Below are 230,686 nucleotides of genomic sequence, written 5' to 3' on the forward strand. Positions count from 1 at the left end.
ATTTTATCTCTAACAAGAAATAAAGCGTCAATAACAGTGTTGCCTGTGACGACTACGTTGGCTTCTGGCACCTTTTCATCAAGCAAGTTCCTCTTGGATGTTTCTGTAGGCGCGAAATGAAAATTTGCCAAAGCTCCTGCCAGCTTACGATTTCCCTCTTCCGGCCATGGGCTATATATGTTTCCAGTTCTTAGTCCTGCCTCAACATGTCCTACTTTTACTTGTTTATAAAAGGCGGCAAGAGAAGCAGAGAGTGTGGTTGCAGTGTCCCCGTGAACAAGAACTACATCAGGTGCAAAATCGTCAAGGACTTTATCGAGCCCTTCAAGAATTCTAGTTGTCACCTGCGTCAAGTTCTGACCAGGACTCATGATATCTAAATCGTAGTCGGGTTCTATCTCAAATAACTCAAGAACTTGATCTAACATCTCTCGGTGCTGCGCAGTTACACATACACGAGCATCGAAGCGTGAGTCGGCGGTAAGTTCCTTTACCAAAGGTGCCATCTTAATCGCTTCGGGACGCGTACCAAATACACTTAATACTTTCATTGGTTATTAATCTTTTTTCTGGAAATATCTAATGAGAACATACAAACAGGAAAGCATGCCCCCGAGCATTATACCTAAAATACAGATAAACGCTCGCGAAGGCTTAGCTTTCAACTCCGGAACAATAGCAGGATCGAGTGTTCTCAGAATGTACTCAGGACGGACATTAGCTAACATCAATGTTTTGGTTTGCTCTTCAATCAATGAGAAAAGCATCGATTGAGCCTCAGCTAGATTCGTTGCTGAAAGTTGAGATTCCAAATATTGAATGCTATTCGAAGCCTCAGTCATTTCACGATTTCGCATTTCCTCATTTATTTCATTTACCAAGAGCTCCACCCAATTTTTAGCGAGGTAAGGGGAATAGTGCTCTATGCTAATTTTCACCATTCCAGTTTGTGTGTCTTGACTCACCGATAATAACTTTGAAAGCTCTTCATAGACTTCGATTAAAGAAGGTTCCTTTTGTCTACCAGCAGGAGCTTCACGAACCCATTCGTTTGTTTCTGGGTTATAAACTTCTCCATCAAAAACAAGAGTGTTATTCCCACGGTTCCAATTTTCAGCTGCCATAATTGGTGCTTTGAGGTCGTACTTTTCGATAAACCTACCAAGAAACTCCCTTGATTTTAAAACTTCAAGTGCAAGCGCTACTTTCCCGCCACCGCTACCACCAAGATTGACCCCAGCCAAAGCAGCTAACCCACCAAGCTGACCAGGAATATTCATACCACCACTATCCTCAACTGGAGCCAATAGGGCTTCAGAACGATAAATATTAGGCTGGTTGATTGCGTACATAACGGAGCCAACGGCAAATACAAACGTAACCGCGATGATTATCCATTTACCTTTCCACAATGCTATAAATAGCTCTTTGAGATCTATTTCGTCCTCGTAGCGTTGCTGTTGTTGATTTTGTTGTTCTGTCATGAGGTTATTCGCTTTGTTTGATTATTCGGCTTCATGGGGACAGGCTGAAGACCAGTCCCAATTTTGATTGTTATTTGAATTTTAATCTTTTCGGCAAACCGCACAGCGAGCCGTCCCACTTAATTTTTTTGTACTCTATACCTTCAGGCACGCTTCCGCCCGTGGGTTGTGGCTCCCAATGTGCCTTTTTGTTCTTTCTGTATTTTCTTAAGCTTTTGGGGCGAGGCTGAAGCCAGTCCCCATTTCTTACAGACCGCGCAGCGGTCCATTCTATAAATTACAGCGCTCTTAATACGCGCTCTTCAATTTCAATTCTTTGTTGCTTGCCTAGCATGTCTAACAACACTAAACAGCGCTCTTCGCCTTTAGCTAATTGGTAAACAGCTTGTAGCCCTGCAAATGGGCCCTCTTCTACTTGCACACGTGAGCCTGCTTCGAACTGCGAAGAAAAGTTACTTAGTTCTTCGCTGGCTTCTAACTCGATAAGCTGCTGCATAACCTGATCTGGCACTTCCGCGGGTACACCGCCAAAGCGAACAAAGCCGCTTACACCACGGGTACTTCGTAGTGCATTAAAATTTGCTTGGTCTTGATCGACTTGAATGAATAGGTAATTCGGAAACAGGGGCTCGTTCACTGTAGTACGTTTACCACGGCGAATTTTTTGAACTGAAATTTGCGGAAAACAGGTATTAATACCTTGGTTTTCGATATTCAATTTTGCGCGGGCTTCCTGCCTTGCCTTGCAGTGCAATAAATACCAGGCTGACATACTGCGAAATATCCCTCTTCAGGCATGCCGTATTACGGCCGCCCCCTCACTAATAACAAGCATTTGGGCCACACTTTTTTATTATCAGGAACTTAGGAGTTTTTTTGTTCACTCAACTCTCTAAACTGACCCAATCGAGCCCACCAATTCTACGTTATTCATGGCTTGAAATGAAGTGGTCGTGTTTAAAGAAAGCAAATAAATTCGAAAAAAATGTTAAAGGATATATTTGTCGCTGTATATTTTTTGTGCTACCCCTGTATGAGTAGTTTTTAACGTAAATACTTCAATGATTTAACGAAACAAAACGAATCGGCACAAAAGGAATAAAACATGGACGTACAATTCATCCACCACGGTGCCCGCGAAGGCGTAACCGGCTCTTGCCACGAACTTAAATTTCCCCACGGTCGGTCTTTAATTGTCGACATCGGTCTATTCCAAGGTGCTGAAACATCCGGAAGCTCTCACCACAACCGCGGTTCCGCAAATCATCAAGAAGTCGACTTTCCCATAAACCATATCGATGCTTTGGTCATTACGCATTGTCATATTGACCATGTAGGTCGTTTGCCTTGGTTGTTAATGGCTGGGTTTCGCAAGCCTATTTACTGTACTCAGGCTACAGCTCACCTATTGCCCATGGTTATCGAGGATGCCTTGAAAGTTGGTTTAACCCGAGATCGTGGCTTAATTGAAGGCGTTTTGGGCGTAATAGAGCGGTTACTGGTTCCTGTTGAGTTTGATGTTTGGCAGCGGATTGACGCCTTGGATGTTTCGATTCGGTTTCGGCAAGCTGGGCATATACTGGGGTCGGCTTTTGTTGAGGTAGGTATTGGTTCAACATCAATGCCTACTTCAGGGACTGGCTTCAGCCTGTCCCAAGAATCCGACAAAAGGGGACAGGCTGAAGCCAGTCCCCGGGTGGTGTTCTCTGGGGATTTAGGCTGCAAAAACTCGCCGTTGTTGCCGGATCCGGCGCCGTTGGAGCGAGCGGATGTTTTGGTGCTTGAGAGTACTTATGGTGATAAGAATCATGAGAACCGTGCTGAGCGGCAGGAGCGGTTGCAGTCTGTGGTTGAGAAGTGTATGCGCGACCGCGGTACGGTCCTTATTCCAGCATTTAGCATTGGCCGAACCCAAGAGTTGCTCTACGAATTAGAAGATATTTTGTTCCATGAACGCCAGAATAATCCGGACTGGAAAGACATTCTGGTCATTCTCGACTCCCCTATGGCTGCTAAATTCACAGAGAAATACAAAGTGATGAAGTCGCTGTGGGACCAAGAGTCTAAACATCGCGTTTCAGTGAATCGGCACCCATTAGACTTCGAGCGCTTACATGTAATTGATTCACATGATGAGCATCAGCGCATTGTGCATTACCTTCAGCAAAGTGGTGATCCGTGTATTGTCATTGCGGCTAGTGGCATGTGTACAGGCGGGCGAATGCTGAATTACCTTAAAGCGCTACTTCCGGATTCTCGCACCGATGTTCTTTTTGTAGGTTATCAAGCTCAAGGAACGCCGGGGCGGGATATTCAAAAGTATGGACCGCGTTGTGGTTACGTTGAGCTGGACCATGAAAAGGTTTGGATCAAGGCAGGTATTCATACGTTGGGTGGCTATTCGGCACATGCTGACCAACAAGAGCTTATTGAGTTTGTGCAAACTGCAGAACATATTGGGCAGATTCGATTGGTGCATGGGGACTCTGGAGCGAAGTCTGCGCTCGCTGAAAAGCTACGCGAGTCAGGTTATGAAGTCTGTATACCTTAGGTAAAAGGCTTCGGGGACTGGCTTCAGCCCGTCTCCACAGTTCTATTTCGCTGCATAGGTCTGGTAATCCGGCCTATGCTTTAAGAGTAGATTGCTCTAAATGATTTATAACACTATGTTTTTATAACTTAGTTCAAAAACAACCATAAAAAGGACAACTTATGTACGCAAACTATGTTGGAGCCATTCGCCTCCTTCCCTATACGATTATTCCACCAGATTGGTTAGCGTGTGACGGCTCTGTTTACGAGCAATCTAAATATCCTAGTTTATTTAAAGTCATAGGAAACAAATATGGCGGCACCGGTAGTAACTTTGCTGTCCCTGATTTGCAAGGATGTGCGTTATACGGAGTGTCTTCCCCCGCTGAGATTGGAGTTAAAGTTGGAGCCAGTGAAGTTACTTTGACACCTGCACAAATGCCCCAGCATACGCACACACCAGTAGCGTCAGGAGCTGCTGCCAACAGCCCCGCCCAGGCTGAAAAATCATTGTTTGCAACTACAGCGGGACCTGCTGCTGAGATCTATACGGAGTCTACTCCCGGTGTCGCATTGAACTTTATGAGTATCGGCACTTCTGGCAACGATAGACCCCATAACAATATACAACCAAGCCTAGGTTTACAGTTTTGTATATGCGCACAAGGAGAGATGCCAAATGAGTAACCCAGATTCTTACTTAGGAGAAATTCGACTTGTCGCATGGGATATCATTCCCAATTGGTGGCAAAGGTGTGATGGCTCGCTATTACCTTTGAATCAGAATACAGCTTTATTTTCATTGATTAAAACTACATACGGTGGTGACGGCACAACATCCTTTGCTGTCCCTGATTTACGTGGTCGAGTACCTATATGCGTACAAAAACCTTCCAATAACCAACCGCAAATAAACTTGGGACAACTTCTCGGTGAAGAGAGCGTTACTTTGACCAAGGAGCAGATGCCTATCCATGACCATAGTCTCATGATGAGTACTACTCAAGGCGACAGTAACGATCCCGCAGGTCGCTCCATAGGTGCAGCTCAGTTAGGCGGCTTCATTTCGGGTTCATCAAACCAAATTGTTCAGCTTTCGTCAGCAGCAGTTGCTCAAAGTGGTGAAGGAAAAGCACACAATAATATGATGAAGTCTGTCGCCTTAAACTACATTATTTCTCTTCAGGGTTTATACCCAGAAAATGCGCCTCCTATCGGTCAAAGTCTTGCGTTTATGGGTGAAATACAGGCGTTTCCATTCAACCAAATACCTAAAGGATGGCTTGTATGTGACGGAAGCTCAGTGAGTAACAGCGAGTACGGATGGTTATTCAACCTTTTAGGCCATAAATTCGGTGGTAGTGGCGATAATTTTAACCTACCAAATCTTATTCATTGCGCAGCGATAGGCTATGGCCAAGGCCCCAACCTAACAGAACGTGCTTTTGCTGAAAGTCTAGGCGAAAACGAATGCACACTTGAGGTCGAAGAAATGCCGTCGCATGATCACTGGTGGATGATGGCTAATGTACCAGGAACTGAAACGAGTCCTCCACAAAATGGACTATTGGCTAATATTAGAGGAGCCGTTGAGTTTGACACGTCTCCTAACCTCAACAATACCGTTAACATGAACTCAAACATACTTGCTACTAGTGGAAGCTCCGAAGCTCATGAAAATAGGCAACCTGTAGTGGGATTCGTCTACTGCATTTGTACCAACGGTCTTTTCCCTAGCCAATGACCCATCAAGTTTCTAGTGGAGTTCTAAGTAAAAGGACTCCGCTACAATTTGATTTTTAACCACCCCCTGTCTATACCAATAAGTTCAGCCAACGAGCTGATTAAATAATCTACAAAAAGGACTAAACACTATGGAGAATTATATTGGGGAAATTAAACTTTTCCCTTATTCCTTTATACCGAAAGGATGGCTGAAATGTAATGGAGACTTCCTTCATAAAAATGAATTCCCCAAATTACATTCAGTTATTGGTGACCAGTTTGGTTACGATTCCGCACGATTTGCACTCCCCAACCTAAACGGTAGGTGCATAATTGGCGCTAGCAAGCCCGAAGAAAATGGCCTCTCACAAGGCACTTCTAGAGTAACGCTGAACTCATCCCAATTACCCACTCACAATCACTATGCACAAGCTGCAGCAGAAGAAGCAGATACACCGATTCCACAAGAAGGCAGTCTCTGGGCTGAATCCAGCGGACCGAACGCAGGTATCTACGCTGAAGCTACGCCAGACATAGCATTAAACGAAGCCGCTCTTGAGCAGACTGGCGGCAATGAGTCTCATGAGAATATTCAACCCTCATTAGGCTTGGTGTACTGCATTGCATTTGACGGTACGTTACCACCAAGAATAAGGAGCTAAACGATGGAACAAGTATTAGGTGAAATTAGGCTATGGAGTGGTTCGCTAACGCCTAAGAATTGGATGCTTTGTCACGGGCAAGAACTACCCATTTTTAGTTTCCAAGCGCTCTACTCAGTTTTAGGCACTACTTTTGGCGGTGACGGTAAACACACTTTCAAATTGCCAGACTTGAGGGGACGAACGCCTGTCTCAACCGGCGCCAACGCAGGAGAGAAAGAGTTCTCTTTAGGAGAGTATTACGGGCAAGAAGGTGTTTCACTAACGGAAGCAGAAATGCCCAAGCATACCCATACGATGTACGTTTCTGACAGTGAAAGTACTATAAGCACTCCCAAAGGCGCGGCCTTCGGTGTTGGAGCCAACAATGGCTATCGACCTAGCAACGCACAAAATGACGTAACATTGGGTGCTGAGTCAGTCTCAACAGCAGGAGTCGGCGACATACACAACAATATGATGCCTTCACTAGGACTTAATTTTATCATTGCGACAGAAGGCACCTACCCCCCTCGACCACCAGAAGGAGATTCATAATGGACCCATATAGTTTTGTAGGAGAAATTAAAGCACTACCTTACGAAGACGAACCTGAAAATTGGGTTCTTTGTGACGGTAGAGAACTCTCAGCTCAAACATACTCCGCATTATTTTCAATTATTGGCAAGACATACGGTTGGGGTTCGAACGACGATAGCTTCCGGGTTCCAAACTTAGTCAACCGAGCGGTTATTGGACAGGGTAACGGGCCGGGGATAAGGAACATCGGACTAGGAGAAGCTATTGGAGAGTCGCAGGTTACATTATTTAGCAACCAACTACCTCAACACAGTCATGCATGGAAAATCAGTGAAGAGCCTGGGGAGACGTCTGATCCACACAATATGCTCCTAACCAACGTGCAAGGCGCAATAGACTTCAAAAAACCTCCTGTCCCCCTAGAGAAACTTCAGAGATTAAATAAAAGAACTATTTCCTCTACTTTTGAAAGTCAACCTCACGACAATATACAACCCTGTTTAGCGCTCTGTTATTACATTTGTGTTGAAGGAGAATATCCTAGTTGGAACTAAATGAAATAGAGCCCACTTTCGGGCTCTAGTATTCCAAAACAAGCTGTTTGGTTAACCTTTCATATGCTTGCTCTGCGCCTAGTTCAATACTCCACTTTTTTTCTTTGTCGGGGAATTGCTCACTCCGAAATCGATATAAGTTCGGTGTTATATTGCCTGTAGCATTTTTAAGTTGTTCCTTCGAAACCTTAAGATTTAGGGCCTTAGTGATATAAGAAACATAGGCTTCCGGATCATCAATTGCCAAATCATAAGGTACTCCAATAATTTTTTGTATTTTTCTCTCTTTTAATTGGTACTCAAGCGCTTGATGTGAGTCCACGAACTTTTTCAAACTTCGTGTTATTTTGAAAAATTGAAACTTCTTAGATTGATTTGAAAAAAAATTGAGGTTGGAAATTGCCGACTCGAGTGGGTGGCGGATAGGAACTAAAAACACTGTGTTACTTCGGTTAAGCATGCTCCAGTCTATATAATTTTCAGACTTCAACAAACCACGAAGAGATATTTTAACTGCGACAGAGTTAGTCTCGGCTTGCTGGTGTAAATCGCTCAATACATCCTGAGTTAATCCGTGAAAAAGAATATGTCGAGACTCGTAATACCCTTTTGGGTTCATTTCAATTGAAAGGTCGTCACGATACTTTTCGCCATAAAAAGAAACACCCAATAGATTCAGGGTTTGCATTAACAGCGACGATCCTGTTCTTGGGTCAGCAACTATTAAATAAAGCACGTTACCCACAAATTAAGACGGTCCCCAGCTTGGAGAAGTCTCTATTCCGAAATTAAATAACTTCCCTTCGGTTGCCTCTGTTTTCAGACTATCAACTTTAGGTGTCTGCCACTGAGCTTTTGGAATGCTGGCTTCCTGATGCTCCTTTGTCACTTTATTGTCCATTTCGATCTCTCGTTTCGCGCTAGTTTTGTAACACAATTTAGTTATAGGGTAATATTTATATCAATAAGTAAGCACTAATCCTAGGAAGAAGCTCTGAATATTGCAAATAAGTTTAAAGCAGGTCGGTATTTAAAGCCTAATCAGCAAACCGACAATTCAATCATAGAGCTACACAAGTTTGTGCGTAGCAGAGCTCCTTATTGGACACACATACAATTTGTAATGTGGGGAGCATGCTTTCGTTGGTGGCAAATCAAGTCCATACTGCATAACCCCAAAATACGGCAACGCTTCCCTGTAGAAGCAAACACGACTAATGACCTTAGAGAATTAACCGCAATGGGCTTTAGTCCTTTCGCCTATTTTTTATTTAAACTCTGGGAGCACAAACCAAGTGAATGGGCAAGGTTCCTTGCACCTGGACAAGTTCCTGAACTTCACCGGCAATTTAACCGTCCAAACTACCTGCCAGAAAATAGACTATTACAAGACAAACTCAATTTTTCCAAAGAGCTAAAGGCAAAAGGCATTAACACCGTACCCACCGAAGCCGTTCACTCAGAAAGCTTTCAATGGCAACCTGGGTTATTTATAAAACCTAACAGTGGAGCTAGAGGCGAGAACTGTTATTTCACGCGTAACGACAAGCCAGATTACTTATTTGCGGAATTTTCTAATTCTCCTGCTGTTCATCAGTCTGAAGTTTTTGAAGAGCCCTTAAACTTTATTTCACAACCTCTACTGCGGTCTGGAAAATTCGTAAGTCAAACAGGAGATGGTATTCAAGCGGAACGATTACCTGTTATTCGTGTTATTACAGCCAAACAATACCACTCAAAAAATAACGATGCTTTTACTGCAGTGGTTGTTGGTGCGTTTATTGATATAAAAGTTGATGGCAAACACTACCGGCAACACATTTCCAATGGAACTTTTGAATTGGAAGGGAAAATTTACGAGCTAGAGTGGAACTGTATTCAGCACATGGTGAACCAAGCGCACCAAATATTTCCTTCTATGTTTACCATAGGCTGGGATATCGGCTGGTCTGAGGAAATTCTACTCCTGGAGGGAAACGGTAGTTGGGACCCTGCTCCATTTCAAATACTTACACGCCAACCGTGGTTTAACGAAGAGCGCTTAATACTTTACCAAGAACAAATAACAAGACTACAAAAGCTTGCGTGAGTAACGAAGAATGCTCATAGCAATTGATGCTGCGTATTGTGTGCGTTTCCACCTTGATTGGTAACACAATAAATTAAACAACCGCCCTTCAAACATTAACGGTTTTGTCAGCTTGGTTGCCGTTAAATAGGTCGCGTGTTTTTCTACGGTTTTAATGAGCCGCTGAGCTGTCCAACTGCGGTCTGCCCGCGTGAGAATTTGAGCTGGGATTTTTGTACCTAAATTGCGGTTACACAGAGCCCAACACACAATTACAGGTATAACACAGTCTAACTCTTTTGCTTTTTTTAAAACTACTGCACCAGTGTCGTCTAGAGAAAGCCATTGAGAGAAATATAAATGTAAGTCATATAACCATTTGTGTCTGCGAGAACCCATGGCTAATGCGTGGTAGCAAAAGTAACAAAGCTCAACACTATGAAGTTCTTGGTTATTCCAATCAGTCCAAAGCAGCTCTTTATACGCGGTATCTAAACGACTTGGAAAGTGTGTGAACTGATGATGAAGTTCAACTTGAACACCATTGTTACTGCGCATTGGAATGTCTTTAAATCGTTTAATGTAAGCTTCAGGCGTTTTGATACCTTTGTGTGCGAACGAGTCAAACGTCCAATCCGACTGACTTAAAAGTTCTGCGAATCGAACTATGTCAGACTTCGGTATAAGAATATCAATGTCTTTACTCGTTCTTAGCATACTATAGCTATACAGCTTTTGTTCAATGGCACTGCCTTTAAAGAACCGATACGGTATACCTTTCGCATCTAATTTTGTTTTAATTTCTTGCTCTGTTATCCGCTGAATTTTTTTCCGATAAACAAAGTTATTCATCATTTTTTGTAAACGAGGAAAAGCTTCTACATTGTGAGCCAACGGAAACAGACGATGGTGGATCAGGTAAGACTCTAAGTACGGTGCATAGTCCGCGAAATCTAGAACCGGAACGGTTCCTGTCGCAATAGATTGGTTTAACATTTTACTCATTGCAGAGCGGCGCTTTCGGGAAAACCAAGCAAAAGTTTCCACCACTGTAAAATTATAAACGTCGTCTTCACCAAGAATAATTTGGTTTCCCACCAACAACCAAGCATGAGCGTGCATACCACCCGTTTCAGTTTTAACGACGCCCAAAGACACTTGATAATCGATATCGTGCTTTCTCAGCAAATGCGCAAGCAGTGAAACTTGCTCAATACAGACAAAACGCCAAGGGTAGAATTTAGCAACGGTTTTGATGTCTTTCGCAAGTAACTTAGCTTGCTTGAGTTGTTCATTAGAAATAGGACTATGAAGCGCACAAGACTTTGTAGGCTCACCAAAACCTTTAATAACAACTTTACTTTGATTCCGAACCTTGCGACTCCAATAAAAACTGGCCACGCAATATCGCAAAATCGTGCGTAACAACTTTAGTCGACCTCAATTAATTTTTTATCGTGTAAGTTATTCAGAAACGCTATGAGTTCTTGCTCGCAGGTATCTTCCGATACCTCGAATTGCTCAAGCAGCTCACGTTTAATGTCTTCGACACGTTGTGCGCGACTCAGTTTCTCCCATATTACAGAGCCTACACCGTTCAAGTTTAAGTAGTCTTCATGATCAGGTGTCATCATGACTACTTCATTGTCAATTTTACTATAGATAAGATCTTCTTTGACTTTTACGGTACTGTTTACGTTAATCGTCATCCTTTATTACCTTTCCTAGCTTTACAAATATCCAAACCGTTCCATTACGCGCCTATTTGCCGAAGTAATCTTCTGCTGTAAGTCATCACTCAATAGTTCTTTTCCTCGCCCTACAACTCCTTTATTGAAAAACTTCCGGAGCCGAGTCGGTTTTTCCAAAAAGCCATGCTGGCTTTCATTACGTTGAAGGTTGGAAAACGTTGCCAATTGAACAATTTCTTTTAATTGTTCGTCTGAAACATTGAATTCTACGAAGTCGAGCACTTTCCTGTACTCTTCCAACGGTTTATCACATAAGTCTTCGTACCTAACTACTAAGATATGCTTAGTATTCAATGTCCAGCTTTCTACATGCTCTTGCCAGCTACCTAAATGGTACGGTAATGAAATACTGTACTTGGTATTTCCAGACTGATTCCCGCAAAGTGTTTCACATGCGCGCTCATAACCAGTATCCATATGCTCAGAAAACGAAACTGCTACATCAACAGGGTTTCGCACACAATAAATAACCTTCTCTACAGGTAATTCACCACCCGATATTACACGCAGCTCATCTAAAAAATACTGTTCATGTGTTTTATGAAAATGTGTTCTGTTCCGACACATGTTTTCCTTTAATCCGTGATAAATAGCTGTCCGAAATTGCTTACTGTCCAAATGCTTTAATGGAAGCCCTAAAATACTTTCAAGTTGTGAACGATGTGTTAAACCCTCAGAATTTTTGATATTTAAGACTTGCTCAGGAATTTTGCTTTCTTGGGTTAATTGAAAGGCAGCGCTAAGCACAACACGCAACCAGGTGTTTCCAGACTTTGGGTAAGAAGCCAACCAACAGCCTACATTCATAACGTAGCCCTACGTTCTGAAAACTCCATAAATATGCGCGCTACCGTATCAAGCTTCGCTTCTCTTGGCAGTGAAAGCCTATAAATATTACTTTCAGCCGCCAGCTTAGATAGTGTAAAAAAGGTCTGCTTTTTAATATGTTGCTGGTTATATGGTTTATAGACCGAGTGCATTAACGCGTTCAAACTGTCAGCCCCATGTAGACGACTGAACTTCAGCTCTGATTCATTAGAGCTTTCAAGTAGCACAATATTTCTTGGCACTTTATCTTCATGTTGAATAGCTTGCTTTGCTTTAGGAACATTCCACCTGCACCGAGACATGTCACTGGAGTATGGCACAACCTGCTCATTTGGAATGTTGAGCAAGCTTGCAACGACAACTTGAAGATCTACAAACCCAGTTGAAAATATACTGCGCGCTGAACTTTCAAAAATAGTAATTTCGTCACCGATTAACTTTGCGTCGTGCTTTTGCATAAGGTAGGCGGCTAACGAAGACTTACCTACCCCTGTATCAGCACAAAAAATCCAATGTTCTCCTAACCACTCTACTGCAGTAGAATGCGTAACCAATTCACCTTTTTGTTGGTAAAGCATCGCAAACGCAAAGTTCTCTAAATAACGCAGGACCAGCTCTTTACCTTGCGCTTGATTAAGCAACTGAATGCGTATTTCTTTTCCATTTAATATTTCCATTCGAAACATATCAGGAATGAAAAGCCACACATATTGATTACCAACAGCACAATATGCACTATGAACATCTACACCTTCTTTAGGATGTTCAGGGATGTTATGAAGAGAAATAGAAACATGGACTGAAGAAGCAGTGACTTGCTCGGCAAAATCGAGTTCAAGCTCACTCTCAACCGTTAAACCAAGATAGTTATACATTCAGAAATTCTTTGTTCTGTTAAGACATCGTTGATGTTACAGGTTATTATACTTTTTGTGTATTAGGTTTATACTAACACAGTCAGGATAGAACACCTTGCAAGAAACAATTAATTTACATCAAATCTACGGCTTAGCTGCTAATTCTCCCATTGCCATACCAAGCTTACGGCTCAGTAGCAACGTGAAGCCCGAGCTAGACATAAAAATAGAGCCCGCTAAAGATCCTGTTACTCAAGAACGTATAGTTTGTGCTCGAGAAAGCGGCATACACATAAAAATTCCTGATCTCGGTGAAGTTTCAGCAACAGCACATACTTTAACCGTAAGACCTTATCATTCAGGCTTAGAATATTGTGAAAACTTGATTCTAGGTAGTGGTGTTTCCTCTGTGCTTCATCTGCACAATGAAATTCCTATGCATGGCATGGCAGTTGTGCCACCGAACTCAAATGAGGCTTGGGTTATTTTTGGTCGTTCCGGTAGCGGTAAGTCGACGCTTACACTCGCCTTATTACTACAAGGGTTTACTATATTAAGTGACGATTCGATCCGTTTAAAGAAAACCTCGGAAGGAGTTTTCGCGTACCCAACATCGACTCGTTTAAAATGCGAACCTCATTATTTAGAATACATAAAAAACCATTATGCAAAAGCCAGAAGTTCTTTAATTGCACCGCATAAATGCATTGTTGATCTGAAAGAAAATTGTGTTTCTCACCAACCAGTAAAGGTTTCCTTCATGGCACAACTGCTACCTCACAAGAAGGCTCAGCTAAGTTTGCATAAGGTCACTCGCACAAAACAAATGAAGTGGCTGAGTATCAATGTATTACGGCCCCGAGTGATTCGAGTTCTAGAACAGCAAGAACTAATGTTTGAGCACTTTACTCATCTAACTAAAGTGCCTTTTTATGTCATTGAAGCACCTAATTTAAATACTCATCGAAGCCTTATAGATTATGGACAAACCATGTCTAAGCAATTAGAAAATATAAACGCGACTTCTACGTTATGAGAGTTTAGAAATTAAAAGACTCCACTCCCTCGAATAACTTAAGAGTTTTCAACGCTGACACGAGAGGCGTATCTCAAGCCAATTTCTGCTTATTATTCACCTGAGAAACTAGTTCCTTTTGATTGGTATCAATCACCATATACCTATTCCATAGTGCTTTTACGTTTAAGAAGGACCGTTGAAAGTAGGGTCAGCCTCTAGAGGAGTCGGCCATACTTTCCCTTTAGAGCTTTCCACTTTCAGTTCTGACACCAGCGGTGTATTCCATGCTAATTTCTGCTCACCATTCAACCGAGAAACTAGTTCTTGTTGATTTATGTTTTTCGTCATATTTCTTCCTTAATCGTTACTGTTGCTCTCACTTTCAGAAATTAACTCATGCTGGTGATTTGCATAGTCATGCCACAAAGTATCATGGCTAATAACCAATACTGTCATGTTTTTGCTGATTTCAGCTACCAATGAAGCAATATCTCGAGCGCTTTGCTTATCAAGATGAGCAGTAACTTCATCTAGAATCAGTAGCTTTGGTTGTTGTAATAACGCTCGAGCCATTTGAATACGTTGAGCTTGGCCACCAGAAACATTCCGTCCCAACGCACTGATTGAAGAGTCAAGAGAAACGTTATAGCGTGTCATCCAGGAACTTAACCCTACACTTGCTAAGGCTTCTAGTAATTGACTGTCTGAGAATTGATGACCTAAACAAAGGTTATTTCTTAACGATGTACTTAATAAGTTCACTTCTTGCGACAAATAATGAACATGCGAGCGCCAATGATGAATGTTATTGGAACTAAGTACCGTTGAGCCTATGGAAATTTTTCCTTCGTTCACTTCTCGTAACCCTGCCAGTGCGTCTGCACATGAACTTTTTCCTGTGCCAGAAACACCAAAAAGTAAGTTCACACCGTATGGCTGAATGTTAAAATTGACATTTCGGCATAGCCACGCACCCGAGAACGACTGTAACCCTACGTGTTGAACGGAAACACCTTTTTCTACATGCCATTCTTCGGTGTCATTATGCTTAACTTCCAAATTTTTTCGCAGATACATTTTTATGTTGTTCAGCTCTGCAATTTGGGGAAGTAAATGCATAAGCTGCTGACCAGACTGCTGAATGCCACTAACTAACGGCAATAATCTTGCCAAAATAATAATCGCCACCACAGTTTCAGCAAACGAAATAGAAAGAACGTCCAGCGATATATAAGTAAAAGCAACAAGTGAAATAATAACGACGAGCCCAAGCAATAATTGAGTTAATGCAGTTTGATGCTGAAGCCTAAGGCTTTTGTCTTTGAGTTCTTCCACTTCATGACTTGCTTGTCGTTCAAAGTAACCGTCAAATTTTTCACTTTTCAAGAGTCTAGAGTTTGCAAAATGCTCACTAAAGGTTCCATGCAACGCTTCCATAGCATGCAGTTGGCTTTTTCCCATGTCTTTTGAGCGTTTATAAATCGGAAGAATAGCCGCACCGGAAACAAGCACAAAAAGTATAATAACGCCCATTAACTCCAGAGAAAGCATACTCGAAGCCGCTATACCAAAAACAATTAACAAAGTTAAATTTAGAAAGCTATTGGTTAATGTTATCGCTCTTCCAGATGCGTTAACTATGTATACAAGCGCGTGTGTTAGTTTGCTTGGTAACAAATTATGAAGCGCAATCCAATATGAATTTTTCGCAAGACTGTATAGAGCTTCGCGTTCCTGAGTAACTACGTCGTTCTGAAGTTTCGCTACAACCCTGCTATGTAAAAAGCGAATAAAGAACGCCACGCCCACTAACGCACTAAAAACAATTAGAATGTTTAGCGTATCAACAGGAATGTTAAGGGTATTAAACACCCACAACACATTTTGCGTAATCCAATGCAATTGTTCAGGCTCAGCCGCGTTATCTAATAACTCTATGAGTGGCAATATAAGCACGATACCGACGCTTGCCGTCACAACTTGTAGAAAGGAAAGCACCAACGAAACAATAATAATTGTTCTGTTGCTCTCATACGTTTCTTTTAAAAAAAAGAAAAAAGACTTGCTAGAAGTGAGCATTGAAATTCCTATAGGTAACAGCAGTCCGTTGATTAAGTTATGATATAAGTAATTTCGTCGAATTTGCAGACATATTTTGAGGTTTCCCCTTGAGTCATATTTTCTTTTCCACTGACATTTCTGCTCAAAACGTAGAACAAACCACTCGAGATATTCAGCAAACGATCCAAAATTTTCCCTTCGATAATGCCTTTCTACACAAAACAAGCATCGGACCAACGGAGCAAGACTCAATACTTGCGCTTCACCTATACAAAACACATCCAAAACATGAAAATGAACACATTCATGAGCTTGATGACTGGTCTTTGGTGTTAGATGGTCGCTTAACCAACAAAAGCGACATTGTAGAAGAGCTACCCAGTGGGTTTTTAAACGACAAAGCTGAAGGTGGCAGTGACGGCATGGTTATATTGTTAGCTCTACTGCACTGGGACAAGGACGCGATAAGGAAGTTAGAAGGTGAGTTTGCTTGTATCGCATGCCACCGTTCTGGCAGAGTTTTGGCGTTTCGCGACCATATAGGTACTCGCCCTCTCTTTTGTATGTCGAACGCGCACAGCAATACTCTAGTTATTTCAAGTGACCTAACTTACTTTGCAAGCAACCATCAACTTACAGTAGATAAACAATTGCTTGAAGCGACACTATGCGGAACTGCTGGAGTAATCTTTAAAAGTCCATGGAATGAAGTTGAAAGTATTCCGCCCGCACATATTTTAGAGTGGGAAATAGGTAAAGAGCCTAAACTCAGCCAATATTGGTCACTTGAAAAACACCATTTCTCCCATTTGAAAACAGATACAGATTGGCTTAACGCTATAGCACAGCAACATGAGCTTGCTGTACACGAGTCAACCCTTTCTACGACTCCTATAACTTTTCAACTTAGCGAAGGATTAGACTCAGGCTCTATTATTTCACTTGGTGCCTCTCAAGTTGAACAAGCTTTTAGTGTCAGCCATCGTTCTATACCTCCGGCACACCCCGATGCGTTGAAGTACTGGCAAAAAACCTATCAAGAACTAGATGACATTCGTGCCCCATTTCCTCATATACAACCGTTATGGAATGAAGAGTCAATTGATTTCACTAAGGCTTCCGAGCAAATAAGTACACAATTAAAAGTACCCTTTGCGATAGCTACTGAGTTTTTAGGACATCATTTACTTGCCAGTAAAAATGGTTCTCGGGTGATGCTGAGTGGCTGGGGCGGAGATCAAGCCCTTAGCTATCCGGGTTACGCTCTCTTTTCTGAGCTTATACTTCAGCTTAAGTTCGTCAAGCTTTGGCGCCATGCCACCAAGCCCAACGACACATTGCCAAAGAAATTCCTGTCTTATCTGAGAGCATTGAAAACAGGCACTATTTATTTTCTGTTTAGCAAAAACATTGGTAATAAAAAGCCTTATCCTTCACTTATAAAGAACCAGAAATTGCCGTATCGGTTTAAAGCAGAAACCTCTGTTTCAGAACATATTAGATTGAATATCAACACAGACGGGGTTGATTATCGAATAGTTATGGAACAAATAACCGGAATGCAAACAGGGATAGAAACCCGGTTCCCTTTGTTAAATAGAAAATTACTAGAATTAGTTGCGAGTTGCCCCAGCCATCTTTTTTATGATCACGGTTTAAATCGACTTGTGATGCGCAGCATTTTGAAAGATAAATACCCAAACTATTTAAGAGTGCGGCTTAAAGGAGACGTAAACATTCCGTTCCACGAACATAAAAAGCAAATGGATAAGCTCTATGAAGAGAATTTAAAAAGAATCGAACCACTCAAAAAACAAAAGGAGTTTACTGACATTATCGACTTTTCTCGCATGCCCAACAAACTTGGAGAAAATAGAAGCTGGCTTAAGATATCAAAAGAACTCGCGCATTGGGCCAGGATATTTGATAGATAGCGGTCCGTACGATTCTTGCTTCACCTAATTCTTAGCGAACCCTAGAAAAATTCAGCATATGGGGACGGGCTGAAGCCAGTCCCCGTTCTACCCTCGTGCTGAAGCCAATCGCCTATCGAGAAACATCTACCATTGCTGGTCGGCGGTAGCCGCTGTCGAAGAAGCTGAATGCGAAGCCGAGTTGAATGATGGGTTCCATTTGTTCGGCTGGCACGATTACACTGGCCGTAAAACCGAAGCCACCTAGATTGAAGTGAGCATTTGCTTCGGCGTAGAGGTAGCTATTGCGAGAGCTGTCACTTCCACTGATGTACGTTCGTGTATCAGAACTAAAATCACCGTCTATTTCTATGGTTTCGGCTAAATCCCAGCTTGAAAAATCATACGCTTGGTTAATGGTAAGTGAAGTAATTACCCGGTCCGAATAAAAACTCTTCCAGAAGCCAGCACCAATACTAATGTGAGCCGTGTCTAACTCAACTGTTTCTAAATCCCAATAGTTTATAAAGCTTCCACGGTCGACTTGATAGACGTCGAAAGCGTGCGTTCTTCGCCCAGCACTTCCTTGCACGGTGAAATTTAGCGTGTCGAAGTAACGCTGTACGTTTATGACAAAGTCGTCTGAAGAGCCCCAATAATCTATATTTCCGCCATAAGCAGCTTCTTGGAACTCCTGGTAATGCCCGTCAGTTCCCTCTCTCAAATTTGAGCTCATGGGAATACGGTAAGTAGAACTAGGCTCACCATTGCCACGCAAGGTATACAATGCCACTCGCCAGCCATAACTATAAGGCTCGCGGTATGCAGGCGCTTCGTATACACGGCTATAGCGCTGTTCGTTTTGAAGCTCTATTAAATCTTGTTGAATTTGAAAATCTGGGTCGAATCCTTTCTCACCTCTGCGCCCTACTCGTATAGCGTAAGAACCCGCTTCGGCTAACTCTCTGTCGTAGGTGTTGCCCCTCGACTGTATCCAATTGTCGCTGTCCCTGCGAATTTCAAAGACGCCTTCTCGGTTTTCCACAGCCAACGCAAGCGAACCATACTGGCGTGCCTCAAGCTCCGCGTTTACATAAGCGAAAGCTGCGCCTCTAGGAATATTTAACGTTTCGTTTCTGTCTCTGTAACGCTCTGAACGAATGGTTAACCCGTACAGTCGACCAGATTCGAGTGGATGCGTTTGTGGTGAACCTAAGCTTTCGCTACCAATGCGCACGTTGGCGTCTACCGGATCTAAATAGAAATAAACCAGAGCTTCTTCTGCGTTGGTAACAGCCTGCGTGGTATAACGGTCCACTTCCTGGAATCGTTCAATACGCGATCCCGAAATAGTGATGTCTCCTCGACGCGCGACAAGCGAGAACGAGTTGCCAAGATTTGATATGGGTAACCATGCAGTCATACCTCGGCTGTCGGTAGAGAGTTCTGTTTCTTGGCCATTCACCCTTAGGTAGATCTTTGCTAACTGTTGCGGGGTCGCCGTACTTTCATGAATTAACGCGATCGCAATTTGTTTTCCGTCTTCATGCACGATAGGAAGCGCTTTTAAAGCTCGAACACTCGCTTCTGACACCTCTGCAAAATAAGTCTCGAAAGTTGCTTGGCTGCCATTTTGAGTAATAAAACTTTCTGCAAGCACACCGTCTCGATGTGCAATGTTATAACCATCGATAGCTCGTGCAAGTCTTTGTGCAGGTTGGGTGCTGTCAGCTTGCTCAATATAGTAAACAGCATTGAGGCTCGGAGCTTTGCGTCTCGCTTTTTGAGTCAGTGCTGTGACACCTGAGCGTTCAATTCGAAGCCTTACATACCACGTTCCGTCGTTGCGGTTACGTTGCTCGAAATCAACCTGCAAGTTTTCCAGCTCAACATTCGACCAAGAAAACGAAGAAGCTACGAACTCGCTCGTAATCTCCTGATCTTCCGCTTCTCTCAAATCTTGCCGAGTTTCGGTGCGTACATTTACCAGAATCATTTCTGCTAGTTCGTCACGCGCTGCTTGTAGAGCCCGCTCCCGCGTTTCACCGAACCCATGTCCGTATGCGTAGCGGTCGTTTTGCAGACCTATTGTAGTTATTTCTTCTCGGCTGGTTTGTTGAGTATTGCTGTTGTCGCCGAAGGGTAGGCTTGAGCAGCCTGAGCTGACAATTGCGAACGCAATAATAAGGAGGATTCTGTAGTTTTTAGACATTGCTACTCTTTTCCTAAGTGGGAGCAGAAAATGGGGTCAGAGCAAGGTAATTGCTCTGACCCCGAAAGCTCTGACCCCGAGCTTGGGCTATCCATCTTTCCTAGTTTCGCGCATACGCTCTTCGAATTCGTCTAGAATTTCACGACCGGTACGAGCACCTTGATTGCGTGGCATACGCATTCTTACGAACACTCGTGTAGAGCCGTCTGGCAAGCGAATACGTTCTGCTTTGTCGGCCTCAATAGAAGTTACCGTTTCTTGCACACGTGCTTGAACAGCAGAAATAAACGTACCCGAAGTTGCCGGATCGCCTAAGTCTACTTGACCGGCTTGGCGCGCTTCACTCTCTACATAAATAGCAAAAGACTCGGCTAGTTGTGCTTGCGCATTCAAACGTGCTTGTCTTGCTGCTAAGTTTGAGTCGCGGCTAACACCTTCACCAAAGCCGTAAAAGTATGTTTCTGGTTCCGCTTGTACGTCGAACCACTCTGGCCATTCAGACTCGGGCTTCGACGCACAACCTGCAAGCGCAATTGCAGCAGCAGAGATAAGTAATAGTAACTTTTTCATAGCTTTCTCCTTAGAGTTGGCGACGGGCTGAAGCCTGTCCCCTTTTGATCTACCTCAAGCATAGCCCGAACCAACGTAACAACGCACCCGAAATTTGTTAGAAAGTGTATTAAATGTTTCTAATCTTTAATGGACAAGGATTTCGTTCGGACCGCATGGCGGTCTGTACAGTAATTAATCCCGTGTCATCTTTATAAATGAGTCCGTAGATTCATCAAAGCTATCATCACTGCGGTTCTGTATAGCCGCCAACGTTTTCACAGCTATCTTCTTACCCAACTCAACACCGGGCTGGTCGAAGCTATTTAGATTCCAAATAACGCCCTGGGTAAAAACTTTATGCTCGTAAGCCGCGATGATCGCACCAAAACTCTCAGGAGTTAACTCTTTCAACGCCAGAAGATTACTAGGATGCCCACCAGGATAATAATTTCGCGCAGTGCCGTCTTCAGATCCATACGCCATAAGCTTTCTATGTGCTAAGCAATTCGCCACCGACAATTCCTGTTGGTCAGCTAAGCTGCTTTGAACAGCTAACGAGAATCCTGGCCCTTTCCTTTGTAATACCATTAAAAAGTCGGCTGCAAACTTGTCAAAACCTTGGTGTAGATGCTGAAAGAATGCGTGCTGACCGTTAGGGCCAAATGCTCCCCATACAATAGGGCCGGTGGGATAATTTATTGCTTTATTATCTGCAGAACATTGCTTCCCATTACTTTCCATATCCAATTGCTGCAAATAAGAAGGAACATGCAGGAACCGACCATCATAAGGCAATATTGCAAGGTTATTAATGGCTCTTACTTCTCGGTTATACACGCCCAGTAATGCCATAAGCATAGGGATATTTTTCTCAATTGGCGCAGTTGCAAAGTGTTCATCCATGTCTCGCGCACCACTTAATAAGCGCTCAAAAACGTCTAAACCACAACTGATTGCTATCGATAAGCCCATAGCAGACCACAAAGAAAACCTTCCGCCGACACCTTCGTTCATGGCCAATTGGTTTTTTCGTGGTATTCCAAAAGCATCCATTTTTTCAGGGTATGCCGACACCGCAACCAAATGGTTTTGTAGCCAGTCAGACTCTGTTTTTCCGTGTATGTTAAGCCGTTCTAAAGCCCACGTTTTCACGGTATCAACATTAGCAAACGTGTCAGCCGTGCCGAATGACTTTGACGCTACTATAAACAAGGTGGTTTCTGGGTTTAAATGCGGAAGTTCAACGTGAAGCTGCTCACCGTCCATCGATGATACAAAGTGAGTATGGGCGACACGGGCATTTTTGTCGGTAGCAAATTCTTTTAGGGCAAAACTAGACATAAGTGGACCCAGATCAGACCCACCTACACCTATATTCACGACATCTGTAATAGCCTCACCTGTAGCACCAAGCCACTCGCCTTTACGTAGTAATTTAACGATTTCTATAAAACGTTTAGATTCAGCATTATTCAGTACATCACTATTACGACACAGAGTATGCGATACAGGTCGACTCTCTGTTGCGTTAGTGTACTTCCCCTCCAAAAGGCGCGTTTTAATGTCATTAAAGTCATTGGGAAGTCTACGTTGCGCAAAATCTCGAATGTCCTCGTGAGACAGGAACTGGTAACTCCAATCAAAAATAAGCTGATTAAATTGTATTTGCTGTAACGGCACTGTTTGACTTTTCGGCGTCATAAGCCTCTCGCAATAATTGTTTTAATTCTGGATGGCGATTTGCGTACGCTATAAATGCTTGCACATATTGAAGCTTACTCCCACAGTCATAGCTTCGTCCAGTCATGTAATGAGCATGTACCCGCTCAAGATTGAGTAATTGCTCTACAGCATCAGTTAATTGAATTTCATCCCCAGCTCCAGGTGTTGTTGCCTCCAACAGTGCCCAAATTCTCGGTGAAAATACATAGCGGCCGATGACAGCCAAATTTGACGGTGCTTCGCTAACCTTTGGCTTCTCTACCAAGGATCCAATCGGCCCAGATTTACCCGGTTTTAAGTCTAGGCCGTTCATATTAGCGATACCGTATTGGTCCACTTTGTCCCATGGCACCTCACCCACCAAGATTTGACTATTGAAGGTTCGGTGATAGTCGCTAATCATTTGCGCTAAGTTTTCACGAAACAAATTCGTTGTGCTTTCGTCAATAAGTACGTCGGGAAGTACCACTGCAAATGGGTCATTACCTACGATAGGCTTAGCACACAAAACAGCATGGCCTAATCCTCGTGCAATCCCTTGGCGAATATGCATTATTGTAGTTCCTGGTGGCCGAATAGACTGAACTTCTTCTAACAACTGACGCTTCACTCGCTTCTCTAGGGTTGTTTCAAGTTCAAAGCTGGTGTCAAAGTGATTTTCAATTGAATTTTTAGAAGCGTGCGTTACCAATATTATGTCGGTTAGCCCTGCTGCAGCACATTCTTCTACAATAAATTGAATAAGAGGCTTGTCGACTAGAGGCAGCATTTCTTTCGGTATAGCCTTGGTTGCGGGTAACATTCTTGTACCTAGCCCAGCAACAGGAATGACAACTTTTTTTACTGGTGAGGTTTGCATAATTGTTTGCTCCTTCATTCCTTTAAGCGTCACTATGGAATAAATCTCGGGTGTATACTTTTGACTGAACGTCTAACAAAGACTCCGCTAAACGGTTCGACACAATAACGTCTGCTTGTTGTTTGAAGCTCTTTAGATCTTGAATTACAGGCGAGTGAAAAAAGTGAGTTACTGTTAGCGCAGGTTCATACAAAATAATCTCTATACCTTTCGCTTTTAGGCGTTTCATAACACCTTGAACCGCAGACGCACGAAAGTTGTCGGACCCTTGCTTCATAACAAGCCGATAAATACCTACGACCTTAGGATTCAACGCCATAATGTCTTCAGCGATAAAGTCCTTTCGGGTGCGGTTCGCGTCGACAATGGCCTGAATAATATTTTGGGGAACGTCCTTGTAATTGGCGAGTAATTGCTTGGTGTCCTTGGGTAAGCAATACCCGCCAAATCCAAAACTGGGGTTGTTATAGTGCATGCCAATCCGAGGGTCTAAACATACTCCCTCAATAATCGAATGAGTATCTAACTTGTGCACTGCCGCATACGTGTCTAGCTCATTAAAATAAGCCACGCGCATGGCAAGGTAAGTGTTAGAGAACAGCTTTACCGCTTCAGCTTCTGTGTTATCAATAAAAAGCTCTGGAACGTCTTTGTTCTGAGCGCAAGATTTATACATTTGAGCCAATTGACGAGCACGAGGACCGCGCTCACCAATAATAATTCGCGAAGGGTTCAGGTTGTCATGAAGAGCCAGCCCTTCACGCAGAAACTCCGGCATGAATACTAGATTTTGCGTCGCAAACTTGATCTTCGAAGACTCGGTAAAGCCAACAGGTATCGTGCTTTTAATGACGATTAACGCACTTGGATTTAATTCAGTGATCTGCTGAATAACTTGCTCAACTGAAGACGTATCAAAGTGGTTTGATTTTGGGTCGTAGTCGGTTGGAGTAGCAACAATAAAATACTGCGCGCTTGCGAACTCGCTTTCCGCATCGCTCGCGGTTTTCGCGGTTAAGTTCAGGCTTTTTGATTGCAGGAACTCAGTAATTTTCGGGTCTTGAATGGGTGACGTTTTGTTTCGTATTGCGTCAACTCTTGTCGAGTCGATATCGACCGCAGTTACGCGAAATTGGGTAGACAGTAATACCGCGTTTGAGAGACCAACGTAGCCTAAACCAACAACGACAATTTGAGGATTTTCCATACGACTCACGTTTCACGAGTAGCGAACATGAGTTAACTGTTGCAGGAAATTATGAAGCTTTCTTTACAGCCCTCAGTTTGTCACGGAAGTTTCATATTAAAATGCAAATACGCACGCTGGGTAGCAATGCGCCCGCGCGGTGTGCGCTGAATAAATCCTTGTTGAATGAGGAATGGTTCAATGACATCTTCAATCGTGTCTTTTTCTTCACCGATAGCTGCAGCTAGGTTTTCCAGACCTACCGGCCCACCGTCGAATTTCTCGATAATGGCTTCAAGAAGTTTACGGTCCATGTAGTCGAAACCAGCTTTATCCACGTCAACCATATTTAGTGCTTGCGAGGCTACTTCAGCGGTAATGTGACCGTCGGCACGAACTTCTGCGTAGTCTCTAACCCTTCTAAGCAAACGGTTGGCGATTCTTGGCGTACCTCTAGAGCGCGCAGCTACTTCTTTTGCACCTTGCTCGTCCATTTTAAGGTCTAGGAAATGCGCTGAGCGCTTTACGATGGTCGTGAGGTCTTCCACGTTATAAAACTCTAAACGCTGCACTATGCCGAAGCGGTCTCTTAGTGGGCTAGTTAAAGCGCCAGCACGTGTCGTTGCGCCGACCAATGTAAAAGGTGGCAAATCGAGCTTAATTGAACGTGCTGCGGGGCCCTCTCCTATCATGATATCTAGCTGATAGTCTTCCATAGCCGGATAGAGCACTTCCTCAACCACTGGGCTTAAGCGGTGGATTTCGTCGATAAAGAGTACGTCGTTAGGTTCTAAGTTGGTAAGAAGCGCTGCGAGATCGCCCGCTTTTTCAAGAACTGGTCCGGAAGTTGTTTTTATGCTTACGTTCATTTCATTAGCGATGATATTCGCCAGTGTGGTTTTACCTAATCCTGGAGGTCCAAAAATAAGGACATGATCGAGCGCATCTTCACGGCCTCGCGCTGCTTCAATGTAAATTCCAAGCTGTTCAACTACGTGGGCTTGGCCGGTGTAGTCTTCCAGTTTTTTAGGACGAATCGCACGGTCTATCGCTTCATCTTCATTAGTAGCGCTGGCTTGGACCATGCGGTCTGGTTCGATCATTTACGAGTCCTCAAAGCATCGCTTTTAAAGCGGTGCGTATCAATGTTTCTGCATCCATGTCTTCTGTAGCAACTTTACGAATCATGGTTTCTGCTTGATTCGGCTTGTAGCCTAACGCTATTAACGCGCTTAAAGCTTCTTCTTTCGCACTTGGAGCAGGCGCAGCAGAAGGAGTTGAAATTGCAGCACCTGGCAGCCCTGTATCGTAATCGGCACCTGTGAAGTCTTTCAAGCGATCACGCATTTCCACCACGAGACGCTCCGCGGTCTTCTTACCCACGCCAGGAATTTTCACTAAGGTTGTGACGTCGTTATGCTGTACGGTTTGAATAAACTGTCCGGCGCTCATGCCCGACAATATGGTAAGTGCCAACTTCGGCCCTACGCCTTGTGCTTTAATCAATAAACGAAATAAAGCACGCTCGTCTGCGGTGTTGAAGCCAAAAAGTAATTGCGCGTCTTCCCTCACAACAAAATGCGTCCATAGTGTCACTTCAGCACCGGTTTCGGGAAGGTCGTAAAAGCAGGTCATCGGTACACTCACCTCATAACCCACGCCATTCACGTCGATAAGAAGTTCTGGGGGGTGTTTTGCTACGAGTGTTCCGTGAAGTCTACCGATCATTTTTATACCGCTTTTTATTGTTTTTCATTAGCTTTGTATCGTAACCGAGAAGCACTTTTCCGTCTAGCGTTGGGATGGGTCAGTGGCACATTGGAACATCACCGTGGAGACCGCACGGCGGTCCGTACGAAGATGAAAACTGCCGTTACGAACGAGCAATTAAAGTTTGATAAGTGTGTGCGTGGCAGATAGCTACAGCAAGAGCATCCGCAGCATCAGCTTGTGGTTTGTTGGGCAGTTTAAGTACATGCATAACCATATGCTGAACTTGCTCTTTTTTAGCTGCGCCCGTACCTACAACAGACTGTTTGATTTGCCGAGCTGAGTACTCACACACCTCTAAGCCCGCATTTGCAGCGGCGACCATGGCTACTCCACGAGCCTGCCCAAGCTTTAACGCCGAATCTGGATTACGAGCCATAAACACTTGTTCAATGGCGAATTGAGTAGGGGAATACTGTTCTATGAGTTCAGAAACACCCGCAAATATAGTTTTAAGACGCTCCGCCATAGTTGGTTCGCCTTGCGTGGTTGTCGCAACACTTGTCGATGCAGCTCGAATACATCCACTACCCAGGTAAGTCAGTCGACTCCCCTGCTGGCGGATAATACCGAACCCCGTTATACGAGACCCCGGATCGATACCGAGAATGATGGACAAATTTGTTCTCCTTTTCCTTAAAAATGGGGTCAGAGCACTAAGTGCTCTGACCCCATACTATGTTTCCTTGCATGCCCTACGCAACCTGCGTTTCGGCAAGAAATCCTTTAAATTCGTCAAAGTCACGCTAACGGACAGTTTTAACTCTTAACTCATTGACTATATTGGATTTCATCTTCAGTCAGATTGGGGTCAGAGCACTAGGTGCTCTGACCCCATTTTGTCTTTATTCTTCAGAGAGAAGATCCCACGGAATATCGGCGTTGTGATATACGTTCTGTACGTCGTCTAAATCGTCGAGTATGTCGATCATTTTTACCACGGTTTGTGCAGTTTCAACGTCTAGTTCCGCCTTAGTTGCAGGCACTTGAGTTACTTCTGCGTTGTCGGTGGTTAAACCGGCTGCGTCTAATGCGTCTTTTACCGAGCCAAAGTCTTCTGGTGTGGTGAATACATCGATTGCACCATCGTCGTAAGTCACAACGTCTTCTGCACCACCTTCTAACGCGGCTTCCATCACTGTTTCTTCGTTTGCTCCAGGCGCGAAACTGAGTACACCGCGTTTGCTAAACAAATAAGCGACAGAACCGTCTGTACCTAAATTACCACCATGTTTCGTGAAAGCATGACGCACCTCTGACACGGTACGATTTCGGTTATCACTCATGCATTCCACCATTACGGCTACGCCATTAGGGCCGTAGCCCTCGTAGGTGATTTCTTCCATGTTGTCCGCATCGAGCTCGCCCGCTCCGCGGGCAACGGCAGTGTCTATAGTGTCGCGTTTCATATTGTTCGACAAAGCTTTGTCGATAGCGGCGCGTAAACGAGGATTGGTGTCAGGATCAGAGCCGCCTTGGCGAGACGCCACAACTAGCTCTCGTATCAATTTGGTAAAAATCTTACCGCGCTTAGCGTCTTGCGCAGCCTTGCGGTGCTTGATGTTTGCCCATTTTGAATGTCCTGCCATGTTTCCTCCGTTCTTTAAGATGGGGTCAGAGCACATTGTGCTCTGACCCCAAAGTGCTCTGACCCCAATTTTATTTTTCTACGACTTTTATTCCCAACTCTTCTAGCGCTTCTGGGTTGGCGTAGCCTGGTGCGTCTGTGAGTACACAAGCGGCTGTTGTGGTTTTCGGGAATGCAATCACGTCACGAATACTGCTTGCACCAACCATCAGCATGACCAAACGGTCGAGGCCAAATGCTAACCCTGCATGCGGAGGTGTGCCGTACTTCAAAGCTTCAAGCAAGAAGCCAAACTTCTCTTTCGCTTCTTCTGCGCCAATACCTAATATTTCAAACACAGCAGATTGCATTTCAGGGTTGAAAATACGTACCGAACCACCGCCAACTTCACAGCCGTTCAATACCATGTCATAAGCATCAGAAAGCGCAGCTGCTGGGTCTGCTTTTAACTCTTCAGGCGTTACACCAATAGGAGAGGTAAACGGGTGATGCAGCGCTGCGTAACCACCTTCATATTCTTCAAACATTGGGAAGTCGACAACCCAAAGTGGCTTCCAGCTATCTTCAACAAGCTCAAACTCTTCACCCACTTTCAAACGCAATGCACCAAGTGCTTCGCTGACCACGGTAGCGTTGTCAGCACCAAACAATAGGATGTCCCCGGTTTCAGCACCCGTACGCTCTAAAATGCCGTTTACGGCATCTTCAGGTAAGAACTTAAGTACCGGCGACTGTAAGCCTTCCATGCCAGCGTCTTTATCGTTCACCTTCAACCAAGCCAAACCTTTGGCGCCGTAAATGCCTACAAAGTTCGTGTATTCGTCGATTTGCTTACGGCTTAATTTCGCTCCACCTGGCACGCGCAATACAGCTACTCGACCTTTCTCGTCATTCGCTGGCCCTGCAAATACCTTAAACTCGATGTCTTTCACTAGATCAGCTACGTCTACAAGCTCAAGCGGGTTACGTAGGTCGGGCTTGTCTGAACCAAAGCGACGCATAGCTTCTGCATAGCTCATCACAGGGAAAGAGCCCAAGTCGACCTCAAGAAGCTCGGTAAACAACGAACGTACCAAACGTTCTGTGGTGTCACGCACTTCTTGTGCACTCATGAACGTTGTTTCGATATCAATTTGGGTAAATTCTGGTTGACGGTCTGCTCGTAAGTCTTCGTCGCGGAAACACTTCACGATTTGATAGTAACGATCGAAGCCCGACATCATCAGCAATTGCTTAAACAACTGCGGCGACTGCGGCAAAGCGAAGAATTTACCGTCATGCGTTCTAGACGGCACCAAGTAGTCGCGAGCACCTTCAGGGGTTGCACGAGTAAGCATTGGTGTTTCGATATCTAAGAAATTTTCACCATCTAAGAAACGGCGCACAGCACTTGAAACTTTAGCGCGGAAAACTAGCTTTTCGTTCATTTCTGGGCGGCGCAGGTCAAGATAACGATAACGCAAACGCGACTCTTCACTCACCTGTGAGTTGAAGTCGATAGGTAGCGGAGCCGCTTTGTTTAAAATAGTGAGTTCCGACGCAATAACTTCGATACGTCCGGTAGTCATACGGTCGTTCACTTGACCTTCTGGACGCGCACGAACTTCACCACGCAACTGAATACAAAATTCTTGGCGCAATGTATTTGCAAGCTCAAACATGTCTTCATGATCAGGGTCAAACACTACTTGCACAATACCGCTGCGATCACGCATGTCGACAAAGATGAGTCCGCCTAAATCACGGCGACGATGAACCCAACCCGCAAGCGTAACCTGCTGACCTAGAGCGTTTTCAGTAACCTCTCCACAATAATGACTGCGCATGGTGTTTTTATTTCCTGTTTTCTGACTTCAATAGTGTGTGCAATATTTGCAACGTAATGTCTTTAAAATAGCTTTGTAAACTAGCGCAATAGTATACGATAACGAACGCCTAGAAGTCACCCGCAAGTGGCTCAAGCGAGCACGTTCAGGTACAATTCGCCCCATAGTTACAAGGATTTTGATTATGAACTTTTCTCGCGACTCTATTTATGCCAAACCTTTAGGGGAAGTGGCCGACTTTTCGTTCGACGAAAATGTTGCCAACGTATTCCCAGACATGATCAGCCGCTCCGTTCCTGGGTACTCCACCATGGTTCAAACAATTGGTCATTTAGCGGGTAAGTTCGCACAACCCAACAGCTATATATACGACTTGGGCTGCTCACTAGGTGCCGCCACCATTGCCATGAAACAACATATTCAAGCTGCAGGCACCCAGATTATTGGCGTCGACAATTCAGAGGCAATGGTTTCGCGTTGTCAGTCGAACGTAAATGCGTGGAAAGGCGACGTACCGGTAACCATTCGCTGTGAAGACATTCTAGACACTGAGTTTCAACCTTGCAGTGTAGTTGCCATGAACTTTACGCTGCAATTCATTCCTCCGGAGCAGCGTGAGCAGTTAATCCGGAAAATCTACGATGCCCTATTGCCCGGCGGAATTTTTCTGCTTTCTGAAAAAGTACGCCACGAAGATACACAAGCAGAGAGTGTATTGAACGAATTACACCATGATTTCAAACGCATGAACGGTTACAGCGACTTAGAAATTAGCCAAAAGCGAGCCGCGATTGAAAACGTAATGCGTATCGACACCCCAGAAAAACATATAGAACGATTGAGCAATGTTGGTTTCGATACGGTGCAAAATTGGTACCGCTGCTTTAATTTCACCTCTTGGTTTGCCATTAAAAGCGAGCAAAATAAATGAGTCAGTTTGATGCTTTTTACCAGCGCCTTATTGAAGCAGGCATGAGTCATTGGTTGGAAACCCTCCCTGCAGCTTTAAAAGACTGGTCGCAAAACCGCCGGCATGGCGAACTTAAAAAGTGGGAAAAGTTGGTGAGCCAGCTTCCCGAAGTCACGGCCGAAGAAATTGATATCGCACATAGCGTGACTCTGAAGACACAGAGTGACGATCCGAAAATAAAGGCAGTTGAGCCTCTTCTGAAGCAGCTCACACCTTGGCGAAAAGGTCCATTTCATGTTCTAGGTGTAGACATTGATACTGAGTGGCGCTCTGACTGGAAATGGGACCGCGTAGCCCCGCACATTGCTGACTTACAAGGGCGTAAAGTTTTAGATATTGGTTGCGGTAGTGGCTACCACATGTGGCGTATGAAAGGTGCAGGCGCAGATCTTGTCGTCGGCGTAGACCCAGGGCAACTGTTTATGATGCAGTTTCAAGCCATCCGCAGATTTATGCCTGAACAAATTGCTCGCGATGTTGAATATCTACCATTGGGCATTGAGCACTTACAACCGGTTAAAGCGTTCGACACAGTGTTCACTATGGGTGTTTTATACCACCGTCGTGAGCCGTTCGCTTTCTTACAACAGTGTGTAGATCAATTGCGCTCTGGCGGCGAGTTAGTGCTTGAAACCTTAGTTGTAGATGGTGACGAGAACACTGTGCTTGTTCCTGGCGAAAGATATGCACAAATGCCGAATGTTTGGTTTATCCCAAGCTCAAAAGCTCTTTGCCACTGGTTATCTCGCCTAGCACTAACCGACATAAAAGTTGTGGACGAGAATGTGACCTCATTGGACGAACAAAGGAGCACTGAGTGGATGCAAGGCCAGTCTCTAGCTGACTTCTTAGACCCAACTGACCCGAGTTTAACCGTGGAAGGTTACCCAGCACCGAAACGAGCAGTGATTACCGCTACGAAAATCTGATCGGGAAATTGCGCAGCACCCGTATGGACCGCTGTGCGGTCTCCACGGAGATGTTTCAATATGCCACTGAGTTTCTGCTCGAATGATAGCTCACGTCAGCAGACCGCACAGCGGCCCGTACGAACGTTATCGGGTTTGCTAAGCTTAAGCCTGTCCCCATGTGCTTACAACCGATGCGGATCGTTGGCAATTTCTAAAAGATATTTCCCATAAGAGTTCTTTTTCATGCTTTCAGCAATACGAACCAAGTCACTCTTACTTAGCCAGCCGTTGTAGTACGCAATTTCTTCTAATACTGCCACTTTGTAGCGCTGACGTTGTTCAATGGTTTCAACAAACGAAGAGGCCGCCAATAGGCTTTCAAAAGTGCCTGTGTCTAGCCAAGCAAATCCGCGCCCTAGAAATTCCGCATGCAACTCACCACGCTCTAAATAAGCTTGATTGATACTGGTAATCTCCAGCTCGCCACGCGCCGAAGGTTTCACATTCTTCGCGATTTCTACAACGTTATTGTCATAAAAATACAAGCCTGTGGCGGCATAGTGAGATTTTGGCTTTTCCGGCTTTTCTTCTATGGAAAGTACTCGCTGCTCTTTATCAACTTCAATTACACCAAAGCGCTCAGGATCTTTTACTTGATAACCAAAAACTGTGGCTCCTGACTTTCGTGCTATCGCTCCTTTCAGTTTGGGCATAAAGCCTTGACCATGAAAAACATTGTCACCCAGAACCAAACAAACCGAGTCGTCCCCGATAAATTCTTCACCGATAATAAAGGCTTGAGCGAGTCCGTCTGGGCTTTCTTGAATAGCATAGGTAAACGACACACCGAAGTCGCTGCCGTCACCCAGAATACGTTTGAACGCGTCTTGCTCTTCTGGCGTGGTAATAATCAAAATATCTCGAATACCGGCAAGCATGAGGACAGATATCGGGTAATACACCATCGGCTTGTCGTAAATAGGCAATAACTGTTTAGAAATCCCCTTCGTGATGGGATAAAGCCTGGTTCCCGAACCGCCAGCCAATACAATACCTTTCATATTTATTTCCCTATTCCCAGTCTTTGCAATTGGTAAGATTTATCGAGTATAGCTTGCCACCACCAAGTGTTATCCAAATACCAACTCACAGTTTTATGAATGCCCTCTTCAAACTTCGTTGAAGGTACCCAGCCAAGCTCTTGTTTAATTCTAGTAGTATCTAAGCCATAACGGACATCATGCCCCGGACGGTCATCCACAAAAGTAATAAGGTCGCTATACTTCTCAACACCCTCTGGTTTTTCTGGACGTAACAGCTCTAAAGCATCACAAATGGCATGAACAACCTCGATATTTTTAACTTGGTTGTTGCCACCGATATTGTATGTGCGTCCGGGTTTACCCTCAGCTAGTACGCGATATAATGCTTCTGCATGGTCTTCAACAAATAACCAATCTCTGATTTGCGCGCCGTCACCATAAACCGGTAAAGGCTTTCCGCGCAGTGCATTCAAAATCATCAGCGGAATTAGCTTTTCCGGAAAATGATACGGACCATAGTTGTTCGTGCAATTTGTGACTACCGTAGGCAAACCAAAAGTCCGCTGCCAAGCTCTCACTAAATGGTCTGAACTTGCTTTAGAAGCAGAGTATGGACTGCTGGGCTCATAAGCTGCGTCTTCATTAAACGCGGGTTCTTCGAGCGGTAAATCACCAAAAACTTCGTCTGTTGAAATATGATGAAAGCGAAAGCTAGCTTGTTGAGTAGAGCTAAGCTGGGCGTAATATTTGCGACTTGCTTCCAGCATTTGATAGGTGCCGATAATATTCGTATCGATAAAGTCTTTCGGACCATCAATAGAACGGTCGACATGACTCTCTGCAGCTAAGTGCATCACTTTGGTAGGCTGGTACTTCTCGAATACTGCACTTACGCTCGCCGCATCGCAAATATCCACTTGTTCAAAGTGATACTTATCGCTTTCAGCGACTGATTTTAAAGATTGCAAATTACCGGCATAAGTCAGCTTGTCTACGTTAACAACATGAGCGGTAGTTTCGGAGATAAGATAACGAACAACCGCCGAGCCGATAAACCCCGCACCACCAGTGACCAGTATTGTTTCCATACCCACGCCTAAGTTATTGCAATAATTATAATATCGGGAGCATAACAGATTTTTTTAGCGGGAGTTGTTCGTGGGAGAGAGATTGAACTTACGGGACTGGCTTTCGCCTGCCCCAAATGCCCCGATCACGACCACAATTCCGACAAAGGAGTGTCAGGCGAATAGTGATGTTGTACCTGAGCCTGAAACAATTCCGCCGTTGCTAGTGCGTCGGTAAGCGCATTGTGCGGACGATAAAAGGGTAAGCCGTAACGCGCACGTGAATCTGCCAAGCGAATAGACATTGGAGGCTGTTTCTTTAAACGCTGCCAAAAGCTTGTTTTGTTAGCGCGGTGAAGTCCATGCTCAATCTCCATGGTATCGATAACCGGGAACTCAATACCTTCACCTATACGCTCTCGCAACGCTACGTCTAAGAACGTGCGCTCAATCGCCTTATAATGAACAATCATTATGTGCCCCGACATAACTTCTAGAAGCTCATCAAAGGTTTCCAATAGGTCGGGGGCGTCTTCTATTTGCGAGTGGGTAATACCGTGATAAACCACCGACTCATCTGCCATAGCTTTTCGTGGTTTCGCTAGCCAATGTTTGCCCTTGTTCGCGAACACACGCTCAAGAGTCAGCGGTACAACACCAACACTTACAATGCCGTGCTGCTGGGGGTCTAAGCCAGAAGTTTCAAAATCTAGCGCGAGAAATTTCACGTCGCGCAGCGGCGTGTCAGCGTTAGGGATGGTCGCAGAATAAAAATGCTGTAAATGGCTATTTCGCGCAGAACCCGCTAATTCCTGTAACCTTGCAGGCCAGTTGATTTGAGATTGCAGCGCGCTTTTCAATTCTCGTTGTCCTAAATACATGCACTAACTTAGGGAATATCTGAACTTTAAGAATTTCTGGGCATTGCTTAAAATTTGAAATGCATCGCGCAAATTCTTTCTTTCAAAGTCCGAAAGCGCTTCCGGCTCTACGTTGTTGTCTGGTATTTCACCCTGAGTAAGGGACAATGCTTGATGACGAATTCTCACCATCGAAATTAGTTCTAGTGCGTCTCTTAAGTCAGGTCCTCGCCCGGGCGTTAAAATACTTGCGTCAACCACATCTTCCAACCGCGCAAATGAGTTACGCTCTTTCGAACCAATCGCTAATGCATGAACGCGAATTAAGTCTGCTACTGGGGCTGTGCCGCGGCGTTTGGTATTTATAGCGTTATTGTGTTTTCCGTCTTTCTCCATGACGAAATCTTTGAAAAAACCTAGCGGCGGCGTTCGTTGTAATGCATTCCTCGCCATACAGGCCAGAAAACGCTTATTCTTTGGAGCTTTCTGACGAATCAACCTGTTTAATTGCTCAGCAAAGTCTAACTTGCCCCATACACCGTCTAAGTCGAAAAATATTGAGCTATGTAAAAGCCGTTCCGGCGTAGGTTCTTCAATCCAGTCGTCAAAATACTCTTTCCAGACCCGCAAAGGTTGGCGCCATTTCTTGTTCGTGGCCATAATGTCGCCAGTACAATAGGTGTAGCCACAAGACGCTAAGCCGTCACTCACAAATTGAGCCAATTCCAGAAAATAAGCATCGTGCTCTTTTGGGTTAAAACTATCATGTAAAATCATGGCGTTGTCTTGGTCGGTCACAATCGACTGCTCGTCTCTCGCCATAGATCCTAAAGCTAAGAAGCAATAAGGTACGGGCGGAGGCCCAAGCTTCTCTTCACCAAGCTCTAATAAACGTTGCTTGAAACTACGTCCAATCACTGCCATTGATGAGCCAATCATTCTTGAGTTTGCGTCTTCATCAACCATTTTCACAAACGTAGCTTTCACGTCGTCTTTAAGTGCTTCCAGTTCTTCCACCGTGGTGGCGCGGAAAATATTACCCACCACAAATAAACTGCTTTTGGATTCGTGGCGAACCACGTCTGAAAGCGCTACAACGCCAATGGTTTTGCCTTTCTTGAGTACGGGCAAATGGTGAAGGTTACTACGCAGCATCATCAGCATCGCTTCAAAAATGCGTTGATTATGCTGCACGCAAACGATGCCTTCAGACATAATTTCTTTTACCGCGGTTTGATCGCTCAAACCGACAGCTAACACTCTTTTGCGCAAATCTTTGTCGGTAATAATACCTAAGGGCTTGTCTGGGTCTTCTTGGTCTTCTTCATATATAAGCAACGAACTCACTTCTTGTTCAGTCATCATTTCCGCTGCTTCTCTAATAGAGCCCGAGCTTTTCATACCGATAGGCTCTCTATATACCAATGTCTCTATCGTGGCCGTTAGCATGTCATTGGCGCTAGCACGGCGGTCAAGCGCTCGCTTTAAACGTTCGCGATCTTCAGTTTCCACCGCGTCTGCAAAGCTTTCATAGTCGTCGAATAACCGATTAAATTCGGTTCCAGGAACGAGATAGATTAAAGAGTCTTCTAGTGAAGTGACCGGATACCGTACTTTGCCATTGCGCAGTAACCCGGCTTCACCAAAAAAGCCACCTGAGCTTAAACGGTTATATAAGTCGCCGTTGCGATGATAAACCTCGACCGCGCCACTTCGAACTACGTGTAAGTCTTCAATACGTTGTTGGTAGGAAAGGATGTCGCTACCTGCCTTAAAGTAGGCGACATCCGTAAGTTGAGATAATCGCTCGACTTCCTCGTCTGGCAGCTCGTTAAACGGAGCGTGCTGTTTGAGAAAGTCGAGAATTTCTAGGTGTTCAGCTTCCATCTATACCGATCTAGGCTCATCTAAAAGCCCCTTCACAAGTGCTATACAACTCATAAGTAGCACAATGGTAAACGGTAGTCCGGCTGAAACTGCCATAGCTTGTAGCGCAACCAAGCCGCCGCCAAGAATAAGCGCGATAGCCACAAGCCCTTCGAAAGTACACCAGAATACGCGTTGTGGTGTAGGTGCATTTACCTTACCACCCGCCGAAATGGTATCGATAACTAACGACCCCGAGTCTGACGAGGTTACGAAGAACACGACTACAAGCACGATACCTACGAATGAAGTAATGGCTGTTGCAGGTAACTGACTCAACATTTCAAATAACTTGAGCTCGAGTGCAACATTGGCAACGCTCTCGAAACCGCCCAAGAATTGAGTGATCGCTGTACCACCGAACACGGTCATCCAGAATACACAAGCGATAGATGGAATAACCAATACTGCCGTTAGGAATTCACGCACAGTTCTACCACGAGAAACACGCGCAATGAACATACCTACGAACGGCGACCAAGAGATCCACCATGCCCAATAGAATGCCGTCCAGCCTTGTGAGAAGTTCGCGTCTTCGCGTCCCACAGGATTAGACAGAGCCGGTAGGTTCACCACATAAGCAACAAGGTTTTCAAAGAAGCCAGTTAGAATGGCAATCGTTGGACCGACAATGATAACGAACAGCATCAGTAATGCTGCAAGTATCATATTGATCTCTGAAAGCCTTTTAACTCCAGCTTCCAAGCCAGCGACCACTGAAAATAGAGCTATAGCTGTTATACCGATAACCAGTACAACCTCCATACCTACACCTTCCGGCGTGTCGAACAAGAAGTTCAAGCCAGCTGAAGCTTGCGCAGCGCCTAAACCAAGCGACGTTGCCAAACCAAATAGCGTAGCGAGTACGGCTAGAATGTCGATGATGTGACCCGGCCAACCCCAAACACGCTCACCCAATAGTGGATAAAAGATTGAGCGAACCGTGAGTGGTAAACCTTTGTTAAAAGAAAAAAGAGCTAAACCTAGCGCAAGCACTGCGTAAATTGCCCATGGGTGCAGAGCCCAATGGTAAATCGTTGCAGCCATACCTAAACGGCGTGCTGCCTCTGCGTCGCCTTCTGCACCACCTAGAGGAGCCCAGTCAGAGCGCAAACCAGTTTCTGCGTCGATTGCAGTACCGCCAAAGGAGCTTGAGAAATGCGAAATCGGTTCTGAAACCCCATAAAACATAAGCCCGATACCCATACCGGCAGCGAACAACATGGAGAACCAACCAAGATAGTTAAAGTCGGGCGTAGCTTCCGTTCCCCCTAACCTAACTTTACCTAATGGTGTGAAGATAAGAACTAGTGCTAACACCACGAAGATGTTTGCAGCACCGATAAAGAACCAGTCTAAGTTTGCTGTGAGCCAGTTACGAACGCCTTCAAAAAGTGGCTGTGCCTTTTCCTGAAAAATAAGCGTGAGCGCCACAAAAGCTATAACTGCTAACCCAGATATTAAAAAGACCCGATTGTGGACGTCTAATCCAAAAGGGCCGAGTTTAATTGCGATATTGTCTTGACCTACCTTGTAGTCAGTTTCAATGGGTGTGACTTCTCCGTCAGGCTTGAGTGGATCGTTCTCGTGCTCCGTCTGACTCATAGTTTTCCCCTTTTTCTTAGAATTTAAGTAATGGTAGCAAAGATTTACAGAATCGAAAGGGTATCTCGAAGATTATCTGTATTTGATCTAACGGGCGATGGTATTATTAAGATCAGAAAGGAGGCGGTATGTATTTTTCAACTAAGAACATTCCAGAGCTGCAACAATACTCTCCAAGGGAACGAGTTGCGCAAGTGCATTTAGCGGCAAAATCGATGCCTTTCAGCCGCCGTGCTGTGGCTGTAACGCTAAAGGCTTTGGTACTTATAGCACTGTTCTGGTCGCTTCTTTACATTCCTGGACTAGCATGGAAAATCGTGGCGCTCATAGCCGCAGGACTTCTGTACCCGCTGGTACTATTCCCCATTACGCTAAACCTTGCAGTACCTTACTTACCTAAAAAATAGCTTTGGTTTACGCGTGTCAGTGCGTGCGCTTTCCGCTGTTGAGGTAATAGCTATTCAGGCTTGTGCTAGGTATTAGGTCACGTATCAATGACTAACCGATGAGGCTTGCGAGAATCTGCCACAGGGACGCCGTGAATACATCCATGTAGGCTTCTCTTCGACATCCATGTCTCAGAGACCCTGTGGTCAGAAACCTCGCAACCCTCTGACATCGGTTAGCCATTGCATCTGGCATCATCAGTGCAATCAAATAATGAGACACGGCATTCACAAGGAGCATCGAGCACCTCGTGAATGCCAGGAGTCCGCTCCTTTTTCTTGATCTGGTACGTATTTAACGAGCTAGCCTTTATAATTGTTCTCGCAAGAAGAGCGCCACTCAACGACCCACACTACTCGCAATTCAGTTATTTTAATGAAGCTTTAAAGGAAATTTTGCGGACGAAGATTGGTTGATAAAAACAAATTTCGAACCAGAGGCTTGGCTTTTGGCATGAGAGAAGCACTCGATGTGCTTTTCTCATGCCGTGACTTTTATTAATTAGTGTTGATAATCCCTGATGCAGATTTTTGTTCATGAAAAGGGATTTCGAGGCCCTGATCACAAAGTGTTGGAGGCATGGATGCCGGAAATCAAGCGTACATGGATGTACTTGCAGCGTCTTTGTGACAGGGCCTCGGAAGCCCCATGAACAAAAAACTGATACGTAACCTCATGCCTAGCACAAAACCAGCTAGCTATAACCACCACCGTGGATACCGCACAGCGGTCCGTACAAACAGATTCTCGCAACCCTCATCGGTTAGCCATTGCTACGTGACTGGATACCTAGCACGACCACGATCGTCCGACTTATCATCCGTGTTTGGCAATCGTGACCAATGTCCCCACATTTTTAAGCTCTATGGCTACATCTTCATCTAGCTTGAAGCTATGCTGGGCATAATGAGCCTGAGCCCAGATACCCAGTGCCAAATCAGGCTTATGCTCCGTAGAAAGACTCAGCTGTTCTCCAGCAACCGAAGCGTACATGTCACCCGTATTGCCATTCACCCAAACCGCCACCACGTCAAAAGCAGAACGAATACGAGAATGACAGAGCTCCGTGTTCATACGTTCCAGCAGGTGGTGAGGAGCTCGAAGTAAACCGTCTTCACCCGACATACCCTGCCGTACAAGCGGGTTAAGCAAACTTTTTAGAACCAGCAGCGCCAGCACATTCTGACCCGGTTGACCTTGAGAGTACGCCATAAACACCAAAGCTTGGTTGTTAGGGAAACGGTGGTAGTCCAACAGAACTTGGTCGTATACGCGCGGGCAAAGCTGATGAGAAATTTTGCAAGCAGGTAACTCTAGTGCACCATTTGGAAGTAAGTCGTTACGCAAGCGCTCGAACATGTCCTCACTTTGGAACAGCACATCAATGTGGTCGTCGAGCTCCCAACGCTCGCGCTCCCAAGCATCTTCTAAGCTAGTTCGTGTTAGGCAGTTCTGAATCGCCGTATCTAGGATGTCTAATTGATCTATCGGTTTAACTAGGTAGTCCCATGCACCTAAGCGCACAGCTTCACGAATATCTGATATCTGTTGAGAGCCGGAAATAACGATAACCGGCAAAGAGGAGGTTTTAAATAAAAGGTTTTCCAGTACCTCAAGCCCCGAGATTTTAGGCAGCATAAGGTCGCAAAGCACCACATCGGGGTGTTCAGATTGGCATAACGCTAGACCTGTTTCTCCATCTTCCGCTGCAAAAACAAGGTAGCCTCGCTGTTCAAGGAACTTCTGTACGATACCGCTGAATACCGTATCATCTTCGATGACGAGAACCTTACTTAGGGACATTCACTGGACTCCTGCACACAATGATTACTATGAGCATTGACCAGTATCTGTTATTCGTCAATTTTCCAAGTGGAAATATTAATTGCCTTCTGAACTTGTTTCCTCGGGCTCGCTGCCCGTTTCTTCAGGCCAAGAAGACTCCCATTCGCTCTCCCAGTCGTTATTCCACTCGTCTTCCCAGGTGTCTTCTTCAACCGGCGGGTTACCGTCGTAAACTTTGTCACGCCAGTAAGAGAAATAAGCTTCACGAACAAAAGAGTATTCGTCTAAAGAGTTGTCTAACATCGGTTCTAGCTGCTTCAGCTCAATGCGCTGTTCAAGCCCACGGAACAAGAGACGCGCTGCAGAAACCTGCCAACTGAGGACGGGAGCAGGCCAAATAAAGTCATCAACAAAGTCGCCACCTCGGTCGGCTAGCACAGTCGGGCCTGCCGCCGGCAACATAACGTAAGGGCCGGCAGGCATACCATACACAGCTAAGGTTTCACCGAATGTTTCTTTTTGTTCTTTAATGCCCCACTTATCGGCGACATCAAAAAAGCCCAACAGACCGATGGTACTGTTAATGGCAAAGCGCCCTACTGTCGTAAAGGCGTCTTTCATTTTCAGCTGAAGAATATTGTTTACGAAACTAGCGGGCTCGTTAAGGTTGTCTGTCATGTTGTATAAACCACGACGAATCGGTGAAGGAACGTGCTCGTATGCGTTCGCTACCGGCAAGATCAAGTAAGGATCGAGCGTATCACGGTTGAAATCCCATAACGGACGGTTGATCGACTCGAAAGGGTCACGAGGATCGGAGAAGTCAAAGTTTGGCTCGTCTGTTGTGCTTGTGGTAACGCTATTCGACACGGCATCAGTGACTTGAGGACCTGTTTCATCCTTTTCTTGATCGGGCATAGAAGAGCAGCCGCTTAATACGACTACTGCCCATATCGCCATCCACGCCATACGAATCATTACATTATCTCCGTAATGCGTAGGCTTACTGTTTGACTGCTACCGCCTTCCACTAGCACCGCTCTTGCTTCCATATCACCTGATTGAACGTTCACTGTACCAGATGTGGACACACGCGCGCCAACTAGCCAGTTTTCAACACTCGACAACGTCCGCTCCGGCGTCATCGCATTCTCATCGGTTAGTGTTACCGTAATTGGGAAGTCAGCAACTTGCTGACGGTAGACGGCAACTGGAACACGCGGGCCGTCTGGCTCACGTACAAACACAAATAATGTGCTTCCAGGTCGAAGTTCGTTGCGTAGTTGCTCACTAATGTCGACGTTCACGGTTAGAGTAATTACCGAACCATCTGCACGTGCCCTGGAATCGGCTAGCGCTTGCTCAATAGTCGCATATCTCGGGTCTTCTGAACGCATCATTCTCAATGTTAACTCAAAAGCCTGAACTGCACGGTCGTAGTCTCCCCGTTCAAACGCTATAACCCCTAACAAACCAAGAGCCTCTAAATTACGCGTATCCTCTTCTAACACTTGGCGAATATATCCGGCAGCTTGCGCTAAGTCATTGTCGCTACCCGAAACAAGTAACGCTTGGGCATACATGACAAGATTAGAGTGGTCTTGAGGGTTGAGTTGGCGTGCTTTTTCAAACGACTGTAATGCTTCATCAAGGCGATCGAGTTGCACCATCATGCGACCGTACATGCTCCAAGCGCCTGCGTCAGGTCTTGCTTCAAGCTGCTGTCTCAAACCTAAGGCAAATAGCTCCAGTTCTTCTCGGTTAACACCTTGCCCTGGTTGCGTTCTCAATAATTCAAAGCGTGACTCTAGGTTAGCAAGCGCTTCGTCTGCACTACGCTGTTGTTGCCATGAGCCGTTAAGCAGGTAGATGCCCACAGAAGAAACAACGAGCACCACAAGAATCCAAACCACGGATGCGCTTTTCTGTTCCACTTGCTCGTCGGGGTCGTGTACGTCGGTCACAAACGTTTTCTTTAATTCACGCTTCGCATTCGCAAGGTCTTTCTCATTCAATAAGCCTTGGTTAAAGTCTTCCTCTAACTCTGCTAGTCGAGACTCGAAAACAGCTCTATTGGCCTGCATCGTCGACAATGCTAATGACTGCCGTTTACGCGCAACCACCACGATAGCAATAGCTAACGACAGCAAAAGAAGTAGCGCTACAACCCACATTATGTTCGTTCCTCGTTGGTATTTGACGCCTGCGAAACTGAGTTATCCGCATTATTTTTCAAAATGGCGTTAATTTTCTGTTCTTCTTCAGGAGTAAGGTCTTCAGCTTCAATATTTGCGCACTGCCTTTTATTGCCTTGCGCCTGAAAATAAATCACTAAAATACCGATAAGAATGACCGCTATAGGGCCAAGCCAAAGGATCATGGTACTATTTTGAAAAGGAGGCTGGTAGTGCACAAAGTCGCCGTAACGAACCTTCATAAAGTCGATGATTTGCTCGCGACTCTGCCCTTCCATCACCATTTGATAAACCAACTGGCGCATATCCTGAGCTAGCGGCGCGTCTGAATCTGAAATCGACTGGTTCTGACATTTTGGGCATCGCAATTCACGAGTTAACTCGTTAAACATTTGTTCTTGCTGCGCCGTTTCAAAAGCATAAAACTCGCCTTGAGCAAAGGAATAGCCAGCTGTGAAAGCTGCCCATAACACGGCTAGAAAAATGCTTAATTGTTTCGCTCGATTCAACATTCAGTTACTCCTGCCCATCTAGCAAACTGTAATATACAGGGCCCACTTCTTCACGCCATACACGAGGATTAAGATCACCTACGTGGCGGTAGCGGATTATACCTTCTGCATCTATTACAAATGTTTCTGGGGCGCCGTACACACCTAAGTCGAGGGCTAACAAGCCCGACTGGTCAAATAAGCTAATTTGATAAGGGTCACCCAGCTCTTGTAACCATTGCACAGCGTCAGCGCGTGAGTAGTCTTTATAATTCAGTCCGATGATATACACGTTTTGTTCTGACTGTAGCTCGTTCAAAAATGTATGTTCGGCATAACATGTCGGGCACCATGTCGCCCACACGTTTAAAAGCACCACGCGTCCGCCAATAATAGACTCGTTATGCGAACGGTCGGGTGCGTACAAATCAGGCAGTTCAAATTCGGGAACAGGCTTACCCACTAGCGCTGAATCTAGCTTTGTCGGGTCGGAAAATAAACCGCCGAAGAGAAACACGCCCAGTAAAATAAACGCAAATAAAGGCGAGAGGTAAATCCAGAACTTCAGTTTACTACTCATGCTGACGCCCCTTGTGCCGAAGCACCTACACTCTTTTTCTTCAAACGGTAGCGTTTGTCTGAAGCTGAGAGTAGTCCGCCCAGCGCCATAATGACACCACCCATCCATATCCAACGCACAAACGGCTTGATGTGAATGCGCACGGCCCAGCTACCGTCGTTAAGTTCTTCGCCCATCGCAATATATAAATCTCTAAACGGATTCACTTGCAATGCAGTTTGCGTCATTACCTGGCGTTGAATCGTGTAAAAACGTTTCTCACTGTCCACTGTGTCGATCAGTCTGCCATTTCGCGTAATTTCAAACGTCGCCACTTCACTTACAAAGTTAGGCCCTTGACGCTCTCCAAGTTCCGTAAAGCGAAACTCGTAACCCGACTCTGCAAACGTGTCGCCCGGTGACATACGTACGGTGCGCTCTACTTCATAATTTTGTACTAAAGCGATACCAATAATTGCCACGGCAAAACCTAAGTGCCCGAGCACCATGCCCCAGTGGCTACGCCCCAATTTCACCAAAGCCTCGGGTTTATTTTCGCGTTTAGCGACTCTTTGTCTAAGCTCCTGAACAGTCGACGCTACAATCCAAAGCGCCAAAAGCAAACCTAGAACAGCCATACCGTGAACTTCGTCTGCAATAATTTTAGGCAGCAGCGAAGCTAGAATAACAGCAGACATGAGCGCTGTAGCTAACGGCGTAATGAGCTCTTTAAAGCCTTGTCGGCGCCAGCGAACCAACGGTCCTATCCCCAATAAAATGGCAAACGGTATCGTGATGTATACGAATACTGAATTGAAGAATGGCTCACCAATTGAAATCGAACCCAAACCGAGTTGCTGGTGAATCAGTGGTAGCAGCGTTCCCAACAGCACAACCATGGTAGCTGTAACTAAAAATAAGTTATTGCCTAGCAGCAATACTTCTCGTGAAAATAATTCGTAACGCGTATGACTTACCACTTTCGAGGCTCGAATAGCGTACAGCAACAACGAGCTACAAATAACAATGGCAAGGAACGCCAGTAAGAACATGCCGCGCGTTGGATCTGCCGCGAACGCATGAACTGAAACTAATACGCCAGAACGAACTAAGAACGTGCCCAATAAGCTTAAGCTAAAGCCCGAAATCGCCAGCAATACGGTCCATGATTTAAACGTACCGCGCTTTTCCGTAACAGCTAACGAGTGGATTAACGCAGTGGCAACTAACCAAGGCATAAAACTCGCATTTTCAACCGGGTCCCAGAACCACCAGCCGCCCCAGCCAAGTTCGTAGTACGCCCACCAACTACCGACCATGATGCCAAGCGTAAGGAAAATCCACGCGGCTAATGTCCATGGTCGAGACCAACGCGCCCAGGCCGAGTCTAGGCGGCCTCCAAGCAACGCTGCTATGGCGAACGCAAACGCGACCGACAAACCCACATAACCGAAGTACAGTAAGGGCGGATGAATAATCATGCCAGGGTCTTGAAGCAAGGGATTCATATCACGCCCGTCTACCGGAATGAACGGAATGAGACGGTCAAACGGATTCGACGTCAGCAACATGAACAAGTAGAAGCCAACGCCTATCATACCCATGACAGCGAGCACACGGGCCGCAAATGTTAAAGGTAAACGAGTCGAATACACCGCAAGCGCAGCAGCCCAACCTGCCTGCACGAGCATCCACAGTAAGAAGGAACCTTCATGAGAACTCCATACTGCAGTAATTCGGTAGTACCACGGTAAGGCGGAGCTTGAGTTCGAAGCGACATAAGCAATTGAAAAGTCGGCTACGAGGAAGCCCCAAGTTAAAGCAATATAAGAAATGAGGGTAAAGACAAACATGCCGTACGTTAGCGGTCTTGCTAATGACATTTGCCCGCCATGCCCTTTATATGCGCCCCAAATAGGCACAATGGCAAGTAGCAAAGAAAATGCGAACGCGATAGCGAGTGAGAAATGACCTAACTCAGCGATCATAACCGCCTCCTGAGTTTTCTTCTTCTGAGCTCTCGTCGTCATTTTCCCGCTGCCATGACGACGGTGGCACATGCTCGATGTTATTCAACTCACGCGCTAATTCAGGTGGCATATACTCTTCGTCATGTTTTGCTAACACTTTACTTGCGACGATTTTAGTGGGCGACACCAACGTACCTTGCGCAACAATGCCCTGCCCTTCACGGAATAGGTCAGGAAGAATGCCCTCGTACTCCACGGTAACTTGCTCGCCACCATTGTCGATTAAGTCAAAAGACACATGTAGGTTGGTGTCTAAGCGTTCTACCGTTCCAGGCACAACCAATCCACCCACACGTAGGCGCTGCCCCACCTCTGGAACAATTTTGCTGTTACCTTTCCCCTGAACAATTTCGGTGGGCGTATAAAACAAGTCGATATTTTGTGAAAGTGCATACAACACTAGGGCTGTAGAAAGAGCTACAGCGCCAATAATGGTTCCAACAATCGTTAATCGCTTTTTACGTCTTGGATTCATGATGAACTACTACTTTGTTGCTTCGCCTGTTGAATTCGTTTCGCTCGTGCAGCCTGCGCCTGCACTTCTTTTGCCAGTTGCTTGCGTTTTAAGCCAGCATTCAATGCAAGTAAACCTAAAGCACCGAAGGTTGCTGCCATAGACACCCAAACATAAACACCATACCCACCCATAGCGAAAAAGGCGCTCATTGATTCAAATTGAAAGTTCATGATTGCCCTCCTTCTGCTGTGTGACCTGTAAGTTCTTGCTGTGCCCATGGTCTTCTGATTTCACGTTTAAGAATTTCGTTGTTCAAACGCATAATCACCAGTGCGCTACTCACTAATAAGAAGCCTAAGATGCAAGTAAGCAACGGCCATAACATTTCGTCAGCGATACTTGGACGCTCTAAACGCGTGATTGCTTGGGTGATCGTGGACTGCTGGTGCAATGTATTCCACCAGTAAACCGAGTAATGAATAATTGGAATATTCACAACACCAATAAGTGCCAAAATACCTGCAGCTTTAGCGCCCGTGCGTTCGTCTTCAAATGCTGCGTAAAGCGCGAGCACCCCCAGATACAAGAAGAACAGAATAAGCTGTGAAGTAAGTCTTGCGTCCCATTCCCACCAAGTGCCCCACATTGGCTTACCCCAAACAGCACCTGTGAATAACGAAATGAACGTAAGAACAGCACCTACAGGCGCTATTGCCAGAATAGCCCACTCGGCAGTTCTTATTTGCCAAACAATAGCGATAAGTGCGGCAATAGCCATACCCACATAGAAGCCCATAGACCACATAGCGGCAGGTACATGCGTGAAGATAATGCGGTAGCTATCACCCTGTTGGTAATCCGCGGGTGCAAAGGCTAGACCCCAAATGATGCCAACGGCCAGTACGATAATGCCAGGCACCGCAAACCAAGGTAATAATTTTTGATTTAAACGGAAGGTTGCTTCCGGTTTTGCATAAGGGTGTAACCAACGCCACATATTAATTTACACTCACTCGTAAAGCTGCATGCACCGCGAACGGAGACAAGGTAGTAGTTAGAACTAAAATAGCTCCCATAAATGCCAGAGGGCCTAGCGCTGGCAATCCTGACGCCGCAGTTTCTATAGCAGCAGTCGCAAAAATCAATAACGGCACCAAAAGCGGTAGCAACAATAAACTCAGTAAGGCTCCACCTTTATTCAGGCTCACCGTTAATGCCACGCCTATAGCACCTACACTACTTAATACTGGAGTTCCTAATAAAAGGGTCATCCATAACGTAAACCAAGCTTCCTGCGGTAAATTAAGCAACAAAGCTAAAAGCGGCGCTAAAATTAATAATGGCGCCGCGCTAAGTAACCAGTGCACAAAAATTTTGCCCACAATAGCCCATTCAGTAGCCACGGGTAACAACAGCATTTGCTCTAAAGCACCGTCACGAAAGTCGTCACGAAACAAGCGTTCTAAACCGAGCAATGCAGAAAGAAGCGCCGAAACCCAAATAACACCGGGCGCAATTCTACCAAGAATTTCAGGTTCTGGACCAACACCCAATGGGAATAAGGTTATAACCACCAAGAGAAAGATAATAGGGTTCAGCAAGTCACTGCGTTGACGCATGGCAACACTTAAATCGCGCTTTATTAAGGCAGTTAAAATGGTTGCCGTGCGTATTTTCGCCATTAGTGCTGGTACTCCAATACAATCTGAGAAACCGCACCTTTTAATTGGCTTAATGCTTGGTGTGAGGTCATAAGCACCGCACCACCTTGTTGCAGGTGTTCGTCGAAACGACCGTGCAACAGTTCGATACCCGCCGTATCAAGTGACGTAAACGGTTCGTCTAAGATCCAAATTTTAGCGGAGCTACACCATAGTCTTGCTAATGCTATTCTACGTTGTTGTCCTGCAGAAAGTTGCTGTGCGGGAATGTCTTCTAGCCCTACAAGCCCGACCGTTGCCAACACATCATAAGGCGGCTCTTCAAAAGGCTGCCCCTGCGCTTGAGCAAAAAACATCAGATTCTCAATAGCCGTTAACTCTGGTTTTACACCAGCTTTGTGACCAATAAACAATAGATCTTGATGATAGGCCGTTCGACACTGCTCAATTGATTCGCCTTGATACTGAATCTCGCCCTGCTGTAACGGCAACAACCCAGCGCATATTCTAAGAAAGGATGACTTACCCGCACCGTTCGGCCCAACAACCTGGCATAGCTCACCACAGTTCAACGACAACGACAACGCCTTAAAAAGCGTGCGTTCGCCTCGAACAGAGGTGACTTGTTGAGCTGAGAGCAGTCCTGCCATTTCGTTCCAGAATCATCTATGAAATTGGGCGGTATGCTACCATAAATAACTAGTTTCAATAAGTACTTTCAGCAGGTTGCAAGTGCCGCTATAGTGAGGATATGGACAGTTTAAACGCAAGCCAAATACGACAGTTACTCGGCCAGCTGCTCACGCCCGACCCAAGTAAGTTTCTTAAAGCTAATGCTGCAGGGACTTCGGGTCAAAGCCCAGCCTCGGGTTTGCATCAAGCTTTAAGCGGTACAACACAACTACAGTTACCGCCAGCGTTACGTCAAATTTTGGCGCAGGCACAATCGCCGGCAGACGCTTTGAAAAGCCTTCAAGCTATGAAACTGTCTGCAGAAACACCTCCTCAATTACGCGCCATTGTTGAACAAGTGCTTAGTTCAGCCAAACAAACAACATTCAACAAAACTACGGTAAACCAATGGTTCGGGCTGAATGTTACCGCGCTATTGAGCCAGCCTCCGGTACCAAGCTCCTCCACAAGCTCAAATAGCTGGTTGCAACTAATGGTACCGCTGCTGCTTGTTGCGCTGAAACAAGGCGGTGCCGCCAGAGCAGAGGGAAAATCAACACCAAGCAATGCACTGGGTAATGCTTTGTCTCAATTATTTGGCTCTGGGAATAACGCACAACAGCTATTACAAAGCCTTCGCGAACTACAAGGTGCAGTACAACAAGCACGCTTAAGCCAAATTCAACTGGCTGACTCCTTGGGTAGAAACGAGCCCGACTATTTTATGAATATCCCTTGGCACGTTGAAGACGAGCACCGCAATATTGAATTGTTACTGCAACGTAGAAAGAAACAACGACAGCAAGAAGAGGGGGAAGACGTATGGTTGCTCTCTTTAAGGCTAAACGTAAACCGCACAGGGCCAATGCTTGCGCGAGTGCGTTGGGACGGAACTGAAGCGCAAGTGACGATTTACACGGACAACGAAACAGCAACCCGTTGGCTACGCCCGCACTTAAGCCATCTGGAACAGGAACTGCAAAACAAAGGAATTAACTTAGCATCGTTGGCAACGCAGACAGGAAGAATTCCAGCAACACTGGCGCCGGACCCCAACCAGTTGATTCGGGTGAAAGTATGAGCGGCTCTAAAAAAGAAAAAAAGGCGGTTGGCTTAAAGTACGACGGTGTCTCGGCACCTACTGTTGTGGCTAGAGGTTTTGACGGACTTGCAGATGAAATTATTGAACTTGCCAAAGAGGCTGGAGTGCTGGTGCATGAAGATCCGGAGCTTGCTGACTTTCTTGCAAAGCTTGAGGTAGGTGACGAAATTCCTCAGGAAGTTTATGTGATTATTGCAGAACTAATAGCTTTCGCGACATGGCTTAATCTTAAGGCTTAGTGTGTACGGTGATGGTTGTGGTATCAGGCTTTTAGGTTTGTGCTTGTAATTGTGCTACGTAGCAACCCACGGTTCATAAGGCTACCGGACTCTTGGCATTCACTAGGTGCTCGATGCTCCTCGTGAATGCCGTGTCTTTAAATTTGTTGGTGTTGATATTGCCTGATGCAATGGCTAACCGATATCAGAGGATTGCGAGGTTTCTGACCGCAGGGTCTCTGAGACAGGGACGTCGAAGAGAAGCCCCCATGGATGGGTTCACGGCGTCCCTGCGGCAGATTCTCGCAAGCCTCATCGGTTAGTCATTGATACGTAACCTCATGCCTCGCTATCCACAGCTCAAAGCTAACAACCATCACCGTGCAGACCGCACAGCGGTCCGTACGCACGAACTAGGTTTCAGCTCTGTATAAACTGAAGACCAACTCAGCTTCAGCGCGGGGAAGCTCGCAAGCCTCCATCACTTCCTCAAGGCTAGCACCTTGACGCACCAACTTTGCCGCACGTTGGTAGAACTTACTCGCAGGATCCTGCTCCGCAACTTCACGAATAGCAGACTCTTGTTCTTTGATCGCTTTTAAAAGCTTCTGGTGAGAGGCCAAAAGGCCCGTGTATTTGTCGGAAAGCTCATTCAATTGCTCCTGAAGCTCGTCGCGTGATTGCGCACCGACTTTCAGTTCCGCACGAATCGCACTAAATTCTTCTTCCGTAGCAGCTTCTAGTGCTTCATTTTGCTTCGACTTAATACCACGCAGTAACTTCAACAATTCCTTCTGTTCGTTATGCGTTCGCAACTGAGCCATGATTACCACAACAAAACCAGCCAGGGCGGCTAGCGAGAGACTTAAAGGTAACCATTGACTCAAAATTGCATTCATAAATAGCTCTTACAGTTGAGAAATTTCTTCCCACTCTTCGTCAGTTAGAAGTTTATTAAGGTCAACCAAAATAAGTAGCTCGCCGTCACGGTTACTAACGCCCTGAATAAAGCGAGCGCTTTCTTCCGTACCAATGTTCGGCGCACTGTCAATTTCCGAGCTGCGCAAATAAACAACTTCTGCGACCGAGTCGACCATAATACCGATAACTTGCTGGTCTGCCTCGATGATCACAATACGTGTATTGTCGCTCACTTCACCAGGCTGCAAGCCAAAGCGAATGCGGGTGTCGATAACGGTAACCACATTACCGCGCAGGTTAATGATACCCAGTACATACTCTGGAGCACCTGGAACCGGAGCTATTTCAGAGTGACGCAACACTTCTTGAACTTGCATCACGTTGATACCGTAGGTTTCCTGTTCCAATTGGAATGTCACCCACTGAAGAACCGGATCGTCTCCGTCTGCTGCGGTGGCTTTTTGCTTCAAACTGCGATTGTCTTCACTCATGTGATAGTCTCCCAAACACATTTAACCCTGTCACAGGTCTTTCAATTCTTACTTATACAATAGCTTATCGTCAGGAAACAGGATCCCCTGAATGATGTTTTTCACTATTGTCTAAACCCTGCTCTAAAAGCTGAACAAGAGCTTCCGTGTCAACCAGTGCGCACATCTTCTCTTTTACAATACCAGCAAGCCATGGGCGCTTGCCTTCGCCAGTGCGCCATTGCACTTCTTCAGGTTCTAATTTGTCTGTAGTCACCAAGGTTTCGCAAGCTAATCCCCAGTCACTCTCACCTAACATCACAAGGTACTGATAATTTAAAGATTTTGCCAGTTCTTCGGTATATTTTTCCGGCATAACCCACTGAGCTGAATCTACAACGTTCAGTTGTTCTTCACGTAGCGCCATCATCCCCAAATACCATTTTGGCTTACCGAACAGTGGCTTAGGCTCCTGCCAACGATGAATACCACCTAAACTTTTTAGTGGAACAGCCAAATTTAAACCAGCGACATTAAAAAACAACGCTTGAAACGGCTCTTCTTTAAATTCCGCCATATTGTCAGTTGAACTAGGTGGTGGTGGCGGAATTTCTTCGCGCGTCTCCAAGTAAGTTTCAACTTGATGCTCAATTTCTTCCTGAGGATCGACCTGTTCTTCAACCTCAGGTTCGGGTTCTGGCAAGGGTTCTGGAGCAACTTCAGGCTCTGGTTTAAGCGCGTCTTCAGCCAAGGCCTTTTCGGAAGTAAGTTCTTGTTCTTCCTGCTCGGTTTCTTGCGACTCTTGTGCTGGCCCTTTCTCTAATAATTGCTCAACAGGCGCGCGGGTAAGTGCATCTAACGAGTTAGGCTGCTCTTCTTCTAAAAGTGCTGTTAAATACTCGCGCATGGCGAGATCGCTAGATGACTTCTGACTCATAGTTACAATGGATCTTTTTGCATTAATAAAGTTAATAATTGGGTGTATGCGATCACCCCACGGGCCTTCGCCATATACATCGACGGTGGTGTTTGCGCCGCACTTGCGTCTCTAAACTTGGTGTCGATTGGAATCATTCCCGACCACACTTTGTTGCCGTGTTGCTTCGCTAGTTGCCGGTACGCATCTAACGACGCTTTCGTGCGCTTGTCGTACATTGTCGGCACTATTGTTACCTGGTGGTCTTGGCGCAATGATACTTTGACCAAGTCGAGCGTTTGCAACATTCGGTCTAAACCCTTTAACGCTAACGTTTCACACTGCACAGGTACTATGACTCTCCGGCATGCAGCTAGGGCGTTTACCATGAGCACACCTAACACGGGAGGCACATCGATGAGCACATAGTCGTAGTCCATCCGTAGCTTTCGTAATGCCCTACGAAGCACTAAGCCCATACCACTTTTTCCGCCGAGCTTTCGGTCTAGTGTTGCCAATGCCATGGTAGCCGGCAACACATCAATATTGTCGAATTTAGTGTGTTGAATTGCGCCTTGCACGGTTTCTCTATCGACGTCGGGTCCGGCAAGGAGGATATCGAATGCGCTCTGTTCTAACTCTTCAGAATCGATGCCAAAGTAATACGTTAATGAAGCATGAGGATCGAGGTCGATAAATAAAACACGATGTCCGCGCTCAGCTAACAAACCACCAAGTGAAACAGTTGTGGTTGTCTTACCTACTCCACCTTTCTGATTGGCAATCGTCCAGATAACCATAACTGAGGCTAGCTCTTCTCGAATGCTTTAATGATGTGGTTCGCAACGTCTTGAATTGGAATATCTCGCTCTGAAATACCGGCGGCGGCTACAGCTTGCGGCATTCCATAAACCACACAAGTGTCTTTATCTTGCGCCCATATTGTTGAACCTTGTTGTTTAAGCATGCGACAGCCTTCGCGGCCATCAGCGCCCATTCCGGTCAAAATAATACCTAGTACATCTCCGCCATAAGACTTCGATATGGAAGCAAAAGTAAGATCGACACTTGGACGATAAGTGAGTTTGTCACTGTCGTCGGCGCGAATACGCAACTTGCCACTACCACTGCGGCCTTCTACCAGCATTTGCTTTCCGCCTGGAGCTAAATAAGCATGTCCTGGCTTTAATACGTCGCCGTCTTGAGCTTCTTTCACGCTAATTTTGCAAAGCCCGTTTAGCCGCTCTGCAAATGCTTTAGTAAACGCAGCTGGCATATGTTGCACCAACACAATGGGTACAGGAAAAGTAGCAGGCAATGCTGTGAGCACCGTTTGTAACGCAACCGGCCCACCCGTAGATGTTCCTATCGCAACTAATTTAAACGGAGTCGACCTTGCAACTGCTGGAGCTGCACTGGTACTTGGTCTAGCTTCTGTTGCTGCAGGACGAGAAACCTGGGTTGTTCGTGCGCTACGGTCAAACGGACGAGTCGTTGGCCGCTCTGAAGGTCGAGCGCTAGGCGTACTTGGTGAGGGTGTAGAAAAGCTTGAGCGCGGGGTTCTCCCCATGCCCTTTCTACCAATTTCGGCAACACGCGACTGCAATACTTTGACCGCATCGCCACGGTTTCTTGCGATGTCTTCAAATTTCTTCGGTAGGAAATCAACGGCACCCGCATCTAGTGCGTCTAGAGTTGCCTGCGCACCTTCATGGCTTAGTGAGCTGAACATTAAGATAGGTGTAGGCCGTTCCGCCATAATCTTACGAACGGCACTGATTCCATCGAGGACTGGCATTTCGATGTCCATGGTAATGACATCAGGGCGCAGGGCTCTTGCTTGCTTAATTGCCTCTTCGCCATCAGCAGCAGTCCCGACAACTTCTAATTGATCGGAATCGTTTAAAATCTCTGTCACACGTCGGCGAAAGAAATTCGAGTCATCAACAACTAATACTCGGATGGCCATGGGTTCCTTTAACGTCGCGAATAACGTTTAGCGTATTTCTTCAATAAACTTGGTACGTCGAGAATTAATGCAATACCACCGTCACTTGTTATGGTCGCGCCAGCCATGCCCGGAGTACCCTGAAGCATTCTATCTAGAGGCTTAATGACAACTTCTTCTTGACCAATCAGTGCGTCTACAACGAAGCCAACTTGTTGCGTGCCCAAAGATACCACCACAACGTGGCCTTCAGACTCATCGAAGTTAGGATCTTGCTTCTTGTTCAACCACTTACTCAAGTAGAACATTGGGATTGCTTTTTCTCTAACAATCATAGTGAGCTGACCGTCAACAGTGTTGGTAAGCTCTAGGTCTACATTAATAATTTCGTTCACCGCAGCAAGTGGTAACGCGAATACTTGCTCACCCACACGAACCATTAACGTTGGTAGAATAGCGAGTGTAAGCGGTACTTTAATTTCTAGGCGTGTGCCTCTGCCCAATTCGGAGTCAATGCGAATTGAACCGTTCAATTGGCTAATTTTGGTTTTCACCACATCCATGCCTACGCCACGGCCGGATATGTCAGAAATCTCTGCCTTGGTTGAGAACCCTGCGGCAAAGATTAGGTTATAAGCTTCTTCGTCGGTCATTCGAGCCGCCGCATCCGCGTCTAAAATACCTTTACCGATCGCAATATTCTTTAGTTTTTCTGCGTCCATTCCTGCGCCATCATCGTCGATAGACAACAAGATATGGTCACCCTCTTGCGAAGCGCTTAATTTCACCGTACCCATACGAGATTTGCCGACTTTTTCACGTACGTCAGGCATCTCAATACCATGGTCTACAGAGTTTCTAACTAAGTGAACCAATGGGTCGGCAAGTGCTTCTACAAGGTTTTTATCTAGGTCGGTGTCCTCACCGTAAAGCTCAAGCGTAATCTCTTTTTTCAAGCTACGCGCTAAGTCACGTACTACGCGTGGGAAACGTCCGAATACTTTCTTAATCGGTTGCATACGCGTTTGCATTACCGCGCCTTGCAAGTCACCAGTTACCACGTCTAGGTTAGAAATAGCTTTATTCAGCTCTTCGTCTTCTGAGCTACTGTTCAATAACAATAAACGGTTACGCACCAGGACAAGTTCACCGACCATGTTCATAATTTCATCGAGTCGACGAGTGTCTACGCGAACAGTAGTTTCAGCCGGAGGCGCTGTAGGTTTACCTGCGTCCTTCTTGGCTGGAGCAGCTGGTGCTTCCGCGGGTTTACTAGCTGCAGGTTTCGCAGCAGGCTTAGCTTGTGGCTTCTCTTGAGGCTTGGCTTCACTCTTCGCAGCCGGCTTAGCAGCTTGTTTGTCAGCTTCGAACTTACCTTCGCCATGAAGTTCGTCCAACAAGGCTTCAAATTCGTCGTCAGAAATATCGTCGCCACCACCACTTTTAGCCTTCGGTTCAGCTTTCTTCGGTGGTTCTTTTTTCTCTGCAGGTTTCGGAGCACCTTTACTACCGTGAAGCTCATCAAGTAACGCTTCAAACTCGTCGTCACTTATTTCGTCGCCACTGCCAGATGCCGCAGGTTCTTTTTTCTCTGGAGCTTTCTTTTCAGAAGCTTTCGCTGCTGGCTTACCGCCGCCGTGTAATTCATCTAGCAATGCGTCAAATTCGTCTTCGGTAATTTCATCGACGCCACCTTCACCCGAAAGCGCATCAATTTTACCCGACTCGTCTGCTTCCGCTTCTGGCTCTTCGGTTGGTGTTTCTTCAGTTGCGTCTTCAGCACTTGCAGAGCCATCGCCTGGCATGTGGTCGCCCGGCTCACTCAAAATAGTTAACGCCTGAAGTAGCTCTTCAGAAGCTGGTACAGGTTCTTCGCGAGCTTGTACAGCAGCAAACTGCTCGTTGATGGTATCCAACGCTTGTAGAATAACGTCCATAAGCTCAGGATTGAGCTGTCGGCCGCCATTTCGCATGGTGTCAAAAACGTTTTCAGCACCGTGGCATGTGTCGACGAGAGCGTGCAAAGATAAAAACCCTGCACCACCTTTAACCGTGTGAAAGCCTCTAAAAATGGCGTTCAGCAAATCACGGTTATCAGGATCATTTTCGAGTTGAACAAGCTGTTCAGAGAGCAATTCCAGAATCTCTCCAGCCTCAATCAAAAAGTCCTGTAAAATATCTTCGTCGACATCAAAGCTCATCGGCTGCTCCTAAAATCCAAGGCTAGAGAGCAAGTCGTCTACGTCGTCTTGACCGGTGACTACGTCATCTCTCTCATCAGGATTGATGACAGGACCCTCTGGGCCTGTATCAGTCTTCTTACTCTTAGATTTACTATCGGCATGTTCCTTCGCCGCTTTATGATAATCTTCACCAAATATAGTCAATAATGAAATTAACTGATCTTCAACTTCCTGAACTAATTCAATCACTCGGCGAATAACCTGACCTGTTAAGTCTTGGAAATCCTGCGCCATCAACACTTCGGTAAGCAGAGTGTGTAAGTGAGAACTGCGTTCACCAGAACGGCGAATAAACTGGTCCACCTGATGGCACAATGCTTTAAATTCAGATAATTCGATATCGCGGCTCATAAGGCGTTGCCATATCGGTTGAATGTTATTCACCTCGGTGCTTATTTCTTCAGCAAGCGGCAACGAAGCTTCTACAGCGTCCATGGTTCTATTTGCTGCGTCTTCTGTTCGTTGCATTACATATTGAAGTCGATTCTGCGCGTCAGGCAAATCATCTTCAGTAAGCGAAGACAAGCGAGGGTCTTGCAAAAAATCTTGCAACGAGTCATGAAGTTGACGTGTTAATTTGCCAATAGAATCAAACAGTTCGTCTTGCCCTGCTTCAGCAATTTCACGAACTAATTTATCTGCGTCTGCTTGCTCTTCTGCTTCAAGCAAGCGCACAAGCTCTTTCGCTTGCTCTAGGGTAATCGTTCCGACCGGTGGGACCATTACGTTCTCCTCGTCGGATTAACCTAAACGCTCGAATACTTTGTCGAGTTTCTCTTTTAGCGTTGCCGCTGTGAATGGCTTCACAATGTATCCGTTTACGCCTGCTTGAGCAGCTTCGATAATTTGCTCTCGCTTAGCTTCGGCTGTAACCATCAATACTGGGATGTGGCTTAATTGCTCGTCCGAGCGAATCGCGCGGAGTAAGTCGATGCCCTGCATTCCTGGCATGTTCCAGTCTGTAACTACGAAGTCATATTCACCGTTCTGCAACATAGGCAAAGCAGTGCTTCCATCGTCAGCCTCTGAAACATTCTGGAACCCTAGGTCCCGCAGTAGATTTTTAATGATCCGCCGCATCGTCGAGAAATCGTCTACGACGAGAATTTTCATGTTTTTATCCAAAGTACCCTCCAGTGAGGCTGTTCCGTTCTTGTTAACAATATAAGATTTACAGTTACTTACTCAGTCCAAGTGCGCATTCTAGACTTTAATCGCGCCATGGCCTGACTATGAATTTGGCTTACTCTTGATTCACTTACATCGAGCACTTGTCCAATTTCTTTAAGATTTAATTCTTCATCGTAGTATAGCGAAAGAACTAAAGCTTCGCGCTCAGGTAGAGTTTTTATTGAATCCACAAGCGAGCGATGGAAAGCACTTTTTTCAATATCAGCAAACGGTTCGTCTTTGCTGGCGTCTTGCGCACCCGACACTAACACGTCTTCAGACACGCCTAAATCTTCGATGCCAATCATACGCCCAGACATAACATCATTCAAAATATGATGATATTCGTCGAGAGGAATACCAAGTTTTTCAGCAACTTCTTGGTCGCGTGCATCTCGGCCTGTTTCATTTTCCACTTGGCGAATTGCGTCTGCAATCATTCTGCTATTTTTATGAACCGAGCGCGGTGCCCAGTCGCCACGGCGAATTTCGTCTAACATCGCGCCGCGAATTCGAATGCCGGCGAAAGTTTCGAAGCTAGCGCCCTTTCCATGATCGAAATTCTTAGCTGCTTCAAGTAGGCCAATCATTCCTGCTTGAATTAAATCATCAACTTGAACACTGGCTGGTAATCTAGCCACCATATGGTGGGCAATGCGTTTAACTAAGTTGGTGTGAGACTCAACAATTTGTTGCTGCTGGCGAGCTTCTGAAACGTAGGCTGCAACTTTACTCATTCGCCACCCCCTGCGTTTGCTCGGACTGGGCTACTAGCTGCTCAATAAAGAACTCTAAATGCCCCCCAGCTTGCGCTGGAATCGGCCAGTTACCAGCTCGTTGCGCTAGAGCTTTGAATGCAAGAGAGGCTGGTGAGCGTGGGAAGCTTTCAACCAGAAGTTGTTGCTTGCGTACTGCTTTTCGTAGGTTTTCGTCGTACGGGACAATGGCAGCCAATTCGAGTGCGACATCCAGGAACCTGTCGGTAACCTTGGTTAGCTTGCTATACAAAACTTGGCCCTCGCGCATGGTTCGCACCATATTCGCGACGACTTTAAACTTGAAAACACCGTGCTCACGGCTAAGTACTTTAATCAGAGCATAAGCATCGGTAATGGAGGTGGGCTCGTCACATACCACAACCACAACGTCTTGGGCAGCGCGCGCAAAGCTAAGCACCATATTGCTGATACCGGCAGCGGTGTCCACAATAAGTACATCGAATTCTGTTCTCATGGTCGAGAAGGCACGAATTAATCCCGCGTGTTCTTGCGGGGAAAGCTCAACCATAGAGCGTGTACCTGAAGTTGCAGGTACAATTTGGATACCGCCAGGCCCTTTCACCAGAATGTCATCTAACTCACATTCACCAGCCAAGACATGACTTAAATTCTTTTCGACGCGTAAACCTAGAACGACGTCGACATTGGCGAGACCTAAGTCGGCATCAAGCACCAACACACGCTTTCCCTGACCGGCCATGGCAACCGCCATATTAAGTGAGACGTTGGTTTTACCAACCCCACCTTTACCACCAGTCACTGCGATGACTTTGACTTGATTTCGTTTCATCATCCGCCTTAAACCGCTTGCTTGATCGTTCACTGCTGCACGCCCTACCTAACTACTCGATAATAGTGCCAGTTTGGTGTTTCTACCACTTTGAAATTAAAATTCCGAAAGCGACACTTCCTGTTCCCACTCTACTTTCTGCGCTAGGCGCTCTGCAGAGAGCTTTTCAGCACGCTTAATTAAATCGCCTGCATCTGCCACTTTAATATCTTCTGGCACTCTCTGTCCATCTGTAAGATAACTTATTGGCAACGAGTTTTGAATGCTGACACTTAACGACTCGCCAATACTTAAGCATTCGTCGATTTTCGTCAAAACACAACCCGCTAAAGGTAGTTTGCGGAATCGCTTTACGATCTCGTCTTGAACTGTACCTTGAGATGTTGCAGATAATACCAGATATGGACGAATACGTAACCGAGTATTGCGCACAAGTGTTTGTAGTTGTTCACTTAACCGCATATCTCGCTGACTCATGCCCGCGGTGTCGATTAACACCAACTTACGTTGACGCAATTGCGCCAATACAGCATTAAGTTCGTCTGCGTCTTTCGCAACTTTCACTGGACAGCCAATAATACGACCGTAGGTTTGCAATTGTTCTGCCGCAGCAATTCGGTATGAGTCAGTCGTAACCATAGCGACACTGTCTGGGCCATAACGACGAGCAAAGCGGGCCGCAAGCTTTGCTACAGTTGTGGTTTTCCCTACGCCTGTAGGTCCAACCAATGCAACTACCCCCCCTTTACGCAGGATATCGTTGTCAGTGGTATGAATTTGTCCTTGAACTAATTCTAAGGTTTGCTCCCAAGCTTCTTCTTTAGAAAGTTCTTCAGGAATGAAACAAGAAAGCTGGTCTGCTACTTCGTTCGTGAAGCCAAGCTTTTCTAATTTACGGATAAGTAATGCACGCATGGGTTCTTTGCGTTCAACTTCTTGCCACATAAGGCCAGAAACTTGGTGCTCTAATAAAGAACGTATGGCTGTCATATCTGAGCGCAAGCTATTCATTTGGTTCTCTTGCGCTTGGAAACGAGCTGCCACTTCTTCTTCATTGAGAATATGTGCTTCAGGTACAGCTTTACCAGCCACATGAGCTACAGGCTCAATCGCTTCTTCAATTTCTTTTGCTTGCTGTTCTGCAATAGATGCTGGAGCCTGCTCTTGTTGAACAGAAGGTTCTTGTTCCGCAGCCAATTGAGCAGAGGACTCTGCTTGAGGCTGCTCTTCAGACGCGCCAGATTGTTGACGTTTCAGTAGCGCATCTAAAGAGTCTGCAATTGCCTGCTGCTTCTCGCTACCGCCTTTCAAGTCTGTAGGTTCTGCTGGAGACATCGGTTTAGGTTGGGGCATAGGGGCTGTTTCAGGATCAAATGCCGCTACCAGCTCTACGCCGCCATTCACCGACTTATTTGACATGATTACGGCCTCTGGGCCCAAAGTTTTCTTCACTTCAGCAATTGCCGAGCGCATATCTTTTGCAAAAAAACGTTTAATTTTCATAACCTATTCTCCAAACCGAAACTGATGTTCAGTATCTCGGGTTCCCCTTTTAGGTTAGCTTCCTAACCTATTGCCCAATCGAGCTTACGATGCGAATTTGCTTATCGTCAGGTATTTCCTGGTACGACAACACATGTAAGCCTTGCAAGCTGCTTCGAACAAAGCGTGAAAGCGTAGTTCTCAACATTCCTGAAGTTAATAGAACCGATGGTTGACCATTCATTTCTTGCTGCTGATGCGCTTCTTTCAAGCTTTGTTGCAACCGCTCTGCAAGTCCTGGTTCGATTCCAGCACCTTCATTACCTGCCATTTGTAGCGACTGATGCAACATCTGTTCCAGTTCTGGCGCCAAAGTTATGACAGGAAGTTCATCCATGCCACCGGCGGCTTCCTGCACAATGAGGCGGCGCAATGAAATACGAACCGCAGCGGTCAATACATCTGGATCTTGGCTTTTCGGACCGTACTCAGCGAGAGTTTGAATAATGGTTCTGAAGTCGCGCACAGGCACCGCTTCGTTTAACAAGTTTTGCAGCACTTTGGTAATAGCCGACAGGCTCAGTACATCAGGAACTAACCCCTCCACCAATTTAGGTTGTTGCTTAGCAAGCAAGTCCAGTAACTGTTGTGTTTCTTCGTGTCCAACTAATTGCGCCGCGTTGTTGGTCAGGATTTGACTCACATGAGTCGCAACTACCGTAGCCGCGTCTACGACCGTGTAACCTAATGTTTGTGCGTGCTCGCGGTCATCTGGCTTAATCCAAACTGCATCTAAGCCAAAAGCTGGGTCTTTAGTTGCTTCACCTTTCAGCTTACCGAACACTTGTCCTGGGTTAATAGCCAATTCCCAGTCTGGGCGAATTTCGGCTTCACCAAAGGTTACCCCTAGCAAGGTAATACGATATTGGTTCGGTCCTAAATCTAAGTTATCGCGAATGTGCACTGGAGGAACTAAGAAACCAAGCTCCTGCGAGAGCTTCTTACGCACGCCTTTAATCCGGGCTAATAGTTCGCCACCTTGGTTCTTATCCACCATAGGGATAAGTCGATAACCCACTTCCAAGCCGATAGTGTCGACTTGATGAACATCGTCCCATCCAATTTCTTTAACTTCATGGTTTTGTTGTTGAGTGAGTTCGGTATTCTGTTTCACCAACTCGCCTTCTTTCTCAACTTTAATAGACTTCAGTCGGAAATAAGCACCGCCTATACACATGGCTGACATGGTTAAAAATGCCAAGTGCGGCATACCCGGCACAACACCCATAATAAATAGAATTGAACCAACAATAATAAGTGCTCTAGGGTTACCCGCGAGTTGCAGGTTTAATTGCTCACCCATGTCTTTGTCTGCATTTTCACGGGTAATCACGATCGCGGTAGCAGTAGACATAAGGAGCGATGGAATTTGCGCGACAAGACCGTCACCAATAGTAAGTAATGCATACGTTTCGATCGCCATTCCGAATGACAAGTCATGTTGCAGCGTACCAATTAAAATACCACCAACAAGGTTAATACCTAAAATGAGCAAACCTGCAACCGCGTCACCTTTCACAAACTTACTGGCACCGTCCATGGAACCGTAAAAGTCGGCCTCTCGGGTTATGTCTTCACGCCGCGTTTTCGCTTCTTCCTGGGTGATGAGCCCTGAGTTCAAGTCCGCATCAATCGACATTTGCTTACCAGGCATCGCGTCCAACGTGAATCGCGCCGTAACTTCCGAGATACGCCCCGCACCCTTGGTAATAACCACAAAGTTGATAATAACGAGAATTAAGAAGACCACGATACCTACAGTGTAACTACCACCGATAACTACCGAACCGAACGCTTCGATAACATTACCTGCCGCGTCGGCGCCGTTATGACCGTTAAGTAACACCACCCGCGTAGAGGCGATATTCAGAGCGAGGCGAATAACGGTAGCAATTAGAATGACAGTAGGAAATGAAGCAAACTCAAGAGGTCTGCGGGTATATACCGCGACCAACAAGATCATCATGGAAAGCGTAATACTGAACGAGAATAATGCGTCTAGAATGAGCGGCGGCATGGGTAAAATAACCATCCCGAGTATTGCTAGAATCGCCAAAGGCGTACCTGCCCCTAACAGGTGCGCTTTGTTATTCTCATAAAAACCTTTAATGGCTGCGAGTTGCTGCATAGCCCATGATTCCTGTATCTGTCTGCCTAAATACCTAGATAATGTGTGGTGTCAGAACCTTGACTCCACGGTGCACAAGTACAGAGTATTCAAGAATCGAGCCAATCATTTTACGGCAGAAAACAAGCGCTTTAAGACGATGATGCTGAGCATTGCTGTAGTCGCTCAGGTCCGGGTATGACTTCCCAGTAACCACTCCAATTGCGAGCATAAGGTTGTTGTTCTGCAGACCACTGCCAAATCCAGCCTGAACCGCTACTAGAGGCGCTCCATGCTGACACATTAGGCATCTTGCCTGATTGCTGCCATTGCGTAAGTTTAGAGAGACGCTCGAGTTGAAATAGCCTGAGTTCCTCTTTTTGCTTTTGCAACATAACAATTTGACTAAACGCCTGCTCTAACACTACCGCGCCGGCAGCCCCTAGTGTCATAGCAACCATAACCTCTGGCAATGTGAATCCAGCCATATGTTTTAGATGCTTCATAATAGCCAAAACACCTCACATTCTTCGCCTACAGCTAATACTTTAGAGCGGCTCAACCGCGCACCAGAGCTGGTTACTGCCTCTAGTTCTATGCGTATACATTCAAAGTCGTCACTTGCAAATTCTGTGTCTAATGCGGAGTCGATGAATTGCTCGCACGGAACTTGACGTTTCGCTGCTTCGATTTTCGTGTCTGAATTGTTGTACCAAGCTGGAGGCCAGCTACTACCCTCATCTATAGCCGCTGCAGCTTGAGCGAATAAAGATCTAAGCTGAACCTGCAGTGCTACTCTTTCAAAGTTAGATATTGTTGTGGCGATAGCTTGGCGCTCTTCATGCAACCGAGTAGCAACCGCCGTACTCGCGATAGCCAACAATAGGAGCACCACAAAAATAGCGCTCCCTCTAGTTTTTAGTGCAGAGGCCATGGCATACACACCTCTTCTCTTTTTCTCGGCTGCTCACGCGATGCATACTCAAGGCAAATCGAGGTCAGTTCAGCCATAGGCTTCACCGATAGAGTCTTAAAGCGGACATTATGCGTGTCATTCAACGCTTGCCAGCCACGACTATCGCACTCGCTTTCTGCAGGCCTCCATTGCAGAGCATTATTCTTTACACGTACCCCAAATGAACCATAGAGCAAGCACTGGTATTGCTGTTCGAACTGCCACGAATCGATGTTGGTCATCGAGTTTTGAATATCGCCCCATAACCAATGCAACCAGTAATAAGCTAAGTCCTCAGCGCTAGTAGTTCCCTGGTGGTTCGTTGCTACATAATTTACGGTCCAAGACACCATCGCAACCGACACCACGGAAATAAGCGCAACCGAAAGCATAAGTTCGGTGAGCGTAAAGCCTTGCGCATGCTTCAACAGTGATCCATGGCAGGAAATAGCTGCCCTGTCTGACACGAGCGAATACGACCAAGGGAGCTAACAACAATACGAACTTCATGCTGCAAAAACGCGTTGTGAGCCAGCTTTAAAGTACCGGAACTAAAAGCAGCCATTCCTCTGCCTTTAGAAAACTGAATTGAATTACCTTGCGAGAAATTACTAGATATCGTTAACGTTGCCGGTCGCATGAAAGCTTGATGTGCGCAATCACTAGATTCTGAAGCATCGACCCAAAAACATGAATCGTTCCACCCTACCCAATAGTCTTGATGACGTTGTATAGAAAATGCCTTCGCTTGTTCAATAGCCCCGACAATTTGGCTGACCATAGCCGCGAACTTTTGCTTGTTTTGCCAATGGTGAAAAACGGGCACCGAAATGCCCGAAAGCACTGCCATAATAGCGACACACGCCATGAGTTCTATCAATGAAAAACCTAGTCCTTTAACCACACATGCCTCCTTGCATGCTCAAGCTGTACGAATAACTAGAGCACTAAACTTAGTAGCTAGAGTTTAGAACAAAAGGTTTTTCAGAAATGACGCATAAAAAAACCGCCCGAAGGCGGTTTCTTGAAACTCATATTAAACTAAATTATGCGTAGTTCCGGTGGTATGGAAAACGTCACATTTTCTTCACGGCCCGAGCGCTCTTCAACTTCAGCTTGAGCACCGCCATGTTCGCGTAGCCAGTTCACAACTTCCTGCACAAGCACTTCCGGTGCAGAAGCTCCGGCTGTGACAGCAACTGAAGTACAACCCTCTAACCACTCCGCATCGATACAATCTGCGTTGTCGATAAGGTAACCTTTTGTTCCCATCTTCTCAGAAAGTTCCCGTAAGCGGTTACTATTGGAACTATTGCGCGCACCTACGACTAACATTAAGTCGGCGTCAGCAGCCAGCTCGCGAACCGCATCTTGGCGGTTTTGGGTGGCATAGCAAATATCGTCTTTGCGCGGTCCTTGAATTGCTGGAAAGCGTCCGCGAAGCGCATCAATAATGTCTGCTGTGTCATCTACCGAAAGTGTTGTTTGGCTCATATAGTGCAGCTGAGAAGGGTCTTTAACTTGCAGTTTAGCCACGTCTTCTACTGACTCAACAAGATATATTCCACCGTCTTCACTGAAATACTGCCCCATCGTGCCTTCTACTTCCGGGTGGCCCGAATGACCAATGAGCACACACTCTTGATCGCGACGACTCGCACGAGTAACTTCCATATGTACCTTTGTCACTAATGGACATGTGGCATCGAAAACTTTCAACCCACGTTGAGCAGCGGCGTCGCGCACTGCACGGGAAACACCATGAGCACTGAATATAACAATCGCGTCGTCAGGAACTTGATCAAGCTCTTCAACAAACACCGCACCTCGCTCACGCAAGCCGTCTACTACGTGCTTGTTATGAACAACTTCATGGCGCACATAAATAGGTGGCTCAAATAATGCCAAGGCTTGCTCTACAATGGTAATCGCGCGGTCTACACCAGCACAAAACCCACGCGGATTAGCAAGAATAATCTTCATGCAGACTCCACACTTAAGATTTCCACTGCAAAGGTCACTTTATGCCCTGCCAGTGGATGATTAAAGTCAACGGTAACCATTTGACCATTCACTTCACGAATAATTCCCGGCACTTCACGTCCGTCTGGCTGCGTGAAAGCAATGATTGAACCCACTTCCGGAGGAGCGTCGAAAGAAAAACGACTGCGCTCGACATGATAGATGTTCTGCGGGTTCGGTTCACCAAACGCGTCTTCAGGTGGCAGTGTAAACTCTTCTTTGTCGCCGACCTTTAAGCCCATTAAACATTGCTCGAAGTTGGGGGTCAGGTTGCCGTCGCCAATGGTTAATCGCGCAGGCTTACCATTTACTCTTGTGCTATCTGCAGCGGAGCCGTCCTCAAGCTTCAGGTCAAAGTGCAAAACTACACGACTGCCTGCAGCAATAGTTGCCAGTTCAGTCATTTACTTGGCCTCTTTACTACTTAATAAACTGTCTAGAATCATCAGCAATGCGCCAACAACAATGGCACTGTCGGCAACATTGAATGCTGGCCAGTGCCAACCTGCCACATGAACGTCTAGGAAGTCGACTACAGATCCCAATCGAATACGGTCGATAACATTCCCTACTGCACCACCGATAATGAGTGCAAAGGAAATGTTCACACGCTTTAGGTTCTCCGATTGACGGCGTAACAGCACCAGTAAAAGTACACTAATCACGATAGCAATCGAGGTGAAAAACCAGCGTTGCCAGCCGCTGTGGTCAGCTAAAAAACTAAATGCTGCGCCATAGTTTCGTACGTGAACAATATTAAAGAACGACGTAACCTCTATACGGTCCAGCATTAAAGCTAGATTGTTCAGGATCCAAAGCTTAGTGACTTGGTCTGCTACTAATATTAGTGCTGTAATCCATAAAAACTTAAGCCCAGATTGCTGCCAAGTCTTAGGCGCTACTTCTGCATTCGACATTATGCGAAAATCCTCGACTCACCGTCGCCAGCTACGTTAGTTACACAGCGGCCGCACAGTTCTTCGTGCTCTGGGTTCACCCCAACGTCTTCACGGTGATGCCAGCAACGCGCGCACTTCTCGTAAGAAGTTCTTAACACGCCAACTTTTAAGCCTTCAATTTCTGTGCTTACCGCTTCTTCCGTTGCATCAGAAAGAGATGCCACCGTAGCTTCAGAAGTAAGTAGAACAAAGCGCAGTTCATCTTTTGCTGCTTCCAATACCGCCTTTAATTCGTCTGAGGCAAACAGTGTAACTTCCGCTTGTAAGGAACCACCAATCTTGTCTTCTTTACGCGCCATTTCTAACGCTCGGTTCACTTCACCACGAACTTCTAGTAGCTGCTGCCAGTCTTGGTTACGCATACTTGTTTCTGTGTCTACGTTTGCTGGCCAGTCTTTATACCAAGTCTCAGTAAATACATAATCGCTGCGTTGGCCTTCCGCTGGTGCTGGCATAGATTCCCAAATTTCTTGCGCTGTAAAGCTCATAATTGGAGCCATCCAACGAACAAGTGCTTCTGAAATATGCCAAAGCGCGGTTTGACACGAGCGTTGTGCAACACTGTCTTTCTTCGCGGTGTATTGACGATCTTTAATAATGTCGAGGTAGAAACTACCTAAGTCAATTGAACAGAAGTGCATTAACTTCTGCACTACCGTTAAAAACTGATAGCCGTCGTATGCGCCTAGCAACTCTTCTTGCAAAGCTTTTGCACGACGAACAATCCAGTGGTCAATAGCAACCATGTCTTCCACCGCAACTTGGTGCTGACTAGGCTCAAAACCATTCAAGTTCGCTAATAAGAAACGTGCGGTATTTCTGATTCTACGATATGCGTCTGCCGAACGTTTTAAGATTTCATCAGAAACCGTCATTTCTGCGGTGTAGTCGGTTGATGCCACCCACAGTCTTAAAATGTCAGCACCTAGCTTGTTCCATACTTCTTGTGGTGCAACCACGTTACCTAAAGACTTAGACATCTTGCGGCCATGGCCATCCACAGTAAAACCGTGAGTTAACACTTGCTTATACGGTGCTTCACCTTTTGTAGCAACGCCTGTTAACAAAGAAGACTGGAACCAACCGCGATGCTGATCTGAACCTTCTAAATAAAGGTCTGCTGGCCAAGCTAAATCTTCATTCTGAGCAAGAACTGCATAGTGCGTTACACCTGAATCAAACCAAACGTCTAACGTATCTGTAAGCTTGCGGTACTGCGCAGCTTCTTCTCCGAGTAAGCTAGCAGGGTCTAGGTCGAACCAGGCCTGAATACCCTCTTTTTCGATAAGTTTTGCGACTTGTTCAAGAAGCTCACTAGACTTAGGGTGCAAGGCATCTGTTTCTTTATTTACAAATAGAGTAAGCGGCACACCCCACGTTCTTTGACGTGAAATACACCAGTCTGGTCTGCCATCAACCATGCCTGCGATACGTTGCTCGCCCCACTCCGGAACCCAACGAACGGCTTTAATTTGTTCCAAAGCTTTTTCTCGTAAGCCTTCTTTTTCCATGCTAATGAACCACTGTGGTGTGGCTCGGAAAATAATAGGAGTTTTATGGCGCCAGCAGTGTGGGTACGAGTGCTCATATTGTTCATGATGAACCAAACATCCCGATTCGATCAGGCTATCAACAATTGCTTGGTTCGCTTTGAAAACGTGCTGCCCGGCAAATTCCGGAGTGTCAGCCTTGTATACGCCGTTGTCGTTTACAGGGTTGTAAACTTCTAGGTCGTACTTTTGTCCGACCATAAAGTCGTCTACACCATGCCCAGGTGCCGTATGTACACAGCCTGTACCCGAGTCAGTAGTTACATGTTCGCCCAGAATGAGTGGAACTGTTCGCTCCTGCAACGGATGATGTAGGCGTAAGTGTTCAAGGTCGGCGCCCTTACAGAAACCTAACTTGTGGTAATCGGTGATGCCATAACGTTCCATGGCTTGAGTAACGAGGTCTGTGGCAAGCACGAGACGCTCAGGTTTGTCACCTTCAACTTGTACCATGGTGTATTCTAAACCGGCAGCAAGCGTAACGGCCATGTTCGCTGGAATCGTCCAAGGTGTTGTTGTCCAAATCAGTACACTTACAGGACCCTCACCTTCGTGCCCTTCTGGGTGACTAAATTTGCTGACTAACGTTTGCTCGTCTTCTGCAAAAAAGCGAACATCGATTGCCGGTGACTGTTTGTCTTTGTATTCAACTTCAGCTTCTGCAAGCGCTGAGCCACAGTCTGTACACCAATGCACGGGTTTAAAACCTTGGTGCAAATGACCACAGTCCATAACTTTACCGAGCGCACGAACAATATTAGCTTCTTGCTCAAAATTCATGGTTTGGTAAGGGTTGTCCCAGTCACCAAACACGCCTAAACGTTTGAAATCCTCGCGCTGGCCGTCGATCTGAGTTTGGGCATACTCACGACACTTTTGACGAAACTCACCAGTGCTTAATTTTTTACCTGGCTTGCCGTACTTTTTCTCGACAACCAATTCAATGGGCAAACCATGACAATCCCAACCAGGGACATAAGGGGCGTCGAAGTCGCTTAACGTTTTAGACTTCACAACCATGTCTTTAATAATTTTGTTTACCGCATGACCGATATGAATTGAACCGTTCGCGTAAGGAGGGCCGTCATGCAAAATAAACTTTTGATGACCTTTTTTCGCGGCTCTAATTTTTCCGTAAAGATCGTCTTGGTACCACTTCGCCAGCATTTGCGGCTCTCGGTTGGCCAAGTTTCCACGCATAGGAAATGGCGTATCAGGAAGGTTTAGAGTGGATTTATAGTCGCTCATGCTTATGCCCGTTGCCCTTAATTTAATCTAAAATTCTGCTCGCGCCATCTTAACGATTAACGCGCTTAGTTTCACGCTAAATTGGCTTTTCAAACCATGCCAAAGCAGCTGCTTTATCTTTACTAATTTGTTCTTGAAGTGCCTGTAACGATTCAAACTTCTGTTCTTCACGAATCAAATGCTGGGGATACACACGCATTTCTTGCCCGTACACGTCTTCAGCGAAATCGAAAATATGTACTTCTACCTGCGCTCGTTGGCCTTCAAAGGTTGGGCGATAGCCGATATTTGCCACACCCAACCATTCTTGTTCATTAATCATCACTTTTACTGCATACACTCCGTGTAAAGGACTATGCAATCTCTTTAACGGTATGTTTGCAGTAGGGAAACCGAGTTTCCGACCATTTTTTTCGCCATGACTTACACGACCAGAAAAATGAAAAGGATGCCCAAGCATTTCTGCTGCATCCTGGAATTGGCCTCGAGCCAAAGCTTCACGAATAAGAGTACTTGATACGCGTGCGTCTGACTGGCGAAAACTGGCTGTATCTGAAACTTCAAAACCAAACTTCTTACCCGCTTCTTGCAACATTGTAAAGTCGCCTTCACGCCCTTTACCGAATCTAAAGTCGTCGCCAACAACTAAATGTTTAACACCTAACTTCTCAACCAGTACATGCTCAATAAAGTGCATTGCTGGCTGCTGAGAAAATGTAGCATTAAACCGGGTGCAAATTAGGTATTCTAATCCTAGCGGAGTCATTAACTCGTACTTCTCGCGCCAGCGCGTTAAACGAGCAGGAGCTTGAGCTGGACGAAACAATTCCAGCGGCTGCGGCTCAAAAATCATAACTGCAGCGGGCACGCCATAAGCCTCGGCGCTTTCCTTTACGCGAGACAGCACTGAACGATGCCCAAGATGGACACCGTCGAAGTTACCGATAGTCAGCACACAATGCTGATGCTCGGTACGAATATTATGTAAACCACGGATTAATTTCATAAGCGCGCGATTATAGCGAAATCGCTACAAGGATTCAGTAGTTTTAATGCCGATTTAAGCGGATTTAAGATGATGAGGACGCCCTCCAACTAAAATCCATGTCACTGCAAAAACAAGTGCACCACTTGCGACCAATGCTGCTAACCAACCGATGCGTACAAAAAACTCAGCGGCCAACCATTGTTCGATATTCGGACTACAATACTGAACCGCCCATGCCATGGCTAATGCAGCAACCACTACACGCAAAACAAACAACAGGGTGGTCCGTGGCAACAATAGAACTTTTTCTCGATACAGTACGGCGCCAAGCAATAATGCGTTAACTGTGCCCGATAGTGCCGTAGCAAGTGCCAACCCTACATAGCCAAATGGAATCGCAAAAATAATGTTGAATACCATGTTGGCGACCATAGCAATAATGCCGTACTTGACTGGCCGTTTAGTGTCTTGTCTTGAGAAGAATCCTGTTGCCAAAACCTTCACGAGCATAAAACTCAATAAGCCAGTGGCATAAGCAATGAGCGCTAAAGATGCGTAATTGGCATCACTTGCTAAAAATTCACCTCGCATAAATAGCACCATGAGCATAGGCTCAGCCAACACGATAAGACCTGTCATAGCAGGAACACCAAGAATCACAACCATGCGCACGCCCCAGTCTAATGTTGCAGAGAACTTCTCCGCAGACTGGTCTACATGGCGCGCCGAAAGCGCAGGCAAAATAACCGTAGCAATGGCGATGCCAAATAATCCTAGAGGAAACTCTAAGAGCCGGTCGGCATAATACAACCAACTAATTGAACCGGTTTGCAGGAAGCTGGCAATTAACGTGTCGAACAACAAATTAATTTGACTGACCGACACCCCAAATAAAGCCGGGATCATAAGCGTTCGAATGCGCACTACACCTGGGTCGCGCCAACCCCATTTCGGTAAAACAAGAACTCCTGCTGCACGCAAAAAAGGTAATTGGAAAAAGAATTGAACAGCACCACCTATAAACACACCAAGGGCTAAACCGATTTCAGGCCGTTCAAGATTTGGAGCTAACCATAAAGCACAAGCAATAATAGATACGTTAAGTAACACCGGCGTAAAGGCAGCAACACCAAAACGGCCTAAAGTGTTCAGTACAGCACCGGCTAAAGCTGTCAAGGTAATGAAAAATAAATAAGGAAAGGTGATTTTGAGTAACAGACTCGCCAACTCAAACTTAGCCGCTTGCGGGCCGTCATTCCAGTAGTCGAGGAACCACCCCATACCGAACAATGCAGCGACCACTGGCGAGAGCACCATAGCGACCAAAGTCACGATACCCACAATAGTACCTAAAGTACCGGCCGTTCGGGCAATCAATAATCGCGTTTCGTCTAACGACTTGCCACGATGATACTCGGTTAAAACAGGTACGAACGCCTGTGCAAAAGCCCCTTCAGCAAAGAGTCGGCGTAGGAAGTTGGGTATTTTATTCGCGAAAAAGAATACGTCTGCTGCTGCACCCGCCCCCATTAACCCAGCAATCACTACATCTCTGGCTAGGCCTAAAACCCGCGAGAGGAATGTCATTACACTGACAATAAAACCTGAACGAAATAGCCTTGGTTGTGGTGCTTTTTCTTGCTGCTCGACTTTTGCCGTCACTAGCGTGTGTCCCTTGATATGAAGCTGTTTTTTGCGTTCAGATTAGCATGCGACCGCACAGCGAGGAAGAGTTCACCGGACAGTACTTGATCACGAGTATGGTTATCGGAGATAATTAACCGTAATTTATTGCACAAATAAATCGGACATTTATTGACTTTTGAAGCGGAAAAAGGCATAGTCCACGACCTTAAATTTCCGGTTCAGTTTTAGATTCATTTTCAGGAGTTAACCTTGGCTAACATCAAGTCTGCGAAAAAGCGCGCGCTTCAGGCGGAAAAAAACCGTCAACATAATGCAGCACGTCGCTCTATGATGCGCACTTACCTCAAAAAAGTAACTGCGGCTATTGCTGCAGGTGAGCAAGCAAAAGCGCAAGAAGCTTTCGCTGAATTAACCCCAATTTTGGACCGCTATGCGACCAAAGGGCTAATTCACAAAAATAAAGCGGCACGTCATAAGAGCCGTTTAAGCGCAAAAATCAACGCGCTATCTGCATAATCGAAACTTCGATTAAAGCATTTGAAAAGCACCTTCGGGTGCTTTTCTGCTTTCTGAGACTTAGCGATCGTCTTCTGCGTGGCGATATAAAGAAATGAGTTCTGCGATGGTATGAGGGGGTTCACTACAAGAACCGTCTCTAAAAGGGCTGCAACCTAGCTGCTCGTCCATACGCGCTACCACCATGGCAACACCCAAGGAATCTAAGCCAGACTCCTGAAAACTCGCATGCGGATTAATATCTGCGACTAACTCGTTACCGGTCTGCGCAGCCACTTCTTCCATGCATCTAACAAGAACTTGTTCTATTTGGTAAGTGCGTGTGCTCACAATAATTCTCTTACATCTTCTTGCTAACAACTTCGCAACACTAACACGGACTGGATAAAACGAAAATATTTAGGCTTCAATTTCCGAGAAAACTAGCCCCGTTAGGCTATTGCTGTTATAAAAGAAGAAGTCATCAAAGCGAGCCAAAACCATGTTTGATAATAAGAATATTCTAATTACCGGCGGCACCGGCTCTTTTGGACAGCGTTATACCGAGACGCTCCTCAAGCGCTACAAACCTCGCAAAATAATTATTTATAGCCGCGATGAACTTAAACAGTTTGAAATGCAGCAGCAGTTTGACCATCCATGTATGCGGTATTTCATTGGCGATGTTCGCGACAGAGATCGTCTGAACCGAGCTATGTACGGCGTAGACTACGTTATTCATGCGGCTGCGCTGAAGCAAGTCCCCGCAGCTGAATACAACCCTATGGAATGTATTCGTACAAACGTAGACGGTGCAGAAAACGTAGTTTGGGCTGCTTTAGACAATAACGTAAAGCGAGTCATCGCACTTTCTACCGACAAAGCAGCTAACCCAGTGAATTTGTATGGCGCAACCAAGTTATGCTCTGACAAGCTGTTTGTAGCTGGAAATAACATGACCGGAGACCGTGCAACTCGCTTTGCCGTAGTTCGTTACGGAAACGTTGTTGGCTCTAGGGGGTCTGTTGTTCCGTTTTTCAGGAAGCTAATTAAAGACGGAGCAAAAGATCTCCCTATTACTCACCCAGATATGACTCGCTTCTGGATTACACTTCAGCAAGGCGTCGACTTTGTTTTGAAAAACTTTGAGCGCATGCAAGGTGGGGAGATATTCGTTCCGAAAATTCCATCAGTAAAAATAACTGACTTAGCTAGAGCAATGGCGCCAGACTTGAAGATGAGAGAAATAGGTATTCGTCCGGGTGAGAAACTCCACGAGATTATGTGCCCGTCAGACGATAGTTATCATACATTTGAGTTTAACGACCATTTTGTCATTGCACCTACAATAAAAATGTTTTCCGGCAAACTCGATTACGCCAAAAATGGTCTAGGGGAGCGAGGAAAGCAGGTCGAATTAGGGTTCGAGTATAACTCAGCAACTAATCCAGACTTTTTGTCTACAGAGCAAATTCAAGACTTTAATATTCTAGCAAACGCATGATTCCATACGGTCGACAAGATATATCTGAAGAAGACATAGCTGCGGTAGAGAAAGTTCTCCGCAGCGACTTTCTGACGCAAGGCCCAATTGTCCCAGAATTTGAGCAAGCTATTGCAGACTATTGCCAAGCTAGTTTTGCGGTAGCCGTGAATAGCGCGACTTCAGCATTGCATATCGCATGTTTAGCCGCGGGCGTAGGCCCCGAAGATACGGTTTGGACCGTACCCAATACGTTTGTTGCTTCAGCAAATTGTGCCCGTTATTGCGGTGCCAAAGTCGACTTTATAGACATAGACCAACAAACTGGCAACCTGAGTATTCATGCCCTTTCAGAAAAGCTAAAGCGCGCAGCACAAAACAATAATTTTCCTAAGGTAATCATTCCGGTTCACTTCGGCGGCGCCAGCTGCGACATGAAAGCCATCCATGAGCTCGCCAGTCCGCACAATATCCAGATCATTGAAGATGCCAGTCATGCCATAGGAGGCAAATACGAAGGGCACCCCGTCGGCAAATGTGAATATTCCGAGATGACCGTGTTCAGCTTTCATCCAGTCAAAATTATTACGAGCGCAGAGGGTGGAATGATTACCACCAACAATGCAGCGATGGCGAAGCGCCTTACTGAACTTCGTAGTCATGGCATAACTCGAGCTCCTGAAGATCTCCCCGAAAGCGCTGAACCGTGGTACTACGAACAGCAATCGCTTGGCTTCAACTATCGAATGACTGAACTACAGGCAGCTTTGGGATTAAGCCAGCTCCAGAGGCTCGACGAGTTTGTTACCAAGCGAAATGAGATTGCCTCGTTTTACCGTGCTCAATTTGAAAACACACAGATAGGTTATTTAAAGCTCGAAGAGCAAGTATATTCCTCTTACCATCTATTTGTGATTCAGGTAGATAAAGCAATTCGTCGGGCACTTTTTGAAGAATTAAGGGCGAACGATATTGGAGTTAACGTGCATTACATCCCTGTGCATTTCCAACCTGACTTCAGACAGTTCGGCTTCAACCGTGGCGACTTTCCTAATGCCGAGCATTACTATGACCAAGCCATCACCCTGCCTCTTCATCCAAACCTTACCCATGAAGAGCAAAAATATGTGGTTGAGCAAGTTATCAAGCATACCGAGAATTTAAGTTCATAAAATGCAATTCAGAGACTTTCGCCACCAAATCGAACCCGACGAGCAGAAACTTACGGAGGGGTTAGAGGCAGCCAAACATAGGTTTGAAGACAATCTAGCGCTACTGCAACTGCAGCAGCCGGAATTGGTGAAACAGCTGAAGAGCTATGCACTAAAGCATGACACCTTGTGCATAGACAGAGCAGGCGACGTTCAACTTCTACTCTCACAGTCCATGACTTTCGCTTGGCCTCCCAGAGAATATGAAGCTTCTTATGTCCAAATATGCAATAAGCTGAGCGAGAGTAAAGCTAGTTTGCTGGCTATATCGTTACAGCACAGCGGCGCAAATGTTCTTTCTCTAATTGCCACTAACCACGCTCCTGTAATACTCGTTTATGTATCTAGCTTATCAGAGCTTTATGTAAGCTTGCATGCTCACGATTGGAGAAAGGCGTTTACAGGGTCCCAGCTCATTTTTCAAATAGGCGGGACCATTGAGCAAGTGGAACAGGATTTAGAGACGCTAGAACAACACGGTTTAAGTGTAAAACCATGTACGGTCATCCAAACTCTAAGCAGTGACGAAGAAAGTGAGGCAATTTGGCATTTTGAGCAAGCATTGAACTGGACCTATGACTGCGATCCGAGTTTGCGCGTACATACGCATAAATTTAAGGACCTGTGTGAATTTGAATTATTGAACACCCTTATAGATAACCTAAGGCATAGTTCCATAGCTTATGAACAGCCTTGGACTCTTATTTTGGTTGGAGCCTCCGCCAGCATACTTAAGCACGCGATACACAAACGAAACCTAACGCGTATCGTATTGGTGCACCCTCATCAATCTTTCGCTGAAGACGCTATTCAAAAGGCTAATGAACTCGGTATAGAAATTCTCTCTATCAATGGAAGTGAGTCAGAGCTTCCTGGAAAACTATTTCTTGCATTAAACTCGCTTTCGAAAGCGCAGCATTCATCACTTAGAATTTATCAAGGCGATCCTTCCAGCGCTCTAGAGCAGTTACGCCAGTTATGTGAGCTAGAGTTAAGATATTTAGTTCAACCGACAACCGGTGTACAACGGCTTTACCAGTCTGCTTTGCATACCACCCAAATAGAGCAAAACGTACTTACTCGCAGAAGTCGCTGGCCCGAATCAGGAAATGGCAAAGTTCCTGCTCTCATATTAGGTAATGGGCCCTCACTGAAGAAAATCATTCCGGAATTACGCAAGGGTGCATTTGCTGGATATTTAATTGTCTCTTGTGGTACAGCAATATCCACTTTAGCTCAAGAAAACATCACTCCACACCTGCACTTGGAGTTGGAATATTTTGCAGGTCACCTTTCGTCGTTACCCGAAGCGTTTTATTCAGAAACAACATTTGTAGGTCCACTCGGGTTTAATCATAGATTACGTTCTTTATTTCAAAGGCAAAGAAGTTTTGTTATCGACGGGCATCCGTTCGATGAAGTAGTGCCTCACATTCCAGATGACGCCATCCGTGTAACCGAAGCTTTTCCAACGGTCGCCAATTTGGCAGCAGAGTTGATGCCCAAACTAGGTGCTGACTCGGTATTCTTAGCGGGAATTGATTTGGCATTCAAAGGAAGCGAACATCACGCAGGTGGAGAGATGTATGAACAAACGAGCTTTGAACAATACAAGCACAGTTCAGGTGGAGCGATTGAAGCCGTAAATGTTGACGGTCAACTGGTTCACACAAAACGAGAGTTTATATTTTCAGCACAACAGCTAAAAAAGATTATCCAGCAAAGCCCTACTGCTCAATACTTTTCTATAAGTGAAGGCTTACCTTTGGGGGCTGAAGTCCTGAAGCAAATTCCCGCCAATAGAGCGCTATTCGACGCTGAAATTACCCCCGTTTCTCGCTGCACAATTCAGTGGAGTCAGTTAGGTTACAATTGCGACTCAACTGCTTATTTCGACGAACTTAAAGATATATGCCTAATGCAGCCAGAACTTGCGCAGCAACATTTGTATCGCCTATTGGAAGATTCTGACACTCAGATTTTGAGCTCTAACCACTCGAAGAATATAGGACGGTTTTGGTCTGCGAGTTTAATCGCAAGCTTAGCTTCTCTAATGCTACGACATATAGAAAAGAATGAGCGTCTGCCAGATTCCTTAGAAGATAAGCTTAAAAATCTAGCGCATCTTGTTCTTCTTTACTCAGCAAAGATTTAACCACTGTGCTGTCAAATGCGTCTTTGTCTTTAATCCAGTCTTTTCTTGTGAGTATTAGAAAGTCTCTATAAACCTCAAGACCCTTTTCGTAATACTCAATCGCTTGGTCATTATCTTTAGCTAAGTAAAGTAGTCGAATTAAAGCAGAACTAATGAAGTGGGCACTACTAAAAATCAAATAGAACCAAATAGACTGGTCTCGTTTGTAGAGTTCAATTAAGAATAACTTCTCACGCTCAAGCTGCTTTAATGCTTCTTCTCGCGTAGTCACAGGCTTTTCGTGAAGCTTCCACAACTCATCCATTTCTGGCAGTACTTTATCTTCCGCCTCTCGCGCTTCGATAGCTTCAACCACAGTATCAACTTGGTCTCGAGTAAACAGTTCATCTCTCATGGCTTGCTTAACGTTGCTTTTCGAGAGGTTTGCTTGTTCTTCTATTTCCACGAAATGTTTAGGAATGGACCCTTCGATAAACGCCCCATCACTAGTATTTACAACCTTAATTCCATTCGATTTACGAAGTAACTGGGTCATAATTCTGCAAGCTAACTGGAACTCATATTTCGTTCGAATATTGCCAGAAAGATTGCCGTGCACAGGAATGCCCTCACCAGCAATTTCCTCATAGTCGTGCCAACTTTCATCACTGTCCTTGTAGTAAGCACTATTCTTAGAATGATGATGACCCACACTTTTAAAACCTAAATCTACTCCCGTTAAAAATAGGTTTTTGAAGCCGAGGAAAATGACCGCAGATACAGCCATGTTCGTCACTGTTGGGTAGCAGTAATCCAGAGTTGCATAGACTTTCCGGTGTTCCGCATACCGAAGAAATGCCTCAGTTCCGGCTTCACCATGTTTAAAGATCATGAGTTGTTCTTTGAACAGAGCAACTGTGTCAGGATGAAGTGACGCTAATGAGAGTAGAGAAATTTTCTTTAACCACTCGCGGTCTGGTATCTGCGTGATCCACTGATAAGTAGCTCTGTTTTGTTCAACTTCCGTGTGAAAGTCTGGTGTGATACCCGCTTCATAAAGAGGTTTCAAAGCGGTACCACAAGAAATAATTAGAAACTCCGACTGACGCTCTTTAAGTAGGTCGATAGTGTCGTCAAGCGAAGGCCCGTTCCCAACAATCATCACAGGCGTTTCAGCAAATTCTGGGCTGATCTGGGCACCATGCTTAAGTACCTCGGCCCCTCTTTTTAAGTTCGCTTTAGTGTGGGAAATATTAAACCTAACATGGTCAAAGTACTCGCTCAGCATCAAATAACTTTCGAAGTCTCGTCGCAGTTGGTTGATGTGAGGCTGCATACTTGGGTAATACATTGGGCTGAAGAAAAACGCACTTGCGGTTAGATAGCCACCCTCAGAGTGAAATTGACTAAACATATCTTCCTGAATGTAAGTACCGTCGTCGCCCACATTGATATATAAATGGGTTCCCCTCTCTCTTTGAGCAGGAAGGATTTCATGCCAAGGCGTGGTAAATAAAGACCAATATAAAAATTCAGGGTTCGGTTCGTAAATATAGAGTGACTTGATGTCGTAATCGTCAAACAATTGCTCAAGTGGGTAACCTAAGCCTAAACCAAACCAAATTAAGCTACTCACTGTGTCTGGAATAAACTGACCATCAGTTTCAAGCTCTTCAAAGAGTTTGCCAAAAAAGCGGTTACAGCGGAAATGCCTGTATTTCCATAACTTCCCACCTTTATACCCAGCAAACATGTCATTTCTATTCGGCTCTTCAGAAAATGCTTGTATAGCCTGGCTTGCCAACTCTCTGGGGTTTGCATGATACAAAGCTCCAAAACGTTGCTCATGGTAAACGTTAAGTTCGCCTGAATCGTCGATAAACGCCTGCCAATACTGAGGGGTATAATCCTTAAGTTGTTCGTATATTTCCGGAAACTGCAATGCGAGAGCTTCGAGATTCTTTGCCTTCAGCGCTTTCATTTTAACAATTTTTTCGCGCGCGGATTCTTTGTCTATAGAAGAGCTAACTTTTCCTGCCCTAAAAGGTAAGTAGTGCGTTACGTGATCAAGCGAAGGTAACTGTACCTGACCATTAATTAACGCATTAAAGTTAAATTCCGGGCCAAGCAAATAGTCGTAAACCACATCCATCGCGGGTTCGTGGTAGTGCTTATATAAATGCACCTTGGTCGAACCAAAAGCTTCATGAAGTTGCTTTAGATCTTCCCCAATATTAAGGCCGTTTTGACCTATCTGTAAAAATAAGCGAATGCCACGTTTCTCTGCGTCTAGAAGCATTTTCTTCCAGTTCGCAATCCGGATACTGCCCCTGAAGAAATCTAAGGTTGGCTCGTAAATAATGACGTTTTGCGGTGTGGTCATCTCGAGAAGATGCTCCAACGCATACCCTAAACCCAGACCAAACATCACTACAGTATCTGGATTTTCAGTCAGAGGCTCCATCGGTATAGCTGGCACAAAGCCATTGCTTTCGGGCATTTGGTATGAGCGAAGAAGCGGCTTCGCAGAGGCCTGCTCGCCCACTAAATTAACTACGGGCGCATTTTCTAAGAATTGGTTTATATCTGCTTTTGATTCTTGTTCTGGGTGCAATCCATAGACGACCTGACTGTTGCTACGACTCGTTAAATTGAGTTCGCCTTCCTTGTTGCAAAACAACCCGTAATCGTCGATAACAGACTCTTGAAAGGCCACCGCTAGGTTCGGCATTACAACTTGAAATGCCGCTCTATTATCTTCAAAACGCTTGGTAAGAAAGCTTTCTAGTTGTTGTTCTAGACGGTCTTGCTCAGATTTATCTTCAGAAAGGTGGTAACGAATCGTTTTTAGCATAATTAGTATAGTTTCTTAGCTTTTCGTCCTTGCGCCAATTCAAGCAATATTTTTTTAGTTTGCTCTCTTTCGCGCATGGCTTGCTGAGTCCAGGTTTCTATTTTTTTCTGTGTATCTCTAAGAAAGCGTAAGGTTTGGTCGTCTGGTTTTTCGCCGCCAAGATCAGCAAAGAGGCTTTCCAGCCTCTTTTCATGTGTTTCAAGCTTCGCAGCGACAGTTTCCCGTGTATCTTCAGGGTCTGCAAATAGTTGCTCAATTTCGCTTTGGAGTGACTGAATAGCTTCTATATGTTCGGCTATTTTGTCATCGTTCATTAACCCATCGCCTCTCGCTCGCTCTGCATACGATATCCTTCTTCTTTCGCTTCTTCAGGTATCGCATCCCAACCTTCTTTGATTTGACGAACAATGTACATGGTTCTATCAATTTTCTCTACATCATTATCAAGGCTTACGTCAGTAAGCTGATCCATAATAAAAGCATAAAGATCATAAAGGTTGCTTGTTACGTCTGCCTTAACATCTAAATTCAGAGCGCCTTGCAATGCAGACACAATCGCTACTGCTTTGGTCAGGTTTTTTGCTTTTTCCTCATGATTTTTGCGCTCAATTGCCCCTTTCGCATAGGCCATTTTCTCAAGAGCCCCTTGCAGTAACATTTGAATGACACGATGAGGATCTGCAGTTGCTGCCTGATTGCTCACACCTACCGTCTTATACGCTTTCAAACCTTTGTTATACATAAGGGTACCTCAGTTAAATTAGGTCAATTAGGCCTAAGCCATGCCCAATTGAGCAAACATCATGTTTGCATTGCTTTGTAAGCTAGTAATTGTGCTGTCGAGCCCAGCGAATCGCTTGCGCTGAGTTTCTTCATAGTTTTCAATGTAGCGCTCGAACGCTTCGCGCTCGTCTTTAATTAGCTCTTGTTGACTTTGTACCGCTTGTGAGCGAGCTTGCAATAAACCACCTGACTGACCATATTGAGTCACGAGAGTGTCTAATCGGCTAGCAATACCATTTTCGCCAGAGAACATTTCAGCTACAGCGTCAAAGTTTTCTTCTAAAGCATTTGTTAATCGTTGCTTACCTGTGCCCTGGTCGCCAATCGAGTCAGAACTGAATTCCAGCTTGCCGTCGCTGTCGAAAGTGAGGCCAATCTGGAACAGGTTATTAATTTCACCGCTACCCGTGCTACCCGCAACAATAGAACTAAATGTCGACTGAATAGAGCGCACCATTGAGTCACCGATTAGAGGACCACTTTTGCTCTCTCCGTCTTCCCCGGCAGGGCGATATTTCGTACTGTTGTTAATCTCATCGATTAGCTTGTTATATGCAGAAACAAAAGATTCAATTGCAGACTTCACGCCCTCAGCGTCGTAGTCTACGCTAGCGTCTATTGCTCCCTCAGTACCGGTTTCTCTTAATACGGTAATCGACGTATTTTGAATGGTATTTTCAAAGGTATTCGTCGAACTAAATGCCTCGATACCATCGATACTAATGCGGGCATCTGCAGCGCTATCTTCTGCATCGATTGTCATACCTGCAGGTCCTGCACCCGTGGCTACGGTCGATACACTATCTAATTCTTCATTATCATTCGAAACGATAAGCTCTTTGTCTTCTCCGGTTTTATCCGAAGTAAACACCAATCTCGTTTCTGGTGTTGAGCCGCCCGTATTGATTAAGCTAGCACTCACACCGAAATTATCATCAGATTCATTAATCGCTCTTGCTATGTCTTCCAAAGAAGCATTGGCACCCACAGCAACGCTAAACGAATCTTCTCCGTCTTGAGTTGCGAATGTTAGGTTGCCTGAAGCGGTTGTAATTTCTTGGTCTACACCAGTGAAAGCACCAGACTCAGCTCGAGTACCTCGAGCTAAGTCCAGCACTTCTATACTGTAGTTGCCGCGTGCAGCAGAACGAGAAGATTCCATGGTGAAATAAGGGTTATCACTGTCAGGATTACTCACAGTAGCAGCGCGCGCTTGCATCCGGTCTGGATCGCCAAGCGTATCCAACGGCGTGCGTAACGCATTCATTGCAGAACGAAGCTTACCAATTGCAGAAATTTGCACTTTGGTTTCGTCTTCGCGCTTATCTAATGCCGCAATCCTAGGCGCTCGCTCAGCTTGAACTAGCTGTGCGAGTAAGTCGTCCAAGGCTAAGCCTGAACCAATACCTAATGATGAAACACCCATACTACACCTCTTTAGATCTTGCTATCGATGAGAACACCAACAGCTTTGTCGACCCCATCTCCCATTTCTCGCATGCGAGACACTAACCGCAGAACATCTTCACTAGGAATTTGACGGATTTTCTCGCCAGACTCCTGATCCAACACAGAAATCACGGTACGTTGAGCTTCGTCGTCGACCTTAAACTGCAATTGGCGATTAGTCACCTCAAGCACTTCATTTAATTTATCGACAACTTCCCCGATTCCTTTAGTTTCCAACGGACTTTCTTGCTCTTTCTCAGACTGAGACTTCGCAGCTTTTTCCGCTTGACCACGGTTAGATCCATTTAGACTTTCTGCCAGCACCTCTTTCCCACGAGCCTCTGCGGTTTGTTCTTTTTGAACGTCACTAAGAGGACTCTGTGGAGTCACTTTTGCGGCGATTTCAATACTCATATTGACCTCCCAACTGCAACTAGTGCTGGCAGCTATCTATTAAACTATAACGAGTATAGTTTAAATAGAATAGCTGCTACGCATTACTTATCCTAAAAGGCTCAATGCTGCCTGAGGACGCTGGTTAGCCTGGCTCAATACAGACAGTGAAGACTGCTGAATGATCTGGCTACGCGTTAACTCAGCTGTTTCTGCTGCAAAGTCAGTGTCTTGGATACGTGAACGAGCACCAGTTACGTTTTCGCTGATGTTAGTCAAGTTACGAATCGTAGACTGGAAGCGGTTTTGAATCGCACCAAGATCCGCACGCTCAGAACCAATTGTCGAAATAGCGTTGTCAATTGTATCTAGCGCAGAAGACGCTGAAGCAGTAGATGAAACGCTAACATCGTTAATACCAAGACCAGTCGCGTTGAACTGCTGGCTCAATGTAATTGAAATATCTTGACCTGAGTTTGCACCCACCAAGAACTTCTCAGAGAAGTTACCGTCAAGCAATTTCTTGCCTGCGAACTCAGTGTTAGAAGCGATACGGTTAATTTCTGTTTTCAGTGCTGACACTTCTTTTTGAAGTGCTGCACGGTCAGCAGTTGAATTGATACCGTTTTGTGACTGAACAGCCAACTGACGAATACGTTGAAGTGAAGTGGTCACCTCTTGTAATGCGCCTTCTGCAGTTTGAGCTACAGAGATACCGTCTTGAGCGTTACGAACCGCTTGGTTCAAACCCATGATTTGAGAAGTCATACGGTTTGTAATCTGAAGACCTGCTGCATCGTCAGCTGCGCTGTTGATGCGGAAACCAGATGACAAACGTTCAAATGCAGTACCAAGTTGGTTGCCTACATTATTAAGGTTACGTTGTGCATTCAAAGATGACACGTTCGTGTTTACGTAAAGTGACATAATTGTCTCCTTTAACAAGCTAAGCTTGTTTGCCGTTTCAAATAACTTAACCGTCAAAATAACAGTTAAGGTTCCCCTACATCTGAATGTATCGGCACGCAAAAAAGACACTTGAGGAAAATTTTCGCTTTTTTGGCAATTTTTTTCCGAATTACGGCAATTGTTGCCGTAACTACTTGAGAATTAATAAACTTTACTGAGTAAAAAATACACAGAAAATTGCGCAAAGTGTTAAAATAACAGCGTGATAAGGCTTAAAACGAAAAAAATCACTCAATTTAGAAAGTTGGCACGTGTTTCGCTTAAAGATAGATGTCTGATAGGAAATTGACGACGAACATGTGAAATAGACAAATATTTGACGACTGTCTGCTGGCTGATCCGGGTGCCCCCCTACAACCTCCTTTCTCGGGTCAGCCAGTTCTTTTTTGAACTACCTTTTGAATTACCCAAGTAAACGAAGTACCAATTCCGGCAAACGATTCGCCTGCGACAGTATTGAAATGCTCGCTTGTTGCATAATCTGCATGCGTGTCATTTCCGCTACTTCTTTAGCAAAGTCAGTGTCGCGAATACGCGAGCGCGCGCCCGTGATTTGTTCTTGGTTTTGGCTTAAGGAACGAATTCTTGATTGAAAGCGATTTTGCAACGCACCCAAATCTGCACGAGCACCACCAATAGTTGATATAGCACCATCGATTCGATCGAGTAATGAAGAAGCTCCTGCAGTACTCGACACAGAAATATTGTTAAGGTTTAAGCCTGCCTTGCTAAAAGCTTGGTCAGTTAAATCAATGTCAATTGTTTGACCGGCATTGGCCCCAACCAAAAACGAAGCATTAAAGTTTCCATCTAAAAGTTTTTTACCTGCAAACTCAGTATTGCTAGAGATCCGATCCAGCTCTGTAGTCAGTTGGGTAACTTCTTTTTGCAGTGCAACTCGGTCTTGCGTGCTATACGTTCCGTTCTGAGCTTGTACCGCAAGTTGTCGAATACGCTGAAGTATCGTGGTGCTCTCTTGCAAAGCACCTTCTGCAACCTGTGCCACAGAAATACCGTCTTGTGCGTTGCGAACGCCCTGCGACAATCCTTGGATTTGAGAAGTAAGGCGAGTGCTAATTTGCAAACCTGCGGCATCGTCGGCTGCGGAATTGATACGGAAGCCAGAAGACAGGCGCTGCATACTTTTATCTAGCGCAAGACTAGACATGCCCAGCATACGCTGTGCACGTAAAGACGATAGATTTGTATTGATAAATAAACTCATGCCCCTGCCCCGCTATTGCGGACCTTTGATTTGCACAGTGCTGTCTCACCGTTCAAATCCCCTACGGTTATTATATCGTCAATTTGTCGGGTTGCTTTAATAGAATCGGCAAAAATTGCCGTATTTAGAGGTAAGTGTTTGCCGTCTAAAAAGAAAAATGCCAGGCCCGAAGGCCTGGCGAATATTCTCTGACGAGAGAGAGAATTTGGAGTCTGCCAGCTACTTGGGGTGCCCCCGGAGAAACCTCCTTCCCCAAGCAGCCGACTTCCAGGGTGGGGTTTCCCCCAAACTTAAGTCCTGCTGCTTACTCTTAACCTAGAAGAGATAGAGCTGCCTGAGGACGCTGGTTCGCCTGACTCAGAACGGTCAAGCTAGCCTGCTGCATGATCTGGCCACGAGTTAACTCGGCAGTTTCTGCAGCGAAGTCAGTGTCACGAATACGTGAACGAGCACCTGAAACGTTTTCACTGATGTTAGTCAGGTTACGAATCGTAGACTGGAAGCGGTTTTGAATCGCACCAAGGTCTGCACGCTCTGCACCGATAGTTGAAATCGCATTATCAATAGTGTCTAGCGCAGATGACGCTGACGCAGTTGATGAAACACTCAAGTCATTGATACCTAAACCTGAAGCTGAAAAGTCCTGGCTCAAAGTGATTGAGATATTCTGGTTAGCGTTTGCACCAACAAGGAATTGCTCTGAGAAGTTACCATCAAGTAATTTCTTACCAGCAAACTCAGTTGTAGACGCGATGCGACTGATCTCTGTTTTAAGAGCCGATACTTCTTTTTGAAGTGCAGCACGGTCAGCAGTTGAGTTGATACCGTTTTGAGATTGAACAGCCAACTGACGAATACGTTGAAGTGAAGTGGTCACCTCTTGTAATGCACCTTCTGCAGTTTGAGCTACAGAGATACCGTCCTGAGCATTACGAACCGCTTGGTTCAAACCCATGATTTGTGAAGTCATGCGGTTAGTGATTTGCAAACCCGCAGCGTCATCGGCCGCACTGTTAATACGGAAACCTGATGACAAACGCTCAAAAGAGGTAGTTAGTGAGTTGCTTGAGTTCATTAACTGGCGCTGACCATTTAATGAAGAAACGTTAGTGTTTACATAAAGAGACATAAGTCCCCCTTCTTTTCGTTTGGCTCCCGTAAAGGGAAGAATCTGTGTGTTTTCTAGGGCATCTTCATGATGCTCACACAAGTTATCGGAAGGGGGTGGCAACTCTTTAGAAAAAAACGGCAATTTTTTGCCGCTTTGCCGCTTTTCTATAATTTATTGTTATTTTTCAGTGACTTAATCCATATATATTTTTTAAGCAAACAGCTTAATGGTTCTTCCCAGCGCCTTCTTCAGCTTGTAAATAGTACTGTTCGATACTAATTACACCGTCGTTCAATAAGCGTTGATAGACCATGCCAGCGAATGCGAATGTGTATTCGCCCAGTGCCAAAAAGACCGCAGGGGCGTCTTTATCTGAGTCGTCATATACCCATTGGCCGCCGTGAAATCTGCGGAAAACTTCTCCTACATACGCACCGAGCATATTACATACTGTGAAAATCAACTTCGAATCATGTAAATCTTCACTGTATTCAGAGCGAATAAGAAGAATCAGTTTGTCCACCTGTGCAACACTGCTCGCGCTTGAGTCCAGTTCTACTGAAAACTCTTCTTGAGCAAATCTAATTGCATCTTGTGCAGAGTCTCGCATTAGGGTTTCAAGTTCTTGCGTAGATATCGTCATGTGTTGTCCTTGATTCAAATTATTATGAAATCAGTTTATGAGGTATAGCTTCTGAATACAATTAAAGCGTCAACTTGGAAGTAAAATATAACGGCAAAACGAGAGACGGCAAATATTGCCACTTTTAAGCACTTAACAAGAAAATTCAAATGAAATGGGTATAACTGATAAAATTTAAAAATAGCAAGGGGCAAAAGTTGCCGTTTTTTAGTTAGGAATAAATACAAAAATGCCGGGCCTTCCTGGCCCGGCAATCTTGCCGTAACAAGAGAGCATTCCTTACTCTTTTTGGGAGTATTATTATCCCAACAGTGACAACGCTGCCTGAGGACGCTGATTTGCTTGTCCCAAGATAGTTGTACTTGCTTGCTGGATGATCTGGTAACGCGTCAGCTCTGCAGTTTCCTTCGCAAAGTCAGTATCCATGATGCGTGAACGCGCAGCCGTTACGTTTTCCGAAATATTGCTCAGGTTTCGGATAGTCGACTGGAAGCGGTTTTGGATAGCACCCAAGTCTGCGCGAGCTGCACCAATAGTAGAGATCGCGGTATCAATTTGGGTAAGCGCAGAAGCCGCGCCATCAAAAGAACTCACGCTAATGTCACCAATATTCAAGCCGCCCACACCAATTGAGAAGCCATTTCGAGACAAGTTAACTGAGATCGTTTGACCTGCATTCGCACCTACTAAGAAGCGCTCATTGTAAGTTCCGTCTAAAAGGCTCTTACCGGCGAACTGAGTGGTTGAAGCAATTCGGTTCAACTCGGTTTTTAGTGCCGACACTTCCTTTTGCAAAGCAACGCGGTCAGCCGTTGAGTTAATCCCGTTTTGTGCTTGAATCGCTAACTGGCGAATACGTTGTAGTGCATTCGTAGATTCTTGCAAGGCACCTTCAGCAACTTGTGCTACCGAAATACCGTCCTGCGCATTACGAACCGCCTGATTCAAACCCATGATCTGTGAAGTCATGCGGTTTGTGATTTGTAGGCCAGCCGCGTCATCCGCTGCACTGTTGATTCTGAAGCCTGAAGACAAGCGTTGGAAAGACTTATCTAACGCGTTGCTTGAGGTGATTAATTGTCGCTGAGCATTCAACGACGATACGTTGGTATTTACATATAAAGACATAACAGCTCTCTCCTGATTTCTCGTCAGATGTAAGGCTCTTTGCGGCCCTTTAATCATTATTTTGTTTGTACAATTAAGTTATCGGAGATATCTGTATTTTCTTTAGCCTTTTTCACCTATAAAACGTATAAAAACGAGGTTTATCTCATGTATTTACAATCAAACACAAAAAAAAGCCCTTAAACGGGCTTTTTGGTTTTAATCAAAAGTGTGCTTCCTATCGAATAAAGTCAAACAAACTCAATCTTGTAATTCGAGTAAAGGTCGCTTGAGCGGCCTGCAGCGAGACATCTTGTTTTGTAAGTTCAGTCATCGCCTCTGAGTAGTCGACATCGGCAATTTTCGAACGCGTTTCTCGGTTAGAAATTTCTTGATCGGCATTAGTTAAAAATGCATTTTCTAGAACTTGTAAACGACCACCGATTTTAGCTCGTGTAGAAGCCAATTGTGATTGCCCGCGATCTATATTCTCTAAAGCGTCATCTAGCTGAGACTGGAAGGTATCGGACGTAAGGCCCTCGGTTTCCAAGGTTTCAATGAAACGATCAATAGTAGTCACGACATTTTGAGTTGGCTCACTTAAACGAACTTCAATGCTATCGCCTGCTGCCAATGTTCCTTCTAAGTTCAACTCTATGCCTTCAAAAACCATAGGTTCGCCAGGTGTGTACGGAGTTGGGCCGCTTACGGAAGTCACAGGTGTTTGATTGATACGGAAAACTTCAATGTTGGTTCCGTCGAAGTCGATACGTAATGCATTGTCTGCTGGCGATTGAGTTTTGTCATATTGAGCTCCGTGGAAGCTATCAAAAGCATCACGATCAACCACACGAGCATTGATATCACTCACTCCGCCAGTACTGTCTGCAAATCTTAAAGTGCGATTCGCTTCGACATTTTGAAACGCTGAACTACCCGGCTCCAAACTGGTCACACGGAGCGAAGGAGAAAGCTGAACTTGGTTCCTTCCATCGTCTCCGTTGTAATCATAATTTCCAGTCACGGGGTTTTTACTAAACGACTCTGTACGCTTCTGGAAACCCGAAAATAGGTAGTCACCGTTCTCATCTTTAGAATTCATAAGTCCTAAAACTTCGTCACGAATTCCTTTCAGTTCTTCTGCCAAAGCTTTTCGGTCTTGCTCGTCGTAAACACCATTACCGGACTGAACCATTAGCACACGAGCCCGATCTAGACCGGTGGTAATACTACTGAAAACCGATTCACTTCTCTCCAAGCGATTTCTTAATAGGTTAGAATTACGCTGGAACTGCTCGTTTTGTGAAATACGATCGTCCAAACCCATAACTTGGGCTTTACCAACCGGGTCATCTGCAGGCGTAAGAATTTTAGTTTCACGAGCAATTTGGTTCTGCACATTCACAAGCTTGCGCTGTGCATCAAGCACCGCATCTAAACCTCTAGAATATAATTGGTTCGTTGGAATACGCATAATTTACTACCTCGTAGAATTCAGTAAGGTATCGAAAATTTGTTGAGCGATGGTAATAATTCTAGCCGACGCATTGTACGCCTGTTCATATTGAATAAGGTTTGCAGCTTCTTCTTCTAAGCTGACACCCGCACTCGACTCATAGAATTGTTTCGACTGTTCAAGCATAGCGCCAGAAACCACATCTGCAGTTCTTGCTTGCGAAACTTTATTACCTACGTCAGAAACCAAACGACCATAACCTTCAGTTAAAGTCATAGTGTTGTCTACCGTGATGCTTTCTGGGTTTCTGCGTAAAACACGTTCTCTTTGCAGTTCTGCTAAGGCCAACCCGTTACTGTTGTCGTTAATGGCCCCAGTATTGTATTCAATTGTGAACACATCGCCCGCATTAGGCTTTCCTTTTAAGCTAACTTCATAGTCTGCGTTGCCTAGTGCAGGTATTTGACCAAATAAATCGTTCATATCAGCAGTGTTATGAGTAATCACGGTACCGTCGTTTTGAACGATTTCTAGATTATGCTGCCCTGCGGTAAAGCCCAAGTAATTGATTTGTACCGGAGCCGCATTACTCAAAGCATTACCAGTAAAGAAGTTTCCAGTAGCAGATAAACCTTCTAGCTCTAATGTTCCTTGACCGCCATTATTCGCATTATCAGTGACGCGAACCGGAGACGCTAATGCAATGTCTTCAGGGCGAGTAAACGCAAGCTGAATATTGTCAGCAGCATTTTTAGTAGGCTTAACCAAGAACCGATCGCCTGCAGCGAAGGTACCGCCGGCAAAATCAATCGTTAAACCGAAGTCTTCACCACCGCCATTTGGTGGTGTAACGGTGTACGTTGGATAGTCACCTGGGTTACCAATGATGTCACCGTTGTAGTCTACTGGCATCACACGATAGGTATTGGCGGTTAGCATTTCTATTTCGAAATTATTCGCGACCAATTTGTCGAGTTCGCCTGCAACTAAGTTCACATTAACCTGTTGGTTCGTTCCCGTATTGGCTGGAAATGGAACACCTGAAACTTGCGACCCATTGAAGGAAAACATGGGTGAACCTAATTCATCGTCAAGGTCCATACCAAGCTGCTGCTGTTCATTAATAGCGTCTGCGAAGCCCAACGCGAGTTGACCTAACTTCATCTGTGTAGGCTCAAGAACCTCAGCTCGATAGGCAAGTAAACCACCCAGCTGACCACCAACTTTAAGTTCATCAATACCTTGCTCTAATAGGTTTCCGCCTGATCGAATCTGCGCGACAAGCTCTGGTCTGTCTTGGTCTGGCTCACCTTTCAACGCCATCAAGTTGTATGTGCCGTCTTCTAAAACTAAGGCTTGCCCTGTAGAAAGGTTTACTCGTAAGCGACCATTTTCATCTTCCAAAGTGGAAACGTTCACCAACTCCGAAAGTTCACGAATTTTTTCATCGCGTTCATTAAGTAGAGTGTGTCTCTCACCGGAAGATGCGTTCTGACGAATAAAGTCGAGTTGCTTATTAATGTCACCAATCGACTGCGCCAATGTATTGGCTTTAGACACAGTAAGCTCTAGCTTTTCATTGAATAACCGTTGTTGGTTATTCAGGTAGCTATTCATATCTTTAATCTGAGCTAATGTAGAATCAGCTTGCCCTAAAACTAAGTCGCGCTGTGTAATAGAAGCAGGGTCGTCGTTAAGATCCTGCATCATCGCAAAAAACTTAGTAATGGCAGAGTTAATGTTAGCCTCGTCATTACCCAACATAGTGTCTACTTTGCCAGACTCTTCTAAAAATGATTTGGTGTAGCCGTTTCTAGAAGTATCTGTCCAATACTGACGCTGGGTAAACTTGTCCAGCAAACGCTCTACTTCAACTCGGTTGATGCCGCCACCAAATGGCGACTCTTGGTATACAGAACGCTCTCGTACATAACCAGGCGTATTGATATTGGCAATGTTATTACCGGTAACCTGCAACGAACGCTGATGACCTTGCGTAGCCTGTGTTCCAATTCTGATTAAATCAAATGACATAAGACAACCTCACTCACAAGCCAAACTGTTCGCGGATCATTTGCATCGCATCGCTGTTCATAATGCGCTTCAACTTGTTCGCATACTCTGGGTCGGTGGCATAACCTGCGTCCTGCAAACCTTCCACAAATCGAATTGCGTCACGCCCTGCTTCCAACGCCTGTTCATAGCGCGGGTTACTCTGTAGGAAGTTGACGTAATCTCTAAAGCTTTCCGCAACCGACTGATAAGCTCTAAACTGAGCCTGCTCAGAACGAGCAACCGTTCCATCGAATTCAACGGTTCTTGTCGCGGCACGATCACCGTCCCAACTGCGATCAGCTTTGATATTAAATACGTTATTACTCGATTCACCGTCTGAGCGAGGGACAACATATCTTCCCCATCCAGTCTCTAGCGCAGCTTGAGCTAATACTGGTAAAGCCGAAATATTTGCCTCGTCAGCTGCTTGCTGTGCATACGGAGCAAGGCGTTCTAAAAACGCTACAGGATCTCCTGCCTGCCAAGCGTCGCCATTTTCAGTTAGACGAAGTGAAGACACACGAGCAGGTGTCGGTTCATCTTGGTCATAACGCTCAACATAATTACTTCTTTCATTCTGGTTGCTTTGCATCGGTGCTGGGCTATTAGCGAACTGTCGAGTTCGCGCTAACTGCTCACCGAATGAAGCCGTTGGCAGTAATTCCGCTGGGGTGTACTGGTCATTACCTTGCGGACTTAACTGTTGCACAATCAAGTCAGCAAGCCCTAAGCTTCCTGATTGCGAGAGCTCTACCGCCATTTGCTGATCCTGCATATCCTGGTAGAACTTGGTGTACTGCGTGTTCAGAGGGTTACCTTCGGCAAATACTTCATTTGCCGAACGCATGCTCGATAATAGTTGATTCATGAATATCGATTCAAAGTGCTTTGCGGCCTCGCGTAATGCGCTCTGATCGTTTTGATTATTCAAACCACGGCTACGAAGCGAATCAAGTCCTTGCAAGTCGTGCACAAAACCTGCGCGCGCCTGCTCTAAGGTATGATTCGAAAGATTGTCGTTCATAGCATGGTCTCCACGAATATATCGCGATTAAATAATGATTAGCTCGCCGTCGATAGCGCCAGCTTGCTTCAGTGCTTCGAGCACGGCAATAATGTCGCCTGGAGCGGCACCAATCATGTTGATGGCATTAATAAGTTCATTCATAGACACGCCTGGGTCGAACCTAAACATGCGAGCATCTTCTTGCTCTACGATAATTTGCGAGTCTGGTGTTACCACTGTCTCACCTTCGCCAAATGGCTCAGGTTGGCTAACATCAAAGTCTTCAGTAATGGTGACTTGCAAGTTCCCATGGGCCACTGCAGCAGGATGTAAGCGAACGTTCTGACCGACAACAATGGTTCCTGTTCGGCTATTCACAACAATGCGCGCTGGTGCTTCACCTTGCTCCACCTGAATATTTTCAAGTGTCGACAAGTAGCTCACGCGTTGGCCAGGATCTCTTGGGGCAATAACGCGCACAGAAGCGGCGTCTACTGGAACAGCACTTTCTGGCCCAATTAAACCGTTAATCGCCTCTGCCATATAACGGGCAGTAGTGAAGTCAGGACGATTCAAATTAAAGGTGATGTAATCTGTGTGCGCGAAGCCAGTTTCTACTTCTCGCTCGACAATGGCACCATTAGGAATGCGGCCCACAGTAGGCGTGTTAATCACAATACTTGAACCATCTAAGCCCTGAGCACCAAAACCTCCAACCACAAGGTTGCCTTGTGCAACAGCATAAATTTCGCCATTAGCACCTTTTAGGTAGGTTTGTAATAACGTACCGCCTGCCAAACTTTCGGCGTCACCTACAGAAGACACAGTAATGTCTATCTGCTGACCTGGCTTAGCAAATGCAGGAAGTTCTGCATGCACAGCTACAGCTGCAACATTGTTTATTTGTGGTCGTTGGTCTGCAGGAAGGTTAATACCAAAGTTCCCAAGCATGGTCCTAAATGACTGGTCGGTAAACGGGGTTCGTTCGCCTGTACCTGGTAAGCCAACCACTAAGCCATAACCTAATAACTGGTTCGGGCGCACCCCTGCTACCGTAGCAATGTCTTTGATTCTTTGAGCTTGAGCCAAAGGCGTAATTACGCTAGAGGCTAAGAGCAGCAATGCCAATAGTCCTGCTTGCTTTTTTAGTTTGCGCATATAATTCAACATCGTTACAGCCCTCTTAGAATGGCCACCAAGGGCCATTAAAGAAACGGGTTAACCAGCCTTGACGCTGATTGTCTGCCAAACTACCCGTTCCTGAATATTCAATGCGTGCATTCGCAACTCGATTAGAAAGCACTGTATTTTCCGAGCTCACGTCTTGCGGACGAATAATGCCGGTTAGGCGAATATATTCTTCACCGTTGTTCAGCGTCAGCCACTTCTCACCACGCACAATAAGGTTTCCATTCGGTAATACGCGTATCACCGTTACGGTAATGTCACCCTCTAATGTATTGCTTTGGTCTGCCGAAGAATCGCCTTCAAAACTGCTACTGCCATCTAATGAAGCAGACAACGAATAGTCACGGAAAGTAAGTTCTTGGCCGGCAATCGTTGGTGTAGGCAGGTTAACGTTCGTCGCACGCGCTAAGTCCGTCGTTGCACTTTTAGAGGCAGACGTAGATTCTTGCAGTTGCACGGTAATAATGTCGCCGATGTCTCTGGCTTTAATGTCAGAGTACAAGCTGTTTTCAGGACCATTAAACAAAGAGCCATTGGGTGTCGCCGGCTCGACCACAGGCTCCGGGTTTGCCGGAGCATAATACGGGTCGTCAGGCATAGGTCGTGGCTGCGGTGAACTTGCACAAGCCAGCAACGACATTGCTAAGCAACACGCTGACATCAATTTAAGTATACGCATCACAACCTCACTCAACTTATAGCTGCTGAACTGCAAAGCCAATCATCTGGTCGACAGACGAGATTACTTTCGAGTTCATCTCATACACACGCTGCGACTCAATCAGATTAACCAGCTCTTCAGTTACATTTACATTCGACGTTTCGAGCGCACCTTGAGTGATACTACCCATACCATCTACACCTGGAATACCTTGTAGTGGAGCGCCACTAGAAGCCGTTTCTTTGAATAGGTTTTCACCCATAGGCTCTAAACCAGCTGGGTTAATAAATGAGGCCATATTAATTTGCCCCACAACCTGGTTACCGGCTTGTCCTGGCAATGTCACAGACACCTCACCGTCGCGGCTCACCGTTAGTGAAAGCGCATCTTCAGGCACGTTAATCGCGGGGTTCAAAGGATAACCCGCACCAGGGGTTACTATTTGGCCTTCATCGTTCAACGAGAATTGACCGTTACGGGTATATGAAATACTTCCGTCTGGCATTAAGATTTCAAAGAATCCTTTGCCGTTGATCATCATGTCCAGCGAGTTTTCAGTCGTAATCATATTGCCCTGACTGAAGTTCTTCTGCGTAGACACAACACGAGTACCCGCACCTAGCATCAAGCCAGAAGGTAATTCGGTGTCTTGTGTAGACTGGCCACCTGGCTGGTTAATGTTTTGGTACAGCAAGTCTTCGAAAATAGCTCGACTTTTCTTAAAGCCAATCGTACTTGCGTTCGCAAGGTTGTTTGACGTTACAGAAATGTCGCGTTGCTGTGCGTCAAGTCCTGTTTTACTGATCCATAATGCGGAATGCATAGTCCACCTCCGTCCTCGAATATCATGCGTAATTGTGCAATCAATTCAGGTTAGAAAATTCTCATCAATTGCTCAGAACGTTGGTCATTCTCTTGAGCGGTTTTCATCATTTTCACGTTGATTTCGTAGTTACGTTGCAACGAAATCATGTTTGTCATTTCCTCAATGGCGTTCACATTACTGCTCTCTATGGCGCCTTGCTCAATGCGAACAGTGCCGTCTGCAGGTGAAAGGCCACCGTCTTTCATTCGAAATAAACCGTCTTGCAACTTTTCTAAGTCACGGTTTACGGGATTAACCAACTTAATGCGGTCTACCGTTTCGATAACGTTTTCTGGCGCACCCTCTGGTCGAACAGATATCGTTCCGTCGTTACCAATAAATAACCCTGCGATAGGAACCGGTACAAAAATAGGACCATTTTCACCTAACACTGGTTGGCCGCTGCTAGTTTGCAGCATGCCGTTGGCGTCCATTTGCAAATTACCATTACGGGTATACGCTTCGTTCCCGTTGGCATCTGAAACCGCTAACCAACCCGGTCCACTAACTGCCACATCTAAGGCTCGGCCGGTAGTTCGGAATGCTCCATCGGCAAAGTTTTGCCCTGGTCGCTCGGTCATAGAAAACACGCGAGTGGGCAAGCCCTCGTTATAAGCCTGCATTGCACGCGCTTGTTGCAAATCTGCTTTAAAGCCCGTGGTATTGGCATTTGCTAGGTTGTTTGCACGCAAAGCAATGCCATTCATATTCTCTTTGGCACCGCTCATAGCGATATATAGCAAGTCATCCATACCTAAGTCCTCGACGAAAATTTGTCACTTTCCGCAAAAAAGAATGCGGCTAACAAATAAAATGCACAAAACATGCCAGAAATAGAAAGATGAGCGAAAATGAGGGGGATAAAAAAAACGCGCGGCCAAGCCGCGCGTCGCAGTGCTATCACTGCTGAAACATTAACGAACCTGAAGTACGGTTTGTTGTAACTGAGAATTTACTTCTAGTGCACGTGAGTTAGCCTGGAAGTTCTTCTGCGCAATAATCATGTCCACAAGTTCTTGGGTCAGATTTACATTAGAATTCTCCAGAGCTGAAGACTCAATAGCACCATAAACACCGCTATTCGCTTCACCGGCAATTGCTGTACCTGAATCAAGCGTTTCACGCCATTTCGTACTACCAATTTGCTCTAAACCTTGCTCGTTCGCGAAGTTAACCAAAGCAACACGACCTAAGAACTGAGTGTCACCGTTTGAATACGCGGCAGCAATCTGGCCAGACGCATCAACTTCAACACTCGTTAAGCGACCCACAGTAGTACCGTCTTGGTCTAAGCTAGTTACTTCGAAGTTTGAAGCATACTGTGAAGGAACAGTTGTACCCGTTTCATTCTGGAAATTAATTTGAATGTTTTGGCTGGTGTCCGCACCATTCGCTAACAACGCTGGTGTCATATCAAAGTCGACCGGCGGGAACGAAACCGCAGGCGGTGTAATTACAGGGTTACCGCTGGCATCAAAGGTAATACGTGTACCCACGTTACCTGCAGCACTGGTCGCACTTGGATCAGGTGTATTTAAGTCAACTTGCTGACCGTCAAATGTAGCGTATACATCCCATGTATTCGGGTCACGCTTCACAAAGTACATATTCACAATGTGAGATTCACCTAATGAATCGTACACAGTAGTTGAAGTTGACGAGTGATATGTAGACGGTACCGAAGGATCGAAGTTAGACGCACCTGGTGCAGTTTCCACGATAGGTGTTACACGAGCATCCACGTTCATTGCAGTATAAATGTTGCTTGTTTCACTAGGTGCACCTGCAACATCTGGAATACGTACTGGCTGCATCGTACTTACTGCAACAGATGTTGTATCACCAGAACGGCGGTCTACTGGGAATGTTTGCAGGAAGTTACCTTCGTTATCCACAATAAAATTGTTTGGATTCAGTTTAAAGTTACCTGCACGCGTATATGAAAGGTCTTGCGAAGTAATGCTAGGAGATGTCGCAAAAAATCCATTACCTTTAATCGCCATATCTAGCGCATTCTCGGTAAAATTTAACGTACCTTGAGCGAACTGTTGTGCTACCTGAGAGGTTAATGCACCGTCACCTGCTTTAGTACGGTTGTTCGAGAAAATTGACGACGCATAAACGTCAGCAAATTCCGCGCGAGACTGTTTAAAGCCCGTTGTTTTTACGTTCGCGATATTGTTCGCCGTTACGTCTAAGTCTTTCTGTGACGCGGCCATACCACTTAATGCAATATTAAAAGACATAAATCACCTCTTCTCTCTCGCGGAAGCTTTAGCCGCCGCTCGTAATTTGAATCACGTCTCTTAAATCAACGCGACCAATCGATTCTAAATTCAGGACAACGCCTTGGGCGCCACCCATGCTGACACTTTCAACAAACGCATAAGAAAGCGCTGGAAGTGCTTCCGCTTGTTCACCCATGCGTCCAGAAGCTTCAATGACATAATCGCCATTTGGCGCTTTCGAGCCGTCAGGTAAAGTACCGTCCCATTCAAACGTGTGCTGACCCTGTGGCATTTGTCCCATATTGACCGTGTGTACTACTTCGCCTACTTCATTTTTAATGCGAACGGTTACGTCTTGGCCGGTTTGTGGCAAAGAAACAATGCCCTCTACCGGTTTTTCACCGTCAAAGTAAGCTACATCGGAAGGAATCAAGACTTTCTGGCCTACTAAGCCTGAAGCCTGTAGTGCTTGATTCGACGTCATGCTCTCGGCAAAACCTCTGAATTCATCTGTAAGCTGAGTAATACCTTCAGCCATTGTGAAGTTCGTCATTTGCGCGATCATTTGATCGTTCTCTACGGGCTTCGTAGGATCTTGTTGCGCCATTTGCGACGTCAATAGCTTAAAAAAGTCTTCCTGGGAAAGCTTTTGGTCATTCGGATTAGCCGCTTGTGCGGTATCCTGCTCTCTCCAGTACAGCGACTCTACTGCAGCGTTCGATACATTATTCATCGGTTTTACTCCGCTTTAGACTATGCTCTCTGACCCATGCGAAGTGTGCGGCTTAATAACTGCTTTGCGGTATCCGCTAGCTGCACATTGGTTTGGTAAGAACGCGAAGCAGACATCATGTTCGCCATTTCTTCCATCACATTCACATTAGGCTTATATATATATCCGTTGTTGTCAGCCATCGGGTGGTTTGGTGAATATTCCATAACCAGTGGTTTCTGACTTTCAACAATTCCCAGTACCTGAACACCCATGCCGCCAGAATTTGCCATGCTTCCCTGACCAGGTTGGCCGTTTAAAGCTTGTTGCAACTGAGGCGCGAATACAGGATGACGTGCGCGATAAGTTTCACCTGCTGAGCTACTTACCGAGTTTGCATTCGCCAAGTTACTCGCCGTGGTATTTAAACGAACGCTTTGTGCACTCATTGCAGTGCCCGCTATGTCTAATACGTTATAAATACTCATCGTTATTGTCCTCCTAGCGCTTTCTTGACCCCAGATACTCGACTGTTTAGGAATTCAAGACTCGCTTGGTACTCTAATGCATTTCGTAGATACAAGTTTCGTTCCACCTGTACATCGACGGTGTTACCATCACCCGTATCTGGTTGATTTGGAACACGAAATTTCTCACCTTCAGGGCTTCTTAGTGTCACAGTGAAGTGTCTTTCGTGGGTTTGATTCAAGGAGAAGTCTTGCCGCTGTTGCGCGTTTGCCAGGGCAGTTCGAAAGTCAATATCTCGAGCTTTATAGCCTGGAGTGTCTGCGTTAGCGATATTACTAGCCAATACTTCCGCTCGCCGCTCTCTTACTAAAAGAGCGTCAGGATGTATACCTAGCGCGTTATTCATATTGATCGACATAAATTTGTCTCCTATGTAGCTACAGGAGATAAGAGCAATATTTATGCCAAGTTATGCACGTAAAATGTATTTTAGAAGGGAGAGATGTCTTCGCCGCAAAGCGGCAAACCTTGCCGCTTATTACCGGTTAGCAGAGTACAACGGTTAGGTTTTGCGGCGATACAAAATACCGGGGTTGCAACGAATCATTTCAAAGTCCTCATTAAGACCAGATATAGATTCAGATGCCCCAAGCATCAAATAGCCGTGAGGCTGCAAAGAAGAACGAATTTGCGTAAGAATTTTCTTTTTATTCTCAGGTGAGAAGTAAATAAGTACATTACGACAAAACACGATATCGAATTTTCCTAACAACGTGTAACTGTCGAGTAGATTCAAATGCCTAAAAGACACCATTTTGGTGACTTCTGCTTTCACACGCATTTTTTTGTCGTCGGCAGGCTCAAAGAAACGCTTTTGTCGTTCAGGCGTTAACCCCCTTGCGAGCGCTAACCCGTCGTACTCGGCTTTCTTCGACTGCTCCAACACCTTATTGGAAATGTCTGTACCCACGATATCTAGCCCTTGGGTTAAATGCCCTGGGTTTTTACTCTTGTATTCAAGAAAGCTCATGCCAATGGAATACGCTTCTTGACCAGACGACGATGCAGCAGACCATATTCTTAAAGGTCGCTTTAAGTCTTTAAAATCTGGAAATATTCGATTCTTGAGAAGCTCAAACGGGTAAACATCTCTGAACCAGAGCGTTTCGTTCGTAGTCATCGCGTCGAGTACAGCCGAACGCAGAGCGCGCTCACTGAATTGCATCGACTTTTTAACGAGCTCAGAAAGTGAGTCAATATTAAATTGATTCATTAACGGAGCTAGTCGACTTTTAACCAAGTAGAGCTTGTTCTCACCAAGCACGATACCGCACTGATGTTCCAAGAATTCTCGAAATTGGTCGTATTCGGTATTTCCTAATTCGCGATTCGACACGTACTGCAAACCAACCTATTTTGATTATTCAGAGACCGCAGCTGCTTCCACTTCAGGGCCTAGCCAACGCTTAACGGCACCTGCGAGTTCATCAGGGTGAAATTTCGCAATGAAGTCATCCGCCCCAACTTTCTTTATCATCGCCTGATTAAACACGCCACTCAAGGAAGTATGCAAGATAATATGCATATTTTTAAGATCAGGGTCAGCTTTTACTTCTGCTGTTAAGGTATACCCGTCCATCTCCGGCATTTCAATATCTGAAACCATTAATGGTACAACTTGGCTAATGTCACCCCCAATTTCATCTGCTTTGCTGCGCAGCCAGGTAAGTGCCTCTTTCCCGTTTTTCATGGTTTCCATCGGAATTCCTAACGGCTCTAGCGCCCGTTTTATCTGATTTCGGGCAACTGCTGAGTCGTCCGCGATAAGCAAGATAACCTTGCTCCAGTCGCGATCTCCGGTTGGCGCTGAGCGAAGCTCTTCGCTAATTTCGGTGTTGGCAGGTGAAATCTCCTCAAGGATTTTCTCGACGTCAATTATTTCTACCAACTCATTATCTATTTCTGTAACCGCAGTTAAGTAGCTTGTTTTACCAGCGCCTTTCGGTGGTGGCATAACATCTTCCCACTTAATGTTCACTATTCGCTCTACACCTTCAACCAAAAAGCCTTGGACCGACCGGTTGTATTCGGCGATTACAATAAAACGGTTCTGGATGTCTTCAATGCGCTTACCCGAGGTTGCCAAGCTTAAATCGATAACCGAGATGGCTTGTCCGCGAATATGCGCAACACCGCGAATAAACTTATTGCTATGGGGCATTGCGGTGAGCTTAGGGCACTGCAGCACTTCTCTTACTTTAAACACGTTTATACCAAAGCGCTGACGACCATGAAGTCTAAATAGCAAAAGCTCCAGTCGGTTTTGCCCCACTAATTGAGTTCTTTGGTTTACAGAATCAAGGATGCCAGCCATGGTGTTCTCCATTTTTTGCAATTCACCGCGCCAAAATTTTATCGGCACAGCCTTTGCATTAATTCTTAGCAGAAATAAGTAAATGTTTAATTTGCAGCAAAAAGTACCTTATTCATCGTCTTAAATGACGAAAACTTGACAGTAAGTTTCTTAGATTGGTGCTTTATCAGCCATCTCAGTCTGCATTTCAAAGTATTTTACTTAGTGTAGTTCAAAGTTTGATTAATAAAACAGCATTATAGAGGATCGAGATCATGAAAAAGCTAATCTTTTTGGTTTTCATTGTTTCAATACACTACTCGGTTCATGTTCGAGCACAAGATACAACAGTAAACGACGCGCATAACCTGGTGTCTGCGCAAGACATTACTGAGGCGGCAGAACAATATATTCGAGGTCAGTTAAACGAGAACAATGGGCGCATTGAAGTTGCAGCACATCGCCTCGACCCTCGCGCTCCAGAGCGCCACTGCGAACAGCCTCTAACAGTAGAATTGGCGAATAACCAAAATTTAGATCGACAAGCTACAGTTCAAGTCGCTTGTGCCGATAACATAAACAACTGGCGTATGTATGTGCCGGTAAGAATAGCACGCTTACAGCAAGTCTTAGTTGCCACCCGTACGTTAAGTAATGGTCATGTTATAAGTGCAAACGACTTTGAGATGCGAGAAGTAGACACCCAGCAATTAAGAGGTTCTACGTACACAGATTTGAGCACCATCATTGGCGCCAGGTTAAAACGCCGTGTACAAGCGTCTGAAGCCTTGCAAGCTCGCGATATGTGTTTTGTATGTAGAGGCGAGCAAGTCACCATTATTTCAGCTATCGGTAACTTAAGAATCGAAGCGACAGGTAGAGCACAACAAGACGCGGTATTGGGTGAAACCATTTCGGTGATTAACACCCGAAGCGAAAGACGTATTCAAGGGCGTGTATCAGGAACAGGACAAGTCACAATAAATCAATAGGTTATAAAACTTGCACAAAAAAGTTTTATTTTTTGTTAAAGTATTCAGTTCTCGCGCCGATAAACTGGCTGTAGAGGATCTATTGTAGGGGCAAAACAATGGCTATAGACAAGTTAAATTCAAATGTAAATCAAGCGCTGAACAATGCGCGTGCCGAGCAACAGTCTCGCGCAGCACAGCAAACGACACCCAATGCGACTAACGCTCCGCGTCAAGACGCAGTGTCTCTTACGCAAAACGCACAGCAGTTAACTCAGCTACAGCGTAAAGCGGCGAGCAACTCAGGTGTTGACCAAGAGAAAATTGATCGCATCAAGAAAGCAATTACAGACGGTTCTTACTCAATCGACGTGGAACGTTTGGCGACAAAGATTGCCTTCTTTGAAAGTGACATGTTTGGTGAAGAAGTATCTGAAGGATCTCGCGGTCGTCGTTAATATATGACAGCCCTAATCGACTTACTTCAATCTCAACTGGAACGCCTTCAAGCGATCCACCAGCTGCAAGAATCAGAAGTGAAAGCGCTCGAACAACGCGATGCCCCCGCGTTAGAGCGTATCACCACTGAAAAAACCGAACTTCTCTCCGCACTAGAAACAACCGATAAAACTCTAGCGGAGCATCCCGAACGCGCGCACCTGGAAGAAAGCCCAGACCTCATTACATTACGAGAAAAAATCGCTGAATTGCTTACACAAGTGCAAGCTCAGAACGAGGCGAACGGTCAGTTAGTTCGGCTTACGCTAGGCCGAATTCAAAACCTAAAACAGCAACTACAAACTGTTCATGGAGACAACGCCACAACCTATGACCAGAAAGGAAATACCCGAAGTGGGTTAAGTGGAAAAGGCATTAAAGCTTAACGCTCAATGCCTTTTGTAGGTTCTTATTCTGGGTGTTCTTACATTAGTAATAGATAACGTTTCTAACGCGCTGAGGGCGAGAAGTACTGATATAAAGGTTATGTACACGCTCGAAATCGATTCTTAACTCTGTTGCATAGTACTCACCGACAGGGTAACTGCGAACAACTTCTGCACCACGAATTAAGCCGCTTACTTGCGTGCGAAACGAGTCACTTTCGATAAGCATGTCACTTACCTGTGTTTGTCCGTCTAAATAAACGCCTTGAATTTGCTCTGCTAACTCACGATATGCTTCTAAGCGTGAAGCTCGAATGGCAAGCAAAATGCGTTCTTGTTCATTGTCAGACTGTTGATTAGCAACTGGCGCATAACCTGTTGCCGTCACTACAGGAAAGTCATCTGGTGTTTCTGTCGTGTATTCGACATGACGGGTCATGCTTGAACACCCTACCATTAAAGATAAGGCGACACCGCCTACTAGGGTTTGTAGTGTTTTTTTACGCCCTAATTTCATAGCTAACTCCCGTCTGAAATTCATGTGTACTCTTATCGGCACAAAATCTGCATGGCTTTAGCAGAATTTAGATATCGTAGAGCGAGTGTCAAAAATGCGGCAAAAATGGCTTTTAATTATTCAGCTGAGTCTTCTTACAGCATTCATCACATTTACGTCTACACCTAGTTTTTCGGCACAATGGTACGAAACTCAAGGGTGGGCACCAATTATTAATGGTGACTTAGAAGGTGCTCGTGAAAAAGCTATCGAAAACGCCCTACGCCAAAGCTTAGACCTTGCCGGTGGGCAAATTGAAAGCGTAGAAGAAGTGGTAGACGGTGTTATTACTGGCCAAAGTATTCAATGGCGAAGTCGCGGCAGTATAGAACACGTTGAACTTGTGCGTGAGCGTACCAACGGAGAACGCCATGAAGTTACACTTCGAACGCTAGTGCAACCTCAAAACGCGAGTTGCGGCAGTGCTCAATTTCAGCCCACAGCTGTACTCACTCATTTTGAAGTTATGGACGACAGCCAGCTTCGCCACGGTGCAATTGACGATATCCCATCTGCGAGTGCTTTTCGCTTCAGTCGACTACTGGGTCGCCATAGCCAAAAGCTAAATATTCAGCACTTCCTAAGTACCCCGCAAGGTTTAGTGCAGCGTATGCGCGCACCCGACAGCACCGAACTTGAAGACTGGGCAAGGCACGTGGGTTATGAACACGACAGCCAATATGTAATTGCCGGTATATTTCACGACTTAAGTGCAGAGCCCGTGAGTGGTGCAAACTTAACGTTTTGGCGCCACCCCAACTATGAACGTCACTATGAACTCAGTATTTATCTTATTGAAGCAGCAAGCGGTAACTTGATCACGACCGCTAGCGTAAGTGGCACTGCGCCATGGCAATTTGAGTACAACGAACAGGTTAATGTGAATAGCGAGTCGTTCTGGCAAAGTGCATTTGGCGAACAGCTCGAATCCAAAATGCGTGACGTAGTTTACGGTTTTGACGAAAAGTTACAGTGCGAGCCATTAAGAGGTCGTGTGGTCAGAACTCAAAGCGATAGTGTATTCATTAACTTAGGTACTCAACACGCTATTTCAGAGGGACTGAGTGCCCGTATATTACATCGCGGTGGATTCTTCGACGCGCAAGGCCATTACAGAGAGCAATGGGTAGTTAACCCGAACAGCTTCACCGTATCGCAGGTAAATGGTAGCTCAAGTACGTTACAAGCTAGCGAATCTAGCCACACCTTGGGTGTACAAGTTAGAGACATGGTTGTTTTTGAATAAGCCTTACTGACCGCGAGCGAGTACCTGGTTTAACGCCAGCTCTGAACTACCTGACTGCTTATACTGCTGCGCCAGAAACAATTCCGCGCAAGCAATAGCGTCGGCTAAAGCATGATGTTGGTGATAATTAGGTAAGCCGTAACGCTGGCAACACGTATCGAGCTGCAGAGACTTTCCCGACAATACTGCATTTTGGCGGTTTAGAATTTTTCTTTCTGCGCGCAAAGTGTCATACCACCCCGCAGGTTGCCAAACCATACCCTGCGCCCGCATAGCGTTCATTAATAAGGTTTTGTCGAAAGCAGCGTGATGTGCAACTAAATAGGCCCCTTGTGTTGCTTCTCTTAACTGTGAGAGTACATCTTGAAGCGGTTCACCATCTTGAATATCGGCGTGAGTAAGCTGATGAACCACAGCACTTTGGTTCAAGTTCAGTTGCTGCTGAATAACCTGATATTGCCCTTTTCCCAAAGCTACAAACGGCGGTTGAATAGGCACCCAACCTACGCTCAATATTTCGGCTTTTTTGAGATCAGTGCCATTGCTTTCACAATCAACCGCAAACCAGGGCTTACTGCGCCAGTCGCCACCTGATGCGAACCATTGCTTCCATGCCGCCATTACAATTGACGACCAAACTTGAAGCCCATAGCTTGCTGAGCGTCTTTAACCACACGAAATGCTGCTTTTAGCTGACGTCTTTGCAAGGTACTTAACTTTTCGGGCGCTATAGAATTGCTCGGCTGACTCGCATTCGACTTATAAAGCTGAGAATGAATACGTAAGTGCACCAAAAACTGCCACGCTTCGAGTAAGTTCTGATTATCTCTGTCCGTAAGCCACTTACTTCCTTTCAATTGCTCAAAGCGGTCCGGAATAGCGGCGTCTGTAATCTCTTCGGCAATGCTATACAGACGAACAATATCGTTCACTATAGCTATACCGTGAGTTTTAACATTAAGGTATTCCCCCGTTTCGTCATGCTTCGTTCGAAAACGGTTGAACAACCCAAGCGGCACTGGGAGTGTAGCGATATGTCTAGCTATATTTGCCAAGAACACGTCACTTTTGCCAATTTTAGCCACTTCCTTTCTGTGCTTTTTATAAAGCCTTTCACTTCCAGCAATGGCTCGGCTATCAAAGAAAATCATAGAGTTCAAAATAGCGTCGGGAGTTGGCGAGCGCACCCATTGCTTAAACGTGTCTTGCCACTCGAGAGTCGTCATGCGCCATTTGGGGTTCATGGCCATCACATTGCCTGGGCACAAGGGAATACCCGCTGCGGCTAGTCCTTGGCAAACGTCTTCTGCTAACTTGGCAAACCAATTACGCTGCTCTTCGGTAACTTCATCGGCTAACAGAAGACCATTGTCTTGGTCTGAGCCAAAGGTTTGATCAAAACGAGCCTGCGAGCCGAACGCTAACCAAGTGTAAGCGCATGGAGCACTACCATGTTGTTGCTCAAATAACTGAATAAAGCGACGGGTGAGCGCATCGGTTAACGACGCCAACAACTTACCCAATGAAGCGTTGTCTTTAATTCGACTCCCAAAACTATGCAAGTACTCGGGTATCTTCAGCGCCTCGGAAATTAGCGCTTCTCGAGTAGTTGCCTTGGATAAAGCATTGAGCAGCAGCACTGGTTCACTGCGCTGCTGTTGCATGAGGTCGGTGACTGTTACCACACCTAGTACTTCGTCTTTTTTACTCAGTACCGGTAAGTGGTGAACATTGTGTTCTCCCATTACCGTTAAAGCATCGAATAAGCTTTGGTGCTCATACACGGTGGCTGGCGACTGAGTCATCACCGCACGTGTGCTCACCGCTAACTTAATGCCTTTCGCGACAACACGCGTTCGAATGTCACGATCGGTAAGAATTCCTCTTAACTGACCATCTTCAACCAACAACAAGCTAGAAACGCCCTCTTCAGCCATAATTTGAGCCGACTCTTGAATAGAGGTTGTTGGTGAAGTTTGTACGGCCGAGCGACGCAAAACCTCTGAAATAGGTTTTATGGTCCAATCGACAGTTTCTTTCGCGTGAGCTTCACTAAGTAAACGCTTGCCGTGAGCATCCACAAAATACTGCTCAAAAGCAGTGCTACGTTTGCGCAGTTCATGAAAAACGTCTGCTTCCCATGTCCACACAATTCCGTCTTGAATCACCTCAATGCGATTGGCAGCCTTACGGCCAGTAAGTAAAGATGGGAAGCCAAACAGATCGTCAACTTCTAATCTAGCTAACGCTTGGCCTTGCGGTGTTACGAGGTCGTATGTTCCGCTTCGCACTAAATAAAGTAACGACTTACCGGAACGTACAATGTCTTCTCGGCTTTCGCGACTGAGATACATCGCCTGCATATGGTTAAATGCATAGTCGAAATCCGCCTCAGACAAATTATCGAAAGGCGGAGTTTGAGCGAGTGTATCTCGGTCGCTAGCCATATGGTTTAATGCAACTCTTCTAAGCTTCCTACACCCATATGGAACAGCGTGAAGCTATAGATATCTGCATATTGTTCGATAGTTTTAGACACCGGCGTACCCGCACCATGTCCAGCATTCGTTTCAATACGAATTAACTGAGGCGTGTCGTCGCTTGCCTTTGCTTGAAGTTCCGCTGCAAACTTAAATGAGTGCGCCGGAACTACGCGGTCGTCGTGGTCGCCTGTAGTGATTAAAGTTGCAGGATAACTCACATTTTCCTCAACATTATGCACTGGCGAATAACCTAGCAAGTAATCAAACATTTCTTCACTATCTTCCGACGTGCCATAGTCATAAGCCCAGCCAGCACCCGCTGTAAAGGTATGATAGCGAAGCATATCAAGTACACCCACCGCAGGAAGAGCTACCGCAAACAACTCGGGGCGCTGCGTCATTACCGCACCTACTAGCAAGCCGCCATTCGAACCACCGCGAACGGCTAAACGATCAGAAGACGTATAATCTTCCGCGATCAAGTACTCTGCTGCCGCGATAAAGTCATCAAATACATTCTGCTTTTGCATTTGCGTGCCTGCATCATGCCAAGCTTTGCCGTATTCACCGCCGCCACGCAGATTGGCAACCGCATAAACACCGCCCATTTCTAACCAAGCCGCATTTGCCACGCTAAAAGACGGAGTTAAGCTAATATTGAAGCCACCATAGCCGTACAAAATAGTTGGGTTAGTACCGTCGAGCTCTAAACCTTTCTTATACGTAATAATCATCGGAACCTGAGTACCGTCTTTCGAGGTATAGAACACTTGCTTCGACTCGAATTGGCTTGAATCGAAGTCTATTGCTGGCTCGCGATACACTTCAGACTCACCCGAGTCTGGCTGATACGCATAAATGCTAGATGGCGTGCTGTAATTAGTGAAGGTGAAATACAATGTTTCATCTTCACGCTTGCCACTAAAGCCACCTACACTGCCCACGCCCGGCAACTCAACGGTACGAATATGCTCACCCTCGTAGTTGTATTGCTCGATTTGAGAAATGGCGTCAACCATGTACTCCGCAAAGATATAACCGCTACCGGTGCTCGGGCTCAACACATTCTCCGTTTCCGGAATAAAGTCTTGCCAATGCTCTGGAGTTGGATTGCTTGCATCAACAGTAACTACACGCTGATTTGGCGCGTCTAGGTTAGTTAATAAGTACAAAGTAGAGCCACGAGTGTCTAGCACGTACGTGTCTGACTGATCGTGATCAAGCACTGTTGTTAATCCCGCTTCTGGGTTCTCTAAGTCACGAATGAACATCTTGTTCCCAGACGTTGAGTTCGCACCATAGATAAACAAAAAGCGATTGTCTTCACTTACAGAAGCTTGCACGTAGCGGTGTTTGTCGGCTTCTGTACCACCAAACACCAACGCATCCTCAGATTGTGCAGTGCCTAACTCATGGTAATAAAGTTTATGTTGATCTGTTTTCGCAGAAAGCTCACTACCTTCTGGCTTGTCGTAACTTGAGTAGTAAAACCCTTCGTTCCCAACCCATGAGATACCGCTAAACTTAACATCAACAATAGCGGGCTCTAATTGCTCACCCGTTTCAGCGTCAATCACAATAATCTTACGCCAGTCACTACCACCTTCTGAAATTGAGTACGCGGCAATAGAGCCGTCTTCAGAAAATGTTAGCTGTGCTAAAGACGTTGTCCCATCTTCACTAAAGGTATTCGGGTCTAGAAAGACCTCAGGCTCTTCACCGTCTTTTTGACGATACACAACATATTGGTTTTGCAGACCGTCGTTACGATAAAAGTAGGTGTAATCTCCCTCTTTAAAAGGTGCACTCACTTTTTCGTAGTTCCACATTTGCGTTAAACGTGACTCAATATCTTCACGATAAGGAATCGCTTCTAAATGCGCGAAAGTCACGTCGTTTTGCGCAACAACCCAAGCTTCAGTTTCAGCGCTTCGGTCGTCCTCCAACCAACGATATGGGTCTGCAACATCACGGCCAAAATAGGTGTCTATAGTGTCACCTTGGCGCGTTTCAGGATAAGTGATTGGCGCATATTCATTCATAGTTACTTCTGAATTTCCTTGTTGCTCGTCGGAAGCAGGTGAGCAAGCACTCACCAACCCAACAGCTACTGCACTTAATAATAAATGTTTCATTGTGCCCTCTGGCTTTGTCTACTGTTGTTATTCGAAAATTGGCGTTTGCGAAGCACCCACAAGGTCAATCACAAACGCATATTCTTGCGCAACTTCCTCTAAACGAGAGAAGCGACCAGACGAACCACCATGTCCCGCATCCATATTGATACTAAACACTAATGGATTATCGTCTGTTTTCAGATCACGCAACCTTGCTACCCATTTGGCAGGCTCGAAGTATTGAACTTGAGAGTCATGCAACCCTGTAGTCACCAAAAACGCAGGGTAATCTTGCGCGCTCACCTGATCATATGGTGAATACGATAGCATATAGTCGTAGTAAGGCTGATGTTTCGGGTTCCCCCACTCATCAAACTCATTTGTAGTTAACGGAATACTCTCATCGAGCATCGTGGTTACTACATCTACGAACGGTACATGCGCAACAATTCCGGTATAAAGTTCAGGTGCCATGTTTGCAACGGCACCCATTAATAAACCACCAGCACTTCCTCCCATAGCAACCACTTTTTGCGGATCAGCGTATCTTTCTGCAACCAAAAACTCAGTCACATCAATGAAGTCGGTGAATGTGTTTATTTTATTGAGCATCTTGCCGTCTTCATACCATTGACGTCCCATCTCTTGACCGCCACGAATATGGGCTATGGCGTATACGAACCCGCGGTCAACCAAACTCAACACACTTGAGCGAAAGTATGGGTCAGAAGAAGAACCGTAAGAGCCATAGGCATATTGATAAAGAGGCGCGGTTCCGTCTTGCTCAAAGTTCTTATGGTGCAATAACGTTACAGGAATTTGAGTTCCGTCATCGGCTGTCGCCCATACTCGCTCGGTAACGTAGTTGTCTGAGTCAAAGTCACCTACAACTTCTGTTTGCTTCAACTCAACTTGCTCACCTGTTTCCATATCAAGCGCATAGGTAATAGTTGGCGTAGTTAACGACGAATAATTGAAGCGAAGTTCTTTCGTGTTCTGTTGGTAGTTCGTAGAAAACGACATGACATAAGCTTCTTCGTCGGTTTCAATAAACACGCTTTGTTCCAAGTCTTCCCATGGCGCCACACGAATACGACGCAAACCTTCACTGCGTTCATTAATCGCTAAATAATCAGAGAACACTTCAATACTTTGAATCATCACATCTTCGCGATGAGGAACAACAATTTCCCAATTGTCACGGCTACCTATCTCGTCGGCGTCAACTTTCATAATTCTGAAATTCGGCGCGTCCCAGTCGGTGGTGATAATAAAGTCACCTTCAAGGTGGTCTACGGTATAAAGCACATCGCGCTCACGCGGAGCAATAACCTGTAATTCACCGTCCGGCGTGTCTGCGTCGAGTACATGCACTTCGCTAGACACCGTGCTCTCTAGATCGATAACGACATAGTCATGATCAGTGGTGTTATATACCCACATATAAAAGGTGTTGTCAGTTTCTTCATACAGCAACTCTGCCGAGTCAGCAGGTGTGCCCACTTCATGTTTTAATACACGGGTACTCAGTAAGGTTTGCGGGTCGTTTTCAATCACGAACAATGTTTTATTGTCTTTTGCCCAAGCAATAGCTGCCGACAAGCCAGTTAGACCGTCATTGTGCTCTTCACCCGAAGCAATATGACGCACGCGCAATTCATATTGGCGTCTACCACTGGTGTCGACCATGTAGGCAAGCCATTGTTGGTCAGGGCTCACTTCCCAGTTACTCACAGAGAAGTATTCAAATCCTTGCGCCAACTCGTTCACATTCAGTAGGGTTTGCTCTTGCCCAGTTTCCAAATGTTTACGCATATAAATAGGGTATTCCTGCCCTTCTTCATAACGTGTTGAATAACTGTAGTCGCCCAACGGATAAGGAACAGACTCATCGTCTTGCTTAATTCTTCCGATAACTTCTTCAGTAACACGCTCTGTTAGCTCAGAGTAATGAGCACGATAGCTGTCGTAATACTCATTTTCCGCCTCTAAGTAAGCAATAATCTCAGGGTCTTCACGGCTGTCGTCACGTAACCAATAATATGGGTCAACGCGATTACCTTGCGGCGACTCTACTGTATAAGGCCTTTGTTCAACATCAGGCGGTGTAACTTCAGTTTGCATAGACTCCGAGCTCTTTTGTGAGCAACCAGAAAGCGCAACGACAAATGTCATTGCACCCAGCCAAGTTGCGCGCGATACGAATCCGTTTATTGTATTCATTTTATGGTCCATCTCCTAGTTAGTTCACCTAGACTATAACAACTAGGATTCAAGGCAAGCGCCAGCAACGAAAGGTTACAAAAAAGCCGCTGTTCGAGCGAACAACGGCTTCTCATTACACATATTTATCGAGTGCTATTAGTGGCCAGTAGCAGCACCTGAACCTTTCGGATAACGAATAGACTCAACCATTTCTTGAATTTCGTCTGGTGCGTCGTCAGTAAATTTCAGCACCACATTCGCTACGATAAAGTTAAGGATCATGCCCACTGTACCAATACCTTCAGGGCTAATACCGAACAACCAGTTTTCTGGTGAATCAGCCGCAGGGTTGATGAAGCGGAAGTAACCGATATACGCAAGAGTAAACACGATACCTACTACCATACCTGCAATTGCGCCTGTGCTGTTCATGCGTTTATGGAATATACCCATAATAATCGCAGGGAAGAACGAGGACGCGGCTAACCCGAAGGCGAAGGCGACCACTTGGGCGACGAAGCCGGGCGGATTAATACCAAACCACGCTCCTATAACTACCGCCACCAAGGCTGCCACACGAGCATAGATAAGCTCCTGCTTGTCGGTTATGTCTGGCATTAACGTTCGCTTCATCAAGTCGTGAGACACCGAGCTCGAAATAACGAGCAACAAGCCTGCCGACGTTGATAACGCTGCAGCCACACCACCGGCAGCTACCAATGCAACCACCCAGTTCGGTAACTTCGCAATTTCAGGACTTGCTAGAACAATAATGTCAGCGTCTACACGCATCTCATTACGCTCATCATTCGAATAGAACATACGACCATCACCGTTCTCGTCGTTCCACTCGATAAGACCTGTTTGCTCCCAGTTATTCACCCAACTTGGTGCATTTTCATATTCCACACCCTGCTGAGCTTCACCGTTAAGCGTATTCAAGATATTTACTTTAGTGATCGAGCCGATTGCAGGTGCAGTGGTATAAACTACAGCAATAAATACCAAAGCCCAGCCACCAGAACGACGTGCATCACGAACTTTCGGTACAGTGAAAAAGCGAATAATTACGTGTGGTAAGCCCGCAGTACCCACCATCAGAGCCATCGTAATTGCAAACACGTCTATTTTCGACTTCGTGCCCTCAGTGTAGGCTGCAAAGCCCAACTGTTGAGACAACCCGTCTAAACGCTCAAGCAAGTATGCTCCTGAACCATCGGCTAGTGTCGCGCCAAAACCTGTTTGCGGTAACACATGGCCTGTCATTTGAAGGGTAATAAATACGGCTGGAACTGTGTATGCAAATGCGAGTACGCAATACTGCGCTACTTGGGTATAAGTAATACCTTTCATACCACCGAGCAAAGTGTAGAAATACACAAGAGCCATACCAATCAATACACCGGCGGTAATGTCTACTTCCAAGAAGCGGCTAAACACTACGCCTACACCGCGCATTTGGCCTGCAATGTAAGTAAACGACACAAGAATTGCACAAATAACCGCAACGGTACGAGCAGTTTGTGAATAATAGCGGTCGCCGATGAAGTCTGGCACGGTAAACTTACCGAACTTACGCAAATACGGAGCCAAACAAAGCGCCAGTAGTACGTAACCGCCAGTCCAACCCATCAGGTATACACTTCCGTCGTAACCTAGGATTGAAATAAGGCCTGCCATTGAAATAAAGGAAGCTGCAGACATCCAGTCAGCTGCAGTTGCCATTCCGTTTGCAACAGGAGGAACGCCGCCGCCTGCAACATAGAAGTCTGTCGTTGAGCCGGCACGAGCCCAAATCGCGATACCGATATAAAGGGCGAATGACAATCCCACGACTATGAATGTTAGAGTTTTAATATCCATCGTGATTATTCCTCATCCACTTTGAATTTGCGATCGAGCTTATTCATCTGCGAGATATAAACGAAAATCAGAACGATAAACGTATAAATCGCACCTTGCTGAGCGAACCAAAAGCCCAACTTAAAGCCGAAGAAAGTAATGTGGTTAAGTACGTCAACCAAGATGATTCCAAATCCGAAAGAAACTAAAAACCAAACACTCAAAAGCTTGAGCATAAGTGAAAGGTTTTCCTTCCAGTAAGCTTTGGCATGGTCTGCTGATTCAAATGCCATAATGTCCTCCTGTGAGGTGTTGTTCACATTTGTTGTTTTTTTGACCGTGACAGTATTGTCGGGTTTTGCCCATTAAAAAATTGGACTTTGGTCGAATAGGTAGAACGCCTAATTAATGTGGTATGGTCAGAAGCACTCAAACAGGGAATAAGAAACACAGAATATGCTTACAATTCTTATTGGTAGCGCCCTTATTTATATTGCGGTGCTCTTTGCTATCGCCATTTGGGGTGAAAACAAGAAGTCTTTCGGTTACAAGCTAAGTTTGCATCCGTGGGTATATGCCCTGTCTCTCGCTATTTATTGTACGTCTTGGACTTATTACGGTGCGGTAGGTAATGCTGTAAACGGTGGCTGGAGTTTCTTACCGATCCTACTAGGCCCAACACTACTCTATATTTTCGGGCTACCTATTATTCGTAAAATGGTGACCATTTCTAAGCGCCACAATGTCACCTCCATAGCCGACTTTATTGCTTCCCGGTACGGCAAAAGCCACCGAATGGCACTAGTTATTACGCTGATTAGTGCGGCAGCTATTATTCCGTATATCGCTTTACAATTGAAAGCTGTGGGCAGCACCTTTGACTTCTTGGCAACAACACCGGTTGAAAGCAAAACAGACTCTTTTAAAGAACTTACAATAGCCATACTTATGGCCATGTTTGCCATAGCTTTTGGTACCCGCAGAATCGACCTCACGCAATATCGCAGCGGTATGATGCTCGCCATTGCTTTTGAGTCATTGGTAAAACTTCTCGGCCTATGTGCAGCTGGTGTATTTACTTGGTGGATTTTTAAAACGCAGCCCACTACAGAACTGTTATCAATAACACGCACTACCAATTGGTCTTTCGCAACCTGGCTTACTCCAGAATTTTTATTGCAGTTACTCATGGCTGCTGGGGCTATTTTATGTTTACCGCGCCAATTTCATGTCAGCGTTGTCGATAACGTAAAAACCTCTCACTTGGATACCGCACGCTGGCTTTTCCCACTTTATTTAGCACTGACGGCGGCTGCCATTAGTGCTATTGCTTGGTTTGGACAACCGCTAGTTGGCAATTCAGTAGGCGGCGAAGTGTATGCGTTAGAAGTACCCCTACAAGAAAATGCTATTTGGCTAGCAACTATTGTATATATCGGTGGTATTTCAGCTGCCACAGCCATGGTCATTATTGCCACGCTAACGTTAAGCACGATGTTCAGTAACGACGTTATTTTACCCATTTGGTTAGGGCGTTCGGGTCAGCGCATGAAAACCACGGGGCGCTTTTATTCAGGCGTTACCACCATCCGCCGTATTGCGATTGTAGTTATTCTTATTCTCGGATGGCTCTGTTACCACCTATGGATGGCTAATTTTAACTTAGTCAGTATCGGCTTACTCGCGTTCTCACTTGTACTGCAGTTAATACCCGCACTTATTGGAGGGCTGTACTGGTCGCGCGGACATGCTCAAGGGGTATACTTGGGGCTGCTTACAGGTCTTGGCGTATGGGTGTTCCATATTCTTGTGCCACTAATGCAAACCGGTAGCCACGAGCACGAAACCATAATCACCTTCGGAACGCTATATTCATTGAGCGCAAATGCTTTGGCGTATGTTGTATTTAGTTATTTAGCGACCCCTTCCCTACTCGACAAAATACAAGCTACTGCTTTTGTTCATCCTCGAACACAGAAGCATCAAGTCAGCGAAGAAAAAGCGCCTAAAGCACATGTGAGTGACCTCATTGTTTTATTGGAAACATTGTTAGGTGCGCCCAGAGCAAAACAATTGCTTTCCCAATACCAGTCACAAGAGCAACTTTCTCCGCAAGATCTAGTCACTCGCCCTTTTATTGACTATGTGGAACGCGCAATCGCTGGTGTGATTGGTGCGGCAAGTGCGCGCTCATTAGTTACGGCCGCATTGGCAAACCGCCAACTCAACTTAGAAGAGGTGGTGAACTTCTTCGACGACACCACTCAAGCTTTAAAAACGCAACAGTCGATTATGTTCAGCTCATTGGAAAACCTTGCGCAAGGTATTTCAGTGGTCGACCAAGAATTGCGTTTGGTGGTATGGAACAAGCGCTACCTGGAGTTATTTGACTACCCTGAAGGCATGGTACAACCAGGTAGGCCTATTGCAGATCTCATTCGCTACAATGCGGAGCGAGGAGAATGCGGTGTGGGTGAAGTAGAACAGCTTGTAGATAAGCGCTTACGCTATATGCAAGAAGGCTCACCACATCGTTTCATTCGCAGACGTTCAGACGGGCGCGTCATAGAAATGGTGGGTAACCCGCTACCCAGCGGCGGATTCGTAACCAGTTTTACCGACGTAACGGAGCATATTGAAACCCAACAAGCGCTAGAAGATGCCAATATCGACCTTGAAGCTAGAGTGAAGTCACGCTCCAGTGAAGTTCGTGAAATCAACCGCGAGCTCACGGAAGAAATTGAACGCCGTAGGTTGATCGAACAAGAGCTACAACTAGCAAAAGCCGAAGCGGAACAGGCCAATGCGAGTAAGACCAAGTTCTTGGCGTTGGCTAGCCACGACATTCTTCAGCCGCTAAACGCCGCCCGCCTGTACCTTTCAGCAATTGACGAGGCGGCGGTAACTGTTGAATCTAGGCCGCTCCTTTCCAAAGTAGAAAATGCACTCGACTCTACAGAGAACTTGCTGAGCTCGCTGTTAGCCATCGCGAAAATGGAACAAGGGGCGATGCTGCCGCAGAAAAAGCATGTTGCTCTGAAAGACATCCTTGAGCCTCTCATTGAAGAATACAATGTGTTAGCGCAAACATCGCAAGTGGCGTTCAGGGTTAAAACTTACGACGCAGTCGTACATACAGACCCAACGTATCTGCGCCGTATCGTTCAGAACCTGCTTTCTAATGGTATGAAATACTGTGAACAGGGTCAGGTTTTACTCACCGTACGCAAACGCCAACATGCAGTTGAAATTCAAGTTTGGGACACGGGACCTGGAATTCCAGAAGGTCAGTTCACACAAATTTTCGAGTCTTTCGTGCGTTTACATAAAGGTTCAGTGAGCGGCGTTGGCTTAGGATTAAGTGTCGTCAAACGCATGGCCGACCAACTCGACTATCCGATAAAGCTTCGCTCTACACTGGGTAAAGGAAGCTGCTTTAGCGTGACCGTTCCACTAGGGGACGCAAATCAATTAAGCATAAAGCGACCCGCGTTTACGCGTTCAGATGCCTTGAAATCTTCTATGCATATTCTTTGCGTGGACGACGCTCAAAGCAACCTAGATGCGCTGGAAGCGCTACTGCAAAAATGGGGACTGAAGTGCATTCGTTTTCAGCAACCTCAGCAAGCCATTGAGTGGGCAAAGTCGAACGCCCCAGTAGACGGAATGTTACTCGACTATCAATTAGGTGACGACGAAATCGACGGTATAGAGCTTGCCCAGACACTTCGAGAAATATGGCAAACCTCTGTGCCAGGGGCACTGGTTACCGCAGTACGTGAGCCGGAAGTTAAGCAACGAGCACAAAGTCAAAAGCTCGCTTACCTCAACAAACCGGTGAAACCAGCACAGCTGAAATCGTTTTTGAAAATACTAGAGCGATAAAGCGAGGGCCTTTGGAAATGCAAGCAACATCCTTGTTGCCTGCCGACCCGTAGATATAGCCTCGATGCCAAGCAAGTTTCCATAGCGTGGCAAGCAAAAAATATCTTGCTGAACATCGAGGCTTACTCATACCTTAATGCTAATTATTCTTATTTGCAATAGTTGTTGAGAATTATTCTTATTTGATGAGGTTTATTCTTCGGGAGGGTCGAGCTGTAGCCTCTCAGCAAGTAACACGGCTTGCGTTCGGCTGTAAACGTCGAGCTTACGGAATATTGCGGTCATGTGTGCTTTTACGGTGGCCTCAGTAATTCCCAGTTCGTAGGCTATTTGCTTGTTAAGCAAGCCCTCATGAACATGGAACAGCACCTTGTATTGCTGGGGTGTAAGAGTCGCCATTTTTTCGGCGAGTTCACGGTCTTCACTCGACACTTCTTCAAGTTGCTCTGAAATCGCAGCAGGCACCCACTCTTCGCCTTCGAGTATTTTTGAAATAGCTTGAGCAATTTCTTGGGAAGGTAACGACTTGGGAATATAGCCTAGGGCACCGAAACCTAAACAACGACCGATGACATGCGCATCTTCAGTACCTGAAATAATAGCTACAGGCAGTGAAGGGTAGTCGTTTCGAATACGAATTAAACCGTATAAATCACCCGCTCCTGGCATATGTAAATCCAGCAGAATAAGGTCATATTCGTCGGAGCGTTCTAACTTAAAAAGAATAGCGTCCAGTGTGTCAGCTTCTTCAATAACTAAATCATCAAAATGTTTCGCGAGCGCTCCTTGCAGAGCCTCGCGAAACAAAGGATGGTCATCAGCTATCAGTAGCTTAGTTTGTTGTGTCACGTTAGGTACTTACCGGTTTAATCGATTCTCTATCAATGAATCTACCACAGACGGATCAGCCAAAGTAGATGTATCGCCCAGAGAATCAAACTCGTTACACGCTATTTTGCGCAAAATACGACGCATAATTTTACCTGAACGTGTTTTAGGCAAGCCTGGAGCCCACTGCATGAAGTCTGGCGTAGCAATTGGGCTTAAGTCGGTACGTACCCATTGCACGAGTTCTTTCTTAAGCTCGTCGCTACTCTCTACACCGTCTACCAGAGTCACGTAAACGTATATGCCCTGCCCTTTCAAGTCATGCGGGTAACCCACCACCGCAGCTTCTGCTACTGAGTCGTGAGCAACCAAAGCACTTTCAATTTCAGCAGTTCCCAAACGATGTCCTGAAACGTTAAGCACGTCATCTACCCGGCCAGTTATCCAGTAGTCTTCACCGGCATCGTTACGCGAGCCATCACCGGTAAAATAGGTGTTTTTATAGGTACTGAAGTAAGTCTGTTCGAAACGCTCATGATCACCCCAAAGCGTTCTAGCTTGTCCAGGCCAGCTGTCTAGAATAACTAAGTTACCCTCTACAACATCATTACTCGCCTCAAGAACATTACCTTCAGCATCCACTAGAGCCGGACGAATACCGAAGAAAGGCTTCATTGCTGAACCTGGTTTCAGTTCTTTCACAGAGCCAGGGATAGGCGCAATCATGATGCCACCGGTTTCTGTTTGCCACCAAGTGTCTATAATTGGGCATTTGCTATTTCCGATCGTTTCGTAATACCACTCCCACGCTTCTGGGTTAATAGGCTCACCTACACTCCCCATAAGTCTTAAACTTTTACGTGTACTGCCTTGCGCCGCAGTTTTACCTTTCGCCATTAAGGCTCGAATAGCAGTTGGCGCGGTATAGAGAATAGTTACGTTATGCTTGTCGACCACCTTGCCGATTCTAGACACGTCAGGATATGTAGGAACACCCTCAAACATTAGCGTTGTAGCACCGTTCGCTAGTGGGCCGTACACAATATAAGAGTGACCTGTAACCCAGCCAACGTCTGCTGCACACCAATACACGTCGTCTTCTTGTAAATCGAAAGCATATTGGTGAGTCATCGAAGTCCATACCATGTATCCGCCAGTGGTATGCAACACGCCCTTCGGCTTACCAGTAGAGCCGCTGGTATACAAAATAAAGAGTGGGTCTTCAGCGCTCATTACTTCTGCTGGGCAGTCGGCACTTTCTTTACCTACAATCTCATGCCACCACAAATCGCGCGGCGCGGTGAAATCAACTTTGTTGCCTGTATTTTGGAACACCACAACATGCTCTACCGTTGGACAAGCATTACCTTCTAGCGCTTTATCCACGTTCACTTTTACTGGGAACGTTTTACCACCGCGACGGCTTTCGTCAGAGGTAATTACGGCTTTAGCACCACAGTCATTCAAACGGTCAGCAATCGCATGCGGAGAGAAGCCTGCGAAAATTACGGAATGAACAGCTCCAATACGAGCACATGCAAGCATAGCTACGGCAGCTTCTGGCACCATCGGCATATAAATGGCAACACGATCGCCCTTTTCAATACCCGCCGACTTCAGCGCATTAGCGAAGCGACACACTTTTTCATGCAGCTCTTTGTAAGTGAGTGAAGACTGAACGTCGACTTCGTCGCCCTCCCAAACGATAGCGTTTTTGTCGCCTCGTTCAGCTAAGTGACGGTCTACGCAGTTGTAACATGCGTTTAAAGTGCCGTCGGCAAACCATTTGATATCTACATTGCCTTCAGCAAAGCTTGTGCTTTTAACTTGAGTGTACGGAGAGAACCAGTCGAGTCGCTGCCCGTGCTCGCGCCAAAATGCTTCCGGGTCTTTAATCGACTCTTCGTACATCGACGCATACTTTTCAGGGTTCAGGTGGTTTACGTACTGTTGGTCTTCACTAAGTTGAATGGGTTTCACTGACATCGTATCTCTCCTCTACTTCTGTGCTCAATTTTATACCTTACACCTTAGATCATTGGGATTCGACTATGGTCTAACCCATTAGACCAATGTCTAGATTGTTTCCTCTCTATTTCTAGTTCATTTTTTAGGCACATTAAGTGAGCAGTAACGTATCCATTTTTGTCCGCGATTAGCGAACAACGTACGAGGGACTATCATGCAATTAACAACGATAACAAAACATTTGCGTACACTGACCTATGCTTCTGCAGCGGCTTCATTAGTCGCGCTTTCACCCGCGGCATTTGCCGACACCGAATTCGACTTTGGTGGTTATATTAAATTCGATGCACTAACCACCACTACTGACTCTGGATCATTAGGCGCGAACAACATCGGGCGCGACTTTTACATTCCCAGCTTAACGCCGGTGCTTGGAGCTGGAGCTCCTTCAGACAGTAACACGTACACCGACTTCCACGCGCGCCAAAGCCGTTTATGGCTTAAATCGGCACACACATTTGACGACGGTACAACCATTCAAGGGCATGTGGAAATAGACTTTATCGCTACACCTAACGGCGACAAACGAATTTCGAACTCATACACGCCTCGTTTGCGCCATGCATTTTTCAAATACCAGAATTGGACCGTGGGTCAAACTTGGAGTAACTTCCAAGACCTCGCTATCTTACCGGAGTCGGTCGACTTCATCGGCGTAACTGCAGGTACCGTGTTTAACAGACAACCTCAGATTCGTTACACAGCGGGTAATGGTTTCGCTTTTTCTGTTGAGCAACCTGAAAGCACAGTAACGCCTTATTTGGGTGGAACAAGCCGAATTACCACTGGCGACAGCGCGATGCCCGACTTAACCCTAAGTTATCGTCACTCTGGTGAAAGAGTTCACTATGGCATCGCTGCAATTGCTCGACAAATTGAATACCAAGACACAGCTTCAGGCGTAGACAGCAGCGAAACAGGATTTGGTGTAAACCTAACTACCAAAATTAAGTTCGGACAAAATGATGTGCGAATCGGTTTAGTTACAGGTTCTGGGCTAGGACGTTACGTGGGTCTAAACGCCACAAATGGCGCGGTGCTGAATGCGCAGAACGACCTCGAAGCCATCGACTTAACAGCCTATTCATTTGCCTATCGTCATGTTTGGTCAAGTCAAGTAAGCACTAACTTAGTGTTTTCGCGCATTGATATAGACGACCACACAGCGTCAACTGGCGCAGCCGCAAGCGAGAGCATGCAGCGTGTTGCAGCTAACGTGATGTACAGCATCAACGAACGCTTACGTGTTGGTGCAGAACTAAGTCGCGCCAGCAGAGAAACCTACAACGGTGGCGAAGGTAATCTAGACCGCTTACAACTAAGCGCGCAATACAGCTTCTAAACTTAAAACCAAAGATGGGGTCAGAGCACTAAGTGCTCTGCCCCCATCTTTTATTTCCTCAAAGCTACGCTCCATAGGCTTTTAGGCTAGATTTACCATTATTTTTATTGAGCTTGCTATTCTCCTCATTTTTATCTGGAAGCTCTTATTTTTTATGAGGTTTTTGAAAATCCCTCAGGGGGTCAGAGCACTTGGTGCTCTGACCCCATTTTTTGTCTGCTTCTTCATGGCTATTCTGATAAAATGTTGTCGGTCTGAAGTGGGAGGGAAGCATGAAGGAAGACGAAGCAGATATCTTTCGCGAATTAATGCAAGACGTCACTCCGCTCAAGCAAGAGCCGGTTGCTAACACCCGTTATGGTGTGGAAAAAAGTGAAACACATGCAGCCCGCAGAGCTGCAGCAACCGCCATCGAGAAAAAAGATCCAGGTGAAGGTTTGTCCGATCAGGTACACGAATGGGTAGAACCAGACGGTATTATTGAATGGCGTCGACCAGGCGTTCAAGACGGGGTATTTCGGCAACTTAAACGCGGAAAGTATCCTGTCGACGCAGACTTAGACCTTCACCGCATGCGTGCAAAACAAGCGAGAAGTGAAGTGGCTCGTTTTATCGCAGACTGTTACCGACGAGGCATTCGCACTTGTCGCATTGTTCACGGCACAGGGAAATATAGCGCCGAGCAACCCGCGTTACTCAAAAGCCTATGCAACCAATGGTTGAAAGACTTAGACCATGTTCTTGCTTTTCATACGGCTCAACGCCAGCATGGAGGTTACGGAGCAACCTATGTCATGATTCAGAAAAATATGCTGAGTAAACTAGAAAACCGAGAACAGAATCGTAAACGATAAATTTGGAAACTTGATCATGAACCGTCTTTTACAAAGCTTATTCATAGCCGCCGGAATACTCATAGCGCAGCCGGCATTAGCGCAAAGCAATTCCGAAACGCCTGAAAACCTCATTATTATCGTGGGCGACGGTATGGGCATGCCATACACGACGGCTTACCGTTATTTTAAAGACGGTAGAGGCATGACATCAGCCGCCGACATTCGAGCCACCGCCCTAGACCGTCACTTAGTGGGTCTTGCGAGTACTTATCCTGCAGACGACACCCTAGTCACTGACTCTGCTGCAGGTGCCACAGCTATTGCCACCGGTGTTAAAACCTATAATGGCGCAATCAGCGTTAGCACTCTGCGCGAACCTTTAATGACCATGATGGATTATGCCAAAGAACATGGTTTCCTGACTGGTGCCATTGCAACTACACGCGTTACGCATGCAACCCCCGCTTCATTTTTTACGAACGTAAACTCTCGCCGAGAAGAGCATGAAATTGCGCGCCAGTTCGCGCAACAAACAGAAGCAGGAAGCTGGAAGTTCGACTTACTTCTAGGTAGCGGAAGTAGCTATTTCCGTTACGACACAGAAAACGGTGAACGTGTAGATTTACTTGCAGACATGTCATCTCAAGGTATGCACGTTATAGAAGATATGGACGCATTATCGGCTCAACAACAATTGCCTTTGACTGGCCTGTTCTATGAAAAGAACTTCCCATTTGTTATCGACGATAAGCCACGCCTGCGCCAAATGGTTGAAAATGGAATTCGCTTGTTAGAGTCCCAAGACCAACCTTTCGTACTTCTCATTGAAGCGTCGATGATTGACTGGTGTGGGCATGCCAACGACATCGCCTGCGCTATGCATGAAATGCAAGATTTAGAGATTGCCTTCGACTGGCTTGCAGACTACGTCGAAAGTGTAAACGACACGATGCTGGTGATGACCGCTGATCACTCTACGGGTGGTTTAACATTAGGTGCTGACGGTGAGTATCAATGGCGTGCGGCGCAGGTAGCGCGTATTCAACACAGCTACAGCTATATCGAAACGCAGCTTATGGACTTACCTGCCGTGGATTGGGACAGCTTTTTAACCGAGCATATGCCTTTCCCACTTAGCTCTGAGCATCAAGCCGAGTTTGATCGCATTAAAACGTTGGAAGGTGGCTTTCAGCAAAAAGCTCTACACGATCTTCTTATTAGCATCGTTCGCTTTCATACAGGTTCAGGTTACACCACGTCAGGACACACCGGCGAAGACGTTCCTGTGTACGCAGTAGGGCCATGGAAACATGAATTTCTCGGTTTCCAAGACCACACCGACATAGCCAACCAGTATATTGAATGGATTCAAATGCGCTCTGAATGAGCGCATTTTGACTAGGTCGCGTAGCTTATTTCAAAGCTACGCGAGCGTTTCTAAATAACCGCGTCCAAGCACCGTCTTCTTTCCAAGCATCCGGATACCAAGAGTTCGCTACAGCTCTGAACACACGTTCAGGGTGAGGCATCATAATGGCCACTCGACCGTCTTTACTCACCGCACTTGTTAAACCACCAGCAGAACCATTCGGGTTTAACGGGTATTGCTCAGTAACGCTTCCAGTGTTGTCGATGAAGCGCAACGCAACACCGTTACGTTTCGCCAATGAAGCTTCGTCTTCCGCCGAACGGAACAACGCACGACCTTCACCATGAGAAACAGCGATAGGCATTTTTGAACCTTCCATGCCGTCAAACCAAGGTGAGTTTGTATTTTGCACCTCCACCATGGCTACGCGAGCTTCGAAGCGCTCGGAGCGGTTCGTGACAAAATTAGGCCAATCTTCTGTACCTGGAATTAAGTCGTGTAGCGTTGACAACATTTGGCAACCATTACACACACCCAACGACAATGTGTCGCCGCGGTTAAAGTAATTCTCGAAAGCTTTGCGTGCATTTTCATTGTATAAAATAGAGCGCGCCCAGCCTCCGCCAGCACCGAGTACGTCGCCATACGAGAAGCCACCACAAGCAGCGAGTACTTGCATGTCTGTTAAGTCTACGCGACCGGCAATAATGTCACTCATGTGAACATCAACAGCTTTAAAGCCTGCTCTGTCGAATGCTGCAGCCATCTCATAGTGCGAGTTCACGCCTTGCTCACGCAAAATCGCAACTTTAGGCGCTACACCTTTGTTAATGTATGGCGCTGCAATGTCTTGTGCTGGATCATAAGTTAGGTCTGCGAACAGTCCTGGGTTGCTTGCGTCTGATTTAACTGCAAACTCTTCTTTAGCACACTCAGGGTTGTCGCGTAGCATTTGCATTTGGTGCGTAGTTTCAGCCCAAATCGTACGCAATGTTGAGCGCTTAGCTTGGAACACTTGCTCCCCTTCTGCTTCAACAACAACTTCATCTGCTTCGGACACTTCACCAAGTTCAACCACCATTTCTCCCATACCGGCAGCGGTGAAGTCTGCCCGCAAGCTTGCAAGGGCGTCTTCCGACACCTGCAGTACAGCTCCAAGTTCTTCATTAAACAAGAATTCCTGCGGATTCGCGCCTTCTGGCGTGTGCACACGAACGCCACAATGACCTGCGAAAGCCATTTCGGTAACAGTTGTTAAAAGTCCGCCGTCTGAACGGTCGTGTAGAGCAATCAGTTGCTGCGCAGCAACCAGCTTTTGCACCGCATTGAAGAACACCGAAAGCACTTCTGGTTGGTCTACGTCTGGTGCAGTATGTCCAATCGACTCATAAACTTGCGCTAACGCAGAGCCGCCCATTCGGTTCTGTCCACGTCCAAGGTCTAGCAACACTAGCTTTCCACCTTGCTCGGGTTTTAATTGCGGAGTTACCGTTTTGCGAATATCCGTTACGCGTGCAAATGCGGAGATAACAAGGCTTAACGGCGCAGTCACTGATTTTTCTTCGTCTTGCTCTTGCCATGCCGTTTTCATCGACATCGAGTCTTTACCTACTGGAATAGTAATTCCAAGCGCAGGGCAAAGCTCTTCACCAACAGCTTTGACTGCTTCATATAAACCGGCATCTTCACCAGGGTGACCCGCTGCCGCCATCCAGTTTGCAGAAAGCTTCACACGTTTTAAGTCACCAATTTCGGTGCCCACGATATTCGTTAAAGCTTCGCCCACAGCCATACGCGCTGAAGCCGCATGGTTAAGCAACGCAATTGGAGTGCGCTCACCCATCGACATCGCTTCACCGGCATAGCTGTCGAATGAAGCTGCGGTTACCGCGCAATCTGCCACAGGTATTTGCCATGGGCCAACCATTTGGTCACGCGCAACTAAACCAGTTACAGAACGGTCGCCAATGGTAATTAAGAAGGTTTTCTCCGCAACAGTAGGCAATCTGAGCACGCGCTCAAATGCTTCGTTAATATCTACATTTTGCGCATTAAATGCGTCACCTTTTGCACTGCTGCTTTGCACGTCACGGTGCATTTTCGGCGCTTTACCCAAAAGAACATCCAGAGGCATGTCTACTGGGTAATTATCAAAAACTTCATCATAAAGCTTCAAGTCACGCTCTTCTGTCGCTTCACCAACAACCGCAAAAGGCGCTCGCTCACGATGACAAATCTGTTCAAACAATTCTAAGTTTTCAGGTGCTACTGCCAGTACATAACGTTCTTGAGACTCGTTACACCACACAGCTACTGGTGGCATTCCAGGCTCGTCATTCGGAACTTCGCGAAGTTTGAAACTACCGCCTTTGCCAGCGTCGTCTACAAGTTCTGGTAATGCGTTAGAAAGCCCACCTGCGCCCACGTCATGGATAAATACGATCGGGTTGTTTTTACCCATTTGCCAGCAACGGTCAATAACCTCTTGGCAGCGACGCTCCATTTCTGGGTTGTCTCGCTGCACAGAAGCAAAGTCTAAGTCTTCGTCAGACTGACCCGATGCCATCGAAGAGGCAGCACCGCCCCCAAGACCGATGTTCATAGCAGGACCACCTAGCACGATAAGCGGCGCACCATTCGGAATTACGCCCTTCTGCACGTGCTCTTCTTTAATGTTGCCTAGGCCACCAGCAATCATAATCGGCTTGTGATAACCACGAACCTCTTGTCCGGCAAAGCTATCTACATTCGCTTCGAATGTACGGAAATAGCCAAGCAAATTCGGACGACCAAATTCGTTATTGAACGCCGCGCCACCCAATGGGCCTTCCGTCATAATTTGCAGAGCGGTAACAATGCGGTCTGGTTTGCCGTAATGCTTTTCCCACGGTTGTTCAAACCCTGGAATTTGCAGGTTCGACACTGAGAATCCTGTAAGACCCGCTTTCGGCTTAGAACCGATACCCGTTGCGCCTTCGTCACGAATTTCACCACCAGAGCCCGTAGCAGCTCCAGGGTATGGAGAAATAGCCGTTGGATGGTTATGCGTTTCCACTTTCATAAGAATATGAACCGGCTCGCCATGGTAACGATACTCATGTTCACTATTCGGATAAAAACGCCCCGCCATGCTGCCTTCCATAACTGCAGCGTTATCTTTGTATGCGCTCAACACATAGTCTGGTGTTGCTTCGAATGTGCGCTTAATCATTTTGAACAACGATTTGGGCTGTTCTACACCATCAATCGTCCAATCCGCGTTGAATATTTTATGGCGGCAATGTTCAGAGTTCGCTTGCGCAAACATATACAGCTCAACGTCGGTAGGATTACGTTGCAGCTCAGAGAATCTTTCAACAAGATAATCAATCTCGTCTTCCGCAAGTGCCAAACCCATTTCAACGTTGGCAGTGGCTAGTGCTTTACGCCCACCGCTAAGAATATCTACGGTTTTTAAATGGCCAGGCTTTTGCTCTGCGAACAACACTTGTTCTGAAGGCACTTCTGCAACCGCGACTTCTGTCATGCGGTCAAAAACAAATTTTGCAGCATCAGAAATTTGGCTATGTTCAACTCCGTCAAAACTCCACACGACACCGCGCTCTGCGCGTTGAATCACGGAAAACCCACAGTTATGAATAATGTCGGTAGCCTTCGACGACCATGGTGAAATTGTGCCTAGTCGAGGCAAGACTAAGCGTTGGTCTGCGGTGAGCTGAAGGTCATGAATGACTTCGCCGCTAAGAATAGCCGACAAACGCTCGGTGTCTTCTTTTGAAAGCGCTATATCTGGCGTTTGCCCATGCAGAAAAAAGACTTGTTCTGCACGAACTGCTTTACATTGAAAACCCGCTTTATTCAGCGACGAGAGGATTTTTTCGGCTTTAAACGAAGATAGAACAGAGGCACCTTGAACTATGATCACGCGCTTGGCTCCAGCTAATTGTTGGGGGAGTTTAGATGGGCGAACATTATACGTGTTTATGCAACAATTTGCGACAATCAAGCTTATGCAAATCACCTCATTAAATGATATAAATAACCAAAGACTGATTATCGTCCATAAGTTCCAATGCCGGTGGCTATTTTTATCTCAGTCCACAACGGTACTTATAAAAGATAAATAGTCTCTAATGAAACTTTGAAACGGAAAAAACTATGCAAATTAACGTGAGTAAGCCAAGGTTATGGCGTGTTCTCGGAGTATCGTGGATACTCGCGTTATTGATTGCGTGTACACCAGACCCCATTGAAATGTCTCGTTTAGACAAAATTCAAGAACGTGGGGTGCTGAGAATTGGCACGCTCATGAATCCCACCAATTACATGGTGCGCAATGAAGTTTCTAGTGGTTTTGAGTACGAACTCGCGCAAGGCTTAGCGCAAGAATTAGACGTAGAACTTGAAGTCACAACAGCTGTAGATTTACGTGAACTTTGGCAGCTTTTAGACAGCGGTCAAGTCGACTTCCTAGCTGCAGGTTTAGACGTTACCGACGACCGACGCGAACGTGTCCGCTTTTCACCTGCCTATCACCATATCGAGCAAAAACTTGTGTATCTGCAAGGCTCGCGCGACCGGCCCAGAGATTGGTCTGAAGTGAACGGTAAAATTCGCGTGGTCACACAAAGCAGCCACCAGGAATTGCTTACGCGTATTCACAACCTTTACCCGCATTTAGATTGGACTACCACACACCTGTATGACAGCGACGAACTACTCGAGCAAGTCATGGACGAAACTGTCGACTTCACCATAGTCGATTCGCACCATTTAGATATTAAGCGCCGCTATTACCCCGACCTGAGCGTGGCATTTACCGTACGCGAGAACGTACCCTTGGCTTGGGCGTTTCCTCAAGAAGCGGACGACAGTTTATATGCATCGGCCATTGAGTATTTGGGTGCGCGTCATAACAGTGGTTACATCGACAAACTAGCCGACCGTTACTTTGGTCACGTGGAAGAATTTAACTACGTGGACACACGCTTATTCATTGAAGCAGTAGAAGAGCGCTTACCAGAATATTTACCGATGTTCCAAGAGCATGCAGGCGACTTAGACTGGCGTTTGTTAGCGGCAGTAAGTTACCAAGAGTCTCACTGGAACCCATGGGCGCGCTCGCCAACAGGTGTTCGCGGCATGATGATGCTTACTCTACCTACAGCTCGCTCAGTCAATGTACGCAGCCGACTAGACGCAGAAGAGAGCATTCGCGGTGGCTCACAATATTTAGCGCGCATGAAACAACGCATACCCGCACGCATAGCAGAACCAGACCGTACTTGGTTTGCACTTGCGGCATATAACGTGGGACTTGGTCATTTAAATGACGCGAGAATCATCACCGAACGCCAAGGTGGCAACCCGGACTACTGGGTAGACGTTCGAGAGCGTTTACCGTTACTGCGCCAAAAACAATACTATCGAACCACTCGTTATGGCTACGCTAGAGGCGACGAACCCGTAAGATATGTCGGTAATATTAGACGCTATTACGACACGATGAGATGGCTTGATGAACAGGGTCGGATACCTTATGGTGACTCTGATAGCAGACAGGCGAACAATATTGTGTTGGAGGACTAATGCGAATTGTAGGCAAACGTTTTAAACGCAACGAAAGACGTCATCAACGCAACCGCAAACAAGCCAAACGCATTGTAGAGCGCAGGCAGAAGTGGTTTCACCTTACAGAGGGCGGAGCCAAGGGGCGTTCTACTCCGGTTTGTCTAGATCCTGAGTATGTTGAGATAGCTGGCGCAGACGCTTCTTCTGAGCGCGGCGATGCTTAAAAAAATCGCTTAAAATTGTCGCGCACTCATCTTCGAGTACACCGCTTTCCACCTCAACTTGATGGTTCAGCGCGTCGTGCTTGACCAAGTTCATTAAGCTTCCCGCCGAACCTGTTTTCAAGTCATACGCCCCAAAAACCAAACGACTGATACGACTATGAACGAGTAAACCCGCACACATCGGGCATGGCTCTAAGGTGACATACAAAGTGGTATCTTCAATCCGGTAATTACCAATAACTTTGGCAGCTTCGCGCAGGGCTATCATTTCCGCATGAGCGGAAGGGTCGAGCTGAGTAATTACTTGGTTATGACCGCGCGCAATAACCTCTCCACGATGCACCACAACAGCGCCCACAGGAACTTCGCCAATAGCTTCGGCTTTTTGCGCTTCAGCTAACGCCTCTTGCATAAAAGCTTGGTCTAGCTCTGTCATCCTGGGTTTAGTCCTTGCCATTGCACGAAGAAGCCTGCAATTAAATAAAATACAATGGTCATGCCTGCTGCCAACATAGCGTACGGTAACTGAGTACGCACATGCGAAATATGTTCAGCACCGGAAGCCAATGAAGCGATAATAGTCGTGTCACTAATAGGTGAAGCGTGGTCGCCAAAAATACCACCCGCTAAAGCAGCACCAATAAGCAGCGGTACAGGCATTCCCAAGCCCAGAGCCAATGGTATAGCTAAAGGCAACATGAGGGCGAAGGTTCCCCAACTTGAGCCTATGGCAAAGGCTGTAACTGCCGAGAGAATAAATACTAATGCAGGCAACAAATACACCGGCAAACTCTCGTTAATGAGCTGAGTAAGGTATTGCCCCGCACCTAGAGTACGCGTGATGTCTCCAAGCGCAATAGCGAGCCAAAGAATCACGGCAAGGGGGAGAATTTTAATCACCCCATGGCCAATACCGTAGGCAATTTTATTCGCAGATTTCGGAAAACTGATAAAGGTTCCCACTATGGCAATTGCAAGGGCAATGTAAATTGCAGTGAACACGCTGAGCATGCCGTCGCCTTCCACAAAAGAGCCTTCGCCAGTTACGAACAGCATAATAGGTACCATAAGCACCATAAGCGCCAAAGAAGCAATTACCGTAATGGTGGCTCGCTTATTCACAACGCTATTTGCTGTTTGCGCGATCTGGCTTTCTACGTGAGCGCGTTTTGCAGCAACTTCATACTTTTTCATGGGGCCAAAGTTCCAACCACTCCATGCCACCCAAAGCGCCAGAAATAGTGCGAATACCGCGTATGCATTAAGCACCACAGAAACAGCAAGCGTAGTTAAAGGGTTTTCTATATTCTGTTGTCCAATTAACCCCAAGTTAAAAGCACCCCATGCATTTAAAGGAATCAGAATACATACCGGCGCACAAGTGGAGTCGATAATATAAGCTAGCTTTTGGCGGCTCATGCCCAAGCGGTCATAAATAGGCCGTGAGGTAGTGCCCGAAGTCATTATAGAAACGTTAGACTCAATGAAAGTGACGACGCCTAGAATCCAAGTAAACAAACGCGCACGTCTAGGGCTATGCACCCACTTCTTGTTTTCAAGTGCCTGTACAAAATGTTGAAACGTACCGCCTTGCTCAAGAACGCCAAAAAGCGCTCCAATGGCTAAGGTAAATCCCCAAATTAATATATTTCCGGGGTCTAAAAGCTTTTCATGCAAACTTAATGCGGCAGAAACGGCTCCAGCAACAGCGTCGTACTCAAGCCATAGATAATGCGCCAACAGCACCCCACCCAGTAAGGCAATAATTACACGGCGTGTTGCAATAGCCACAAATATTGCCAACAAAGATGGAAGCAGGCTTAACCAACCTAGTTCTGTACTCATGAACGAGCCTTATTTTCTCTAAACAGTAAAAAACCGCAGCAACTGAAACATAATGTTCTCAAGCGCGGTTCTCATCATGCCACGATTATATCACGAAGAAAAAAGGCACAGGTTAAGGGGCGGTAATAACTTAGAAGCGTAGGTTATAAGCAGCTAACAATGAAAGGCAGATTCACTTTGCCAAAGCCGAGATACAAGGCTCGCTCCAAAGATTAAAAGATACTGGTATAATCAGATTCTATTGCTAAGGCTCAGTGCCCTAGTCGCGATTTTAATTTGAAAACCACAAGCTCATAATGGGTAACCCTTTCTGAAATAAACGAAAAATGGACCATCCAAAGTATCACTGTCGATTTTTATCGCGCAATTTTCAAAATCGGAAAGATCACTAACTTGATAACCTCCAAAAGCAACAGGGCTCATTGTGCGCTCAGATGAGGTAATATTTCCCATGTGACTAGATTTAAATTGTTTATAAAAACCGCTTTCACAGCTAAAATGAACATCAAAAGTGCTTGCGCTGGTCGTTAAATCATAAACAACCCTGACCTCATGTCCCCCCAAATAATTGTGGGAGAGGCTCAAATTATATGTTTCGTTAGGATATAGCATCCCAGACCACAAAACATCACGAAAATCACTCGGTGTATAGAAAACAGACGCTATAAACCCCACAACGCCCCCGTACTCGAAATGCTTTAGTTGCCATTTCGAATACCAGTGCAAAGGTGAAACAATGATTACTAATACTAGAATCAGGATGTACCATTTTGAAGTTTTCATTGAATTCCGTACCTCAAGTCTCGCTGCATATTGTCATAAATCCGCAATACCTCTTGAACATAATGCTGGCAATTATTAGTTGCTAAATTGTATTCAGGGCTAAAGTAAGTTTGGACACGCTCCTCAGCGTTTTTTAATAGTTCGTCGTCGTATTCCTTTGCTTCACACTGATAGCGGTCATCATCGTCTTCTTGAACAACACCAGGTCCAACTACGGCGTCGGTTTCTGAGAAATAACCACTATTTTCACCATTTTCATAGAAAATTTGATCGTGACGGAAGGGACCCCACTGCTTGTTAAAATCCATTAATGGTCGACTGCAAATCTGTGCCAACCCTAATGGATCGATAAGGTTTACGGGGTTTCCTCCAACATAAACATAAGTATTAAAACCACCCGCAAGCCCAATCGGGTCGCTCTGCAAATACCGTCCTGTTTCGGGGTCATAATCACGATTGAGGTTGTACCAACTCTGCTTTTCGCTGTCCCAGTATTGGCCGGGACAAAATCGTATGGAACGATTTTGAACATGCGAAGCATGGCCCGCATGGGTGAAGGGCAGGATGCCCGTAATCAAGCCGATATTAAATGCGCCAATAGAGCTAGAAACAACGTTTCTGACTCCAAAGGTTGTTGGCTCTGCTCGCCATACTACACTCTTGGAGCTGTTCGTAATCGCTTCAGGACGACCTAGATGGTCGGTATGCACATAATAAAGGGTTGTTCCTTTGATATACCCGACCAAAGTGCCACCGAAATAGATGTAATACTTGGTATACTGGCCGTTATTGCCTTCTGCCAGTAATTGACCGCTAGGGGAATAGATGAAGTCTGTGGCAGTTGCCGCACCGCCTGACTTACGAACACGTTGCCCTAATGCGTTATATACATAGTTTGTCGTTAGACTCGACCCTGCACCATATTGATATGTCATGCTCGCCATTCGGTTATCATCGTTGTACGTGTAGGTGCGTTGAAATACATTGCCGGCTTTATGTATAAGAATCACCCTGGAATCTCAGGCTTAAGAACTTGAATGTTATATTCTCGACCTTGGAACACGATAATTTTATCTTCTTCGGCTTCAGCTCTAAAAGACCCAATAGCTTTACCATTTGAATCAAAAACTCTCACATAAGAGACTGGTTGCTCCTCCACTTTATTCATAACTAACCAAAATATTGCATCATCATCACTGACTCCAAAATATGAAATCGGTTCATGGTCTATCCTCTTAATCTCTCTTAGATTGGAATCAAAAAGATAACTGTTCTGAACAATATGGTGAGCGCTTTGACCCACTACGAGAATCCTTTCCTCGTTTTCCAAAAGGACGACCTCCCCTTCCATCGCCGGTGAAATCAATAGGTTTTCATCTTCGGTTACTGACAAAAAGACGGTAGCTCCCTCGAAATTACTTATTGAATACTTAGATACTCCCCAATTCTCATTAAGAATTTCTAATTGGCAACTTTCTGGAGACACTTCGAGAATCTTCAAAATATTGTCATTACAATTTGATACACCACTTTCAGCGCCCAAAAATAGTGAAAGGCTCATCAAAAGTTTATTAACTACAGCCACAATCCCCTCCGCTATCAACCCAATCATTACCTTGGTGTGGATTGGAATGCATGCTATCTGTTTCGCCGAACATACTTGTCGCTACTCCATTACTGAGAGGGGACTGAGTTCCGGGGTCTACAATACCCCCAGACGAGTTTCTTCTTTCATGGTGTACATGAGGACCTGACGAGCGTCCATTTGTTGGATCAGCGTAGCTGCCAATCACATCTCCAACATTCACAATAGTACCTACCGCTACAGTTGAACCTGGGTCCATATGGCCATATTGGTCATACGTTTGACCATCACTGTTCATAATGGAGATTCTCCACCCTAAGCCAGTGTTTGGATTATTTGGGTCCTGATATCCCACTCGAAACACTCTCCCAGAAGTTAAGGATGAAACTTCTCGACATAGTCCTAGCTCATCAAAGAATATCAATGGATTCCCCTCTACATAAGCATAAGCATTCATCCCGCCAGCAAGCCCAATCGGGTCACTCTGCAAATACCGTCCTGTTTCTGGGTCGTAATCTCTGTTGAGGTTATACCAACTCTGTTTTTCACTATCCCAATATTGACCTGGGAAGCCGATATTAAATGCGCCAATAGAGCTAGAAACGACGTTTCGTGTTCCAAAGGTTGTTGGCTCTGCTCGCCATACTACACTCTTTGAGCTGTTGGTAATCGCTTCTGGACGACCTAGATGGTCGGTATGCACGTAATAAAGCGTCGTTCCTTTGATATACACGACCAACGTGCCACCGAAGTAGATGTAATACTTGGTATACTAGCCGTTATTGCCTTCTGCCAGTAATTGACCGCTAGGTGAATAGATAATCTCTGTGGTTAGGTTATATCATGAACGCATTGCAAACCGAAAGCATGGACCTCGTGGTAACTGTTGAGGAGTGTCAACGATTGAATGAAACGAGTCTTTAGAAGTTCAAAGTCTATGAGGATGCGAGGAGCTGATTATCACTCAGCAGTTGAAACAACAGGCGATATGAATTATTTCCTAATAAATGATCGCAATTGGGGGCGTCAGCATCAATTTAACGATTAACTTCCGCCGGCAAAAGCAGAGACGCTAGCAGGCTCAGCCAACCTAAATCAGAACTCATTAAAAATTCCTAATTCCTGGACAAGTATATAGGCCCCCACGGTCGAAACGTGGTCATCGTCGTAGTATAAAGGAGCTCCCTGAAAATGCGCAAAACAACGTTCTTTCCGACGGTCACAAAAATACTCGTGAGGAAAAACCTGCTGAAGTTGGTTTGGGAATTGTTGCGCCACTTTAGCAACCGTATCCATAACCCCTTGGTTTCTCGTCATGTAAGACTGTAACGAAACTGACGCACTATAGCGATCGAGAGTTCCTTCATGCACATAAAGACTACGCAACTCATCTCCCACATTCCAACCCATTTCGGGCACAGAGTGAACGAAAATAACGTTATAATTTGAATCAAGGAGTTCTAAAAGAATGCTTTCTAAACTAGCGCTTAACGCTTGCTCATGACCAAGTGTTGCTGTTTCGGGGGTTGCAAACACTTGATACTCTTCCGGTTCTAGGCCTCCCTCACCGTTATTAAATCTTGTTGCGCTAAAGTGAATCCCCCAGCGCGCATGAATAATCAGCTCTTTAGGCAGCGCACCGGCCCTAGCTGCTTCGAGTATATGCCCACGAAACTGTTCACATTGAACATCCTTCTCTCGCGCGGGACTTCGTACGGCGAATTCAAAAGGAGGGCAACCGCTCATAGTCAAATTCATCCCAGTCAGAGTATGCTCTTCAGCTAGGGTTTTGACTGCATCCATCAGCACCATGGCATGGCTATCACCAATCACCGCAAAGTCGGCATCAGAAGCAAGGTTGGGCATCCCGAACACACAATGAGAAGTCAGTTGCTTTGCCCGTAATGAACTATCAATACAGAGGTCATTTTCGGGTAAGTACCGTTGCGCCTCGTCAATTTGAGCCGCAACGAACCCCGTCTGTGGTGCTGCGCACGCAACCATAGCTAAAGCAATAAAGCCAAGCCAACATTTGCGTACTAACAACAACTTACTCCCACTCAATGGTCGCAGGAGGCTTGCCCGAAATGTCATAAACCACACGAGAAATGCCGTCGATTTCGTTGATAATGCGGTTCGAAACGCGTTCCAACAACTCGTAAGGTAAGTGTGCCCAACGAGCGGTCATAAAGTCGATGGTTTCCACAGCGCGTACAGCAACTACCCAGTCGTACTTACGTGCGTCGCCCATTACACCAACACTTTTCACGGGTAGGAATACCGCAAATGCTTGGCTTACTTTATGATACCAATCGGCTTTGTGAAGCTCTTCAATGAAAATTGCGTCGGCTCTGCGCAATAAGTCGCAGTATTCCTTTTTCACTTCACCTAACACACGAACGCCTAAGCCTGGCCCTGGGAATGGGTGGCGATAAAGCATGTCGTAAGGCAAGCCTAGTTCGAGGCCAATTTTACGAACTTCGTCTTTAAACAGTTCGCGTAATGGCTCAACAAGACCCATCTTCATGTCTTCAGGTAAGCCGCCTACGTTATGGTGCGACTTAATCACGTGTGCTTTACCCGTTTTAGAACCTGCAGATTCAATAACGTCTGGGTAAATAGTACCCTGTGCTAGCCAATCAACTTCCGTTAATTTCGAAGCTTCTTCGTCGAACACTTCAATAAACACTCGGCCGATAATTTTACGTTTTGCTTCTGGCTCATCTTCGCCTGCAAGCGCAGACAAGAAACGGTCTTCCGCGTCAACGCGAATAATGTTCAAACCAAAATGGTCACCGAACATTTCCATCACTTGCTCACCTTCGTTTAAACGAAGCAAGCCGTTGTCTACAAAGACACAAGTAAGCTGAGAACCAATAGCACGGTGCAAAAGCATAGCGGTTACAGACGAGTCTACTCCGCCCGACAGGCCAAGAATAACTTTGCCACTACCCACTTGTTCACGAATGCGTTCTACCGCGTCGTCAATAATCGATGCGGCGGTCCATAGCTTTTCACAACCACACACGTCGGTTACGAAATGCTCGAGCATACGTAAACCTTGTTTGGTATGGGTTACTTCCGGGTGGAATTGAACGCCGTAGAATTGCTTTTCTTCATTAGCAATGGCTGCATGAGGGCAAGTGTCCGTTTTCGCAACAGTACTGAAACCGTCAGGAATTTCGATAACTTTGTCGCCGTGGCTCATCCAAACGTCGAGCATTGAAGCGCCGTTGTCGCCAATAGCATCTTCAATTTTATCGAATAGTTTACAGTCGCCTGTGCGCTCTACGCGAGCATAACCAAATTCACGCTCTAACGAACCTTGAACTTTACCGCCCAATTGCTCAGACATCGTTTGCATGCCGTAGCACACACCTAGAACTGGCACGCCTGCGTTAAAAACATATTCTGGCGCACGAGGGGAGTTCGCTTCAGTTACACTTTCAGGGCCACCTGAAAGAATAATACCTTGCGGGTTAAAGTTGCGAATATCTTCTTCGCTTACGTCCCACGCCCAAAGCTCACAATACACACCAATTTCGCGCACACGGCGTGCAATCAGTTGCGTGTATTGAGAACCAAAATCAAGAATCAGTATTCGATGCTGATGAATATCTTGTGTCATGCGCCTCAGCCTAGTCTGTAGTTAGGAGCTTCTTTTGTGATCTGCACGTCGTGTACGTGCGACTCACCCATACCCGCAGCTGTCACCTTCACAAACTGAGGTTTAGTGCGGAGTGTGTCGATATCTGGGCTGCCCGTAAGCCCCATTGCTGAGCGCAAACCGCCCATTTGCTGGTGAATAATGTTGGCAATTGGACCTTTATACGCGATGCGTCCTTCAATGCCTTCAGGTACTAACTTGTCAGCCTGGTTAGAAGACTGGAAGTAACGGTCTGAAGAACCATGGCTTTGGTTCATCGCACCTAAGCTGCCCATGCCACGGTAAGACTTATAGTAACGACCTTGGTAAAGCTCTACTTCGCCTGGAGACTCTTCAGTACCAGCCAGCATACTACCCACCATGACACAGCTTGCGCCAGCAGCTAGCGCTTTCGCAATATCACCTGAGAAGCGAATACCACCGTCGGCAATGACTGGAATACCGCGTTCTTCTAGTGCCGCTACTGCATTTGAAATCGCGGTAATTTGCGGAACACCACAACCAGTAACAATACGGGTCGTACAAATTGAACCTGGGCCAATACCTACTTTTACGGCATCTGCGCCAGCGTCTGCCAAAGCAATAGCGCCTTCTGCAGTTGCAATGTTGCCGCCGATCAATTGGATATCAGGAAAATTGTCACGAACCCAACGTACGCGGTCGAGTACGCCTTGAGAGTGACCATGAGAAGTGTCGACTAGAATAACGTCTACGCCAGCTTCTACCAGTGCCGCTACGCGTTCTTCCGTACCCGCGCCAACACCAACTGCAGCGCCTACACGCAAACGACCTTGCTCGTCTTTACAAGCATTAGGTTTGTTCGCTGCTTTCTCAAAGTCTTTTAGGGTAATCATGCCATTCAAGCGGTGCGCGTCGTCGACCACTAGAATTTTCTCAATGCGATGCTTGTGCATTAAGCCAAGAATTTCTTCACTGCTGGCTTTATCGGTTACGGTGATTAAACGCTCTTCTGGCGTCATCACGTCTGCAACGCTGCGGTGGCTCGAATCTTCAGAGCGCACATCACGGCCTGTAACAATACCGACTAAGCGGTCGTTGTCGACAACAGGGAAGCCGTGAAAGCCGTGCTCGTGTGCAAGCGCTTTAATTTGCTGTAGCGTAGTGTCTGGCGTAACGGTTACCGGGTCAGACACTGTACCGCTTTCATATTTTTTCACACGACGTACATGAGCCGCTTGCTCAGCAATGCTCATATTTTTGTGGATAAAACCCATTCCACCTTCTTGCGCCAGCGCAATGGCAAGCTCAGCCTCGGTGACTGTATCCATAGCCGCAGATACAAGAGGTATTTTTAACTCAATTTTGCGTGTTAAACGCGTATTAAGTTTGGCAAGATTAGGGAGCACGGTAGAATGTGCGGGTAGGAGTAACACGTCGTCAAACGTGAGTGCTTCTTGTGCAAGTCGTAACATAGCAACATCTCTCACTTAGGGAACCGCATGGGCTTAATGTTGCGGCGGTATTTTACTCATAGTGGGCGTTGCAGTAAACTAAAATTTTCTTAATTTTTGTACAAATTTCACAGGAACTCCTTTCATGCAGGACGCTCGCGACATATTTACCGTTTCCAGACTTAACCGAGAAGTGCGCGGGTTGCTTGAGCAAAATTTCCCATCTGTTTGGTTAGTAGGGGAAATTTCAAATTTCTCTCGCCCAGGTTCAGGGCATTGGTACTTCACTTTAAAAGACGAACAGGCACAAATTAGCTGCGCTATGTTTCGTGGAAATAATATGCGTGTGCAAGCTCAGGTCGCAAATGGCATGCAAGTTATGGTGCGAGCGCGCATTAGTTTGTACGAGCCACGCGGTAACTATCAGATTATTGTCGAGCATCTAGAACCTGCAGGTGTCGGCTTATTGCAGCAACAATATGAAGAACTCAAAGCCAAGCTCGCCAGTGAAGGGTTGTTTGCGCAAGAACGAAAAAAGCCGATTCCTTCCGTGCAAAAACTTGGCATTGTTACTTCAGCAACCGGCGCAGCTTTAAAGGACGTTCTTGCCGTACTGCGTCACAGAGATCCAAGCATTCATATCATTGTTTATCCTGCTCAAGTGCAAGGTACAGAAGCACCAAAACTCATTCGCCAAGCATTGGCCACAGCGATAGCCCGCAATGAAGTAGACGCCATATTGCTTACCCGGGGCGGTGGCTCGCTGGAAGACTTATGGGCATTCAACGATGAGCAGTTAGCGCGCGATATCGCCAATAGTCCAATACCCACGCTAAGTGCCGTGGGCCACGAAATTGACTTTACCATCGCAGACTTTGTTGCAGACTTGCGAGCGGCAACACCTTCGCAAGCAGCAGAACTGTTAAGTGCAGATCGCCAACACCATATTCAAAATCTAAACTTACTGCGTCAACGATGCTGGCGAGCTCTAAATCATATTCTTAGCAATGCCAAGCATAAAGCGAACTACCTGCAATCGCGCTTGATGCCGCTGAATCCGAAATTCCGTATTGAGAGGCAAGCACAACAGCTGGACGAACTTTCGGCTCGTTTGCAACGCTCGATACAACATAGGCTTCGCCAAGAACAAACAAGAACGACCCAATTACAACACCGTTTAGGGCAGCAACACCCAGAGCGCGCCATAAAAGTTGAACAAGAGCTTGCACAAAAACGAGAGCAACGCCTGATGAGTAGCATGGTTCGGCTACTGAATGAAAAGCGCCGGAACTTAACTTCCCACAACCAAGCTTTGCATTTGGTTAGTCCGCTAAATGTGTTGAACCGTGGCTACTCACTCACCTTTGACGAGAACAATAAAATTGTTAAGAAGGTAGACGACCTGCAGATAGGAAAGTCGATTGAAACCAGGCTAGGTCAAGGCAGAGTGGTAAGTACCATTACCGCAATTAAACCGGAATAGGCATAGAGTAAGTATAAAAAAGCCGCTTGCTTAACTCACAAACGGCTTTTGTGTTTCTGTTCTACGATAAACAGCTCGAAGAACTAATCGTCTTTTTGAATATGCACATCCATTTGTGGGAACGGAATGCCAATACCGTTTTCATCAAGCTTGTCTTTAATTTTTTCTAAGTTTTCCCACATGTACGGCCAGTAGTCTTCGCTTTTCACCCACGGGCGAACAATAAAGTTTACTGATGAGTCACCCAATGCACTTACTGCCACATTTGGCGCGGGAGTCGGCAAGGTACGCTCGTCTGCATTTATGACGTCTAGCAACACTTGCTTAGTTTTTTGCAAATTAGCACTGTAAGACACACCAATCACCATATCTACACGTCGTGTTGGCTCTTCCGTAAAGTTAGTAATTTCAGAGCCAGTAATGCGTGAGTTAGGCACAATCACTTTTTTATTGTCTGGTGTTTTTAGCACAGTGGTGAATAGCTCAATTTTTTCCACAGAGCCTGCAATACCGCCTGCATCTACGTAGTCGCCCGACTTAAACGGACGATAAATCATAATTAGCACGCCCGAAGCAAAATTAGAAAGCGAGCCTTGCAATGCCAAGCCAATAGCTAAACCGGCAGCACCTAAGATGGCAATAAATGACGTAGTTTGAATACCTACGTGCGAAAGCGCCATAAGCAGAGCTGCGATGACGATAATAGTGCGCACGATAGCCGCAATGAACGACACGACGGCATTGTCTACTGAAGACTTACCCAGTCGTTTCGACAAACTGCGCGAAATAAACTTAGCGAGCATAAATCCCACAACGAGGATAATAAGCGCAACTGCAATTTTTCCGACAAGAAGAAGTATGGCTTCTTGGTTCTCTTCAAACCAACTTAAAACGTTATCCATTTATGTTTCCTCGTTTGTTGTAGCTTTGTTTTTCGTAACTTTGTTCTTCGTAACTAAATAATTCGGTTTTAGCGGCTTTCTGCACTAAATATGTATTGCCCCTGGCTGTTAGGGTTACCCACCATGCGTAACGCGTCACGTATCACTTGAGGCGCCTGTGCAGTCGGCTTTAGGTGTCCGTTTAAGGTATAGCCAGTGTTGCTTAATTGTAGATTAAAGAAAATACCTAGCATATTGTCTTCTGGCATATTCAATACCACCTCTCCAGAGTCGCATTGAGCCGTGACTTGGTAGTCGCCCACGCTTTCCCAACTCTGTCCAATTCGGGTGGTTACATCAAACGCTCTGCCTTGTCCTTTCAAAGCACTACATAGCGGTTGGCCCTGATTAAACTCTTCAATATGCAATGTGTACTCCCCCCGAACAGGGACCAATGCCGCAGCGGGTATGTCTAACCAGTTTACGGTTTTCTCTAAGTCACCACGAACCATAAGTTCTTCCACACTAACACCAGACATACTGGCATTCACATAGCCATTGAGTGCAAATGGATTAGATTGCCCGCTCTGTACGCTCACCTTGGTGGCTAACTTTCCGGTGAATAGCGCTAACGGGAATATTTCCCATGCGATGTTTTTCACCACGCGCCCCTGCACTTGAACGGTGTCCACTGTCCCATTCCATATAGTTCCCGTTACACCTGAAATGTGTACCGATTGCGGAATAGGTGCCCAGTGAGTGACCATACGTGCGGGAAGGAACACCACCAACGCACCTAGGTAAACAATAACGACTAAGGAAATTAACTTAAACTTCATCCTGCGGCTCTTACCTGTAATTTACGCACACGAACACGGCCCGGCTCATTCGCCGAAGACACGTCTACACTTTCAATAATAACGCCAGCAGAACTTAGCCGTTCTATGTACGCAAGTACCGTTTCAAATGGAACTTCGTCCACCACTAAAACGCGCGAGCGTTCTTGGGTTTGTATCCGTGTAATTACCATTTCTAGTTCATTCGCTATACGGTTAATTTCACCACTCAATGCAGAATCGGTAACCGTTGTGCTTCCGCTGTTTTGGCTATTTGCACGCAACGCCACAATTTGCGCCACACGTTGTTCTACATATGTTGCCAACGTTCTTTCGTTATCAAGCCGTTGTTGTGCACTAGCGATACCGTTATGAATTGGCTGCCATATACCCAACCAAAATCCACACACTAAAAGCAACACGGCTAGCGTAGTTAATAGCGTTCTTTCGCGCGCCTGTAACGCATTCCATTTCTGCTGATAAGGAGCTAGTTGCGTCTGAATTTTCTGAGAAAGCTGTTTTAACTTGTTACTCAAAACGCACCTCCTCGAATCGTCATAGAACCTGAAATTTGTCCGCCACGATTCACCAGTTGCCCTTGCTCTATTTCCAGTTGCTGATTGCGAACCGCGGCTTGGAATCGCTCAAACGCTTGGAAATCTTGGCCATTTGCTTGTAAACGTAGTTCTTGGTTCGCTTGGTCGAACTGCAAAACATTAAGCGACAGCTCTACAGAGGAGAATGCTGGCGTTAACGCATTCATTAAATCTAGGAAACCACCAGCAGCGCCACCCGACAAACGAGTAAGCTCATTGTCCACAAGCCTGCGCACATTATTCGGTAATTGCGACGCTGAAGCATTAATGCGTTGATAGTGCGACAGCGTAATTTCTTGATAGGCATTTGCTTCGCGGTGCATCGACCAAATAGAAGCGCCTTGCATAACTAAGTAGGTCACCAAGCACACGCTTGCTGCAAAAGCAGGGAACTTGAAGACACCCAAACTCGTTTGTTTCTTTTCCTTCTGCCGAAACTCACCTTGCAGCAAGTTAATATTTTGCGCTGGATTGTTATAAAGGGTATTCAGCATGGCCGATAGTGCCAGCTCTACCTCTGCGTCTGTAATGGGAGCAGGAGGTGTTGGCCAGTGAACTTCGCCAAATGCTCTAATCGAGCTCGGCAATTCTTCTGGATCGCTTTGGCTTACCGCAAACCATTCAGGCTCAACGCAAAGTCCTTCATAAAGAGACTTTCGTACAACCCAGTCGTTATTAAATTGCGCAACCGACCAAGTGCCCTCTTGCAAAGGTAAAGCCAGAGCGTCGGGATAAATACCCTGATATGAAAGCTTGGCGCGCTTCAATGCGTCTAGCCAAATCTTAATTTGTGCCTTCGCTATGACTGCAACGGGCAGTTCAGCTTGCGGCGATGACGCTGCGGGCCATGAAAAATGCAATTCGCTTACGTCTTGGGACACTTCATCTTCTAGCGCAAAAGGAATCACTTGAGCCGCTTGCCTGCGCGACTTAGCCGGCAGCTCTAACGCATGAAAACTCATGGCGGACACAGCGCCTAAAATGAACACCGCTCGATTACCTATCTGCTCGGCAACCTCCGGTAAACTGTGTAAACCGTTTCCTTGCCCCGAAGCAATAATTTCATGCGTTTGCATATTTTCTATATGCCAGAAAACAGCCTGCTCTGCCTCTGCGGGTAAACGAATAACTGCTACTTCACTCATTCTCTACGTATCCTCCACGAGAACGGTGTAATACAAAGCTCGCCCCTTGCGAAACTTGTAAAATCGATGTTCCATATAATTCTAATTCACCATATTGAATTTGCGCCTGCAGCTCAAAATATTCACTGGTGAGCGTTAAGTCTTCAAAATCTGAGCCTTGGTTTCCTGCTTCGTTTAATGCTTGCAAACCAGGGTCTTGTTTAATGTCATCTACCGTATCATAACCTTGCTCTGGACGATTACCAATAAGCGACTCTGCGGCAGAAATATCGATAGCGCCTCGAAAAAACGCAACAACAATTTCTGCCTTTTCAGGATCTACGGTATTTAAATTAAAATTCCATTCACGAACATTAGGAATAACACAAATATAAGGCCGAAGCTGCTGATAAACTTCGCGAGTATAACCAGCAACTTGTCGTAACTCTGAAATATGGCTCATCAACGTATTGGCCGCCAAATAAGGTTGCGGCAACGACTCATAGTCTGGGTCTTCTGCACCAATAGACTCATGCAACATGCTGTCTTCGTCTAACCAGTCCATAAGCGTTGCGGTCAATCTTTCCGCCTTATAAGAGTCAAACTCTAAGACTTCAAGCAGCGCTTGGTAGCGCTCTTTTGCCATTTCCCGGTCAGCCGACTCACCTTCCTGGAGCGCCAAACTATTAATATTAAAGCATGCGTGCAAGTCTTTCAGTTGACCGCCTATCGTACCTCCGCGAACCGGGAACGGTCCTTGAGGCTGCGCCCATGGCTGTTGCAAATTAAACTTTCCTTCCTCTTCCTCTTGCACTCCAAGTAATACTTGTTGTGCCAGTGCTTCCGCACTTAACCAATGCCAATAGGCTTGTTCCGAAGACTCATGGGCACCAGTACGTGCCAATTGATAACGCAATTGGCCGCTCATTTTCACGGCAATGGCGGCGACAATCGCAATCACCAATAAAACGGTGATAATGGCTACACCTTGTTGTCTTTGTTTAGTTCGGCGCATTCAAATCCTCCGAACCATTCCCCGATTCTTGCCGCACCTCACCCATGGGTATTGGCCCCGAGGTTAATAATACTCTTTCAAAGATACCTAAATACTCGTGCTCTAGCTTCACCCGTACAATGTCGGGAAGTTGACCTTCGACAGACCAACGTTCAAACGATTCGCCTGCGCGTTCAAAAACCACTTCAAAACTTACCACATGTTCTAGCAAGTTCTGCACTGTTGGCTCACCTGAAGCATCGTCAACAAATGGAGCATGAACACGCTGTAATACATTGTCGCGTACTCGATAAGCAACCGGTTGTAATTGCGAACGCGGAAGAACATCTCCAGGATTCTGCCAACCCGCACGTACAAACCCCATTCCACCCATGTCGCTGTCGACAACGCCACCGTCATTCACGGCATAAACTTGGCGCCTTTCAATGGGAGTGCTGCGCAAAGGGCGAGCAACCATTTGCCGTATATCACGGTCCATGAGTAAAAAGGCGAACTGTAATTCACTTATGGCTGCTTGCTGCTGACGCGAGGACTCGTCGGCTCGAGTCATTTGTAGCAACACAGAAGAACTCGCAAGTCCTATAATTGCCAGAATAGCGATGGCAATAACCACTTCAATGAGGGTGAAGCCGCGTTGTTTCATTAACGCCTCCCCACAAACGTACTTAGTTCAGCGAGCACCTGTCCGTTTTGTTCTGCCCGAACTCGAACGGTAACTTCACGCAAATCCTCGGTGACTGTTTCAACGACCTGCACCTGCCAGTACCATTCACGCTGGGCAAGCTCCATTTCACCACGTTGATTATTTCGAGGCGGCCACTGCCCTTCCTTTACTTCTGTTTTCACCACTGCCAACTGGTTACTGGCGATCCATTGTGCGTAATAGCGAGCTTCTAGCCTTTGCGTGCTGGCGATATGTTGGGTAGCAACCGTAAGCGCAGCGAGTGCCCCAAGCGCGAAAATCGACAAGGCAACCATAACTTCAATAAGCGTGAATCCGCGAACTTTTACCATATTGCGTTTTCAACCTGATTCAGTTCAACGCCGCTTCTGCCGTCAAAACTTACCGTAGCATCAGGGTCCGTAATCGGCCGGAACTGGACACGAAAAGGAACAAATTCAGAGCTTTCGAAAATAATAACCTGCGGTGTTATTTTGCGTTCTTCGTCTTCTTCGCGGTCTTCGTCGTCTTCATCGATAGAGCTAAAAGTTAACGAGTCCATCGCGTCTTCGTTCTGAAGCAGTTCAAAGTCGCCTGGAATAAATACAATTTGGTAGTGTTCAGAAAGGTCTTTCGGGGTAATTGGCGCTTGGTTAATCACTTGCCAGCCTTGCTCATTCCATAATACAAAGCGATAGCCATCGTTTTTAAACTCTATGCCTGCAACCCATTGGCGAAGCAATGCTTGCTCTCTTACATGCCTAAATTGTTGCGCGAACTCTTCGGCAACTTCGTCCGGAGTTTGCTCCGAACTTCGCTCTGGCAATTGCAAAACAATAACCCAAGCCATTAAACCCACAATTGCGGCGACAACCATAACCTCAACAAGCGTGAAACCTAATTGTGATCGCCGCGGAACAAACATATTAAGGGTTGCTGCTCGTATCGTTCATGTTCCAAGTGCCAATGTCGTCTTGCGTACCAGCTTGCCCATCTGGTCCCATTGAGAAAATGTCGTAACGACCGTTCTGGCCAGGACTCACCAATTGATAAGGACTATTCCAAGGGTCGTTCGGTAATCTACGAATATATCCACCGGTACGGTAGTTGCGTGGGCGTGGGTTCACTTGCGGCTCGCTCACTAATGCTTCCAAACCTTGTTGCGAGGTTGGGTAATTACCGTTTTCTAGATTGTACATCTCCATAGCATTTTCCAAGGCGGTTAAGTCGCTCACCACCTTCTGGCGATCGGCAGTTTCCTTGTTCCCAAATACATTCGGTACCACTATGGTTGCCAAGATACCTAAAATCACGATAACAACCATAAGCTCTAGAAGTGAGAAACCTCTTTGCTTGGACATACTCATATTACATTCCTATCTGTTGATTCAAATTCATAATTGGCGTAATGATAGCCAGCACAATAAATAACACCACGGCCGCCATGCTCACAATAAGCAGAGGCTCAAATATCTTTAAACTTACATTTACGGTGTTGGAAAATTCGTTGTCTTGAGTGTCTGCACATCGCCGTAACATTTGTTCAAGTTCACCACTGCGCTCGCCAGAAGCAATCATATGCAGCATCATCGGTGGAAATAACTTACTTTTACTCAGTGCCGCCTTTAAACTCGACCCTTCTCGCAAGTCGTCCGCAGCTTTCTCAACGGCCTCGCGCATTCTTAGGTTACCCATAACCTGCGACGTAATACGCATACCGTCGAGCAAAGGAATCGCTGACGCTGTCAGAATACTTAATGTTCGCGCAAACCGTGCTGTATTCACACCGCGAACCAAGTTTCCAATCATAGGAAGATAAAGATACTTGCTGTGAACTTTATAGCGAAAGCTTTTTTGCTTCATCATTCTGCCCCAAACCACTAGACCAATAGCGATTGCCGCAAGAATATAAAGGCCGTAATTTTGTAACGCGCTGCTGATGCTAATTAAGACTTGCGTTACCCACGGTAGTTCAGCACCGAGGTCGCTAAATTGTTCGACAATTTCCGGAACGACAACAGCGAGCAGGAAGGAAACCACGGCAACAGCAACAAGTGTGAGTACGGCTGGGTAAACTGAGGCTTGTACCACCTCGCTTTTCATTTTTTGTCGTTGCTCAGTATAGTCTGCTAAACGCTCTAAAACTTCGTCGAGGTGACCCGACTTTTCTCCAGCGGCAACCATGGCACAAAACAAATCGTCGAAAATGGCTGGAAAGTCACGCATTCCGTCGGCAAGGCTATAACCCTCAACAACACGGCTGCGCACTGCCATGAGCATTTTTTGTACACGAGGTTTCTCAGTTTGATCGGCTACGGCGTAAAGCGCTTGTTCAATGGGTAAAGCTGCAGAAATTAGTGTTGCGAGTTGACGCGTAATAAGCGCCAGCTCCGAAGTGCTAATTCCACGTTGAAACAGGCTTCCTTTGCGTTTCGAAGCTTTCTTTTCTTCTGCGTCTGCGGCTTCCACCGACATGGGGAATAACCCCTGCGCACGAAGTTGCTGGCGTATTTGACGTTCTGTATCGGCTTCTAGAACACCCGTTTTCTTCTTTCCACTCGAGTCGAGGGCTTCGTAGGCAAACGCAGGCATTTATTCCTCCCGAGTGACACGAAGCACTTCTTCTAACGAGGTCATGCCCTTAAGAATTTTGTCGCGTCCGTCTTGGCGAATACTCGGGAATTTCTGACGCGCATATTTTTCGATAGCTTGCTCGCCATGGCCATTGTGAACCAACTCTCGGGTTTTCTCATCAATCACCAAAAGTTCGTGGATGCCGGTTCGACCGCGATACCCGGTGTGGTTACACTCGGCACACCCTTTAGGCCGGTATATCTGAGCTTTCTCGCTTTCAGGTAATCCCAACAACGACAACTCATCGGCGCTTGCTTCATGCAATTCTTTACAATTGCCACAAAGCGTACGTACCAAACGCTGGGACAACACGGCTAGCAAACTCGACGACAGTAAGAAAGGTTCTATACCCATGTCTTCAAGTCGCGTTAAAGCGCCTGAAGCCGTATTCGTGTGCAACGTTGAAAGTACCAAGTGTCCCGTTAAACTGGCTTGTACGGCAATTTGTGCGGTTTCAGCGTCACGAATCTCACCCACCATCACGACATCGGGGTCTTGGCGCAAAATAGCGCGCAATCCACGTGCGAAAGTCATGTCCACTTTGGGGTTTACTTGAGTTTGGCCTACGCCTTCCAGTGCGTATTCAATCGGATCTTCAACCGTCAAAATATTACGGTCTTTGGTGTTTATTTCAGAGAGCGCCGCATACAGCGTAGTACTTTTACCCGAGCCCGTTGGGCCGGTAACGAGAATAATGCCGTGCGGTTTATGAATAAGGTCTGCGAAATGCGCCCTATTCTCCTTCGTCATGCCTAACTCGGTAAGGTCGAGCCGCGCGTTGTTTTTGTCTAACAAACGAAGCACTACACGTTCGCCATGGTTCGACGGCATAGTAGACACACGAACATCTACTGCTCGGCCTGCAATAAGCAGAGAGATACGACCGTCTTGCGGTACACGCTTCTCTGCAATATCCAGCTCAGCCATTACTTTAATACGACTCACCAGTAACGAAGCAAGCTTGCGATGCGGGCGAAGTATCTCGCGAAGTACACCATCAATACGGAAGCGAATGATTAGGTCTTTTTCAAACGTTTCAATGTGTATGTCTGAAGCACCTTCTTTAATGGCTTCACTCAACATCGCATTGATTAATTTGATAATTGGCGCGTCGTCTTCACTGTCTAGCAAGTCTTCCGTTTTAGGTAACTCTTCTGCCAGTGAGAACAAGTTCACTTCGTTACCAATGTCTTCCATTAGCTGCTTAGCTTCAGAAGAATCACGTTGGTACGCTTTTCCTAGAAGGAGGTCGAACGCTTCTTTTGGGTGTTCTTGAATAGCAAACTGCACACGCGTAAACCGCTTCACTTCATGCAAAGTAGCAATAGTTACGCCTTCACGAACATGAAGGATAGGGTTCTCCCCCTCCCACACTAAAACTGCACCAAAGCGTTTTGCAAAAGAAAACGGCAATCTTAGCTTTTGCCCATTGTCTACCGAAGCGAGGACTTCCTCACTCGGTAGATCTTGAGAAACAGAGTCCGCTTGCGAGGTCATTAGTTACCCTCGTTTTCCATAGCTTCGTCTAGCGCTTCAAAACGCTCGCGCATATATTCTTCTAGCTCTTGCGGCATCGGTTCGCCTTCAGGCCAGTTAGGAATAACTGGGATAACGTCTCGGCTTCGAAGTGAAACACCTTGGTCTTGCTGCATAAGCTGCTGCGCACGAATGAAGCTATATTTGCGACGACTTAACCCTGTCATTGTCGCGTCGTCACGAATAATAGTCGGACGAATAAAGATCATGAGGTTACGCTTTCTAGTACTTACGCTTGTTGATTTAAATAAGTGTCCAATGAGTGGAATGTCTCCAAGAAGCGGAACTTTTGAGAGGCTCTCTTGCACGTCTTCATCAATTAAGCCACCCAATACAATGGTTTGGCCGTCGCGCGCAAGCACTGTGGTTTGAATTTCACGCTTATTAAATGTGATATCTACCGCAGTAGCGCCAGCAATACTTGAAACCTCTTGCTCAATAAGAAGCTGAACCGCGTCACCTTCGTTAATTTGCGGGGTAACACGTAAGCGAATACCTACTTCGGTCCGTTCAACCGTTTGGTAAGGGTTGTTGTTATTTGAGCCTGAAGTAGAGCCAGTAATGGTCGGTACTTCCTGACCTACAAGGAACACGGCTTCTTGGTTGTCTAACGTGGTAATGCTTGGCGCTGAAAGAATATTAGAATTGGTGTTCGTAGCTACCGCTTGAACTACCGCACCCCAGGTGTCTTCCACCGTACCGAACAACAACCCATTCGCATTACCTAATAATTGCGCCAACAAGGTGAAGTCGCCACGCTCGTCTGGTTCACGCGTGGTAAATTCATTACCTGCGTTATCTACACGGGTAACTTCTGAACCTTCACGCCCTTGCGCTTGTTCTGCCGCTACAGCCAATTGCCCTAGTGGTACTTGTGTACCATTAGAGTGCTGTAACATGCCGTAGTCTTCACTTAACCACTGGACACCAAAGTCGGTGCCATCGCCTTCAAATACTTCAACAATAATGGCTTCAACTTGAACTTGAGCACGGCGAATATCGAGCTGGTCTATAACACTTTCAATGGCATTCAATAGATCGGGTTGGGCTGTAACCACTAGCGCGTTTGTGGCTTCGTGAGACTCGATGCTTACTTCCGGGCCAGAGCGACGCTGCTGAGTGTTGGTTCCAGAACCTGCACGTTGCTCTTCAGCAATTAAGGTGTCTGTCATACCACGTAGCAGTTCAACCATTTCTTCTGATTTAGCATAGCGAAGATAGAAAACTCGGGTGTTACCGCTAGTTTCCATTTCTTGGTCGAGTTGACGAATTAAGCGAATAACACGTTCACGAGCACGCTCTTCACCACTCACTAAAATTCGATTAGTACGCTCGTCAGCAACTACCCGGGGGCGCAACATTTCCGGCGTATTTGTACCTTGTTGGGCAAACACGCTTTCAGCTATGCGAACCATTTCCGAAGCAGATGCATGCTCGAGCTGAACAATTTCTACGTCTTGGTCGCCAACACGGTCGACTCGGCGAATGATATCCACCAAACGATTCACCACAGCTGCTCGGCCGGTAATCAGAATCACGTTCGACGGGTCGTAGTGCATGACTGCACCACCGCTAGTTTGGTCGTTTAACTGACGCAATAAAGGCGCTAACTCTCGAACAGATACATTTTGTAACGGCACAACACGAGTAACCCACTCGTCTCCTTCACTCTGACCTTCATCAACAACAGGAGAAGGTGCATTTTTCGCGTCTCGATCGCGAATGACTTTTAACGTGCCACTTTCCATTTCAATCACGGCATAACCATGAACAGAAAGCACACTGAGGAAAAACTGATAATACTGCTCGCGGTTCATCACGTCATAGCTGCGAACATTTATGCGGCCTCGAACCTCTGGATCAACAATGATGGTTTTTTCTAAGTTGCGACTTACAACCTGAATAAATTCATTAAGATCTGTATTACGGAAACTCGCAGAAAATTCTTCCTGCTGTGCAGATGCTTGCCCTTGCTGTGCAAAGACAGGTGTACTCAGTACACAGGCTGCTATGCATACGATTCCAATCCGTTTCAAAAAAATCATTCTTTGCTACCTATTCGCTGGTCAGGTAAATATCAATGTCGATGATTTCACCATTACGTAAAACACTGACTTGGGCTTCTGTCATACCCTGAATTTCGTTCATAAGCTCTACAGCTTCAACCATATTGGTTAAGTCGTATCCGTTAATGGCGATGGCTATGTCGCCTGCCTCAAAACCAAGTTCGGCAAACTTAGCGGCGTCGCCCTTCGGACTAATTCGGTATCCTAAAAGTTCGGAGCCGTTTCTCTCGGGCTGAATAGAAATAAGGTCTAATAACTCTTGCTGTTGCGAGCTCAACTCTACGTCATTTTGCTCAGCAGCTACATTACGAGCGGTAGAACTCGAAGAAGAAGTGACCAAGCTCAACGGAGCTTCAGAACCGTCTCGACCTTCAAGCCATAACGTTTCCACGCGACCACCATTTTCTAGTAGAACTCTATCGCTAAGTATTTCATTTACCACGGCACGGCTGCCTTGAATTGTGTCGCCCGGTATGTACGTTTGCTGGTTGCTGCCTTGTTGAATAATTGCTGCTGACAATTCTGGGTTACTACTCGCAGTTACCCCCACCAACCTTACGTTAAGTGTTGTTTCTGGCGCATCCACAACCTGTTGTGCTGCGCCGCTTGAGGCTTCTCCAAAAAGATGAAGTTGCTGGATGCGACGTACATTCACACCGCGGTCTGAACTCACAGACACATTACTCATATTTATAGCTGTGGAATTAATCGCCGGCGCGGGCGTAATTAGAGCCCAAGTAATCTTCGCTAACCAAATAGCCGAAAGCCCCAGTAATAGCACTGCGACTAAATTGAGAACATTCCGCAACAAATTAGGATTGCCCAGGCGGTTAATTAATGTACTTGTATGAACCACTTATTATTTACTTCTTGGTAGTTGAATCAACATTCTATACTGCGCACCTGTATGCAACAACCTCATAACATAAAATACTGACCATCAAAGTTTATGCTCTTTCATGTTAAAATCATTCTTCATTTCACAACCCTTTGATACTGGTATGCAGCAAGAACAAGTGCGACTCGACAAATGGCTTTGGGCTGCTCGTTTTTTCAAAACGAGAGGGCTAGCACGTTCGACCATTCAGGCAGGAAAAGTTCAATATAACGGACAAAGAACTAAGCCCGCTAAGGTTGTCGAAATAGGTGCCGAATTAGTCATTCCCAGAGGATATGACCGCGTCACTGTTATTGTCACTGCATTAAGTGATCAAAGACGTGGTGCAGACATTGCGGCAACGCTTTATGAAGAAACAGAAGCCAGTATTAAAAAACGCGAAGAGAATGCTGCAGCACGAAAAGCAAATGCGTTGTATAATCCGCACCCTCAACAACGCCCAGACAAGAAACAACGGCGTGATTTGATTAAGTTTAAAAACCAATAGGATTTAGCATGTCAGCAAAAGCCAATGCCATTCACCGTTTTACGTTTTCAGACTATGACGTGCGCGGCGAAGTCGTACAGTTAAATAAAGTATTTTCCGACTTATGCGAAGGTCACCAGTACCCTGCGCCAGTGAAGAAACTACTTGGCGAGCTTTTGGCGATGACAAGCTTGCTTACCGCAACATTAAAGTTCGAAGGCCACATAAATGTCACGCTGCAAGGCGATGGCCCTGTGAACTACGCTACCGTGAACGGCTCACACGACCAGTCATTGCGTGGTGTTGCACGTGTTGTCGGTGAAATTGAACAAGACAACCTTCCGGCTTTAATTGGAAATGACGCGTTGCTCATTATTACTTTAACCCCTTCCCAGGGTGAGCAATACCAAGGCGTGGTGAAAATTGAAGACGATAATTTGAGTGCCGCCATAGAGCGTTACTTCCAGCAGTCTGAGCAGTTACCTACGCGCGTATGGCTACATGCCGACACAGCTGACATGAATTGCGGCGGTTTGTTCTTACAGGTATTACCCGGTACATCACAAGACGACTCGGGCTTTGAACACACGGTTGCACTAGCAGCGACGCTTACCGCAGAAGAGTTATTCGGACTAGACGTTCAAGCTATTCTTCATCGGTTATACCATGAAGACGAACTTACGCTTTATCCGCCACAAAACGTACAGTTTGTATGTGGCTGTAGTCGTGAACGCACTGCTATTGCGCTTCGCAGCATTGACCGCAACGAACTCAGAGAAATTATTCAAGAAGATGGTGAGCTAAAGCTTACCTGCGACTACTGCTTAACAGAATACGTGTATGACGCGGTAGATGTTGAAGCGCTAGATGCTCATGAAACACCGCCGCAACAACAATAGCGGCGGTATTCTTTAGGTCGGTTTACTTTTTCACAAAGCGCATCATGCGTTTACGCTTGCGCTGTTGTGAAATGGTGAGCTTATTCTTTTTACCCGCAAACGGATTGTCGCTATTGCGAGTTTCAATCTTAATCGGTGTTCCCATTAAGCCCAACGAACGACGGAAATAGTTCATTAAGTAACGCTTGTAGCTTTCCGGCAAATCGTCCACTTGGTTACCGTGAATCACTACACGAGGCGGGTTATAACCACCTGCATGGGCATATTTTAGCTTCACGCGGCGACCGCGCACTAGTGGCGGTTGGTGCTCTTCCACGGCAGAAGTCAAAATACGTGTTAAATGAGCAGTACCGGCTCGCTTAGTTGCGCTCGCATAAGCTTCTTGTACCGACTCGTACAAGTGTCCCACGTTGGTACCGTGCAGCGCCGAAATAAAATGAATGCGAGCGAAGTCGACAAAGCCTAAACGGCGGTCGAGCTCGTCTTTCACCCATTGCTTCGCGTCTTGCTCAAGGCCGTCCCACTTGTTCACAGCAATAACTACAGAGCGACCTGCGTTCAACACAAAGCCAAGCAAGTTAAGGTCTTGGTCACCAATACTCTCGCGAGCATCAATCACCATAATGACAACGTTAGCGTCTTCAATCGCTTGTAAGGTTTTCACCACAGAAAACTTTTCGACTGCTTCGCCAATACGACCACGGCGACGAACACCTGCGGTGTCGATTAGGGTGTAGGCCCTACCATCGCGCTCCATAGGAATATAAACACTGTCGCGGGTTGTACCTGGCATGTCGAAAACCACAACACGGTCTTCGCCTAGAATCCGGTTCGTAAGCGTTGACTTACCTACGTTCGGGCGCCCAACGATAGCGAGTTTTATAGGCGTGTCTGGGTCTGGAGCTTGGTACACATTGTCTTCTTCAATGTCTATTTCTTCAGGCTCGGGTTCTTTTAAGTCTGGAAAGTCTTCTACTAACGGCGCAAAGCTCGCTTTTAATAACTTCCCTACACCACGCCCATGAGCCGCAGCGATTTGCCAAACATCGCCAAGTCCAAGCTTATAGAATTCAGCGCTGGCTGAGTCGCCGTCGATACCGTCCACTTTGTTTGCCACCAGCTTCACAGGCTTCTCTTGGCGGCGAAGGTAGTCGGCAATAAACTCATCTGCGGCAGTTAAACCGTCTCGAGCGTCAACAAGGAAAAGAACCAAGTCAGCTTCATGAACAGCCTGCAAAGACTGCTCTGCCATTAATCGGTCTAAACCCTCTTCGTCGCCTTGAATACCACCAGTATCTACAACAATAAACTGGTAACCGTCATATCGGCCTCTGCCGTATTGGCGATCACGAGTAAGGCCAGGGAAGTCAGCTACTAGAGCGTCCCGGCTATGAGTGAGTCGGTTAAAGAAAGTACTTTTACCGACATTCGGACGGCCCACGAGGGCCACTACTGGCAACATTTTTATTCCTTAATAAGGTCGAGTACTTATCGAGTTTCGATAAGGTACACTCGACCTGATGCTGTTTGTACAGCGATATTGTCTTCTACAGCGACCGGTGCAGTATGAATTTGGTCGTCTTCATTGAGAAGTAAACGACCTTCAATTTCACCTGAGTCAATACTTAACCAATGTAGGTAGCCAAAACGGTCACCCACTACAAAGTAGTTACCTTGTAATGCAGGCTCAGTTACGCTGCGATAATAAAGGTCGCTATTTCTCCAGCGCTCGTTACCCGAAAAACGGTCAGCGCTGATTACATGACCTTCTTGTGTAACCACCAATAACCTGTTGCGTAATAATTGTAATTGTCTTGCACTAGCATAGTCGCGTTTCCATTCAATCTCGCCACTCATAAGTGCAAGTGAGATGGTTTCGCCGTTGAAAGCGGACATATACACATTTGAGCCAGCGACTAAAGGCGAACCGTCTACGTCGACCATTCGCTCTAATTCAGAGCTACCTGTTGGTGCTGAAACACGTTGCTCCCAGGCTAAGCGACCACCGTCTAACAAGAGAACAATCCCTTTACCGGTTGCCGTACCAAGCACTACACCGCCACTCACGATGGTTGGTGTTGAAGTGCCTCGTAGTCCTAACAACGCAGTTTCTTCTTCGTATTCCCAAACAGGGCTACCGTCTTCGGCGTCTAAAGCTACGATGAAGCCGTTACCTAAGTGCGCAACCACAAAGCCTTCACCGACAGCGGGTTCACTCACAAGTTCACCACGCAGTTGAGCGGACCACTTGGTCTCACCATTGGTTTTGTCTAATGCGAATAAAAAACCATTCTCTGACGGTATGTACAGGGTATCGTCTACAAGTTTAGGGCCCGCAGAAATGCGTGCCGACTCACCACGAGTTAAACGTCCGAACCAACGACCGTCTTCAGAGAGCTCTCGCTCCCAAATTGTTGAGCCGTCTTCTGCACTAAGCGCCACAATAAGGCCATGACGGTCGGCAACATAAAGCACACCGTCTTCATACACTGGCTGTAAACGCGAATAGAAGTCGTCGCTACCCGAGCCAACCTTTGTAGACCAAAGTACATTGGCTTGTGTTGTTGCTTCAATGGGTTGTAAGTCTGCATGGCGCTGAACGTCATTCGACGAACAACCTGCCAATACAACAGCAGAAAGCATTAAACCGAATGTAATTTGAATACCTTTGATCATGGATTAACCGCCAAACTATCCAGTTTCATTTGTAAAACGCGATTCATGCCACTTTCGCTGCTTTCAAGTGCAGAAGCGTAAGCCATTCTTGCCGCGTCTTCATTACCTTGAGCAAGGTGCAAGTCACCTTCAATTTCAGACTTCAACGCCGCATAACTTGTAACCGTAACTTGGCTCAATGCGTTCGAAGCATTGTCGTAACGACCTAGAGCAATTTCTACGCGAGCTAAACGAAGTGCAGCAATGCTAGTCACTTGTGCGTTGGTAGACTCATTCATCGCCATTTCAAGTTGAGTTGCAGCTTCTTCAAGGTTCTCTGCAGCAACCGCACTCTTAGCAACAACAAGACGGGTTAACGCGGCATAGTCGCTGTCACTTAGTTCACCAAGCACAGACTGCGCTTCAATAACTTCACTTGTTTCAGCGTCTAATTGGTCAACAATTTGCTTCACCTGCGCGGTGGCCGCTTGTTGCTCCGCTAACTGTGCGCTTTGGAAACTGCGCCAAGCAAACATAAGTCCTAGGCCTACAACTAAGCCGCCCACGATCCATGGACCGTATTCTTTAATAAACGACTTTACCTGTTCAACTTGTTGATCTTCGTTTTCCACTGATATTTCCTCTTTAAAAATCGTGTACTGGCTTTAACAAACCACTACTAAAAACTGCTCAGGAACTTAATTAACTCATCAACCGTCATTGAAGATTGAGGTTTGTCCTCGCGTAAATATTTAACTGAAACTGTACCATTATTTACTTCATCTTCACCCATAATCACTGCTATTTGGGCTCCAGACTTGTCTGCGCGTTTAAGCTGCTTCTTAAAGTTGCCACCACCACAATGCTGCATAATACGTAATTGCGGTAATGCGTCTCGAAGCTTTTCGGCAATGGTTGTTGCAGGAAGTTCCGCAACTTCCCCCATTGCGCTTACATAAACATCAACAGGTTGAGGAATAGTTAAGGTTTCCGCAAGTTCGAGCATTAAAACCAAACGCTCCATACCCAATGCAAAACCTACGGCTGGGGTAGCTTTACCACCTAGCTGTTCCACTAATCCGTCGTAACGTCCACCCGCACACACTGTACCTTGAGCACCTAAAGACTGGGTAGTCCACTCAAACACCGTACGGTTGTAATAGTCTAACCCGCGTACCAAGCGCTCATTGTGCTGGTAAGTAATACCCGCAGCGTCTAACCGTTGGCACAACTGCTGAAAGTGACTCCGCGACTCTTCATCCCAATACTCGGAGAGCTTTGGCGCGTTAGCCAACACAGCCTGTACGTCTTCATTCTTAGAGTCTAATACCCGAAGAGGATTCGACTCTAAGCGACGCAAGCTGTCTTCGTCTAACTGTTCAGCGTGCGCTCTTAAGTACTCCGTTAACGCAGCTCTGTACTCCGCTCTCGCTTCGTTTGAAGCTAACGAGTTCAACTCTAACGTTAAATGCTCTGAAATACCTAACGCACGCCATAACCGTGCAGACATAAGAATAAGTTCGGCGTCGATGTCTGGACCTTGCAAACCAAACACTTCCACACCAAGCTGGTGAAACTGACGATAACGGCCTTTCTGAGGACGTTCATGGCGGAACATTGGGCCCAAATACCACAAACGTTGCTGCTGGTTGTAGAGCAAACCGTGCTCGTTACCTGCTCGCACACAGCTTGCTGTACCTTCTGGACGCAAGGTTAAACTGTCACCGTTGCGGTCTTCGAAGGTATACATCTCCTTCTCAACGATGTCAGTCACTTCACCTATCGAGCGTTTAAATAAATCGGTTTGTTCAACAACCGGCATACGAATTTCTTGGTAGCCATAACTACTAACAAGATCTCGTATTTTTTGCTCGAGCACCTGCCAGCGCGCTGTTTGCTCTGGCAAGATGTCATTCATTCCACGAATTGCTTGAATTTGCGTCGCCACAATTTCGGCCTTCTTCTCTCAAAATGGGGCATTATAGGGTGTTTACGCTGGTAGGTAAAACGTACCTTAACGAATTTACTCTGCTTCTTTGACTTGAGTGACCGGAATACGCTTTTCATCGTCTAAACGTGAAGCGTAAGCACGAATTTTAGCTTCTAGCTGGTCAACAATATTGTCGTTATCAATACGCTCTCGCTGACGTTCTCCGTCCATATAAAATCCGCTTCGGGTTTTCGCGCCAGCTAGTCCTAAGTGCGCGACTTGCGCCTCTCCTGGGCCATTAACTACACAGCCAATCACCGAAACATCCATAGGTACGGTAATATCTTCCAACCGTTGCTCTAACGCGTTTACTGTAGAAATAACGTCAAACTCTTGTCTTGAGCAGCTTGGACAAGCAATGAAATTAATACCACGTGCACGAATTCTTAATGACTTCAGAATGTCGAAGCCTACTTTAACTTCTTCAACAGGATCCGCTGCCAAAGACACTCGCAATGTGTCACCAATACCCTCAGCCAGTAACATGCCTAAGCCGATCGCAGACTTCACTGCACCGCTGCGCGCGCCACCAGCTTCTGTAATACCTAAATGCAAAGGCTGGTCTATTTCTTTAGCTAACAAGCGATACGCGTCTACCGCTAGAAATACATCAGAAGCTTTCACACTCACTTTGAAGTCTTGAAAGTCTAGTCGGGTAAGATGCTCTACATGTCGCATTGCAGACTCGACTAACGCGGCACCAGTAGGCTCGCCATACTTTTCTTGCAAGTCGCGCTCAAGAGAACCGGCATTAACGCCAATTCGAATAGGAATATTTTTGTCTCGTGCTGCATCAACCACGGCGCGAACGCGCTCTTCATTACCGATATTTCCTGGATTGATACGTAGGCAGTCTGCCCCATACTCAGCCACTTTTAATGCGATACGGTAATCGAAGTGGATATCTGCAACGAGTGGTACTGGGCTTGCAGCGCGAATCGCTTTAAACGCCTCCGCAGCATCCATTGTAGGCACAGAAACACGAACAATATCAGCACCTGCCGCAGCAATAGCTTTTATCTGCGCTACGGTAGCGTCGACATCAGTCGTTAACGTGTTGGTCATCGACTGCACAGCAATAGGCGCACCATCACCAATAGGCACGTCGCCTACATAAATACGTCTACTTTTTCTGCGTTGAATAGTGTTTTCGGGGGTCATGAACTACTTCTCATCAATTCATTCGCTAACAGATTATTGCTCGATGGTTTGTACCGGCCAAGTAAACCGCGCCACGCGACCTTGTCTGAACTGCGCCATGTCGACACGTTCACCTTGATACCACATTTCTACCACTTCAGGAGCACCTAGCTCTATACGAAACGGGGCTTCGCCATTCAGCGCCATAATATAACCTGCGCGCTTTACGCCGCCGGCCACATTTTCACCCGTTGCGTCATCAATTCTAACCCAGCAGTCGTTTTCAAAGAAGAACACCAAGTCACCTGAGTTAGGGTCCACATCATCAATCGTCAACATTGCCTGCGCAGAAGGATCTGGAGCACTCGCTTGTGGTTCTTCAACAGCCGCAGTTTCATTCGTCTGAGATTCAGCAACTTGATTATCAGTTCCCGCAGTCTGGCTTTGGTTACTTTCTTGCTGCTCTGCAGGCTCCGAAGTTTGTGCTTCTGTACTTGAAGCATCACCTGCAGTTTGCGTTTCAACAGGTAAGATATTTGTTTGAGTAGAGTCAGCACTTGTAGCTGACTCAGTCATATCATCAATTACTTCATCTGGAGTCGTTACTACTGGCTCCTCTTCAGAAGCACTCGCGATAGCGTCTTCCACATCCATTTGTGCGGAGTCTTGCTGCATCATCGACGACGTTGTAGGCATTTCTTCTTGGTTAATTTGCTGCCACGCAAACAACACAACTGAAGCAACAATAACAGCCGCAATGACATAGGTGATGAGCATGAGTCGGCTGTCGGCAGTTTGTTGTTTGGTTCTGCGAGAAAAGCTTTGCATTGAGTCTTTGCGCGGAGCTTCAATACCTAACTCATAATATGCCGCAATAACTTCCTCTTCGGGAATTTCGACAAGCTTCGCGTAGGCTCTCAAGTACCCTCGAGTAAAAGTACCTGCTACTTTCGGGTCGAATCTATTGTCTTCGATTTCTTCAACCAACTGCTTACGCAAGCGCAAATGGTCTGCCACTTCTTGAGTAGACAGTTTTTTTGCTTCCCGAGCACTGCGCAGAATGTCGCCCGGCCTTAAAGCCGTTGTATTTTGTTCTTGGTCTTGCTGATCTATGTCTTGTGTCATGAGAGCCTGATTTCTTTGCGCACGACCATTCCCTGAGTGCGTCTGTTGCGCTCCCTGCTTGCTAGGACACCGCTTTTACTGCGATTCCCTGGCCGCCTTTTTGTTTTTGTTGTTTTTTAAGTAAGCGTTTTGTCCGGTCGACCACATCACCCACTAATTGTCCGCAAGCAGCGTCGATGTCGTCACCACGAGTTTTCCTTACGATAACGGTATATCCATGTTCCATCAATACTTTTGCGAATCTATCGATACGAGAATTGCTTGAACGCCCGAAATCTGACTGTGGGAATGGGTTAAACGGTATCAAATTAATTTTACTCGGAGTGTCTTTAAGTAGTTTCGCAAGCTCGTGCGCTTGGTCGGTCGAGTCGTTAACATGATCAAGCATGACGTATTCCACCGTCACCTTCTTATTCGCTTTCGACACATCTACATACTTTCGACTAGACTCAAGAAACTGTTGTATTGGGTACTTCTTATTAATGGGCACAATTTCGTTACGGAGTTCATCGTTCGGGGCGTGTAATGAAATAGCTAACGCCACATCGATTTGATCACGCAATAAGTCCAGCGCAGGCACAACACCTGAAGTTGACAAAGTTACACGACGCTTAGAAAGCCCGAATGCTAAATCGTCCATCATGAGTTCCATTGCTGGAACCACATTTTTCATATTTAACAAAGGCTCGCCCATACCCATCATGACCACGTTGGTGACGGGTTTGATGTTGGTTTCCCCTACCGGACCTAAAAGCTTATTCACTCGCCAAACTTGGCCAATGATCTCGGAAACACGCAAATTTCGGTTAAAGCCTTGGTAACCCGTTGAGCAAAACGTACACTCCAAAGCACAACCAACCTGAGACGACACACACAACGTAGCTCTGTCGTCTTCAGGTATCCAAACACTCTCAACTTCCTGACCGTCGGGAAGTTCCATAGCAAACTTGATTGTGCCGTCGCTCGATAGCTGCTGAGTTTTAATCTCAGGTGCTTTAATTTCAGCAATACTCGCAAGTTTAGCGCGTAGCTTTTTGTTCAAGTTTGTCATTTGCTCGAAGTCGTCAACACAAAAGTGATACATCCACTTCATCACTTGGTCTGCACGGAATGGTTTTTCCCCGAGCTCCGCAAAGAACTCGTGAATCCCTTTGCGGTTCAAGTCTAGTAAATTTACTTTTTTCGCTTCAGACATAACCATAACCTCTGATGACACAAGCTTGTGTTTAGTCGTCGCACAAACTCAAACATTTTTAATCTATACACTGCTAAAAAAGGGGCCGAAGCCCCTTTTTCTCAACGTGACCCTAAAGACTATTTTAGCGGGTACGTGAGCAAATTTCTTCGTCGTTGAAGAAATAACCGATTTCACGGGCTGCAGATTCAACTGCGTCAGAACCGTGAACCGCATTCTCGTCGATAGTTTCTGCGAAATCAGAACGAAGAGTTCCCGCAGCAGCTTCTTGAGGGTTAGTAGCACCCATGATTTCACGGTTTTTACGAACCGCGTCTTCACCTTCAAGAGCCATTACAACGATTGGGCCAGAAGTCATGAACTCAACTAAAGCGCCAAAGAAAGGACGTTCTTTATGTTCAGCGTAGAAACCTTCCGCCTGTTCATTGCTTAAATGCATCATTTTCTGAGCAACAATACGAAGACCAGCAGTTTCAAAACGGTTTACAACGGCGCCGATTACGTTTTTCGCAACAGCGTCCGGCTTAATGATGGAAAGAGTACGTTCCAAAGCCATGTTTTCACTCCAATTCGATAAACTAGGGGCGAAACGACGCCCAGTACAAAAATTCGCGCGAATTATACGTGAAATAAGCAGCTATGCCTAATAAAACTTTTTTCTGACTCATTCCGTTTTTTACTTGTAAGAACCTAGGTTTTAGATCTACTATATAGACGTCTAAACATCTAGCTGTTTAGATAGCAATATACAATGCAACGTGAGAAGTTTTGCGAGGTTTACATGGGTAATCAATTACAGACAGCAACTTTCGGCGGTGGATGCTTTTGGTGTATCGAAAGCGCAATGAAGCAGCTCGAAGGCGTAATTTCAGTTCAGTCTGGCTATTCTGGTGGCGAAGTTGAAAACCCCACATATCAGCAGGTGTGTTCTGGAATTACAGGGCATGCAGAAGTTGTTCAGGTTGTATTTGATGCTCACACCATTAGCTACCGAGAGCTGTTAGAGGTGCTATTTACCATTCACGATCCTACACAGCTCAACCGCCAAGGTAACGATGTGGGTACACAGTATCGCTCTGTAATTTTTTACCACAATGAAGAACAGCTTGAAGTAGCCAAAGCATTCTTACAAGAAGTTACCGTTGAAGAAATTTTCGAACAACCAGTGGTTACTGAGCTGAGTCCGTTCATGAACTGGTATGCCGCAGAGGCGTACCATGCAAACTACTACGAGAATAATACCGAGCAGCCGTATTGCATGGCGGTAATCGCCCCGAAACTGGCTAAGTTTCGAGCAACATTCGCGAGCAAGCTTAAATCGTCGCCTTTAGTTAGCCAAGCCAACTAGGTAGGCCAAAAGTTTCCTGTTTCCCGCAAGCGTGTGATGGTTTCCGTGACACGCTTTATGGTTTCTTCAATGTCCTGCTCAGTCGTGTAACGGCCGACACTGAAACGCAGTGAGCTTAAGGCTAGCTCTCGCTCTATTCCAAGTGCTTGTAAAACGAATGACGGTTCCACCGTAGCTGAGTTACATGCAGAACCAGAAGACACCGCGAGACCATTGAGCTGCATCAACAGCGCGTCACCGGGTACGTCAGCAAAGCTCACGTTAAGAATACCGTCGACACGCTCTGCCGCTTCGCCATTAATGATCACGCCGTCCATCTTTTGTAAGCCCTGTGCAAGTTTGTCGCGCAAACTCCGCAAGTGCGTTCGTGTTTGTTCTAAGTCTTGCAATGCAAGTTCCGCGGCGGCACCAAAACCAACAATTTGATGGGTGGCTAACGTACCCGAGCGCATGCCTCGCTCGTGGCCACCGCCATGTATTTGCGCTTCAATCTGTACCTTTGGAGCTCTGCGAACATACAGCGCTCCTATGCCTTTAGGACCATACATTTTATGCGCAGAAATCGACATTAAGTCGATACCTAAAGCTTCAACATCAACAGGTATTTTTCCAACACTCTGAGCACCGTCCACATGCAGCAGCACGTTTGCTCCATGGCAAATATCAGAGATACCTTTGATATTTTGAATGACTCCAATTTCATTATTGACGTGCATAACACTAACTAAAATCGTGTCTTCCCGAATTGCATTCTTCAATGCATCGGGGTCAATCTCACCAGACTTGGAAACCTGTAAATAAGTAACGTCAAAACCTTCAGATTCCAGTGCAGCACAAGTATCAAGTACAGCTTTATGTTCGGTAGCTACGGTAATAATATGCCGGCCGTGCTCTTGGTGAGCATGAGCAACACCTTTAATGGCTAAATTGTCTGACTCGGTTGCACCCGATGTAAAAACAATCTCTCTTGGGTCGGCGTTTATTAGCTCTGCTATTTGGTGGCGGGCTTCGTCGACCAGCTCTTCTGCTTGCCAACCAAACTTATGAGACCGTGATGCAGGGTTGCCAAATGCCCCCTGAAAAGTCATACAGCTCGCCATTTTCTCGGCCACGCTTTCATGAACCGGAGTTGTTGCCGCGTAATCCAGATAAATGGGCTCGCTCATATTACTCTCCACTTTCCTTGTTTGACTTGTCATCACCTAAGCGCTCAAAAGACGCCAGAATTCCGCGCAAAATATTTAATTCGTTTTGGCTTGGCCGGGCACGCGTGAATAAACGACGTAGTTTATTCATAATTTGACCAGGGTGTTTGCGAACAATAAAACCTGACACCCCTAAACACTTCTCTAAATGGCCGTAAAAACCTTCCAAGTCTTGAGCATTCGGGTAATCTTCTCCGTCTTCTGCGTTCACTTCGCCTTTTTGCGTGTTCAGCCAAGCCATGCGAACTTCATAACTCAGGGTTTGCACTGCCATAGCCAAATTCAATGAACTGTATTCAGGGTTAGCAGGAATGTGTGTGTGAAATTGGCTTTTTTGCAGTTCTTCATTGGTTAAACCGCTTGCTTCGCGCCCAAACACCAATGCAACCTTACCAACAGCACCTTCTTCTACAGCCTTTTCCCCCGCTTCTCGTGGGTCTAGCATTGGCCAATCTAATGTCCGGTTTCTTGCACTCGTCGCCATCACTAGCTGACAATCTGCAATAGCTTCGTCTAAGGTTTCAACATAACGTGCATTAGCAAGAACGTCAGTTGCACCTGCTGCCAAGGCTTGCGCCTTACCTTCAGGAATCTCTTCAGGTGCAACCAAAACCAGGTCCGAAATTCCCATAGTTTTCATGGCTCGCGCAGCGGAGCCAATGTTTCTTTGGTCAGACGTATTTACTAAAACTATGCGAATATTGTTTAACATGGAAAGCCCCTTAGCAATGAACCCGAAAATTCTAACACAGTAAACCATGAGCGGGCGATAATCTCAGATTGCCTTTTCGTAATAACATGTATATAATTCGCGCGTTTTTTGAACACCGCTCTTTACCAAAATTGGAAACCATTAAAGGATATTCGCATGCATGCAATGTTAAATATTGCAGTGCGCGCTGCTCGCGCCGCTGGAAAAGTACTCGTAAAAGCTTACGAGAACCCGCAACTGTTAGAAGTTGATAGCAAGTCTGAGAACGACTTCGTAACAAACGCAGACAAAGCTGCTGAAGAAGCGATTATTGCCACGATTAAAAAGTCTTACCCTCGCCATTCAATTTTGGCTGAAGAATCTGGTTTAGACCAAGGTGATGATGCTGATTACCAATGGGTAATTGATCCTCTTGATGGCACCACCAATTTTATGCGCGGAATCCCACACTTCTGCGTATCTATAGCACTTACTGTTAAAGGCGTTCCACAACACGCTGTAGTTTACGACCCGATCCGCGACGACCTATTCACTGCATCAAAAGGTAGTGGTTCCCAATTAAATGGCTTCAGAACCCGCGTCGCGAGTAAAAAGTCAATCGAAGGTACTTTGCTGGCAACAGGTTTTCCTTTCCGCATGAAAGAAATTCTTAACGACTACCAAAAAGTGTTCAACGCATACTTTATGGAAGCCGCAGACATTCGCCGTGCAGGCTCTGCAGCCCTTGACCTTGCATATGTAGCTTGTGGACGTGTAGACGGTTACTTTGAAGCTGGTCTAAAACCATGGGACACCATGGCGGGTGAATTGTTAGTAAAAGAGTCTGGCGGTATGGTGACTGACTTTGCAGGCGGAATGAACCAGCAAGCGTCTGGCAACATTGTTGCAGCGAATCAGAAAGTGATTCAGCAAATGCTTATCGTGATGCGTAAGAACCTTCCAGCCACGCTTCAAAAATAAGCGCACTGTTGGCATCGCCAGCATAAGCTTGAAACAAAAACGCCAGCCCTATCGGGCTGGCGTTTTTCGTTAAAATTCTAGTTCTTCTAAATCAAGCTCGTAAGCGTTATCGATGTCTGCAAGCTCTTTCTTTAAGCGATGTCTTTCTTTAAGAGCTTCAATTTCTCTCCATTTGCGTTTGCTACGGCTTTTTGAAGATTTCTCTGCCACATTGTTGGTTTCTTCAGAGTGGTCCATAGGATCCTCCTATTTGTATGGCTTATAATAGTTTTGTTACTTAGCGCAGGTATTTTTTATCACAAACAGGGAGAGTGTAAAAGCAAAATGTTACATTTAAATTAACAAACGAACACTAATTGAACAAATCGTCGCAAACGCTATTCCAGTTAATCTCTTTGTACCCCAAATGCCTCAATGCTTCGTTTACCTTTTCGAAATGCCGCTCTTCATAGAATCCTCGATACGCCGACAAAGGAGATGGGTGTGTACCTTTTAAAACCACATGCCCGTCCATATTCAGTCCTTTAATTACCCGCTTGGCATGACCGCCCCACAACACAAAAACTTTTGGCTTCCCTTCACTAAGTATTCTTAGAATATCTTTAGTAACTTGCTCCCACCCTTGACCACTGTGAGATCCAGCTTTACCCGCTTCTACAGAGAGCCCGGTATTGAGTAGCAACACGCCTTGCTTCGACCAACTCGTTAAGCAGCCATGACTAGGCGTATTAAAGCCTGGGCTCTCGCTTTCTAGTGCCTTGTACATATTGACCAACGAAGGTGGGGTTTTAACACCATAGGGAACTGAAAACGCATATCCATGAGCTTGTCCTTCTCCGTGGTAAGGGTCCTGTCCGAGAATAACCACTTCAACTTGCTCAGGAGATAAGTCAGCAAGTGCATTAAACATATCCTTGTCACTTGGATATATAGTTTTACCTTTAGCTCGTTCCGAACTGACCCATTGTGACGCGCTCTGTAACGCCTGCTTCGCCGGTTCTGATAAGTGGGTAAACCAATGCTCTGGAAAGTTTAATGCCATAATAAAATACTCTTACAGCCCTGCCGTTATCGAAATACAGAACCTAAATTTAAATCGATAGATACAAAAAAGGCCAGCGTAAGCTGACCTTTCGTTTAACCCAAAGCTTCTTGATTAGAAAGAAACTGAGAAACTCGCAGATACGTAGTCACGATCTTGAGTTGGGTTGTAGTCTGCACCGTCGTAACGATTGTACGCGATGTTTAGGTTGTACTTGCTTAAGTAGTTCGCACCTAAAATTAGACCAAGGTTAGTACGACCTTCGATGAAGTTCGTGTTAGGTGAGTAACCTTTCACGTCATGACCGAAAGCGATAGTTGGTGTTAAGTTCCAACCGGCAATAGCGTTTGCATATTCAAACACTAAGCGACCTCTATAACCCCAACTTGTTTCTGTTACGAAACCTTCACAGTTCGTGTCTGGACCGCCTGGGTTACCTAGGTCAGCGCCTGTTAAACACTTACCGTATACAGGGTTACGACCGAAACGCTGTTCTTGAATGCTTGGTAGGTCTGCCACGTGGCTCACACCAATTTCACCCACGAACGTTACACGCTGAGCGCCTAGGGCTTGGTCGAAGAACTGCAAGAAAGTAGTTTGTGCTTGATACACTTCAAGTTCTTCGTAACCGCGTGCGTAGTTACCCTCTGGGATACCATTTGGACGCGCTTCACCAATACGAACCATAAATGTACTTGGTACATTAGGACGTAGACCCGCTGTCAAAATTTCTGTGGTATTGATTTGAACTGCTTGCGCAGGACGGTAGCTGATTTCACCCGCCCACGACCAAGTACCTAAAGTAGTACTGAAGCTCAAGCCATAAATTTCATTGTCTTCTGGGTATTCGGTGAAGTAACGAGGACCAAGCGTTGAAACAACGTTGTTGCTCACTTCAGTCGTATTCCAGTCATACGCAGAAATAATTGGCGCTGTGTTGTGCACATTCAGGTAGTAGAAACCGAACTCAGCGTCCATGTCGTATGAATAGTAACGGAATGAAACACCGTACTGACCGCTGTCGCTTGCGTAGTCATTGTCTGCACGTTGCAAATACAAACCCGCTTCAACCGACTCAGCGTCAGAAAGGTTAGTATTCGCACCTACTTGAGGGTTCAGAGTTGTCTTGTTACAACCCGGACCACCAATGATGTCTACAGAAGAAAAGTAAGTACCACAGCCGTCAACTTTGGTGTTGTCCCATTCGTACATGACGAACGTGTCCATACTCAACTGGTCGGTAAGACCAAGAGAGAAACTCACCATACCCACTGGTAATAAAGCTTCACGTAGCTCTGCACCTGGACGACGTAATGCGTTGATATCAGCAGGGTTGATTGAGTTAATACCGTTTACAATAAACGTACTTTCACCCCAACTCAGCACTTGGCGACCGATACGCAAGTCTGCTGGCATGCTACCAATATCGAAACCGGTATAAATAAATGCGTCGAGTAGGTTTAAACCACTACCTTTCGCGTAATCGTCGAATGCATCTGTATTTAAGCGCGTATTCGGCGTGTAGTTATTAGCTGCATGACCATGCAATACGTCAGCGTTTTCCAAAACGTCGTCATACCAATAGTTAAATCGGATAAACGCGCCAGTATTACCTTCACCGCGGATGTTCACGTCGTGAACGCCACGGAATACGAAAGACGCTAGGTCGCCTTTATCGAAGTTCAGGTTACCGTCGTCAGCTACACCTGACTGACCGCCACCGCCTTCCCAGTTACCTGGATGTAAAACTGTTGGATCACGATCTTCGACACGCCATAGCGCACCGATAGAGAACGTAGAGTCGAACTGTACGTCTAATGGTCCCAAGTCGAACGACGCCGCATTAGCTGATGGTACTGCTATTGCTACCGCTATTGCCGAAGCAAGTGGGATTTTTTTGAATACAGATGTCATTTTTTTCATTGTTGTTGCCACCTATCCTGCGAAACCCGGAACGGGAGTCCCTGGCGAATTTTTATCAAAAATCATGTCTGATTGTTTTCACAAGCGCAAGCTTTAACCTCATTCAAACACAAATTTTTGTTAATTTATATATTCTTGTTGTTGTTTCTTACTTCTTATAAAAGCAGGTTAGCAGACTGCTAACCTGCTTGTCACCTGCTTAAGAAAGTGCTTTTTCTAACTCAGGTAATACTTCAAACAAGTCGCCAACTAAACCGTAGTCTGCAACTTGGAAGATTGGTGCCTCTTCGTCTTTGTTAATCGCAACAATAACTTTAGAGTCTTTCATACCCGCCAAATGCTGAATAGCACCGCTGATACCTACGGCAATATATAGTTCCGGCGCAACAATTTTACCTGTTTGCCCCACCTGCATGTCATTCGGTACAAAACCAGCGTCAACTGCAGCGCGTGACGCACCAATCGCAGCACCTAGTTTGTCGGCAATACCTTCAAGAAGTTTGAAGTTGTCGCCGTTTTGCATACCACGACCACCAGAAATCACTACGGACGCGGCTGTTAAGTCTGGGCGCTCACTCTCAGCAAGAGCTTCGCTGACAAAACTAACTTTATCAGAGGCAAATGCGTCAGTAATCGCTTCAACGCTCGCGCTACCACCTTCGGCAGAAGCTGCATCAAAAGCCGTTGCACGAACCGTAATTACTTTTACCGACTCAGTACTACGCACAGTAGCAATCGCATTGCCTGCGTAGATTGGACGTTTAAAAGTGTCTTCACTTTCTACAGCAATAATGTCTGACACTTGATTCACGTCTAACAATGCAGCAACGCGCGGCATGAAGTTTTTGCCGGTTGTAGTCGCTGGAGCAACAATATGGCTGTAACCTTCCGCTTTCGCAGCCACTAGCGCTGACATGTTCTCGGCTAAGAAATGACCATAAGCAGCATTGTCCGCACACAATACTTTTGCTACGCCGTCTACTTTTGCAGACTCTTGCGCAACTGCTTCACATCCTTCACCAGCAACGAGTACATGAACGTCGCTACCCATCGCCTTCGCTGCAGTAATTGTTTTCAACGTGGCAGGGTTTAGTGCGTTATTATCGTGTTCCGCTACAACTAGAATACTCATAATACTTTTGCCTCGTTTTTAAGTTTCTCTACAAGTTCAGCAACGTCAGCTACTTTCACGCCTGCACTACGCTCTGCTGGCGGTTCAACTTTCAGCAACTCAACTTTACTTTCTAGCGCTACACCAAAGTCGCTCGCAGCCTTCACATCAAGAGGCTTACGCTTCGCCTTCATAATATTAGGAAGCGAGGCATAACGTGGCTCGTTTAAGCGCAAGTCAGTCGTTACGATTGCTGGCAGTTTCAATGCTACGGTTTGTAAGCCACCGTCCACTTCGCGGGTAACATTTACAGAGTCGCCTTCAATGACAACTTCTGACGCAAAAGTACCTTGAGGCATATCGGTTAGAGCCGACAACATTTGACCTGTTTGGTTGTTGTCTGAGTCGATAGACTGTTTACCCATGATCACCAGACCTGGCTGTTCTTCTTCAACTACTTTTTGTAGTAGTTTGGCAGCCACTAAAGAGTCGGGCATCGCGTCCGCTTCAACGTGAACTCCGCGGTCGGCACCCAGCGCCAACGCAGTTCGGATTTGTTCTTGGCAAGCTTTAGGTCCGATAGAAACCACAACGATCTCGTCGGCTTGTCCCTTTTCTTTTAAACGCACAGCTTCTTCAACAGCGATTTCACAAAACGGGTTAAGTGCCATTTTTACGTTACTGAGGTCCACGTCTGATTGATCTGACTTCACGCGAACTTTCACGTTGTAATCAATCACTCGCTTCACCGCGACCAAAATTTTCATAACAACTTCCTTCATTATCAGGTCTTGGAATCTTAGTTTCGCGCAACATTATGTAAAAGCAGTGCGAATCCTACAAGTCAAAGCGCTATAATGAGCCAAATTTTATTGTTGCAAAGTGTCAATCGAGCTTGGCACAGCAGCTATTTTCAAAAGCAACGCTTAGATTATTGTTTTATGATTCATACGCTTAATGACGAATCCAAACAGCTATTGGAATTATTGGCCTCGCAAAAGAATTGGGAAGCGCGTTATCGCCAACTTCTGCTATTGGGTAAGAGCGCACCAGTTTTTCCAGAAATACAGCGAACTGAGAACGAAATAGGAGGTTGTCAGGCAAAGGTTTGGGTAAGTGTTGAGAAGAACGATAACCGTTTCTACATTCATGCCAGTAGCGACGCGAGAATTGTTAAGGCCCTACTACTTGTTCTTACTCAGCCCTTGCAAGGAGCCACTGCCGAGGAAATAGAAACCTTTGATGCAACGGCATGGATGGACAGTTGTAAACTATCCGGACACTTGAATCCGTCACGTGTAAACGGATTATTTGGTGTGATCGATCAGGTAAAAGCCTTAACGCGCTGAGGACGTTGGCGTTTCTAACTGAAGCAAACGTTTGAGCAATTGTGCAGACGCCATTAACCCAAACGTTCCGGTAACCATCATGGATGCTCCGAACCCTGAAGAACAGTCTAAGCTTCGTGCGGCTTCGCCCGGTTTGGTATAGGTCACTTCTCCACTGTCGAGTGGATATCTCAGTTGCTCTTCGGAGTACACGCAGTCTATACCGAATTTTCGTTTTGGATTACGACTGAATCCATAATTGCGACGCAGCGTGTTTCTTGCTTTTGCCATTAAAGGATCTTGCTGTACCCGCGCTAAGTCAGTCACTTTAATTTGCGTTGGGTCAATTTGCCCTCCTGCACCACCAGTCGTGACCACTTTAATTTTATTGCGAACACAGTGCGCCAGTAGCGCAGTCTTTGCATTTAAACTGTCTATCGCGTCCAGTATCCCGTCGGTGCCCTCAGGAATAAGAGCTAGTGGTTGCTCAGCTTGAATGAAGTCGTCGACAACGGTTACTGAAAGCTCAGGGTTAATGTCTTTGAATCGCTGCGCCAGCACTTCTGCTTTTGATTGACCCACAGTACTTTGCAAGGTATGGAGTTGGCGGTTGGTATTGGACATGGCAATGTCGTCCATGTCTATTAATGTAATGTGCCCTACTCCACTTCGAACTAGAGCTTCCGCAGCCCAAGAGCCCACGCCACCTAAACCAGCCACGGCAATACTTAACTGTTGAATGCGGTGCAATTGCGCAGAACCATAGAGGCGGCCGATACCACCAAATCTTAGGGAGTAATCACTCATGGGAAAACCTGTTCGATTAATTTACGGACGGTGAGCTTGTTCTACCGCTTTTAATTGCGCCATACTTCTTTCCGACTCTGCACGATCGGTCACGTCGTAAACGATAATACATAGCTGTTCCACTTCGCCACGCGTGTTTTGCAAAGGCAATAAGGTCACGTTTTGAAACATATAAGGCGAAGTACCAGTAACCGGACGATACTGCGGAAATCTGAATAAAAATGGACGCTGTTCCCAAATTATAAAAGAACGGCTATTCAATTCAAAAGACCTTTCAGCCTTTTTTCTGAACCACTTCTCGTCGATTTCTGTGGCAACCGAAAATAAAGATCGACCATGAACTTGGCTGGGTCTTAAACCGCTATGGTTACTCATGAAGTCATTCCACATGGATATCTCGAAGTTGCGATCGATAACCACAATACCCACGTCAATGGCACCTAAAATACCCAACTTAATATGGAGTTCTTGAAGCTCCTCAGCTGAAATTTCACTCATGAAGCCTCCAAGAGGTGTTGAAGTTTTTGCTCGAGTAAAGGTAACGAACTGCCAGGGAAAAGCAGCAGCAAGTCGAACTCAATGTTAAAACCCTCAAGCCGATAACCAATTTCGATAGCAAGCACTTGCTCCCATTGATTATGGGCCGCTTCGAGCAGTTCTTTCACCGAAACTTGCCGCCCTAATACGACTGGGTGCGCTTGATTAAAGCGAACATGAAGTTGCTCACCAAGTCCTTGCAAACAGGCACCATTGAGCAGATTACTCACGTCTAACAGAGCTTCTAGCTCGTATTTCTGGTCTTTTAAGTCACTCTCTAGCAAGCGCCCCATGTCTTTGAAGCTCGCGTCATTAAAGATCACCATCGCTTCGCCGTGAATTCCATCGCCAGTAAAACCTTGCGTCACAGCCGAAACCGAGTCGGCGCTATCTAGCGCAGATAGCACCATATGAAGCTCTGAAGCGGCAATTTGATTCACTGTGGGTATGGGAAGCTCTACGAATACGTCAATTGCTTTTGCTAGCAATTCACCTGCCCTACCCATAGCTACATTAGCCACCTCCTGGTACATGTCGCGTTGGTTTACTTCAATTTCAACGTCTCGCCCAGATGAACTGTCAGCAAAGTCCTCTGGGCTGAAGAAGCCGTACTGGCTAAGAATTAAAGTAACGGTATCAACGTCAGTGGGTTTGCGGATAAAGTCTAAGGCACCAAGCTTGAGCACTCGCGCTTTCGCCTCCGGCTGAACGTCTCCAGATACAACCAAAACTAAGGTGTTCAAATCATTCTTTCGGATCTCTTCGAGCGTCTCATAGCCATCCATTACCGGCATATTCAGGTCGAGAAACATTAAGGCGCCTTTACCCTCGCGGATACGCTCTAATGCTTCTTGACCGTTTTCGGCGAAGTGAAGCTCTATATCCCAGTCCTTGGGTAAAATGCGTGCAAGCTGCTTTCTAGCTAACGAAGAGTCGTCGCAAATTAACACTGGGAGTGTCATGCTTTCTCCTAAATGGCCACCGGCGCCTTAATATGAGGATGAGCCTCATACCCCACTAGTTCGAAGTCTTCGAATTTAAAGTCAAAAATGTTTTTCACATTTGGATTAATATTCATTGTAGGCAAAGGTAACGGCGAACGCGAAAGTTGCAATTCCGCTTGCTCAAAATGATTGCTATACAAATGTGCGTCTCCGAAGGTATGCACAAAATCACCTAATTCTAGGTCACACACCTGAGCTACCATCATGGTTAATAACGCGTAGCTCGCAATGTTAAACGGCACGCCTAAAAAGATATCAGCGCTACGCTGGTAGAGCTGACAAGACAACTTGCCGTCTGCTACATAAAACTGAAACAACGTATGACACGGAGGCAAGGCTTGCAGCCCTTGTTCAGCGTTCTCTTTGGGTGAAACACCTGACTTCGGCAAAACGCTTGGGTTCCAGGCACTCACTAACAAACGTCGAGAATCAGGTGTGTTTTTAATTTGCTCCATTAGCTCGCTGATTTGGTCTATTGTGCCGCCATTTGGCGCAGGCCAGCTACGCCACTGCGCTCCGTACACAGGGCCAAGTTCACCGTCTTCGGTTGCCCACTCGTCCCAAATTGAAACACCATTTTCTTTAAGGTACTGAATGTTAGTTTCACCTTTCAAAAACCAAAGCAGCTCATGAATAATTGATCGCAGATGGCACTTTTTCGTAGTGACTAACGGAAAGCCTTCCGCCAAATTAAATCGCATTTGGTGACCAAAAATACTTCGGGTGCCCGTTCCAGTTCGGTCCGTTTTTTCCGTGCCATTTTCGAGAACATGTCTCATTAAATCTAAATATTGTTTCATGAGGATTTGCCTTGAGCGCTAGTGTTTGGTGCAAAAATATTTTTCTTGTAAGCCAAAATTAACATGGCTAAGCCAGCAATAATCATCGGTAACGACAACCACTGCCCCATACTAAATATACCTAATATTCCAAGATGACCGTCGGGTTCGCGGAAGTATTCAACGACGAAACGAGCCGAACCGTAACCTAGTAAAAATAGTCCGCCAATCGCACCTACGGGTCTTTGCTGCCTAGAAAACCAGAACAACACAACAAAGAGCAATAAGCCCTCGCCGAAGGCTTGGTAAAGCTGTGATGGATGGCGAGGAAAAGGTCCGCCATGCACGAAAACCATAGCCCAGGGTACGTCGGTAACTCGTCCCCAAAGCTCTCCATTAATAAAATTACCTATTCTTCCTAACCCTAAACCAACCGGCACCATCGGGGCTACGAAGTCACCCACTTGCCAAATATTCAATCCCATTCTCTTTCCGTAAAAATACAGAGCAACGATAACCCCTAGCAGGCCTCCATGGAATGACATTCCACCGGCTCTGAAATTGAAGAGATACATAGGGTTTTGCAGGAAAGACTCGAACTGATAGAAGAACACGTACCCGACACGCCCACCAATCACTAACGCTAGAAATGCCCAAAACACCAGATCTTGCCATTGCTCTTTCGTCCAAAGTGGGTGTTTTTCAGCACGCTTACTGCCGAACCAGTAGGCAAACGCAGCGCCCAATAAATACATAATTCCGTACCAGCGGATATCGATTACGCCCAAACTGAGCGCTACTGGATCAAAATCTGGGTGCTGTAAATAATCTGACTGCATATATTCCCTAAATTATTTTGCTAGCTACGATCCTACCAACAAGTGAATCGCTACGAATACCAATAAAACTGCAAACGCCCGCTGTAAATATCGAACTGGAAGCACAGACGCGATTTTAGCGCCAACAGGAGCAAATAATACAGAAGTAACAACTATACCTGCCCATGCCGGTAAATATAAAAAACCAAATAGGCCAAACATCTCAATGTTGTGCACACCGCTACCCATAGTTGCATAGAGCAGCGTACTTACCGCACTCAGCACCACACTACACACAGCGGCAACCGCAACAGCGCGAGACATCAATACTTGATAATAATTGAGAAGCGGCACAACTAGAGCACCGCCACCTATACCAACAAGCGAAGAAACAATACCTATACTTGTTCCAAAGCTACGCACTTTCCACTGTTTAATGGCTTTCTCGCTATTTCTCGGCTGTCGTTTCCACACCATTCGCAATGCTAAAAGCAGCAAAATTACCGCAAAAACACGCTGCAAAATAGCTGGAGGAATAGTACTACCAAGCCAAGAACCAATGAGTCCGCCAATGACGATGGTGGGCGCTAACCACCTTACCCATTTCCACTCTATATTTCCCGAGCGTTGATGCGCTAGCGCGCTTGAAAATGTCGTTACCGCAATAGTTGCCAAACTTGTACCGATTGCCGTAGGCACCACTATACTTGCCGGTACGCCCATAGCGGGTAGCAAATAAATTAGTAACGGCACCACTAAGATACCACCACCAATACCCAATGCACCGGACAATAGCCCTGCAAAAACGCCTACAATCAGTAAAATTGCAAATGCTGACACGCTACTTCCCTGCGCGGACAAAGCCGCCCAAACCAAGAGACTCGAGCTTCATAGTTAAAACTTTTCGCACTTGGTCTGGATGCTTTGCATTTAGTGCTTGGGTCAAAATAACCTGCAAAACTTTACTTTCAAGATTCCGGACAATCCATCTTATCTTGTCTAAGTTATGCTCACTCATACTTAACGTGCGGTATCCCATGGAAAGTAACAAAATAGCACCACCGGGGTCCCCAGCTAACTCACCACAGACACTCACTGGCTTACCTAATTTTTGACACGTTTCAACAATATCCTGCAAAGCGTTGAGCACCGCCGGATGGTACGCCTCATAAAGCTGTGCAACCCGCGGGTTGTTACGGTCGACGGCAAGCATATATTGAGTTAAGTCGTTGGTACCCACCGAGAAGAAGTCCACTCTGCGGGCTATCGCTTCGAGTTGATAAAGTACCGCGGGCACTTCAATCATCACCCCCAACTCTGGGCGATTAACCGTAGATTTAGGATGTTGCTGCACCCATTCGTTGCGCACTTCAAAGTAAGCCTGGTTGATCAAACGAGCAGCTTCGTCGACCTCCTCTACTGACGTAATCATCGGTAATAGGATTTTCAAATTGTCGTAGCCAATATTAGCTCTAATCATGGCGCGAACTTGAACCAAGAAAATTTCTGGGTGGTCTAGCGTCATACGTATGCCGCGCCAACCTAGAAATGGATTTTCCTCGCTAATCGGAAAGTAAGGTAAAGGTTTATCACCGCCAACATCTAACGTACGCATGACTACCGGCACTTTCGGGTAATGCTCAAACACTTCTCTGTACAAGTCATATTGCTCTGACTCAGTAGGAAAGCGTTCACGCATCATGAAAGGTATTTCCGTGCGGTACAAACCAATGCCTTGGTGCTCACCGCACAACTTCCCATGGTCAACATTCAGCCCTGCATTAATTTGCAACGAAATAGCCAAACCGTCTTTCGTTTCTGCCTTTTTATGACGGTGTTGCGCTACTGTTTCAGAAAGCTCTTGCTCTTCAAGCTGCAAGTTTTGGTATTCAGCAACCACTTGCGAAGGAGGGTTAACGAAAATTTCACCGCTGTATCCATCAACGATAAGGTATTGTTCTTCAAAGTACGAAAGAGGTACATCTTCAATACCAAATACCGCGGCAATGCCCATACTTCGTGCCATTATAGCTGCATGGCTATTGGCTGAACCTCTCAATGAAATCAGCCCTTGCAAGCGGTTGCGCGGTATTTCCGCCAACATACTCGCGGTCACCTCTTCAGCCACCAAAATGCACGAGTCGGGAATTTCATTGTGTATTTTTTTGCGGTCTTTCAAGTGACCTAAAATGCGTTCACCAAGGTCGCGAACGTCTACCGCACGCTCTCGTAAATAAGCGTCGTCTAAATCTTCAAACTGAGACACGAAACCGTCTACAGCCATTTTCACCGCGGTTTGCGCCCGCCAACCTTCTTTGATCTTCTCTTCAACCGCATTACCTAAACTGGTTGCGTCGAGTAAGCCTTGGTAAACATCAAAAATAGCTAGCGTATCGTCGGCAACATAATCTGCAACTTGCTCAGCAAGCCTTTTAAGCTCTTGACGAGTGAGTAGAACGGCTTTTCTAAACCTATGTATTTCCCGCCACGGCGTTTCCGTTCTGCGAGGAACTATAGAACGCAAACTTGCGATAGGTCGGCCAACGTATGGCTCTCCAAGAGCTACACCTGGAGCTCCAGGAATAGCTTTAAGTTTTTTCAACCACGGAGACTGCGGATCAGCAATTAACCCCTTCGCCTCAGCATGCGCAATAACGGCAGCCAACTGCGCCGCTAAAGTTACAACAAAAGACTCTTCCTCACCGGTAAACGCTCGGGCTTCCACTTGTTGAACAGCGAGCACACCAAGTACTTTACGTTGGTGAATGATAGGAGCAACCAACATGGCTCGATAAGCCGTTTCGTTGACTTCTTTAACCAATTTAAAGTTAGGGTGGGTTGTTGCGTTAGCTAGGTTTAATGGTTCTTCCCGCTGCGCCGCTAAACTTATAAGGCCCTCGCCATAAGCAAGGGTGATGCGCTTTCCTTTCGGGATAGTTAACCCGTCGGACGCCATCAATACAAATTCGCGTTGTTCGGGGTCTGCTAGGTATACAGAGCAAACGTCGCTACCTAAAGCTGCTTTTACGCTGCGCACCATAGTGTTCAGCGCCACATCAAATTCGGGCGCTTGGTTAACTGACTCCACGATACGCTGCAGTGTAATGAGCATTATGAACGCCTACGTTTGCGCTTAAACCTTTTATTTTTAAATGGCATAACTACCGGCGCAAATTCTTTCATGACGCGACGATAAACGTCTCGCTTAAAAGAAACAACTTGCCTCACTGGGTACCAATAACTTACCCAGCGCCAGCCATCAAATTCGGGGTGGCTTGACTGCAAAACATCCACATCAGATTCGGAACATTTCAGTTTAAGTAGGAACCATTTTTGTTTTTGGCCAATACACAAAGGTTTTTGCCCTTTGCGTACCATTCGTTTCGGTAACCGGTACCGAAACCAATTGCGGCTAGTGTAAACCAGCTCAACTTGCTCTTTTTTTAACCCTACTTCTTCAAAAAGCTCTCTGTACATCGCCTGCTCTGGAGATTCGCCGTCGTCTATTCCACCTTGTGGAAACTGCCAACTTTGTTGTCCAAATCGACGTGCCCAGAAAATCTGACCGTGCTCGTTGCAAATCACTATGCCGACATTTGATCGATAACCCTCGGCATCTATCACTTGAGCATCCTCAATAAATCTCTATTAATAACGATTCTTCCACAAAGTGAGCATATCAGCAAACACCGATACACAACTTGTAGCAATTTTCTGACCCCGTTAACATATACTTTTCAGACTATTGAACTAGGCATTCATGACCTCTTTATCCATTCCCTCTGGTGCACCGCGAACAGAACAAGAGCTTTTGGCTCGCGCTCATGCAATTGCCGGCTATTCATTACGTCAGCTAGCAACAATTGCCGAATGGCAAACGCCAACGTCGTTGCGCCATGCCAAAGGCTGGGCTGGGCAATTGATTGAGCTATTTTTAGGTGCCACGGCGGGGTCTAGGCCAGAGCAAGACTTTCCTGAGCTTCGTATTGAGCTCAAAACCATTCCAGTAGACGAACTCGGTGCTCCGTTAGAAACCACCTACGTATGTATTGCCCCACTTCTCAATTTAAACGGTGTAACTTGGGAGCAGAGTAATGTTCGAAACAAATTGCAGCGCGTACTGTGGCTACCCATTGACGGCCGCCGTGAGATTCCTCCTGGGGAAAGAGTTGTAGGGCACCCTATTTTATGGACACCCAACGAGATTGAAGAAAATATATTGCGGCAAGACTGGGAAGAGTTAACCGATATGGTGGTATTGGGCCAAGTTGAGGCTATTACAGCTAGAGTTGGAACCGCGTTGCAAATCCGACCGAAAGCAGCAAACGGAAAAGCGCTCACCCAAGCTATAGGTCCAAATGGCGGTTATATTCAAACTAGGCCAAGGGGTTATTACTTAAAGAAACAATATACGGCTGCTATTTTACACCGCGCGTTAGGAGAGCATAATGAATAATCGAGACTGCCCGTATTGTCGACGAATCCGATGGACTCTAATTTGGGCAGTCATTATGTTTGCCGTGTATTTTTGGCTGTTCTGAACTAACTTAAGCAGCGCGAAACCCTGTTGGGATATGAGCAGCTTCGATATGAGGTTTGGCGAAATAAAAACCTTGCATCAGTTCAATGCCTAAGTCGATCAAAGCGTTCTTCTCACCTTCAGTTTCAATGCCTTCAGCAATGGGTGTTATGTCAAGATCATTTGCTACGGTAAGTACACCTTTCACGATCGATCTTTTCACTTTGTCGGTGTCGATATTACGAATCAGGTTCATATCTATTTTCAGAAGATCAGGCTGAAAATCTGAAAGCATATTCAAGCCTGCATAGCCTTCGCCAAAGTCATCAATGGCCGTCAAAAAGCCGTGTTCTTTATAGGTCTTAAAAACTTCCTTGAGCAGAGCCTTATTCTCGATTTTCTCGTGCTCTGTCACTTCAAAAATAATGTTTTCTCGAGGAAACTTCACACGGTTTGCGGTTTCCAGAGTTCTTGCTAAGCACGTTTCTGGCTCGTAAATCGCGTTTGGTAGAAAATTTATACTCACTCGGCTTGGCAGTTTTACTTTAGAAGCCGTTTCAATCGCTGTCATGCGGCATTGCTGGTCAAAAGAATAGATCATTTCGTCGGTGACTTTCCCGATAACCTCTCCTGCGCCTTCGCCATTTGCTCCACGCACTAAAGCTTCATGAGCATAAAGCGTTTGCTCACGCACATTTACGATAGGCTGAAACGCCATTTTTATATCGAAACCAAGCTTTTTGTAACATTGGCAAGTATTGCAGACCGCCATTTTCCCTCCTAAGCTAACGTTATTCGTTTAGCTTAGCTTAACGTGATAAAAGTATCCTTTATAGAGATATTTATTGCATATTGGATCACATTCGCTGTAAAAAGCGCACTATTAAAAACTGCTTTTAAAGTACAAGGATTAACATCGTGCAAGCTCTTCCCACAATAGGTTGGCGTGAATGGCTTTCGTTACCTGAATTAGGTATCGAAAACATTAAAGCAAAAGTCGACACGGGCGCCAAAACTTCATGTTTACACGCCTTTAAGCTTGAACCTTTTGAAAAGAACGGTGAACGCTGGTTGAAAATTTGGGTACATCCGATTCAAGACAGTTTAGAAGAGCATGTTTGTGAGGCTCGAATTGTAGAACAAAGAAATGTAACCGATTCAGGCGGACACATTGAAGAGCGTTACGTTATTGAAACTACCGTACATGCAGGCTCTGTTAGCTTCCCGGCGGAGTTAACCTTAACTAACAGAGACTCCATGAAGTTTCGAATGCTACTCGGTCGACAAGCTATGAATGGAAGGTTTATTGTTAATCCACAAGAATCATTTTTATTGGGAGAGAATTAATGCGCATTGCGATTCTATCGAGAAATAGGAAGCTCTACTCGACAAGACGCCTCATTGAAGCTGCTGAAGAACGTGGTCATGAAGTTCATGTTCTAGACCCGCTGCACTGTTATATGAATATCAATGCTAAAGAGCCTTCAATTCATATGCGCGGCAAAGAACTACCCGAGTTTGACGCAATTATTCCGCGTATTGGTGCAAGCATTACATTTTACGGGACAGCCGTTTTACGCCAATTTGAGATGATGGGCGTATATCCCGTCAACGAGTCTGTGGCCATTAGCCGTAGCCGCGATAAATTGCGCTCATTGCAACTACTGTCAAGAAAAGGCATTGGCTTACCCGTAACAGGCTTCGCCTCTAAACCAGCAGACATTCCAGACCTTATCGACATGGTTGGCGGTTCTCCGTTAGTAATTAAGTTGCTGGAAGGTACGCAAGGTATAGGCGTTGTTTTAGCGGAAACCCGAAAAGCCGCAGAGAGTGTTATCGAAGCGTTTATGGGATTAAATGCACACTTTATGGTGCAAGAATACATTAAGGAATCTGGTGGTGCCGATATTCGCTGCTTCGTTCTAGGCGATAAAGTTGTTGCAGCTATGAAACGTCAGGCCAAGCCGGGAGAGTTCCGGTCAAACCTGCATCGTGGAGGTAGTGCCACACTCGTAAAATTAAGTTCAGCAGAGCGTGCTACAGCAGTTAAAGCAGCCAAAACTATGGGACTTAATGTTGCAGGTGTAGATATTTTACGCTCTAACCACGGGCCTTTAGTTATGGAAGTTAACTCTTCGCCAGGTTTAGAAGGTATTGAGTCTGCAACGGAAAAGGACGTAGCAGGTCAAATCATTAGCTTTATCGAGAAAAACGCGAAGTCTCATAAAACTAGAACGAAAGGAAAAGGCTAAAAATGGCGAAAGTTCGTCAACAACCTTATGAACTGGCAGAGCACACCATTCAACCCGGTACTCGCTGCGCAATTCACTTACCAGCGGCGAGGCTATACAACGACACTGCATTAGACCTTCACGTAGAGGTTTTTCACGGTGTAAAGCCGGGCCCGACTTTGCTCGTTTGTGCGGCAATTCATGGTGACGAATTAAACGGCATAGAAATTTGCCGGCGGTTAATGGACGTCATCGACCCGGGTCAGCTTGCTGGCACACTTTTAGTGGTGCCGGTTGTTAATATGTTTGGGTTCATTCAACGTTCTCGCTATTTACCCGACCGCCGCGACCTAAACCGCTGTTTTCCCGGCTCTGAACGTGGCGCCCTAGGTAGCCGACTCGCGCATATCATTAACACGTCTCTGGTGGAGCGCGCGACGCACATTATTGACCTTCATACGGGCGCGGTGCATCGCAGCAACTTACCGCAAATTAGGGTCAATGTTGAAAGTGAAATTGCGGTTCAAATGGCTGAAGCGTTTAACTCACCCGTCATTTTAAACTCAAAGAATGTAGAGGGAACTCTTCGCTCTCAATGCTCAGAGCTGGGTATTCCTCTAATTTTGTATGAAGCAGGTGAAGCATTGCGTTTCGACTTTGCAGCCATTCGAGCTGGCTTAAATGGCGTAACCAATGTCATGAAAATGCTTAAAATGATGAAAGGCCGCCGCACCCGAAAAAAAGTTACTCCGGTCTTCGCGCAGCGTTCAGTTTGGGTGCGCAGTGAGAGTGACGGCTTAGTTCTTAGCCGCGTAGAGCTTGGGCAAAGTGTATCTCGAAATCAGATTTTAGCTGAGGTGGTAGCGCCGCACGAGTCAGAAACGACCGTGATCACTTCACCTGTCACCGGTATTATTATCGGTATCAGCAACATTCCCATCGCAAATGAAGGAGAAGCACTCTTTAATATCGCCTGCTTCGATAAATCAGAGATTCCTACCGCTTCAGAAATGGTGGACACCTTTGTTGAAGCTTACCCTACCGATCCACTGTAACCTTCAAGTGTATAAAAAATCTGCCGATAAAGTCATAAACGGTTTATAGTACCTTTTAAACAGTTAGCAGTATTTAGTAAGAATTTCACGACAAAAGGTTACAAAGTATGCCGTCAAGCGTACAAAGCGAACGTGAACATTTGTTCTACGAACAGTATAAGAATTCACCAAGCCTAGTGCGCGCCTGGTTGCGCCAAGGAACACCTGACCAAGCAAACGAAGTGTACGAAATATTCCACGCCATTAAAGGCGTAAGCGATATTTTAGGTTTTACTCGACTAGGTACTTTAGCCACCAGAGTATGTACACACAAAGAATTGCCCCCCAAGGACGAGGTCACCGCAGCTCTAGAAGAATTAGAACGTACGTTAGAAACTATTGAAAAAATAATAGATTCATCGAACAATGATGAGTATGAAAAAATGAAACAGTTAATTAGGCAGCGAAATATTTCAGCCCTCAAACTTGCCCACCAATGGCAAGCAAGTTTTGGCGCAAAAAATATACCAGAAGGCCTCCGCCAACTTGTAAGTTGCTTAGAGAGTTTCGACTTTAAGGCCGCGTCAGCGTATCTTAAAGACTATCCGAACCTAAACAAAAATAATAATAACTAGGTTCACTTGGGGGTGGGTTATTAAAGCCATAAAGTTTAGCGAAAAGAAGTCCGAAGTTTTTATTGATATCCCCAGAGTTTTCGATGTGGAGCGCTTAACCACGCATGCTTTGGAAAAAATGTTTCGAGCCTCCGACGTAAAAGACATCAAGCTTATCGACGATATTTGGACAAGTCTTCCTGAAGCATTTGAGGCAGGGTTGCTTGATGCACCTGAAAAATGGGTATCTATTAAAATAGGCGATCGCCAGAACGCCAGCCTTACCTTCAAAATTAGCGACGACAAAATGGAAGCAGAAGCAATTGTGACTGCTCCATACGGCGGTGTTTCCTTTTCCACAGAGCAAGTGCTTAACTACCTCCGCAATGCGCATATAACCAACGGCATTCGCAAAAAAGCCATCGAACAAATTGTCATTCATACCAAAGAGGCACCTCCCGGAGCTCTGCTTACCATTACCATCGCTCGTGGCAGACAGCCAAGAAATGGAGTAGACGCCAAGTTTAAACCGTTAGTAGAAGATGCTCGCCAACGTGTTTTAAAACCTCAATCTAAAGACCAGCACAGAGTTGATATGCGGGATCTCGGCTCTGTTGTGTCCGTAAAAGAAGGTGTAGAAATTTTAGAGCGCATTCCACCCAAACCAGGCAGGCCAGGGGTTACGGTTACAGGTGACACTTTAAAAGCAGAAGACGGTAAAGATCAGCAAATAAAGGCTGGGAAAGGCACCGAAATTAGCAAAAAGAACCCTAACCGTTTAGTTGCCACAGTTACAGGCATGCCCTCTTTCGTAGACAACAGTTGTAGCGTTGATGACGTTCTAGCGCTCAAAGGAGTAGATGTAAGTACGGGACATATCGACTTTGACGGTTCGGTATTCGTCAACGGAAACGTAACCCCTGGTATGAGAGTTTTCGCTGAGGGAGACGTCACTGTAAATGGATACGTAGACTCTGCGAACATTCGTGCAAAAGGAAATATTACCGTTACCAAAGGCGTTATAGGGCATCAAAGGGACCCGGAACTGTTAGATGAAGATGGAAATTATCCAAGTCACTCCACACGCATTGTTGCCGACGGGTCTATTTGGCTGAACTACTCCCAGTATGCGACGCTTATTCCGCAACACGGATTGTTCGTAGAAAAACAGCTTACTCATTGCCAAGTTATAACGCCTGGAAAGATTCACATTGGCGGAGAAGGGAGTGCCGCGAATGGTAAAGTTATTGGTGGTCAGCTGGAAATTGCAGACGACGTTTTCGTCGGGCAGCTTGGGGCTCCTGCAGGAACTAGAACTCGTGTGTTATTTAACGTAGAAGCAACAGCCCCAGCGAATCTAGAAGAACAGCTGGAGTTGGCAGACAAGTTGGCTAAACTAGTGACTCAGAAGAAAAAGTTACTCAAGGCTAAAGAAAAGTTCCTCGAACAACCTAAAGCCTTTAAGAAAGGGTTTGGAAAAGCACTACAAAAGGCATTACAGCGCGTACAACATGAAATTATGATGTCCAAAAATCGCCTTGAATTTCTTCATAGCCAGGAAGTGCAGCATAATCCTATTCGGGTTAGAGTTAACAAGGTAACTCATGTTGGGGCCGAGTTTTTGTTTAACGAAAAAGCACAACGACTGCATGAGCCTCGAGGACCAAGTACCATTTTATTGAAAGAAGGCAAGATTAAGTTTGAGTGATTCAAAGACTTTTGATCACTCAACAGAGATATATATGAAAGATAAACAGTCCCTAGCCAGTTGGAACCTTATTTCCCGAATTCATTTTTTTGAGCAATATCCAAATACCCTTGTTGTTAACCCCCCTGCCGAAGCTCAATTACCAAGCTCAATCTCAGCATGGCATTTCTATGCACACGCAATTTTTCAGAGCCGGTCCAACAGCTATATTGGTGCTCAACCACCAAATGTAGAAGAACAAGAGTCTATTCTTGTTTTCCTCCCTAAAGAAAAGAAGCTTTGTAATTACATTTTTGAGGCCTTGCAAAGCGTTAGCCAACACGGAACACAACTCTATATTGTCGGTAGCAAAGATTCTGGCGCTAAGTCTTGGGCTAAGAAGCAAGTAGGAAACTGGTCTGCCTTTCAAAAAACACAGAGTGGCAATCATTGTCAGGTACTTTGCGCCGAGTACCTCGCAAACGAACCTAGAAAAGACTCGTGGATAGAAAAAAACTTGAGTGTCACGGATGTTACGCTCGGGAAAACTCAATTGAGTTTGTCGTTTCTTCCAGGTGTATTCAGTCAAGACAAATTAGATCTTGGAACAAAATTGCTTCTCGAAAAGTTACCCTCAAGCATTTCTGGTGATGTTCTCGACTTTGGCTGCGGCAGCGGTGTAATTAGTCAGTTTTTGCTAAGTACACAATCAGAACGACAAGGCTCTATCAATAGCATGCATTTATGCGACCTTAATGCTTTTGCGATAGAGGCCAGTAAACACACCCTAAAAAGGTTTAATGCAAGCTGTTCGTTTTATCTCGATGACGGTATTCCTGCTAACCTCCCCAAGGTTGACTGGATTATCTCAAATCCTCCTTTTCATCAGGGCAAGTCTACTAATTACGAGATAGCGACACAGTTTATTCTCAAAGCCAAGAGCCACCTTAAAGCTAACGGAAAGGTGCTTCTTGTTTTTAACCAGTTCTTACCGTGGGAAAGGCTACTCGCCGAGCAATTCAAACGAATATCGGTTATTGCTCAGAATAAATCTTTCAAAGTGGTTACTGCTGAATAAGTTGGCTTGTCATTGGCACTATTGAGACATAAGATGAAGTATTGAATTGGGGGAGAATGGTTACACTAGCCATGGTAAAAGGAACATCAATCAAACAGGGGCTTTTGCTTACAGTTATATTAGTAACTGGGCTCGCTGTTGCGCTTTCCTCCACGATAAATTTGCTCATTCAATCTCGCAACTACGAGGCGTCTTTAATAGAGCGCGCCGAAGCGAACATAGAAATTCTAACTGTTACCGTTGCTCAAGCACTCAGTGAAAACAACAGCGCACTCGCTGACAACATTCTTTCCGGGTTACAACAGACAAACTTCATAACCCATGCACATTTATATCGTTATGTTTCGACCACCGACCGTATCGATTTTTTCACTAGCTATAATCGGTCAGATTTACCCCCATTACCGAATCGAGCGAATAATATTGAAGACTACACGCAAGCAACCACTGCTTCTGGAAGTATAGAAATTGCTCGTCCAATCTATAATCCAGATCACCAACTATTGGGTTATATGTATATCAGGGCTTCTTTGAGTGAATTAAATAATTACATTTGGAAAGCGAGTACCTACGCTTTTGCTAGCTTTGCCCTGAGTTTGTTGATTGCAGGAATATTGTCGAATGTATTACGCCGATATCTGATGCGTCCCCTGATAGAGGTGAACGAAGTTGCGCGGCAAATCAATCAAACGAGAAACTACGATTTACGCCTCCCACCAGCGGAGCTTTTAGAGATCGACCATTTCAGTGCGAGCATGAATAAGGTACTCGACAAACTACAATTGCTCATGAGGAAAGCTAGGGAGAGCGATTTAGAGCACCACAATGTTGTTGAAGACTTAGAGAGTAAAATTCAACAACGCACAAGTGCGTTACGCACAGCAAACCAAGAGTTAGTAGACACCCTCGAGCAGTTACACTCAACGCAGAATAAGCGTTTAGAAACCGAACGGCTGGCAGCCATGAGTAACATGGTTGCTGGAATAGCACATGAAATAAATACGCCTGTTGGTTTAAGCGTTACAGCAGCGAGCTTAATCGAAGACAAGCTAGAAGAACTCCAAGGTCAACTTGAAGAAGGTAATAAAGAGAAGCTGAATGCTATTTACGCGGAATTTGTGAACAACATCAATATAGTACAGCGCAATTTAAAACGTGCAGGAGAGCTTATTGGTAGCTTCCGCAGCCTAGCCTTTGAACATGCTAAAGAAGAGCCCTCTGTCATTTACCTAGAGCAATTCGGCAACATTATGGTCGACCGACTCAGTCCTTTGCTGAAAAATCCAGAGAAGTGCAAAATTGAACTAAGTACAGACGACTCCATTATTAAAATACGCCGCCACCCATTAGAAGGCATTTTAACTGAGTTGCTTGAAAACGCGATTTACCACGGTTTTAAAAATAAAGACCATGGCATTATCGATTTACGTTTACACGTGAAAGAAGGAAAGCTACTCATTCAGTGCCACGACAACGGTGTGGGGATGAGCGAAGAAATTCAGAAGCGTATTTTTGAACCTTTTATGACCTCAAGCCGCTCGTCAGGACACCCTGGATTAGGTATGCATCTAGTTTATAACTTGGTTACCCAACTGTTAAAAGGTAAAATATCTTGCACTAGCGTTGCCGATCAAGGTACGAAATTTGATATAGAAATTCCGGTCCAAGTAGAAGAATAAAATTAAAATAATATGCAGTTAAGCTTGCATTAAAGGGTTGCAAAAACATATTCTTATACATTGGAAACAAAATAACTACATTGAGTACAATGCATAACAGCGAGCCCACGGAAGCAAATATGAACGTAAAACTCCTGATAGTAGAAGACGAGGTTGTAACCCGCCAGACACTCTCACGCTTATTTCAGCAAGAGGGATATGAGGTGTTCGACGCTGCAGACGGACGGCAAATGGAACATATAATGGCGCAGCAAGCCATTGACATTATTATCATGGACGTGAATTTACCTGGCCAAAGTGGTCTTGAGTTAGCAGAGTCGTTACGTGAACAAAACAACATTGGGTTAATTTTCTTAACAGGGCGTGACAGTGAAGACGACCGTCTTCTCGCACTCGAGCTTGGTGCTGACGATTATCTGATTAAGCCTTACAACCCAAGAGAACTCACTATCCGCGTAAGAAATTTGGCGCGCCGCATTGAGCAAATCAATACTCCTCAAGAATTCTCAGTAGAAGGGAGTCGGCAGTACCATTTCTCAAATTGGGTTTTAGACTGCGACAGCCGCTGCTTGTACTCGCCAGAGAAGAAGATTTTCCGGTTGCCGAAAAGTGAATTCAGAGCGCTTGAGCTGTTCCTTACTCACCCTGGGAAAATCCACGACCGCGAGACATTAGTACGTAAAATGCTCGACCGTGAGCTACGCCCAAATGACAGAACTGTTGATGTGGCAATTAGACGTATTCGGAGACACTTTGAGTCTCACCCGGACACGCCTAACTTGATTACCACAATTCATGGTGAAGGTTATCGCTTTGTGGGCGACGTAGAAGTTAAGGTAGCTTCATAGAGGCTACCGCTTTCCTTCCAGCCAAGAAGCTAGTGCCTCTGTGTCCTCTTTGTAGTTTGAGTCCCATTTCTGCATGACTTGGTCGGCTTCCGGCCAGCTCCAAGCTTCTTTCTCTAAGTACTCCATATGCTCAGCTAGTCTTGAGAAGCCTAGCGAGCGACAAGCTCCTTTTATCTTATGAGCTTGCTTTCGCAAACCACCTGAGTCTTTTGCGTCCTTGCAAGTGTCAAGTTCTTCAATATATTCCGGCATTACCACAACAAAAGACTTATAGCTGTCTTGAATTCCCTCTTTACCCAGGATCGTTAAATACTGCTCGATCAGGTGAGTATCTAAATTATTCATGCCTTTCCTAATTCATCAAAAAAAACGCTAACGTCAATCGACGGATCCGTAAGCTGAATTGATCCGTAATGGGTGAAGTTATGATAACCTGTCACAATTAAAAATGCAGTAGACAGGTCTTCGATTAAGGCGAACGCCACAGACCACAGGTTAAATAGATTATGTATAAAGAGCCAGACCAGCATAGCGGAGTTGCACAAAGCATGACATCTTCAATGCCAGATATCGCCAGTCATACAAAAACGGCGCACGTAGGAACATTAGACTGGGTGGGGATGAGTGAAATAGAAATGCCGTTAATGTTTGTGGACAATGGTGAAACCACCCGTGTAGGCGCACGCGTTGACGCATTTGTAAGCTTAGATAAAGAAGAGGCTAAAGGCATTCATATGTCTCGGCTCTATTTGGCACTAGAAGCCCTTTCAGCCGAAGGAGAAGTGACACCAGAAGGCATCAAAAAGTTACTTGAGACCTTCATCGAAACGCATGCTGATCTCAGCGACAACGCTATGGTGGCCATTCGTTTTGATCATCATTTACGCCGTAACGCGCTACTTTCTGGTAAACAAGGCTGGAAAGCATACCCGGTTGAAATTAAGGGAGAGATGAGAAGCGGCAAGTTCCACTGTGACGTTTCAGTAGATGTTACCTACTCCTCAACCTGTCCATGCTCTGCTGCATTAGCGCGCCAGCTCATCCAAGAGGCGTTCCGAGATAAGTTTGCTCAAGAACAAGTGAGTACTGAAACGGTTGCTGAATGGTTGGGTAGCCAACAAGGCATTGTTGCTACACCTCACAGTCAGCGTTCAATTGCTGAAATTAAAGTACGACTTAATGAGCAAGCAGACAGTTTTCTGGTTCAACAGCTTATCGACGAAGCAGAAGCCCAACTGAAAACTCCCGTTCAAGCCGCCGTAAAGCGCGAAGATGAGCAGGAGTTTGCTCGTTTGAATGGTCAAAACAACATGTTTTGTGAAGACGCAGGCAGAATCCTGAAAAAGGCTTTGAATGAACATAAAGCTGTTGCAGACTTCAGAGTACGCATTAACCACTATGAGTCTTTACACGCCCATGACGCCGTAAGCATTGTCACCAAAGGCGTACCGAACGGGTTCACTGCATAATTTAAATTTTCGATAATTCTGGCAAGCAGTTTGCATTAAGTTTCAGAGAGTGGCGCCTTAAGGTAAGGCGTCAGGAAACTGACACTGAGGTTAACTGTTATGGAAATTGTGCTCATTCTTTTTATTGTTGCTTTAATTGCTGTGGCAATACTTGCGGCAAGAGTTTCTGAAAACTTTGCACCCTATCCTTACAAGAAACGCCAAGAAAACTTTTTCTCTGTCACGGAAGATTCGTTTCTTTCATTACTCGAATCGGCATGTGGCAACCAGTACCGTATTTTCACTAAAGTACGTTTAGGTGACGTTATTAGCGTTCGTGAAAAAGGTCTTTCTGCAGGCGCGAAACGCGACGCCAATCAGAAAATAAATGCGCGTGTTTTAGACTTCGTGCTTTGCGATAAAAATTCAATGCGCATTTCTGCAGTGATCGAACTAGAACCTACGGAGCCTTCACACGCGCAAATGAAACGTAATTGGTTCCTGAAGAACTCACTTGCCGCGGCAGGCGTTCCATTTATGCGATTTAAAGCACGTCCTGGTTATCGCGCTGCAGAGCTTGGTGAATTTATTCAAACCAAGCTTAGACAAAATGATTATGTTCGCGCTGCAGGGCCTCGTCCTCGTGACGTAGAAGATAGTGACGTTGCTATTGCAAGCTGATAACCTGTTGTGAAGAGCACAACAGGCGAGTTTTATGATTGACCTATTAGGGCCTGCTTCTGCAGGCCTTTTTACATTATGGGTAATAGCAATTGTAGTTGTAGAGTGGGTGCTACCCATTCCAACCCGCATGCACCCGTTGTGGATTCTTCACCAAAGTGCAAAACGTTTAGCGCAAAAGGTTCACCCGAATAAACCACGCTCTCGTTCTCAGCAACGGATATCGGGACTTATGGCAACCGTGCTGGTTTGGCTACTTATTGTTGGCTCTATTTCTTTATTTTATGCGTTAGCCGACCTGAAGCAGCTATTGGGACTTCTTCTCCTATTTTTCTTGCTGGGTAGCCAACCTTGGCGTCAAGAACGCAAGGTTATTCTCCATGCGGCCTCTCGAAAAATGCTCAAGATAGCGCGCGCAAGGCTTGCACGTTGGCTTAATCGGGACTGCAGTCACCTCACAGAGTTTGGCGTTCAAAAGGCTGTTTTTGAACAATCGGCGAAGAATCATTTTCATGGTTGGGCTGGAACCTTATTCTGGTTTGTCTTGTTAGGTCCTATCGGCGCTCTGAATTTCCGAGTGTTATATGAGCTTTCTCGCGCTTGGCCGCAACACTTACCTGGCTGGCACGACTTCGGCTTTGTCGCTACTCAACTATTCAGAATTTTTAATGCCCCTCCCGCGTTGTTATTTAGAGCAGTACTCACGATTTTCGCTTGGGTAACAAAACGTAGACCTAAAAAAAGCAAGTGGTCTGGTTCTGAATCACAGCTTCTTTATGGCCAAGAGTGCTCGCTATTTTCGCTGGTTGCAGCAGTAACCGACGCACCGCTAGGAGGACCGATAAAGTACCAAGGGGAAACCATTACGAGACCGCGATGGGGTACACAAAAGTTGCGAGCTAAGGAAAATTATGTCGCTATTTTTCGTCACTTTGCGCTGTTACAAATCACCTGGTTGATAGCCTTATCTCCGCTTTTGCTGTTTTCAGATTTACTGCTCACTAGGTAATCACCAATTAGCGTCGATCCCACGACGTGCTTCAGGTATAATTCGCGGTTCGATTAAATTAATTTTGCATTTTGTTATGAAAAAATACCATGTAACGGGCGTTGGTAACGCACTGGTTGATCGTGAATACCAAGTATCAGACAGTTTTTTAGAGCGCTATCAAGTTGAGAAAAGCATCATGACGCTACTTGACGAAGCGCAACAGCAGTTGCTGTTAGGTGAGCTCAACAAGGAATTTAAAATTGAGAAACGTGTCGGCGGTGGTTCAGCTGCAAACAGTCTTGTTGCCCTTAGCCAGTTTGGCGGTCAAGCGTTCTACTGCTGTAAAGTCGCAAACGACGAAGACGGTATTTTTTATCGCAAAGACTTACAAGCTGCTGGCGTAGACACACACCTACACGAACAAGACAACGACGGTCATACTGGTAAGTGCGTAGTCATGGTAACTCCGGACGCGGAACGTACCATGTGTACCTTTCTAGGTATCACTATCGATTTTTCCCACGACGAGCTGAAAGAAGAAGCTATCAAAGATAGCGAATACCTTTACATTGAGGGTTACCTAGCTACTTCAGAAATTGCCCGAGACGCGGTGAAGTCTGCTCGCAAAGCTGCTGAAAGTGCAAATACAAAAATTGCACTTACGTTTTCAGACTCATCAATGGTTAAGTATTTTAAAGAAGGCTTAGACGAATTTCTTACGCCGGGCGTAGACGTACTTTTCTGTAACCGTGAAGAAGCTGAAATTTACACAGGTAAAGATAGTCAAGAAGAAGCAATGAACGAGCTTCTTAAATACGCAAAACAGGTTGTGGTCACGCAAGGTAAAGAAGGTGCGTTGATCGGAACCCAAGAAAAGCGCGTAAAAGTTCCGGGGTTTCCAGTAAAAGCAATTGATACAAATGGCGCAGGCGACATGTTCGCAGGGGCCTACTTGTATGCGGTTACTCAAGGTTGGGGCATAGCAAAGGCAGGCACATTAGCAAGCCGCGCAGCGGCCGAGGTGGTCACCCATTATGGTCCGCGTTTACCTGCTCAAACCCACGAAGACATTTTGCAAGAATTGGCGCCTGCACAAGCAGAGCGCGTGTAACTTATTAACTTAGGAATAATCATGACTCATCAAGATTACAAAGTTGCTGATATCAGCCTTGCCGATTACGGTCGTAAAGAAATTTCTATCGCCGAATCTGAAATGCCGGCGCTCATGAAAATTCGCAAAAAATATGCGCAAAGCAAACCGCTTGCGGGTGCGAAAATTATCGGCTGCATTCACATGACGATTCAAACAGCGGTGCTGATTGAAACGTTAATTGAACTTGGTGCAGAAGTACGTTGGTCTTCGTGCAATATATTTTCTACCCAAGACCACGCAGCAGCGGCTATAGCCGAAGCGGGTATTCCGGTGTTCGCTTGGAAAGGTGAAACTGAAGAAGAATACGAGTGGTGTTTAGAGCAAACCTGTTTGAAAGACGGTAAGCCTTGGGACGCCAACATGATTCTAGACGACGGTGGTGACCTCACGTTGCTTATGCACGAGCGTTACCCTGAAATGTTAGACCACATTCATGGCATCACAGAAGAGACAACGACCGGCGTTCACCGTTTACTCGAAATGTTGAAGAAAGGAACGCTTAAAGTTCCTGCAATCAACGTGAACGACTCTGTAACCAAGTCTAAGAATGACAACAAATACGGCTGCCGTCACTCATTAAACGACGCTATCAAGCGTGCAACAGACCACCTATTGTCAGGTAAAAAGGCCCTTGTTGTGGGCTACGGTGACGTAGGTAAAGGTTCTGCAGCAAGCCTTCGCCAAGAAGGCATGGTCGTTAAGGTGACTGAGGTTGACCCTATTTGTGCGATGCAAGCATGCATGGACGGCTATGAAGTTGTGTCTCCTTACATCGGCGGCAACAACACAGGTAATGGCGAAAGCATTAATACTGAATTACTTGCGCAAACTGACCTTATCGTGACCACAACCGGTAACGTCAACGTATGTGATCAATACATGCTAAGCGCACTTAAAAATGGTGCTGTTGTATGTAACATTGGTCACTTCGATAACGAAATCGACACGGCGTTCATGCGTAAAAATTGGCGTTGGGACGAAGTGAAGCCGCAAGTGCATCAAATTTTCCGTTCAGACAGTAAAGACGATTATTTAATTCTTCTTGCTGAGGGACGCTTAGTTAACTTAGGTAACGCAACAGGGCACCCAAGTCGCATTATGGACGGCTCTTTCGCCAACCAAGTATTGGCTCAAATTCACTTGTTCGAACAAGGGTATGCAAGCCTTTCTGATGCAGACAAAGCCGCTAAACTTACTGTTGAAGTATTGCCTAAGCAACTCGACGAAGAAGTAGCGAAATACATGGTTGAAGGTTTTGGCGGCGTGTTAACGAAAATGACGTCACAGCAAGCTGACTACATTGGTGTAGCTGTTGAAGGTCCTTACAAACCTGAAACCTACCGCTATTAATCGACAAGGAACGTTATGGAAAACTCTCAATTAATTTTCAGACCAATGACGGCAGCCGACGAAACGGCTGTCGTTAAGCTTGCGAATGAAGTTCATGGAGACAATTATTTGTCTCCTGAGAGTTTCCGTGACTACCTGAAAAAAGGCACCACTCAAGACGGAAGGAATCTGAATTGGTTGGCCTTCATGGACGAAGAGCTAGTTGGCATACGCCTTACATTTGCTGCGGGCAACTGGGACGTCGATGAATGGTGCTCTCCTTCGGAATGGAACATCCCTGCTGACAAACTATGCTATTTTAAATGTGCCGCGGTATCAGAAAAGAGCCAAGGCCGCGGTGTTGGCAAAGGTCTTTTATACCACGCTATTGTTGAAGCTGTAGGTTCTGGCTGTCACGGTGGTTTAGCTCATATTTGGCGCCAAAGCCCGAATAACAGTGCCTTCCAGTATTTCTCAAAATGCGGTGGCGAGTTAGTAAAAGACCACCCAGACCGTTGGTTGTCTGCATCACTTAACGATGGCTATTACTGCCCAGTATGTGACGGCACATGCTACTGTGTTGCTGCTGAAATGATTCTCCCATTCGCGAATATAAGGTTGGTGTCTGTATAGCTATGTATGACCCGGTGACCCATAAGAACATTCCTCTGAGTCACGAAAAGCTTATCTCGAGCTACTGGTCTGCTATACAACCCGACTACAAACATCAACTTTACGCTTTTCCTCGCCAATGTGACATTTTAATTATTGGTGCTGGCTATACAGGACTGAACGCAGCCCTCACCCTAGCTTCTGAATACAATCAATCGGTTACCGTACTCGATGCTGGGTCCATTGGTGCTGGCTGTAGTAGTCGCAATGCAGGTTTTGTATTGCCCGGAACGGGTCGATTGTCGTTTCAGGATTACCAAAGCAAGTTTGGAGTAGATACCGCACGAGCAGTTCAAGACGAATTCGCTTTAAGTGTTAATCGAGTTAAAGCGTTATGCGAAAGTGCTCCGGCTAGTGTACAACTCAATGAAGCCCGTTATTTAAAACTGGCTCATCGTAAGCATCTTAGCCAAAAACTTGAGGCTCAAGTAAGCCAATATAGTGACACCCTACTGAACGCAAATTGGATTGACCCGAAAACGTTACAGCAGCAATTACCTGGCGTGAATAACATGCATGGTGGAATATCCTTCACGCCCGCAATGTCACTCAACCCGAAAGCCTATGTGAATCACTTGGCAAGACTATGCGACAAAGCAAATGTTCATATGCACAGTCAAATTGCGATGAGCCACTACGAACAACGTCGTCACGACATTGCGGTACATACCAACAAAGGTATTGTGCACGCCAAAAAGCTTTTATTATGCACGAACGGTTATTTACCCAAAGGAGCGTCTCCTGAGCTTCGCTCCAAGCACCTTCCAGTGCTATCTTCTGTGTTGGTGACTGAGCCGCTTAACCCTTCTGAAGTTGAAGCAATTGGGCTTTCTACGTCCGACCTAGTGATGGACACACGAAAACTTAAATACTATTACCGCTTGCTTCCAGACAATCGCCTGTTATTTGGCGGTCGAGGAGCTATTAGTGGTAAGAATGCCGCTCATCCAAAGTACGCTTCGCACTTACTAAAAGCGTTAAAACACAGTCTTCCTGCATTAAAAGGAATTAAAGCTGAATACCACTGGCATGGTTGGATAAGTGTTTCACTAGACAGCATGCCACGTGTATTTTCCCCAACTCCTGGCGTTTACACAGCCATGGGTTATTGCGGCGCAGGAATTGCTTTCTCAAACTTGGCAGGAAAGAGGCTCGCCCAACTTTCGATGGACGAGCCTTTGCCAGAGTTACCCTTCTACCAATCAGCGCTGCCGACCTTCCCTGCCCCAGCTATGCGACGACTAGGGCAGTGGCTGTACTACCAGTATGGTCAGTTAGTGGATTAAAGACCAAATACAACCTTTTCACTTTTCAGTTTCCATTGAACTACAAACGCCAGTATTGCAGCCACAATTAGCGTAGACACACCACCAATTAAAAGTGGTAGAGCCGAAACGGGTTCACCGTTGATAGAGCCCAACAAGGCCTGATGCTGGGAAGTAATCGGTAAATACGCTAATGCCGGGTGAGAGAATCGAGTAAATTCCAACACGAAAACTACGGTCATTGGTGCGAACATCACGAACGTAATGTAGGTTTGCGCTTCTTTAAAGCTCTTGGCAAGGAAAGACACCAATAGTTGCAGGAAGCTTGCAAACAACGCCACGGGCAGCAATACCAATGCTAACGTCGCTTGGGTTAGAAAGCTAAAGCTTACATCTATCCCTAGCTTTTCTAACGGCACAAACATAAACACTAATGGAATCATGGCGAGAGTTAACACGCCCCCTAACATTGCGAATGTCGATGCAGTAAATGCCTTTCCTAGAACCAGATCAGCCGACGTTAGTGGCTGAGCCAATAGAAACTCCAAAGAGTTGCGTTCACGTTCACCAGCGCTTGTATCAATAGCTACATTCATACCCGCAAAGAAAACCGACATAATCACAAATACCATGACCGTACCCATGATTAGCGCAGCGCGAGATTCTTTGGTAGCCGTGTCTTGCCGTGCGGGTGTAATAGCTTGCATAACTTCGGGGCTAACACCTCGCATCATCAAACGCGCGCCAGCAACAATTCGGTTATAACCGTTAATTGCACTCTCTACTCTTCGACGAGCGTCACTACCTTTACGCTCAGAATAATCAGCTCGAATAATAATCGTAATAGGCTCAGCAGAAGCTAATTTCTCTTGGTAGTCTTCAGGGATCGTCAATTCTATAGACGCTTGTTCGGGATCTTCATGCGCCACAATACCGTTTTGTTGCAAATGACGAACCAACTCAGGAGCATACTCCGCGCCGGTTAAGGAAACTTCTAAGTCACTTTTAGAGGTAGCCTGATTCACCACTGCAAAAAACGCTACCGCCATAAGCATTGGTCCGAAGAACGCGTAAGACATGGCCGCCATAACTGAGCGTCGATCACGAATCGCGTCTTTCAGTTCTTTCAGCCAAACTGTTTTCCATGCAGAAGTCATTATACGATCCCCTCGTCGGTACCAATTAGTTTTACAAAGGCTTCTTCAAAGCTACTTTCGCCTGTTTGTTCGCACAATGCTTGCGGAGAATCATTTGCGACCACTTGGCCTTTAACCATAATGACCACCCGGTCACATAAAGCCGCAACCTCTTGCATAACGTGGCTCGAGAATAAAATGCAACGCCCTTCTTCTTTTAGCTGAAACATAAGTTCACGCAAAATTCGGGTACTCATGACGTCCAAACCGCGGCTCGGTTCATCGAGAATCAAATTCTTCGGCTGATGAACAATAGCTTGTGCAAGAGCCACCTTCATGCGTTGCCCTTGTGAAAAGCCCTGCGTTTTCCGGTCTGCTATGTCTTCCATGCCCAAGCTCTTAATAACACTTTCTACGTTACGTTGTTGTTGCTCGCCTTTGAGTCCATGAAGCTCCGCAATGTAAGCAATATGCTCACGTGGCGTGAGGCGTTCGTATAGACCAAACTTGTCTGGGAAAATACCAATTTGTTTTCTTACCGTAAGCGGCTCTTTCTGTGCTGCAACACCATCGATTAGCGCTTCGCCTTGGTCTGGATGAATTAATCCGTAGAGGCTACGTAAACAGGTTGTTTTACCCGCACCATTCGGTCCAAGTAAGCCAGTAATTTCGTTATCTGACGCTGAAAATGTTAACCCATTCAGAGCTTGAACATCTTGATACGACTTCTTTAAATCATTCACTTCAATCATGTTCTGCTCCTATAAACCTTCGCCATTTACATTTAACAGAAACGGCAATACTTGTGTTTCCTCTAAACAAGACGCATCGAGTTCAGCTTCTGGGTCAGCAATAAAGTCGCTAACAAGATCGTTCGCACACGTATGTCCTGCTATGGTGTGCCCACCATTCTGGGCTACAAGATGCTGCGCATTAGGTAGTGTTTCAGCAGCTAACTCCCCCCAATACGGCGGTGTTACCGGATCTTGACCGCCAGACAGCAATAGAATGGGGTGTTCACTACTTACCGGCTGGTACGCTTCCTCGCCTACCGGCTCTACAGGCCATCCCGCACACATTTGAGTGAACGTTGAAATGGTAGCGTCTGAAAAGAACGTTGAAGCTCTCTCTGTAGCCCAATCTTCATCGGTATATCGGTGCACATCTTCTTGGCATACAACCGACAACATCAAGCCCATATAAAGGGGCTGCTCACCCTCAAAAGAGCCGCTTAAGCCCACTAACGGGTCTAAATTTCCTTTATCTGCTTCTGAGATAACGAAAGGTAATAGTTGACGCATTCTAGGGTGGTAAAGCGCACTAAACATCATATTTTGGAAACGCGTATCGTCCATCATTACCTCAGTAGGATAATGGCTTCTTGCGTCGTTAATGGTCACTAATTCAGGTGTTTCTCCTAGCTTCTCTGAAACACGGTCGAATGTTGTGCGAACATCGCCAAAGGTTTCGGCGCAGCGTTCTTGCTCTTCGCAGTCACGCACTAAACGGTTAAACGCTCGCTCAGTCGTTTGCCCAAATAAACCAATACGCACTTGCGGCGGAGCCAAGCCGTCTAAAATAGCTACACGAATAGAGTCAGGAAAGTCACGAAGATAAGCTAGGCCAGAACGTGTTCCGTAAGAGCCGCCATAAATATTGATTTGCTCATAACCTAGCGCCTCGCGGACACGGTCGAAGTCCTTTACCGCATTCGCTGTATTGTATTGTTGGAAGTCTGCATCTAATGCTTCTGCGCATTCCCTCGCCTCGGCTGTCACATCTAGCTCGCGTGGAAGAATAGCCATCGAGTTACGCATTTCATCCAAAGTACCAGCGTCGCATCGTAATGGATTAGACTGACCTGTACCTCGCTGATCAATAAGCAGTATGTCACGTGTTTGGCGAACACCACTATATACAGCACTAATCATACCTGCGAGCTCTGTTGCAGCTTGCCCAGGCCCACCAGCTAAGAACAGTAAAGGGTCTGACTCTTTCGCCGCTGCAACCGCTGGTAACCGCACAACATGAATGTCGATCTGTTTACCGTCTGGCTGGCTGTAGTTTTCTGGAACTTGCAGAAAGCCACATTCTACTTGCTCTGACATACCACTAATGTGGCATGGCTCGAGCAAAGGTGACTCGTCTTGGGCATTCGCATGAACACTACCCAGCGACATCGCTAGCAACATTGATGCATTCAGTAATTTTTGCATAAGGCTCTTCTTCGGTTAGTAGCAAACGAGTATTTGTAACGAGTTCGTTAATGTAAAGCAAGTAAACACACAAACTGTTACAGTTTCGTTATTAATCTAAACACCTTAAACTTTTTTATAGGCACAAAAAAACCCGCCTTATATAGCGGGTTTTTGTCTTACTCTTTTACTCAGTAGAATTAGCTACCGATACGCTCGCGAATTGCTGCTGCAATTGCCGAGTCACCGTAACCATTGCTTTCAGCCCACTCAAGGTCGCCCATCGCTTCGATAGTAGAACCCGGTAACTGAGATACAATGTATTCGCCGATATCGTCAGCACCTGAAGACATCGCGAATTGTAATAGGCTCTGTCCATTACACATAATAGAGTCGTATACACGGCGCAACTGGATACGTTCTTCACGAAGACGCTCACGCATACGCAAGCGGTCGTTACCCTGTACATATACACACAAGTTTTGCGCCAATGCGTTCGCATTCGCAGTTCCAGTTACCGCCAAGTTAGCAGCAGTGCCACCTAACATCATGACACCAGCAGTCGCTACAGCAACGATAAGTTTTCTCATATTTGCCCCCACAGACAACGTGATTGACTACAATTCAACCGGTATTTTACCGAATATTTCGAGACTAAACAATTAAGACAAATGTCTAAAAAAACCAGAGTTGTATCAATTATGTTGATTTTTCATAAAGATACGCTGCATAACCTGGTGTTTTTACATCTACCTTGGGGCTTTTCCTAAGCTCCTGCCTAGACCACTCATTTTCGTTCCATTGCGGGAAAAAAGTATCCCCGTCTACTGTCAGGTCAATATGCGTTAAATACATGCGCGTGGCAAGTGGTAAAAACGCTTTGTAAATTTGACCACCACCAATAATCATTATTTCGTCATGGTCCTGCAACAACTCCATTGCCTTTTCAGGACTAGCCACTGCATCTACATTTTCAGGTAAAAGTTCGGGCTTTGAAGTAATCACTACATTTCTGCGCCCAGGTAGAGCACGGCCGATAGATGCAAAGGTATTGCGCCCCATCACTATAGGTTTGCCCATAGTGATCTCTTTAAAATACTGAAGCTCTTGCGGCAAATGCCAAGGCATATCACCGTCTTTACCTATAACCTGCTCATCCGCCATTGCGGCAACAAGTGAAATAATCGGCACCGTAAAGCTCCTTTTATATATTACGGCTGATAAATAACGTGGCCATCATCCGGCTCGTCGTCATCAAAATCATCATCGTCTTCATCGTCAAAGTCATCTTGAGCTAATTCAGACTCATGATAGTTAGACCATTTAAACTCAACCGGCTCTTCCGGAGTTTGGTTCTCCTCGAGTACTTCTTTTGGTAGTGACTCAAGGTAAGTCATAATCTCTTTGACTAAGCCGTCACATGACTGCCCAGTTAATGCTGAAATCTCAAATATTGGACCATCCCAGCTTAACGCATCTACAACACGCTGACGTTGCTCTGAGAACGCTTCTTCGTCCAGCATATCTGCTTTATTTAATACTAACCAACGAGGCTTGTCGTAAAGCTTAGGACTGTACTTACGCAATTCCTCTAATATCATGGTTGCACTCTCAGCAGGGTCGCTCTCGTCAAATGGAGCCACGTCCACAACATGAAGCAACAAGCCACAACGCTCGAGGTGCTTCAAGAACTGAATACCAAGACCTGCGCCGTCTGCGGCACCTTCAATCAATCCTGGAATATCTGCAACAACAAAGCTTTGGTGCCCAGAAACACGAACGACACCAAGGTTTGGTGTTAACGTGGTAAACGGGTAATCCGCAACTTTAGGACGCGCCGCAGACACTTGACGAATCAAAGTTGATTTACCTGCGTTAGGCATACCCAATAAACCTACGTCGGCCAACAGCAGTAACTCAAGCTTCAAGATTCGATGCTCACCAGGGGTACCATTGGTCTTCTGTCGAGGAGCTCTGTTCGTACTACTTTTAAAACGAGTGTTGCCCAATCCATGAAAACCACCTTTCGCTACCATGATGGTTTGATCATGCTTGGTTAAGTCACCGATAATTTCACCGGTTTCAGTATCTTGGATACGTGTTCCTACAGGAACTGGCAAGGTAATGTCTTCACCTCGCTTACCGGTACAGTTACGACTTTGACCATTTTGCCCACGAACAGCTCGGTGAGTTCGCTCAAATCGGTAATCAATAAGCGTGTTAAGGTTTTCGTCCGCGCGCAAGTAAACGTCACCACCATCGCCGCCGTCTCCCCCGTCAGGACCTCCTTTCGGGATATATTTCTCACGTCGGAAACTCACGCAACCATTACCGCCGTCACCGGCCTCTACGCGAATTTCAATTTCATCTACAAATTTCATGGTTTCGACTTACCTGCTTTATCGGACATGCTTAAGCATAACCAATGTTGTGCTAGTTACAAAAAACCCCGCTCAATGGCGGGGTTTTTCAGAGAATCTTATTTAAGCTTATTCAGCAACGATGCTGATGAACTTACGATTCTGAGGTCCGCGTTGGTCAAACGATACTTTACCGTCTACTTTTGCGAACAACGTGTGGTCACGACCCACACCAACGTTATCCCCGGCGTGGAATCTTGTACCACGCTGACGAACTAAGATGTTACCAGCAAGAACTGACTCACCGCCGTAGCGCTTTACACCAAGGCGTTTGGATTCTGAGTCACGACCGTTACGGGTAGAACCACCAGCTTTTTTATGTGCCATTTGTCGTTACTCCTCTGTTACGCGCCGATTCCAGTGATTTTCACTTCTGTGAACCACTGACGGTGCCCCATTTGCTTACGTGAATGCTTCCGGCGACGGAACTTCACAATCTTAACTTTCTCACCACGACCGTGGTCAACAACTTCTGCTGTCACTTTGCCGCCAGAAACGAAAGGCGCACCAATCGTTACTTTCTCACCATCAGAGAGCATGAGCACTTGCTCAAACTCAACGGTATCACCGGTAGCTGCTTCTAGCTTTTCCAGGCGAACGGTCTGGCCCTCGGTGACACGGTGTTGCTTACCGCCACTTTGAAATACCGCGTACATAGCTTTTCTCCAATTTCCCCGCGAAGGGCAATCACACTTATTAAATTAGGTCGCGCATTTTACTCAAAAGCCGGCCTTGTAGCAAGCACAAATCACGAAAAAAAGAAATCCTTGTGCGTTTGTCTGAAATCTTGTGAGTTTGGGCTTTGAAAAACTGGAAAGATTTGCCGAGTGCGGTAGAATCGGAACCTTAATTTATTCGTCTTTAAAGAGTTTTCATGGTTATGGATTTAGCCGCTGTTCGCGAACTTACCGAAACAGACATGCAAGCGGTCAATCAGCTCATTTCCAAGCAACTTCAGTCTGATGTTGCCCTCATTAATCAACTCGGTTTCTATATCGTTAATAGTGGCGGGAAGCGCCTGCGTCCAATGTTAGCTGTGCTTGCAGCCAAGGCATTAGGCTACCAAGGAACACACCACCATACGTTAGCGGCTATCGTAGAATTTATTCACACCGCAACGCTATTACATGATGACGTTGTCGACGACTCTCATACTCGCAGGGGCAAAGAAACTGCCAATGCGAAATTTGGTAACGAAGCAAGTGTTCTTGTAGGTGACTTCCTATATACCCGAGCTTTCCAAATGATGGTGACGATGGAGTCGATGCGCGTCATGGAAATCCTCGCAGACGCGACCAACGTTATTGCAGAGGGTGAGGTCATGCAGCTGATGAACTGCAACGACCCTGAAACCTCCGAGGAAAGTTACTTCGACGTTATTTATAGTAAAACGGCACGGTTATTTGAAGCCGCCACACAGCTTGGCGCCGTTCTTACCGAGCAGTCAGAAGACATTACTCAGGCGGCCGCAGACTACGGACGCTATCTAGGTACTGCTTTTCAGCTTGTGGACGATCTACTCGACTACACCGCCGATTCAGAGACAATGGGCAAAGACGCAGGTGACGACTTAGCCGAAGGTAAACCAACGTTGCCGCTTCTTTACACCATGTGGAACAGTGCCGACGCAGACGCGCTCATTATCCGAAAGGCTATTGAAAATGGTGGAGAGCGCGACAAGCTTCAGCATATTTTAGGCTTAATGGAGAACACCGGTGCACTCGAGTACACGCGTCGTAAAGCTCTTGAACAACGTGACCTTGCCATTAAAGCATTAGACGCATTCCCTAACACCGAAGCTAAAGAGGCTTTAATAGCCCTCGCCCACCTAGCAGTCGAACGCGTTCAATAACTTCTCACGAAAATGGGGTCAGAGCACTTTGGGGTCAGAGCACAAAGTGCTCTGACCCCATCGGTTTTTGCGCACAAAAAAAGGAGCCGAAGCTCCTTTTCTTAAGACTATTTAGCAATTAGCCGTTTGCGAAGTCGATACCCATCTGAATATCTTTCTTCAGGCCGTCCAGCATGTCTGCTTTAGACTTAGCTTCAAAGTCGCTAAGTTCGCCGTAAGGTAAGATAGCTTCAATACCATTCTTACCAATTTTAAGTGCTTGTGCGAAGTAGGTAGCGTCGCCACCGTCATTTTCAACATAAGCATACTCAGTGACGGTCTCGCCGTTCACTGCACGCGCAAGTGATAAGCAGAAACGAGCTGCTGCTTGACCCATAGAAAGTGTTGCAGAGCCGCCGCCAGCTTTCGCTTCAACAACTTCAGTGCCCGCGTTTTGAATACGGTGAGTTAACGATTCGATCTCGTCTTGCGAGAATTCAACGCCTTGAACTTGTGAAAGCAGTGGCAAAATAGTTGTGCCGCTGTGTCCACCAATCACCGGAACTTGCACGTCTTCAGCTGACAAGCCTTTCAATTCAGCAACGAAAGTTTCAGCACGAATTACGTCTAGTGTAGTCACACCGAACAAACGGTTTTTGTCGTAAACGCCTTTTTGCTTCAATACTTCTGCAGCGATTGCCACAGTAGTGTTCACTGGGTTAGTGATAATGCCTACCATTGCCTTAGGGCAGGTGTCAGCAATATTCTCTACCAAGTTACGGATAATACCTGCGTTCATATTGAACAAGTCTGAACGGTCCATACCTGGTTTGCGAGGAACACCCGCTGGGATTAAAACAATGTCCGCACCTTGGAGTGCATCAGTTAGGCCTTCTTGACCATAACCTTTTACAGAAACCGAAGTTGGGATATGGCTTAAATCAACAGCAACACCTGGAGTTACTGGCGCAATATCGAACAACGCAAGGTCAGAACCTTTCGGTAATTGAGTTTTCAATAACAAAGATAACGCCTGTCCAATACCACCTGCGGCGCCTAATACCGTTACTTTCATTTCGCACTCCATACAGTCATTTGCGGGGCCTAAACACTATACGAAATGGGCCCAAAATACAACTTTAATAGCCTCTTGAGCTAGGTGATAAAGGCAATTTCCGCTACAATGGGTCCGTGATTAAAATGATAAGAATAGAGACACTATGAACACATCTCATCAAGACCCATTAACGGAAGCTTTTCGCGGCCTTTTGAAAGAAGAGCGCTATGCCTCACAAGCTGAGATAGTTTCAGCATTGCAAGAGCAAGGCTTCCACACTATGAACCAGTCGAAAGTATCTCGTATGCTCAGTCGTCTAGGTGCTGTGCGAGCCAGAAATGGTAAAGAAGAGATGGTTTATTGTCTGCCCCCAGAGCTCTCTATGCCCTCAGCGAAGAGCTCAGTAAAGCAATTGGTTCTTGATGTTGAGCACAACGACGTCATGATTATTGTACGAACCACTCCTGGAGCTGCTCAACTTATCGCACGCTTACTGGATTCTGTGGGTAAAAAAGAAGGTGTATTGGGTACCATCGCTGGCGATGACACCATTTTTATCGCGCCGGTCAACGTAAACCAAATCGACTTTACTTTAGAAAACGTGCGCGAGCTCTTTGAAAACCACTAGACTGCGCTAAACCAGTCAAGCGAAGGCACAACAAACACACTTGAGAAAGTGCACGAAAGATAATCCATTAATGGATCAGCCTCTGCTTGGCTCGTTGAACTTGTTAACGCATTTAGTCGAGCCTGAAAGCTTTGCGCATCAGCTGAATAATCAACCCAAACCTCCGCACTTGTTCGCATAGAAAACATAGGCATAGGATCGCGTAGTATAAGGTCGGAGTGTTGGCTTAATACCTCGTGATGACTTTGACTCGATGTAGGCCAAGGCGCACCATTTAGCTTATCAATGCCCATGACTTCTCTTTGAACTTCGCTAGAAAGTAACTCCCAGCGTTTTAGGTCTGGCATCATTTGCGCAATCCACATATAGGTATAACCCACGTGTGCTTCTTGCAAAGTTTGCTCAGGGTTTTGCGGAGAGTAACCCAAAGCTTTTTGATAGCGCGACACCGCACTATCCTTTTCCGGAATATCGATAAACCCGAAAAGGTTACGACCATCTAAATACCGAAAACTTTGCAGCTCACGCTGCATTTGTGTGTACGCTGCCAGCCATTGCAACAAAACCTGTGCTGCAAAGTAACATGCGTCGGGACGATCAGATTTAACGACAATCGCCAAGTCAGCATGGCTAGAAGGGAACGGGTACTCCGAGTGCTCAGGTACTTCTAGGGTGGGAGCCGGTATTTCAGAGTCACACAAAATACCCCAGTATCTATGTCCTACCGCGAACACGACACTAAGCTGAGCCTCCGAAAATCGACTTTTCAGCTGCTGAACAAGGTCGGGAAACTTCTTAAGGTGTAACCGAAAGTTCGCGACATCGTCGGAAATGACATCGAGCACCAGAATCTGTCGATGAATACTCGGTGCCGCGCAAACGTCTTGTTGTGGCTTTTCGCGCTGCATGGGCACTAGCTATTATTTCTCGAAGCGTCTTGCGCTTTTCGAATACGTTTACGCATATCGGAAGCCGCTTTGCTGCCATGATAACGACCTTTTTCTATGTGTCGAATACGATACACAGATGGAGCTTCTACAGGTACCCCGTGTGTGCCTAGAATCCAGCGAAAAGCTCTGTCTTCAAAGGTTTTTTTCCATCGGTCTGTTTCACGTTGGTAAGCACTTACGTCTTTGCAGTACCCTACCGAGCGGCAAATATCACCATGCACAATTTGGTAAGCGCCTACCGCACGTTCTAACACGCGAATTGTGAAGTCGCCTTGATCAACAGATACAACTTTTGGCTCTTTTGCCGCTTTCAGCATAGGGCTGTCGTTGGTGAGCAAGGGAGTAATTCGCTCTTGCGCAGGAAATACCAGCGGGTCTTTTTTACCTTGCAAAGACTCGGCTAGGCCATCTAAACAGCCTTCACCAAAAACTAAGTCACAGTCTGCAAACCATACCCAGTCTGCATCGGTATTCTGAGCTCTTCTATTTCTGCCAATTGCTCTGCGGAACAACTCAGGTGGTGTAACCGGCTGCCAATTCCAAGTCACATTTTCCACTTTTTTCTCACCAAAGAAGTTCAATAATTGCGTTGTCGCTTCATCTTCTTTGGCATGAAACACAGTCATCACAATGTCGACGTTCTTAGGTGGATGGTTAACCAACGAGCTTAATTGATAAGCATGCAGATGCGAGTAGCGCCAGCAATGACTGACAATTTCTATTTTTAAACGTCCTGTTTTACCCGCTAGTTTCTCAGGCGGCTTTTCATAAAGAAAGCGCATGGGCAGTAACTTACTCACCGCCAAACGAAGTGCGAACTCTTGAATGCCCTGATACCAAGGCATTTTCACATCGTAAACTAGCTTCTCAGTCATACCTTTCCTTATTCTTAGCTGGCGGATACGGGTTTACAAACGCCACGTTGGGCTGGGAATTACGTCTTTAACATCGATAAGCACAGGCTTCTGGTTTTCCGATGTTTCACACAAACGTTCGAAGTCTTCCTGACTGTAAGCTCTGAACTGGTTATGCGCGACAGCCAGAATAACAGCGGCGTATTTTTCATTATTTTCCAATGGGTTTTCAACAACATTGAAGTTACCCGAACGGTCTAAATCACTTCGCTCAACTTCAGGGTCACACACGGAAACCTGAACACCGTACTCTTGCAGTGCAGTCACCATATCGACCACTTTGGTATTACGAACATCAGGACAATTCTCTTTAAAGGCGAAGCCCATAATAAGAACCTTCGCCCCTTTAATCACAAGAGCATTATCAATCATTTGCTTTACGGTTTGCTCCGCAATGTACTTGGCCATACCGTTATTAATTTGTCGAGAAGACAAAATAAGATTGGGTTTGTAACCTAGCTCTTCAGCCTTAAACGTTAAATAGTACGGGTCGACACCGATGCAATGGCCGCCAACAAGCCCTGGGAACAGCTTAATAAAGTTCCACTTGGTAGACGCCGCCTCAATCACTTCTCGTGTATCTATACCCATTTCATGGAAAATAAGCGCTAACTCATTAATTAAGGCAATGTTCACGTCGCGTTGAGTGTTCTCGATAACTTTTGCGGCCTCTGCCACTTTAATGCTCGAGGCTAGGTATGTGCCGGCAGTGACCACCTTTTGATATAACTCGTCTACGCGCTTTGCAACTTCAGGGGTAGAGCCTGAAGTCACTTTTAAAATGGTTTTGAAGGTATTGTTTTTGTCACCTGGGTTAATGCGCTCTGGCGAATACCCACCGTAAAAGTCTTGATTGAATCGAAGCCCTGAGACCTGCTCCAATTCATTCACGCATACGTCTTCGGTAACGCCTGGGTATACCGTAGACTCATAAATCACTAAGTCGTCTTTCTTGAGTACTTTACCTACCGCGCGAGACGCCTGAATAAGAGGATTCAAATCTGGGCGATTAGAACTGTCTATAGGGGTAGGTACTGTAATAATATAAATATTCGCGCTTTCACATTGGCTTATTTCAGAGGAAAAGGTAAGTGAGCCTTGTACTGCCTGCAAAGCAGAAGACTCCACTTCTTTTGTTCCGTCCACACCATTTTCGAGCTCTGCAATACGCTTAGAGTTAATGTCAAAGCCAATCACTTGGAATTGCTCTGCAAATGCCACCGCTAACGGAAGCCCTACATAACCAAGTCCAACTACACAAATTTTATCCTGCATTCGTTTCTTCCTCGATTCGCAGAGACTCAAATAAATTACGCAATTTAGGTTGCAAAAAGCTAGCCCCAAACTCGCTTAGGTGATCATCGTCATAATACATTGGACGGCCTTGATAGTCGCCCCAACACCTTTCGCCATCACAATATTCTTCGGGTAGCTCTATAATCTTTACATCGCACTGTGCAGCTGCACGATCCTGAGCATCAAGAATAACCGCTTGGCGACTCTCATACGCTTGCTGACTTACCGACACCCGTTCCACGTTGTCTTTAAACAACATGCTACGCGACATAGTTTGCGGCACGCTCGACGGCATTTCAGGTATAGGTCTAAGCATCCACACTGGGCGATATTGGGCAAACTGACAAGCAGTATCAACCAGTGCTGACGTCATCTCGTCAAAGTACGCATCGCTTTTACGCTCATAAAGCTCGTCGATGTAGTACCGCGGAGCTTCCTGTAAAGGATTTTCAGACTCCATGGGCCCTACAATAGACTGAGCAAAGCGGCTCACGATAAGCATAGGTACATGAGACGGAATATTCTGATGCTCATTTAATGCTCTTTCAATGAACGCTTCACATGCAAAGGTTAAGTTGCCAACCTCATCAATACCTCGAATAACAGGGCAACCACTCATAGTCCAGTCGAGAACATGTAAGTTGCTGCTTGGTAAACTTCGCTCAACCGAACGAATCACCGAGCCTGCATGGCTGTCACCTATAACGATAACGCCAAGCGTATCGCCACCATAGGTACAACCGACGGGCTCTCCTTGCGAGCGGGAAGCCTGGCATTCTTCACGACGAGGGTTACGGTTATCAACCTCTGCGGCAACCGCATCAATTTCAGGCGCAACTCGACCGCCAAAATGATTTTCCTTGATAATCGCCGCTGGCACATAAGCGAGCACTAAAACAGTCAGGACAACGATACCGCTCTTACCGGCGGAAAGGCGACCTAGCCATTTACGCGCAGGGTTTTCAACACTGCGGTAAGACACTTCTGCACAAACTAAACTTGCCGCCACCATCACAGCAATCCATAACCATGACTGTTGCGCCCCCATAAAATACAGAAGTACAGCAAAAGGCCAATGCCACAAGTATATACTGTACGAGCGAAGCCCGAACCACTGAGCTACAGGATGTGCTGTGAACAGATCATTTTGCCGATTCGCCAAAATTAATAGCATAGTACCAACGACTGCAAACAGGGCAAAAGGCGCCGGCCACATCGTTTGCGCATCAAACATCAAGAACGAAGCAAACAGCATCGCCCAAGCTAACGCATAAATGGGCAAAGGAATATTGATAGGCCTATGAAGCCTTGCCAAGAAGAATACAATACCGCCCGCGGCCATCTCCCAAGCTCGCGAAGGCAATAAGTAAAACGCGTCTGAAGGTGACGCTTGCACCACAACGAACGCATAGCCGAGAGAGAGGGCAAACAAGATACAAAGAGCAGTAAAAATGGCGAGCAGGTTCTGTTTAAAAATCTTAGCCGTCACCCATAAAAAGATAGGGAAAAGCATGTAAAACTGCCACTCCGCACCGAGAGACCATGTATGCAACATCCACTTTTCATGGGCTGCCGTGTCGAAATATCCAGCTTCACTGGCAAATTCAATATTGGAAATGAATCCAAGCGCGTAACCAATTTGCGAACCAAGCTCTTGATAGTCGGGCGTAGGTAAGAAGAACCAGCCAGCTGCTAGCCACACTAACGCCAGAACAATCAGCGCAGGAAAAATTCGCTTAGCGCGAGCTAGGTAGAAAAGTCCAAAACGAAACCTTCCTTGCCCAAGGCCAGACACAATGATGTCCGTCATCAAAAAGCCTGAGATGACAAAGAAGACATCTACGCCAGCGAATCCACCTGAAAATCCGGGAATTCCGAAATGAAAGAGCACAACGGCGATAACCGCCCATGCTCTGAGTCCGTTAATGTCTTGGCGGAAACCGGATTTATCGAGTTGAAACAAGGCTTACTGTCCAATGCTAATAAGGTACTAAAGTAACCTGATCATACCGAATGGTCACAGTGGTGTATATTCTTAAGCGCCAGTGTTCGGCGACTGATATTTCTACCACATTAAATCATCAGGTATTTTGTAATCAGCATAAGGGTCGTCTTCGTCTGCGTTGTTCTGCGTATCCTGATTGTCATTTATTAAGACAACTTCTGCTGGGCTACGCTCTTGAATTTTGTTCGCTACAGGAACCGGAATAAGAGCATAACCGTCGCCATCCCGGGCAATGGCAAGCTTACCGCGAGTAAGTTCGTTATGAATTTTTTGACTCACATGCAATCGTTTCACCAAAGTACCGTCTGCAAAATTAAACGCAATCTCGCCTTCATGAGCCACACGGTTTACGGTAATCAGTTGTCGCACTTGAGCAACCACAGCTTTCTCATCCGCAGCCGCTTTGCGTTGCCGATTCAATTCTTGATCTCGCGCCACTTGTTCCTTGTGCTTTTCTTTAGCCAGCAGCGTTGCTTCATTCACAACAGCTTTCTTTTTTCCTGCCTGCTTACGTTGAACATGCTTTTCTTTCTTCACGTTCTTAAGCTTCTTTTCATCTGCCAATCCTGCTTTTAGCAATTGCTCTTGTAGCGCATTCTTCATAGCTGTTCAGCCTTTGTTGGTTTAGTCTGTGCGTAGTTTCTAATTCTAACGTAGAACATAGCGAGGATTACTACTGTCGTTCTTCTAAAAGCTCTAGTTCCACTCGAAAGTATGAGAGCAAGTCCTCTAAAACGATTCCTTGGCGGGTGAGTCTTTCAATGTAAAAGTCTGGAAATTTTTTGACGGCAACTAGCGATCTTCCCGAACTCTCATGGAACCAAACACTGCGAAGTTCTGTTGTGCCATTAATACGCTCTATCCCCCAGCTCGTAACTGCTTCTACGCCCACTATTTCTTCCATTTTAGGCGAAAACCTAAGGTCTACATAAAGTGCTGAATCGATCTTTGAGAAACAGTCTTCAGGAAAAAACTCTAAATCACGCCTGAAGGGACTTTCAAGGAGGACAGATTCTTGTGATTCACGACCTTCCGCATACACAAAGTATTTTTCACCTACTTCCAAAACCTCATTTTGGGAGTTAGAAAGCACATGTAAAAATAGTTCTTCATTAGTAATGGGCCCCTTAACTGACTCCTCGACATGGGCTCTATAAGTTACCCCACAAACTGAGCCCCAAGTATCATAGCCAAGCGTCGCATGCACTTCTGCAATCTCTACAACGCCTATAAAACCAGCGTCTTTGAAAAGTTCAGAAGTGGAAATCTTTGGTGGAACAAGCGCATCTGCTTTCCATGTGATTAACACCCCGAGGAACAGAATCCAATATGCTCTTTTCATTCTTTACCTTTTCAGCGCTATATCAATCACAAGTTACAGGGCTCTAGAAATTTCACGGGAAGACTTTAAGTGGTCCGCAAACCTCACCCATAGAGAAGAATACCAATCTCTGTGAGCGAAATATAATTCTTAGGTCTATTTTAGGCAGATCGTATAACGCCCCACCTTAAAAAACGAGATGTCATCACGGTCGTTATTAGAAAAGCTTATCTCACCCTAGGAAGTGGTTGGTTGTTGTCGATAGCAAGCTGAGGGTAACGACTCACCAAATTCTGATAAACATCAGGATATTTTAATCGCAAAACAGCAAGCCTGTTGCGATGGAACTCATCGACTTGAGGTTGATAAGACATTAAAGTGGCTACCGTCTGCTCTAGCTCAGTAATACTTCCTCTCATAACTCCTTGGCGTAGAGCAGCATGAAGCGGATCTTGTCCCAAATCATCAAACGAATAGGGAAAACCTTCTTCCACCAGATATGTCACAAGTTCCGAATTCATCTGATCTACTGCATAAAAAAGAAGCGTCTTCTGTCGCTCGTCAAATCCCCTCAAGTCAGCACCTAAAGATTCTAGGGGCTGCATTTCTTGCGGCGCCCTAAGCCTCAGAACAAATTGTAAATAATCAATCTTACCCTGCCTCAATGAGCTGCTCATCAAAACAGGATAAATATCCGGTCCGAACTCTAATAATTGAGAAAACAAACTTTGACTTTCTGCAGGCGTAAATTCGTGGCTTTCTAGTACCTCTATTGCTTGGTCATAATTTCTTGCCCAAAGTAACTCATTCACTTCTTGAGGAAAGGGGGTAAAAGAGCGCTGTCTGGAGGGATGTTCTTTATAAGTTCGATACCAATCGACTAATACTGGATCAATATCAGACAACATCGCGTGGATGCCTGCCGGAGGCTCTCCCAGACCCTCGGTCAATTCATCGTAAATCTCCTGCTTTGAACGAGGATTCCATTGTTGACTGATAGCCGTTACAGTCTCCCAACACTCATCTCTCAACGTAGAGCTATGTTCTGTTCCCAAAGCAATTGATAAATGGTTATTAAGGTTTTGAGATAGCTCCATAAGAAGCGGATGCTCCTCATCTAACAATGGCGAACTTAGCTCGGGTATTTGGGTTAGGTCCAGTTGGTAGTCGTTGCGTAAAGAAGTCAGCTGCTCTTCATTAAAGTGGTAATCATAGCCCTGAAACGAACCTTTCACGGTTGAGGGCGAAACACTCTCAAATCTAGCCCTAGCACCAAGACCCATCAACCTTTTAACAACTTCGACCGTCTCATCCTTTCTTTCACTTTGTAGGTATCGAGACAAACTCAACAGAGCCCAATCCATAGACGAAGCCAAAAACTCATCTTCTGTAGGTGTCATGCCTCGAAGCAATAACTCTTCAACAATCTTTGGGCGAGACGCTACAACAGCATAATCAAACAACGAGACAATATCGTGCCTATCGTAGTTCACTACGCTTTGAGGGTCTTCGATTGAGTCCAACATCATTGTGATGTCCTCAAATGGCAGTCCCTCATAAATAAAATAAGCTATATCATCGACATTGACAGGTAGCTCTCTGAGAACTTGAGTTTTCTCAGACTCTGACATAGATTCAAATGAATCAAGTCCTGGAAGGGGAATCGCTCGCTGAAAAGTCATGCCAGATGCTGCAAACCCCTCAATACTTTGGCTCGCGCTTTGGTTCAAATCTCGATTATAAATTGCCACTTCTGATTGCCAACGTAGTTGCTCAGCTCTAAAACCGGCAGCTAAGCGAGGGTGCGTAAATCTTGCCATCACCAATGTCACGTCAATCAGCGAATACCCCTCTTGCAGATAGTTTCCCCAAGCTTGCTCTTGGCCATTTAACCAATTTCGACGCGCAACATTATATTCCTGCTGAAAGATTTCGCATTCTCGTAAGTTAGAGGTATCAAAGAGAGCGGTAGCGGTCGATACTTCTTGGACTTGTTCGCGCGAACCTTCACTTTGTGTTCTATTCACCAGGGTGTCGTTAACTTGGAGCTCACTAACTTGCTGGTTAGAGCTATTGACTACCTGCCTTAAAAAATAAAAAGCTGTGATTAAAACCGCAACAAGAAAAATCCATTTTAAAGTATTACGCATTTAACAAATTCCTTTTCGTAAGATTCTCAATGTTAGTCAACATGATTAAATATACTAGATTGGCTCCAGCCTACAAGGCTATCCTCTTTAATCCGGCGGCTACAAAAAAGCCGAGTCACTTTCGTAACTCGGCTTTCAATCACTACCTAAGCTTAAAACAGATTATGCAACGTTAATCGTTGGAATAATTGTGTCTTTAGCTTTCTTCTCTGCCGCTTGGAAGTCAGGCATTTGGTCGAAGTTAAGGTACTTATAGACTTCGCCAGACATAGCATTAAGGTTCTGAGCGAACTCCATATACTCTTCACGAGTTGGAATTTTACCTAAAATCGCACCTACTGCTGAAAGCTCTGCAGACGCTAGGTAAACATTCGCACCGTCACCTAAACGGTTCGGGAAGTTACGCGTAGACGTTGAAAGTACTGTAGCACCTGGGTTCACACGTGCTTGGTTACCCATACATAGTGAACAACCTGGCATTTCTGTACGAACACCATTGCGGCCATAAATGTTGTAGTAACCTTCGTCCATCAACTGCGCTTCGTCCATCTTCGTTGGTGGCGCAATCCAAAGCTGAGTTTTCAACTTCTCAGTGTTTTGTTCGAGCAATTTACCAGCCGCACGGAAGTGACCGATGTTGGTCATACATGAACCGATAAACACTTCGTCTACTTTATCACCAGCTACGTCAGAAAGCGTTTTCGCGTCATCTGGATCGTTCGGGCAACAAACGATAGGTTCAATAACTTCGTTCAGGTCGATTTCGATAACCGCAGAGTACTCAGCGTCTTTGTCCGCTTTCATCATGTCTGGGTTTTCAATCCACTCTTCCATCTTACGAGCACGACGCTCAAGAGTACGCGCATCGCCATAACCTTCAGCGATCATCCAACGTAACATGGTGATATTTGAACGCAGGTATTCCGCAATTGATTCTTCAGAAAGGTTGATTGTACAACCTGCTGCAGAACGCTCAGCTGATGCGTCAGAAAGTTCAAAAGCCTGCTCAACAGTAAGTTGCTCAAGACCTTCGATTTCAAGAATACGGCCAGAGAAGATGTTTTTCTTACCACGTTTTTCAACAGTAAGAAGGCCTTCTTTAATTGCGTAAAGAGGGATTGCGTGTACTAGATCGCGCAACGTTACGCCAGGCTGCATTTCACCTTTAAAACGAACAAGTACTGACTCAGGCATATCAAGAGGCATAACACCTGTTGCCGCAGCAAACGCTACTAGGCCAGAACCCGCTGGGAATGAAATACCTAATGGAAAACGCGTATGCGAGTCACCACCAGTACCCACAGTGTCTGGTAACAACATACGGTTCAACCAGCTGTGAATAATACCGTCACCAGGACGAAGTGATACACCACCACGGTTCATGATGAAGTCTGGCAATGTATGTTGAGTTTCAATGTCTACAGGCTTCGGATAAGCAGCTGTGTGACAGAAAGACTGCATTACTAGATCTGCGTTGAAACCAAGACATGCTAAATCTTTAAGTTCGTCACGCGTCATTGGGCCGGTAGTATCTTGTGAACCCACAGTTGTCATGCGTGGTTCGCAATATGTACCAGGGCGAACGCCTTCCATACCACAAGCTTTACCCACCATTTTCTGCGCTAGCGTGTAGCCTTTGCCAGAGTCGTTAGGTTGCTCAGGCGTGCGGAACATGTCGCTGTGACCTAAACCTAGAGACTCACGAGCTTTCGCAGTTAAGCCACGGCCAATGATTAGGTTAATACGACCACCAGCACGAACTTCGTCGATAATTACGTCAGAAGCGTATTGGTACTCAGCAATAACTTCGCCGTTCTTCTCAATTTTGCCTTCGTATGGATAAATGGTGATTACGTCACCCATCTCCATTTGATCTACGTCCGCTTCAAATACAAGCGTACCTGCGTCTTTCATGGTGTTGAAGAAGATTGGTGCAACTTTGCCACCAATACAAATACCGCCAGAGCGCTTGTTTGGCGTACCAGGCATGTCTTCACCCATGTACCAAAGTACAGAGTTTGTTGCAGACTTACGTGAAGAACCCGTACCCACAACGTCACCCACAAATGCAACTGGGTGGCCCTTTTTCTTCAATTCTTCAATTTGCTCTTCTGCGTTAGTGATACCTTCGCGAGGCATTTTGTACATTGCTTTCGCATGAAGAGGAATGTCTGGACGCGACCAAGCATCAGGTGCAGGAGACAAATCGTCAGTATTCGTTTCGCCAGGAACTTTAAATACTGTAGTTGTAATTGTTTCAGGCATTGCTGGACGGCTTGAGAACCACTCGGCTTCAGCCCAAGACTCAACAACAGCTTTAGCTACTGCGTTGCCGTTTTTCATACGTTCTTCAACGTCGTGGAACGCGTCAAACATAAGAATAGTATGCTTAAGCTCTTCACCTGCGAGCTCTGCAAGTTCAGCGTCGTCAAGAAGCTCTACTAGCGTTTCAATGTTGTAACCGCCGTGCATGTTGCCCAGTAGTTTTACCGCTAATTTCTTATCGATAATTGGTGAAGATACTTCACCTTTAGTGATAGCTGCTAGGAAGCCTGCTTTTACGTATGCGGCTTCGTCCACACCAGGAGGTACGCGTTCGCTTAGCAGTTCAAGTAAAAACTCTTCTTCACCTGCAGGTGGATTTTTCAAAAGCTCGACTAAATCAGAAACCTGTTCTGGATTCAGGGGCTTTGCTGGAATTCCTTCAGCGGCACGCTCGGCCACATGTGCGCGATATTGTTCTAACACAAATGATTCCTCTTAATTGAAAGCCTATCCGCCAAACCATTCTCTCAACCGAGAGAAAGCATAAACGTATACGCATTGAATAAACGCGCGAATTATACGGGAATTTCGTTCAGATTTGAATAAATCCAGAGAATAAAGGGGCTATACCACCCATTCACTTCGTTTATACCACTTTTAAGGCGTATAAAGCTCGTGGACAGCAGCCATAATGGCTTCTTTTGAATACGGCGCTGCTAAACGGTGTTCATCGGCAACAGCAACCAAAGGTAAATCAAACTTTTGACAAAAGCGCTCGCTGGCCTCGAATGGTACTACCGAGTCTTGGGTACCATGAATGACCTTGCAGTTGTTTGGGCTTGGCATTCTCGCAATTAAGTTGGCGTCTTCTGTGTGCAATGCAGGTGCCAGCAACACCAGATTCTCGATCCGCTCTGGGTAATGCGAATACAAACGAGCGGCAACCAAACCGCCAAAAGAAGAGCCGACAATAGTCATACCCGACATCCCTCGAGTTTGTTCTTCTGCAACCAGCAAGCGTTGATTAAGGTCCATGTTCTGAAAGTCTGGTGAAACCAGTTCAGGAAACTCCGACGAGATCATTTGGAATTTACTGCCATGAGGGCCGCTTTCTAGCCCGTGGAAGAAAAATAAACTCATGTTTTCACCGCAAAAGTTTGTTTAACGTGCTCCGCAATACCCACACCGGCTTCAGCCATTGTTAAATATGCATGGTTAGCGCCAGCAGCCAAAATTTTATCGGCTCCATCCTCGTGCAGGCTGTGTGCAATGATTTGCCCTGTAAAACCTTGTTTTCTAAGTTTTTGTGCTGCTATAACGTTGGCGTCTACTTCACTTAAGCACAATATAACGGCCTTCACGCAATTCAGTTTTAAACTTTGCCAGAACACACCGTCTTCGGCGTCGGCATAATGAATGTCGATGCCGTTTTGTTTATGCGCTTCTACCTTCACGGGGTCAGAGTCAATAGCCACCACATTCTCGGTCGCCGCAAGGTATTTATACGCAGCAGTGCCACTTCTCCCCATACCCATTACAAGAAACTCAGCGTCACCTAGCTCCACCGGTTGCTCGTCTGGGTGCCTGATATTTCGTTCGAACTTCATTAAACGGTTACAAATACGGTCGTAAAGCGGATGTGCCACAGCATTAAGCGGCGCCGACACCACAAACGACAATGCGACCAGCAGCGCCAATGGCACTAGGTATTGAGGCATGACCACGCTTGCTACAATAAGACCGAACTCAGAATAGTTTCCTAAACTTAAACCCGCCAAGTATGACGAGCGAGCCCGTAGCTTAAATGCGATGAGAAGAAAGAAGAACAATACAATTTTAAACGGCAACAAGGCTAACATCACGCCAGCGAATAGCCAGTCTTGAGCTTGTGGAAGTCCCTCTAAGCCAATACTGAGAAAGAAGCCGACGAGAAAGAATTCTTTAATGCTCCAAAGTGCTTTCGACAACTCACCAGCACGACCATGTTTAGACAGTAAAGCCCCAAACGCCAATGCCCCTAGCTCGGAACTTAATCCTACCAACTCAAAACCATAGCCCCCTACTACCAGCGCCAGCAATAATCCAAAGAGAATCAGTAAGTCGTCGTGCCCAGCTTTGTCCATTAACCAATACATGACTGGGCGAATTAAAGGCAACGCAAACACTAACAGGGCCCATAGCGATGGAGCCTCTCCGTTCGCTACGGTCATCACGAGCAAAGCGATAAGGTCTTGAACGATAAGAATACCGATGGCAACACGGCCATGAAATGCGCCTAGCTCTCGTTTACCTTCTAATACCTTTGCTGCCAGTACTGTACTGGAGAAGCCTAAGGCTATCGCCACCAGTAAAGCTTCAATAAGAGGCATTGAAAAAATAACGGCACAGGCCACGACCATTACGCCGACCGTGATCACGAAATGCGCAACGCCAACACCTAACACTTCTGGCTTTGCTAGGCTACGAACATTCAGTTTTAAGCCAACCGTAAAAAGAAGTAGCAAAACACCTAAATGCGCAACATGCTCGATAACGCCATCGCTATATTCGGGAACAGGTAGGTAGCTTGAAGCGCCTGCAATAACAAAACCTGCGGCTAGGTAACCCACAAGTGACGGCAAGCCTACGAATCGAGCTAACAAGCCCACGATAAAAGCAAAACCTATCCATACAGCTTCAAGCATTGAATGTTCCTTTCTGTTGTCGCCCTACGTTCATTATGCGTTTTTCTCAGCGTACAAGCCAAGAGCTGAACGTATTAAATCATAGAAAGATTACAAGCTTTCGATTTGCTGATAAAGGTTCATTGCGCGTTGTAGGTGAGTGTACCCATTTACAGCGGCGCTAAGTTGCGACCAATTCGGCGCTCTGGAGGATGACAGAACCGAGGGTTGAGGAGAACGAGAGGTTGTGGAGGCGACATTTCCTTGACGCTGAACTTCCTGAACATTCTTTTGTTGTAGCGTTTCTTGTTGAGCCGCTGATTTTTGACGGCTCAATTCCGCTATCATCCGTGTTTCTTTGTCGACGCTGAACTGTTCCGCATTTTTTTCTGGAGCATCCTTTTGTTCACGACCATTAGCCTGAGCAGACACAGCTTGTTGAGTGGGTCTTGCTAGAGGAATTGGCGAGTTAAGTTGAACATTTTCCACAGGGCAAACAGTCCTTTTACTTCATACAAAAAAACGTCGTTGTTGTACGAAGTAGCAAACGTCATGCCAAAACAAAGCAGCGATTAAAAATACTCTTCCGTTAAAAACCGCTCTCGGTCTATAAAGTGTTGCCAGAACAGCTGACCTGCTGGCCCTAACTGCTTTGAGGCAAGCCGAAGCAAATGAAACTCTAATTGAACGTGGTCAAGAAACCCGGGTATGTGAATCTCTACAAGTTGCCCTTTGGCAATTTCACCGGCAATCATTTGCCGAGGGGCAATTCCCCACCCCATGCCCGAATTTAGAAACTCTACCAAGGTGCGAACATCGTTAACTCGAATTTGAGAACGCCCCGGTAGTTTATAAATTTGCTCTGGATTAATACCCAAATTCATTTCCTGGGGCAAAATATATGCATGCTCAGCCAAGTCTTCTCTTTTCTTCGGCATACCAAATTGCTTGACCAAATAAGACGACATCACCGCAACAAGGTTAAACTGCCCAATACGAATGCTTTCAAAGTCTGCCACTTGATGAAACGTGGGGATCCATGGGCAAACAGCAAAGTCTTCTAGACCTTCAGCCACTTGTTTTAAAGAATTTAATTGAGAGTAACCACTTACTCTTAATTCAGTTGCTGGGAACTGCTCTTGAATTTTCATGACCGCTTCTTTGACCACTAAACCACTCATGCCGGCATCTAGAGCAATACGTAATTGTGGTTCTCCCTCATCCCTTAATTGCACAACGACCGATTCAAGTCGCTCTTGCTGCCTCAAGAGTTCTCGCGCATGACGCATAAAGAGCTTTCCACGTTCCGTCAGATGTAGTCTATATTGACTACGGTCGAGTACTTGAAAACCTAGCTCATCCTCAAGTTTCTTCAGCGTCATACTGAGCGCGGGGGAAGTTCTATGCAGCTGCTGCGCTGCAGACTGCAAACTACCGGTATCGATAACCGTTTGTAAGACTTTAAGCGACCAATTATTCATTAAGAATTACTTAACATCTTTAAAAGAAACATTAAATATAACTTTACTTCATTCATGCATACAATAGCTTACTCAACCACAGTGTCGAATTTTTTAATTTGGGAACTTTAACGATGAATAAACTCATATTATTTCCTGCGCTATTGCTAACTCTAGTATTGGCTGGGTGCAGTGAACAGAGCGAGTCAACTACCGCAGCACAACCGCGCCCAGTAAAGCTAGCTACGGCAGAGTCAGGTGCTCCCGAACGTATTCGTCGTTTTCCTGGCGTGGTAGAAGCTACTCGCTCCGCTCAACTCACCTTTCGAGTAGCTGGGCAAATAACTACGCTCGATTTGCTACCCGGTCAACGGGTTGAGCAAGGTGCACTCATTGCGGCTTTAGACGACACGGACTATAGATTGGCGTTACAACAAGCTCAGGCACGCGCAAGTTTGGCAGAAACTCAGTTCGCACGTATGCAGAGGCTAAGAGACCAAAACCTTGCGTCGCAAGCAGAATTCGACCAAGCACAAGCTGAGCGAGACATGGCTAACGCTCAGCTAGAAACAGCGCAAGCCAACTTAAGCTATACAGAAATTCATGCCCCTTTCACAGGCGTAATTTCATTACTTCATGTTGAGCCCTACGAGAACATCGCCCCTCAAGTTCCTGTAGTGACTTTACAGTCAGACGAAACTGTAGATGTTGCGATACAAGTGCCAGAAAGGCTATTCGCTCGTGTGAGAAAAGAAGAACAAGAGTCGCATGAGTACCAACCGGTTATTCAGTTCGACAGTTTCCCGGACCAAACTTATTCAGGCGTACTCAGAGAGTGGGATCGCATTCCAGACCCTGCGACCAATACTTACCGCGTCGTTTTCTCATTGCAAAAGCCTGAGAACTTCAACGTTCTGCCCGGCATGACAGCCACCGTTTCTATTGATAGCCAGCGTGTACTTCAGGGCACCGCAGAGTCTGTGAGCATCCCGGTCGGTGCTGTTTTTAGTCGTGACGCTAGCAACCAAGACCAACATTTTGTTTGGGTTTTCGAACCTACTTCAGAAGACCTGGGCGTTATTCGTCTGCAAGCGGTAGAGTTAGGCTTTAGTACTTCAGAATCGGTCAATGTTGTTTCTGGATTAACGGCTGGGCAAGAAGTAATTACAGCGGGCGTTCACCAGCTTTCTGAAGGCACAGAAGTTCGTCGCTGGACACGTGAGCGAGGTTTATAAGAATGGATATTGCTCGTTATAGTATCGAACGCTCCACCAGCAGCTGGCTCTTTCTATTTATTTTACTATTTGGCGGCATCGTTGCACTTAACCAGCTAGGTCGGTTAGAAGACCCGGAGTTCACCATTAAGCAAGCTATGGTTGTTACGCCTTATCCTGGAGCTTCAGCTACACAGGTTGAAGAGGAAGTAACGGTTCGCTTAGAAAACGCATTGCAACAACTACCCTACATTCGACATATTACCTCAACCTCTATGCCGGGCATGTCGCAAATTCAAGTGGAAATGAAAGACATTTACCGAGCTGATGATCTAGCCCAAATATGGGATGAGTTACGCAGGAAAATGCATGATGTATCGCCCAACTTACCTCCTGGCGCAGGCCCTATTCAGGTGAATGACGATTTCGCCGACGTTTACGGAGTTATGGTGGCGTTGCATGGCGAAGGGTACACGCTACCCGCGCTTTACGACCACGCTAAGTTTCTACGTCGAGAGCTGTCACTGGTTCCTGGTGTTGCGAAAGTCATTATCGACGGAGTGCAACAAGAGCAAGTTAGTGTCGAAGTTTCACGTGCACGACTTGCCAATTTAGGTATTCCGCCGCAACAAATTTATGAACTTCTAAGAACCCAGAATACAGTTTCTAATGCAGGTCGAGTTCAACTGGGTGACGACGCTGTTCGCTTTTACACCACAGGAGAGTTCAGTGATGTAGAGGCTCTAGAGTCGCTCATTATCAGTAATCCGGGGCAAGAAGCTCAACTTTACCTCGGCGATGTCGCTAATATCCATCGGGAAGTTCAGCCCGTTCCCCGTCATTTAGTACGCATTAACGGCAAACCTGCGCTTTGGCTAGGTGTTTCCTTTACCACGGAAGTTAACGTAGTGGAGGTTGGTGAACGCTTACAAAGCAGGCTCGACGAGCTTGTTGAGGCTACTCCCGTAGGTATGGAAATGACATCCATATACAATCAACCTCAGGAAGTGAATAATTCAGTGAGTGGCTTCCTTTGGAACTTATTACAAGCGGTGGTTATTGTCGTCCTTTCACTCTTCTTAACCATGGGCAAGCGTAGTGGTTTCCTTATTGGCTTTGTGCTCTTTCTCACTGTTATGGGCACGTTCATTTTCATGGACATCTTCCATATCCAACTGCATAGAGTGTCCCTTGGGGCTCTCATCATTGCCCTAGGTATGCTCGTAGACAATGCCATTGTAGTCACTGAAGGTATGTTGGTTGGTGTGCAGAGAGGGAAGTCTAGGTTACAAGCTGCACAAGAGGTCCTCAAGCAAAACCAATGGCCATTACTAGGTGCAACTCTCATCGCTATTATTGCATTCGCACCTATTGGCTTGTCTTCAGACGCTACAGGCGAGTTCGCCGGTTCTTTGTTTTGGGTGCTTCTCATTTCATTAGGTCTTAGCTGGGTTACTGCGCTTACTTTGATTCCATTTCTAGGAAATAAGCTGTTCGCAAAAGGCGTGCAAGTGCAGGAAAGCGACAACGCGTTGTACGACAAACCGGTATTTAAAGCCTATCAAAAACTCCTTAGTGCAGCCTTGAAGTGGCGTGTAGTTACCATGGCCGCCATGACGGCGTTACTCGTATTGTCGGTTTATGGTTTTGGTCAGGTGAAACAAAGCTTCTTCCCGAGTTCGAACACTCCGATATTCTTTGCCAGTGTTTGGTATCCACAAGGTACAGATATTAGAGCCACCGCAAACGACCTAAGTCGCGCAGAGAATTATTTACTCGACATTCCAGAGGTTGTTTCAGTTGCTACAACCATTGGCCGCGGTGCTCCTCGCTTTACCTTGCCATACTTGGTCGAAAAGTCTCACGAGAACTATGGCCAGCTAATCATTGAAGTAAACGACAAAAACAACTTACCTAACGTGATTGCGCAAACGAGAGACTATTTGGCGACTCACCATCCGCAGGTTCGCGCACGCCTAAACCAAATGGAAATAGGTCCGCCCGTAAAGGCTGCTATCGAAGTACGGTTCTCGGGTCCAGAACCTCAAGTTCTGCGCGAACTCGCACAGCAGGCGGAAAATATTTTGCAACAAGATACGAGCATAGCCACACTATGGCACAATTGGCTAGAGCCCAGTAAAGTTCTTCGTCCTCAATTCAACGAAACGCATGCCAGACGCGTAGGCGTGACAAAAGAAGATGTGGACGACCTACTGCTGGCGAACTTCCATGGCCGACGTGTGGGTGTTTATCGTGACGGCACCGACTTATTGCCAATTGTTGTTCGTGCGCCTGAGGAAGAACGCCTGTTCATCGAACAATGGCAAGACATCTTGGTACACAGCCCTACGCTAAATCGCTACATTCCACTAACACAGGTTGTCGATGACATCCCACTGCAATGGGAAGAATCGCTTATTCAGCGCCGAGATCGCAAACGCACCCTCACCGTTATGGCCGACCCTGATCCGCTCTCTGAAGAAACGCCAGCGGTAATTCAAGCGCGTGTTCGAGATGCCATAGAAGCAATAAATCTTCCTAACGGCTATAAAATGGAGTGGGGTGGAGAGCATGAAGCGTCAACCAACGCCAAAGCTGCCTTGTTTTCCTCACTACCACTCGGTTATTTGGCCATGTTTGTCATCACCGTTCTGTTATTTAGCTCTGCGCGGAAAGCCTTAGTCATTTGGACCACCGTGCCGTTATCCATTATTGGTGTAACAGCCGGGTTACTGCTCACACAACAAGCATTTAGCTTTATGGCGCTGCTTGGTATGTTGAGCCTGACAGGGATGCTAATTAAAAACGGTATTGTGTTACTGGAACAGGTCAAAGCGGAAGAGGACGAGGGCAAACAAGGGTATCAGGCTTTAATCGATGCCTCGGTGAAAAGAGTGCGACCAGTTAGCATGGCAGCGGTCACCACTATACTAGGCATGATTCCGTTACTGTTCGATGCTTTCTTTGCCAGTATGGCTGTAGCCATCATGTTTGGACTTGGTTTTGCGACAATTCTGACACTTATTGTAGTGCCCGTTATGTATAGCTTCATGCTCAGAATTGGCCACGCAACAAAAGCTACGGATTAACCACCCGCAAAGTAGAAAAAGCACTTTCTGGGTGGTTGTGTGCTAATTCCAGCAACCGCCCATCGGGCAAGCGCGCTATAGGTGTGTATGCGGAGTGTCTCGGATTGGCAAAAATAGCACTACTGACTTCAGAGCGAAGTTCTGTTCGCGTTTGCGCGCTTTCAATGCCTTGTAACCGAAGAAAATAACGAAGTAATGCATAAAAGCTGTCATTGTGGCCTCGGCGGTATTCAAGCTGGGTATAGCGCACGTCGCTCTCATTGGGTTCAGTTACAATCATGAATTCGTATGGGTAGGAATTTTCGAAGACGCCTTCACACACCCAGAAAGGAAGCCGTTCGTCGCCCTCTTCACGGACTCCGTTGTATCGACCACGATCGCAACCACCCCATGCGCTCTGTTCAAATGCAGTAATTTGTGCGAGCGTTTGTTCTAAGTTCAAAACATCAACGGACACAGGTTCTTCAGTACTGCATGCTGCAATCGACAAAACGAGAGCAGCACCAAAGACTTTCTTGATCATACCAATGTCCTTCCTTCTAGCTGCAATAGCCTCGACTTATTCTCTAAACCGCCAGCATAACCGCCTAGCCCACCATCAGCATTAACCACACGATGGCATGGAATAATAATCGCGATCGGGTTCTTACCGTTGGCTTGACCTACAGCTTGAAAACCCTTTGGTCTGTCCACGAACTCAGCTAACTGCTTATAGGACCAAGTATCACCGTATGGAATTTCAAGTAGGGCATTCCATACTTGCTTTTGGAAAGCAGTTCCGCTCGGAGCAAGAGGCAAATTGAATTGCCTCAGCTTGCCCTCGAAAAACAAATCGAGTTGTCTAACGGCTTCGGTTAATACGGTATCCGCCGTTCGTTGTGTCTGCAGGTCCCTCGCAAACTCAAGGTGAGTTAACGCATCACCCGAGCTTTTTGCGGTTAACCAGCCCACTTTTGTTTGCCAAGTTACGGAGTTCATAAACTCACTCCTAGGTTCCTAATCGTTTGAAGGCACGTTCCTCGCGCCAACTCCATAAGACAGGAACGATAAACATGCTAAGAACAACGAAGCATAACCCACCTACTGTTGGAATGGCTAACGGTAACATGAGGTCTGCACCCCTTCCTGTCGCTGACAGAACAGGCAGTAAAGCAAGAATAGTTGTTGCGCTAGTCAAAAGACAGGCCCTGGCACGTCTCGTTGCTGCGGCAATAACCTGTTCACGCAACTCACGAGTTGAGACTGGGGTCACGCGCTCAAATTTTTGCTTTAAGTAAGTGGCCATGACTACCCCGTCGTCAACCGCAATTCCGAATAGGGCTAGAAACCCAATCCAAACGGCAACGCTTAAGTGTACCGTGTCGATATTGAAAATATCGCGCATGGACTGACCGGCCGTTAACCAAGGAATGCCAAAATTCCCGAACCAGTCTGTACCGTACAAATACAACAAAACAAGTCCGCCAGACCAAGCAACAGCGACTCCCGAGAAAATAAATAAGGCACTCGAAATACGGTTAAATTGAACGTACAGCACCAACAAAATAAGTAACAACGCGAGTGGAATAATCCAACTTAATCTTTCCATAGCTCGCTGTTGCTGTTCATAACTACCGGCAAACCTGTATTGAACACCTGCTGGAAGCGTTTCGCCCCCAGCACTCAAAACCTCTTCGATACGCTTCGATGCGGCCTCTACAACGGCGACATCAGTAAGGCTTGGCTCAGAAGAAAACGTGACATAGCTTGTCAGAAAGGTATTTTCTGTACGAATCATTTGAGGACCTTGCTCGAAGGTAATGTCGGCAACTTCAACTAAAGGTATTTGCTCTCCATCCGGTGTTGTTAACCACACTTGTTCCATAGCTTCGACATCGTTTCGTCGCTCCAACGGATAACGAACACGCATATTGTAACGTTCCCGTCCCTCTATGGAGGTAGATACGGATTGACCGCCAATAGCAGTTGCAACCGTGCGTTGAACTTGCTGCATCGTTAAGCCATATCTTTGAATACGTGCGCGATCGACATTCACAACAAGATAAGGCTGACCAATTACACGTTCTGCATTGACCGAAGCAGGACGGATTCCAGGTGTTTCTTGCAATATTCGCTCAAAAACCAGAACAGCTTCCTCAAGTGCTTGTAAAGTTCCTGCTTGAACTTTAATACCTGTATTAGCACGCATGCCCGTCTGCAACATAATTTGACGTGTCTCAATAGGCTGCAATTTAGGTGCGGAAGTGACACCGGGTATTGAAGCTGCGGCAATAATCTCCTGCCAAATGTCTTCTGGAGACTGAATATGCGTACGCCAATTCCGAAATGGCTGACCTGAGTCATCAGGAACCAAATCGCCATGTTCGTCTCGGACAAATTCGTCCTGCGCATCAACTTTGAATCGTTGAATTCGACCATTCTCGTCCACCACATATTCAGGAGCATAAGCAATATAGGTTTCAACCATAGAAATCGGAGCAGGATCGAGCGCGGTATCTGCACGGCCTATTTTTCCTACGACACGTTCCACTTCAGGAATAGCGGAAATAGTCCGGTCTTGCTCGCTTAAAATGTCGAGTGCCTCGCCTATCGAAGCATGCGGCATTGTAGTTGGCATCAATAGGAACGCGCCTTCGTCTAAGGCAGGCATTAACGTTTGCTGAAAGCTGGGATACAAAGAAACAGCCCACAGTATTAAAGCAACTGGTAAGGCTAAAAATGCTGCTTTGAATCTCAGGCAGAAGGCCAGTAGGTGCGGATAAACATAAAGAAAACCTTTAAAAACACCCACGACAACAGCGAAAACGAAAGCGACAAAAACAAAGTTACGAAGGCTGCCTGCTTCCACACCTAATGGAAGCCAGGCGCCAGCTAGAACCCATCCGATATATGCCAATAACAAGGCATAAATAACACGGTAAACCTTGTGGTGTTTGTGCTTGAGTTTGTCTACAAAATCAAATCGCTCACTTAGCAACAAGCGTAGAAGAGAGGGTAGAATCACCACAGCCACGAGTACAGATGCCAGAAGAACAATTGTTTTCGTGTACGCTAATGGCGTGAAAAGTTTACCCTCAGCACCTGTAAGTGCAAAGACAGGAATAAAACTAATCACCGTTGTAATTATTGCGGTAAATACTGCTGGAGCCACTTCTTTAGTAGCCCGAGCAACACTTTGCGTGCGCTCTTTGTTGGTTGCGTCCGAGCCTCGCGCATGGCGGTAAACGTTTTCCGTGACAATAATAGCCATGTCGACAATCGTACCGATTGCGATAGCAATACCAGCCAGTGCGACAATGTTGGCTTCAATATTCATCACCTTCATCACCGCAAAAGTTAGCAGTACCGCGAGTGGCAGCATCGCACTTATGGCGAGTGCAGAGCGAAAATGAAGAAGCAACAACAGAACAACCGCTGCGGTCACCCAAAGCTGGTGAGAGAGCGCGTTCTCAAGTGTTCCCAAGGTTTCTTGAATAAGGTCTGATCGGTCATAAAACGGTACAATGGTTAATTGGCTCTCGCTCAACCATTCAGGCCAAACCCTCTCAGGGTGAGCTTTTAACCAATTCGCCCAAGCGTCATGCGTTGGCTCTGAGTCATCTGCTTGTGGATGACTGCCCGGAAAGAGCGGTAAACCTTGCTGTTGAGCGAAGTTCACCACGGTTTGTGCAGACGTTTCACGCCAATCTACAATAGCTTTGGCAGGAAGACTCCGTCCTATTTGCTGTACTTCTTCTTGTACGCGCTGAATGACCTCATAAGGATTGGCTCCCTCACGAACCGTGACCACACCTCCAACAGCTTCTGCACCGTCTACATCGAGCGCGCCTCTACGACGCGCAGGACCAAAGCTCACAGTAGCCACATCTGAAATTCGTATGGAGCGGTGGTTCGGTAACTGCTTGACGGTTGCACTTCTCAATTCCTCGAGAGAAGTAATAAACCCTTCTCCACGAACCAAGTAATCAACCCCGTTAATTTCAGTGTTGCCCGCCCCTACTTCAAGGTTGGCCTGGCGAACCGCATTCTCAACATCCTGAATACTTAATCCATACTCGCGTAAAGCCTGTGGATGAACATCAACCTGATACTCGCGGACGAAACCACCCACTGAAGCCACTTCACTGACACCTTCGGCTTGCATAAGTCCATAGCGTACATACCAATCTTGTACACTGCGGATCTCGTCGAGGTCCCAACCTCCAACTGGCTGTCCAGACCGGTTTCGCCCTTCGATTGTGTACCAAAATACTTGGCCTAAACCTGTCGCATCAGGTCCAAGTTGAGGCTGAACTCCAGCAGGAAGTGCTGACGAAGGCATTGAAGAGATTTTTTCCAAAATTCGAGTTCTTGACCAATAGAAGTCGACGTCTTCTTCAAAAATGACCGCTATGCTTGAAAAACCAAACATGGAAACGCTGCGCACATCTTTAACACCCGCAACACCCATGAGGTTAACCGTAAGCGGATAACTTACCTGATCTTCAACGTCTTGCGGCGAGCGCCCGGGCCATTCAGTAAATACAATCTGCTGATTCTCTCCGAGGTTAGGAAGTGCATCCACAGCGACAGGATTGCGAGGTGTCGACAACTGCCAACTAAACGGAGAAACATAAACCCCTGCACAAACGATCAGGATGGCCAGAATTCCAGCCACCAACCGATTTCTTAAAAGCCAGGCAATCATGACTAAGAAGCCTCGTGTTGCAGTGGTTCTCTCATTTCACCGCAGCGCAGCATCATCGAGCCATAATAGGGATTTTGAAGTTCCCGGTTAGGTTGCAACCACTCCGCCCCTGCGCCAGATCTCGCCATCGGACAATATGCAACATGCGCTTCTATAGAGGTGCCTTGCTTTCGGGCTATTTGAATCCAAGCAAGGGAGTAAAAGTAAAAATGGTCTCGTGCGGTTTGCAAATCAGAAACGTGCATGACGTGCTGCTGACCTCTTGTTGCCTGTGCACGTATCTCTGACATTTGCTCCGACCAATCCACAGCGTCAACCGCAGCCATATAGTTTTCTGCAGCTGATTTCCAAGACTGCAAGTCGTCCGATTTGAGCGCGTCCCATTGAGCAAAATAATGCGTAAGTATCACCTCTAGGTTCTCATCCGAGATAATCTCAGTGGCCGCATTATGATTAGGCATATTTTCCATCGAACTCTCATCAACTAGTTCGCTGTGCTGGTGCTCTTGGTGTTGGCGGCCACTCATCATGCTTGCCTGACCGCGTAGTTGAAGTTCACTATCTAGCCTGAAGTTCCCTTGTGTCACAACAAGATCGCCAGGCTTTAAACCAGCTTTAACCTCGTAATAATCCCCAAACGACTTACCAATTTGAACTTCTTTACCTGCGAATTGGTATTCGTTCTCAGGGTTTTGCACGTACACCCACGATCGCTCGCCGGTATACATCACCGCACTTTTTGGAATTAAGACTTGGTCTTGCTGTTCGTATTCAAGTTGAGCGTTGACAAACGCTCCAGTTAACAGTTGAGAAGCTCCAATTTCGAACTCGACACGTGCAGTCACAACCTGGCGGCTGTCATCAAATTCAGGTTCCAATAACGTCACGGTACCCATAAGTGGCTCTGCTAAACCAACGCTATTCACCACCACT

218 protein-coding genes (2 of these 218 cut by a window edge) are annotated in these 230,686 nt (G+C 45.9%); 53 read left to right on the forward strand and 165 right to left on the reverse strand.

The features are described from left to right. The 3 genes from wecB to rfaH all read right to left on the reverse strand — a co-directional run. On the reverse strand, window positions 1-551 hold the beginning of the coding sequence (gene wecB / locus EYQ95_RS05755) for a non-hydrolyzing UDP-N-acetylglucosamine 2-epimerase (RefSeq protein WP_111914953.1). The gene continues 571 nt to the left of window position 1, outside the view; 551 of the gene's 1,122 nt are visible here — the first part of the coding sequence; the start codon lies at window positions 549-551; the stop codon falls past the left edge of the window. Window positions 552-557: 6 nt separating this feature from the next. After that, entirely contained in the window at window positions 558-1,484 is a 927-nt protein-coding gene (locus tag EYQ95_RS05760) for a Wzz/FepE/Etk N-terminal domain-containing protein (protein WP_111914954.1), read from the reverse strand. A 277-nt stretch (window positions 1,485-1,761) separates the two neighbouring features. Continuing rightward, window positions 1,762-2,256: a transcription/translation regulatory transformer protein RfaH gene (gene rfaH, locus EYQ95_RS05765; RefSeq protein WP_111914955.1), complete on the reverse strand. Its 495-nt coding sequence runs from the start codon at window positions 2,254-2,256 to the stop codon at window positions 1,762-1,764. Between the two features lie 333 nt (window positions 2,257-2,589). Between rfaH and EYQ95_RS05770 the strand changes: the two genes are divergently transcribed. The 6 genes from EYQ95_RS05770 to EYQ95_RS05795 all read left to right on the forward strand — a co-directional run bounded on the left by EYQ95_RS05770 (window position 2,590) and on the right by EYQ95_RS05795 (window position 7,476). Continuing rightward, window positions 2,590-4,035, forward strand: coding sequence for an MBL fold metallo-hydrolase RNA specificity domain-containing protein (locus tag EYQ95_RS05770; RefSeq protein ID WP_111914956.1), 1,446 nt, complete (start codon window positions 2,590-2,592; stop codon window positions 4,033-4,035). 161 nt (window positions 4,036-4,196) lie between these two features. Beyond that, the gene (locus tag EYQ95_RS05775; RefSeq protein WP_111914957.1) at window positions 4,197-4,703 is read left to right on the forward strand and encodes a phage tail protein; all 507 of its coding nucleotides are present in this window, start codon (window positions 4,197-4,199) and stop codon (window positions 4,701-4,703) included. After that, window positions 4,696-5,760 (forward strand): phage tail protein, encoded by a 1,065-nt coding sequence (locus EYQ95_RS05780; protein ID WP_111914958.1) that lies wholly within the window; start codon window positions 4,696-4,698, stop codon window positions 5,758-5,760. The genes EYQ95_RS05775 and EYQ95_RS05780 overlap by 8 nt, the downstream gene beginning before the upstream one ends. A gap of 130 nt (window positions 5,761-5,890) precedes the next feature. Beyond that, entirely contained in the window at window positions 5,891-6,403 is a 513-nt protein-coding gene (locus EYQ95_RS05785) for a phage tail protein (protein ID WP_111914959.1), read from the forward strand. Between the two features lie 3 nt (window positions 6,404-6,406). Continuing rightward, the gene (locus EYQ95_RS05790) at window positions 6,407-6,940 is read left to right on the forward strand and encodes a phage tail protein (RefSeq protein ID WP_111914960.1); all 534 of its coding nucleotides are present in this window, start codon (window positions 6,407-6,409) and stop codon (window positions 6,938-6,940) included. After that, the gene (locus EYQ95_RS05795) at window positions 6,940-7,476 is read left to right on the forward strand and encodes a phage tail protein (RefSeq protein WP_111914961.1); all 537 of its coding nucleotides are present in this window, start codon (window positions 6,940-6,942) and stop codon (window positions 7,474-7,476) included. Before EYQ95_RS05790 ends, EYQ95_RS05795 begins: the two co-directional genes overlap by 1 nt. Window positions 7,477-7,501: 25 nt before the next feature. Here the strand turns inward: EYQ95_RS05795 and EYQ95_RS05800 are convergent, their stop codons facing one another. Together EYQ95_RS05800 and EYQ95_RS26340 are read right to left on the reverse strand one after the other, a co-directional pair. Continuing rightward, window positions 7,502-8,164, reverse strand: coding sequence for a hypothetical protein (locus EYQ95_RS05800; protein ID WP_111914962.1), 663 nt, complete (start codon window positions 8,162-8,164; stop codon window positions 7,502-7,504). 60 nt (window positions 8,165-8,224) lie between these two features. Continuing rightward, window positions 8,225-8,377, reverse strand: a complete 153-nt coding sequence (locus EYQ95_RS26340; RefSeq protein WP_165924691.1) for a hypothetical protein — start codon at window positions 8,375-8,377, stop codon at window positions 8,225-8,227. 339 nt (window positions 8,378-8,716) lie between these two features. Here EYQ95_RS26340 and EYQ95_RS05805 point away from each other — a divergent pair, with 339 nt between their 5' ends. Continuing rightward, window positions 8,717-9,565: a hypothetical protein gene (locus EYQ95_RS05805; protein WP_111914963.1), complete on the forward strand. Its 849-nt coding sequence runs from the start codon at window positions 8,717-8,719 to the stop codon at window positions 9,563-9,565. Here EYQ95_RS05805 and EYQ95_RS05810 read toward each other — a convergent pair. Genes EYQ95_RS05810 through EYQ95_RS05825 form a run of 4 tightly spaced genes read right to left on the reverse strand, consistent with a single transcriptional unit; the run spans window position 9,548 to window position 12,998 of the window. Continuing rightward, a complete protein-coding gene (locus tag EYQ95_RS05810) occupies window positions 9,548-10,945 on the reverse strand; it encodes a lasso peptide biosynthesis B2 protein (RefSeq protein WP_165831951.1) in 1,398 nt (465 codons plus the stop codon). The genes EYQ95_RS05805 and EYQ95_RS05810 overlap by 18 nt on opposite strands. Window positions 10,946-10,974: 29 nt before the next feature. Then, window positions 10,975-11,253: a PqqD family peptide modification chaperone gene (locus EYQ95_RS05815; RefSeq protein WP_111914965.1), complete on the reverse strand. Its 279-nt coding sequence runs from the start codon at window positions 11,251-11,253 to the stop codon at window positions 10,975-10,977. Between the two features lie 21 nt (window positions 11,254-11,274). Next, window positions 11,275-12,102 carry a sulfotransferase domain-containing protein gene (locus EYQ95_RS05820; protein WP_111914966.1) on the reverse strand — a complete coding sequence of 276 codons (828 nt, stop codon included), beginning with the start codon at window positions 12,100-12,102 and terminating at the stop codon, window positions 11,275-11,277. After that, complete coding sequence (locus tag EYQ95_RS05825) at window positions 12,099-12,998, reverse strand: hypothetical protein (protein WP_111914967.1); 900 nt, start codon at window positions 12,996-12,998, stop codon at window positions 12,099-12,101. The genes EYQ95_RS05820 and EYQ95_RS05825 overlap by 4 nt, the downstream gene beginning before the upstream one ends. A gap of 97 nt (window positions 12,999-13,095) precedes the next feature. On the opposite strand from EYQ95_RS05825, the gene EYQ95_RS05830 reads away from it, so the two are divergent. After that, a complete protein-coding gene (locus EYQ95_RS05830) occupies window positions 13,096-14,016 on the forward strand; it encodes a hypothetical protein (RefSeq protein WP_111914968.1) in 921 nt (306 codons plus the stop codon). A gap of 165 nt (window positions 14,017-14,181) precedes the next feature. On the opposite strand, the gene EYQ95_RS26345 is transcribed toward EYQ95_RS05830, so the two are convergent. Continuing rightward, complete coding sequence (locus EYQ95_RS26345; RefSeq protein ID WP_165831952.1) at window positions 14,182-14,346, reverse strand: hypothetical protein; 165 nt, start codon at window positions 14,344-14,346, stop codon at window positions 14,182-14,184. Between the two features lie 9 nt (window positions 14,347-14,355). Further along, a complete protein-coding gene (locus tag EYQ95_RS05835) occupies window positions 14,356-16,077 on the reverse strand; it encodes an ABC transporter ATP-binding protein (RefSeq protein ID WP_111914969.1) in 1,722 nt (573 codons plus the stop codon). Between the two features lie 89 nt (window positions 16,078-16,166). Between EYQ95_RS05835 and EYQ95_RS05840 the strand changes: the two genes are divergently transcribed. Beyond that, window positions 16,167-17,993 carry an asparagine synthase-related protein gene (locus EYQ95_RS05840; protein WP_111914970.1) on the forward strand — a complete coding sequence of 609 codons (1,827 nt, stop codon included), beginning with the start codon at window positions 16,167-16,169 and terminating at the stop codon, window positions 17,991-17,993. Window positions 17,994-18,105: 112 nt separating this feature from the next. Here EYQ95_RS05840 and EYQ95_RS05845 read toward each other — a convergent pair whose 3' ends face one another. From EYQ95_RS05845 to aspS, 10 genes are all read right to left on the reverse strand, one after another. Beyond that, window positions 18,106-20,184, reverse strand: coding sequence for a hypothetical protein (locus tag EYQ95_RS05845; protein WP_111914971.1), 2,079 nt, complete (start codon window positions 20,182-20,184; stop codon window positions 18,106-18,108). An 87-nt stretch (window positions 20,185-20,271) separates the two neighbouring features. Continuing rightward, entirely contained in the window at window positions 20,272-20,754 is a 483-nt protein-coding gene (locus tag EYQ95_RS05850; RefSeq protein ID WP_111914972.1) for an LPP20 family lipoprotein, read from the reverse strand. Between the two features lie 174 nt (window positions 20,755-20,928). Next, complete coding sequence (pgi, locus tag EYQ95_RS05855; protein ID WP_111914973.1) at window positions 20,929-22,437, reverse strand: glucose-6-phosphate isomerase; 1,509 nt, start codon at window positions 22,435-22,437, stop codon at window positions 20,929-20,931. Then, on the reverse strand, window positions 22,391-23,335 hold the full coding sequence (galU, locus tag EYQ95_RS05860; RefSeq protein ID WP_243699869.1) for a UTP--glucose-1-phosphate uridylyltransferase GalU: 945 nt from the start codon (window positions 23,333-23,335) through the stop codon (window positions 22,391-22,393). Before galU ends, pgi begins: the two co-directional genes overlap by 47 nt. Before the next feature lie 4 nt (window positions 23,336-23,339). Further along, on the reverse strand, window positions 23,340-24,524 hold the full coding sequence (locus EYQ95_RS05865; RefSeq protein ID WP_111914975.1) for a nucleotide sugar dehydrogenase: 1,185 nt from the start codon (window positions 24,522-24,524) through the stop codon (window positions 23,340-23,342). An 80-nt stretch (window positions 24,525-24,604) separates the two neighbouring features. Then, complete coding sequence (gene ruvB, locus EYQ95_RS05870; RefSeq protein WP_111914976.1) at window positions 24,605-25,606, reverse strand: Holliday junction branch migration DNA helicase RuvB; 1,002 nt, start codon at window positions 25,604-25,606, stop codon at window positions 24,605-24,607. A gap of 10 nt (window positions 25,607-25,616) precedes the next feature. Continuing rightward, on the reverse strand, window positions 25,617-26,231 hold the full coding sequence (gene ruvA / locus EYQ95_RS05875; protein WP_111914977.1) for a Holliday junction branch migration protein RuvA: 615 nt from the start codon (window positions 26,229-26,231) through the stop codon (window positions 25,617-25,619). A 145-nt stretch (window positions 26,232-26,376) separates the two neighbouring features. Then, entirely contained in the window at window positions 26,377-26,892 is a 516-nt protein-coding gene (ruvC, locus tag EYQ95_RS05880) for a crossover junction endodeoxyribonuclease RuvC (protein ID WP_111914978.1), read from the reverse strand. A gap of 226 nt (window positions 26,893-27,118) precedes the next feature. After that, window positions 27,119-27,862 carry a YebC/PmpR family DNA-binding transcriptional regulator gene (locus tag EYQ95_RS05885; protein WP_111914979.1) on the reverse strand — a complete coding sequence of 248 codons (744 nt, stop codon included), beginning with the start codon at window positions 27,860-27,862 and terminating at the stop codon, window positions 27,119-27,121. A gap of 70 nt (window positions 27,863-27,932) precedes the next feature. Then, entirely contained in the window at window positions 27,933-29,687 is a 1,755-nt protein-coding gene (gene aspS, locus EYQ95_RS05890) for an aspartate--tRNA ligase (protein ID WP_111914980.1), read from the reverse strand. Between the two features lie 184 nt (window positions 29,688-29,871). On the opposite strand from aspS, the gene cmoA reads away from it, so the two are divergent. Both cmoA and cmoB read left to right on the forward strand, forming a co-directional pair. After that, window positions 29,872-30,618, forward strand: a complete 747-nt coding sequence (gene cmoA, locus EYQ95_RS05895; protein WP_111914981.1) for a carboxy-S-adenosyl-L-methionine synthase CmoA — start codon at window positions 29,872-29,874, stop codon at window positions 30,616-30,618. Beyond that, window positions 30,615-31,586, forward strand: a complete 972-nt coding sequence (cmoB, locus tag EYQ95_RS05900; protein ID WP_111914982.1) for a tRNA 5-methoxyuridine(34)/uridine 5-oxyacetic acid(34) synthase CmoB — start codon at window positions 30,615-30,617, stop codon at window positions 31,584-31,586. The genes cmoA and cmoB overlap by 4 nt, the downstream gene beginning before the upstream one ends. Before the next feature lie 164 nt (window positions 31,587-31,750). Here cmoB and rfbA read toward each other — a convergent pair whose 3' ends face one another. From rfbA to EYQ95_RS05925, 5 genes are all read right to left on the reverse strand, one after another. Next, a complete protein-coding gene (gene rfbA, locus EYQ95_RS05905) occupies window positions 31,751-32,629 on the reverse strand; it encodes a glucose-1-phosphate thymidylyltransferase RfbA (RefSeq protein ID WP_111914983.1) in 879 nt (292 codons plus the stop codon). A gap of 2 nt (window positions 32,630-32,631) precedes the next feature. Beyond that, window positions 32,632-33,699: a dTDP-glucose 4,6-dehydratase gene (gene rfbB, locus EYQ95_RS05910; protein ID WP_111914984.1), complete on the reverse strand. Its 1,068-nt coding sequence runs from the start codon at window positions 33,697-33,699 to the stop codon at window positions 32,632-32,634. A gap of 125 nt (window positions 33,700-33,824) precedes the next feature. Next, complete coding sequence (locus EYQ95_RS05915; protein ID WP_111914985.1) at window positions 33,825-34,559, reverse strand: 3'-5' exonuclease; 735 nt, start codon at window positions 34,557-34,559, stop codon at window positions 33,825-33,827. A gap of 3 nt (window positions 34,560-34,562) precedes the next feature. After that, on the reverse strand, window positions 34,563-36,425 hold the full coding sequence (locus EYQ95_RS05920; protein ID WP_111914986.1) for a DUF294 nucleotidyltransferase-like domain-containing protein: 1,863 nt from the start codon (window positions 36,423-36,425) through the stop codon (window positions 34,563-34,565). Next, entirely contained in the window at window positions 36,426-38,069 is a 1,644-nt protein-coding gene (locus EYQ95_RS05925) for a BCCT family transporter (RefSeq protein ID WP_111914987.1), read from the reverse strand. A 128-nt stretch (window positions 38,070-38,197) separates the two neighbouring features. On the opposite strand from EYQ95_RS05925, the gene EYQ95_RS05930 reads away from it, so the two are divergent. Then, window positions 38,198-38,476, forward strand: coding sequence for a DUF6170 family protein (locus tag EYQ95_RS05930; RefSeq protein WP_111914988.1), 279 nt, complete (start codon window positions 38,198-38,200; stop codon window positions 38,474-38,476). Window positions 38,477-39,332: 856 nt separating this feature from the next. On the opposite strand, the gene EYQ95_RS05935 is transcribed toward EYQ95_RS05930, so the two are convergent. From EYQ95_RS05935 to ccmA, 11 genes are all read right to left on the reverse strand, one after another. Further along, window positions 39,333-40,319, reverse strand: coding sequence for a response regulator (locus EYQ95_RS05935; protein ID WP_111914990.1), 987 nt, complete (start codon window positions 40,317-40,319; stop codon window positions 39,333-39,335). Between the two features lie 78 nt (window positions 40,320-40,397). Beyond that, window positions 40,398-41,279, reverse strand: coding sequence for a VacJ family lipoprotein (locus EYQ95_RS05940; RefSeq protein ID WP_207801090.1), 882 nt, complete (start codon window positions 41,277-41,279; stop codon window positions 40,398-40,400). Further along, on the reverse strand, window positions 41,279-42,475 hold the full coding sequence (ccmI, locus tag EYQ95_RS05945) for a c-type cytochrome biogenesis protein CcmI (protein WP_111914991.1): 1,197 nt from the start codon (window positions 42,473-42,475) through the stop codon (window positions 41,279-41,281). Before ccmI ends, EYQ95_RS05940 begins: the two co-directional genes overlap by 1 nt. Then, window positions 42,475-43,008, reverse strand: coding sequence for a cytochrome c-type biogenesis protein (locus tag EYQ95_RS05950; protein ID WP_111914992.1), 534 nt, complete (start codon window positions 43,006-43,008; stop codon window positions 42,475-42,477). The genes ccmI and EYQ95_RS05950 overlap by 1 nt, the downstream gene beginning before the upstream one ends. Before the next feature lie 4 nt (window positions 43,009-43,012). Beyond that, the gene (locus tag EYQ95_RS05955) at window positions 43,013-43,567 is read right to left on the reverse strand and encodes a DsbE family thiol:disulfide interchange protein (protein WP_111914993.1); all 555 of its coding nucleotides are present in this window, start codon (window positions 43,565-43,567) and stop codon (window positions 43,013-43,015) included. After that, window positions 43,564-45,534, reverse strand: a complete 1,971-nt coding sequence (locus EYQ95_RS05960) for a heme lyase CcmF/NrfE family subunit (protein ID WP_111914994.1) — start codon at window positions 45,532-45,534, stop codon at window positions 43,564-43,566. The genes EYQ95_RS05955 and EYQ95_RS05960 overlap by 4 nt, the downstream gene beginning before the upstream one ends. Then, window positions 45,524-46,051 (reverse strand): cytochrome c maturation protein CcmE, encoded by a 528-nt coding sequence (gene ccmE, locus EYQ95_RS05965; protein WP_111914995.1) that lies wholly within the window; start codon window positions 46,049-46,051, stop codon window positions 45,524-45,526. The genes EYQ95_RS05960 and ccmE overlap by 11 nt, the downstream gene beginning before the upstream one ends. Beyond that, the gene (gene ccmD, locus EYQ95_RS05970) at window positions 46,048-46,263 is read right to left on the reverse strand and encodes a heme exporter protein CcmD (protein WP_165831953.1); all 216 of its coding nucleotides are present in this window, start codon (window positions 46,261-46,263) and stop codon (window positions 46,048-46,050) included. The genes ccmE and ccmD overlap by 4 nt, the downstream gene beginning before the upstream one ends. Continuing rightward, a complete protein-coding gene (locus EYQ95_RS05975) occupies window positions 46,260-47,030 on the reverse strand; it encodes a heme ABC transporter permease (protein ID WP_111914997.1) in 771 nt (256 codons plus the stop codon). Before EYQ95_RS05975 ends, ccmD begins: the two co-directional genes overlap by 4 nt. A gap of 1 nt (window position 47,031) precedes the next feature. Further along, a complete protein-coding gene (ccmB, locus tag EYQ95_RS05980; RefSeq protein ID WP_111914998.1) occupies window positions 47,032-47,715 on the reverse strand; it encodes a heme exporter protein CcmB in 684 nt (227 codons plus the stop codon). Next, window positions 47,715-48,344 carry a cytochrome c biogenesis heme-transporting ATPase CcmA gene (gene ccmA / locus EYQ95_RS05985; RefSeq protein WP_207916240.1) on the reverse strand — a complete coding sequence of 210 codons (630 nt, stop codon included), beginning with the start codon at window positions 48,342-48,344 and terminating at the stop codon, window positions 47,715-47,717. Before ccmA ends, ccmB begins: the two co-directional genes overlap by 1 nt. A 101-nt stretch (window positions 48,345-48,445) precedes the next feature. Between ccmA and EYQ95_RS05990 the strand changes: the two genes are divergently transcribed. Together EYQ95_RS05990 and EYQ95_RS05995 are read left to right on the forward strand one after the other, a co-directional pair. Then, window positions 48,446-49,447 (forward strand): flagellar hook-length control protein FliK, encoded by a 1,002-nt coding sequence (locus EYQ95_RS05990; RefSeq protein ID WP_111914999.1) that lies wholly within the window; start codon window positions 48,446-48,448, stop codon window positions 49,445-49,447. After that, complete coding sequence (locus EYQ95_RS05995; protein WP_111915000.1) at window positions 49,444-49,707, forward strand: EscU/YscU/HrcU family type III secretion system export apparatus switch protein; 264 nt, start codon at window positions 49,444-49,446, stop codon at window positions 49,705-49,707. The genes EYQ95_RS05990 and EYQ95_RS05995 overlap by 4 nt, the downstream gene beginning before the upstream one ends. 392 nt (window positions 49,708-50,099) lie before the next feature. On the opposite strand, the gene EYQ95_RS06000 is transcribed toward EYQ95_RS05995, so the two are convergent. The 22 genes from EYQ95_RS06000 to murJ form a co-directional block, all read right to left on the reverse strand. Continuing rightward, window positions 50,100-50,585 carry a DUF2802 domain-containing protein gene (locus EYQ95_RS06000; RefSeq protein WP_111915002.1) on the reverse strand — a complete coding sequence of 162 codons (486 nt, stop codon included), beginning with the start codon at window positions 50,583-50,585 and terminating at the stop codon, window positions 50,100-50,102. Window positions 50,586-50,594: 9 nt separating this feature from the next. Continuing rightward, entirely contained in the window at window positions 50,595-51,098 is a 504-nt protein-coding gene (locus tag EYQ95_RS06005) for a chemotaxis protein CheW (protein WP_111915003.1), read from the reverse strand. Window positions 51,099-51,168: 70 nt separating this feature from the next. Continuing rightward, on the reverse strand, window positions 51,169-52,014 hold the full coding sequence (locus EYQ95_RS06010; RefSeq protein WP_111915004.1) for a chemotaxis protein CheW: 846 nt from the start codon (window positions 52,012-52,014) through the stop codon (window positions 51,169-51,171). Between the two features lie 2 nt (window positions 52,015-52,016). Further along, the gene (locus EYQ95_RS06015; RefSeq protein WP_111915005.1) at window positions 52,017-52,793 is read right to left on the reverse strand and encodes a ParA family protein; all 777 of its coding nucleotides are present in this window, start codon (window positions 52,791-52,793) and stop codon (window positions 52,017-52,019) included. Window positions 52,794-52,801: 8 nt separating this feature from the next. Then, a complete protein-coding gene (locus EYQ95_RS06020; RefSeq protein ID WP_111915006.1) occupies window positions 52,802-53,962 on the reverse strand; it encodes a chemotaxis response regulator protein-glutamate methylesterase in 1,161 nt (386 codons plus the stop codon). Between the two features lie 8 nt (window positions 53,963-53,970). Next, window positions 53,971-56,142, reverse strand: coding sequence for a chemotaxis protein CheA (locus EYQ95_RS06025; protein WP_111915007.1), 2,172 nt, complete (start codon window positions 56,140-56,142; stop codon window positions 53,971-53,973). 9 nt (window positions 56,143-56,151) lie between these two features. After that, window positions 56,152-56,907, reverse strand: coding sequence for a protein phosphatase CheZ (locus EYQ95_RS06030; protein ID WP_111915008.1), 756 nt, complete (start codon window positions 56,905-56,907; stop codon window positions 56,152-56,154). An 18-nt stretch (window positions 56,908-56,925) separates the two neighbouring features. Next, window positions 56,926-57,309, reverse strand: a complete 384-nt coding sequence (gene cheY, locus EYQ95_RS06035) for a chemotaxis response regulator CheY (RefSeq protein WP_111915009.1) — start codon at window positions 57,307-57,309, stop codon at window positions 56,926-56,928. A 56-nt stretch (window positions 57,310-57,365) separates the two neighbouring features. After that, complete coding sequence (locus EYQ95_RS06040; RefSeq protein ID WP_111915010.1) at window positions 57,366-58,091, reverse strand: RNA polymerase sigma factor FliA; 726 nt, start codon at window positions 58,089-58,091, stop codon at window positions 57,366-57,368. Next, the gene (locus EYQ95_RS06045; RefSeq protein WP_111915011.1) at window positions 58,084-58,926 is read right to left on the reverse strand and encodes a MinD/ParA family protein; all 843 of its coding nucleotides are present in this window, start codon (window positions 58,924-58,926) and stop codon (window positions 58,084-58,086) included. The genes EYQ95_RS06040 and EYQ95_RS06045 overlap by 8 nt, the downstream gene beginning before the upstream one ends. A gap of 93 nt (window positions 58,927-59,019) precedes the next feature. Beyond that, window positions 59,020-60,426 carry a flagellar biosynthesis protein FlhF gene (gene flhF, locus EYQ95_RS06050; protein ID WP_111915012.1) on the reverse strand — a complete coding sequence of 469 codons (1,407 nt, stop codon included), beginning with the start codon at window positions 60,424-60,426 and terminating at the stop codon, window positions 59,020-59,022. Between the two features lie 67 nt (window positions 60,427-60,493). Then, complete coding sequence (gene flhA / locus EYQ95_RS06055; RefSeq protein ID WP_111915013.1) at window positions 60,494-62,593, reverse strand: flagellar biosynthesis protein FlhA; 2,100 nt, start codon at window positions 62,591-62,593, stop codon at window positions 60,494-60,496. Window positions 62,594-62,724: 131 nt separating this feature from the next. Continuing rightward, complete coding sequence (locus tag EYQ95_RS06060) at window positions 62,725-63,078, reverse strand: type II secretion system protein J (RefSeq protein ID WP_111915014.1); 354 nt, start codon at window positions 63,076-63,078, stop codon at window positions 62,725-62,727. After that, entirely contained in the window at window positions 63,075-63,506 is a 432-nt protein-coding gene (locus EYQ95_RS06065; protein WP_111915015.1) for a hypothetical protein, read from the reverse strand. The genes EYQ95_RS06060 and EYQ95_RS06065 overlap by 4 nt, the downstream gene beginning before the upstream one ends. Then, window positions 63,491-63,955: a type II secretion system protein J gene (locus EYQ95_RS06070; protein ID WP_165831954.1), complete on the reverse strand. Its 465-nt coding sequence runs from the start codon at window positions 63,953-63,955 to the stop codon at window positions 63,491-63,493. Before EYQ95_RS06070 ends, EYQ95_RS06065 begins: the two co-directional genes overlap by 16 nt. Next, complete coding sequence (locus tag EYQ95_RS06075) at window positions 63,952-64,431, reverse strand: prepilin-type N-terminal cleavage/methylation domain-containing protein (protein WP_111915017.1); 480 nt, start codon at window positions 64,429-64,431, stop codon at window positions 63,952-63,954. Before EYQ95_RS06075 ends, EYQ95_RS06070 begins: the two co-directional genes overlap by 4 nt. A gap of 137 nt (window positions 64,432-64,568) precedes the next feature. Then, on the reverse strand, window positions 64,569-65,510 hold the full coding sequence (gene ispH, locus EYQ95_RS06080) for a 4-hydroxy-3-methylbut-2-enyl diphosphate reductase (protein WP_111915018.1): 942 nt from the start codon (window positions 65,508-65,510) through the stop codon (window positions 64,569-64,571). Next, the gene (gene fkpB / locus EYQ95_RS06085) at window positions 65,507-65,953 is read right to left on the reverse strand and encodes an FKBP-type peptidyl-prolyl cis-trans isomerase (RefSeq protein ID WP_111915019.1); all 447 of its coding nucleotides are present in this window, start codon (window positions 65,951-65,953) and stop codon (window positions 65,507-65,509) included. Before fkpB ends, ispH begins: the two co-directional genes overlap by 4 nt. Further along, window positions 65,954-66,466 carry a signal peptidase II gene (gene lspA / locus EYQ95_RS06090; RefSeq protein WP_111915020.1) on the reverse strand — a complete coding sequence of 171 codons (513 nt, stop codon included), beginning with the start codon at window positions 66,464-66,466 and terminating at the stop codon, window positions 65,954-65,956. Next, the gene (gene ileS / locus EYQ95_RS06095) at window positions 66,466-69,306 is read right to left on the reverse strand and encodes an isoleucine--tRNA ligase (protein WP_111915021.1); all 2,841 of its coding nucleotides are present in this window, start codon (window positions 69,304-69,306) and stop codon (window positions 66,466-66,468) included. Before ileS ends, lspA begins: the two co-directional genes overlap by 1 nt. A gap of 76 nt (window positions 69,307-69,382) precedes the next feature. After that, complete coding sequence (ribF, locus tag EYQ95_RS06100) at window positions 69,383-70,312, reverse strand: bifunctional riboflavin kinase/FAD synthetase (RefSeq protein ID WP_111915022.1); 930 nt, start codon at window positions 70,310-70,312, stop codon at window positions 69,383-69,385. 54 nt (window positions 70,313-70,366) lie between these two features. After that, the gene (gene murJ, locus EYQ95_RS06105) at window positions 70,367-71,956 is read right to left on the reverse strand and encodes a murein biosynthesis integral membrane protein MurJ (RefSeq protein ID WP_207916241.1); all 1,590 of its coding nucleotides are present in this window, start codon (window positions 71,954-71,956) and stop codon (window positions 70,367-70,369) included. 234 nt (window positions 71,957-72,190) lie between these two features. On the opposite strand from murJ, the gene rpsT reads away from it, so the two are divergent. Next, window positions 72,191-72,457: a 30S ribosomal protein S20 gene (gene rpsT, locus EYQ95_RS06110; protein WP_111915023.1), complete on the forward strand. Its 267-nt coding sequence runs from the start codon at window positions 72,191-72,193 to the stop codon at window positions 72,455-72,457. Between the two features lie 60 nt (window positions 72,458-72,517). Here rpsT and EYQ95_RS06115 read toward each other — a convergent pair whose 3' ends face one another. After that, window positions 72,518-72,787, reverse strand: coding sequence for an acyl carrier protein (locus EYQ95_RS06115; protein WP_111915024.1), 270 nt, complete (start codon window positions 72,785-72,787; stop codon window positions 72,518-72,520). 151 nt (window positions 72,788-72,938) lie between these two features. On the opposite strand from EYQ95_RS06115, the gene pseB reads away from it, so the two are divergent. The 3 genes from pseB to EYQ95_RS06130 are packed head-to-tail and all read left to right on the forward strand — an operon-like array spanning window position 72,939 to window position 77,285. After that, a complete protein-coding gene (gene pseB / locus EYQ95_RS06120; RefSeq protein WP_111915025.1) occupies window positions 72,939-73,940 on the forward strand; it encodes a UDP-N-acetylglucosamine 4,6-dehydratase (inverting) in 1,002 nt (333 codons plus the stop codon). Next, a complete protein-coding gene (gene pseC / locus EYQ95_RS06125; RefSeq protein ID WP_111915026.1) occupies window positions 73,937-75,091 on the forward strand; it encodes a UDP-4-amino-4,6-dideoxy-N-acetyl-beta-L-altrosamine transaminase in 1,155 nt (384 codons plus the stop codon). The genes pseB and pseC overlap by 4 nt, the downstream gene beginning before the upstream one ends. 1 nt (window position 75,092) lies before the next feature. Continuing rightward, the gene (locus EYQ95_RS06130; RefSeq protein WP_111915027.1) at window positions 75,093-77,285 is read left to right on the forward strand and encodes a 6-hydroxymethylpterin diphosphokinase MptE-like protein; all 2,193 of its coding nucleotides are present in this window, start codon (window positions 75,093-75,095) and stop codon (window positions 77,283-77,285) included. Here the strand turns inward: EYQ95_RS06130 and EYQ95_RS06135 are convergent. From EYQ95_RS06135 to EYQ95_RS06245, 23 genes are all read right to left on the reverse strand, one after another. Continuing rightward, window positions 77,239-80,118: a 6-hydroxymethylpterin diphosphokinase MptE-like protein gene (locus tag EYQ95_RS06135; RefSeq protein WP_111915028.1), complete on the reverse strand. Its 2,880-nt coding sequence runs from the start codon at window positions 80,116-80,118 to the stop codon at window positions 77,239-77,241. The two genes, EYQ95_RS06130 and EYQ95_RS06135, sit on opposite strands and share 47 nt — an antisense overlap. A gap of 2 nt (window positions 80,119-80,120) precedes the next feature. Further along, window positions 80,121-80,432: a hypothetical protein gene (locus EYQ95_RS06140; protein WP_111915029.1), complete on the reverse strand. Its 312-nt coding sequence runs from the start codon at window positions 80,430-80,432 to the stop codon at window positions 80,121-80,123. Next, window positions 80,432-80,860, reverse strand: coding sequence for a flagellar export chaperone FliS (fliS, locus tag EYQ95_RS06145; protein WP_111915030.1), 429 nt, complete (start codon window positions 80,858-80,860; stop codon window positions 80,432-80,434). Before fliS ends, EYQ95_RS06140 begins: the two co-directional genes overlap by 1 nt. A gap of 33 nt (window positions 80,861-80,893) precedes the next feature. After that, entirely contained in the window at window positions 80,894-82,327 is a 1,434-nt protein-coding gene (gene fliD / locus EYQ95_RS06150; protein WP_111915031.1) for a flagellar filament capping protein FliD, read from the reverse strand. A gap of 11 nt (window positions 82,328-82,338) precedes the next feature. Further along, complete coding sequence (locus tag EYQ95_RS06155; RefSeq protein ID WP_111915032.1) at window positions 82,339-82,764, reverse strand: flagellar protein FlaG; 426 nt, start codon at window positions 82,762-82,764, stop codon at window positions 82,339-82,341. Window positions 82,765-82,851: 87 nt separating this feature from the next. Further along, a complete protein-coding gene (locus EYQ95_RS06160) occupies window positions 82,852-83,670 on the reverse strand; it encodes a flagellin domain-containing protein (RefSeq protein WP_111915033.1) in 819 nt (272 codons plus the stop codon). A gap of 445 nt (window positions 83,671-84,115) precedes the next feature. After that, a complete protein-coding gene (locus EYQ95_RS06165; RefSeq protein ID WP_111915034.1) occupies window positions 84,116-84,937 on the reverse strand; it encodes a flagellin in 822 nt (273 codons plus the stop codon). A 310-nt stretch (window positions 84,938-85,247) separates the two neighbouring features. Next, window positions 85,248-86,066 carry a flagellin gene (locus EYQ95_RS06170; protein WP_111915035.1) on the reverse strand — a complete coding sequence of 273 codons (819 nt, stop codon included), beginning with the start codon at window positions 86,064-86,066 and terminating at the stop codon, window positions 85,248-85,250. Window positions 86,067-86,271: 205 nt separating this feature from the next. Then, complete coding sequence (locus EYQ95_RS06175) at window positions 86,272-86,691, reverse strand: hypothetical protein (RefSeq protein ID WP_111915036.1); 420 nt, start codon at window positions 86,689-86,691, stop codon at window positions 86,272-86,274. A gap of 300 nt (window positions 86,692-86,991) precedes the next feature. Continuing rightward, on the reverse strand, window positions 86,992-87,819 hold the full coding sequence (locus tag EYQ95_RS06180; protein WP_111915037.1) for a flagellin: 828 nt from the start codon (window positions 87,817-87,819) through the stop codon (window positions 86,992-86,994). A 217-nt stretch (window positions 87,820-88,036) separates the two neighbouring features. Next, a complete protein-coding gene (gene flgL / locus EYQ95_RS06185) occupies window positions 88,037-89,272 on the reverse strand; it encodes a flagellar hook-associated protein FlgL (protein WP_111915038.1) in 1,236 nt (411 codons plus the stop codon). 6 nt (window positions 89,273-89,278) lie between these two features. After that, the gene (gene flgK / locus EYQ95_RS06190) at window positions 89,279-91,288 is read right to left on the reverse strand and encodes a flagellar hook-associated protein FlgK (protein WP_111915039.1); all 2,010 of its coding nucleotides are present in this window, start codon (window positions 91,286-91,288) and stop codon (window positions 89,279-89,281) included. A 13-nt stretch (window positions 91,289-91,301) separates the two neighbouring features. Then, the gene (gene flgJ, locus EYQ95_RS06195) at window positions 91,302-92,333 is read right to left on the reverse strand and encodes a flagellar assembly peptidoglycan hydrolase FlgJ (protein ID WP_111915040.1); all 1,032 of its coding nucleotides are present in this window, start codon (window positions 92,331-92,333) and stop codon (window positions 91,302-91,304) included. Window positions 92,334-92,360: 27 nt separating this feature from the next. Next, window positions 92,361-93,473, reverse strand: a complete 1,113-nt coding sequence (locus EYQ95_RS06200; protein WP_111915652.1) for a flagellar basal body P-ring protein FlgI — start codon at window positions 93,471-93,473, stop codon at window positions 92,361-92,363. A 25-nt stretch (window positions 93,474-93,498) separates the two neighbouring features. After that, window positions 93,499-94,182, reverse strand: coding sequence for a flagellar basal body L-ring protein FlgH (flgH, locus tag EYQ95_RS06205; RefSeq protein ID WP_111915041.1), 684 nt, complete (start codon window positions 94,180-94,182; stop codon window positions 93,499-93,501). Window positions 94,183-94,198: 16 nt separating this feature from the next. Further along, window positions 94,199-94,987: a flagellar basal-body rod protein FlgG gene (gene flgG / locus EYQ95_RS06210; RefSeq protein ID WP_111915042.1), complete on the reverse strand. Its 789-nt coding sequence runs from the start codon at window positions 94,985-94,987 to the stop codon at window positions 94,199-94,201. 50 nt (window positions 94,988-95,037) lie between these two features. Beyond that, on the reverse strand, window positions 95,038-95,781 hold the full coding sequence (gene flgF, locus EYQ95_RS06215) for a flagellar basal-body rod protein FlgF (RefSeq protein ID WP_111915043.1): 744 nt from the start codon (window positions 95,779-95,781) through the stop codon (window positions 95,038-95,040). 162 nt (window positions 95,782-95,943) lie between these two features. Then, the gene (gene flgE, locus EYQ95_RS06220; RefSeq protein ID WP_111915044.1) at window positions 95,944-97,275 is read right to left on the reverse strand and encodes a flagellar hook protein FlgE; all 1,332 of its coding nucleotides are present in this window, start codon (window positions 97,273-97,275) and stop codon (window positions 95,944-95,946) included. A gap of 28 nt (window positions 97,276-97,303) precedes the next feature. Then, window positions 97,304-97,990, reverse strand: a complete 687-nt coding sequence (locus EYQ95_RS06225) for a flagellar hook assembly protein FlgD (RefSeq protein ID WP_111915045.1) — start codon at window positions 97,988-97,990, stop codon at window positions 97,304-97,306. Window positions 97,991-98,010: 20 nt separating this feature from the next. Beyond that, the gene (gene flgC, locus EYQ95_RS06230; RefSeq protein ID WP_111915046.1) at window positions 98,011-98,457 is read right to left on the reverse strand and encodes a flagellar basal body rod protein FlgC; all 447 of its coding nucleotides are present in this window, start codon (window positions 98,455-98,457) and stop codon (window positions 98,011-98,013) included. A gap of 2 nt (window positions 98,458-98,459) precedes the next feature. Continuing rightward, window positions 98,460-98,855, reverse strand: coding sequence for a flagellar basal body rod protein FlgB (flgB, locus tag EYQ95_RS06235; protein WP_111915047.1), 396 nt, complete (start codon window positions 98,853-98,855; stop codon window positions 98,460-98,462). 144 nt (window positions 98,856-98,999) lie between these two features. Continuing rightward, complete coding sequence (locus EYQ95_RS06240) at window positions 99,000-99,833, reverse strand: protein-glutamate O-methyltransferase CheR (RefSeq protein WP_111915048.1); 834 nt, start codon at window positions 99,831-99,833, stop codon at window positions 99,000-99,002. A gap of 24 nt (window positions 99,834-99,857) precedes the next feature. Beyond that, the gene (locus EYQ95_RS06245; RefSeq protein WP_111915049.1) at window positions 99,858-100,811 is read right to left on the reverse strand and encodes a chemotaxis protein CheV; all 954 of its coding nucleotides are present in this window, start codon (window positions 100,809-100,811) and stop codon (window positions 99,858-99,860) included. A gap of 254 nt (window positions 100,812-101,065) precedes the next feature. On the opposite strand from EYQ95_RS06245, the gene flgA reads away from it, so the two are divergent. From flgA to EYQ95_RS06260, 3 genes are all read left to right on the forward strand, one after another. Continuing rightward, entirely contained in the window at window positions 101,066-101,782 is a 717-nt protein-coding gene (flgA, locus tag EYQ95_RS06250) for a flagellar basal body P-ring formation chaperone FlgA (RefSeq protein ID WP_111915050.1), read from the forward strand. 98 nt (window positions 101,783-101,880) lie between these two features. After that, window positions 101,881-102,219: a flagellar biosynthesis anti-sigma factor FlgM gene (gene flgM / locus EYQ95_RS06255; RefSeq protein ID WP_111915051.1), complete on the forward strand. Its 339-nt coding sequence runs from the start codon at window positions 101,881-101,883 to the stop codon at window positions 102,217-102,219. A 3-nt stretch (window positions 102,220-102,222) separates the two neighbouring features. After that, window positions 102,223-102,645 (forward strand): flagella synthesis protein FlgN, encoded by a 423-nt coding sequence (locus EYQ95_RS06260; protein ID WP_111915052.1) that lies wholly within the window; start codon window positions 102,223-102,225, stop codon window positions 102,643-102,645. A gap of 43 nt (window positions 102,646-102,688) precedes the next feature. On the opposite strand, the gene EYQ95_RS06265 is transcribed toward EYQ95_RS06260, so the two are convergent. Next, window positions 102,689-103,162 (reverse strand): LPP20 family lipoprotein, encoded by a 474-nt coding sequence (locus EYQ95_RS06265; protein ID WP_111915653.1) that lies wholly within the window; start codon window positions 103,160-103,162, stop codon window positions 102,689-102,691. A gap of 94 nt (window positions 103,163-103,256) precedes the next feature. On the opposite strand from EYQ95_RS06265, the gene EYQ95_RS06270 reads away from it, so the two are divergent. Next, window positions 103,257-104,447, forward strand: a complete 1,191-nt coding sequence (locus tag EYQ95_RS06270) for a flagellar assembly protein T N-terminal domain-containing protein (protein ID WP_111915053.1) — start codon at window positions 103,257-103,259, stop codon at window positions 104,445-104,447. Window positions 104,448-104,450: 3 nt separating this feature from the next. Here EYQ95_RS06270 and EYQ95_RS06275 read toward each other — a convergent pair whose 3' ends face one another. From EYQ95_RS06275 to EYQ95_RS06300, 6 genes are all read right to left on the reverse strand, one after another. Continuing rightward, complete coding sequence (locus EYQ95_RS06275; protein WP_111915054.1) at window positions 104,451-105,068, reverse strand: 3'-5' exonuclease; 618 nt, start codon at window positions 105,066-105,068, stop codon at window positions 104,451-104,453. Next, complete coding sequence (locus EYQ95_RS06280; RefSeq protein ID WP_111915055.1) at window positions 105,068-106,894, reverse strand: DUF294 nucleotidyltransferase-like domain-containing protein; 1,827 nt, start codon at window positions 106,892-106,894, stop codon at window positions 105,068-105,070. The genes EYQ95_RS06275 and EYQ95_RS06280 overlap by 1 nt, the downstream gene beginning before the upstream one ends. A 5-nt stretch (window positions 106,895-106,899) precedes the next feature. Next, on the reverse strand, window positions 106,900-109,065 hold the full coding sequence (locus EYQ95_RS06285) for a prolyl oligopeptidase family protein (protein WP_111915056.1): 2,166 nt from the start codon (window positions 109,063-109,065) through the stop codon (window positions 106,900-106,902). A gap of 27 nt (window positions 109,066-109,092) precedes the next feature. Further along, window positions 109,093-111,270 carry a S9 family peptidase gene (locus EYQ95_RS06290; protein WP_243618919.1) on the reverse strand — a complete coding sequence of 726 codons (2,178 nt, stop codon included), beginning with the start codon at window positions 111,268-111,270 and terminating at the stop codon, window positions 109,093-109,095. A 138-nt stretch (window positions 111,271-111,408) separates the two neighbouring features. Continuing rightward, window positions 111,409-113,115: a sodium:solute symporter family protein gene (locus EYQ95_RS06295; RefSeq protein ID WP_111915057.1), complete on the reverse strand. Its 1,707-nt coding sequence runs from the start codon at window positions 113,113-113,115 to the stop codon at window positions 111,409-111,411. A 5-nt stretch (window positions 113,116-113,120) separates the two neighbouring features. After that, complete coding sequence (locus EYQ95_RS06300) at window positions 113,121-113,387, reverse strand: DUF4212 domain-containing protein (RefSeq protein WP_111915058.1); 267 nt, start codon at window positions 113,385-113,387, stop codon at window positions 113,121-113,123. A gap of 163 nt (window positions 113,388-113,550) precedes the next feature. On the opposite strand from EYQ95_RS06300, the gene EYQ95_RS06305 reads away from it, so the two are divergent. Continuing rightward, on the forward strand, window positions 113,551-116,979 hold the full coding sequence (locus EYQ95_RS06305) for a PAS-domain containing protein (RefSeq protein ID WP_111915059.1): 3,429 nt from the start codon (window positions 113,551-113,553) through the stop codon (window positions 116,977-116,979). A 192-nt stretch (window positions 116,980-117,171) separates the two neighbouring features. Here EYQ95_RS06305 and EYQ95_RS06310 read toward each other — a convergent pair whose 3' ends face one another. Further along, on the reverse strand, window positions 117,172-117,828 hold the full coding sequence (locus EYQ95_RS06310; RefSeq protein WP_111915060.1) for a response regulator transcription factor: 657 nt from the start codon (window positions 117,826-117,828) through the stop codon (window positions 117,172-117,174). Window positions 117,829-117,837: 9 nt separating this feature from the next. Then, on the reverse strand, window positions 117,838-119,793 hold the full coding sequence (gene acs, locus EYQ95_RS06315) for an acetate--CoA ligase (RefSeq protein WP_111915061.1): 1,956 nt from the start codon (window positions 119,791-119,793) through the stop codon (window positions 117,838-117,840). A 223-nt stretch (window positions 119,794-120,016) separates the two neighbouring features. Here acs and EYQ95_RS06320 point away from each other — a divergent pair, with 223 nt between their 5' ends. The 3 genes from EYQ95_RS06320 to EYQ95_RS06330 all read left to right on the forward strand — a co-directional run bounded on the left by EYQ95_RS06320 (window position 120,017) and on the right by EYQ95_RS06330 (window position 123,400). Then, complete coding sequence (locus EYQ95_RS06320) at window positions 120,017-121,177, forward strand: DcaP family trimeric outer membrane transporter (RefSeq protein ID WP_207916244.1); 1,161 nt, start codon at window positions 120,017-120,019, stop codon at window positions 121,175-121,177. Window positions 121,178-121,449: 272 nt separating this feature from the next. Further along, window positions 121,450-122,031, forward strand: coding sequence for a DNA endonuclease SmrA (smrA, locus tag EYQ95_RS06325; protein ID WP_111915063.1), 582 nt, complete (start codon window positions 121,450-121,452; stop codon window positions 122,029-122,031). A 16-nt stretch (window positions 122,032-122,047) separates the two neighbouring features. After that, window positions 122,048-123,400, forward strand: coding sequence for an alkaline phosphatase (locus EYQ95_RS06330; protein ID WP_111915064.1), 1,353 nt, complete (start codon window positions 122,048-122,050; stop codon window positions 123,398-123,400). A gap of 25 nt (window positions 123,401-123,425) precedes the next feature. On the opposite strand, the gene purL is transcribed toward EYQ95_RS06330, so the two are convergent. Continuing rightward, complete coding sequence (gene purL / locus EYQ95_RS06335) at window positions 123,426-127,307, reverse strand: phosphoribosylformylglycinamidine synthase (protein WP_111915065.1); 3,882 nt, start codon at window positions 127,305-127,307, stop codon at window positions 123,426-123,428. 233 nt (window positions 127,308-127,540) lie between these two features. On the opposite strand from purL, the gene mltF reads away from it, so the two are divergent. Then, window positions 127,541-128,971 (forward strand): membrane-bound lytic murein transglycosylase MltF, encoded by a 1,431-nt coding sequence (mltF, locus tag EYQ95_RS06340; RefSeq protein WP_111915067.1) that lies wholly within the window; start codon window positions 127,541-127,543, stop codon window positions 128,969-128,971. A 129-nt stretch (window positions 128,972-129,100) separates the two neighbouring features. On the opposite strand, the gene tadA is transcribed toward mltF, so the two are convergent. The 9 genes from tadA to guaB all read right to left on the reverse strand — a co-directional run bounded on the left by tadA (window position 129,101) and on the right by guaB (window position 138,490). Next, window positions 129,101-129,613 carry a tRNA adenosine(34) deaminase TadA gene (tadA, locus tag EYQ95_RS06345; RefSeq protein ID WP_111915068.1) on the reverse strand — a complete coding sequence of 171 codons (513 nt, stop codon included), beginning with the start codon at window positions 129,611-129,613 and terminating at the stop codon, window positions 129,101-129,103. Continuing rightward, on the reverse strand, window positions 129,610-131,022 hold the full coding sequence (locus tag EYQ95_RS06350; RefSeq protein WP_111915069.1) for a Na+/H+ antiporter NhaC family protein: 1,413 nt from the start codon (window positions 131,020-131,022) through the stop codon (window positions 129,610-129,612). The genes tadA and EYQ95_RS06350 overlap by 4 nt, the downstream gene beginning before the upstream one ends. Before the next feature lie 291 nt (window positions 131,023-131,313). Further along, on the reverse strand, window positions 131,314-131,805 hold the full coding sequence (locus tag EYQ95_RS06355; RefSeq protein WP_111915070.1) for a hypothetical protein: 492 nt from the start codon (window positions 131,803-131,805) through the stop codon (window positions 131,314-131,316). Then, window positions 131,802-132,749: an RHS repeat-associated core domain-containing protein gene (locus EYQ95_RS06360; RefSeq protein ID WP_111915655.1), complete on the reverse strand. Its 948-nt coding sequence runs from the start codon at window positions 132,747-132,749 to the stop codon at window positions 131,802-131,804. Before EYQ95_RS06360 ends, EYQ95_RS06355 begins: the two co-directional genes overlap by 4 nt. 62 nt (window positions 132,750-132,811) lie before the next feature. After that, a complete protein-coding gene (locus EYQ95_RS06365; RefSeq protein WP_111915071.1) occupies window positions 132,812-133,390 on the reverse strand; it encodes a hypothetical protein in 579 nt (192 codons plus the stop codon). Continuing rightward, the gene (locus EYQ95_RS26590) at window positions 133,377-134,123 is read right to left on the reverse strand and encodes an RHS repeat-associated core domain-containing protein (protein ID WP_126266344.1); all 747 of its coding nucleotides are present in this window, start codon (window positions 134,121-134,123) and stop codon (window positions 133,377-133,379) included. The genes EYQ95_RS06365 and EYQ95_RS26590 overlap by 14 nt, the downstream gene beginning before the upstream one ends. A gap of 362 nt (window positions 134,124-134,485) precedes the next feature. After that, a complete protein-coding gene (locus EYQ95_RS26355) occupies window positions 134,486-135,436 on the reverse strand; it encodes an SGNH hydrolase domain-containing protein (RefSeq protein WP_165831955.1) in 951 nt (316 codons plus the stop codon). Between the two features lie 4 nt (window positions 135,437-135,440). Further along, complete coding sequence (guaA, locus tag EYQ95_RS06380; RefSeq protein ID WP_111915073.1) at window positions 135,441-137,018, reverse strand: glutamine-hydrolyzing GMP synthase; 1,578 nt, start codon at window positions 137,016-137,018, stop codon at window positions 135,441-135,443. A 5-nt stretch (window positions 137,019-137,023) separates the two neighbouring features. Continuing rightward, window positions 137,024-138,490, reverse strand: coding sequence for an IMP dehydrogenase (guaB, locus tag EYQ95_RS06385; RefSeq protein WP_111915074.1), 1,467 nt, complete (start codon window positions 138,488-138,490; stop codon window positions 137,024-137,026). Window positions 138,491-138,614: 124 nt separating this feature from the next. Between guaB and xseA the strand changes: the two genes are divergently transcribed. Continuing rightward, window positions 138,615-139,952, forward strand: a complete 1,338-nt coding sequence (gene xseA, locus EYQ95_RS06390; RefSeq protein WP_111915075.1) for an exodeoxyribonuclease VII large subunit — start codon at window positions 138,615-138,617, stop codon at window positions 139,950-139,952. A gap of 83 nt (window positions 139,953-140,035) precedes the next feature. On the opposite strand, the gene EYQ95_RS06395 is transcribed toward xseA, so the two are convergent. From EYQ95_RS06395 to gspC, 13 genes are all read right to left on the reverse strand, one after another. After that, on the reverse strand, window positions 140,036-140,854 hold the full coding sequence (locus EYQ95_RS06395) for a mechanosensitive ion channel family protein (protein WP_111915076.1): 819 nt from the start codon (window positions 140,852-140,854) through the stop codon (window positions 140,036-140,038). 68 nt (window positions 140,855-140,922) lie between these two features. After that, window positions 140,923-141,672 carry a type II secretion system protein N gene (locus EYQ95_RS06400; RefSeq protein ID WP_111915077.1) on the reverse strand — a complete coding sequence of 250 codons (750 nt, stop codon included), beginning with the start codon at window positions 141,670-141,672 and terminating at the stop codon, window positions 140,923-140,925. Continuing rightward, window positions 141,669-142,205 (reverse strand): type II secretion system protein M, encoded by a 537-nt coding sequence (locus EYQ95_RS06405; protein ID WP_165831956.1) that lies wholly within the window; start codon window positions 142,203-142,205, stop codon window positions 141,669-141,671. Before EYQ95_RS06405 ends, EYQ95_RS06400 begins: the two co-directional genes overlap by 4 nt. Further along, the gene (gene gspL / locus EYQ95_RS06410; RefSeq protein WP_111915079.1) at window positions 142,202-143,410 is read right to left on the reverse strand and encodes a type II secretion system protein GspL; all 1,209 of its coding nucleotides are present in this window, start codon (window positions 143,408-143,410) and stop codon (window positions 142,202-142,204) included. Before gspL ends, EYQ95_RS06405 begins: the two co-directional genes overlap by 4 nt. Continuing rightward, on the reverse strand, window positions 143,403-144,404 hold the full coding sequence (gene gspK, locus EYQ95_RS06415; RefSeq protein WP_111915080.1) for a type II secretion system minor pseudopilin GspK: 1,002 nt from the start codon (window positions 144,402-144,404) through the stop codon (window positions 143,403-143,405). The genes gspL and gspK overlap by 8 nt, the downstream gene beginning before the upstream one ends. Then, on the reverse strand, window positions 144,391-145,047 hold the full coding sequence (gspJ, locus tag EYQ95_RS06420) for a type II secretion system minor pseudopilin GspJ (protein ID WP_111915081.1): 657 nt from the start codon (window positions 145,045-145,047) through the stop codon (window positions 144,391-144,393). The genes gspK and gspJ overlap by 14 nt, the downstream gene beginning before the upstream one ends. Then, window positions 145,047-145,418, reverse strand: a complete 372-nt coding sequence (gene gspI / locus EYQ95_RS06425) for a type II secretion system minor pseudopilin GspI (protein WP_111915082.1) — start codon at window positions 145,416-145,418, stop codon at window positions 145,047-145,049. The genes gspJ and gspI overlap by 1 nt, the downstream gene beginning before the upstream one ends. After that, a complete protein-coding gene (gene gspH, locus EYQ95_RS06430) occupies window positions 145,412-145,990 on the reverse strand; it encodes a type II secretion system minor pseudopilin GspH (RefSeq protein WP_111915083.1) in 579 nt (192 codons plus the stop codon). The genes gspI and gspH overlap by 7 nt, the downstream gene beginning before the upstream one ends. 1 nt (window position 145,991) lies before the next feature. Further along, complete coding sequence (gene gspG / locus EYQ95_RS06435) at window positions 145,992-146,432, reverse strand: type II secretion system major pseudopilin GspG (RefSeq protein WP_111915084.1); 441 nt, start codon at window positions 146,430-146,432, stop codon at window positions 145,992-145,994. Window position 146,433: 1 nt separating this feature from the next. Continuing rightward, window positions 146,434-147,657, reverse strand: coding sequence for a type II secretion system inner membrane protein GspF (gene gspF / locus EYQ95_RS06440; RefSeq protein WP_111915085.1), 1,224 nt, complete (start codon window positions 147,655-147,657; stop codon window positions 146,434-146,436). Continuing rightward, a complete protein-coding gene (gene gspE, locus EYQ95_RS06445) occupies window positions 147,658-149,196 on the reverse strand; it encodes a type II secretion system ATPase GspE (protein ID WP_111915086.1) in 1,539 nt (512 codons plus the stop codon). Then, window positions 149,196-151,280, reverse strand: a complete 2,085-nt coding sequence (gene gspD / locus EYQ95_RS06450; protein ID WP_111915087.1) for a type II secretion system secretin GspD — start codon at window positions 151,278-151,280, stop codon at window positions 149,196-149,198. The genes gspE and gspD overlap by 1 nt, the downstream gene beginning before the upstream one ends. 10 nt (window positions 151,281-151,290) lie before the next feature. Next, window positions 151,291-152,157 (reverse strand): type II secretion system protein GspC, encoded by an 867-nt coding sequence (gene gspC, locus EYQ95_RS06455; RefSeq protein WP_111915088.1) that lies wholly within the window; start codon window positions 152,155-152,157, stop codon window positions 151,291-151,293. 103 nt (window positions 152,158-152,260) lie between these two features. On the opposite strand from gspC, the gene hslR reads away from it, so the two are divergent. Beyond that, on the forward strand, window positions 152,261-152,686 hold the full coding sequence (gene hslR / locus EYQ95_RS06460; RefSeq protein WP_243618921.1) for a ribosome-associated heat shock protein Hsp15: 426 nt from the start codon (window positions 152,261-152,263) through the stop codon (window positions 152,684-152,686). Window positions 152,687-152,694: 8 nt separating this feature from the next. Continuing rightward, entirely contained in the window at window positions 152,695-153,564 is an 870-nt protein-coding gene (hslO, locus tag EYQ95_RS06465; protein WP_111915089.1) for an Hsp33 family molecular chaperone HslO, read from the forward strand. 22 nt (window positions 153,565-153,586) lie between these two features. On the opposite strand, the gene der is transcribed toward hslO, so the two are convergent. The 8 genes from der to ndk all read right to left on the reverse strand — a co-directional run bounded on the left by der (window position 153,587) and on the right by ndk (window position 162,225). Next, a complete protein-coding gene (gene der / locus EYQ95_RS06470; RefSeq protein ID WP_111915090.1) occupies window positions 153,587-155,026 on the reverse strand; it encodes a ribosome biogenesis GTPase Der in 1,440 nt (479 codons plus the stop codon). A 26-nt stretch (window positions 155,027-155,052) separates the two neighbouring features. Then, the gene (gene bamB / locus EYQ95_RS06475; RefSeq protein ID WP_111915091.1) at window positions 155,053-156,240 is read right to left on the reverse strand and encodes an outer membrane protein assembly factor BamB; all 1,188 of its coding nucleotides are present in this window, start codon (window positions 156,238-156,240) and stop codon (window positions 155,053-155,055) included. Further along, window positions 156,237-156,851, reverse strand: coding sequence for a tetratricopeptide repeat protein (locus EYQ95_RS06480; RefSeq protein ID WP_165831957.1), 615 nt, complete (start codon window positions 156,849-156,851; stop codon window positions 156,237-156,239). Before EYQ95_RS06480 ends, bamB begins: the two co-directional genes overlap by 4 nt. Window positions 156,852-156,898: 47 nt before the next feature. Beyond that, complete coding sequence (gene hisS / locus EYQ95_RS06485; RefSeq protein WP_111915093.1) at window positions 156,899-158,167, reverse strand: histidine--tRNA ligase; 1,269 nt, start codon at window positions 158,165-158,167, stop codon at window positions 156,899-156,901. Window positions 158,168-158,242: 75 nt separating this feature from the next. Continuing rightward, entirely contained in the window at window positions 158,243-159,370 is a 1,128-nt protein-coding gene (gene ispG, locus EYQ95_RS06490) for a flavodoxin-dependent (E)-4-hydroxy-3-methylbut-2-enyl-diphosphate synthase (protein ID WP_111915094.1), read from the reverse strand. Window positions 159,371-159,403: 33 nt separating this feature from the next. Then, on the reverse strand, window positions 159,404-160,474 hold the full coding sequence (rodZ, locus tag EYQ95_RS06495) for a cytoskeleton protein RodZ (RefSeq protein WP_111915095.1): 1,071 nt from the start codon (window positions 160,472-160,474) through the stop codon (window positions 159,404-159,406). Window positions 160,475-160,535: 61 nt separating this feature from the next. Continuing rightward, window positions 160,536-161,675, reverse strand: coding sequence for a bifunctional tRNA (adenosine(37)-C2)-methyltransferase TrmG/ribosomal RNA large subunit methyltransferase RlmN (locus EYQ95_RS06500; RefSeq protein ID WP_207916246.1), 1,140 nt, complete (start codon window positions 161,673-161,675; stop codon window positions 160,536-160,538). A gap of 118 nt (window positions 161,676-161,793) precedes the next feature. After that, on the reverse strand, window positions 161,794-162,225 hold the full coding sequence (gene ndk / locus EYQ95_RS06505) for a nucleoside-diphosphate kinase (protein ID WP_111915097.1): 432 nt from the start codon (window positions 162,223-162,225) through the stop codon (window positions 161,794-161,796). A 225-nt stretch (window positions 162,226-162,450) separates the two neighbouring features. On the opposite strand from ndk, the gene msrA reads away from it, so the two are divergent. Continuing rightward, the gene (gene msrA, locus EYQ95_RS06510; protein ID WP_111915658.1) at window positions 162,451-163,017 is read left to right on the forward strand and encodes a peptide-methionine (S)-S-oxide reductase MsrA; all 567 of its coding nucleotides are present in this window, start codon (window positions 162,451-162,453) and stop codon (window positions 163,015-163,017) included. On the opposite strand, the gene EYQ95_RS06515 is transcribed toward msrA, so the two are convergent. After that, window positions 163,014-164,183 carry an IscS subfamily cysteine desulfurase gene (locus tag EYQ95_RS06515; RefSeq protein WP_111915098.1) on the reverse strand — a complete coding sequence of 390 codons (1,170 nt, stop codon included), beginning with the start codon at window positions 164,181-164,183 and terminating at the stop codon, window positions 163,014-163,016. The genes msrA and EYQ95_RS06515 overlap by 4 nt on opposite strands. Before the next feature lies 1 nt (window position 164,184). After that, window positions 164,185-164,934 (reverse strand): tRNA (cytosine(32)/uridine(32)-2'-O)-methyltransferase TrmJ, encoded by a 750-nt coding sequence (gene trmJ / locus EYQ95_RS06520; RefSeq protein ID WP_111915099.1) that lies wholly within the window; start codon window positions 164,932-164,934, stop codon window positions 164,185-164,187. 156 nt (window positions 164,935-165,090) lie between these two features. Between trmJ and suhB the strand changes: the two genes are divergently transcribed. Continuing rightward, complete coding sequence (gene suhB, locus EYQ95_RS06525) at window positions 165,091-165,894, forward strand: inositol-1-monophosphatase (protein WP_111915100.1); 804 nt, start codon at window positions 165,091-165,093, stop codon at window positions 165,892-165,894. A 69-nt stretch (window positions 165,895-165,963) separates the two neighbouring features. On the opposite strand, the gene EYQ95_RS06530 is transcribed toward suhB, so the two are convergent. From EYQ95_RS06530 to EYQ95_RS06550, 5 genes are all read right to left on the reverse strand, one after another. Beyond that, window positions 165,964-166,131, reverse strand: a complete 168-nt coding sequence (locus EYQ95_RS06530; RefSeq protein ID WP_111915101.1) for a DUF3545 family protein — start codon at window positions 166,129-166,131, stop codon at window positions 165,964-165,966. 115 nt (window positions 166,132-166,246) lie between these two features. Next, window positions 166,247-166,936, reverse strand: a complete 690-nt coding sequence (ung, locus tag EYQ95_RS06535; protein WP_111915102.1) for a uracil-DNA glycosylase — start codon at window positions 166,934-166,936, stop codon at window positions 166,247-166,249. Window positions 166,937-167,050: 114 nt separating this feature from the next. After that, window positions 167,051-168,859 carry a DUF1302 domain-containing protein gene (locus EYQ95_RS06540; protein ID WP_111915103.1) on the reverse strand — a complete coding sequence of 603 codons (1,809 nt, stop codon included), beginning with the start codon at window positions 168,857-168,859 and terminating at the stop codon, window positions 167,051-167,053. A gap of 199 nt (window positions 168,860-169,058) precedes the next feature. Continuing rightward, window positions 169,059-169,991, reverse strand: coding sequence for an electron transfer flavoprotein subunit alpha/FixB family protein (locus tag EYQ95_RS06545; RefSeq protein ID WP_111915104.1), 933 nt, complete (start codon window positions 169,989-169,991; stop codon window positions 169,059-169,061). Then, window positions 169,988-170,737 (reverse strand): electron transfer flavoprotein subunit beta/FixA family protein, encoded by a 750-nt coding sequence (locus EYQ95_RS06550; RefSeq protein WP_111915105.1) that lies wholly within the window; start codon window positions 170,735-170,737, stop codon window positions 169,988-169,990. The genes EYQ95_RS06545 and EYQ95_RS06550 overlap by 4 nt, the downstream gene beginning before the upstream one ends. A 90-nt stretch (window positions 170,738-170,827) precedes the next feature. On the opposite strand from EYQ95_RS06550, the gene EYQ95_RS06555 reads away from it, so the two are divergent. Further along, window positions 170,828-171,319 carry a SufE family protein gene (locus EYQ95_RS06555; RefSeq protein ID WP_111915106.1) on the forward strand — a complete coding sequence of 164 codons (492 nt, stop codon included), beginning with the start codon at window positions 170,828-170,830 and terminating at the stop codon, window positions 171,317-171,319. Here EYQ95_RS06555 and tcdA read toward each other — a convergent pair. From tcdA to rppH, 8 genes are read right to left on the reverse strand one after another with little or no spacing between them, the layout of a single operon-like run. After that, on the reverse strand, window positions 171,308-172,105 hold the full coding sequence (gene tcdA, locus EYQ95_RS06560; RefSeq protein ID WP_111915107.1) for a tRNA cyclic N6-threonylcarbamoyladenosine(37) synthase TcdA: 798 nt from the start codon (window positions 172,103-172,105) through the stop codon (window positions 171,308-171,310). The genes EYQ95_RS06555 and tcdA overlap by 12 nt on opposite strands. A 21-nt stretch (window positions 172,106-172,126) precedes the next feature. Next, window positions 172,127-172,603 carry a PAS domain S-box protein gene (locus EYQ95_RS06565; protein WP_111915108.1) on the reverse strand — a complete coding sequence of 159 codons (477 nt, stop codon included), beginning with the start codon at window positions 172,601-172,603 and terminating at the stop codon, window positions 172,127-172,129. Continuing rightward, entirely contained in the window at window positions 172,600-173,604 is a 1,005-nt protein-coding gene (locus EYQ95_RS06570) for a response regulator (protein ID WP_111915109.1), read from the reverse strand. Before EYQ95_RS06570 ends, EYQ95_RS06565 begins: the two co-directional genes overlap by 4 nt. 8 nt (window positions 173,605-173,612) lie before the next feature. Next, the gene (locus tag EYQ95_RS06575) at window positions 173,613-174,446 is read right to left on the reverse strand and encodes a thymidylate synthase (RefSeq protein WP_111915110.1); all 834 of its coding nucleotides are present in this window, start codon (window positions 174,444-174,446) and stop codon (window positions 173,613-173,615) included. Continuing rightward, entirely contained in the window at window positions 174,443-175,264 is an 822-nt protein-coding gene (lgt, locus tag EYQ95_RS06580) for a prolipoprotein diacylglyceryl transferase (protein ID WP_111915111.1), read from the reverse strand. The genes EYQ95_RS06575 and lgt overlap by 4 nt, the downstream gene beginning before the upstream one ends. 24 nt (window positions 175,265-175,288) lie before the next feature. After that, window positions 175,289-176,083, reverse strand: a complete 795-nt coding sequence (locus EYQ95_RS06585) for a sulfite exporter TauE/SafE family protein (RefSeq protein WP_165831958.1) — start codon at window positions 176,081-176,083, stop codon at window positions 175,289-175,291. Window position 176,084: 1 nt separating this feature from the next. After that, entirely contained in the window at window positions 176,085-178,355 is a 2,271-nt protein-coding gene (gene ptsP / locus EYQ95_RS06590; RefSeq protein WP_111915113.1) for a phosphoenolpyruvate--protein phosphotransferase, read from the reverse strand. Further along, window positions 178,355-178,867, reverse strand: coding sequence for an RNA pyrophosphohydrolase (rppH, locus tag EYQ95_RS06595; protein ID WP_111915114.1), 513 nt, complete (start codon window positions 178,865-178,867; stop codon window positions 178,355-178,357). The genes ptsP and rppH overlap by 1 nt, the downstream gene beginning before the upstream one ends. A gap of 136 nt (window positions 178,868-179,003) precedes the next feature. Between rppH and mutH the strand changes: the two genes are divergently transcribed. After that, window positions 179,004-179,699, forward strand: a complete 696-nt coding sequence (gene mutH / locus EYQ95_RS06600) for a DNA mismatch repair endonuclease MutH (protein ID WP_207801091.1) — start codon at window positions 179,004-179,006, stop codon at window positions 179,697-179,699. A 91-nt stretch (window positions 179,700-179,790) separates the two neighbouring features. Here the strand turns inward: mutH and EYQ95_RS06605 are convergent, their stop codons facing one another. Continuing rightward, on the reverse strand, window positions 179,791-180,534 hold the full coding sequence (locus tag EYQ95_RS06605) for an EAL domain-containing protein (protein WP_111915115.1): 744 nt from the start codon (window positions 180,532-180,534) through the stop codon (window positions 179,791-179,793). Between the two features lie 146 nt (window positions 180,535-180,680). On the opposite strand from EYQ95_RS06605, the gene EYQ95_RS06610 reads away from it, so the two are divergent. The 8 genes from EYQ95_RS06610 (at window position 180,681) to arcA (ending at window position 188,933) form a co-directional block, all read left to right on the forward strand. Then, the gene (locus EYQ95_RS06610; protein WP_111915116.1) at window positions 180,681-181,109 is read left to right on the forward strand and encodes an ATP-dependent zinc protease; all 429 of its coding nucleotides are present in this window, start codon (window positions 180,681-180,683) and stop codon (window positions 181,107-181,109) included. Continuing rightward, a complete protein-coding gene (rimK, locus tag EYQ95_RS06615) occupies window positions 181,109-182,014 on the forward strand; it encodes a 30S ribosomal protein S6--L-glutamate ligase (protein ID WP_111915117.1) in 906 nt (301 codons plus the stop codon). The genes EYQ95_RS06610 and rimK overlap by 1 nt, the downstream gene beginning before the upstream one ends. A 2-nt stretch (window positions 182,015-182,016) precedes the next feature. Then, window positions 182,017-183,048, forward strand: a complete 1,032-nt coding sequence (locus EYQ95_RS06620; protein WP_111915118.1) for a succinylglutamate desuccinylase/aspartoacylase family protein — start codon at window positions 182,017-182,019, stop codon at window positions 183,046-183,048. A gap of 107 nt (window positions 183,049-183,155) precedes the next feature. Then, a complete protein-coding gene (locus tag EYQ95_RS06625; RefSeq protein ID WP_111915119.1) occupies window positions 183,156-183,662 on the forward strand; it encodes an Hpt domain-containing protein in 507 nt (168 codons plus the stop codon). 85 nt (window positions 183,663-183,747) lie between these two features. Continuing rightward, window positions 183,748-185,349 carry a DUF342 domain-containing protein gene (locus EYQ95_RS06630; protein WP_111915120.1) on the forward strand — a complete coding sequence of 534 codons (1,602 nt, stop codon included), beginning with the start codon at window positions 183,748-183,750 and terminating at the stop codon, window positions 185,347-185,349. 34 nt (window positions 185,350-185,383) lie between these two features. Next, entirely contained in the window at window positions 185,384-186,406 is a 1,023-nt protein-coding gene (locus EYQ95_RS06635; RefSeq protein ID WP_111915121.1) for a methyltransferase, read from the forward strand. 71 nt (window positions 186,407-186,477) lie between these two features. Further along, window positions 186,478-188,085: a HAMP domain-containing sensor histidine kinase gene (locus EYQ95_RS06640; protein WP_165924692.1), complete on the forward strand. Its 1,608-nt coding sequence runs from the start codon at window positions 186,478-186,480 to the stop codon at window positions 188,083-188,085. Between the two features lie 119 nt (window positions 188,086-188,204). Beyond that, window positions 188,205-188,933 (forward strand): two-component system response regulator ArcA, encoded by a 729-nt coding sequence (arcA, locus tag EYQ95_RS06645; protein WP_111915123.1) that lies wholly within the window; start codon window positions 188,205-188,207, stop codon window positions 188,931-188,933. A gap of 3 nt (window positions 188,934-188,936) precedes the next feature. Here arcA and EYQ95_RS06650 read toward each other — a convergent pair whose 3' ends face one another. Next, window positions 188,937-189,278, reverse strand: a complete 342-nt coding sequence (locus EYQ95_RS06650) for an Hpt domain-containing protein (protein ID WP_111915124.1) — start codon at window positions 189,276-189,278, stop codon at window positions 188,937-188,939. Between the two features lie 203 nt (window positions 189,279-189,481). Here EYQ95_RS06650 and folE2 point away from each other — a divergent pair, with 203 nt between their 5' ends. The 7 genes from folE2 to EYQ95_RS06685 all read left to right on the forward strand — a co-directional run bounded on the left by folE2 (window position 189,482) and on the right by EYQ95_RS06685 (window position 196,493). Then, a complete protein-coding gene (gene folE2 / locus EYQ95_RS06655; protein ID WP_111915660.1) occupies window positions 189,482-190,402 on the forward strand; it encodes a GTP cyclohydrolase FolE2 in 921 nt (306 codons plus the stop codon). Window positions 190,403-190,501: 99 nt separating this feature from the next. Next, entirely contained in the window at window positions 190,502-191,062 is a 561-nt protein-coding gene (locus EYQ95_RS06660) for a DUF2726 domain-containing protein (RefSeq protein WP_111915125.1), read from the forward strand. 34 nt (window positions 191,063-191,096) lie between these two features. Further along, the gene (locus tag EYQ95_RS06665) at window positions 191,097-192,071 is read left to right on the forward strand and encodes a cobalamin biosynthesis protein (protein ID WP_111915126.1); all 975 of its coding nucleotides are present in this window, start codon (window positions 191,097-191,099) and stop codon (window positions 192,069-192,071) included. 76 nt (window positions 192,072-192,147) lie between these two features. After that, entirely contained in the window at window positions 192,148-193,164 is a 1,017-nt protein-coding gene (locus EYQ95_RS06670; protein ID WP_111915661.1) for an adenosine kinase, read from the forward strand. 21 nt (window positions 193,165-193,185) lie between these two features. Further along, entirely contained in the window at window positions 193,186-194,556 is a 1,371-nt protein-coding gene (ahcY, locus tag EYQ95_RS06675) for an adenosylhomocysteinase (protein ID WP_111915127.1), read from the forward strand. A gap of 15 nt (window positions 194,557-194,571) precedes the next feature. Beyond that, window positions 194,572-195,168 carry a GNAT family N-acetyltransferase gene (locus EYQ95_RS06680; RefSeq protein ID WP_111915128.1) on the forward strand — a complete coding sequence of 199 codons (597 nt, stop codon included), beginning with the start codon at window positions 194,572-194,574 and terminating at the stop codon, window positions 195,166-195,168. 14 nt (window positions 195,169-195,182) lie between these two features. Further along, window positions 195,183-196,493: an FAD-binding oxidoreductase gene (locus tag EYQ95_RS06685; protein WP_165924693.1), complete on the forward strand. Its 1,311-nt coding sequence runs from the start codon at window positions 195,183-195,185 to the stop codon at window positions 196,491-196,493. Here EYQ95_RS06685 and EYQ95_RS06690 read toward each other — a convergent pair. The 8 genes from EYQ95_RS06690 to rplU all read right to left on the reverse strand — a co-directional run bounded on the left by EYQ95_RS06690 (window position 196,490) and on the right by rplU (window position 202,879). Beyond that, a complete protein-coding gene (locus EYQ95_RS06690) occupies window positions 196,490-197,629 on the reverse strand; it encodes an ABC transporter permease (RefSeq protein ID WP_111915130.1) in 1,140 nt (379 codons plus the stop codon). The two genes, EYQ95_RS06685 and EYQ95_RS06690, sit on opposite strands and share 4 nt — an antisense overlap. Next, on the reverse strand, window positions 197,629-198,360 hold the full coding sequence (locus tag EYQ95_RS06695; protein ID WP_111915131.1) for an ATP-binding cassette domain-containing protein: 732 nt from the start codon (window positions 198,358-198,360) through the stop codon (window positions 197,629-197,631). Before EYQ95_RS06695 ends, EYQ95_RS06690 begins: the two co-directional genes overlap by 1 nt. A 9-nt stretch (window positions 198,361-198,369) precedes the next feature. Continuing rightward, complete coding sequence (locus EYQ95_RS06700; RefSeq protein ID WP_111915132.1) at window positions 198,370-199,824, reverse strand: alpha/beta hydrolase; 1,455 nt, start codon at window positions 199,822-199,824, stop codon at window positions 198,370-198,372. A gap of 179 nt (window positions 199,825-200,003) precedes the next feature. Next, the gene (locus tag EYQ95_RS06705; protein WP_207916250.1) at window positions 200,004-200,393 is read right to left on the reverse strand and encodes a DUF3718 domain-containing protein; all 390 of its coding nucleotides are present in this window, start codon (window positions 200,391-200,393) and stop codon (window positions 200,004-200,006) included. Between the two features lie 109 nt (window positions 200,394-200,502). Then, window positions 200,503-200,994: a dihydrofolate reductase gene (locus tag EYQ95_RS06710; RefSeq protein WP_111915133.1), complete on the reverse strand. Its 492-nt coding sequence runs from the start codon at window positions 200,992-200,994 to the stop codon at window positions 200,503-200,505. Between the two features lie 20 nt (window positions 200,995-201,014). After that, a complete protein-coding gene (gene cgtA / locus EYQ95_RS06715; protein ID WP_111915134.1) occupies window positions 201,015-202,184 on the reverse strand; it encodes an Obg family GTPase CgtA in 1,170 nt (389 codons plus the stop codon). 108 nt (window positions 202,185-202,292) lie between these two features. Further along, window positions 202,293-202,550: a 50S ribosomal protein L27 gene (gene rpmA / locus EYQ95_RS06720; protein WP_111915135.1), complete on the reverse strand. Its 258-nt coding sequence runs from the start codon at window positions 202,548-202,550 to the stop codon at window positions 202,293-202,295. Between the two features lie 17 nt (window positions 202,551-202,567). Further along, window positions 202,568-202,879 carry a 50S ribosomal protein L21 gene (gene rplU / locus EYQ95_RS06725; protein ID WP_111915136.1) on the reverse strand — a complete coding sequence of 104 codons (312 nt, stop codon included), beginning with the start codon at window positions 202,877-202,879 and terminating at the stop codon, window positions 202,568-202,570. A 224-nt stretch (window positions 202,880-203,103) separates the two neighbouring features. Between rplU and ispB the strand changes: the two genes are divergently transcribed. After that, window positions 203,104-204,075 carry an octaprenyl diphosphate synthase gene (ispB, locus tag EYQ95_RS06730; protein ID WP_111915663.1) on the forward strand — a complete coding sequence of 324 codons (972 nt, stop codon included), beginning with the start codon at window positions 203,104-203,106 and terminating at the stop codon, window positions 204,073-204,075. A gap of 118 nt (window positions 204,076-204,193) precedes the next feature. On the opposite strand, the gene mdh is transcribed toward ispB, so the two are convergent. Next, on the reverse strand, window positions 204,194-205,129 hold the full coding sequence (gene mdh, locus EYQ95_RS06735; RefSeq protein ID WP_111915137.1) for a malate dehydrogenase: 936 nt from the start codon (window positions 205,127-205,129) through the stop codon (window positions 204,194-204,196). Between the two features lie 145 nt (window positions 205,130-205,274). On the opposite strand from mdh, the gene argR reads away from it, so the two are divergent. Then, a complete protein-coding gene (gene argR, locus EYQ95_RS06740) occupies window positions 205,275-205,739 on the forward strand; it encodes a transcriptional regulator ArgR (RefSeq protein WP_111915138.1) in 465 nt (154 codons plus the stop codon). Here argR and EYQ95_RS06745 read toward each other — a convergent pair. The 12 genes from EYQ95_RS06745 to EYQ95_RS06800 form a co-directional block, all read right to left on the reverse strand. Beyond that, entirely contained in the window at window positions 205,736-206,647 is a 912-nt protein-coding gene (locus EYQ95_RS06745) for a Dyp-type peroxidase domain-containing protein (RefSeq protein WP_111915139.1), read from the reverse strand. The genes argR and EYQ95_RS06745 overlap by 4 nt on opposite strands. A gap of 5 nt (window positions 206,648-206,652) precedes the next feature. Continuing rightward, window positions 206,653-207,564: a glycosyltransferase family 2 protein gene (locus EYQ95_RS06750; RefSeq protein WP_207801092.1), complete on the reverse strand. Its 912-nt coding sequence runs from the start codon at window positions 207,562-207,564 to the stop codon at window positions 206,653-206,655. A gap of 33 nt (window positions 207,565-207,597) precedes the next feature. Continuing rightward, window positions 207,598-208,878 carry a nucleotide sugar dehydrogenase gene (locus EYQ95_RS06755; RefSeq protein WP_111915140.1) on the reverse strand — a complete coding sequence of 427 codons (1,281 nt, stop codon included), beginning with the start codon at window positions 208,876-208,878 and terminating at the stop codon, window positions 207,598-207,600. Continuing rightward, a complete protein-coding gene (locus EYQ95_RS06760) occupies window positions 208,868-210,862 on the reverse strand; it encodes an acyltransferase family protein (protein ID WP_111915141.1) in 1,995 nt (664 codons plus the stop codon). Before EYQ95_RS06760 ends, EYQ95_RS06755 begins: the two co-directional genes overlap by 11 nt. Before the next feature lie 102 nt (window positions 210,863-210,964). After that, a complete protein-coding gene (locus tag EYQ95_RS06765; protein ID WP_111915142.1) occupies window positions 210,965-211,507 on the reverse strand; it encodes a DUF2058 domain-containing protein in 543 nt (180 codons plus the stop codon). Between the two features lie 70 nt (window positions 211,508-211,577). Then, window positions 211,578-212,246, reverse strand: a complete 669-nt coding sequence (locus EYQ95_RS06770; protein WP_111915143.1) for a hypothetical protein — start codon at window positions 212,244-212,246, stop codon at window positions 211,578-211,580. Between the two features lie 206 nt (window positions 212,247-212,452). After that, on the reverse strand, window positions 212,453-214,375 hold the full coding sequence (locus tag EYQ95_RS06775) for an ankyrin repeat domain-containing protein (RefSeq protein WP_111915144.1): 1,923 nt from the start codon (window positions 214,373-214,375) through the stop codon (window positions 212,453-212,455). A gap of 162 nt (window positions 214,376-214,537) precedes the next feature. Further along, window positions 214,538-217,123, reverse strand: coding sequence for a bifunctional aconitate hydratase 2/2-methylisocitrate dehydratase (acnB, locus tag EYQ95_RS06780; RefSeq protein WP_111915145.1), 2,586 nt, complete (start codon window positions 217,121-217,123; stop codon window positions 214,538-214,540). Between the two features lie 174 nt (window positions 217,124-217,297). Next, window positions 217,298-217,780, reverse strand: a complete 483-nt coding sequence (locus EYQ95_RS06785) for an alpha/beta fold hydrolase (protein ID WP_111915146.1) — start codon at window positions 217,778-217,780, stop codon at window positions 217,298-217,300. Continuing rightward, window positions 217,777-219,324, reverse strand: a complete 1,548-nt coding sequence (locus tag EYQ95_RS06790; protein ID WP_111915147.1) for a cation:proton antiporter family protein — start codon at window positions 219,322-219,324, stop codon at window positions 217,777-217,779. Before EYQ95_RS06790 ends, EYQ95_RS06785 begins: the two co-directional genes overlap by 4 nt. 90 nt (window positions 219,325-219,414) lie before the next feature. Beyond that, window positions 219,415-219,792: a hypothetical protein gene (locus tag EYQ95_RS06795; RefSeq protein WP_111915148.1), complete on the reverse strand. Its 378-nt coding sequence runs from the start codon at window positions 219,790-219,792 to the stop codon at window positions 219,415-219,417. An 83-nt stretch (window positions 219,793-219,875) separates the two neighbouring features. Further along, entirely contained in the window at window positions 219,876-220,784 is a 909-nt protein-coding gene (locus EYQ95_RS06800; protein WP_111915149.1) for a LysR family transcriptional regulator, read from the reverse strand. 113 nt (window positions 220,785-220,897) lie between these two features. Here EYQ95_RS06800 and EYQ95_RS06805 point away from each other — a divergent pair, with 113 nt between their 5' ends. Beyond that, a complete protein-coding gene (locus tag EYQ95_RS06805) occupies window positions 220,898-221,998 on the forward strand; it encodes an efflux RND transporter periplasmic adaptor subunit (protein ID WP_111915150.1) in 1,101 nt (366 codons plus the stop codon). 2 nt (window positions 221,999-222,000) lie between these two features. Continuing rightward, window positions 222,001-225,066, forward strand: coding sequence for an efflux RND transporter permease subunit (locus EYQ95_RS06810; protein ID WP_111915151.1), 3,066 nt, complete (start codon window positions 222,001-222,003; stop codon window positions 225,064-225,066). Here EYQ95_RS06810 and EYQ95_RS06815 read toward each other — a convergent pair. The 4 genes in view from EYQ95_RS06815 to EYQ95_RS06830 are tightly spaced (at most 10 nt apart) and all read right to left on the reverse strand, a layout consistent with a single transcriptional unit that may run on beyond the window. Continuing rightward, window positions 225,056-225,589 carry a hypothetical protein gene (locus EYQ95_RS06815; protein WP_111915152.1) on the reverse strand — a complete coding sequence of 178 codons (534 nt, stop codon included), beginning with the start codon at window positions 225,587-225,589 and terminating at the stop codon, window positions 225,056-225,058. The two genes, EYQ95_RS06810 and EYQ95_RS06815, sit on opposite strands and share 11 nt — an antisense overlap. Further along, complete coding sequence (locus EYQ95_RS06820; RefSeq protein ID WP_111915153.1) at window positions 225,586-226,044, reverse strand: methylated-DNA--[protein]-cysteine S-methyltransferase; 459 nt, start codon at window positions 226,042-226,044, stop codon at window positions 225,586-225,588. The genes EYQ95_RS06815 and EYQ95_RS06820 overlap by 4 nt, the downstream gene beginning before the upstream one ends. Before the next feature lie 10 nt (window positions 226,045-226,054). After that, the gene (locus EYQ95_RS06825; RefSeq protein WP_111915154.1) at window positions 226,055-229,753 is read right to left on the reverse strand and encodes an efflux RND transporter permease subunit; all 3,699 of its coding nucleotides are present in this window, start codon (window positions 229,751-229,753) and stop codon (window positions 226,055-226,057) included. A 2-nt stretch (window positions 229,754-229,755) separates the two neighbouring features. Continuing rightward, window positions 229,756-230,686: the 3' portion of an efflux RND transporter periplasmic adaptor subunit gene (locus tag EYQ95_RS06830; protein WP_111915155.1), read on the reverse strand. 839 nt of this gene lie beyond the right edge of the window; only the last 931 of its 1,770 coding nucleotides appear in the window; its start codon lies off the right edge, out of view; the stop codon is at window positions 229,756-229,758.

Source organism: Lysobacter sp. N42, assembly GCF_004344885.1.

What these genes read in the sequence shown, in the direction of transcription:
- EYQ95_RS05760 (WP_111914954.1), bottom strand. Translation starts at nt 1,484, where the DNA reads ATGACAGAACAACAAAATCAACAACAGCAACGCTACGAGGACGAAATA.
- rfaH (WP_111914955.1), bottom strand. Translation starts at nt 2,256, where the DNA reads ATGTCAGCCTGGTATTTATTGCACTGCAAGGCAAGGCAGGAAGCCCGC.
- EYQ95_RS05770 (WP_111914956.1), top strand. Translation starts at nt 2,590, where the DNA reads ATGGACGTACAATTCATCCACCACGGTGCCCGCGAAGGCGTAACCGGC.
- EYQ95_RS05775 (WP_111914957.1), top strand. Translation starts at nt 4,197, where the DNA reads ATGTACGCAAACTATGTTGGAGCCATTCGCCTCCTTCCCTATACGATT.
- EYQ95_RS05780 (WP_111914958.1), top strand. Translation starts at nt 4,696, where the DNA reads ATGAGTAACCCAGATTCTTACTTAGGAGAAATTCGACTTGTCGCATGG.
- EYQ95_RS05785 (WP_111914959.1), top strand. Translation starts at nt 5,891, where the DNA reads ATGGAGAATTATATTGGGGAAATTAAACTTTTCCCTTATTCCTTTATA.
- EYQ95_RS05790 (WP_111914960.1), top strand. Translation starts at nt 6,407, where the DNA reads ATGGAACAAGTATTAGGTGAAATTAGGCTATGGAGTGGTTCGCTAACG.
- EYQ95_RS05795 (WP_111914961.1), top strand. Translation starts at nt 6,940, where the DNA reads ATGGACCCATATAGTTTTGTAGGAGAAATTAAAGCACTACCTTACGAA.
- EYQ95_RS05800 (WP_111914962.1), bottom strand. Translation starts at nt 8,164, where the DNA reads ATGCAAACCCTGAATCTATTGGGTGTTTCTTTTTATGGCGAAAAGTAT.
- EYQ95_RS26340 (WP_165924691.1), bottom strand. Translation starts at nt 8,377, where the DNA reads ATGGACAATAAAGTGACAAAGGAGCATCAGGAAGCCAGCATTCCAAAA.
- EYQ95_RS05805 (WP_111914963.1), top strand. Translation starts at nt 8,717, where the DNA reads ATGGGCTTTAGTCCTTTCGCCTATTTTTTATTTAAACTCTGGGAGCAC.
- EYQ95_RS05815 (WP_111914965.1), bottom strand. Translation starts at nt 11,253, where the DNA reads ATGACGATTAACGTAAACAGTACCGTAAAAGTCAAAGAAGATCTTATC.
- EYQ95_RS05820 (WP_111914966.1), bottom strand. Translation starts at nt 12,102, where the DNA reads ATGAATGTAGGCTGTTGGTTGGCTTCTTACCCAAAGTCTGGAAACACC.
- EYQ95_RS05825 (WP_111914967.1), bottom strand. Translation starts at nt 12,998, where the DNA reads ATGTATAACTATCTTGGTTTAACGGTTGAGAGTGAGCTTGAACTCGAT.
- EYQ95_RS26345 (WP_165831952.1), bottom strand. Translation starts at nt 14,346, where the DNA reads ATGACGAAAAACATAAATCAACAAGAACTAGTTTCTCGGTTGAATGGT.
- EYQ95_RS05835 (WP_111914969.1), bottom strand. Translation starts at nt 16,077, where the DNA reads ATGCTCACTTCTAGCAAGTCTTTTTTCTTTTTTTTAAAAGAAACGTAT.
- EYQ95_RS05845 (WP_111914971.1), bottom strand. Translation starts at nt 20,184, where the DNA reads ATGTCTAAAAACTACAGAATCCTCCTTATTATTGCGTTCGCAATTGTC.
- EYQ95_RS05850 (WP_111914972.1), bottom strand. Translation starts at nt 20,754, where the DNA reads ATGAAAAAGTTACTATTACTTATCTCTGCTGCTGCAATTGCGCTTGCA.
- pgi (WP_111914973.1), bottom strand. Translation starts at nt 22,437, where the DNA reads ATGACGCCGAAAAGTCAAACAGTGCCGTTACAGCAAATACAATTTAAT.
- galU (WP_243699869.1), bottom strand. Translation starts at nt 23,335, where the DNA reads ATGAAGGAGCAAACAATTATGCAAACCTCACCAGTAAAAAAAGTTGTC.
- EYQ95_RS05865 (WP_111914975.1), bottom strand. Translation starts at nt 24,524, where the DNA reads ATGGAAAATCCTCAAATTGTCGTTGTTGGTTTAGGCTACGTTGGTCTC.
- ruvB (WP_111914976.1), bottom strand. Translation starts at nt 25,606, where the DNA reads ATGATCGAACCAGACCGCATGGTCCAAGCCAGCGCTACTAATGAAGAT.
- ruvA (WP_111914977.1), bottom strand. Translation starts at nt 26,231, where the DNA reads ATGATCGGTAGACTTCACGGAACACTCGTAGCAAAACACCCCCCAGAA.
- EYQ95_RS05885 (WP_111914979.1), bottom strand. Translation starts at nt 27,862, where the DNA reads ATGGCAGGACATTCAAAATGGGCAAACATCAAGCACCGCAAGGCTGCG.
- aspS (WP_111914980.1), bottom strand. Translation starts at nt 29,687, where the DNA reads ATGCGCAGTCATTATTGTGGAGAGGTTACTGAAAACGCTCTAGGTCAG.
- cmoA (WP_111914981.1), top strand. Translation starts at nt 29,872, where the DNA reads ATGAACTTTTCTCGCGACTCTATTTATGCCAAACCTTTAGGGGAAGTG.
- cmoB (WP_111914982.1), top strand. Translation starts at nt 30,615, where the DNA reads ATGAGTCAGTTTGATGCTTTTTACCAGCGCCTTATTGAAGCAGGCATG.
- rfbA (WP_111914983.1), bottom strand. Translation starts at nt 32,629, where the DNA reads ATGAAAGGTATTGTATTGGCTGGCGGTTCGGGAACCAGGCTTTATCCC.
- rfbB (WP_111914984.1), bottom strand. Translation starts at nt 33,699, where the DNA reads ATGGAAACAATACTGGTCACTGGTGGTGCGGGGTTTATCGGCTCGGCG.
- EYQ95_RS05915 (WP_111914985.1), bottom strand. Translation starts at nt 34,559, where the DNA reads ATGTATTTAGGACAACGAGAATTGAAAAGCGCGCTGCAATCTCAAATC.
- EYQ95_RS05920 (WP_111914986.1), bottom strand. Translation starts at nt 36,425, where the DNA reads ATGGAAGCTGAACACCTAGAAATTCTCGACTTTCTCAAACAGCACGCT.
- EYQ95_RS05925 (WP_111914987.1), bottom strand. Translation starts at nt 38,069, where the DNA reads ATGAGTCAGACGGAGCACGAGAACGATCCACTCAAGCCTGACGGAGAA.
- EYQ95_RS05930 (WP_111914988.1), top strand. Translation starts at nt 38,198, where the DNA reads ATGTATTTTTCAACTAAGAACATTCCAGAGCTGCAACAATACTCTCCA.
- EYQ95_RS05935 (WP_111914990.1), bottom strand. Translation starts at nt 40,319, where the DNA reads ATGTCCCTAAGTAAGGTTCTCGTCATCGAAGATGATACGGTATTCAGC.
- EYQ95_RS05940 (WP_207801090.1), bottom strand. Translation starts at nt 41,279, where the DNA reads ATGATTCGTATGGCGTGGATGGCGATATGGGCAGTAGTCGTATTAAGC.
- ccmI (WP_111914991.1), bottom strand. Translation starts at nt 42,475, where the DNA reads ATGTGGGTTGTAGCGCTACTTCTTTTGCTGTCGTTAGCTATTGCTATC.
- EYQ95_RS05950 (WP_111914992.1), bottom strand. Translation starts at nt 43,008, where the DNA reads ATGTTGAATCGAGCGAAACAATTAAGCATTTTTCTAGCCGTGTTATGG.
- EYQ95_RS05955 (WP_111914993.1), bottom strand. Translation starts at nt 43,567, where the DNA reads ATGAGTAGTAAACTGAAGTTCTGGATTTACCTCTCGCCTTTATTTGCG.
- EYQ95_RS05960 (WP_111914994.1), bottom strand. Translation starts at nt 45,534, where the DNA reads ATGATCGCTGAGTTAGGTCATTTCTCACTCGCTATCGCGTTCGCATTT.
- ccmE (WP_111914995.1), bottom strand. Translation starts at nt 46,051, where the DNA reads ATGAATCCAAGACGTAAAAAGCGATTAACGATTGTTGGAACCATTATT.
- ccmD (WP_165831953.1), bottom strand. Translation starts at nt 46,263, where the DNA reads ATGAACTTTCAATTTGAATCAATGAGCGCCTTTTTCGCTATGGGTGGG.
- EYQ95_RS05975 (WP_111914997.1), bottom strand. Translation starts at nt 47,030, where the DNA reads ATGTGGCGTTGGTTACACCCTTATGCAAAACCGGAAGCAACCTTCCGT.
- ccmB (WP_111914998.1), bottom strand. Translation starts at nt 47,715, where the DNA reads ATGGCGAAAATACGCACGGCAACCATTTTAACTGCCTTAATAAAGCGC.
- ccmA (WP_207916240.1), bottom strand. Translation starts at nt 48,344, where the DNA reads ATGGCAGGACTGCTCTCAGCTCAACAAGTCACCTCTGTTCGAGGCGAA.
- EYQ95_RS05990 (WP_111914999.1), top strand. Translation starts at nt 48,446, where the DNA reads ATGGACAGTTTAAACGCAAGCCAAATACGACAGTTACTCGGCCAGCTG.
- EYQ95_RS05995 (WP_111915000.1), top strand. Translation starts at nt 49,444, where the DNA reads ATGAGCGGCTCTAAAAAAGAAAAAAAGGCGGTTGGCTTAAAGTACGAC.
- EYQ95_RS06000 (WP_111915002.1), bottom strand. Translation starts at nt 50,585, where the DNA reads ATGAATGCAATTTTGAGTCAATGGTTACCTTTAAGTCTCTCGCTAGCC.
- EYQ95_RS06005 (WP_111915003.1), bottom strand. Translation starts at nt 51,098, where the DNA reads ATGAGTGAAGACAATCGCAGTTTGAAGCAAAAAGCCACCGCAGCAGAC.
- EYQ95_RS06010 (WP_111915004.1), bottom strand. Translation starts at nt 52,014, where the DNA reads ATGAGTCAGAAGTCATCTAGCGATCTCGCCATGCGCGAGTATTTAACA.
- EYQ95_RS06015 (WP_111915005.1), bottom strand. Translation starts at nt 52,793, where the DNA reads ATGGTTATCTGGACGATTGCCAATCAGAAAGGTGGAGTAGGTAAGACA.
- EYQ95_RS06020 (WP_111915006.1), bottom strand. Translation starts at nt 53,962, where the DNA reads ATGGCCATCCGAGTATTAGTTGTTGATGACTCGAATTTCTTTCGCCGA.
- EYQ95_RS06025 (WP_111915007.1), bottom strand. Translation starts at nt 56,142, where the DNA reads ATGAGCTTTGATGTCGACGAAGATATTTTACAGGACTTTTTGATTGAG.
- EYQ95_RS06030 (WP_111915008.1), bottom strand. Translation starts at nt 56,907, where the DNA reads ATGGTCCCACCGGTCGGAACGATTACCCTAGAGCAAGCGAAAGAGCTT.
- EYQ95_RS06040 (WP_111915010.1), bottom strand. Translation starts at nt 58,091, where the DNA reads ATGAGTAAAGTTGCAGCCTACGTTTCAGAAGCTCGCCAGCAGCAACAA.
- EYQ95_RS06045 (WP_111915011.1), bottom strand. Translation starts at nt 58,926, where the DNA reads ATGATGAAACGAAATCAAGTCAAAGTCATCGCAGTGACTGGTGGTAAA.
- flhF (WP_111915012.1), bottom strand. Translation starts at nt 60,426, where the DNA reads ATGAAAATTAAACGTTTTTTTGCAAAAGATATGCGCTCGGCAATTGCT.
- flhA (WP_111915013.1), bottom strand. Translation starts at nt 62,593, where the DNA reads ATGCAGCAACTCGCAGCCATTAAAGGTTTTTATGAGAATAACAAAGCG.
- EYQ95_RS06060 (WP_111915014.1), bottom strand. Translation starts at nt 63,078, where the DNA reads ATGAAGCATCTAAAACATATGGCTGGATTCACATTGCCAGAGGTTATG.
- EYQ95_RS06065 (WP_111915015.1), bottom strand. Translation starts at nt 63,506, where the DNA reads ATGGCCTCTGCACTAAAAACTAGAGGGAGCGCTATTTTTGTGGTGCTC.
- ispH (WP_111915018.1), bottom strand. Translation starts at nt 65,510, where the DNA reads ATGAAGATTATTCTTGCTAATCCGCGTGGGTTTTGTGCTGGTGTAGAC.
- fkpB (WP_111915019.1), bottom strand. Translation starts at nt 65,953, where the DNA reads ATGACTGAACTGGCAACTATTGCTGCAGGCAGTCGTGTAGTTTTGCAC.
- lspA (WP_111915020.1), bottom strand. Translation starts at nt 66,466, where the DNA reads ATGTCGAATGCAGAAGTAGCGCCTAAGACTTGGCAGCAATCTGGGCTT.
- ileS (WP_111915021.1), bottom strand. Translation starts at nt 69,306, where the DNA reads ATGAGCGACTATAAATCCACTCTAAACCTTCCTGATACGCCATTTCCT.
- ribF (WP_111915022.1), bottom strand. Translation starts at nt 70,312, where the DNA reads ATGAAATTAATCCGTGGTTTACATAATATTCGTACCGAGCATCAGCAT.
- pseB (WP_111915025.1), top strand. Translation starts at nt 72,939, where the DNA reads ATGTTTGATAATAAGAATATTCTAATTACCGGCGGCACCGGCTCTTTT.
- pseC (WP_111915026.1), top strand. Translation starts at nt 73,937, where the DNA reads ATGATTCCATACGGTCGACAAGATATATCTGAAGAAGACATAGCTGCG.
- EYQ95_RS06130 (WP_111915027.1), top strand. Translation starts at nt 75,093, where the DNA reads ATGCAATTCAGAGACTTTCGCCACCAAATCGAACCCGACGAGCAGAAA.
- EYQ95_RS06135 (WP_111915028.1), bottom strand. Translation starts at nt 80,118, where the DNA reads ATGCTAAAAACGATTCGTTACCACCTTTCTGAAGATAAATCTGAGCAA.
- EYQ95_RS06140 (WP_111915029.1), bottom strand. Translation starts at nt 80,432, where the DNA reads ATGAACGATGACAAAATAGCCGAACATATAGAAGCTATTCAGTCACTC.
- fliS (WP_111915030.1), bottom strand. Translation starts at nt 80,860, where the DNA reads ATGTATAACAAAGGTTTGAAAGCGTATAAGACGGTAGGTGTGAGCAAT.
- fliD (WP_111915031.1), bottom strand. Translation starts at nt 82,327, where the DNA reads ATGGGTGTTTCATCATTAGGTATTGGTTCAGGCTTAGCCTTGGACGAC.
- EYQ95_RS06155 (WP_111915032.1), bottom strand. Translation starts at nt 82,764, where the DNA reads ATGAGTATTGAAATCGCCGCAAAAGTGACTCCACAGAGTCCTCTTAGT.
- EYQ95_RS06160 (WP_111915033.1), bottom strand. Translation starts at nt 83,670, where the DNA reads ATGTCACTTTACGTAAACACGAACGTGTCATCTTTGAATGCACAACGT.
- EYQ95_RS06165 (WP_111915034.1), bottom strand. Translation starts at nt 84,937, where the DNA reads ATGAGTTTATTTATCAATACAAATCTATCGTCTTTACGTGCACAGCGT.
- EYQ95_RS06170 (WP_111915035.1), bottom strand. Translation starts at nt 86,066, where the DNA reads ATGTCTCTTTATGTAAACACTAACGTTTCTTCATTAAATGGTCAGCGC.
- EYQ95_RS06175 (WP_111915036.1), bottom strand. Translation starts at nt 86,691, where the DNA reads ATGACGATATCTACGCAAGAACTTGAAACCCTAATGCGAGACTCTGCA.
- EYQ95_RS06180 (WP_111915037.1), bottom strand. Translation starts at nt 87,819, where the DNA reads ATGTCTTTATATGTAAATACCAACGTATCGTCGTTGAATGCTCAGCGA.
- flgL (WP_111915038.1), bottom strand. Translation starts at nt 89,272, where the DNA reads ATGCGTATTCCAACGAACCAATTATATTCTAGAGGTTTAGATGCGGTG.
- flgK (WP_111915039.1), bottom strand. Translation starts at nt 91,288, where the DNA reads ATGTCATTTGATTTAATCAGAATTGGAACACAGGCTACGCAAGGTCAT.
- flgJ (WP_111915040.1), bottom strand. Translation starts at nt 92,333, where the DNA reads ATGAACGACAATCTTTCGAATCATACCTTAGAGCAGGCGCGCGCAGGT.
- EYQ95_RS06200 (WP_111915652.1), bottom strand. Translation starts at nt 93,473, where the DNA reads ATGCGCAAACTAAAAAAGCAAGCAGGACTATTGGCATTGCTGCTCTTA.
- flgH (WP_111915041.1), bottom strand. Translation starts at nt 94,182, where the DNA reads ATGCGTATACTTAAATTGATGTCAGCGTGTTGCTTAGCAATGTCGTTG.
- flgG (WP_111915042.1), bottom strand. Translation starts at nt 94,987, where the DNA reads ATGCATTCCGCATTATGGATCAGTAAAACAGGACTTGACGCACAGCAA.
- flgF (WP_111915043.1), bottom strand. Translation starts at nt 95,781, where the DNA reads ATGGATGACTTGCTATATATCGCTATGAGCGGTGCCAAAGAGAATATG.
- flgE (WP_111915044.1), bottom strand. Translation starts at nt 97,275, where the DNA reads ATGTCTTTTAATATTGCATTAAGTGGTATGGCCGCGTCACAGAAAGAC.
- EYQ95_RS06225 (WP_111915045.1), bottom strand. Translation starts at nt 97,990, where the DNA reads ATGAATAATGTATCGAACGCTGCAGTAGAGTCGCTGTACTGGAGAGAG.
- flgC (WP_111915046.1), bottom strand. Translation starts at nt 98,457, where the DNA reads ATGAGTATTTATAACGTATTAGACATAGCGGGCACTGCAATGAGTGCA.
- flgB (WP_111915047.1), bottom strand. Translation starts at nt 98,855, where the DNA reads ATGTCGATCAATATGAATAACGCGCTAGGTATACATCCTGACGCTCTT.
- EYQ95_RS06245 (WP_111915049.1), bottom strand. Translation starts at nt 100,811, where the DNA reads ATGGCTGGCATCCTTGATTCTGTAAACCAAAGAACTCAATTAGTGGGG.
- flgA (WP_111915050.1), top strand. Translation starts at nt 101,066, where the DNA reads ATGAAAAAGCTAATCTTTTTGGTTTTCATTGTTTCAATACACTACTCG.
- flgM (WP_111915051.1), top strand. Translation starts at nt 101,881, where the DNA reads ATGGCTATAGACAAGTTAAATTCAAATGTAAATCAAGCGCTGAACAAT.
- EYQ95_RS06260 (WP_111915052.1), top strand. Translation starts at nt 102,223, where the DNA reads ATGACAGCCCTAATCGACTTACTTCAATCTCAACTGGAACGCCTTCAA.
- EYQ95_RS06265 (WP_111915653.1), bottom strand. Translation starts at nt 103,162, where the DNA reads ATGAAATTAGGGCGTAAAAAAACACTACAAACCCTAGTAGGCGGTGTC.
- EYQ95_RS06270 (WP_111915053.1), top strand. Translation starts at nt 103,257, where the DNA reads ATGCGGCAAAAATGGCTTTTAATTATTCAGCTGAGTCTTCTTACAGCA.
- EYQ95_RS06275 (WP_111915054.1), bottom strand. Translation starts at nt 105,068, where the DNA reads ATGGCGGCATGGAAGCAATGGTTCGCATCAGGTGGCGACTGGCGCAGT.
- EYQ95_RS06280 (WP_111915055.1), bottom strand. Translation starts at nt 106,894, where the DNA reads ATGGCTAGCGACCGAGATACACTCGCTCAAACTCCGCCTTTCGATAAT.
- EYQ95_RS06285 (WP_111915056.1), bottom strand. Translation starts at nt 109,065, where the DNA reads ATGAAACATTTATTATTAAGTGCAGTAGCTGTTGGGTTGGTGAGTGCT.
- EYQ95_RS06290 (WP_243618919.1), bottom strand. Translation starts at nt 111,270, where the DNA reads ATGAATACAATAAACGGATTCGTATCGCGCGCAACTTGGCTGGGTGCA.
- EYQ95_RS06295 (WP_111915057.1), bottom strand. Translation starts at nt 113,115, where the DNA reads ATGGATATTAAAACTCTAACATTCATAGTCGTGGGATTGTCATTCGCC.
- EYQ95_RS06300 (WP_111915058.1), bottom strand. Translation starts at nt 113,387, where the DNA reads ATGGCATTTGAATCAGCAGACCATGCCAAAGCTTACTGGAAGGAAAAC.
- EYQ95_RS06305 (WP_111915059.1), top strand. Translation starts at nt 113,551, where the DNA reads ATGCTTACAATTCTTATTGGTAGCGCCCTTATTTATATTGCGGTGCTC.
- acs (WP_111915061.1), bottom strand. Translation starts at nt 119,793, where the DNA reads ATGTCAGTGAAACCCATTCAACTTAGTGAAGACCAACAGTACGTAAAC.
- smrA (WP_111915063.1), top strand. Translation starts at nt 121,450, where the DNA reads ATGAAGGAAGACGAAGCAGATATCTTTCGCGAATTAATGCAAGACGTC.
- EYQ95_RS06330 (WP_111915064.1), top strand. Translation starts at nt 122,048, where the DNA reads ATGAACCGTCTTTTACAAAGCTTATTCATAGCCGCCGGAATACTCATA.
- mltF (WP_111915067.1), top strand. Translation starts at nt 127,541, where the DNA reads ATGCAAATTAACGTGAGTAAGCCAAGGTTATGGCGTGTTCTCGGAGTA.
- tadA (WP_111915068.1), bottom strand. Translation starts at nt 129,613, where the DNA reads ATGACAGAGCTAGACCAAGCTTTTATGCAAGAGGCGTTAGCTGAAGCG.
- EYQ95_RS06350 (WP_111915069.1), bottom strand. Translation starts at nt 131,022, where the DNA reads ATGAGTACAGAACTAGGTTGGTTAAGCCTGCTTCCATCTTTGTTGGCA.
- EYQ95_RS06355 (WP_111915070.1), bottom strand. Translation starts at nt 131,805, where the DNA reads ATGAAAACTTCAAAATGGTACATCCTGATTCTAGTATTAGTAATCATT.
- EYQ95_RS06360 (WP_111915655.1), bottom strand. Translation starts at nt 132,749, where the DNA reads ATGGCGAGCATGACATATCAATATGGTGCAGGGTCGAGTCTAACGACA.
- guaA (WP_111915073.1), bottom strand. Translation starts at nt 137,018, where the DNA reads ATGACACAAGATATTCATCAGCATCGAATACTGATTCTTGATTTTGGT.
- guaB (WP_111915074.1), bottom strand. Translation starts at nt 138,490, where the DNA reads ATGTTACGACTTGCACAAGAAGCACTCACGTTTGACGACGTGTTACTC.
- xseA (WP_111915075.1), top strand. Translation starts at nt 138,615, where the DNA reads ATGCAGGACGCTCGCGACATATTTACCGTTTCCAGACTTAACCGAGAA.
- EYQ95_RS06395 (WP_111915076.1), bottom strand. Translation starts at nt 140,854, where the DNA reads ATGGATAACGTTTTAAGTTGGTTTGAAGAGAACCAAGAAGCCATACTT.
- EYQ95_RS06400 (WP_111915077.1), bottom strand. Translation starts at nt 141,672, where the DNA reads ATGAAGTTTAAGTTAATTTCCTTAGTCGTTATTGTTTACCTAGGTGCG.
- gspL (WP_111915079.1), bottom strand. Translation starts at nt 143,410, where the DNA reads ATGAGTGAAGTAGCAGTTATTCGTTTACCCGCAGAGGCAGAGCAGGCT.
- gspK (WP_111915080.1), bottom strand. Translation starts at nt 144,404, where the DNA reads ATGCGCCGAACTAAACAAAGACAACAAGGTGTAGCCATTATCACCGTT.
- gspJ (WP_111915081.1), bottom strand. Translation starts at nt 145,047, where the DNA reads ATGAAACAACGCGGCTTCACCCTCATTGAAGTGGTTATTGCCATCGCT.
- gspI (WP_111915082.1), bottom strand. Translation starts at nt 145,418, where the DNA reads ATGGTAAAAGTTCGCGGATTCACGCTTATTGAAGTTATGGTTGCCTTG.
- gspH (WP_111915083.1), bottom strand. Translation starts at nt 145,990, where the DNA reads ATGTTTGTTCCGCGGCGATCACAATTAGGTTTCACGCTTGTTGAGGTT.
- gspG (WP_111915084.1), bottom strand. Translation starts at nt 146,432, where the DNA reads ATGAGTATGTCCAAGCAAAGAGGTTTCTCACTTCTAGAGCTTATGGTT.
- gspF (WP_111915085.1), bottom strand. Translation starts at nt 147,657, where the DNA reads ATGCCTGCGTTTGCCTACGAAGCCCTCGACTCGAGTGGAAAGAAGAAA.
- gspE (WP_111915086.1), bottom strand. Translation starts at nt 149,196, where the DNA reads ATGACCTCGCAAGCGGACTCTGTTTCTCAAGATCTACCGAGTGAGGAA.
- gspD (WP_111915087.1), bottom strand. Translation starts at nt 151,280, where the DNA reads ATGATTTTTTTGAAACGGATTGGAATCGTATGCATAGCAGCCTGTGTA.
- hslR (WP_243618921.1), top strand. Translation starts at nt 152,261, where the DNA reads ATGTTAAAATCATTCTTCATTTCACAACCCTTTGATACTGGTATGCAG.
- hslO (WP_111915089.1), top strand. Translation starts at nt 152,695, where the DNA reads ATGTCAGCAAAAGCCAATGCCATTCACCGTTTTACGTTTTCAGACTAT.
- der (WP_111915090.1), bottom strand. Translation starts at nt 155,026, where the DNA reads ATGTTGCCAGTAGTGGCCCTCGTGGGCCGTCCGAATGTCGGTAAAAGT.
- bamB (WP_111915091.1), bottom strand. Translation starts at nt 156,240, where the DNA reads ATGATCAAAGGTATTCAAATTACATTCGGTTTAATGCTTTCTGCTGTT.
- ispG (WP_111915094.1), bottom strand. Translation starts at nt 159,370, where the DNA reads ATGACCCCCGAAAACACTATTCAACGCAGAAAAAGTAGACGTATTTAT.
- rodZ (WP_111915095.1), bottom strand. Translation starts at nt 160,474, where the DNA reads ATGACACAAGACATAGATCAGCAAGACCAAGAACAAAATACAACGGCT.
- EYQ95_RS06500 (WP_207916246.1), bottom strand. Translation starts at nt 161,675, where the DNA reads ATGGTTATGTCTGAAGCGAAAAAAGTAAATTTACTAGACTTGAACCGC.
- ndk (WP_111915097.1), bottom strand. Translation starts at nt 162,225, where the DNA reads ATGGCTTTGGAACGTACTCTTTCCATCATTAAGCCGGACGCTGTTGCG.
- msrA (WP_111915658.1), top strand. Translation starts at nt 162,451, where the DNA reads ATGGGTAATCAATTACAGACAGCAACTTTCGGCGGTGGATGCTTTTGG.
- EYQ95_RS06515 (WP_111915098.1), bottom strand. Translation starts at nt 164,183, where the DNA reads ATGAGCGAGCCCATTTATCTGGATTACGCGGCAACAACTCCGGTTCAT.
- trmJ (WP_111915099.1), bottom strand. Translation starts at nt 164,934, where the DNA reads ATGTTAAACAATATTCGCATAGTTTTAGTAAATACGTCTGACCAAAGA.
- suhB (WP_111915100.1), top strand. Translation starts at nt 165,091, where the DNA reads ATGCATGCAATGTTAAATATTGCAGTGCGCGCTGCTCGCGCCGCTGGA.
- EYQ95_RS06530 (WP_111915101.1), bottom strand. Translation starts at nt 166,131, where the DNA reads ATGGACCACTCTGAAGAAACCAACAATGTGGCAGAGAAATCTTCAAAA.
- ung (WP_111915102.1), bottom strand. Translation starts at nt 166,936, where the DNA reads ATGGCATTAAACTTTCCAGAGCATTGGTTTACCCACTTATCAGAACCG.
- EYQ95_RS06540 (WP_111915103.1), bottom strand. Translation starts at nt 168,859, where the DNA reads ATGAAAAAAATGACATCTGTATTCAAAAAAATCCCACTTGCTTCGGCA.
- EYQ95_RS06545 (WP_111915104.1), bottom strand. Translation starts at nt 169,991, where the DNA reads ATGAGTATTCTAGTTGTAGCGGAACACGATAATAACGCACTAAACCCT.
- EYQ95_RS06550 (WP_111915105.1), bottom strand. Translation starts at nt 170,737, where the DNA reads ATGAAAATTTTGGTCGCGGTGAAGCGAGTGATTGATTACAACGTGAAA.
- EYQ95_RS06555 (WP_111915106.1), top strand. Translation starts at nt 170,828, where the DNA reads ATGAGCCAAATTTTATTGTTGCAAAGTGTCAATCGAGCTTGGCACAGC.
- tcdA (WP_111915107.1), bottom strand. Translation starts at nt 172,105, where the DNA reads ATGAGTGATTACTCCCTAAGATTTGGTGGTATCGGCCGCCTCTATGGT.
- EYQ95_RS06565 (WP_111915108.1), bottom strand. Translation starts at nt 172,603, where the DNA reads ATGAGTGAAATTTCAGCTGAGGAGCTTCAAGAACTCCATATTAAGTTG.
- EYQ95_RS06570 (WP_111915109.1), bottom strand. Translation starts at nt 173,604, where the DNA reads ATGACACTCCCAGTGTTAATTTGCGACGACTCTTCGTTAGCTAGAAAG.
- EYQ95_RS06575 (WP_111915110.1), bottom strand. Translation starts at nt 174,446, where the DNA reads ATGAAACAATATTTAGATTTAATGAGACATGTTCTCGAAAATGGCACG.
- lgt (WP_111915111.1), bottom strand. Translation starts at nt 175,264, where the DNA reads ATGCAGTCAGATTATTTACAGCACCCAGATTTTGATCCAGTAGCGCTC.
- ptsP (WP_111915113.1), bottom strand. Translation starts at nt 178,355, where the DNA reads ATGCTCATTACACTGCAGCGTATCGTGGAGTCAGTTAACCAAGCGCCC.
- mutH (WP_207801091.1), top strand. Translation starts at nt 179,004, where the DNA reads ATGACCTCTTTATCCATTCCCTCTGGTGCACCGCGAACAGAACAAGAG.
- EYQ95_RS06605 (WP_111915115.1), bottom strand. Translation starts at nt 180,534, where the DNA reads ATGGCGGTCTGCAATACTTGCCAATGTTACAAAAAGCTTGGTTTCGAT.
- rimK (WP_111915117.1), top strand. Translation starts at nt 181,109, where the DNA reads ATGCGCATTGCGATTCTATCGAGAAATAGGAAGCTCTACTCGACAAGA.
- EYQ95_RS06620 (WP_111915118.1), top strand. Translation starts at nt 182,017, where the DNA reads ATGGCGAAAGTTCGTCAACAACCTTATGAACTGGCAGAGCACACCATT.
- EYQ95_RS06625 (WP_111915119.1), top strand. Translation starts at nt 183,156, where the DNA reads ATGCCGTCAAGCGTACAAAGCGAACGTGAACATTTGTTCTACGAACAG.
- EYQ95_RS06635 (WP_111915121.1), top strand. Translation starts at nt 185,384, where the DNA reads ATGAAAGATAAACAGTCCCTAGCCAGTTGGAACCTTATTTCCCGAATT.
- EYQ95_RS06640 (WP_165924692.1), top strand. Translation starts at nt 186,478, where the DNA reads ATGGTAAAAGGAACATCAATCAAACAGGGGCTTTTGCTTACAGTTATA.
- arcA (WP_111915123.1), top strand. Translation starts at nt 188,205, where the DNA reads ATGAACGTAAAACTCCTGATAGTAGAAGACGAGGTTGTAACCCGCCAG.
- EYQ95_RS06650 (WP_111915124.1), bottom strand. Translation starts at nt 189,278, where the DNA reads ATGAATAATTTAGATACTCACCTGATCGAGCAGTATTTAACGATCCTG.
- folE2 (WP_111915660.1), top strand. Translation starts at nt 189,482, where the DNA reads ATGACATCTTCAATGCCAGATATCGCCAGTCATACAAAAACGGCGCAC.
- EYQ95_RS06660 (WP_111915125.1), top strand. Translation starts at nt 190,502, where the DNA reads ATGGAAATTGTGCTCATTCTTTTTATTGTTGCTTTAATTGCTGTGGCA.
- EYQ95_RS06665 (WP_111915126.1), top strand. Translation starts at nt 191,097, where the DNA reads ATGATTGACCTATTAGGGCCTGCTTCTGCAGGCCTTTTTACATTATGG.
- EYQ95_RS06670 (WP_111915661.1), top strand. Translation starts at nt 192,148, where the DNA reads ATGAAAAAATACCATGTAACGGGCGTTGGTAACGCACTGGTTGATCGT.
- ahcY (WP_111915127.1), top strand. Translation starts at nt 193,186, where the DNA reads ATGACTCATCAAGATTACAAAGTTGCTGATATCAGCCTTGCCGATTAC.
- EYQ95_RS06680 (WP_111915128.1), top strand. Translation starts at nt 194,572, where the DNA reads ATGGAAAACTCTCAATTAATTTTCAGACCAATGACGGCAGCCGACGAA.
- EYQ95_RS06690 (WP_111915130.1), bottom strand. Translation starts at nt 197,629, where the DNA reads ATGACTTCTGCATGGAAAACAGTTTGGCTGAAAGAACTGAAAGACGCG.
- EYQ95_RS06695 (WP_111915131.1), bottom strand. Translation starts at nt 198,360, where the DNA reads ATGATTGAAGTGAATGATTTAAAGAAGTCGTATCAAGATGTTCAAGCT.
- EYQ95_RS06700 (WP_111915132.1), bottom strand. Translation starts at nt 199,824, where the DNA reads ATGCAAAAATTACTGAATGCATCAATGTTGCTAGCGATGTCGCTGGGT.
- EYQ95_RS06705 (WP_207916250.1), bottom strand. Translation starts at nt 200,393, where the DNA reads ATGAGAAAACTTATCGTTGCTGTAGCGACTGCTGGTGTCATGATGTTA.
- cgtA (WP_111915134.1), bottom strand. Translation starts at nt 202,184, where the DNA reads ATGAAATTTGTAGATGAAATTGAAATTCGCGTAGAGGCCGGTGACGGC.
- rpmA (WP_111915135.1), bottom strand. Translation starts at nt 202,550, where the DNA reads ATGGCACATAAAAAAGCTGGTGGTTCTACCCGTAACGGTCGTGACTCA.
- rplU (WP_111915136.1), bottom strand. Translation starts at nt 202,879, where the DNA reads ATGTACGCGGTATTTCAAAGTGGCGGTAAGCAACACCGTGTCACCGAG.
- ispB (WP_111915663.1), top strand. Translation starts at nt 203,104, where the DNA reads ATGGATTTAGCCGCTGTTCGCGAACTTACCGAAACAGACATGCAAGCG.
- mdh (WP_111915137.1), bottom strand. Translation starts at nt 205,129, where the DNA reads ATGAAAGTAACGGTATTAGGCGCCGCAGGTGGTATTGGACAGGCGTTA.
- argR (WP_111915138.1), top strand. Translation starts at nt 205,275, where the DNA reads ATGAACACATCTCATCAAGACCCATTAACGGAAGCTTTTCGCGGCCTT.
- EYQ95_RS06745 (WP_111915139.1), bottom strand. Translation starts at nt 206,647, where the DNA reads ATGCAGCGCGAAAAGCCACAACAAGACGTTTGCGCGGCACCGAGTATT.
- EYQ95_RS06750 (WP_207801092.1), bottom strand. Translation starts at nt 207,564, where the DNA reads ATGACTGAGAAGCTAGTTTACGATGTGAAAATGCCTTGGTATCAGGGC.
- EYQ95_RS06755 (WP_111915140.1), bottom strand. Translation starts at nt 208,878, where the DNA reads ATGCAGGATAAAATTTGTGTAGTTGGACTTGGTTATGTAGGGCTTCCG.
- EYQ95_RS06765 (WP_111915142.1), bottom strand. Translation starts at nt 211,507, where the DNA reads ATGAAGAATGCGCTACAAGAGCAATTGCTAAAAGCAGGATTGGCAGAT.
- EYQ95_RS06770 (WP_111915143.1), bottom strand. Translation starts at nt 212,246, where the DNA reads ATGAAAAGAGCATATTGGATTCTGTTCCTCGGGGTGTTAATCACATGG.
- EYQ95_RS06775 (WP_111915144.1), bottom strand. Translation starts at nt 214,375, where the DNA reads ATGCGTAATACTTTAAAATGGATTTTTCTTGTTGCGGTTTTAATCACA.
- EYQ95_RS06785 (WP_111915146.1), bottom strand. Translation starts at nt 217,780, where the DNA reads ATGAGTTTATTTTTCTTCCACGGGCTAGAAAGCGGCCCTCATGGCAGT.
- EYQ95_RS06790 (WP_111915147.1), bottom strand. Translation starts at nt 219,324, where the DNA reads ATGCTTGAAGCTGTATGGATAGGTTTTGCTTTTATCGTGGGCTTGTTA.
- EYQ95_RS06800 (WP_111915149.1), bottom strand. Translation starts at nt 220,784, where the DNA reads ATGAATAATTGGTCGCTTAAAGTCTTACAAACGGTTATCGATACCGGT.
- EYQ95_RS06805 (WP_111915150.1), top strand. Translation starts at nt 220,898, where the DNA reads ATGAATAAACTCATATTATTTCCTGCGCTATTGCTAACTCTAGTATTG.
- EYQ95_RS06810 (WP_111915151.1), top strand. Translation starts at nt 222,001, where the DNA reads ATGGATATTGCTCGTTATAGTATCGAACGCTCCACCAGCAGCTGGCTC.
- EYQ95_RS06815 (WP_111915152.1), bottom strand. Translation starts at nt 225,589, where the DNA reads ATGATCAAGAAAGTCTTTGGTGCTGCTCTCGTTTTGTCGATTGCAGCA.
- EYQ95_RS06820 (WP_111915153.1), bottom strand. Translation starts at nt 226,044, where the DNA reads ATGAACTCCGTAACTTGGCAAACAAAAGTGGGCTGGTTAACCGCAAAA.
- EYQ95_RS06825 (WP_111915154.1), bottom strand. Translation starts at nt 229,753, where the DNA reads ATGATTGCCTGGCTTTTAAGAAATCGGTTGGTGGCTGGAATTCTGGCC.